This window comes from Bifidobacterium sp. ESL0769, from assembly GCF_029395495.1.
Taxonomy (GTDB): domain Bacteria; phylum Actinomycetota; class Actinomycetes; order Actinomycetales; family Bifidobacteriaceae; genus Bifidobacterium.
Genome location: NZ_CP113918.1, coordinates 692058 through 922743, shown reverse-complemented (window position 1 = coordinate 922743; position 230686 = coordinate 692058). Strand labels below are relative to the sequence as shown.

General features: G+C 55.5%; 196 protein-coding genes, 3 tRNA genes, 3 pseudogenes and 1 riboswitch (2 of these 203 only partly in view). Of the genes and pseudogenes, 48 read left to right on the top strand and 154 right to left on the bottom strand.

Translation table 11 applies throughout. The features are described from left to right. Together OZX72_RS03705 and OZX72_RS03700 are read left to right on the top strand one after the other, a co-directional pair. On the top strand, nt 1-463 hold the final stretch of the coding sequence (locus OZX72_RS03705) for an LCP family protein (RefSeq protein WP_277159060.1). Its footprint begins 884 nt before the window's first position; the window shows 463 of its 1347 coding nt (coding positions 885-1347); its start codon lies beyond the left edge, outside the window; the stop codon is at nt 461-463. Between the two features lie 100 nt (nt 464-563). Further along, complete coding sequence (locus OZX72_RS03700; protein ID WP_277144447.1) at nt 564-842, top strand: WhiB family transcriptional regulator; 279 nt, start codon at nt 564-566, stop codon at nt 840-842. 263 nt (nt 843-1105) lie between these two features. Here OZX72_RS03700 and OZX72_RS03695 read toward each other — a convergent pair whose 3' ends face one another. Next, on the bottom strand, nt 1106-2608 hold the full coding sequence (locus tag OZX72_RS03695; protein ID WP_277159059.1) for a PAS domain-containing sensor histidine kinase: 1503 nt from the start codon (nt 2606-2608) through the stop codon (nt 1106-1108). A gap of 195 nt (nt 2609-2803) precedes the next feature. On the opposite strand from OZX72_RS03695, the gene OZX72_RS03690 reads away from it, so the two are divergent. After that, nucleotides 2804-3838: a hemolysin III family protein gene (locus OZX72_RS03690; RefSeq protein WP_277159058.1), complete on the top strand. Its 1035-nt coding sequence runs from the start codon at nt 2804-2806 to the stop codon at nt 3836-3838. Nucleotides 3839-4046: 208 nt separating this feature from the next. Here OZX72_RS03690 and greA read toward each other — a convergent pair whose 3' ends face one another. From greA to OZX72_RS03625, 13 genes and pseudogenes are all read right to left on the bottom strand, one after another. Further along, the gene (gene greA, locus OZX72_RS03685) at nt 4047-4529 is read right to left on the bottom strand and encodes a transcription elongation factor GreA (RefSeq protein WP_277159057.1); all 483 of its coding nucleotides are present in this window, start codon (nt 4527-4529) and stop codon (nt 4047-4049) included. A gap of 117 nt (nt 4530-4646) precedes the next feature. Then, nucleotides 4647-5054 (bottom strand): FKBP-type peptidyl-prolyl cis-trans isomerase, encoded by a 408-nt coding sequence (locus tag OZX72_RS03680; RefSeq protein ID WP_277159056.1) that lies wholly within the window; start codon nt 5052-5054, stop codon nt 4647-4649. A 173-nt stretch (nt 5055-5227) separates the two neighbouring features. Continuing rightward, on the bottom strand, nt 5228-6691 hold the full coding sequence (locus tag OZX72_RS03675) for an L-serine ammonia-lyase (protein WP_277159055.1): 1464 nt from the start codon (nt 6689-6691) through the stop codon (nt 5228-5230). A 101-nt stretch (nt 6692-6792) separates the two neighbouring features. Continuing rightward, nucleotides 6793-8073 (bottom strand): MFS transporter, encoded by a 1281-nt coding sequence (locus tag OZX72_RS03670; protein ID WP_277159054.1) that lies wholly within the window; start codon nt 8071-8073, stop codon nt 6793-6795. Nucleotides 8074-8162: 89 nt separating this feature from the next. Beyond that, nucleotides 8163-8243 (bottom strand) — tRNA-Leu (locus tag OZX72_RS03665). A 113-nt stretch (nt 8244-8356) separates the two neighbouring features. Then, nucleotides 8357-9370 carry a Ppx/GppA family phosphatase gene (locus OZX72_RS03660; RefSeq protein WP_277159355.1) on the bottom strand — a complete coding sequence of 338 codons (1014 nt, stop codon included), beginning with the start codon at nt 9368-9370 and terminating at the stop codon, nt 8357-8359. 132 nt (nt 9371-9502) lie between these two features. Further along, nucleotides 9503-10087, bottom strand: a complete 585-nt coding sequence (locus OZX72_RS03655) for a DUF501 domain-containing protein (protein WP_277159354.1) — start codon at nt 10085-10087, stop codon at nt 9503-9505. A gap of 463 nt (nt 10088-10550) precedes the next feature. Further along, nucleotides 10551-11018, bottom strand: a pseudogene (locus tag OZX72_RS03650) (septum formation initiator family protein); the annotation flags it as partial. Between the two features lie 94 nt (nt 11019-11112). Further along, nucleotides 11113-12408 (bottom strand): phosphopyruvate hydratase, encoded by a 1296-nt coding sequence (gene eno / locus OZX72_RS03645; RefSeq protein ID WP_277159052.1) that lies wholly within the window; start codon nt 12406-12408, stop codon nt 11113-11115. Between the two features lie 135 nt (nt 12409-12543). Then, a complete protein-coding gene (gene mfd / locus OZX72_RS03640; protein WP_277159051.1) occupies nt 12544-16068 on the bottom strand; it encodes a transcription-repair coupling factor in 3525 nt (1174 codons plus the stop codon). Between the two features lie 133 nt (nt 16069-16201). Then, nucleotides 16202-16801 carry an aminoacyl-tRNA hydrolase gene (gene pth / locus OZX72_RS03635; protein WP_277159050.1) on the bottom strand — a complete coding sequence of 200 codons (600 nt, stop codon included), beginning with the start codon at nt 16799-16801 and terminating at the stop codon, nt 16202-16204. Between the two features lie 192 nt (nt 16802-16993). Further along, complete coding sequence (locus tag OZX72_RS03630) at nt 16994-17485, bottom strand: GNAT family N-acetyltransferase (RefSeq protein WP_277159049.1); 492 nt, start codon at nt 17483-17485, stop codon at nt 16994-16996. 229 nt (nt 17486-17714) lie between these two features. Further along, on the bottom strand, nt 17715-21023 hold the full coding sequence (locus OZX72_RS03625; RefSeq protein WP_277159048.1) for a UPF0182 family protein: 3309 nt from the start codon (nt 21021-21023) through the stop codon (nt 17715-17717). Nucleotides 21024-21403: 380 nt separating this feature from the next. Here OZX72_RS03625 and brnQ point away from each other — a divergent pair, with 380 nt between their 5' ends. Continuing rightward, complete coding sequence (gene brnQ, locus OZX72_RS03620) at nt 21404-22696, top strand: branched-chain amino acid transport system II carrier protein (RefSeq protein WP_277159353.1); 1293 nt, start codon at nt 21404-21406, stop codon at nt 22694-22696. A gap of 118 nt (nt 22697-22814) precedes the next feature. Here brnQ and gnd read toward each other — a convergent pair whose 3' ends face one another. Continuing rightward, nucleotides 22815-23690: a phosphogluconate dehydrogenase (NAD(+)-dependent, decarboxylating) gene (gene gnd / locus OZX72_RS03615; protein ID WP_277159352.1), complete on the bottom strand. Its 876-nt coding sequence runs from the start codon at nt 23688-23690 to the stop codon at nt 22815-22817. Nucleotides 23691-23848: 158 nt separating this feature from the next. On the opposite strand from gnd, the gene OZX72_RS03610 reads away from it, so the two are divergent. Then, on the top strand, nt 23849-24811 hold the full coding sequence (locus OZX72_RS03610) for an FCD domain-containing protein (protein ID WP_277159047.1): 963 nt from the start codon (nt 23849-23851) through the stop codon (nt 24809-24811). A 133-nt stretch (nt 24812-24944) separates the two neighbouring features. Here OZX72_RS03610 and OZX72_RS03605 read toward each other — a convergent pair whose 3' ends face one another. From OZX72_RS03605 to OZX72_RS03585, 5 genes are all read right to left on the bottom strand, one after another. Continuing rightward, nucleotides 24945-26279 carry a gluconate:H+ symporter gene (locus OZX72_RS03605; RefSeq protein WP_277159046.1) on the bottom strand — a complete coding sequence of 445 codons (1335 nt, stop codon included), beginning with the start codon at nt 26277-26279 and terminating at the stop codon, nt 24945-24947. A gap of 181 nt (nt 26280-26460) precedes the next feature. Further along, nucleotides 26461-27234, bottom strand: a complete 774-nt coding sequence (locus tag OZX72_RS03600) for a glucose 1-dehydrogenase (protein WP_277159045.1) — start codon at nt 27232-27234, stop codon at nt 26461-26463. Between the two features lie 190 nt (nt 27235-27424). Continuing rightward, nucleotides 27425-27946, bottom strand: a complete 522-nt coding sequence (locus tag OZX72_RS03595) for a gluconokinase (protein ID WP_277159044.1) — start codon at nt 27944-27946, stop codon at nt 27425-27427. A gap of 391 nt (nt 27947-28337) precedes the next feature. Then, a complete protein-coding gene (locus tag OZX72_RS03590; protein ID WP_277159043.1) occupies nt 28338-29621 on the bottom strand; it encodes a solute carrier family 23 protein in 1284 nt (427 codons plus the stop codon). 372 nt (nt 29622-29993) lie between these two features. Next, nucleotides 29994-30806: a histidine phosphatase family protein gene (locus OZX72_RS03585; protein ID WP_277159042.1), complete on the bottom strand. Its 813-nt coding sequence runs from the start codon at nt 30804-30806 to the stop codon at nt 29994-29996. A gap of 333 nt (nt 30807-31139) precedes the next feature. On the opposite strand from OZX72_RS03585, the gene OZX72_RS03580 reads away from it, so the two are divergent. After that, entirely contained in the window at nt 31140-32798 is a 1659-nt protein-coding gene (locus OZX72_RS03580) for an ABC transporter substrate-binding protein (RefSeq protein WP_277159041.1), read from the top strand. A 336-nt stretch (nt 32799-33134) separates the two neighbouring features. Here the strand turns inward: OZX72_RS03580 and OZX72_RS03575 are convergent, their stop codons facing one another. From OZX72_RS03575 to OZX72_RS03505, 15 genes are all read right to left on the bottom strand, one after another. Further along, nucleotides 33135-33590: an Hsp20/alpha crystallin family protein gene (locus OZX72_RS03575; RefSeq protein ID WP_277159040.1), complete on the bottom strand. Its 456-nt coding sequence runs from the start codon at nt 33588-33590 to the stop codon at nt 33135-33137. 235 nt (nt 33591-33825) lie between these two features. Next, nucleotides 33826-34251 (bottom strand): nuclear transport factor 2 family protein, encoded by a 426-nt coding sequence (locus tag OZX72_RS03570; protein ID WP_277159039.1) that lies wholly within the window; start codon nt 34249-34251, stop codon nt 33826-33828. A gap of 210 nt (nt 34252-34461) precedes the next feature. Continuing rightward, on the bottom strand, nt 34462-34818 hold the full coding sequence (locus tag OZX72_RS03565; RefSeq protein WP_277159038.1) for a DUF488 domain-containing protein: 357 nt from the start codon (nt 34816-34818) through the stop codon (nt 34462-34464). A 66-nt stretch (nt 34819-34884) separates the two neighbouring features. Beyond that, the gene (locus OZX72_RS03560) at nt 34885-35094 is read right to left on the bottom strand and encodes a zinc ribbon domain-containing protein (RefSeq protein ID WP_277159037.1); all 210 of its coding nucleotides are present in this window, start codon (nt 35092-35094) and stop codon (nt 34885-34887) included. A 153-nt stretch (nt 35095-35247) separates the two neighbouring features. Then, nucleotides 35248-35943, bottom strand: a complete 696-nt coding sequence (locus OZX72_RS03555; protein ID WP_277159036.1) for an SDR family oxidoreductase — start codon at nt 35941-35943, stop codon at nt 35248-35250. A 187-nt stretch (nt 35944-36130) separates the two neighbouring features. Continuing rightward, on the bottom strand, nt 36131-37543 hold the full coding sequence (locus tag OZX72_RS03550; protein WP_277159035.1) for a hypothetical protein: 1413 nt from the start codon (nt 37541-37543) through the stop codon (nt 36131-36133). Between the two features lie 372 nt (nt 37544-37915). Beyond that, nucleotides 37916-38863 (bottom strand): carbamate kinase, encoded by a 948-nt coding sequence (gene arcC, locus OZX72_RS03545; protein WP_277159034.1) that lies wholly within the window; start codon nt 38861-38863, stop codon nt 37916-37918. 32 nt (nt 38864-38895) lie between these two features. Next, nucleotides 38896-39885, bottom strand: coding sequence for an NAD(P)-dependent oxidoreductase (locus tag OZX72_RS03540; protein WP_277159033.1), 990 nt, complete (start codon nt 39883-39885; stop codon nt 38896-38898). 14 nt (nt 39886-39899) lie between these two features. After that, nucleotides 39900-40769 carry an arginine deiminase family protein gene (locus OZX72_RS03535; protein ID WP_277159032.1) on the bottom strand — a complete coding sequence of 290 codons (870 nt, stop codon included), beginning with the start codon at nt 40767-40769 and terminating at the stop codon, nt 39900-39902. A 141-nt stretch (nt 40770-40910) separates the two neighbouring features. Beyond that, complete coding sequence (locus tag OZX72_RS03530; RefSeq protein ID WP_277159031.1) at nt 40911-42452, bottom strand: YfcC family protein; 1542 nt, start codon at nt 42450-42452, stop codon at nt 40911-40913. 143 nt (nt 42453-42595) lie between these two features. Continuing rightward, a complete protein-coding gene (gene argF / locus OZX72_RS03525; protein WP_348519670.1) occupies nt 42596-43546 on the bottom strand; it encodes an ornithine carbamoyltransferase in 951 nt (316 codons plus the stop codon). Nucleotides 43547-43874: 328 nt separating this feature from the next. Next, nucleotides 43875-44153 (bottom strand): hypothetical protein, encoded by a 279-nt coding sequence (locus OZX72_RS03520; protein WP_277159029.1) that lies wholly within the window; start codon nt 44151-44153, stop codon nt 43875-43877. Nucleotides 44154-44406: 253 nt separating this feature from the next. Beyond that, nucleotides 44407-44709, bottom strand: coding sequence for a protein-(glutamine-N5) methyltransferase (locus tag OZX72_RS03515; protein WP_277159028.1), 303 nt, complete (start codon nt 44707-44709; stop codon nt 44407-44409). A 78-nt stretch (nt 44710-44787) separates the two neighbouring features. After that, nucleotides 44788-45099 (bottom strand): DUF2442 domain-containing protein, encoded by a 312-nt coding sequence (locus OZX72_RS03510; protein WP_277159027.1) that lies wholly within the window; start codon nt 45097-45099, stop codon nt 44788-44790. 11 nt (nt 45100-45110) lie between these two features. Next, nucleotides 45111-45377 (bottom strand): DUF4160 domain-containing protein, encoded by a 267-nt coding sequence (locus OZX72_RS03505; RefSeq protein WP_277159026.1) that lies wholly within the window; start codon nt 45375-45377, stop codon nt 45111-45113. Nucleotides 45378-45535: 158 nt separating this feature from the next. On the opposite strand from OZX72_RS03505, the gene OZX72_RS03500 reads away from it, so the two are divergent. The 4 genes from OZX72_RS03500 to OZX72_RS03485 all read left to right on the top strand — a co-directional run bounded on the left by OZX72_RS03500 (nt 45536) and on the right by OZX72_RS03485 (nt 50733). Next, a complete protein-coding gene (locus OZX72_RS03500; RefSeq protein WP_277159025.1) occupies nt 45536-46270 on the top strand; it encodes a Fic family protein in 735 nt (244 codons plus the stop codon). A 166-nt stretch (nt 46271-46436) separates the two neighbouring features. Continuing rightward, nucleotides 46437-48032, top strand: a complete 1596-nt coding sequence (locus OZX72_RS03495) for a DUF262 domain-containing protein (protein ID WP_277159024.1) — start codon at nt 46437-46439, stop codon at nt 48030-48032. A gap of 29 nt (nt 48033-48061) precedes the next feature. Next, entirely contained in the window at nt 48062-48322 is a 261-nt protein-coding gene (locus tag OZX72_RS03490) for a hypothetical protein (RefSeq protein WP_277159023.1), read from the top strand. Further along, on the top strand, nt 48319-50733 hold the full coding sequence (locus OZX72_RS03485; protein WP_277159022.1) for a DUF262 domain-containing protein: 2415 nt from the start codon (nt 48319-48321) through the stop codon (nt 50731-50733). Before OZX72_RS03490 ends, OZX72_RS03485 begins: the two co-directional genes overlap by 4 nt. 276 nt (nt 50734-51009) lie before the next feature. Here OZX72_RS03485 and ychF read toward each other — a convergent pair whose 3' ends face one another. After that, complete coding sequence (ychF, locus tag OZX72_RS03480; RefSeq protein ID WP_277159021.1) at nt 51010-52098, bottom strand: redox-regulated ATPase YchF; 1089 nt, start codon at nt 52096-52098, stop codon at nt 51010-51012. Nucleotides 52099-52662: 564 nt separating this feature from the next. Here ychF and OZX72_RS03475 point away from each other — a divergent pair. Both OZX72_RS03475 and OZX72_RS03470 read left to right on the top strand, forming a co-directional pair. Then, the gene (locus OZX72_RS03475) at nt 52663-53988 is read left to right on the top strand and encodes a serpin family protein (RefSeq protein ID WP_277159020.1); all 1326 of its coding nucleotides are present in this window, start codon (nt 52663-52665) and stop codon (nt 53986-53988) included. A gap of 113 nt (nt 53989-54101) precedes the next feature. Next, nucleotides 54102-54279, top strand: a riboswitch (Lysine riboswitch). 117 nt (nt 54280-54396) lie between these two features. After that, nucleotides 54397-56022: an amino acid permease gene (locus tag OZX72_RS03470; RefSeq protein WP_277159019.1), complete on the top strand. Its 1626-nt coding sequence runs from the start codon at nt 54397-54399 to the stop codon at nt 56020-56022. Nucleotides 56023-56209: 187 nt separating this feature from the next. Here the strand turns inward: OZX72_RS03470 and OZX72_RS03465 are convergent, their stop codons facing one another. The 4 genes from OZX72_RS03465 to OZX72_RS03450 all read right to left on the bottom strand — a co-directional run bounded on the left by OZX72_RS03465 (nt 56210) and on the right by OZX72_RS03450 (nt 60595). Beyond that, nucleotides 56210-57268: a glycerophosphodiester phosphodiesterase family protein gene (locus OZX72_RS03465; protein WP_277159018.1), complete on the bottom strand. Its 1059-nt coding sequence runs from the start codon at nt 57266-57268 to the stop codon at nt 56210-56212. A gap of 306 nt (nt 57269-57574) precedes the next feature. After that, nucleotides 57575-58228, bottom strand: coding sequence for a Type 1 glutamine amidotransferase-like domain-containing protein (locus tag OZX72_RS03460; RefSeq protein ID WP_277159017.1), 654 nt, complete (start codon nt 58226-58228; stop codon nt 57575-57577). A gap of 27 nt (nt 58229-58255) precedes the next feature. Beyond that, nucleotides 58256-59053 carry a pyrroline-5-carboxylate reductase gene (gene proC / locus OZX72_RS03455; RefSeq protein ID WP_277159016.1) on the bottom strand — a complete coding sequence of 266 codons (798 nt, stop codon included), beginning with the start codon at nt 59051-59053 and terminating at the stop codon, nt 58256-58258. Between the two features lie 186 nt (nt 59054-59239). Further along, nucleotides 59240-60595: an alpha/beta fold hydrolase gene (locus OZX72_RS03450; protein WP_277159015.1), complete on the bottom strand. Its 1356-nt coding sequence runs from the start codon at nt 60593-60595 to the stop codon at nt 59240-59242. Between the two features lie 318 nt (nt 60596-60913). Here OZX72_RS03450 and OZX72_RS03445 point away from each other — a divergent pair, with 318 nt between their 5' ends. Further along, nucleotides 60914-63511, top strand: a complete 2598-nt coding sequence (locus OZX72_RS03445) for a histidine kinase (protein WP_277159014.1) — start codon at nt 60914-60916, stop codon at nt 63509-63511. Between the two features lie 450 nt (nt 63512-63961). Then, nucleotides 63962-64846 (top strand): response regulator transcription factor, encoded by an 885-nt coding sequence (locus tag OZX72_RS03440; protein ID WP_277159013.1) that lies wholly within the window; start codon nt 63962-63964, stop codon nt 64844-64846. 82 nt (nt 64847-64928) lie between these two features. Here OZX72_RS03440 and OZX72_RS03435 read toward each other — a convergent pair whose 3' ends face one another. The 3 genes from OZX72_RS03435 to OZX72_RS03425 form a co-directional block, all read right to left on the bottom strand. Beyond that, complete coding sequence (locus tag OZX72_RS03435) at nt 64929-67652, bottom strand: FtsX-like permease family protein (RefSeq protein ID WP_277159012.1); 2724 nt, start codon at nt 67650-67652, stop codon at nt 64929-64931. 197 nt (nt 67653-67849) lie between these two features. Further along, nucleotides 67850-68698 carry an ABC transporter ATP-binding protein gene (locus tag OZX72_RS03430; RefSeq protein ID WP_277159351.1) on the bottom strand — a complete coding sequence of 283 codons (849 nt, stop codon included), beginning with the start codon at nt 68696-68698 and terminating at the stop codon, nt 67850-67852. Between the two features lie 794 nt (nt 68699-69492). Further along, nucleotides 69493-70815, bottom strand: a complete 1323-nt coding sequence (locus OZX72_RS03425) for an O-acetylhomoserine aminocarboxypropyltransferase/cysteine synthase family protein (protein ID WP_277159011.1) — start codon at nt 70813-70815, stop codon at nt 69493-69495. 434 nt (nt 70816-71249) lie between these two features. Here OZX72_RS03425 and OZX72_RS03420 point away from each other — a divergent pair, with 434 nt between their 5' ends. The 4 genes from OZX72_RS03420 to OZX72_RS03405 all read left to right on the top strand — a co-directional run bounded on the left by OZX72_RS03420 (nt 71250) and on the right by OZX72_RS03405 (nt 76342). Beyond that, complete coding sequence (locus OZX72_RS03420; RefSeq protein ID WP_277159010.1) at nt 71250-72125, top strand: pyridoxamine kinase; 876 nt, start codon at nt 71250-71252, stop codon at nt 72123-72125. Between the two features lie 511 nt (nt 72126-72636). Continuing rightward, nucleotides 72637-73158, top strand: a complete 522-nt coding sequence (locus OZX72_RS03415) for a YraN family protein (RefSeq protein ID WP_277159009.1) — start codon at nt 72637-72639, stop codon at nt 73156-73158. Then, on the top strand, nt 73158-74693 hold the full coding sequence (locus tag OZX72_RS03410; RefSeq protein WP_277159008.1) for a YifB family Mg chelatase-like AAA ATPase: 1536 nt from the start codon (nt 73158-73160) through the stop codon (nt 74691-74693). Before OZX72_RS03415 ends, OZX72_RS03410 begins: the two co-directional genes overlap by 1 nt. Then, nucleotides 74693-76342 (top strand): DNA-processing protein DprA, encoded by a 1650-nt coding sequence (locus OZX72_RS03405; RefSeq protein ID WP_277159007.1) that lies wholly within the window; start codon nt 74693-74695, stop codon nt 76340-76342. The genes OZX72_RS03410 and OZX72_RS03405 overlap by 1 nt, the downstream gene beginning before the upstream one ends. A gap of 186 nt (nt 76343-76528) precedes the next feature. Here the strand turns inward: OZX72_RS03405 and OZX72_RS03400 are convergent, their stop codons facing one another. Next, nucleotides 76529-76873, bottom strand: a complete 345-nt coding sequence (locus OZX72_RS03400) for an MGMT family protein (RefSeq protein ID WP_277159006.1) — start codon at nt 76871-76873, stop codon at nt 76529-76531. Between the two features lie 94 nt (nt 76874-76967). Here OZX72_RS03400 and OZX72_RS03395 point away from each other — a divergent pair, with 94 nt between their 5' ends. From OZX72_RS03395 to OZX72_RS03385, 3 genes are all read left to right on the top strand, one after another. After that, complete coding sequence (locus OZX72_RS03395) at nt 76968-78926, top strand: FAD-binding protein (protein WP_277159005.1); 1959 nt, start codon at nt 76968-76970, stop codon at nt 78924-78926. Between the two features lie 154 nt (nt 78927-79080). Beyond that, on the top strand, nt 79081-80202 hold the full coding sequence (locus OZX72_RS03390; RefSeq protein WP_277159004.1) for a 2Fe-2S iron-sulfur cluster-binding protein: 1122 nt from the start codon (nt 79081-79083) through the stop codon (nt 80200-80202). 128 nt (nt 80203-80330) lie between these two features. After that, nucleotides 80331-80975, top strand: coding sequence for a methyltransferase (locus tag OZX72_RS03385; RefSeq protein WP_277159003.1), 645 nt, complete (start codon nt 80331-80333; stop codon nt 80973-80975). 9 nt (nt 80976-80984) lie between these two features. Here OZX72_RS03385 and OZX72_RS03380 read toward each other — a convergent pair whose 3' ends face one another. The 19 genes from OZX72_RS03380 to OZX72_RS03290 all read right to left on the bottom strand — a co-directional run bounded on the left by OZX72_RS03380 (nt 80985) and on the right by OZX72_RS03290 (nt 101100). Then, nucleotides 80985-82007 (bottom strand): TIGR00730 family Rossman fold protein, encoded by a 1023-nt coding sequence (locus tag OZX72_RS03380; protein ID WP_277159002.1) that lies wholly within the window; start codon nt 82005-82007, stop codon nt 80985-80987. 181 nt (nt 82008-82188) lie between these two features. Continuing rightward, nucleotides 82189-83427, bottom strand: coding sequence for a macrolide family glycosyltransferase (locus tag OZX72_RS03375; RefSeq protein WP_277159000.1), 1239 nt, complete (start codon nt 83425-83427; stop codon nt 82189-82191). Nucleotides 83428-83680: 253 nt separating this feature from the next. Continuing rightward, nucleotides 83681-84358, bottom strand: coding sequence for a response regulator transcription factor (locus OZX72_RS03370; protein ID WP_277158999.1), 678 nt, complete (start codon nt 84356-84358; stop codon nt 83681-83683). Continuing rightward, nucleotides 84355-85992, bottom strand: coding sequence for a histidine kinase (locus OZX72_RS03365; protein ID WP_277158998.1), 1638 nt, complete (start codon nt 85990-85992; stop codon nt 84355-84357). The genes OZX72_RS03370 and OZX72_RS03365 overlap by 4 nt, the downstream gene beginning before the upstream one ends. Next, complete coding sequence (locus OZX72_RS03360) at nt 85992-86864, bottom strand: ABC transporter permease (protein WP_277158997.1); 873 nt, start codon at nt 86862-86864, stop codon at nt 85992-85994. Before OZX72_RS03360 ends, OZX72_RS03365 begins: the two co-directional genes overlap by 1 nt. Further along, nucleotides 86861-87733 carry an ABC transporter permease gene (locus tag OZX72_RS03355; RefSeq protein ID WP_277158996.1) on the bottom strand — a complete coding sequence of 291 codons (873 nt, stop codon included), beginning with the start codon at nt 87731-87733 and terminating at the stop codon, nt 86861-86863. Before OZX72_RS03355 ends, OZX72_RS03360 begins: the two co-directional genes overlap by 4 nt. Continuing rightward, nucleotides 87730-88881 (bottom strand): ABC transporter ATP-binding protein, encoded by a 1152-nt coding sequence (locus OZX72_RS03350; protein WP_277158995.1) that lies wholly within the window; start codon nt 88879-88881, stop codon nt 87730-87732. The genes OZX72_RS03355 and OZX72_RS03350 overlap by 4 nt, the downstream gene beginning before the upstream one ends. A 344-nt stretch (nt 88882-89225) precedes the next feature. Continuing rightward, nucleotides 89226-89299 (bottom strand) — tRNA-Arg (locus OZX72_RS03345). 116 nt (nt 89300-89415) lie between these two features. After that, nucleotides 89416-90837 carry an ATP-dependent Clp protease ATP-binding subunit ClpX gene (clpX, locus tag OZX72_RS03340; RefSeq protein WP_277158994.1) on the bottom strand — a complete coding sequence of 474 codons (1422 nt, stop codon included), beginning with the start codon at nt 90835-90837 and terminating at the stop codon, nt 89416-89418. A 194-nt stretch (nt 90838-91031) separates the two neighbouring features. Further along, nucleotides 91032-91703, bottom strand: coding sequence for an ATP-dependent Clp protease proteolytic subunit (locus OZX72_RS03335; protein ID WP_277158993.1), 672 nt, complete (start codon nt 91701-91703; stop codon nt 91032-91034). 2 nt (nt 91704-91705) lie between these two features. Continuing rightward, nucleotides 91706-92332, bottom strand: coding sequence for an ATP-dependent Clp protease proteolytic subunit (locus tag OZX72_RS03330; RefSeq protein WP_277159350.1), 627 nt, complete (start codon nt 92330-92332; stop codon nt 91706-91708). Between the two features lie 51 nt (nt 92333-92383). Next, the gene (locus OZX72_RS03325; RefSeq protein WP_277158992.1) at nt 92384-93691 is read right to left on the bottom strand and encodes a chloride channel protein; all 1308 of its coding nucleotides are present in this window, start codon (nt 93689-93691) and stop codon (nt 92384-92386) included. Nucleotides 93692-94018: 327 nt separating this feature from the next. Continuing rightward, nucleotides 94019-95398 (bottom strand): trigger factor, encoded by a 1380-nt coding sequence (gene tig, locus OZX72_RS03320; RefSeq protein ID WP_277158991.1) that lies wholly within the window; start codon nt 95396-95398, stop codon nt 94019-94021. A gap of 49 nt (nt 95399-95447) precedes the next feature. Further along, nucleotides 95448-96779 (bottom strand): HRDC domain-containing protein, encoded by a 1332-nt coding sequence (locus OZX72_RS03315; protein ID WP_277158990.1) that lies wholly within the window; start codon nt 96777-96779, stop codon nt 95448-95450. Nucleotides 96780-96918: 139 nt separating this feature from the next. Continuing rightward, nucleotides 96919-97389 carry an ASCH domain-containing protein gene (locus OZX72_RS03310; RefSeq protein WP_277158989.1) on the bottom strand — a complete coding sequence of 157 codons (471 nt, stop codon included), beginning with the start codon at nt 97387-97389 and terminating at the stop codon, nt 96919-96921. 86 nt (nt 97390-97475) lie between these two features. Continuing rightward, on the bottom strand, nt 97476-99476 hold the full coding sequence (recQ, locus tag OZX72_RS03305; protein WP_277158988.1) for a DNA helicase RecQ: 2001 nt from the start codon (nt 99474-99476) through the stop codon (nt 97476-97478). Next, complete coding sequence (locus OZX72_RS03300; protein WP_277158987.1) at nt 99476-100099, bottom strand: isochorismatase family protein; 624 nt, start codon at nt 100097-100099, stop codon at nt 99476-99478. Before OZX72_RS03300 ends, recQ begins: the two co-directional genes overlap by 1 nt. A gap of 116 nt (nt 100100-100215) precedes the next feature. Further along, nucleotides 100216-100713: a PIN domain-containing protein gene (locus OZX72_RS03295; RefSeq protein ID WP_277158986.1), complete on the bottom strand. Its 498-nt coding sequence runs from the start codon at nt 100711-100713 to the stop codon at nt 100216-100218. 12 nt (nt 100714-100725) lie between these two features. Next, nucleotides 100726-101100 carry a damage-inducible protein J gene (locus OZX72_RS03290; protein WP_277158985.1) on the bottom strand — a complete coding sequence of 125 codons (375 nt, stop codon included), beginning with the start codon at nt 101098-101100 and terminating at the stop codon, nt 100726-100728. A 176-nt stretch (nt 101101-101276) separates the two neighbouring features. On the opposite strand from OZX72_RS03290, the gene OZX72_RS03285 reads away from it, so the two are divergent. The 3 genes from OZX72_RS03285 (at nt 101277) to OZX72_RS03275 (ending at nt 103089) form a co-directional block, all read left to right on the top strand. Beyond that, nucleotides 101277-101795: a hypothetical protein gene (locus OZX72_RS03285; RefSeq protein WP_277158984.1), complete on the top strand. Its 519-nt coding sequence runs from the start codon at nt 101277-101279 to the stop codon at nt 101793-101795. Further along, nucleotides 101782-101985 carry a helix-turn-helix transcriptional regulator gene (locus OZX72_RS03280; protein ID WP_277158983.1) on the top strand — a complete coding sequence of 68 codons (204 nt, stop codon included), beginning with the start codon at nt 101782-101784 and terminating at the stop codon, nt 101983-101985. Before OZX72_RS03285 ends, OZX72_RS03280 begins: the two co-directional genes overlap by 14 nt. A gap of 111 nt (nt 101986-102096) precedes the next feature. Continuing rightward, on the top strand, nt 102097-103089 hold the full coding sequence (locus tag OZX72_RS03275) for an NAD(P)-dependent oxidoreductase (protein WP_277158982.1): 993 nt from the start codon (nt 102097-102099) through the stop codon (nt 103087-103089). Nucleotides 103090-103097: 8 nt separating this feature from the next. On the opposite strand, the gene OZX72_RS03270 is transcribed toward OZX72_RS03275, so the two are convergent. From OZX72_RS03270 to OZX72_RS03250, 5 genes are all read right to left on the bottom strand, one after another. Continuing rightward, complete coding sequence (locus OZX72_RS03270; protein WP_277158981.1) at nt 103098-103883, bottom strand: dipeptide/oligopeptide/nickel ABC transporter ATP-binding protein; 786 nt, start codon at nt 103881-103883, stop codon at nt 103098-103100. After that, on the bottom strand, nt 103876-104664 hold the full coding sequence (locus tag OZX72_RS03265) for an ABC transporter ATP-binding protein (protein WP_277159349.1): 789 nt from the start codon (nt 104662-104664) through the stop codon (nt 103876-103878). Before OZX72_RS03265 ends, OZX72_RS03270 begins: the two co-directional genes overlap by 8 nt. 2 nt (nt 104665-104666) lie before the next feature. After that, nucleotides 104667-105569, bottom strand: a complete 903-nt coding sequence (locus OZX72_RS03260) for an ABC transporter permease (protein WP_277159348.1) — start codon at nt 105567-105569, stop codon at nt 104667-104669. Between the two features lie 95 nt (nt 105570-105664). Beyond that, nucleotides 105665-106636, bottom strand: a complete 972-nt coding sequence (locus tag OZX72_RS03255; protein ID WP_277158980.1) for an ABC transporter permease — start codon at nt 106634-106636, stop codon at nt 105665-105667. 125 nt (nt 106637-106761) lie between these two features. Further along, nucleotides 106762-108600, bottom strand: a complete 1839-nt coding sequence (locus OZX72_RS03250; protein WP_277158979.1) for an ABC transporter substrate-binding protein — start codon at nt 108598-108600, stop codon at nt 106762-106764. Between the two features lie 189 nt (nt 108601-108789). Here OZX72_RS03250 and OZX72_RS03245 point away from each other — a divergent pair, with 189 nt between their 5' ends. Continuing rightward, the gene (locus OZX72_RS03245; protein ID WP_277158978.1) at nt 108790-109566 is read left to right on the top strand and encodes a type III pantothenate kinase; all 777 of its coding nucleotides are present in this window, start codon (nt 108790-108792) and stop codon (nt 109564-109566) included. Nucleotides 109567-109569: 3 nt separating this feature from the next. Here OZX72_RS03245 and OZX72_RS03240 read toward each other — a convergent pair whose 3' ends face one another. The 5 genes from OZX72_RS03240 to OZX72_RS03220 all read right to left on the bottom strand — a co-directional run bounded on the left by OZX72_RS03240 (nt 109570) and on the right by OZX72_RS03220 (nt 116896). Next, on the bottom strand, nt 109570-110970 hold the full coding sequence (locus tag OZX72_RS03240) for an extracellular solute-binding protein (protein WP_277158977.1): 1401 nt from the start codon (nt 110968-110970) through the stop codon (nt 109570-109572). Between the two features lie 207 nt (nt 110971-111177). Then, a complete protein-coding gene (locus OZX72_RS03235; RefSeq protein ID WP_277158976.1) occupies nt 111178-112530 on the bottom strand; it encodes an extracellular solute-binding protein in 1353 nt (450 codons plus the stop codon). A gap of 296 nt (nt 112531-112826) precedes the next feature. Continuing rightward, nucleotides 112827-114908 (bottom strand): beta-galactosidase, encoded by a 2082-nt coding sequence (locus tag OZX72_RS03230; protein WP_277158975.1) that lies wholly within the window; start codon nt 114906-114908, stop codon nt 112827-112829. A gap of 39 nt (nt 114909-114947) precedes the next feature. After that, the gene (locus tag OZX72_RS03225) at nt 114948-115970 is read right to left on the bottom strand and encodes a carbohydrate ABC transporter permease (protein WP_277158974.1); all 1023 of its coding nucleotides are present in this window, start codon (nt 115968-115970) and stop codon (nt 114948-114950) included. Then, entirely contained in the window at nt 115967-116896 is a 930-nt protein-coding gene (locus tag OZX72_RS03220; RefSeq protein WP_277158973.1) for a sugar ABC transporter permease, read from the bottom strand. The genes OZX72_RS03225 and OZX72_RS03220 overlap by 4 nt, the downstream gene beginning before the upstream one ends. 283 nt (nt 116897-117179) lie before the next feature. On the opposite strand from OZX72_RS03220, the gene OZX72_RS03215 reads away from it, so the two are divergent. Further along, entirely contained in the window at nt 117180-118166 is a 987-nt protein-coding gene (locus OZX72_RS03215; RefSeq protein WP_277159347.1) for a LacI family DNA-binding transcriptional regulator, read from the top strand. An 18-nt stretch (nt 118167-118184) separates the two neighbouring features. Here OZX72_RS03215 and OZX72_RS03210 read toward each other — a convergent pair whose 3' ends face one another. The 11 genes from OZX72_RS03210 to OZX72_RS03160 form a co-directional block, all read right to left on the bottom strand. Continuing rightward, nucleotides 118185-118922 (bottom strand): pseudouridine synthase, encoded by a 738-nt coding sequence (locus tag OZX72_RS03210; RefSeq protein ID WP_277158972.1) that lies wholly within the window; start codon nt 118920-118922, stop codon nt 118185-118187. A gap of 5 nt (nt 118923-118927) precedes the next feature. Continuing rightward, a complete protein-coding gene (glmS, locus tag OZX72_RS03205; protein ID WP_277158971.1) occupies nt 118928-120817 on the bottom strand; it encodes a glutamine--fructose-6-phosphate transaminase (isomerizing) in 1890 nt (629 codons plus the stop codon). Between the two features lie 73 nt (nt 120818-120890). Beyond that, on the bottom strand, nt 120891-121784 hold the full coding sequence (locus OZX72_RS03200; RefSeq protein ID WP_277158970.1) for an amino acid ABC transporter ATP-binding protein: 894 nt from the start codon (nt 121782-121784) through the stop codon (nt 120891-120893). Between the two features lie 17 nt (nt 121785-121801). Next, entirely contained in the window at nt 121802-122788 is a 987-nt protein-coding gene (locus tag OZX72_RS03195) for an amino acid ABC transporter permease (RefSeq protein ID WP_348519669.1), read from the bottom strand. 300 nt (nt 122789-123088) lie between these two features. Next, the gene (locus OZX72_RS03190; RefSeq protein WP_277159346.1) at nt 123089-124018 is read right to left on the bottom strand and encodes an ABC transporter substrate-binding protein; all 930 of its coding nucleotides are present in this window, start codon (nt 124016-124018) and stop codon (nt 123089-123091) included. A 130-nt stretch (nt 124019-124148) separates the two neighbouring features. Continuing rightward, nucleotides 124149-124628, bottom strand: coding sequence for an SsrA-binding protein SmpB (smpB, locus tag OZX72_RS03185; protein ID WP_277158969.1), 480 nt, complete (start codon nt 124626-124628; stop codon nt 124149-124151). 160 nt (nt 124629-124788) lie between these two features. Beyond that, complete coding sequence (locus tag OZX72_RS03180; RefSeq protein ID WP_277158968.1) at nt 124789-126120, bottom strand: CHAP domain-containing protein; 1332 nt, start codon at nt 126118-126120, stop codon at nt 124789-124791. A gap of 102 nt (nt 126121-126222) precedes the next feature. Continuing rightward, nucleotides 126223-127146 carry a permease-like cell division protein FtsX gene (gene ftsX, locus OZX72_RS03175; protein ID WP_277158967.1) on the bottom strand — a complete coding sequence of 308 codons (924 nt, stop codon included), beginning with the start codon at nt 127144-127146 and terminating at the stop codon, nt 126223-126225. Continuing rightward, on the bottom strand, nt 127143-128450 hold the full coding sequence (gene ftsE / locus OZX72_RS03170; protein WP_277158966.1) for a cell division ATP-binding protein FtsE: 1308 nt from the start codon (nt 128448-128450) through the stop codon (nt 127143-127145). Before ftsE ends, ftsX begins: the two co-directional genes overlap by 4 nt. A 93-nt stretch (nt 128451-128543) precedes the next feature. Continuing rightward, nucleotides 128544-129707 carry a peptide chain release factor 2 gene (gene prfB / locus OZX72_RS03165; RefSeq protein ID WP_277158965.1) on the bottom strand — a complete coding sequence of 388 codons (1164 nt, stop codon included), beginning with the start codon at nt 129705-129707 and terminating at the stop codon, nt 128544-128546. A gap of 211 nt (nt 129708-129918) precedes the next feature. Beyond that, a complete protein-coding gene (locus OZX72_RS03160) occupies nt 129919-130050 on the bottom strand; it encodes a hypothetical protein (RefSeq protein ID WP_277158964.1) in 132 nt (43 codons plus the stop codon). 124 nt (nt 130051-130174) lie between these two features. Between OZX72_RS03160 and dapD the strand changes: the two genes are divergently transcribed. Then, complete coding sequence (gene dapD, locus OZX72_RS03155) at nt 130175-131179, top strand: 2,3,4,5-tetrahydropyridine-2,6-dicarboxylate N-succinyltransferase (RefSeq protein WP_277158963.1); 1005 nt, start codon at nt 130175-130177, stop codon at nt 131177-131179. A 91-nt stretch (nt 131180-131270) separates the two neighbouring features. Here dapD and OZX72_RS03150 read toward each other — a convergent pair whose 3' ends face one another. The 3 genes from OZX72_RS03150 to OZX72_RS03140 all read right to left on the bottom strand — a co-directional run bounded on the left by OZX72_RS03150 (nt 131271) and on the right by OZX72_RS03140 (nt 135085). Next, nucleotides 131271-132566 (bottom strand): citrate synthase, encoded by a 1296-nt coding sequence (locus OZX72_RS03150; RefSeq protein ID WP_277158962.1) that lies wholly within the window; start codon nt 132564-132566, stop codon nt 131271-131273. Between the two features lie 315 nt (nt 132567-132881). Continuing rightward, entirely contained in the window at nt 132882-133658 is a 777-nt protein-coding gene (gene map / locus OZX72_RS03145) for a type I methionyl aminopeptidase (protein ID WP_277158961.1), read from the bottom strand. A 260-nt stretch (nt 133659-133918) separates the two neighbouring features. Continuing rightward, nucleotides 133919-135085 carry a DUF308 domain-containing protein gene (locus OZX72_RS03140; protein WP_277158960.1) on the bottom strand — a complete coding sequence of 389 codons (1167 nt, stop codon included), beginning with the start codon at nt 135083-135085 and terminating at the stop codon, nt 133919-133921. 219 nt (nt 135086-135304) lie between these two features. On the opposite strand from OZX72_RS03140, the gene OZX72_RS03135 reads away from it, so the two are divergent. Continuing rightward, a complete protein-coding gene (locus OZX72_RS03135) occupies nt 135305-137383 on the top strand; it encodes a M13-type metalloendopeptidase (RefSeq protein WP_277158959.1) in 2079 nt (692 codons plus the stop codon). Between the two features lie 132 nt (nt 137384-137515). On the opposite strand, the gene OZX72_RS03130 is transcribed toward OZX72_RS03135, so the two are convergent. The 12 genes from OZX72_RS03130 to rpmE all read right to left on the bottom strand — a co-directional run bounded on the left by OZX72_RS03130 (nt 137516) and on the right by rpmE (nt 151743). Then, the gene (locus OZX72_RS03130; RefSeq protein ID WP_277158958.1) at nt 137516-138163 is read right to left on the bottom strand and encodes a single-stranded DNA-binding protein; all 648 of its coding nucleotides are present in this window, start codon (nt 138161-138163) and stop codon (nt 137516-137518) included. Nucleotides 138164-138580: 417 nt separating this feature from the next. Then, the gene (locus tag OZX72_RS03125; protein WP_277158957.1) at nt 138581-139432 is read right to left on the bottom strand and encodes a 3-hydroxyacyl-CoA dehydrogenase; all 852 of its coding nucleotides are present in this window, start codon (nt 139430-139432) and stop codon (nt 138581-138583) included. 402 nt (nt 139433-139834) lie between these two features. Next, the gene (locus tag OZX72_RS03120) at nt 139835-140683 is read right to left on the bottom strand and encodes a 3-hydroxyacyl-CoA dehydrogenase (protein ID WP_277158956.1); all 849 of its coding nucleotides are present in this window, start codon (nt 140681-140683) and stop codon (nt 139835-139837) included. Nucleotides 140684-140958: 275 nt separating this feature from the next. Further along, nucleotides 140959-142773: a proline--tRNA ligase gene (locus OZX72_RS03115; RefSeq protein WP_277159345.1), complete on the bottom strand. Its 1815-nt coding sequence runs from the start codon at nt 142771-142773 to the stop codon at nt 140959-140961. A gap of 88 nt (nt 142774-142861) precedes the next feature. Continuing rightward, a complete protein-coding gene (locus OZX72_RS03110) occupies nt 142862-144274 on the bottom strand; it encodes a PIF1 family DEAD/DEAH box helicase (protein WP_277158955.1) in 1413 nt (470 codons plus the stop codon). A 266-nt stretch (nt 144275-144540) separates the two neighbouring features. Further along, a complete protein-coding gene (gene orn / locus OZX72_RS03105) occupies nt 144541-145191 on the bottom strand; it encodes an oligoribonuclease (protein WP_277158954.1) in 651 nt (216 codons plus the stop codon). A 423-nt stretch (nt 145192-145614) separates the two neighbouring features. Then, nucleotides 145615-147165: an IMP dehydrogenase gene (gene guaB / locus OZX72_RS03100; RefSeq protein WP_277158953.1), complete on the bottom strand. Its 1551-nt coding sequence runs from the start codon at nt 147163-147165 to the stop codon at nt 145615-145617. A gap of 48 nt (nt 147166-147213) precedes the next feature. Further along, the gene (locus OZX72_RS03095) at nt 147214-148362 is read right to left on the bottom strand and encodes an MraY family glycosyltransferase (protein WP_277158952.1); all 1149 of its coding nucleotides are present in this window, start codon (nt 148360-148362) and stop codon (nt 147214-147216) included. Beyond that, the gene (locus OZX72_RS03090) at nt 148359-149021 is read right to left on the bottom strand and encodes an L-threonylcarbamoyladenylate synthase (protein WP_277158951.1); all 663 of its coding nucleotides are present in this window, start codon (nt 149019-149021) and stop codon (nt 148359-148361) included. The genes OZX72_RS03095 and OZX72_RS03090 overlap by 4 nt, the downstream gene beginning before the upstream one ends. A 175-nt stretch (nt 149022-149196) precedes the next feature. After that, nucleotides 149197-150273 (bottom strand): peptide chain release factor N(5)-glutamine methyltransferase, encoded by a 1077-nt coding sequence (prmC, locus tag OZX72_RS03085; RefSeq protein ID WP_277158950.1) that lies wholly within the window; start codon nt 150271-150273, stop codon nt 149197-149199. Between the two features lie 41 nt (nt 150274-150314). Beyond that, on the bottom strand, nt 150315-151403 hold the full coding sequence (gene prfA, locus OZX72_RS03080; protein WP_277158949.1) for a peptide chain release factor 1: 1089 nt from the start codon (nt 151401-151403) through the stop codon (nt 150315-150317). A 127-nt stretch (nt 151404-151530) separates the two neighbouring features. Next, entirely contained in the window at nt 151531-151743 is a 213-nt protein-coding gene (gene rpmE, locus OZX72_RS03075; RefSeq protein WP_277144110.1) for a 50S ribosomal protein L31, read from the bottom strand. A 310-nt stretch (nt 151744-152053) separates the two neighbouring features. Here rpmE and OZX72_RS03070 point away from each other — a divergent pair, with 310 nt between their 5' ends. After that, entirely contained in the window at nt 152054-152293 is a 240-nt protein-coding gene (locus OZX72_RS03070; protein ID WP_277158948.1) for a hypothetical protein, read from the top strand. Nucleotides 152294-152452: 159 nt separating this feature from the next. Next, nucleotides 152453-153280 (top strand): tyrosine-type recombinase/integrase, encoded by an 828-nt coding sequence (locus OZX72_RS03065; RefSeq protein ID WP_277158947.1) that lies wholly within the window; start codon nt 152453-152455, stop codon nt 153278-153280. Here OZX72_RS03065 and OZX72_RS03060 read toward each other — a convergent pair. Together OZX72_RS03060 and OZX72_RS03055 are read right to left on the bottom strand one after the other, a co-directional pair. Continuing rightward, nucleotides 153277-153540, bottom strand: coding sequence for a hypothetical protein (locus OZX72_RS03060; protein ID WP_277158946.1), 264 nt, complete (start codon nt 153538-153540; stop codon nt 153277-153279). The two genes, OZX72_RS03065 and OZX72_RS03060, sit on opposite strands and share 4 nt — an antisense overlap. 1 nt (nt 153541) lies before the next feature. Then, nucleotides 153542-153859, bottom strand: a complete 318-nt coding sequence (locus tag OZX72_RS03055; protein ID WP_277158945.1) for a hypothetical protein — start codon at nt 153857-153859, stop codon at nt 153542-153544. Between the two features lie 27 nt (nt 153860-153886). On the opposite strand from OZX72_RS03055, the gene OZX72_RS03050 reads away from it, so the two are divergent. After that, nucleotides 153887-154348, top strand: a complete 462-nt coding sequence (locus OZX72_RS03050) for a hypothetical protein (protein ID WP_277158944.1) — start codon at nt 153887-153889, stop codon at nt 154346-154348. On the opposite strand, the gene OZX72_RS03045 is transcribed toward OZX72_RS03050, so the two are convergent. The 21 genes and pseudogenes from OZX72_RS03045 to OZX72_RS02945 form a co-directional block, all read right to left on the bottom strand. Further along, complete coding sequence (locus tag OZX72_RS03045; protein WP_277158943.1) at nt 154345-154620, bottom strand: hypothetical protein; 276 nt, start codon at nt 154618-154620, stop codon at nt 154345-154347. The genes OZX72_RS03050 and OZX72_RS03045 overlap by 4 nt on opposite strands. Next, a complete protein-coding gene (locus OZX72_RS03040) occupies nt 154617-155393 on the bottom strand; it encodes a hypothetical protein (RefSeq protein WP_277158942.1) in 777 nt (258 codons plus the stop codon). Before OZX72_RS03040 ends, OZX72_RS03045 begins: the two co-directional genes overlap by 4 nt. 15 nt (nt 155394-155408) lie before the next feature. After that, nucleotides 155409-156863, bottom strand: a complete 1455-nt coding sequence (locus OZX72_RS03035) for a hypothetical protein (protein WP_277158941.1) — start codon at nt 156861-156863, stop codon at nt 155409-155411. 44 nt (nt 156864-156907) lie between these two features. After that, entirely contained in the window at nt 156908-158977 is a 2070-nt protein-coding gene (locus OZX72_RS03030; RefSeq protein WP_277158940.1) for a tape measure protein, read from the bottom strand. Between the two features lie 126 nt (nt 158978-159103). Next, on the bottom strand, nt 159104-159457 hold the full coding sequence (locus tag OZX72_RS03025) for a hypothetical protein (RefSeq protein ID WP_277158939.1): 354 nt from the start codon (nt 159455-159457) through the stop codon (nt 159104-159106). A gap of 3 nt (nt 159458-159460) precedes the next feature. Then, nucleotides 159461-159844, bottom strand: coding sequence for an HK97 gp10 family phage protein (locus OZX72_RS03020; RefSeq protein ID WP_277158938.1), 384 nt, complete (start codon nt 159842-159844; stop codon nt 159461-159463). Further along, entirely contained in the window at nt 159822-160268 is a 447-nt protein-coding gene (locus OZX72_RS03015; RefSeq protein ID WP_277158937.1) for a hypothetical protein, read from the bottom strand. The genes OZX72_RS03020 and OZX72_RS03015 overlap by 23 nt, the downstream gene beginning before the upstream one ends. Before the next feature lie 16 nt (nt 160269-160284). Further along, complete coding sequence (locus OZX72_RS03010) at nt 160285-160635, bottom strand: hypothetical protein (RefSeq protein ID WP_277158936.1); 351 nt, start codon at nt 160633-160635, stop codon at nt 160285-160287. Next, nucleotides 160632-160979 (bottom strand): hypothetical protein, encoded by a 348-nt coding sequence (locus tag OZX72_RS03005; protein ID WP_277158935.1) that lies wholly within the window; start codon nt 160977-160979, stop codon nt 160632-160634. The genes OZX72_RS03010 and OZX72_RS03005 overlap by 4 nt, the downstream gene beginning before the upstream one ends. Continuing rightward, entirely contained in the window at nt 160976-162649 is a 1674-nt protein-coding gene (locus tag OZX72_RS03000) for an HK97 family phage prohead protease (RefSeq protein ID WP_277158934.1), read from the bottom strand. Before OZX72_RS03000 ends, OZX72_RS03005 begins: the two co-directional genes overlap by 4 nt. Continuing rightward, a complete protein-coding gene (locus OZX72_RS02995; RefSeq protein ID WP_277158933.1) occupies nt 162636-163808 on the bottom strand; it encodes a phage portal protein in 1173 nt (390 codons plus the stop codon). The genes OZX72_RS03000 and OZX72_RS02995 overlap by 14 nt, the downstream gene beginning before the upstream one ends. Nucleotides 163809-163895: 87 nt before the next feature. Further along, nucleotides 163896-165359, bottom strand: coding sequence for a hypothetical protein (locus tag OZX72_RS02990; RefSeq protein ID WP_277158932.1), 1464 nt, complete (start codon nt 165357-165359; stop codon nt 163896-163898). Continuing rightward, nucleotides 165356-165655 (bottom strand): hypothetical protein, encoded by a 300-nt coding sequence (locus tag OZX72_RS02985; RefSeq protein WP_277158931.1) that lies wholly within the window; start codon nt 165653-165655, stop codon nt 165356-165358. Before OZX72_RS02985 ends, OZX72_RS02990 begins: the two co-directional genes overlap by 4 nt. Before the next feature lie 164 nt (nt 165656-165819). Beyond that, nucleotides 165820-166137 carry a hypothetical protein gene (locus OZX72_RS02980; RefSeq protein ID WP_277159437.1) on the bottom strand — a complete coding sequence of 106 codons (318 nt, stop codon included), beginning with the start codon at nt 166135-166137 and terminating at the stop codon, nt 165820-165822. Nucleotides 166138-166419: 282 nt separating this feature from the next. Further along, a pseudogene (locus OZX72_RS02975) lies at nt 166420-166536 on the bottom strand (HNH endonuclease); the annotation flags it as partial. 25 nt (nt 166537-166561) lie between these two features. After that, the gene (locus OZX72_RS02970) at nt 166562-166729 is read right to left on the bottom strand and encodes a helix-turn-helix domain-containing protein (RefSeq protein WP_277158930.1); all 168 of its coding nucleotides are present in this window, start codon (nt 166727-166729) and stop codon (nt 166562-166564) included. Beyond that, nucleotides 166726-166947 (bottom strand): hypothetical protein, encoded by a 222-nt coding sequence (locus OZX72_RS02965; protein WP_277158929.1) that lies wholly within the window; start codon nt 166945-166947, stop codon nt 166726-166728. The genes OZX72_RS02970 and OZX72_RS02965 overlap by 4 nt, the downstream gene beginning before the upstream one ends. A gap of 12 nt (nt 166948-166959) precedes the next feature. Then, entirely contained in the window at nt 166960-167310 is a 351-nt protein-coding gene (locus OZX72_RS02960) for a hypothetical protein (RefSeq protein ID WP_277158928.1), read from the bottom strand. Then, a complete protein-coding gene (locus tag OZX72_RS02955) occupies nt 167310-167582 on the bottom strand; it encodes a hypothetical protein (protein WP_277158927.1) in 273 nt (90 codons plus the stop codon). The genes OZX72_RS02960 and OZX72_RS02955 overlap by 1 nt, the downstream gene beginning before the upstream one ends. Nucleotides 167583-167954: 372 nt before the next feature. Further along, nucleotides 167955-168140, bottom strand: coding sequence for a hypothetical protein (locus tag OZX72_RS02950; protein ID WP_277158926.1), 186 nt, complete (start codon nt 168138-168140; stop codon nt 167955-167957). Beyond that, nucleotides 168137-168334, bottom strand: coding sequence for a hypothetical protein (locus tag OZX72_RS02945; RefSeq protein WP_277158925.1), 198 nt, complete (start codon nt 168332-168334; stop codon nt 168137-168139). Before OZX72_RS02945 ends, OZX72_RS02950 begins: the two co-directional genes overlap by 4 nt. A 223-nt stretch (nt 168335-168557) precedes the next feature. Between OZX72_RS02945 and OZX72_RS02940 the strand changes: the two genes are divergently transcribed. Then, nucleotides 168558-169133 carry a hypothetical protein gene (locus OZX72_RS02940; protein WP_277158924.1) on the top strand — a complete coding sequence of 192 codons (576 nt, stop codon included), beginning with the start codon at nt 168558-168560 and terminating at the stop codon, nt 169131-169133. Here OZX72_RS02940 and OZX72_RS02935 read toward each other — a convergent pair. The 5 genes from OZX72_RS02935 to OZX72_RS02915 all read right to left on the bottom strand — a co-directional run bounded on the left by OZX72_RS02935 (nt 169126) and on the right by OZX72_RS02915 (nt 172352). Further along, nucleotides 169126-169392, bottom strand: coding sequence for a hypothetical protein (locus OZX72_RS02935; protein ID WP_277158923.1), 267 nt, complete (start codon nt 169390-169392; stop codon nt 169126-169128). The genes OZX72_RS02940 and OZX72_RS02935 overlap by 8 nt on opposite strands. Further along, on the bottom strand, nt 169389-169631 hold the full coding sequence (locus OZX72_RS02930) for a helix-turn-helix transcriptional regulator (protein WP_277158922.1): 243 nt from the start codon (nt 169629-169631) through the stop codon (nt 169389-169391). The genes OZX72_RS02935 and OZX72_RS02930 overlap by 4 nt, the downstream gene beginning before the upstream one ends. A 357-nt stretch (nt 169632-169988) precedes the next feature. Further along, a tRNA-Ile gene (locus tag OZX72_RS02925) sits at nt 169989-170062 on the bottom strand. Nucleotides 170063-170133: 71 nt separating this feature from the next. Further along, the gene (locus tag OZX72_RS02920; RefSeq protein WP_277158921.1) at nt 170134-170895 is read right to left on the bottom strand and encodes an ECF transporter S component; all 762 of its coding nucleotides are present in this window, start codon (nt 170893-170895) and stop codon (nt 170134-170136) included. Between the two features lie 230 nt (nt 170896-171125). Continuing rightward, a complete protein-coding gene (locus OZX72_RS02915; protein WP_277159344.1) occupies nt 171126-172352 on the bottom strand; it encodes an ROK family protein in 1227 nt (408 codons plus the stop codon). Nucleotides 172353-172541: 189 nt separating this feature from the next. On the opposite strand from OZX72_RS02915, the gene OZX72_RS02910 reads away from it, so the two are divergent. Then, nucleotides 172542-174062 carry an FGGY family carbohydrate kinase gene (locus tag OZX72_RS02910; protein WP_277158920.1) on the top strand — a complete coding sequence of 507 codons (1521 nt, stop codon included), beginning with the start codon at nt 172542-172544 and terminating at the stop codon, nt 174060-174062. A gap of 201 nt (nt 174063-174263) precedes the next feature. Here the strand turns inward: OZX72_RS02910 and OZX72_RS02905 are convergent, their stop codons facing one another. The 3 genes from OZX72_RS02905 to OZX72_RS02895 form a co-directional block, all read right to left on the bottom strand. Further along, nucleotides 174264-175685, bottom strand: coding sequence for an aldehyde dehydrogenase family protein (locus tag OZX72_RS02905; RefSeq protein ID WP_277158919.1), 1422 nt, complete (start codon nt 175683-175685; stop codon nt 174264-174266). Nucleotides 175686-175862: 177 nt separating this feature from the next. Beyond that, nucleotides 175863-176501 carry a CE1759 family FMN reductase gene (locus OZX72_RS02900; RefSeq protein ID WP_277158918.1) on the bottom strand — a complete coding sequence of 213 codons (639 nt, stop codon included), beginning with the start codon at nt 176499-176501 and terminating at the stop codon, nt 175863-175865. Between the two features lie 501 nt (nt 176502-177002). Next, nucleotides 177003-177539, bottom strand: a complete 537-nt coding sequence (locus OZX72_RS02895; RefSeq protein WP_277158917.1) for an NAD(P)H-dependent oxidoreductase — start codon at nt 177537-177539, stop codon at nt 177003-177005. Nucleotides 177540-177817: 278 nt separating this feature from the next. On the opposite strand from OZX72_RS02895, the gene OZX72_RS02890 reads away from it, so the two are divergent. Further along, nucleotides 177818-179062 (top strand): hypothetical protein, encoded by a 1245-nt coding sequence (locus OZX72_RS02890; protein WP_277158916.1) that lies wholly within the window; start codon nt 177818-177820, stop codon nt 179060-179062. A 149-nt stretch (nt 179063-179211) separates the two neighbouring features. After that, the gene (locus tag OZX72_RS02885) at nt 179212-180420 is read left to right on the top strand and encodes a CapA family protein (RefSeq protein WP_277159343.1); all 1209 of its coding nucleotides are present in this window, start codon (nt 179212-179214) and stop codon (nt 180418-180420) included. Nucleotides 180421-180650: 230 nt separating this feature from the next. Here the strand turns inward: OZX72_RS02885 and OZX72_RS02880 are convergent, their stop codons facing one another. Continuing rightward, nucleotides 180651-181250 (bottom strand): NAD(P)H-dependent oxidoreductase, encoded by a 600-nt coding sequence (locus OZX72_RS02880; protein WP_277158915.1) that lies wholly within the window; start codon nt 181248-181250, stop codon nt 180651-180653. A 444-nt stretch (nt 181251-181694) separates the two neighbouring features. After that, on the bottom strand, nt 181695-182645 hold the full coding sequence (locus tag OZX72_RS02875; RefSeq protein ID WP_277158914.1) for a zinc-binding dehydrogenase: 951 nt from the start codon (nt 182643-182645) through the stop codon (nt 181695-181697). Between OZX72_RS02875 and OZX72_RS02870 the strand changes: the two genes are divergently transcribed. Beyond that, complete coding sequence (locus OZX72_RS02870; RefSeq protein ID WP_277158913.1) at nt 182636-184741, top strand: SIR2 family protein; 2106 nt, start codon at nt 182636-182638, stop codon at nt 184739-184741. The genes OZX72_RS02875 and OZX72_RS02870 overlap by 10 nt on opposite strands. Next, nucleotides 184734-186548: an ATP-binding protein gene (locus OZX72_RS02865; protein WP_277158912.1), complete on the top strand. Its 1815-nt coding sequence runs from the start codon at nt 184734-184736 to the stop codon at nt 186546-186548. Before OZX72_RS02870 ends, OZX72_RS02865 begins: the two co-directional genes overlap by 8 nt. 72 nt (nt 186549-186620) lie before the next feature. On the opposite strand, the gene OZX72_RS02860 is transcribed toward OZX72_RS02865, so the two are convergent. The 4 genes from OZX72_RS02860 to OZX72_RS02845 all read right to left on the bottom strand — a co-directional run bounded on the left by OZX72_RS02860 (nt 186621) and on the right by OZX72_RS02845 (nt 190444). Then, the gene (locus OZX72_RS02860; protein WP_277158911.1) at nt 186621-187751 is read right to left on the bottom strand and encodes a DUF262 domain-containing protein; all 1131 of its coding nucleotides are present in this window, start codon (nt 187749-187751) and stop codon (nt 186621-186623) included. Nucleotides 187752-187753: 2 nt separating this feature from the next. Next, nucleotides 187754-188860 (bottom strand): adenine-specific methyltransferase EcoRI family protein, encoded by a 1107-nt coding sequence (locus OZX72_RS02855; RefSeq protein WP_277158910.1) that lies wholly within the window; start codon nt 188858-188860, stop codon nt 187754-187756. Between the two features lie 106 nt (nt 188861-188966). After that, nucleotides 188967-189614, bottom strand: a complete 648-nt coding sequence (locus OZX72_RS02850; RefSeq protein ID WP_277158909.1) for a hypothetical protein — start codon at nt 189612-189614, stop codon at nt 188967-188969. Nucleotides 189615-189724: 110 nt separating this feature from the next. Further along, nucleotides 189725-190444 carry a hypothetical protein gene (locus OZX72_RS02845; RefSeq protein WP_277158908.1) on the bottom strand — a complete coding sequence of 240 codons (720 nt, stop codon included), beginning with the start codon at nt 190442-190444 and terminating at the stop codon, nt 189725-189727. Nucleotides 190445-190975: 531 nt separating this feature from the next. Here OZX72_RS02845 and OZX72_RS02840 point away from each other — a divergent pair. Then, nucleotides 190976-191617 carry a hypothetical protein gene (locus OZX72_RS02840; protein WP_277158907.1) on the top strand — a complete coding sequence of 214 codons (642 nt, stop codon included), beginning with the start codon at nt 190976-190978 and terminating at the stop codon, nt 191615-191617. 49 nt (nt 191618-191666) lie between these two features. Here the strand turns inward: OZX72_RS02840 and OZX72_RS02835 are convergent, their stop codons facing one another. Further along, nucleotides 191667-191888 carry a C-terminal helicase domain-containing protein gene (locus OZX72_RS02835; protein WP_277158906.1) on the bottom strand — a complete coding sequence of 74 codons (222 nt, stop codon included), beginning with the start codon at nt 191886-191888 and terminating at the stop codon, nt 191667-191669. A gap of 121 nt (nt 191889-192009) precedes the next feature. Between OZX72_RS02835 and OZX72_RS02830 the strand changes: the two genes are divergently transcribed. Continuing rightward, complete coding sequence (locus OZX72_RS02830; RefSeq protein WP_277158905.1) at nt 192010-192612, top strand: hypothetical protein; 603 nt, start codon at nt 192010-192012, stop codon at nt 192610-192612. Next, nucleotides 192609-193457, top strand: a complete 849-nt coding sequence (locus OZX72_RS02825) for a nucleotidyl transferase AbiEii/AbiGii toxin family protein (RefSeq protein WP_277158904.1) — start codon at nt 192609-192611, stop codon at nt 193455-193457. Before OZX72_RS02830 ends, OZX72_RS02825 begins: the two co-directional genes overlap by 4 nt. A 149-nt stretch (nt 193458-193606) precedes the next feature. On the opposite strand, the gene OZX72_RS02820 is transcribed toward OZX72_RS02825, so the two are convergent. Further along, complete coding sequence (locus OZX72_RS02820; RefSeq protein ID WP_277158903.1) at nt 193607-197836, bottom strand: DEAD/DEAH box helicase; 4230 nt, start codon at nt 197834-197836, stop codon at nt 193607-193609. Between the two features lie 397 nt (nt 197837-198233). On the opposite strand from OZX72_RS02820, the gene msrA reads away from it, so the two are divergent. Then, on the top strand, nt 198234-199289 hold the full coding sequence (gene msrA / locus OZX72_RS02815) for a peptide-methionine (S)-S-oxide reductase MsrA (RefSeq protein ID WP_277158902.1): 1056 nt from the start codon (nt 198234-198236) through the stop codon (nt 199287-199289). 171 nt (nt 199290-199460) lie between these two features. Here msrA and OZX72_RS02810 read toward each other — a convergent pair whose 3' ends face one another. Both OZX72_RS02810 and OZX72_RS02805 read right to left on the bottom strand, forming a co-directional pair. Beyond that, on the bottom strand, nt 199461-202361 hold the full coding sequence (locus OZX72_RS02810) for an excinuclease ABC subunit UvrA (RefSeq protein ID WP_277158901.1): 2901 nt from the start codon (nt 202359-202361) through the stop codon (nt 199461-199463). Between the two features lie 495 nt (nt 202362-202856). Beyond that, a complete protein-coding gene (locus OZX72_RS02805) occupies nt 202857-204944 on the bottom strand; it encodes a DEAD/DEAH box helicase (RefSeq protein WP_277158900.1) in 2088 nt (695 codons plus the stop codon). A gap of 334 nt (nt 204945-205278) precedes the next feature. Between OZX72_RS02805 and OZX72_RS02800 the strand changes: the two genes are divergently transcribed. After that, a complete protein-coding gene (locus OZX72_RS02800) occupies nt 205279-205695 on the top strand; it encodes a peptide deformylase (RefSeq protein WP_277158899.1) in 417 nt (138 codons plus the stop codon). Between the two features lie 117 nt (nt 205696-205812). On the opposite strand, the gene OZX72_RS02795 is transcribed toward OZX72_RS02800, so the two are convergent. After that, the gene (locus OZX72_RS02795) at nt 205813-206703 is read right to left on the bottom strand and encodes a dioxygenase (RefSeq protein ID WP_277158898.1); all 891 of its coding nucleotides are present in this window, start codon (nt 206701-206703) and stop codon (nt 205813-205815) included. Between the two features lie 327 nt (nt 206704-207030). Here OZX72_RS02795 and ettA point away from each other — a divergent pair, with 327 nt between their 5' ends. Continuing rightward, complete coding sequence (ettA, locus tag OZX72_RS02790) at nt 207031-208707, top strand: energy-dependent translational throttle protein EttA (protein ID WP_277158897.1); 1677 nt, start codon at nt 207031-207033, stop codon at nt 208705-208707. Between the two features lie 428 nt (nt 208708-209135). Next, nucleotides 209136-210068 carry an acyl-CoA thioesterase domain-containing protein gene (locus OZX72_RS02785; protein ID WP_277158896.1) on the top strand — a complete coding sequence of 311 codons (933 nt, stop codon included), beginning with the start codon at nt 209136-209138 and terminating at the stop codon, nt 210066-210068. Between the two features lie 212 nt (nt 210069-210280). On the opposite strand, the gene OZX72_RS02780 is transcribed toward OZX72_RS02785, so the two are convergent. The 9 genes and pseudogenes from OZX72_RS02780 to OZX72_RS02740 form a co-directional block, all read right to left on the bottom strand. Further along, nucleotides 210281-210565 (bottom strand): hypothetical protein, encoded by a 285-nt coding sequence (locus OZX72_RS02780; protein ID WP_277158895.1) that lies wholly within the window; start codon nt 210563-210565, stop codon nt 210281-210283. 75 nt (nt 210566-210640) lie between these two features. Beyond that, entirely contained in the window at nt 210641-211192 is a 552-nt protein-coding gene (locus OZX72_RS02775) for a DUF3180 domain-containing protein (RefSeq protein ID WP_277158894.1), read from the bottom strand. Then, a pseudogene (locus tag OZX72_RS09475) lies at nt 211189-211344 on the bottom strand (2-amino-4-hydroxy-6-hydroxymethyldihydropteridine pyrophosphokinase); the annotation flags it as partial. The pseudogene OZX72_RS09475 and the gene OZX72_RS02775, both read right to left, overlap by 4 nt. A gap of 978 nt (nt 211345-212322) precedes the next feature. Then, on the bottom strand, nt 212323-214488 hold the full coding sequence (ftsH, locus tag OZX72_RS02765) for an ATP-dependent zinc metalloprotease FtsH (protein ID WP_277158892.1): 2166 nt from the start codon (nt 214486-214488) through the stop codon (nt 212323-212325). Beyond that, nucleotides 214485-215048 carry a hypoxanthine phosphoribosyltransferase gene (gene hpt / locus OZX72_RS02760; protein ID WP_277158891.1) on the bottom strand — a complete coding sequence of 188 codons (564 nt, stop codon included), beginning with the start codon at nt 215046-215048 and terminating at the stop codon, nt 214485-214487. Before hpt ends, ftsH begins: the two co-directional genes overlap by 4 nt. 1 nt (nt 215049) lies before the next feature. After that, on the bottom strand, nt 215050-216138 hold the full coding sequence (gene tilS / locus OZX72_RS02755) for a tRNA lysidine(34) synthetase TilS (protein ID WP_277158890.1): 1089 nt from the start codon (nt 216136-216138) through the stop codon (nt 215050-215052). Between the two features lie 9 nt (nt 216139-216147). After that, complete coding sequence (gene dacB, locus OZX72_RS02750) at nt 216148-217653, bottom strand: D-alanyl-D-alanine carboxypeptidase/D-alanyl-D-alanine-endopeptidase (RefSeq protein ID WP_277158889.1); 1506 nt, start codon at nt 217651-217653, stop codon at nt 216148-216150. A gap of 49 nt (nt 217654-217702) precedes the next feature. Then, nucleotides 217703-218926 carry a glycosyltransferase family 2 protein gene (locus OZX72_RS02745; RefSeq protein ID WP_277158888.1) on the bottom strand — a complete coding sequence of 408 codons (1224 nt, stop codon included), beginning with the start codon at nt 218924-218926 and terminating at the stop codon, nt 217703-217705. 1 nt (nt 218927) lies between these two features. Then, complete coding sequence (locus OZX72_RS02740; protein WP_277158887.1) at nt 218928-220637, bottom strand: AI-2E family transporter; 1710 nt, start codon at nt 220635-220637, stop codon at nt 218928-218930. Between the two features lie 56 nt (nt 220638-220693). On the opposite strand from OZX72_RS02740, the gene OZX72_RS02735 reads away from it, so the two are divergent. The 4 genes from OZX72_RS02735 (at nt 220694) to OZX72_RS02720 (ending at nt 224605) form a co-directional block, all read left to right on the top strand. Continuing rightward, the gene (locus OZX72_RS02735; RefSeq protein ID WP_277158886.1) at nt 220694-221560 is read left to right on the top strand and encodes a glycosyltransferase family A protein; all 867 of its coding nucleotides are present in this window, start codon (nt 220694-220696) and stop codon (nt 221558-221560) included. 95 nt (nt 221561-221655) lie between these two features. Beyond that, complete coding sequence (locus OZX72_RS02730; RefSeq protein ID WP_277158885.1) at nt 221656-222426, top strand: (S)-acetoin forming diacetyl reductase; 771 nt, start codon at nt 221656-221658, stop codon at nt 222424-222426. 354 nt (nt 222427-222780) lie between these two features. Next, a complete protein-coding gene (locus tag OZX72_RS02725) occupies nt 222781-223500 on the top strand; it encodes an MgtC/SapB family protein (protein ID WP_277158884.1) in 720 nt (239 codons plus the stop codon). 133 nt (nt 223501-223633) lie between these two features. Further along, entirely contained in the window at nt 223634-224605 is a 972-nt protein-coding gene (locus OZX72_RS02720; protein WP_277158883.1) for a polyprenyl synthetase family protein, read from the top strand. A 140-nt stretch (nt 224606-224745) separates the two neighbouring features. On the opposite strand, the gene cydC is transcribed toward OZX72_RS02720, so the two are convergent. From cydC to OZX72_RS02700, 4 genes are all read right to left on the bottom strand, one after another. Then, nucleotides 224746-226677 (bottom strand): thiol reductant ABC exporter subunit CydC, encoded by a 1932-nt coding sequence (gene cydC / locus OZX72_RS02715; protein WP_277158882.1) that lies wholly within the window; start codon nt 226675-226677, stop codon nt 224746-224748. 40 nt (nt 226678-226717) lie between these two features. Next, nucleotides 226718-228706, bottom strand: a complete 1989-nt coding sequence (locus OZX72_RS02710) for an ABC transporter ATP-binding protein/permease (protein ID WP_277158881.1) — start codon at nt 228704-228706, stop codon at nt 226718-226720. A gap of 156 nt (nt 228707-228862) precedes the next feature. Continuing rightward, nucleotides 228863-229933: a cytochrome d ubiquinol oxidase subunit II gene (cydB, locus tag OZX72_RS02705; RefSeq protein ID WP_277158880.1), complete on the bottom strand. Its 1071-nt coding sequence runs from the start codon at nt 229931-229933 to the stop codon at nt 228863-228865. Continuing rightward, nucleotides 229930-230686 carry the 3' portion of a cytochrome ubiquinol oxidase subunit I gene (locus tag OZX72_RS02700; RefSeq protein ID WP_277159342.1) on the bottom strand. The gene runs 674 nt beyond the window's last position, so 757 of the gene's 1431 nt are visible here — the last part of the coding sequence; the start codon falls outside the window, past its right edge — the gene reads right to left on this strand; it ends in the stop codon at nt 229930-229932. The genes cydB and OZX72_RS02700 overlap by 4 nt, the downstream gene beginning before the upstream one ends.

The following is a 230686-nucleotide window of genomic DNA, read 5'->3' as shown; positions in this document are numbered from 1 at the left end:
CTCCGGACTCAACTGGCAGGCCGGCTGCCATGTGGCCGACGGCGGCACCGCCCTGGCCTTCTCACGCATGCGCTACTCAGATCCGAAAGGCGATTTCGGACGTGCCGAACGCCAGCGTCAGGTCATCGGAGCCATCATGAGCAAGGCCTCGTCTCCCGAAACGATGAAAAGCCCGGCGAAGGCACAGAAAGTCGCCAAAGCCGCCCTCTCTTCTATCGAAGTGGACAAGCAGACCAATCCGCTGACGCTGTTGTCGATGGCCATGGCATTCAAGGCCGCCACCGGCAAACAGGGCGTCTCAGGCTCAGTCTACTGGACCGACCCCGACCATTACGTCGACGGTGTGGGTTCCACCGTTCTTCTGGATGACACGAAAAACCTCGAATTGTTCGAACAGCTGGCAACCGGCACCCATAAGCCGGGAACGGTCGGGACCCTGGCGGAGACGCTCGGAAACAATTAAAATCTATCTTTCTGGCAAAATCCCTTGAAAAATTATCGTTTTCGTGATTATCTAAGTAGTGGAATGCAGTCGAGGACAAATAGGAAGGTCGTTAGCTTCTATGAGTAATGCGTTTGATTGGCGGGCCAAGGCGGCATGCCGCGACAAGGATCCCGAGCTTTTCTTCCCTGTCGGCAACACCGGCGCCGCCTATCAGCAAATCGAAGAGGCCAAGGCCATCTGCCGTACCTGCAAGGTCATCGACGCGTGCTTGAAATGCGCGCTTGACACCAATCAGGACTATGGCGTCTGGGGCGGCCTGAGCGAGGATGAGCGCCGCGCCCTGAAGCGTCGCGCCATGCGCGCCCGCCGCAGCCAGAACATGCAGATGCAGGTCTGATTTCGTTTGTTGCGCTGCACTTGGAAAGTGCAGCGCCAGTGAGTGACTTGTTTGTAGCTTCTTAACATCAAATGTCCCTTCCGATTTGTTGGAATCGGAAGGGACATTTGTTGTGTCGTGCGGCTATGCATTTGTCTGCGCTCGGCCGACGAATCAGTCAAGCGACGAGACGCACGAATATCGGGGTATAGGCAACTCAATACCAGACTTGATATTGGGCTGGCAGCCATACCACGCATCGCGGAATGGCTGCCAAGCTATATTCAGTACTCCCTCTCGTCGCCTTCCTGCGCCGCACGCAGGTTGATGTCGAGGATGACGCGCGTGCCGCCGCCGTGGCGTTCGTCCCAACGCACAGTGCCGTTGAAGTCGTTGGTCACGAAGGTGTTGATGATCTGCGTGCCGAGCCCGGAACCGGAGGAACGGGCCATGCCATTGTCTTCTTCCGCGGCCAGGCCGGAGCCGTCATCTTCGACGACGACGTTCAGATGATTGCCGCTGCGGCCCACGGAAATGGTGATGTTGCCTTCCTTGCGGCCTTCGAAACCATGCTCGACGGCATTGGTGATGAGCTCGGTCAACACCAGCGAAAGCGGCGTGGCATCCTGCGCCGGCATCATGCCGAACTTACCGATGTAACGAATGTGGATGTGCTGGTCGTCCATCGTGGCAAGGTCAACACTCATCTTGAGCAAATTCGAGATCACGGCGTCATAGTCGACAATCTCATTGACGGTCTGGCTCAGGCCCTCGTGCACGGTGGCGATGGTCTGGATACGTCGTTGCGCCTCCTTGAGTTCGGTTTTCACCTCCTGCGATTTCGTCTTTCGCGCCTGCAGGCGGAGCAATGCAGACACAGTCTGGAGATTGTTCTTTACCCTGTGGTGGATTTCGGAGATGGTGGCGTCCTTCGTTTGCAGTTCCTGTTCGCGACGACGCAGTTCCGTGACATCGCGGCAAAGCACGATGGCGCCGGCACGTCCTGTTTCGTTGTAGAGCGGCAACGAATGCATCGAGACCATGGAATTGTTGGCGTCGAGCTCACAGTCGGCGGCCGCCTTGCCGCTCAGGACCAGCGGCAGGGTCTCTGGGACCGGGTCGTTGGGATGGAGCAGTTGCGTTCCTATTTCGCTTAAATAGTGTCCTTCCATTTGGGTGATGGCACCAAGCCTGCGGAAGCAGCTGATGGCGTTGGGCGCGGCATATTTGACGATGCCGGTGGGGCCGAGGATGATGAAGCCGTCCGAGACCCTGGCGTTGTGCTGCTGGCTCATCAGTGCGTCATGATAGGGGAATTGCCCACGAGGAATCATTTCGAAGAGCATCTTGCCGGCATTGATGCTTTCGGATTCGTAGCGGCCGTTGGATTCACGGGTCGACATATTGGTCTCGCGCACCACCACGCCAAGCGTCTTGTTGCCGCAACGTATCGGAGCGTAGACGTTGCAGACACTCGATTTGCCGACCTGGTGCAACGTCGTGGTGTGTAGTACCCCTTTGGCGTTCATCGCGGTGTCGATCTCATCGACTAGGTTCGGCGAGACCTCATTGCCGACTGCATCATCGCTGCGCATCGTCATCACGGTGGATGGGCGGCACTGCTCGGCGACGATGTATTTGCCGTCGTCACGCCGAAGGACCAGCAACAGGTCCGCAAAACTCAAATCGGCGATGACCTGCCAGTCCGCCACCAACAAATGAAGCCATTCACGATCGCCTGCGTCGAAATCGGACTGCGCGGCGAGAATCTCATCAAAATCAGCCATAGTTCAATGATACTATGAGTCGGTTTCGCCGGGTGTTGTCGGTCTTAAAAAATATGTCACCAACTCAGGTTACGATGTCGTAAGTTACGTTTGCGTAGGCGGAGACCAGTTATCTGGTTTTGAGCATTTCACAGCGTATCGCCCGATGTAGCAGGTAATTGAAACAACAGGAATAGTTGAGACTTTGGAGGGACCATGTCCAACAAGTCCGTCAAAACCATGGCAGACGGCACCATAGCCATCAATACGTATCATCATGCCTCCGGGCAGGGCGACAGCAGCAACTTATCGTCAAAAACAACGAAGCAAAACGGATTGGCCAGGAATAATACAAATTCCCCTCGCTCCGGCAAACCGGCCAAGGACCCCAAAGACATCAAAACCACTGTTACCAAGGCGCAGCAGCAGGCCATGGAAGCCAAGGCCGAAGCCATCAGAACGGTGGCGCACAGCAAGGCCGACACCATCCGCCGCAAAGCCGAGGAGCGTGCAGCCTACGTCATCGCCCAAGGCGAAGTGAAGGCCGCCGAAACATTGGGCATCACTCCCCCGCCCATGCCTGGACGCAAGGTCCGCCTTGACGTTCATGGACGGCCGAAGCCGTTGCTGCGCGGCTGGATCCACGCCGTGGCGGCGCCGCTCTCACTCGCCGCCGGTATCGTGCTCATCTGCCTGGCAAAAGGCACGGGGCTCAAATGGGCATGCGCCGTCTTCATGGTCTGCTCGATGATCCTGTTCACGAACTCCGCCGCCTACCATTTGGGCGATTGGTCGCCCAAGACCACCGACATCCTGCGCCGCATCGACCATATGAATATCTTCCTGTTGATCGCCGGCACCTACACCCCGGTCTCCTTCGCCCTGACACCGAACTGGCGCAACGGGGTGATCGGCGGGATGTGGGCCTGCACGCTGGTGGCGCTCTTGATTCACGTCATCTGGATTAACGCACCACGCTGGCTTTATACAGCGGTCTACATCATCTTTGGCGTCTCCGGCGTCGCCTTTCTCGATCTCTTCTGGTTCTCACCTTACGCGGGCCCGGCGGTGGTCGTTCTGCTCGCTGCGGGCGGCGCCTGCTATATCGCCGGGGCCATCGTCTACGCGCTGCGCAAGCCCGACCCATGGCCGCGCGTCTTCGGCTTCCACGAGATTTTCCATTTGGGCACGGTTGCCGGTTACGCCTGCCATATGGTGGCCATCTACATGGTCATCGTCAACCTATGGTAATGCCGAAAACCTTTCGTCTTAGAAAGATTTTCCCGTATAATCCCATAGAACTGTTAACGACGTTTCGAGACCATTTTCCATACCTTCATTCTTTCCATGCTTCATAGGCAAACGAAAGGGTCTGAACCCACGATTGCATGGATTCAGACCCTTTTCATATTTATCGATATGACAATATGCCGATAAAACAGGTGAACAAAAGCCGGCCTTACTTCATCGGCTTGGAGTCCTTGATCTTCACCTTGATCTCACGACCGTTCGGGGCTTTGTAGGAGACCTCGTCGCCTTTCTTGGCACCCATGATGGCCGCACCGATGGGCGACTCAGGGCTGATGACGTCGTAGTCGGTGGCCACAGCGATGTCGCGGGAACCGAGTACGTAGTTCATCTCCTTGCCGGCGAGCTCGAGCGTGACCAGCGAGCCGTTGCCCACCTTGCCTGCCGGCGGGGCCTTCAGGATCTTGGTGTTGCGCAGTTTGACGATGAGCTCGTTGATGCGCCCCTCGTTCTTGCCCTGTTCCTCACGGGCAGCCTGATAGCCGCCGTTTTCGGAAAGGTCACCTTCGGCGCGCGCCGTGGCGATGCGCTGGGTAATCTCGTCGCGATAGTCGCCCTGACGGTAGGCCAGCTCCTTCTGGAGCTTGTCATAGGCCTCTTGCGTGAGCAGAATGGTCTTTTCTTCCTCTGCCATGATTCTTCCTTGCCTTTTTATGGTTTGTTTTACGTTTTGTGCCCGGCTTGTACCGGAGAAGCCAAAATAAATTTGGCCGGCGCGCTGGCCGGCCAATCGTATTGGATTCCCCTGGCTTCAGCGCGTGGAAATGATGTCGATGACAAACACCAGCGTGTCATCTCCGCCTATTCCGGCCTGTGGCATGCCCTGCCTGCCGTAACCGTATTCCGGCGGGATCGAGACCACCAGACGCGAACCGACGTTGTGTCCGGGAACCGTGCGGTCCCACCCTTTGATGACCTGGCCGACACCGATGCCGAAACTCGCCGGCTGATGACGGTCGAAGCTCGAGTCGAACGGTTCTTCCTTGCCCCAGACCACGCCGTGATAGTTGACGGTTACATTGTCTCCGGAACGGACCATCGGACCGTTGCCTTCGACCAGTTCCACAGCCTTGAGACCGGCCGGTGCGGGAGTATCGGGGAATTCGATAACGGGTTTCGCGCCGAACTCGGCATTTACCTCGGGCATGTTCGTAGCCATACGTAGGCCTCCTTGTTGTTTTACAATGACATTAGGTTAGCACTTCCCGCACCCCGATGTTCGTCGATAGGCCGAAAGTGCACAGAACCTACGAGAGGAAAATCGTTATCATTTCCGAACAAGCTGCCGAACCATTCGCTGCGAATACGGCGAGTTGCCGGTTCGCCGCATTGTCAGCATTCGACGACATTGACGGCAAGACCGCCTTCCGAGGTCTCCTTGTACTTCGACATCATGTCGGCGCCGGTGTCTTTCATCGTCTTGATGACCTGATCGAGGCTGACCATGTGCTGGCCGTTACCGAGCAAGGCCATGCGTACCGCGTTGACGGCGGTGTTGGCGGCCATCGCGTTGCGCTCGATGCAGGGAATCTGGACGAGGCCGGCCACCGGGTCACAGGTCAGCCCCAGATGATGCTCCATGGCCACTTCCGCCGCGTTCTCGACCTGCCGCGGCGTGCCCTGCATCACTTCGCAAAGCCCTGCAGCCGCCATCGAAGCCGCGGAACCGACTTCCCCCTGGCAGCCGACCTCCGCTCCGGAAATGGAAGCGTTGCGCTTGAAAAGGTAACCGACGGCCCCGGCGGCCAGGAGGAAGCGGATGACGCCATCCTCGTTCGCTGTTCCGGCGAAATGCCAATAATATTCGAGCACCGCTGGGATGATGCCTGCCGAACCGTTGGTGGGGGCGGTGACGATGCGGCCACCGCCGGCGTTCTCCTCGTTGACCGCGAGCGCGAAAAGGTCGACCCACGTGCATTCGGAGGATTCGAGCAGGGCGGCGGGTCTACGCACATTATGCGAAAGAATGTCGGCGTTGCCGGAAAGCTCACGGTAAATCTTTGGTGCGCGTCGCGGCACGTCAAGGCCGCCGGGCAGCGTGTGTTGAGTGGACATGCAGCCGTTCTTGACACAGTCATCCATATGATGCCAGACGTTCAACAGCGCATCCTTGACTTCTTTGGGCGAACGCGTGGCCGTCTCATTGGCCCATACGATTTCGGAGATGCTTTTGCCTTCGCGCTTGCAGATTTCAAGCAGCTCGTCCGCGCTGGCAAAGGGATAGGGCGCTTCAGGCGGAAAATCATTGCTGCTGTCGACGCTCGCCTCTTCAGCAAAGGTCGTGCCCTTCGGCGCCTTCTCATGGATGCCGATCAAAAGGTCGTCGGGATGACCTTTGCGTACGAATCCGCCGCCGATGGAATACCAGACCTGCTCGTCTATTTTCCGGCCTGTTTTGTCGAACGCCTCGAAACGCATGCCGTTGGGATGGGCGGCGAGCATCTTCCATTTCTCGAAGATGACGTCCTTGCTGTAATCGAAATCAATATTATGTTTGCCTCCGAGGTTGAGCCTGCCGGTGTTCTCGCACTCTTCCCTGATGGTCGCCAAATGCATCGTGTCGACTATGGCCGGCACGTCGCCTTCCAGACCCGCCATGGTGGCTCTGTCAGTGCCGTGGCCGAGACCAGTCATCGACAGGGAACCGTAAAGCGTGGTCTTGACGCGACTTACGCGACCGAGCAGGTCGCGCTCGTCAAGTGAGGTGACGAAATTCGAAGCAGCCACCATCGGGCCAACGGTATGCGACGAGCTCGGCCCGACGCCGATTTTGAACATGTCGAGAATTGTGAACATATCCCTATTTTAACGTCACTCTATGTGCAACACGTTTCTTTGTGTGCGAACCCACAAAATATCGGTTATCGATTATCCGTCAGAGACAATCTGATTCCGTTTTACTTGCTGGCTGTCGTGAGTTCCGGTTTCACAAACAGCACAACCAGCGCGCACAATATCGTCATCGCGGCGATGAACAGGAAGGCGCCGGTGAACGAGCCGCCCGCGGACTTGACCATATTGCCGAGGATGGTCGGGGCGAGGAAGCCGCCGATCGTACCGCCGGTGTTGATAACAGCGATAGAGGAACCAATGATTTCGGCGTTCATAATCTTGTGCGGCCAGGTAAAGATACCGGTGAAGGCAAACATGGAGACCAGGCTCATCAGCGCGAGCAGCACCATCGATATCACCAGACTGCTCTTGCCCACGAAGATGAAGATCACGATGAGCACGGCGGTAATCAGACAGGAACCAATAATGGCCATGCGCTCCCGGCCGAGGAACAGCTTGGAGAGCAGGGAACCCGAGAAGATAGTGGCCAACATGGTGAAGATGGAGTTGAACGCCAGCACCAACGCGGCCTTCGTCGTACTCAATGCGAAAGTGGTCTTGATATAGGTGGGCATCCACGACATCTGGCCATAAAGCATGACATTGATGAACAGCATCGCGATGAATAGGACGATGACGTTACGGTTCTTGATGACGTCTTTAAAACCGGCCTTGGGGGCGTCGGCTTTGGCGGCTTCCGCATTGCCGGCCTGAGCTTCGGCCCGAGCCCTTTGTTCTTCTTCAGCCGCGCCACCGTGCGAGGGCACGAAGAACCAGATGAGGATGACGGAGACCAGATAGAGCGCGCCGAGGACGGCATAGGCGAGACGCCAGTTTTTATCGACCAGCACGCCGCCCAGGGTGAAGGCGAGGATGCCGCCGATGCCGGAGGTGGAAAGAATCAGCGACTGGACGAACGTGCGCTTTTTAAGCGGGAAGTTCTCGGCAATCGACTTGGTGACGCTCGGCGGATAGCCACCATGGCCGAGACCCATGCAGAAACGCATGACAATGAAAAGGATCAGGCCGCCCATGGCTCCGAAGAGGAAGGCGAAAACAGCGATGAAGGTAAGCGAGCCCACCAGCACCTTTTTGGCACCGATGCGGTCGGCCAGCCAGCCACAGGGAATCTGCATCAAAGCGTATCCCAGGAAGAAGAACGACATGATCAGGCCAGTCTGGCCGGTGTCAAGCCCGAACTGCTTGCCGATGGGCATGATGGCCAACGAAATCATGCTCTTGTCCATGTAGACCACGGAATAGCCGGCCATCAGCGAGACGATGATCATCGCGCCGCCACGTTTTGCCGTATCTGCTGTCGGTTTGCCTTCTACAGTCTCAGCCATGTATATCGCCTTTCAAGTAAGTAAAACATGAATTATTTTACCCGCAGAAATGTCGCCAAGGTTACAAACCGATACTTTATGAGACAGAGTACTCCCGGTGGGACTCGAACCCACAAGCCAATGGCGGCTGATTTTAAGTCAGCTGCGTCTACCAATTCCGCCACGGGAGCACATCGACAAATGCCGACAAGACGTTATTATGCCACATCCGCTCTACCACTAACAGGGCACAATATAATACAAAACACCATACAATATTACAAAATTGATAATCCTAAAACCATCAGCTGTTTAGCATTCTCATGCCGTAATCAAGGACGATGCCGTCCAGAAGGCCATGATCACTGGAAACAAAAGAATCAATCGGGGTGCCGTGGTCGCGTTGCGCGGCCTGGGAAACCTTGGTCAGCACGTGGTTCCAAACCAGCGCTCCCCCGCCGACCACATCGATGCGGCCGGGATGGATGGTCTTGTAGGTGGCGCGTTCGGCACGGGTCATGTTAAGGAAGCGGTCATCGACTGCGAAAATGTCCTTGTACGAAACCCGTACGCCGTCGACGGCACGGTGGTCGTATGCCTTCAAGCCCAGTACCAGCGCAGTCATCGTGGTGACCGTTCCGGAAACGCCAATAATGGTACGCGCTTTGCCAGCAGGTACGTGCTCGAACGCTTCATTGATATACCGGTCGATATCCTCGCTCGCCTCGGCGATTTCGTCTTGCGTCGGCGGATCAGTACGTAAGTGACGTTCCGTCATCCGAACCGAGCCGATGTTCATCGAGAATGCTGCTTGTACGCTGGTGGCCGGCGCGGACTTGCCGTCGCCACCCATCACCATTTCTGTGGAACCACCACCAAGATCTACCACCAGATACGGCGCCTCAAGCCCCTTGCGCGGCACGCTGCCCGTAGCCCCAAGGAAGCTCAGCGCGGCTTCTTCCGTTCCGGGAATCACTTCGGGCCGTACGCCCAAGATCGATTCGATGCCGTCCTCGAAATCCTTGCGGTTTTCGGCATCACGCGTCGCCGAAGTGGCCACGAAACGCAGGCCGTCGGCCGGATGCTCCTTCAAAACTTTTGCGAAATCACGAGCCGCAGAGTAGGCGCGTTCAAGCGCGTCTTCGGCGAAACGATGCGTTTTGTCGACATCCTGACCGAGCCTGATGACCTGCAGCACGCGTGGCACGACGTCTTCGACACTGCCGTCGGCAAACACCTTGGAAACCTTGAGACGTATGGAATTGGTACCGCAATCGATTCCGGCAACGGTCACAAAATCCTTGGTTTCATCTCGCATTTCAGCACCATCCGTTTTTCGCTTCATCTTGTTTCGCTGCTTTAGACATTATCCGTCAGACGCAACATTGTGAAGCTGGTCTCCGCCCGTCAACAACCTTATCCGTGCCGCGACACGCATGAAGCTGCAGATTCAGTCCAGTTCTGTAGTGCAACGGCAGACCTTCGGGTCAAACTCGCCGGCGATACGCTTCATCACCATATCGCCTATGGGGTTGACACCCTCTCCCATCACCAATGTCTGCGCCACCAGCGCATGCAGACATTTGACACGTACGGGCATACCGCCGGCGCTTGTGCCTGCGATGTGCTCCTCGCTGTCGCCAAGCCGGGTCGCCAAATCGTGGCGGAAGGCAAGATAAAGCCGGTGCGCACGCTCATATTGCGCGTGAATCGTCTCGTCATGCTGTACCAAGTCGGTATAGTGTTGCATCGAACCATCCGCTTCGACGCGCGAAACGGCCTTGGTCGCCTCCGGGCTTGTCAGATAGCACGTTGTAGGGAACGGTGTGCCATCGGGCAACACGGGACGCGTCACCACGGCCAGCGGTCTGCCGCACACGCAACGCGCGCCCACAGCGACCATGCCACGCGGGAAACGCCCAAGTTGCTTTTTGACCAAAGCGACATCGTCATCGCTGGCCTTGTCCGCCATCACGCGGTCCACCAGTTCCTTGGCTTGCACCTCGAGGCCGGCTTCGTCGATCTGAATCGGCATCGCACCTGCATTTTGCGCAACGGTTTGGCGTTCGCCACCTTCTACGCTCGGATTTGCGGATTTCAAAGATTGGGATTGCTCTTTTTGCACGCTGTTCCTTATCGAATATCATTCTGTCTTATTTATATAAAAATTATCAGTATTTGACATACCTAGAACATGCCTATATGGGCGCGTTCAGATTTTTATCGAACGCAACGCCAAGCACCAATGTCAAATGCGCCGCCAGTTCCAACTATCGCGGAACCGTTCATTTCTTACCGCCGCCGCTCTGTGAACCGGAACCAGCACCCGCCTTTTGACCCTTGTTCTGTGGATTTACGGCGTTCTTTTTATCGTTGTTGCCCGCCTGATTCGCATTGTCAGTCTGGTTGGTATTATCGTCAGCATTCGGCGTGCCGTCCATATCCGGTTCGGAATCACTTTGCCCGCCCACAGCCTTGGGCGTCGTGACCTCGCCAGACTTGTTCTTTTTCAACGGCTCATCGGCTTTCTTGAAGCCGTACGCCAGTTCACGATACCAAGGCAATGCCGGCTTGTCCGAACTGACATCATCCTGATCGGTATTGTCCGATTTCGGTTTGACACCGGTGACCGCTTCGGGATGTTCAACATGGATGGCTTGCTCTCCGGGGAAGACGAAGCCAAGCCGTTCACGCGCCTGCGCGGTGACGTAAGCGTTGTCGTTCCAACGGGAGATATCGTTCTCCAGATTCTGCTTTTGCGATACCAACGCGGCTTCCTGCCGCTTCAATCCATTGAGTTCGGCGAGATTCAAGGCATAGCTATGAAACGTAGCCACCAGTTGAATAGCGCCCAGGGCCACGATGAACACCGCGATAAAGAACGCTATCGGGCCGGAACCGCGCGACCCGCTGCGCTTCTTGTCGCTCTCGGCTTTGCCTTTGCCCTTGCTTTTCGTAGTGCCCATAAGACATAAAATACCCGTCACATTCGACTCCATGGAGTCAATGTGACGGGCAAAGCTCACAGCGCAAACACGCGCCGTGATTGGCTAGCAAAAACTACTTGACGTACTTTTTGCAGGCCTTGAAAGCGGAATAACCAGCGTACTCGGCGGTGGAGCCAAGCTCCTCCTCGATCTCGAGCAGGCGGTTGTACTTCGCGATGCGCTCACCACGGGCAGGAGCACCGGTCTTGATCTGACGGGTGTTCTTGGCGACGGCGAGGTCGGCGATAGTGGTGTCCGGGGTCTCGCCGGAACGGTGGGAAACCATGGAGGTGAAGCCGTTGGCCGTGGCGAGCTCGATGGCGTCGAGCGTCTCGGTGACGGTGCCGATCTGGTTGAGCTTGACCAGCAAGCTGTTGGCAGCGTGCAGGTCGATGCCCTTCTGCAGGCGCTTCGGGTTGGTCACGAGCAGATCGTCGCCGACGAACTGGAGCTTATCGCCCATTTCGGCGGTGATCTTCTGCCATGCAGGCCAATCCTCTTCAGCGAACGGATCTTCGATGGAGACCAGCGGATACTTGGAGACGAGCTCCTTGTAGTAATCCAGCATGTAATCGGCATCGCGGTCGGCGCCGTCGAAGTGATACTTGTTGGTCTCCTTGTTGTAGAACTCGGAGGAAGCCACGTCGAGGCACAGGCCGATCTGGCGGCCGGGCTCGTAACCCGCGGCCTCAATGGCCTGCATGATGTACTTGAGTGAATCCTCGTTGGTCTTCATCTTCGGGGCGAAGCCGCCTTCGTCGCCAAGACCCGTGTCGTGGCCGTCCTTCTTCAGGATGCCCTTGAGGGTGTGATAGACCTCGACGCCGGCGCGCAGCGCGTCGCTGTAGGTTTCGAAGCCGTAGGGGGAAATCATGTATTCCTGAATGTCGGTGGCGAAATCAGCATGCGCACCGCCGTTCATGATGTTCATGTTCGGAACCGGCAGGATGTGGCCGTTGGTGCCGCCGATGTAGCGGTAGAGCGGCAGTTCTGCGGATTCCGCGGCGGCGTAGAGCGCCGCGAGAGAAACACCGAGGATGGCGTTGGCGCCGAGCTTGCCCTTGTTGGGGGTGCCGTCGAGCTCGATCATGGTCTCGTCGAGGGCGCGCTGGTCAGTGGCGTCCATGCCGATGACCTTGGGCGCGATGGTCTCGTTGACGGCCTTGACCGCTTCGAGAACACCCTTGCCGTTGTAACGGGACTTGTCGCCATCGCGACGTTCCCACGCTTCGGCCTCACCGGTCGAAGCGCCGGAAGGAACCAGGCCGATGCCTTCGGCACCATCAACGGTGTCAAGCACTACCTTGACGGTCGGGTTTCCGCGGGAATCGAGAATTTCGCTGGCATAAACGCTTTCAATTGCTGCCACAATTACTCCTTAAAGATGGACTTTCACTAACACTCCCAAGATTAATGCGTTTGATGGACGTAAACAGACAAAATTAGGCATTATTTGTGAGCGTTAACATATCCATGGCTAACAACGATATCCACAGCTTGCCGTTCAGTTCTGCTTCGGTTTGCCCGTCCACGCCAGATCCTCGAGCAACTGGTCGGTCCAGCCCATCACTTCGGGGCTGGTCATCGGCTTGCCGCCGAGCGTCCCGCCGAATGGTGCTGGGATCAGGAGCGTGTGGGTTACGGGGCGGTATTGCGTGCCCTTGTAGATACGCGAGAGCCGTATCTGCAGGGATTCGGGCGGGTCGATCTTGGCGACGCGTACACGGTTGCCTTGTGTGACGATTTCGGAGACACCGAGTGCACGGGCCTTGCTACGGAGGCGAGCAACGTCGAAGAGCGTATCGAATTCCTCGGGAAGCGGGCCGTAACGGTCGGTGAGCTCCTCGCGTAGTTCGGTGAGGTCGTCTTCGGTTCTGGCGCTGGCCAGCTTGCGGTAGGCCTCGAGACGCAGCTTGTCCGAATCGATGTAGTCGACCGGGATCGACGCTTCAATCGGCAGGTCGATGGTGACGGCCACGGATTCTTTGCGTTCCGGTTCCTTGTATTTCTCGACGGCATCAGAGACCATGCGCACGTAGAGGTCGAAGCCGACGCCCTCGATGTGTCCGCTCTGCTCACCACCCAGAAGGTTGCCAGTGCCACGCAGCTCAAGGTCCTTCATCGCGACATCAAATCCGCTTCCGAGCGCAGTGTTCTGGGCGATGGTGGCCAAGCGGTCGTGCGACTGCTGGGTCATGGGCTTGCTGGGGTCGTAGAGGAAGTAGGCATAAGCGCGTTCGCGGCCACGGCCCACCCGGCCACGCAGCTGGTGAAGCTGGCTTAAGCCGAAGCGATCGGCATGGTCGACGATCAGCGTGTTCGCGTTGGTAATATCGAGGCCGGTTTCAATGATTGTCGTACAAACAAGCACATCGATATCGCGGTGCCAGAAGTCCTGGATGATGTTGTCGAGCTGCTTCTCCCCCATCTTGCCGTGCGCAATGCCGATTTTCGCCTCCGGCACCAGTTCGTGAATCTTGGCGGCGACCTTGTCGATATCGTTGACTCGATTATGAACGTAGAAGACCTGGCCTCCGCGCAAGAGCTCTCGCCGAACCGCTGCGGTGACCTGCGCATCCTCGTAAGCGCCGACGTAGGTAAGCACCGGCAAACGGTCTTCAGGAGGCGTGGCGAGCGTCGACATCTCACGGATGCCGGTGACAGCCATCTCGAGCGTTCTGGGAATCGGGGTAGCAGAAAGGGAAAGCACGTCAATATTGGTGCGCAGTGCCTTCAGCGTCTCTTTGTGTTCGACACCGAAACGCTGTTCCTCGTCGATGATCAGCAGACCCAAATCCTTGAACTTGATTTTCGGGTTCAGAAGCTTGTGCGTGCCGATAACGACATCGACAAACCCGGATTCCAAGCCTTTGAGCGTCTCATCGATCTCTTTCTTGGTCTGGAATCGGCTCATCGCCGCCACGTTGACCGGGAAGCCCTCGTAACGCTCGGTGAACGTCTCATAATGCTGCTGCACCAGAAGCGTGGTCGGGGCCAGTATGGCCACCTGCTTGCCGTCCTGCACGGCCTTGAACGCGGCTCGCACCGCGATTTCCGTCTTGCCGAAGCCGACATCGCCGCAGATCAGGCGGTCCATCGGCACGGGCTTCTCCATGTCGGCCTTGACCTCGTCGATAGTGGTGAGCTGATCGGCAGTCTCCTGATATGGGAAAGCGTCTTCCAATTCCTTCTGCCACGGGGTGTCGGGGCTGAACGCAAAGCCCTTGGCCTGCTGGCGAGCGGAATAGAGCTTGACCAGGTCATCGGCGATCTCGTGGACGTGCTTGCGGGCCTTGGCCTTGGTCTGCGCCCAGTCGGAGCCGCCGAGCTTGTTGAGCTTGGGCTTGTCGGCACCGATGTATTTGGAGATCTGGTCGAGCTGGTCGGTCGGGATGAAAAGCTTGTCCGGCGGCGCGTTGCGCTTGGACGGGGCATATTCGATGACCAGATATTCGCGAGTGGCACGGTTGGCGCCGACACCGGTGGTGCGCTGGCGCATCTCGACGAATTGGCCGATGCCATGCTGCTCGTGGACGATGTAATCGCCGGCCTTGAGCTCCATCAGATCAATAGCCTTATGGCGACGCCGCGGGGTCTTCTGCTGGGCCACGGCGCTGGTCTTGCCGGTCAGGTCGCGTTCGGTAAGCAACGCGAATTTGGCGGCGGAATCGATGAATCCGTCCATGGCCTGCGAACGCACGGTGTCGAACCGCGTCACGCCGGTCTGGCCGAGCGCACGCTTCAAACGGGACAACGTGCCGTTGGCGGCAGCGGTAATCGTTACCTCGAAACCGTCGTCAATCAGACCCTCGACACCCGTCTTTGCGCGCTTTTCGTCACCGCGATATTCCTCGGGAACCGACGCATCGAGCTGGACTTGGCCAGCCATGGTCTTGTCGACGCCGAAACTGGTGAGCCGCCACACGTCGTGGTTGGAGAATTCCAACGAACGGATGGTCTCGTCGAAATCGAGGAAACTCGCCTGGTCGAAGCTGATGGGTGCACCTGCTCCGTGACCGCTTGCGGCCACATGCCAACTCGCGGCAAGGAACTCATTGGCGGTTTTGGCAAGATCAGCGGCGGCGCGGCGAAGCTTTTCGGGGTCGGAAAGCATGATGACCGCGTCGCGGGGCAGCATCGTGGCCACCGGCTGCATGTCGTCAATCAGAGCGGGAATCAGCGATTCCATACCTTCCACCGGAATGGAATCGGCGATGGATTGCAGCATATCGTCGGCGTTGGGAATCCGGCCAATCAATGATTTGGCGCGGGTACGAACCTTGTCGGTCAGCTGCAGTTCGCGGCATGGCGTGGCCCAGACGACATCGATGCCGTCGCCGTACGTGCGCTGGTCGGAGGCGTGGAATTCCTTGATGGTGTCGATCTCGTCGCCGAAGAACTCGATACGCACCGGATGCGGAAGTGTCGGCGAAAACACATCGACGATGCCGCCGCGCACCGCGAACTCGCCGCGGTTGACGACCAGATCGACACGGGTATACGCGTTTTCGACCAGACGTGCGGAAACCTCGTCCAGCGGAATCTCGCTGCCGACTTTGAACACCAACGGTTCCACGTCGCCCAAACCGGCGACCACCGGCTGAATCAGCGAACGCACCGGCATCACCAGAATGCGGATCGGGCCGAACATTTCGCTGCCGTCTTTCGGGTGGCAGAGCCTGCGGAAGACGGCCATACGGCTGGCCACAGTGTCGGCACGCGGTGAAAGGCGTTCGTGCGGCAGGGTTTCCCAAGCCTCGAGCTGGCTGACTTCATTGGGGTCTCCCCCATACCACGAACGGATGGAGTTGACGGTTTCCTCAGCCTCGCGGCTCGAAGACACCACCATCACCACGGAGGAATATTGCGCACGCGCGGCAGCGAGCGCCGGCCTGATGCCCTCGGGAGCGCCGACGGTCAACGCTTGGTCGGCCGCACCTTCCGGCGGCTCAATCTCACCGGCCAGCAGATCGCGAAACGCCCCGTCATCGTCAAGACGCGGCAGAAATCCGGCAAGTGCACCGGACATATCTTGCAATTGTTCTTCTTTTTTAGTGTCTTGACCCGAATTTTTTACCGGTTTCGTTGCTGGCTTCGATGGAGACGTTTCTGCTTTATCCTTGCTCTTACGATTCGATACTTTTACGGAACGGCCCTTCGTTTCAGCGGCCATTGAACCGCTCCTGCGCCTCGCTCATGCCTTCAAACATGATGGTTTCCACCGCGTCAGCACCATCGGCGAGGAATTCGGGAAGCTCCTTGCGTTGGGCCGCAGAGAAGCCGCCGAGCACCCAGTTGATGGTATTTTCGTGGGCATGCGGTCCACGAGCAGCGTGGCCGGTACCCATACGGACGCGCGAATACTTGTTGGTGCCCAGCGATTTGTCGATCGAGCGAATGCCGTTGTGACCGCCTGCAGAGCCGCCGGCTTTCACCTTGATACGTCCGAAATCGAGATCCATATCGTCGTGGATGGCGATGACGCGGCTTGGATCGATATCGTAATACTCTGAGATCGACGAGACCGCATCGCCGGAATCGTTCATATAGGTCAGCGGCTTGGCGAGGAAGAACTTCATGCTTTTGCCGCTGAGGTTCATGATACCTTTGCCCAGTTCGGCCAATCCTTTATGATCACTAAGATTCACCGACCAGCGTTCCGCCAAGACATCAGCGACCATGAACCCCATGTTGTGGCGGGTGCCTTCGTACTTCTTGCCGGGGTTGCCCAGTCCTGCAATCAACCAGAATTGTGATGCCATCTCGCGCTACGTTCTTTCTTTTCGGCGATATACAAGCGATATCTCAGGTCTATTCTCACAAACCGCCTGTATCCGGGCATGACAAAACGCCCCGAAATGCGGTTATCTGACATCCATCATACCGATTCCAAGAGACGCTTAGCTACGCCTACCGGTGAACGCATGAAGCTGCAGACAATCAACCTGCTGCTATCACAAATCGAGGTACCAGTAAGACATGTCGAGATAACCGTGACCGTCCCAGCAAGCCTTAGGAAGGAAGCCGTAACGGGTGAAGCCGAAATGCTTCATCAGAGCGATGGAGCCGGAGTTACTGGCAAAAATCAGTCCGATGGCCTTGCGATTGCCGAGTTCCTTGGCTTTGTTGATGAGCCAGGAGACCATCTGGGTACCATATCCTTGATATTGCGCGGCGGTGGCGATGTAATAGCTCAGCTCAACAACTCCGTCGTAACCGGCACGGGGATGGAAACGCGACAGGGAGCCGAAACCGACCACTTTCCCACTCTCGTCTTCCAAGACGACCACAGGAAAATCACGGCGCGGTTCATGTTCAGCCACCCACTCACGACGCTGGTCGATGGTGCGAGGTTTCAAGTCGGCGGTGGACCCACCAGCGACAACCGCCTCGTTGTAGATGTCAGTGATTGCCTGCAAATCGCTGTCCTGCGCCGCTCGAATCATGGCTGCCCCTATTCCAAAACCTAAAAACTTATCCAAAAGTATACGGCTTGGACCTGTCCGAAAGTAAGCCGTTCAGACTCGCCAGAAACCGTAACGTTAAAACCTCGTTCGAAACCGTAACGTTTAGATATGGTAACGGCGTTATATGAACAGCAAATGAAACACTGCCGTTCGTATAACGCCGTTATCGTAATCTACCGCTTACCGGTTTACCGGATTCGACAGCCTGTTACTGCTGACCTTCCGACTGCAAGGCGCGGTTCAACTGATCGTTAAGCTCCTGCTGGGCCTTGCCGTAGGCCGCCCAGTCGCCCTTCTTCATGGCAGCGTCCGAGTCCTTCATCGCCTGGCTGGCCTTGCTCAAGGCGTCCTTCAGGTCTGGATTGCTGGCAGCGTTTCCGGACGTACCGGACGTACCTGAGGTGCTGCTCTTGCCGCTGGTGTCACCTTGAGTGGCGGAACCACCTGAAGAAGTGTCGCCGGTAGAAGAATCACCGGACGACGAATCGCCAGCCGCAGCAGCGCCACCGCCCTTGTTCTCGGCGTCGCCCGCAGAAGCACCGGAATCGCCGCCGAAGACCTGATCGAGCGCCTCATCCAGCGTATCGGCAAATCCGACCTGATCGCCGAAGGCCACCAGGACCTTCTTCAGCAAGGGGAATCCAGTGCCACCGCTCGACTGCACATAAATCGGCTCGACATACACCAGTCCTCCGCCAAGCGGAAGGGTAAGCAGATTGCCCTGCACCACGTTGGTGGATACCTTGCTATTGGATTCCTTGCTGCCCAAAAGATTGAGCTGCGTGGCCACAGTCGCATTGGTATTGAAATTGTTCTGAGCCTGCCCCGGTCCGGGTACGTTCGCATCCTTTGGCAACTCCTGGAGCCGTATCGTTCCATAATTCGGACCGATTTTGCCCTTCTGACCTCCCGCATCGGAATCCACCGACAGGAAACCGGTCAGATTTTCCCTTCTTACCGACGAATTGCCGGCCGGGATGTATGTCGAGGTCAACGAGAACAGCGGACGCTTCGACCCTCCGGTTTTAAGGGTCAGGTAATAGGGAGGCTGCAGCACATTGTGGTCTCTCTTGGTAGGAGATTCCGTAGGATCGACCGGGGTCTGCCAGAAGTCCTCGCCCGAGAAGAATTGTTTTGCATCGCCGACGTGATACTTGGCAAGCAGCTGGCGCTGAACCTTGAAGAGGCTTTCCGGGTAACGCAAGTGGCTCATCAACTGGCCGGAAATATCCGAGATCGGATGGTATTGGCCCGGGAAAATCTTCTGCCAGGCCTTGATGACCGGATCCTTCGTATCCCAAGTATAAAGGTCCACCGAACCATCGTAGGCATCCACCGTGGCCTTCACCGAGTTGCGGATATAGTTGGCGGGTTGCGAATTGAGCCCTTGCACGGTCTTGGAAGTGATCGTGGTCGAATCCTGCGTGGCCACGCCAAGATCGGTCATCTGCGAATACGGATAGGCGTCCGAAGTCGTATAGCCGTCGACGATCCATTTCACGCGTCCGTTGACCACCGCCGGGTACACACGTCCGTCGAGTGTCAGGTACGGAGCGACCTTGGCCACGCGGTCACGCGGGCTGCGATCATAGAGGATTTGCGAGTCGGAAGTGACGCGGTCGGAGAAGAAGATCTGGTCGCTGCCAAAGCGGATGGCGTAGAGCAGACGGGTCAGCATGTTGCCAACCTTCGGCCCACCGTTGCCATCGAAGGTGTTGGAAGCGCCGGTGGAGCCCTTCGGATAGTCGAACTCCCAAGGAGAGGTGCCCTTGGGCGAGCCGACGATGGAGTATTCCGGCGAGTTCGGCGAGAAGTAGATGCGCGGCTGATAATGCTGCGTCTTCGTCAACTTGCCCTGCGTCGGGATGCCGGATTCGAAGAACTCGGGGTTGCCGTCACTGGTCACCTTGTTGCCGTAAGCGGCGACGACGCCATAGCCGTGCGTGAAGACGGTATGGTCGTTGACCCAGTTGCGATTGTCATTGCCGTTGACGTTGAGCTCGCGTGCCGCGATCACGGTATCCTGGCTATGCCCGTCGATGTCGTATTTATCGACCGCCAGCGAATCGGCGAACATGTAATACTGCTTGGACTGCTGCAGCTGCTTAAACGTCGGTGAAATGACATCGGGATCAAGCAGACGAATCTGCGCGGTGGTCTCCGGGTCGCTTGCGAGCGCACCGGACTGGCCGTGGGTGGTGGCGTTGTAGCTGCCAACCTTGACCTTGTCGAGGCCATAAGCCTGTTGCGTCGCCTTGATGTTGCGGGCGATATACGTTGATTCCATTTCCTGCTCGTTTGGGCTGACCTTGAAGCGCTGCAGAAGCGTCGGCCAAAGCATGCCGAGTACGACGGCGACAACCGCGACGGCGGCGATGGCAATCATCGGCACGCGCCAGGCCTTGACGGCGGCGACCACGCGGACGTCCGGTGAGGCGGGTCCGTCGAAGGAGTGGGAGCGCATGAGCCAGATGCCAAGCAGAAGGCCGAGAATCGCGGTGAGTCCGGCGAGAATGAAGGTGACCGGAACGTTGGCGTGCACTGTGGTGTAGTCGGCACCGGTGAAGCGGTCGCCGACTTGGGTCAACGTGTTGAAGACGCCGATGACCTGGCGTACGGACCAGGCGAGCATGTTCAGAATGAACCAGACGCTGATCTGACGGCGCGCGTACTTGGTCATGGTCATGATGCCGTGGCCGTTGACCGGCATGGTCACACGGATACCACCCATGGCGAAATGGGTGATCACCGAGAACAACAAGCCGAAGAACAGCAGCATTCTGAGCGCTGAAAGCATCAGATTCACGCCGGGAAGAATGAAAACGTAGAAGCCGTTGTCAATGCCGAATTGCGGGTCACGCACGCCGAATGGCTGGGCGTGGAACATCAGCAGGACCTCGGACCAGTTCGAGTTGAATTGGGCACCGAAAATCAGGCCGACAATCAGAGAGACGATCACTGCCACTTTCCTGGCGGATTTCGAGCTAACGGACTTGCCGACTTCGACGACATCGCCACGAACGCGAATCTTGGAGCCGTCAGCGGAATCCGGGCGCTTGCGAATAGCCATGGTGGCGGCGAAGTAGCTCACCAGCGCCATCAACACGGCGAAGGCGACCCACAGGCCAATCTTCGTCCAAAGCTGTGTCCACACCACCGATTGGAAACCTAGCTGGCCGTACCACATGAGATCGGTGACGAAATGGTCAAGACCGAAGATCAAAGCAAGGATCAATACCACGACCACGACCACGCCGATGAAGACCTTCGTCGACTTGGATGTGCCCTTTGGCTTGTAGTTCGCCCGGCGCGTGAGACGAGGGTTGCCATTACCTCCTCGCGACGGCCAGAAGTCGCTTGCCGAAAAATTCGGACGCCGACCACCGCTGTTGGCCTCGTCGTCCCCATCGGTATGGATATGCAGAATCTTCGGGTCGTCGTCATCGTCTTGCTGACGGCCACGGTTGAAACCATCGCGCGGGTCCGGGAACCTGCCAAAAAAGTCAAAGAAAGACATGCCTCAATCGTACCGAAAGGTGTCGCCCGTCACCTTTGAGCGAATCACACCATCACCAAATGCTATTTATCGTCAAAACTTAATGTATCGAGCCGAGCCATCATTGCCCGAACCCACCTTAAGAAAAGCCGAATAACCCACCATACCGTCCCCTGTTATATAGTGAGCGTCATCAACGCGCATCTTGCGATGACATTTTTGCAATAGAAAAATATTCAGGAGTCAACATGCCTCAAGCAAAGACCGGAGCCGTCGAGCCAAAAGCCAACGACGCCTCGCAGCAAATGGGTAAACAGTCCGCAAAACCGGAAACGGGAAAGCCCAAAACCATAAAACTTTCCGGCAAACATCGACTGGTCATCGCGTTCACTTTCTTCTCGATGTTTTTCGGCGCCGGCAATCTCATTTTCCCGCCGCTTATGGGCGCTCAAGCGCAGTCCGCCGCAATCCCGGCCACCATCGGCTTCATCGTCTCGGCGGTCGGCCTGCCAATTCTGGGCGTGCTGGCAGTAGCTTCGGCCGGCGGCTTCGAGCACCTCGCCTCGCGGGTCTCCCCCAAGTTCGCCGCCGTACTGGCCTTCGTCATCATCATGGCCATCGGCCCCTGCTTCGCCATCCCTCGCACGGCCACGACCTCTTACGAAATGGCCATCACCCCGTTCGTCGGCGAAAACAACCGTGTAGCGCTGCTGATCTATTCGCTGGTCTTCTTTGCACTTTCATTCATCCTGAGCCAACACCCTGAAAAGCTTTCGAAATCGCTCGGCCGCTTCATGGGACCGCTGCTGCTCGTGCTAATCGCAGTCATGTTCGTTGCCTGCATCTTCATCAATCACGCCCCGCTGGGCAAGCCGTTCGGCGACTACTCTCACGGTTCGCTGATCTACGGGTTTATCAACGGCTACCAGACCATGGACCTCCTGGCCGCACTCTACTTCGGTATCGTCATTTCCGCCAATATTTCGGAGTTCGGCGTCACCGACACCAAAACGAACCGCCGCGAAACCGGCATCGCTGGAACAGGCGCCGGCATCCTGCTCATTCTCATCTACGCCGCCCTTTCCTTCATTGGTGCGGTGAGCGGAACCATCAAATCCGCCAACGGCAAAAACGACACCGGCGCCACCGTGCTGACCAACCTCACCACCTCGGCGTTCGGCTCCATCGGCACCGCCTTCGTCGGCGTAATCTTCGTGCTCGCGTGCTTCAACGTCTGCACCGGCCTCATCTCGACATGTGCCACCTATTTCGAAGAGAACTTCCCCACCGTTTTCGGCCATGCAGTGAACTATCGCGCCTGGAGCGTCATCTTCGCCGTCTTTAGTTTCATCGTCTCGAACGCCGGTCTGAGCGCCATCATCACCGTCTCACTGCCGGTGCTAGGCGCCCTCTACCCCATCGCCATCGTGCTGGTTGTGTTGAACCTCGTCGAAAAGCCGTTCGCTTCCAAGTTCCAGCGCGTCTACTTCTGGACAGTACTGCTGGTGGCGCTATACACCATCTTCGACTGCATCATCAAGCTGCTTGCCGTCTTCGGGCTTTCCGTAACTTCTGTGAGCAACGTGCTGGCTCATTTGCCGCTCTATAGTGCTCAGCTGACGTGGCTCATCCCCGCCGCTGTCGGCATCGTCATCGGTATCGTGGACAGTCTGATCCGGCGCAATCATGAGTAGTCGCAAAGAAGTCTGAGTTCGTATACATTTGTGGGGTTCCGTCTTCAATAAATGGAACCCCACAATAATCAATATCGATTATGTTTCATAATCAAGCCATATGAAATGAGCATTCGCCTCAGGCTTTGGTGATGTGACCGCCGAACTGGTTGCGCATCGCGGTGACCACACGCAGAATATCGTCCGCACCGCCGCGCGAGGCCTGACGAGTGTAAAGACCGGCGCTGATGGCCGGGGTCGGGACACCCAGTTCAGCCGCGGCCTCGATCGTCCACTTCGCCTCGCCGGTCTCGTCGGCTACCGGCGGCATCCCCTTAAGGTCAGGATCATCCTTCATCGCACGGACCACAAGGTCAAGGAGCCAGGAATCGACGACACTGCCGGCGCGCCACGAAGCCATGACCTTTGCAGGATCAGTGACATATTCGCTGCGTTCCATCGTCGCGAAACCTTCGCCGAACGCCTGCATCATGCCGTATTCGATACCGTTGTGCACCATCTTGGCAAAGTGGCCGCCGCCGACCGGACCGGCATGGACCAAACCGTCTTTGCCTTCCGGCTTCAGCGCCTCGAAAATCGGGAGCATGCGCTGATATTCCTCATCGGTGCCACCTGCCATCAAAGCATAGCCACGCTCTTCGCCCCAGACACCGCCGGAGACGCCGCAGTCCATATATTCGATGCCTTTTTTCGCCAGCTTGTCGGCATTGATCTTGTCATCGGTATAGCGGCAATTGCCACCGTTGATCACCATGTCGCCGGGCTCAAGCAGCTCCAGAAGCTCGTCGAGCGTGCTGTCCGTGGCCTTGCCCGAGGGCACCATGACCCACACGTTACGCGGGGCATCGAGCTTGGAGACCAGCTCTTCTAGGCTCGAAACATCGCGACCGGATTCGGGGTTCAAATCGTAACCCACGACTTCGTGGCCGGCTTCGCGAATCCTCTTAGCCATGTTGCCGCCCATACGTCCTAGACCAATCATGCCGAGCTGCATCATTTCCTCCTTGAGAAACAACTGTTTGTCTACAATTAAAGAGTATCATATATTTTAAAGAGATTACCTTTATTTTTAAAAAGATTTCTTTTTATTTTATCTTTAATTTTTTGACGACATATGCGAATTTTTTACAAGTTTTTGATAACCTTGAGAGAATGAGCAACAAACGCAAAAGGCAGACGCACAGCCCCGTCCCCGATTCCCGAACCAATGACGATGACGATTTGGAAGCGAAGAAGCACCCAGCCAAAAAGACCAAGCCGAAAGCAAAGCTGGCACAGAGTACGGCGAATGCAGACGAAATGCAGACAACACCCAAGAATGACTCCGGCACACAGGCAAGCCTGACAAATGTTATAGAAGCTCAATCCACTCCCACGAATGCGACCAAGGCACATCCAGCCCCGGTGAGCGCAACCGAGGCACAAACCACGCCAATTCCGATGCATCACGACGTCGCCGAAAAACTCGCGATCGATATCATCGAAAACCGCTGGAAACCAGGCACCAGTATCACACTTAATGACATTCAGGAACGTTTCTCAATCTCCAGGACCGTGGCAAGGGAAGCCGCTCATGCCCTGCAATCCGCCAATGCCGTCATCGTGCGGAAACGCGTCGGTCTCATCGCCCAGAAACTGGATAAATGGCAGTCACTCGACACTCAGGTCATCGAATGGAAGCTGCACTCCAGCTGCAGGAAAGAGCAATTGCTGAGAATTACCGAGCTGCGTCTGGCCGTCGAACCCGTGGCCGCCGAGGATGCCGCGATGTACGCACCGATGGAAACCAAAGCGCTGATGCCGGTTCTGGCCAGCCAGATGCGCAAGGATGGGGAATCCGGCAATCTTACGGAATTCCATAAACTTGATACCCGGTTCCACAACGAGATACTGACGCACAGCGGCAACGAACTGTTCACCGCACTTTCGCCGCTGGTCGACATCGTGCTGAAAAGCCGTGTGGAACAGGGGCTTTACCCCGCCAGGCCGCGTCCCGACGCGCTGGACGCTCACGAAAAAGTAGCCGAGGGCATCTGGAAGGGCGATGCGAAACTCGCACGCAAGGCCATGACGCATATCGTCAGCGAGGTGCGCACAACCACACAGCACTCCTGATCCGGCAAACCAGCAAACCAATAATCCGATATTCCGATAATCCGACATACAAAATCGGGTCCCGCACCACTTCAAACAGAATGGCGCGGGACCCGATTTTTCTATTATGCCTAGTGTCTGCAGACGCTATCGCTCAGACGAACAGCGAGAGGCAGAGCACGGAAAGCAAGCCCACAACGGATATCACCGCTGTCGCGACTGTCCAGGACGAAAGGGTGTCCTTCAGCGAAAGGCCGAAGTATTCCTTGATCATCCAGAAGCCTGCGTCGTTGACGTGATCGCAGAACACAGAGCCAGCGCCGACGGCAAGCACCATCAGTGCGGGGTTCGCACCGGTGGAAGCCATCAGCGGCAACACCAGGCCTGCGCCGGTAAGCGAGGCGACGGTCGACGAACCGACACAAACGCGCAGGATGGCGGTGATGAGCCAGGCGGCGATCAGCGGCGGCATGCTGATGTTCGTGAACAGGTGGGAGACATAGGTGGAAACACCGCCGTCGACGAGCACCTGCTTGAAGGCGCCGCCGCCGCCGATGATCAGAAGCATCATGGCGATTTGTTTGACGGACTGCTCCATGGACTTGGTGATCTCGCCCATCTTCCTCTTCTGGTGGAAGCCCATCGACCACATAGCGAAAAGCATGGAGAGCAGCATTGCGATATCAGGCGCGCCGACGAACTGGATGGCCTCGTTGACGACGTTCTTCTTGGGGAGGATGAACGAGCAGATGGTCGCGAACGCGATCAGGATGACCGGCAGCAGCGAGGTAAGCACGGAGATGCCGAAGCCCGGGGTGTCCTCGGTCTTGAATTCCTTGTACTCGCCGAGCACGGTGATGTCGATGTCCTTGCGGTAGAGGCCGGGACGCAGCTTGTGCAGGAAGTGGTTGAAGACAGGGCCGGAGATGATGACGGTCGGGATGGCGACGATGATGCCATAGATCATGACCTGGCCCATGTTCGCGCCGAGCGTGCCGACGATTGCGGTGGGTGCAGGGTGCGGCGGCAGGAAGGCGTGGGCGACGTTCAATGTGACGGCCGCGGAAAGGCCAAGCTCCATGAACGGCATGTCGATTTCACGCGCGATCACGAAGATGATCGGGAGCAGCACAACAAGGCCAACTTCGAAGAACAGCGCGATGCCGACGATGAAGGATGCCAGAACGACGGCGATCTGGATGTGCTTGCGTCCGAATTTGTCAATCAGGGTCATGGCGATGCGGTGTCCGCCGCCGGAATCGGAAACCAGCTTGCCCAACATCGAACCGAAGCCGAAGATGACGGCAAGGTGGCCAAGCTGGCCGCCGATGCCGGTTTCGATGGTCGTCGGAATCTTGGCGATGGGGATCTGGAGGACCAATGCCGCCAGAATCGAGGTTATAATCAGCGATACAAACGTATTGAGCTTGCATTTAGCGATCAGAAAAATCAGCACTGCGACAGCGCAGGCCACAATTACTAATGGCATTGCTTTTCATACTCCTTCATATTGTTCTTCTTTGTTTTCTATTTTTCATTCCTGCGTCTTTCGACACGGGAAACAACTTTGTTGATGGACCGGCCTTGGGCTTGAACCTTTGGCTTTAACCTTTGATTTGAACCTCGGCCCCGCTCAGCCCGATTTGGGCAGCTCCGGCGTTAAACCGGCATCAGCGGAGCAGGTAGCCTCCGTCGACAGGCAACATCACGCCGGTGACATAGTCGGAGGCCGCGGAGCATAGGAACACCATCGCCCCCATGAGCTCGCTCGGCTCACCCCAATGGCCTGCCGGAATGTGATCGTGAATCTCGACGCTGCGCACCGGGTCATTTTGGAGGGCGAGTGTCATCGGTGTGTTGATATAGCCGGGAGCCAGGCCGTTGACCTGCACATTGTACGGCGCGAGGGCATCGGCATAGGCCTTGGTGAGCCCCATGACCGCGTGCTTACTGGCGGCGTACGGGAAGATTCGCTTGCCGGCACGGTAGGACTGCATCGAGCCGATGTTGACGATCTTGCCGCTCTTCTGCTTCATCATCACTTTCGCGACTTCATGAGAAAGGTAATACAAAGCGTTGAGGTTCACATCAATGACCTTGCGCCAGTCTTCGTCGGGGAAATCAGCGAGATCGTGGCGAAGCTGGATACCGGCGTTGTTGATGAGCACGTCGATGCGGCCGAATTCTTTGAGAGCTTGTTCAACGATGGACTTGGCCGCGCCGTCTTCGGTGATGTCTTGCTTGATGAACACGACCTTACGACCATTGCCCTCAACGATCTTGCGCGTCTCGTCCCAACCGTTTTCGGTGGCGCTGACGACGCAGACATCGGCTCCGACCGTGCTGACAGCCTGAGTATAGTACTTCCCCAGCCCGCTTGCGCCTCCGGTGATAAGCACGACTTTGTCGGTCAGCTCAAAACTGTGAATGGAAAAATCGGCCATAATGTATCCTTTCCTTCGTCGTTAAAGGCTTTGTTATACGTTTTAACTACATTCGGCTGAATCAACCGACTAAATCATTCGAATCGACCAATTCAGCCAAGCCGTCTGATTCCGCATGTTTTTGCTGAATCAGGAACTGCTGCGGCGAAAGCAGCCTTACCTTCGCCGCGACTTTTACCAATGATGTCGACTAAGCGAGCTTACCGGTTTCTTCGTAGCGCTTGATGGCTGCGATGGCGCGGTTTTCGACGGTGGTCGGGTCTCCTTCAACGGAGACCGTGACACCGTTTTCGTCGGGTTCAAGCGGCTCAAGATCGGCGAACTGGCTGGGAAGCAACGACGGCGGCATGTAATGGCCTTTGCGCTTGGCCAGACGACCGCCGATGAGCTCTTGGCTGCCGGAAAGATGAACAAAAAGGACGTTAACATGCTTGTGGAGTACCTCGCGATAGGTCCGCTTCAACGCAGAGCAGGAAACCACGGTGGAGTTGCCTTCCTTGTCCTGATCGGTCATCCACTGGCTAATGGTCTCCAGCCAAGGCCAACGATCCTCGTCCGTTAGCGGTATGCCATGACTCATTTTGTCTACATTCGCCTTGGGGTGGAAATCGTCGCCTTCGGCCATCACGAAGCCCAATTGGTCTCGCACAGCCTGCGCTACGGTGGTTTTGCCGCAGCCGGCAACGCCCATGATGACAACATGAATACTCATATTTAACTCTCCTGCGTCCTCGCAATGAACAACCGACGAAAATTACTATATGACGATGTAACCGTTTTGTCAAAAGAATGACCAAAGTTTTTAAAGAGAGTACTTATATTTACAATCAGATATATTCAGACGTTAATCATTCTGCTATATAAACCATGGGGTTACAAATATCTGAATACTCGTGCAGATATGACACGCCGACAATGCTTTCGCAATACAGATTTCGAGATATGCAAACCGGACGAGACATATTTTTTTCTGCTTTGGAACCCGACCACTCACGGTTAAAAAAACGCCGGGTGACGTTGAATTGCCACCCGGCATATCAGCCGGCCTTGGTTTCCGGCTTGGTACTTTTGCGGTACTTTTTAAAGCTATCGAGCCATCGGCGTCACTCGGTGCCGTCCTTGGCGATGGCTCCGGTGGCGCGTCCGATGGCGCGCAGGCCGTGGTACATCACGAGCACCGCGACAGTGCCGATGGCGATGCCGTTGAACTTGACGCCGCTAATTGCGAAGCCGAAGTCGGCGATGCCGATGATCATCGTCACCGCGGCGGTCATGTTGTTCAGGGGCTTGCCGAAGTCGACGTGGTTGTCGACCCAGATGCGCACGCCGACCATGCCGATCATGCCGTAGAGCAAGGTGGTCACGCCGCCCAAGACGCCGGCGGGAATCGTGTTGATGATGGCGCCGAACTTCGGGCAGAGGCTCAGGATCAGAGCGAAAGCAGCCGCGCACCAGTAGGCGGCGGTGGAATAGACGCGGGTGGCGGCCATTACGCCGATGTTCTCACCGTAGGTGGTGGTGCCTGATCCGCCGCCAAAGCCGGCGATCGTGGTTCCAAGGCCATCAGCGAAGAGGGCGGTGCCGATGTGGTCGTCATAGTTGCGGCCGGTCATCTGTGCGACGGACTTGACATGGCCGACGTTTTCGGCGATCAGGACCATGACCACCGGAATGAACATCGGCAGCACCGAGAAATCAACCTGCGGCAGGTGGAAGTGCGGGAAACCAATCCATGCGGCCCTGCCCACGGCGGCGAAGTCGACCTGGCCCCGGAAGCAGGCGTAGGCGTAACCGACCAAGACACCGAGCAGGATATTCAGGCGGCCGAGCAGCCCCTTGAAGAGCACGGCAATAAGCAGGACGGCAATCAATGTAACTGCCGCGGTGTCGGGAGCCTTCTGGAAATTATTCCATACCGATGGAGCCAAGTTGAAACCGATGATGGCCACTATGGCGCCGTTGACCACCGGAGGCATGATGATGTCAATCCATTTCGCGCCGGCGAAGTGCACCAGAATACCAATCAGCGCCAGCAGCATACCGGTGACCATGATGCCAAAGCTCGCCACGGCAATGCCCTTGTGCGCGGTGGTGACCGCGACAATCGGGGCTATAAAACCAAATGAGCTACCCAAATAACTGGGTAGCTCATTTTTATTGATCAACAGGAACAGCGCCGTCGACATCGCCGTGAAAAACAACGTCGTGGACGGATCGAAGCCCGTCAGTATCGGAACGAGGAACGTCGCGCCGAACATCGCGATCACGTGCTGGGCACCAATGCCCGCCGTTCGGCCCCACGTCATTCTCTCGTCGGGGTCGACCACTTCCCCGGGATTCAACGTCTTGCCGTCACCGTGCAGTTTCCAGGTGAACATGTTGCTCATCCTTGACTCTCCTTTTGGGCATACTTCCGCCACTAATAGAAAATAGGGGATTCACCGCGCGGCTTTGATTTCGTCACGCGCCGTTGGATATTATAGCGGTCCCCTTGACGTCGGCGTGTCGAGTATCGCACAAGTGACAACCATTTCTTTGAAGCGACAACTGACGTTGCTGGAGGCTGGGATATACAAGGTTCGGGCTGAGCCGTTAAGCAGGAAGCCCGGTGGGCTTCCTGTAGGTGGAGTGAGCGCGATGCATCGAGCGCGAAGGCAAAATCTTTGATTTTGCACAGGCCGGTAGGCCAAGCTTTACGCCTGAGCATCACATATCCCAGCCTCCAGCACTCAACACATTCTCACTGTTGAGGAAACGACTTATAGATGAGGGGTTACCGATTGGACGACGTCTACGAGGTCACCGTTGGAGAGGAGGGGACGCTGGAACTCGCGCCACGGGTCGACCTTGATCGTCCAACGGCCGGTGTCCTTATCGTAGACCGGGCGCGCGGTCTGCTCGAAACGGATGCGCTCGTCGGTGCGGCCGGTGTGGGGGTCGCGGCGCGAATAGTGCAGGCAGGTGCAGTTGGTGATCTTCCAATTGTCGCTGTCAGCGCGGCGCAGGAACTCTTCGTCGGAAAGGTCTTCGAGGGTGAGCATCAGCGAAAGCATGAAATCACCGTGGGTCACCACGATGACGGACTGGGCTTCGGCGCGGCGGTTCAGCGACGTCAGCAGGTTATGGACGCGGTTTTCGGCGACGTCGGCAAGGGATTCGCCGGCCGGCGGACGCCAGTAGAGCGGATCCGTCTTCTTGAACATCCAGTTGCGTTCGTAGTTGTTCTTGAACACGTCCTGGGTCACCGTGCTGATCTCGCCCCACGAACGTTCGCGCAACACGCGGGTCTCCTCCCACTTGGCCTTGGGCAATGCCATGGTCGCCGCGGTCTCGCGGGTACGAACGTAAGGAGAAACCAAGTAGCGATCAAAAAGCTGCTGCTGCTCGACCAGCCAGCGGCCGATACAATAGGCCTGCTTGCGCCCCGTCGCCGTCAGCCTCCACGAGCGGTCCGGGACAGTGACGTTGTCCTGCGTATAAAGCGAATTATCGCCGTGCTCCCCGGCCTTGACGATGACGTTCGCCTCCGACTCACCATGTCGAATCACATACAAATCCAATGGCATACCCATATGCCCACCTCTATTCCTACATATATTCCCGTATATGCCTCATCAATAAATACTGGTACCAATCATAATCCCACGTTCTTCCCGATTGCAGCAACGCTGGCCGCAACCACGCCAAACCTGGCGATATTTTCCAAAAGTACCAAATATTATTCCATTATCACGACCGGCACTGTCTAGCAAGCTTTGATAAGATGTCATAAACAACGCCGATAATCTCACGTTCACCTATCCGCCAAATTTATGTTTCAAACACCTCGCTAACGGGGATGGGGCCGATATGGTGGATAGCACAACTCAAAGCTGTATAAACCCCAGCGAGAAAAGGTCGCCCACATGTCCACTCGAAACACCATCAACACCGCCATCGCAGGCTTGGCACTGACTCTCAGCGTCTCCATGGCCTTGGCCGGTTGCGGCGGATCGACAGGTGGGACGAGGCAGGGCGACGCTTCCTCAACAGGCTCCGCGTCACAGCAACCGGTGGTGGTCAACAACGTCGAGCCCGCAGTGGGCCTTGTCCCCTCCAACACCGACGACACCGCGGGTTGGAAGGTCGTCACCCAACTGTTCGAAGGGCTGGTCACGTTCGGCAAGGACGGCAAACTCGTCAACGCCGGGGCACAATCCATCACCTCCAACGCCGACGCCTCGCAATACACCATCACTTTGAAGCCAGGACTCACCTTCTCCAATGGCGAGCGCATCACCGCCGAAACCTACGCAAAATCCTGGTCGTTCGCCGCCAACGCCGCCAATGGCATGATGGGAGCCTCCATCTTCTCGACCATCGCGGGCTACGACGCGCTGCAGAACGAGAAAGGCGACCCGAAGGCGCAGCTTTCCGGTCTGCACGCCGTGGACGACAACACGCTCAAGGTCGATATCAACGGCCACGATTCGTCGTTCAACTACAAGGTCGGCGATGTGGCGTTCCTGCCAATGCCTTCGAGCGCATTCGCCGATATCAAGGCGTTCGGTGAGCATCCAGTGGGCAACGGGCCATACAAACTCACATCCTGGACCCACGACCGGGAGATACGGCTGACACCGAGCAAGACCTACAAAGGCCCTCGCAAACCAGCAAATTCAGGGCTTACCTTCAAGCTTTACACGAACGTCGATTCGGCGTATTCGGATCTCGAAGGCGGCAATCTCGACGTGCTCGACGCCATCCCCAACTCGGCGCTGACCACGTTCCGTTCGGACAAGGACGTCACCCCTTACGTCAAGCCCGGTCCGGCCTTCAAATCCTTCACCATCCCCCAGAATCTCAAGCATTTCAGCGGCGAGGAAGGCCGCTTGCGGCGCGAGGCGATTTCGCTTTCCATCGACCGCAAAGACATCACCACCAAAGTGCTGCACGGCACGGCCAAGATGGCCACGGACTTCACAGCCCCCACCATTGCGGGCTACTCCACCAAACTCGTCGGCGCCGACGTCATCGGCTACAACCCGAAGAAGGCGCGGGAACTGTGGAAAAAGGCCGATGCCATTGCTCCCTTCGACGGGCAGTTCCGTCTGGCCTACAGCGCCGACAGCGGGTTCAAGCCCTGGGTGGAGGCCATCGTCAACTCGATCAAGAACTCGCTTTCGATTGACGCCGCACCTTATGCGCTGCCCACGCAGAAGGAATTCAGCGGGGCGGTGCACAACCGGACCATCAACGCGGCTTTCGTGCAAGGGCTGCAATCGGATTACCCGCATCCGGAAGGCTACCTTGTGCAGGCCTACGATTCTTCGGCGGCTGACGGGAAGGGGCTCAACAACGGCGATTACAGGAGTGCGGAATTCGACTCTTTGATCGACAAGGCGGCAGCGCAACCTTCGCTGTCAGACTCGATTTCAACTTATCAGCAGGCCGAAGAGACGCTGCTGCGCGACTTGCCAGTGATTCCTTTGTGGTACGCGAACGTGGCCGCCGGCAGCACCAAAAACGTCAAGGTCGATTTCAACTATATGGGCCTTCCCGAATACGAGAAGATCACGAAGTAATACAGGAAAATTCAGGGGCGAAAACGGAACCGGAGGTTGGTTGCCACCACGTAAGGTGGGTCCGGCGTCCCATTTCTTACTTTTCGTAACCATATGCAAGAAATGGGACGATGAAAACAATCCCAGCGACGCATTTCTTGCATTTCGTGACGCAAATGCAAGAAACAGGACGCCAAAGAAGTAACAATTGGCATAAGCATCTCACAATCGCCGAATTGACCGCCCTCAGCACATATAGCTATTTCCCCCATTTACACAAAACGAAAAGGCCGTCTGATTGGTATTCCCAACCAAACGGCCTGCGCGTTTTATCGGTCAAAACGACCTATCGGCAAATCAGCCCTCAATGGCAATCTGATGCTTGGCCTCGACCTTCGGCTGCGGCTGAACCTTGGCAATTTCGAGGCTCAGCGTGCCGTCCTTGTAGGCGGCGTGAATGTCAGATTCCTTGACCTCGTCGCCGACGTAGAAGCTACGCGAGCAGGTGCCGGCGTAACGTTCGCGACGCAGCCACTTGCCTTCATCGTTCTTCTCGTCATGGTTCTCGTCACGCTTGGCGGAGACGGTCAGATAACCGTCGTGCAGCTCAAGGGCGATATCGTCCTTGTTGAAGCCGGGCATATCGATGGAGACGTCGTAGGCCTTATCGGTCTCGCGAACATCGGTCTTCATCATGTTGGCCGAAGAGATCGGGTTGCCCATGCGGGAGCTCGAATCACCCCAACCGGCGAAGAACGGATCGTCGAACATATCAGAGAACGCATCATGCATCAAAGCCGGAAACATAGCCATAATCAATACTCCTAAGTATTGGAGGCAAGCCATGACGTCCGCGGCCGGAAGCCGGCCAGCCGGGTGACGAGAGGCTCCGGAACCTCACGGCTCCAAGTCTTTATCTTGTCACTTAGTCCAACCGATATTCCCGCTGCGGCTTCCCGAATTTAACCTGCAGTGAACAAAACTTGAGTCTCCTCGACTCAAGTTTTGGAAATCCCCGTTTTGTTACATTTAAATAAAATCTACTGTTTTACTCGCCCTTGTACGGGTAGTCACGGCGACGTGTGGCCGTGAACTCGCGGACACGCTTGATCTTGTTCTGGCGATTGAACTCAATGACCGAAACCCCGTCATAATCATAGGACTCGCCCTCGCGCTCCTGCCCTGCAAGCGTCCAGAAAACGGTGATCGACGGCTGGCCCTCACGACCGCGTGCGTGCGTAAAATAGCTGACTTTCCACGTCAGTATCGTCTGACGCTCCATCGCGTCCTCGATCCAATGATGAATCTGGTTGCGGTTTTCGTAGATATGCCCGTTGGATTCCTCGTAGACACAATCCGGAGCGAAAATCGCGTCGAGTTTATCGAAATCGCGCGTCACCCACATGTTGAAGTAGTCGGAAATGGCACGCTCACGCTTGTGTGCCCTCGGTATTGATAACGTCACTGTCGCCATAACTATTATCATACGCTATACAAACGGCTTTACACGGCCTAAATAAGGATTTTTTCTATGAAATTCCTGACTTTGGGATGTCCGAAACCGAACTTTTCTGATATACGACCGATTATCTTTCGTCATTTCGCAATAACAGCATTTGACAACAGAACGCATTGCTTTACGAAAGCCGTCGGTCAAGCGATTTTGCGAGAACGTGAAAATCATTTATGAAAGTTTCCTGGCGAGATAATCTTTCAAAACCACTGCCTGATTGTGCGCCGGGTCCTTGGCGCCGTATAGCAGAGTGACTTTCGGCTGGTCGCGGCATATCGCAACCAGCTTGTCGACCGTTTCCGTGTTATTGTCCAGTTCCTTGCGGTATTTATCGGCGAACTCATCGAATTTGGCGGGGTCGTGACCGAACCACTTACGCAGCTGCGTGGTCGGGCCGATCTCCTTGAGCCACAAGTCGAGCTTCGCGTTCACCTTGGAAATGCCGCGAGGCCAAAGCCGGTCGACCAACACACGATAGCCATCCGAATCCTCGGCCACCTCATAAACCCGCTTCAACGCAATCGTCATATCTTCCGCCCCTTTGGCTTGACAACTACCTAAAGCGTAACGCAAATAAGGTCAGAACAACAGACATCAGCTCATCAGGAAATCAAGAATGTTCATGCCGGCGTCGGTTTCGGCACGATAGAGCTCGGTGTAGCCGCACTGGGTGCAGCTGACGGTAATGAATTTCTTGTTCTGTACGTTGAACAGCTTGGCGAATTCACCGCCGGTCGCTTGGAATTGATCGGAGGTGTAGTGCTGGCAGCCGCACTTGACACATACGTACTGTTTCTGCTCCATCGGGGGCCTTTCTTTATATTTGTACATCTCTCAACATGTTTGTATATCTCTCAATAGTCTATCTAACCATACAGCGCTGGCATAAAAATGCCGCTTCCGAAGCCTGTGCTTTCGGGAGCGGCAATATGTCAGAATCAGATTTCGATCTGAACTTCAGACCAGAACCTCGTCGATCGGCTTGTCACCGTCGTAGAAATCGATGGTCTTACGCTTGGCGACATCGGCACCGAGCACGCGGGCGATGACCGCCGCGACGTTGCCGCGCGAGGTCGCACTTTGCTCGCTGGTTGCCGGCTTGCCGTCAATCATCGTATGGTCATCGGTCAAGACAATCTTGTCGGTTTCCGGCTCAAGCGTAAGCAGGCCGGGGCCGAGAATCGTATATTCAAGCGAGGAATCACGCAAGTGGGCGTCAGCATCGTGCTTAGACTGTGCATACGTGATGAACGAGTCAGGCCAGCCCATCTCCTGCGGATCGCGGTCAGCCGTATCATACGAAACCATGACAAAGCGGCGCACACCCACCTTTTCGGCCGCATCAATCGCGTTGACCGCTGCCTGATAATCGACGGCATGGGTACGAACGTCATCCCCACCGCCGGCACCTGCCGAGAACACGACGGCAACGGCGCCTTCGAACAGACCAGCAAAGCTGTCGACGTTGGCATGTTCCATATCGAAGACCACCGGGTTCGCGCCGGCCTTGCGCACGTCGTCGGACTGCGCCGGGTTGCGGATCACCGCATCGACGTTGAAACCGGCTTCCTTAAGCTTCGGCTCGGCAAGCAACGCCACCTTCCCGTGTCCGCCCAGAACAATGACTTTCCGCTGTTGTTGTATCTGTGACATACTCGTCAAACCTTTCACGAATGGCGCCTTGTGCGCCTGCCTCATGCGCCATCCGCTTCTTCACTGACCGCGCATCAAACAATTATCACACCGCCGTATACGTTCGCGGACAGCTATAATCAATCATCTGATTGCGCCAGCTGCGGTGTCGGTCTGAAAACGCGACCAGCCCGCAGCTTTTTAGACTTCACGAGGCATCTGCGACGGCTACGGCATCCTTTGCAGGTTCCACTTCATCCGCCGATACGTTCGGAGTCACCTTATGCTTGTCAAGCGCCGTCACCAAGAGATAGACGATAAGGCCTACCGAAATTCCGAAAATAATGGGCCAATTGCCACCGACGGCAAACTCGGTCTGCTTGGTCAGCTCACCGTAGATCATGGTGACGGACACGGCGGCCGTACTGGCGAACAACGAGGCGAAACCGGCGAAACGGGAGATCTTCTTCAATACGAAGGAGAAAATCACAGGGATGAAGACACAGCCGGAAAGGAAACCGTAGGCAAGATCCAGCGCCTTGAAGATATCGCTGATCAGCAACGACAAAGCGATAATGACGATGCCGACGACGATGGCGATTCCACGATTGATCCACACATCATTGCCGCCATGATTCTTTTTGGCTTCTTCATTCGCAGCTTCCGCCTTGACGTCGTTTTTGGCATCCTGACCATCGGAAACGGCAGAGGCTTCGGAGCTCTTCTGGCCCTTGACGAAACGCAGATACAAATCATTGTAAATGACCGTCGAGCAGGCCAATATCGTTCCCGATGCCACCGACATGGCCGCGGCAAGCGCCGCTGCAAGCAATAGACCGACAAGACCAGTGGGCAGGAAAGCGGAGATACCCGTTTCGAATGCCAGCGAGGGATCGCTCAATTTGAATCCGGCCGCACACACGAACATTCCCAGCATGACCGCAGCCAGTGAATAGAAGATGGCATAGATGCCGGCGGTAATCGTGCCCCAGCGTGCGATCTTCGGCGTCTTGGCCGTGAAGATGCGCTGCCACATATCCTGGCCGATTACCAGACCGGGAACATAAAGTAGAATCCAATGAAGTGTTCCTGAGAAACCGTAGGCACCCAGATTCCAATGGGTAGCAGGGATGTGCTGGACGAATCCGGCAATTCCCCCGACAGCAGGGTTGCTGAGCACGAAAATAGGCACCAAGATCATCACGCCAAGCGTTTTGATGATGAATTGGACGATATCGGTCATGGTCACCGACCACATACCGCCAAGGAAGGTATAGAAAACCACGACCAGGCCCGAACCGATGATGGCCCAGACTTTCGGAATCTTGAAGATGCCAGAGACGATGGCGCCCATCGATACCACCTGAACCACTGTCAGAGAAACCGTGTAGATGATGGTGAGAACGGCCCCGAAAACACGGGCACTGGCACCATAGTTGCGTTCGATCACTTCATTGATTGACAATGCGCTCAGCTTACTGAGCTTGCTGGAGACCAAGATTCCGAGCGCTATAAGGCCCAAACCGAGCGAAGTACCCACCCAGGCACCGGCGATGCCGTCGGAATAGCCTTTCTCGGTTCCGCCGACGGTAACGGCACCACCTACAGCCATGGCCGCCATACACCCGAAGAACAACGGAAAGTGCAAACGGCGGCCAGCAACGAGGTAGTCATCGCGATTTTTGGTTTTACGCAACGACCAAAGCCCTATACCTATCAGGACTACGAAATACAATCCGATAACAATAAAATCCAATATATGCAAGGATTTCAAGAAAATCACCTTCGATTCTCATGATTAATGAAAAATCTATAAATTTGAACCATAAAACAAACACCACCAGGAACACATTGACCCAACGACACGAAAATTTTGAGAACTTTCAACTCAATTCCGCCGGGACACTAGATACAACCCACAGTGGTGATGGGCGGCATACCATGCGCTACCCATCACCACTGTGAGTCTTCTCCTTGCCACATATAATCAGTTTCAGGCGTGGATGCGTGTCCCGGCGGTACCTGCAAGCGTCGCTGCCGCTTGCTGCAACGAACCGATGACGGCAACCTTACCCGGACCAGATTCCGCGAAGCGTATAGCCGCAAGCACCTTGGGAAGCATGCTACCGGGAGCAAACTGGCCCTCTTTGCACAGCTTGCGGGCCTCGGCGGTTGTCAGATCGTTAAGATCTTGCTGCTGCGGAGTGCCGAAGTTAATCGCCACCCTGTCGACCGCAGTCAGAAGGCACAGCGTCTGCGCGCCGACATCCTCGGCCAAAACGGCCGCAGCGAGGTCCTTGTCGATGACGGCGGGAACACCCTGAAGCATGCCATCCTTATTGCTGACAACGGGAACCCCTCCGCCTCCGGAGCAAATCACTATGAACTCGGAATCAAGCAAATTGAGAATCGACGGCTTTTCGACGATTCGCAACGGGGCCGGCGAGGCGACTACTTGACGCCATCCCCTGCCCGAATCCTCGACAAACTTCAGATCGGGCGACTCTTGGGACGCTTTCTTCATCTGTTCTTCGGTGAGGAAAGCTCCAACAGGCTTCGTCGGATTGTTGAATGCCGGATCAGCGGGATCGACTTCAATCTGCGTGACAAGCGAAGAGACATGCCATTGCTTGCCGCGCCGCTTGATCTCATTCTGCAGTGCTTGCTGCAAATGATATCCAATGTAGCCTTGGCTCATCGCCCCACACTCAGGCAATGGCATCGAAGGTATTTTCTGATCCGTCTGGGACGCGACGGAAAACGCCTTCTGAATCATGCCGACCTGTGGGCCGTTGCCATGGGTGACAATAATCTCATTGTCATGCATGATCATCTCAATGAGCGCTTTGGCGGTATCTCGAACCCGCTCGAGCTGTTCCTGAGGTGTGTTCCCCAAAGCGTTGCCACCAAGCGCGAGTACGCTACGTGGATCTGTAGACATATTTTTATTTCCTTTCCAGTGCGAACGGAGTTTCACACTGCATTAACGAGCTTGAACACCCTTTCCTTTTCACCTTTCAGGAAGTGCACGATGTTCTCGCAAGACAAACGCTGCAAAGCTTCCATTGAGGTTGTGGAATAGAACGCAGAATGCGGGGTCAGGAGCACGTTGTCCCTGCCGACCAAGGCATTATTGGCCAAGTCGGGCGTCTCGTCGCTCAACACATCGGCCGCATAGCCACGAATCTGTCCGGAATCGAGTGCTTCCAACAGTGCAGACTCATCTACACACAGGCCACGGCTGACATTGACGAACAACGGCTTTTTTTGCATCGCTGCAAATGCATCGGCGTTGAAGAAGCCGCTGTTAGTATCGTTGAGGTTCATGATATTGATGATGACGTCGCTTGTTGCAAGCAGCTCATCCTTGTCCTTCATGGTTACCCCTGCAGCGAGAGCGGACTCATTGCTGATATAGGGATCATAAACAGAGATGTCTTTGACCAGGCCCATCAGCTTGCGCGAAGTCGCCTTGCCGATCTTGCCGAAACCGAAGATACCCACGCTCTGGTCCTGCAAACGCGGCCAAGCCGGGAATGCAGAGAAATCCCATACATGATCCCTGTCGATTTGCTGACCATAAGGCTTAATCCTTTTGTGCAGGGCCAGCACGAAGGCAACAGCCGCTTCCGCGACATCCGTTGTGCAGTATTCGCCTACAGGGCATACACCGATGCCCCGCTTGGTCGCTTCCTTGAGATCCACACGATCATATCCTGTGGAATTCAACGAAACGACCTTGAGATTAGGCGCGGCATCCATCACCGAAGCATCGACATTGACGAACGCAGTCAACAGCGCATCTGCCTTGCTCACGGCTTGCAGAAACTCGTCACGTCGCGAATCGTCATACTCGAGTACATCGATGACGGTGTCGTCGCCCAATCCGTCTCTCAGCGTCTGCATTTCCAAGCGATGGTCCGGCATCATTGAATCCGGATAATCACAGATAAGAATATGCATTACAGAGCCTTTTCTCACGGACGCTCAATAGGCTGAGTCAGGCAGTGAGGACCACCGCCGGCGTGCAGAATCTGATCGAAGGGCACGTCAATGACATCGAGGCCGAGAGCACGCATCTTATCGTTGATGTGCTTGTTCTTCTCGATGGCAATGACCTTGCCGTTGCCGATTGCCTCGACATTGCAGCCATGCTTGAACACATCCTGAGCATCCACAGGGATGAGCTCGAAGTTACGACGCTTCAGAGCCTTCACGAACTGATAAGGAAGCTGATCGATGACGGCCAGCGCGACCTGCGGGGCGACGATGTTGAAGCACATGTCAAGATGGAGGTTGTCCGGGTTGACAGGAACACCTACGACGGTATAGCCGTACTTCCACAGCTGCTCACGGAGGTTGGCGACACCGGCTTCGTCGGTGCGGTCGACTTCACCCCAAGCCAGCGTGTGCTCATCAAGCATCCAGAAGTCTCCGCCTTCCATGCAGCCGGCGTTGACCCTGGCGATGATCGGAACGCCCATTTCCTTGAGTTTCGCCTCATAGTACTTGGTTTCAATCTGACGTGCCGGGTGACGGAAGTGGCCGATGATGGCGCCTTCCTTGACCATGCAGCCATAGTCACGGGAAAACGTCATGACCTCGCACTCAGGATGCGGCTCGACTTGAACGACCTCGATGCCGTTATCCTTATAGGCATCGACCAGGGTCTGCCATTCACGGACCATGACGTCGTTCTTTTCGGTGTCACCCTTCTTCATCCACTCGGTGGTGATGACGTTGATATCGTTGAACTTATAGCCCACCGGTGAACACATCATCACCTTCTTCAGAGGATTAGTCGCATTGGTTACATATGTTTTGCTTGTATCTGCTGGGGCATTCATGATGGCCCAACCTTTCTTATTATTTATACCTTTATTTTTTATTTGTCTAGTTTTTAAGACTAAACAAAACCTTATCTGATAAGCAGAGAAAAAACACTTCTCTGTAGGAATATCAGTGTGAAATATCAGTGCGGGAAACGCTCAGATGAGCGCCGCAATGACAAGGATGACGCAGCATGTACCAAAGAGGATCGCCCAATACGGCGCAATAAAACGTATCCATTTCCCATACGAAATATGCGCGGCCTGAAGGCACGTCATCAGCACGATGGATGTTGGTGTAATCATCTTCGCCAAGCCCAAGGCCATGCAGTAAATCGTAACCATCAACGCCGCAGGAACGTGTGCGAAGCCGGCCAACGATGCCATGATGGCCATGGTCGCAGCCGCAAGTCCAGTTGAGCTGGGGATGAGGCAGGCAATAAGGGTGTAGAAGATGAGTGAGACGATCATGAATGCGATCGGAGGCAGCGCGGCCAACGAGCTCTCACCCATGTGCAGGATGGTCGGCGTAATCTGGCCGTCATCCATAACGACCTGGATACCACGGGCCATCGCCACGATCAACGCCGTGGACACCAGACCGGAGGCGCCACGAATGATGATGTTGACAATCTTGTCGGTGGTGTAACCCATGACCTTGCCGATGATGAACGACATGACCAGCAGCAGCATCGAAAGCTCAGCGAAATACCAAGAGCCGAACGGGGTGATGTCAGAGCCAAGCAACACGCGAAGCACCGGCGTCTTGCCAATCCAAGTAGCGAAGGTCTCGAAGAACGTCCACTTCGAGTTGAGTCCCGTCCAGGGAATGAGCGAGACAACCATAATCACGAAGGTCGCGACGAACAGCCACAAGGAAGCCTTCTGAGCTCCGGAAAGGGAAAGATGAGAGTCATCCTCTGCGGTCGGGAACAGCTCAAGATCCTTGTCTCTGCGGTAATACTGCATTGAACGGGAGGGGTCCTTCTGAACGCGCTTGGCATAGGTGAAAATGAGGAACGAGACCAGTGCAGTGAATACGACCAGCATGATGACACGCAAGCCAAGGCCGTCGCCGACGGAAATACGAGCGATGCCCGAAGCGATTCCAGTAGCGAACGGATTAATCGTAGACGCCAGGCAGCCTGCCTGAGTACCAAGCACGATAATCATGGTGCCGGTGACGGTATCGAGTCCCATCGCCAGAAGCAATGGCAGGAACATCAGCAGGTAGACGATGCCTTCCTCATATGCACCTTCGATGGTTCCCAAGACACTCATGATGCTGGTAAGTGCCACGATGAGCAGCAGCAGCTTCTTCTGGCTCGCAATTGCGATCTTGCGCAGACCGATCTTCAGAGCCCCGCTCTCTTCCATCATTTCGAGGAAGGAGCCGAAAAGCATAATGAACAGCGAAATCGGAATCGCCGGATCAATGGTCTTGGAGCCGAGCATACCGGTGATAGGCGCCATGAGCATATCCCATATGCCCTGCGGCGTCGACTTCACGCTGTGATACGTACCTGAAATCGCGTGGCCCGTGGCATCCGCCTTATAGGCTCCGCCGGGAACAAACCATGTGAGAACGGCAATTACTACGATAATGAGGAAGAGAATGACATAAGTATTCGGCATCGACTTGCGACGCTTGGGCTTGACATCCTTCTTTTCATCAGATTTTGCAACAGTAGTTTGTGACATAAGAAAATCCTTTTTCATATACTGGTACCCACACTGGTACCAGATGAATGGCTAAAGTTATGCCCCGGCCAGGCTCCCATAATACGAGGAAATTACAGGAGCCCGGTCCGGGAATAGAAAATAATCAGAGGAGCATCAATGCATCAGATGCTAGGGACGTAAAGATTCCCTAAGGTCGCCGCCATGATAGCCTTGATGCTATGCATACGGTTCTCAGCTTCTTGGAACTGACGTGCGTGCGACGAATAGAAGCACTCGTCGGTAATTTCCATCTCGCTGATTCCGAAACGCTCCTGGATATCCTTGGCGTAATCGGTCTCGGCGTTATGGAACGCAGGCAGGCAATGCAGAATGATGTAGTTGGGGTTACGAACGTTGGAGAGCAATTCAGAATTGACTTGATACGGACGCATCACGCGAACACGTTCGGAGAACTGCGCCTCTTCACCCATCGCAGCCCATACATTCGTGTAGATGACATCGGCATCACGCACAGCCTCGACCGGGTCGGAAGTAACCTTGATGGTCGACCCCGACTTTGCTGCGAAGCCTTCGGCGACCTTCACAATGGCCGGATCCGGAGCCAGATCTTCAGGAGTCGCATTCACATAATTCACACCGAGAATGGCACTGGTAATCATCAGCGAATTCTGGACATTGTTACGACCTTGTCCGCAATAAGCCAACGTCTTACCCTCAAGAGTGCCAAACTCCTCAAGAATCGTCATGAAATCGGCGAGCATCTGCGTCGGGTGCTCCTGATCGGTAAGCCCGTTCCAGACCGGTACCCCGGAATACTTCGCAAGCTGCAGAACGTGCTCGTGCTTGAATCCACGGAATTCAATGCCGTCAAACATGGAGCCCAAGACCAACGCGGTATCACGTACGGTCTCCTTCTTGCCCAGCTGGATATCCGACTTGCCGAGGAATTCGGGATGAGCGCCGAGATCGATGCTTGCGGTGGTGAAAGCGGAACGAGTACGCGTCGAGGTCTTCTCGAAGAGCAACGCGATGTTCTTGCCTTCAAGATAACGATGAGGGATGTTGTTGCGCTTCAATTCCTTGAGATGGATCGCAAACCCAATAAGCCACATGAGTTCTTCTTTTGTGAAATCACGTGTAGAGAGCAAACTACGCCCTTGGAAATGGGACAATTCAGTCATAATAACCACCTTACAGTCCGTCGATTAGCTGACGATACTCTTCGTTAAGTACGCCCGACGGACAGCACCCCAAAAAACTCGGGCAGTTATACACCTTGATTTCTCGAGGTGTCCCCTCCTTGGCTAATTTCAAAGCATAGTCCGTTTCGTTTACCGGGTCAATCTAATACACGATAGTGAGCTGCGTCACTATACACTGAATGACGATTTGTTTAAACGCTCAAGCGTTGTGTCGATTGAGGTTTGAAAGGATATTGAATTACAATTTTCCCGTTAAACAAATCACATTTATCGGCGTGTCGTACAGCCCATACTGAAAGCAATGTAGGTTCTCAATCTCATATTGTTCAGCAATATCAGCAAATGAATCATCACTATTTTTTAAATGCTTAATGAAATAACTTAATTCATTTGCATGACGATATTCATTCGAAATCAACTTCAACGCTTGACCATATTTCTCTTGCATCCGTCTCAAGCCTTGAGAAAGTTCTCCCGCTTTCTTTCCGTTCCCGGAATCTTTTTGAACAGGCTTCACTTATCTGCTTCATTTTTAAAGAAACAGGTAGTAGGACAATGCCAATACAAATAGGAATCAAACAAATCCATAAGTACCGCTGCGGAAGTACGCCGAGGATGTACAACTTGTTTCTTTCAACTTTAGTTTTGTGAATTATTCGCGATTAAGAATCTTGGTGCTTTTTCTTTACTTCATCGGAAACAAGGACATCGCACTCGTCAAAATAAGCAATCGGATTCTTGGAATTGTTGCGCTTGAGACTCTTGCCAAGCTATGCATCGTATTTGCTTTCCACCGGTTCACCAATGAAACCCATGCGCATATCCTCGCGCTTAATCAGGCCACGAATCTTGGCTACGCAAACGACAACGTTTCCAGGATTGAGAGTGACCGCCAAATCGCAGCGTACAGCGCGATCTGGCTCAAGCTTCCACCAGCTGTTACCTGCCTGCCACACTTCTTTGGGCGACATACCCCCCTGCCAGCCTACGAATTCGCGGTAGCCGCCATCGGGCAACTCTTCATGTCGAACCGTCTTGCGAGAACCGAGTTTCATAGTAACAATCTCGCTCAAAGAAACCTGCTTTCTGCACTAGCTAACAGGTTCACTCTCATGCTGGTTAACAACCGGCTTTTTATTCCCTTTATTTCTTTACGCCGTCACAAGCCGAGCACGGACATCGTATTCATACGAATGATTATAAAGATATGAAGCAGCGATATCGATTGATCCGTCCTGCCATGTCAAGACACCATCATCTATCCGAAAATCCTCGAAAACGGCTTCATCTCGTAATGGAGCAAACGCAGGAACATCATCAAACATCTCGGTAAAATCGCAAAGTCGTGTCTCTCCGTTCGAAAACGTCACCACCATGATATGGTCGCCGGTTACACGGGCATCACGTACCTCCATCTCTTTAATTGGAGAGTCAGCATAAACAATCCCATTTTGTACAAACATAGAAAATCTCCTTAAGACAGCGGCTTAATCTTGGCAAAAGGCTTACCTTCTACAGCTTCATTCCATGCACCATACAACTCTTCCTCATGCAATTCGAGCCAAGCAGCTACTAGTTTATATTGCTTTTCCGGTAAAGAACCAGCCAGCACTTCACCATCAATGCCAATCGATGCTTTGAAATCACCATATTTTACATGCACATGTGGTTTATGATGTTTGCCTTCATCCTGATACATCATCTTTATAATGATTCCGAAGAATCTACTTACTTCTGGCATCTGATCACCTCTTTAAGTCCTAGCTCTAAATCTCATTGTAGGGGAAATCTGTAATCTTGAAAACTCTTTCCTGATATCCTCTATAATCGAAAAGTCACTGTGAATCGTAATGTTTCACAATGGAATCTTGATTTATGACATCAACAAGGAGAGCAATTATGACGACGCGGCACAACGCCTCTCCCCTGATGACGGTCAAAGGACTCGCAGGATTGCTCTATCGGATGGGGCGCACCTTTGATGGGCTCAATACCTCACTGATGGCTACCGAGGATTTTCTGCATACCGGCAATCCCAAGGTAGTGGGGTCACGTAATGATTATGTATTGCTTTGCGATTTGAAAGATGCCTCTTCTTACGTCATTGAATACGATTACTCGACCCGTCCCATGGATTTGGACTGGTTCACCGGTATCAACGCAAAGATGACCCGCACTGCTGCAATGGAACCTGGCGTTTTAAGAACTGCTGAAAACGTTATTGTCTTCACTCACCGAGGCACTTATACTCCACCGGTACCTTCTGCCGCGGCAATTGAACAGGAACTGAATCAAGTTTCAAACGACGATACAACATTGTCTCTAGACACCCTCGATACAACAAAGCCTCTGAAAGCTTCGCAAGCGCTGAATCAGGCTTCACATCTGTTCGCCACACTGGCGAAAATGCAACCATTCGGAGATGGCAACAAACGTACGGTCCTGCTCGCCGCCAATGGGCTACTGCTCAAACTGGGCTCATCCGATGTGCTCGCCGTGCCAGTGGAGCCGCCAGACCGCGAAACGTTCAATGACAAGCTGAGCACTTGGTACTTAGACGATGACATATTCCTCATCAATTGGCTGACTAACTGGAACAAAAATCGTATAAGAAACCAGTCAAGCAAAATTTAAATAGAAAGCATTCCGGGAGAAAATCGTCATAAAAGATACTACCTAGTATCAAAAATTATCGGCAATAAGATTGTCACAAATTACTAGATTTGGACATACTATATATAGACACTTAAGCCTATAATTTATATGACAATTAAATATATTATCCTATGTAAGGATGCAAATGACACAGCCGTTATCTAATACTCAAATTCGTATGAGATCCATACAAAATTTAAAGCCAGATAAACAAGACGAAAACTACTGTTTCTCAGTACCTTCTTATCAGCGCGGATATCGCTGGGGCAAAACCGAAATTAATACACTAATGGACGATTTAAGCCCATATTTTGATAATGATAAGAATTTACAATACTGTCTTCAACCAATCGTCGTCCGGCACCGCGAAAACAATGTCTATGAAGTCATTGACGGACAACAACGACTCACCACGTTGTATATTCTTGGGCGCTATTGTGATGTTGTGGAAAATGGGGTCAAGTACACCATTACCTATGAAACAAGGCAAAACAGCGAGGAATTTCTAGAATCGCTAAGTCTTACCAACAAAGCTTACCGACAAAAAGCATTGGACAATCCCGATTTCTATTTTATGTCTCAGGCTTTTGATTGCATCGATAGTTGGGCTAATGAGCATCAGAAAGAAAAACCTGATCTTTACCGATTTTGGTGTCAAGTTATTAAAAACGTTAAGGTTATCTGGTATGAGGTTCCTTCATCTACTGACTCAATCGATATGTTCAGAAAAATCAATGAAGGAAAAATTCCTCTAACCAATGCAGAGCTTGTAAAAGCTTTATTGCTCAGTGACTCAGAAATCATAAAACGACATGAGCAGACTCCTATAGCCATTGAATGGAATCATATGGAGCAACAACTACAAAACGATGAGTTCTGGTATTTCCTTACAGGAGATGAACGCGATACCTATTCCACCCGCATGGATCTGATTTTCGACATCTGGTTAAGCATTCAAAATACGAAACCAGAAACACAAAATCTTGACAACCCCTATGCTATGTTTACTTATATTTATAACTCTTCAAATAAGAATAACGCCGGTAAAGGAATACTCCGAGAAATGTGGAGTAGCTGCAAGGAAATTTTTGCAAACCTAGAAAACTGGTATCAGAGTAACGACCTTTATCATCTTTTTGGATACCTTATTGCATGCCGAGGAAATCAAAAATATACAACTCCTAAAAGCAAAATCATCGATTTATATGCAGAATTTTCTGGGCTGGATAAATCTCAATTGCGCGAGCACATCCGGAACAAGATCCGAAATTCACTTAAAGAATATGGTAACGAACCACAACAAATTGAGCAGCTTGAATATAATGACCCCAAATCCAATACCCAAAACTTGATTCGTAATGCTTTGTTGCTTTTTAACCTACTGACCATTAATAGCACCACAAGTTCAAAAACACGATTCCCATTTGATCTATATAAGAAAGACAAATGGGACATAGAACACATACATGCGATAGCTGGTGGCCCGCCAACCGATGAAGAGATAAATAAAAATAAGAAAGAAAATAGTTTAACCGCTAATCAGATACGACAACAATTCTTTAAAGATCTAAAGGAACTAATCTTAAGTACAACATCTGAATCTTTCAACTCTCTCCAGACACAAAACACTCGAAATAAACTAATAAGTATTATTCAAGAGTTCTTGGAATCAGACGATTTTACAGAAAAAACTGTCACAATTTTTGGGATCGGAATAAACAACAAATACGAGATTTTCTGAGGGATGAAGACGAAAATAACATCAGCAACATGGCGTTGCTTTCTGCCAAAATTAATCGAGGATATCAAAATGCAAGTTTCCTTGAAAAACGACGCTGGATTATAGAGGCAGACCGCAATACAACATTCGTACCACCTTGTACCAAAAATGTATTTCTCAAATATTATACAGACAATCCTGATAACTTCTCCATTTGGAGCGCAAAAGATCGTGAGGACTACCTTCACGGACCTTACGGCATCATCAAAACTATCAGCAACTATCTTAACGGTGAGGATAAAACAGCATGAACGACATACCATTCCAAAACGGTCAATCAATCACTTTTTGGCAACTCATAAGTCACTATGCCATTCATATTCCAACTATCCAGCGCGACTATGTCTACGGTAGATCAGATAAAGCTACTAACTCGGTTCGATCAGGAGTGTTAGATGAAGTCAAAGAACATCTAATCAGCGGGAAATACTTCAGCTTTAATTTTATATATGGAGAAATTGACACAACATCCCAAGGAGATATTGTTCCAATCTGCAAACCACTGGACGGGCAACAACGACTTACCACTCTCTATTTCATTTACTGGAGTGCTCTTGTGCAAATGCTTGTTGATACCCCGGAAGCAGATGTTACTGAAGCTGTCAATGTCCTCAGTCGCTTTTCTTATGAGACCAGACAAACCGCAAAAGACTTTTTCGAGCTGATGAGTCAAGAAAGAATCATACGAGACATTGCCATGTGGTCTCAAACCGACAATAACCACCAGCATCTTTCTTCTTTTATTGAAGAAAAACACTGGTTCCGTCCAGATTTTCTGTATGATCCCACAATTATTTCAGCGCTTGTGGTACTAGATGAAATCAGAGGAAAATCAGTAATATCAAATCCTAATCAATGGGCATTATTAACTGGGGCCGACTGCCCAATCCGATTCGAATGGCTTGACATTGAAGACATCGGCAATGGCGACGAACTATATATAAAAATGAATGCCAGAGGCAAACAACTGAGTGATTTCGAAAGTTTAAAGGCTGAACTTGAAGAAAAATCTAAAGACCTGTTGCCTGATCGAGAAAACCTTGATTTTCGTCAAAAAATGGATGGCGCATGGACAGATTTCTTCTGGGATGCAGCAAATAACAATACTGCTAACGATAATAGAAATAAATACGACGCTTGGTTTATGCAATTCCTAAATTGGAGTCTATGGAATCAATGGGCAGAAAGAATAAAAGCCGACACCAATTATAAGCTCCCTTCGGAAATACTAGCTGAAGAAATAACACACCAACGTCGTTTATCTGATTATGAATGCGGCATTCCAGAAAATGCAAAAACCATCTGCATCGAAACACTACACAAAATATCCCACTATCTCGATTATGTTTCTCAAAAGGACTCTCTTGATGAAATCGTCCACATCACTCGTCATATCAGTGATCCTAATCAATCAATCGACTACGGTGACCGTATGCGGTTGGAGTCAGCAATGACTTATGTTGATGGCATGTATGCTCTTCATAAACAGCCAGAGGCAAAATCCTGGAAACAATGGAATCGCATCATTACTCATTTATCCGAAGCTGCACAAATTTGGCAAGGATACAATACACTCGGGCAGTATACGCAAGCCGTTAAAGCAGTTGCAAGTTTCCAACCCTATGCGGATAATCTTATTAATTATTTTGCCCAATTCCCCGATATTCAAGGATTCACTCCCCATGATCAAATAGAGGAAGAAGAATTGAAGTCATGGCTCATTGCTAAAAGCACGGATTGGACAGAGGCTATCGAGAAAGCTGAAGATATAACTTATTTCCAAGGTAAAATCGGTTTTCTTTTCGCATTCATCAACATTGACAAAACCACTAAGAACACTGCTCTTACTCAAGATAATCTACTCGATAAATTCAATCAATATGTCGCGCTTACTTCTGTGATATTCCCTGACGAGGAAACAGAAGAACTATCTGTAGCTTTCCATCGTGCCTTACTGACAAAAGGAGATTATTCCTTAAAGCAAAGCAGTATTTATAGTTATCTCACTAGAGAAGGAAGCTTTACAAGATCTATTAGTTGGAAAAACTTGCTCAGAGACGGAAATCGTCGAAATCCTCCAGATGAGAAACGATATCTAATTCGTGATTTATATGACGACATACTTCAACGAATTGAAGACTGCAATCACTTGACTACTTCAGAGATAATTCCAATTCTGAACCAAATAACCGAAGAATATCAATGGGATTCAAACAGACAAGATTGGCAATCTCGCGCATTGATTGAGCATCCCGAAACTTGGGCTTACTTAGGTTCATTGAAACAATACCGAATCGAAGATAAGATATGCTATCTGCCTATCGGCAATAATACACAATTAAACGGCCGGAACAGTGAGCTTGACGCATGCGTTATTTGTGGGGAACTTAAACATGAAGCTGATTGCACTTTATATGTATATGTAGGACGTTTATATCCTGGAGACAAATACGATAAACCATTTAAATATCTCTCGGTTTCCAAAGGTAATGCACATATTGCTGTTGGTAAAGAATACATAATCACCAAAAATGATTCTGGAATTTATGATGCTATCCCAGTTATAACAATTACCAATGCTGGAAAAACAGATTATTATGACACAACGAAAGAAGCAATACAAATAATAGAAAAAATACTTTCTTCTCAAAGCGATAATTAATCGAGGTATCTAAAACCCGAAGTAGAGCAGGTTGCACTATAGTTCTAGTGCAACCTGCTCTTTAAAGATCAAAGGCATTAAATCTATAATGAAGAAATTCAAAACCACATTCACAATAAAATAAGGCTCTAAATCAAAACCAAATATGATTGTGCGTATCATTGTAAAACACACAAGAACGTAAGCTAAATTCTCCAACCCACACTTAGAAATAACAAGAGTGGTTCGACACTTATAAAATATCGAACCACTTTTGAGAGTCAGACTATTGCAGTCTCACACGTTGAACTTGAAGTCTACGATGTCACCGTCCTGCATCACGTAGTCGCGGCCCTCCTGACGGAGCTTGCCTTCCTCCTTGATTTCGTTCATGCTGCCGTTGGCAGCGACGAAATCGTCGTAGGAGACGATGTCGGCCTTGATGAAGCCACGCTCGAAATCACTGTGGATCACGCCGGCGGCTTGCGGGGCGGTCCAGCCCTGATGAATCTGCCAGGCGCGCACTTCCTTGACACCGGCAGTAAGGAAGGTCTGCAGACCGAGCACGTCGAAGCCGACGCGGGCCAGCTGGTCAAGGCCGGATTCCTTCAAGCCGGCATCGGTGAGCATTTCTCGGGCGTCGGCCTCGTCGAGGTCAGTCAGGTCGGACTCGAACTGAGCATTGAGGAAAATCGACTGTGCAGGCGCCACGGAATCGGCGAGCTGCTTCTGGAAGTCCTTGTCGGAAAGTTCGTTGTCGTCGACATTGAAGACGTAGATGAACGGCTTGGCGGTCATCAGGTGCAGGTCATAAATATCGGCCTTGTCGATCTTGCCGGCGGATGCGGCGTGGTCGATGGTCTCCCCCTCACTCAAAATCGACTGTGCCTTCTTGACCGCGTCCATGTATTCCTGCGTGACCTTCTTGCCGCGCAGCTCCTTCTCGAGCTTAGGCAGCGCGTTCTCGATGGTTTGCAGATCGGCGAGCATGAGCTCGGTGTTGATGGTGTCGATGTCGTCAGACGGGTCGACCTTGCCGTTGACGTGGACGATATCATCATCTTTGAAGGCGCGCACGACCTCGCAGATCGCGTCGGCCTCACGGATGTTGGCCAGGAACTTGTTGCCCAGGCCCTCGCCCTCGGAGGCACCCTTGACGATGCCAGCGATGTCGACAAAGGTGACGGTGGCCGGCACGATCTTCTCGGTGCCCACCAACTTGGCCAGCACAGGAAGCCGCTTGTCAGGCAGCGGCACGATGCCGGTGTTCGGCTCGATGGTGGCGAACGGGTAGTTTTCCGCAAGCACGTTGTTGCGGGTCAGGGCATTGAACATGGTGGACTTGCCGACGTTGGGCAGACCGACGATTCCGATAGTTAAAGACATACTTCAAGTCTAGCGGCAAAGCGGACGAAAGCGATTCGCTCCACACAGTACACAAACGCCCAGTTTGCCAAAAGATAGCTCCACGCTCCAAGGGCAAGAACCACAACGCTATCCAATTCCTGACGGTTCTAATGAACAATCTCACCGAGTGAATCAGAGTAGTCAATGGCCATCGGGGTTGCGAACCATCCAATTATATCAGGTAAACAATCGAATCGACTCATGCCGTGAACGGCTCAATGTAGGACTGAGCCGAACATATAAATACGCCCGACGACAACGAACATCACAAATTATTCGTTTTCGATTGTAATGGAACATCGACAACGCCGACCGCCGCCGACATTTTGATTAAAGCAAGATGAATCGATTGAGGCAAGACAGCTTCCAAACCATTCATTCGAAGATTCGGCAACAAGAATCAGACTATCAGTTTCTATCGGAATCGAAGTGATAGCTTATTAGAATAGAAATCAATCGTTATCAGCACTTGACAGCTACACTACCAACGGCGGAAGGACACAGACGAAGAAATATGCCACTTTCAGCAGGCGGGAACGCATCATGAAACATCACGACAAGAAAGGCTCCAACGCGCAACGCCTTCACAAGCCAACAGAATCTTCCTCAACACCACACGATCCAGAGATCGTAGTTTCACAACGCCGACACCGTTTTTCACGCATCCCGACCCGAATAGTGAGCGTGTGCGTCATCGTGGCTCTCCTCATCGCAGCAGCATACGGGACATGGGCGCTGATCCTCCACCCCAAAGCAACGCCCCCGAGTAAAACCGTCAAAGCCAGCGTCCAACAATTTGCGTACAACAGCTCTTCACTTTTTCTTACCAGCCAAGACTTGTCTGATGACAAAGGCAATACCAACTATTCCCCCGCTTCGATGTGGACGGCACTTTCCATGGCCGAACAGGGAGCTGCCGGCACTACGAAAAACGAAATGCAGGCTGCCCTCAACGACGATAAACAGCCCAACACAGACGATTATCATTCACTGATGCTCTCCATCAACGGCAGACGTCATGGCAAATCAAAGATGCAGACCGCCAATTCGATATGGATTCAGAAAGGACATCCCCTCGACAAGGATTTCAGGAAGGATATGAAACATGGCTTCTCCGCCGAGATGAAAACGGTCTCGGGTGACGCCTCCGAGCAAATGAGCTCATGGGTGGATAGGAAAACTCACGGGATTCTCAAGCCTAATTTCACTGATGACAACGCAATCCTAACGCTCCTCAACACCGTGTATGCAAACGGGAAATGGCAAGACCCATTCGACGCGGACAACACATCCGACCAACCGTTCCACGGAGAAAAAGGGGACTCGAAGGTCTCCATGATGAGCCAGAGCGGAACGATGGATATGGCCAGAGGCAAAGGGTTCAGGCGCCTCGACAAAGCATTCGACGACGGATCCAAACTGAAAATCGTGTTGCCCGACCAAAAAACAGCGGCAAACGACCTAGCGGGAAAAACCGACTCGCTACGCGCCATGTTCAACGCGAAAAGCGAACCAACCGAAGTCGATCTCAGTCTTCCGAAGTTCAAGATTGCCAATACGTTCGACGATTCGATATCAATTTTAAGAAAGCTCGGCATTCGTTCCGCTTTCAACCCATCACGCGCGAATTTTTCCAAAATGACCAACAAAGATCCCCTCTACATCGGTCGAATCATCCAAGGCACCAGCATTGACGTGGGCGAAACCGGCGTCAAAGCTGCCGCATACAACAAAATCGATATGAAGACCAGCGCGCCAAATCCTGGAATAGATAAATCTGTATCATTCATTGTTGACCATCCGTTCCTCTATGAATACGACACGCCTGACGGAGTCCCACTGTTCGTCGGAATTGTGCGAAATCTGTAATCAGCCGATCAACGAGGAAGCAAATCAATGAACCAAATACGACATCATGGGGGTTATCCGTGGACAATCCTCATCATTTGTCGCGAAAATCCCCTATAGTCGCTCTTGTTATCAATCACAGAAGAGGTCGCTGAACCCATCAGTAACCGACCAGAGGCACGGCGGTGCCCGCGAAGGTCGGCAAAAGGGAGTTCAGCCGAAATTTCCGGTCGCCTCCGCGGCAGGAAGTTGGGCCTGGGTTCAAGAAATCCAGGACTGTCGCGGCCAACGCCGCGGAGCGCTATCGATGGGAATCGTTTGTGAGGCTTTTTCGCGATGAGGCGTGGTCTTCCCCTTGACTCATCCGACCAAGAACGTAAATGGCAATCCCACCATCTGTAGGCTTCTTCCCTATCGGAAGGAAACAGCATGCCGGCAGGAACCGGCCATACCGGGCACACGGACAGCACAACTGCACCGACACGGATATCAAGCCAGCAGTCAGGAACGGCGGCAAAGGACAGGCCATACACGTCTGATATCAAAACCGCCGCCGTACACCCCATCCCGCCCATCGACGATAAAAACAAATCCAAGCAGACAAACGGTGTACAGCGCAACCTCAAGACCCGTCATATCTCGATGATTGCCCTCGGTGGTTGCATCGGCACGGGCCTGTTCATGACCTCCGGCTCCACCATCTCGAAAGCGGGCCCGGGCGGCGGGCTTGTGGCCTATGTCGCCATGGGCATCATGGTCTATTTTTTGATGACCAGCCTTGGCGAGCTCGCCACCAACCAGCCGGTCTCCGGCTCTTTCGCCACCTACAACGCCAAATACGTCGATCCGGCGCTCGGCTTCGCGATGGGCTGGAACTATTGGTTCAACTGGGCCATCACCGTCGCCGTCGACATCTCCACCGCCGCCCTGCTCATCCAGTACTGGCTGCCAGACACTCCCGGCTGGATCTGGAGCATGTTGGTGTTGGCCGTCATTTTCCTCATCAACGCGCTGACGGTTTCGGCGTTCGGGGAAACCGAATACTGGCTTTCATTGATTAAAATCGTCACCGTCATCGCTTTTCTAGTTATCGGTCTGTGCATAATCTGCGGCATCTTCTTCCATCCAGCTGTGGGACTCGGTAACTTCACCTACAAGAAAGCCCCGTTCGTCGGGGGCTTCCCTGCGATTCTGAACGTTTTCCTCATTGCGGGATTCTCTTTCCAAGGTACCGAACTTGTCGGCGTGACGGCCGGGGAATCGGAAGATCCGGAACATGCAGTGCCGAAAGCGATTCACAGCGTGTTCTGGCGCCTACTGATCTTCTATTTCCTCTCCATTTTCGTCATTGCCGCCATCATTCCCTATGACAGCCCGAATCTGCTTTCGGCCGCCAACGGCAATATCGCCATGTCTCCATTCACCCTCGTTTTCAACCGTGCAGGGCTCGGTTTCGCGGCTACACTGATGAACGCCATCGTTTTGACGGCCGTGCTTTCCTCGGCGAATTCCGGAATGTATGCCTCCACGCGCATGCTCTACTCATTGGCCGAAGAAGGTTATGCGCCGAAATATTTCTCCAGCACCACCAAACACGGTATTCCGATGCCTGCGCTGATCGTCACCACCGTGATTTCCTTGGCCACGTTCGGTTCCTCCATTTTCGGCGAGAAGATCTATATGTGGTTGGTCGCCGCTTCGGGCCTGACCGGTTTCATCGCCTGGGTCGGCATCGCCATCAGCCACTTCCGCTTCCGTCGTGCCTTCATCCGTCAGGGGCATAAGCTCTCGGAGCTCAAGTACCACGCCAAGCTCTTCCCACTGGGCCCAATCCTCGCACTCATCCTGTGCATCATCGTCATCGGCGGACAGAACATCGACGCGTTCATTCACTGGGATTGGCAGCAGATTGGCATCACCTACATCGGCCTGCCGCTCGTGCTCATTCTCTATTTCGGTTACAAAATCAAGAACCACACCCACATCATTCCCCTGGATGAAGTGGACGTTTCCCCAACCGACATTTCCAAGGAACACCAGGAGACAGTGGCTTAGACGAAGCAGAGATTTGATTTATTGGTTTTGGGTGCGTCTGGCAAGTCCGGCAAATCAAACTGTCGGACTTGCCAGACGCACCTTTCTATGAATTCTATGAATCATTATCACGACTAGGCAATATTTTCCCGGCGATTTGGCGCATAATCCGGCCAACCAAGGTCAATATCACGAATCGGAAAGTAGCTTAGTCCTTCTGTGGCACAAACGATTCAAAGATAAAGTAATCAAAATCGCGGCCGCAGTGTTGAAGCTCCTCCGCGCTGCGCGGAGTCCAAGCCACCGGCACAACACCCAACGCACGGACCAGACGCAGCGGCAAAGAATGGCCGCCGGACCAATCATAGGCCACGAAATCCGGGCGCGAAATCCAGTTGAAACCAAGCTTTCCGGCGAGCCATGCCACCGCATTTTCTATGGATTTGCCGGTGAATCCGCTCGGTTGGGCAAGCTGGCCACGGAAAACCTCAGGATGGTTCTGACGATACCAACGCATCGCCAGCGGATTAAAAGACTCCACCACGTACGGGCCGTCGTAGCCACGCAGCAAAGCGTCGCCGCTTTCCATCAGCAGCTTTTGGCGCGCGCCCCATTCATTGCCCTCAAACTTGTATTCGACGATCATCGGCACGCGTCCGGCAACGACTTTCAAGACGTCGGAAAACAGCGGGACATGCTGGTACTGGCTCTGCTGCGGCAACGGCATGATTTTCTCCGCTTCCAGTTCCGCCTGCGAAAGCGTCTCGGCCTTGGCGTCCCCGTATACACTGGGATTCGGGAAGAGCGGGATGTGACGCAATTCGTCATACGTCAGGTCTGCAATCCGCAGCGGGCAACCGGCCACGCGCAGCAGATCCGGGTCATGGACCACGACGACCTTGTTGTCAGCGGTGAGCTGCAGGTCAAGCTCGATGCCGTACCCGGCTTCGCAGGCGGCGGCGAAAGCGGCGAGCGAGTTTTCCGGGGCGATGGGTCGCTCGTCGTTTTCCGGACCCACGCCATAACCGGCCTTGCGGGCCATGCGACGCGCAAGTTCGATATAATCGTCGTCGGTCTTCCGGTATTGTTTCGTGAGTCCCGAACCGGCGTCGTGCAGACCACGATGGGCATAGAAAACATCGGGCATGCTCATGACGTTCTGGCGTTCGCGGTCCTCGCGCGAACGCGGAGCCAACGCCCAAAGCCCTGCACCTACAAGCGCGGCACCAGCCAGTAAGACGCGAGGTGCCAACGACTTGGATTTCATTGCTGATTTCCTTTTCCGGCTTGCGTTTATCTGCCGCTTCGATGATTTTGCTGACATCTTCGCTTCCTGCCATTCGCTTGACGATATCGACATACCGTGTCCATCGTATATGGGCGAAGCGAAATTTGACGATTATTGCAATTGACAAAATGTCGAAGCGCAAAAGACAGAAACCCGATAATAGGAACCCCGAATAACAGCAATTCTCGGTAATGCCAATTCCCAATACTGGCAATACCCGATACTGAAAATCCCGAATTAACGGCAATCTCAATAATGCTGATCCCGGATAGTGAACCCGAAGACTTACAAAGAATGGTGATGCAACAGATGATGAAAATGCGTGCGGATGTTTCCGTCTCTGATCACGAGCGTACAGGCATCGCCCAATATGTGAATGATATGGCCTTCCTCACGCTCGGCGGCAGCGATGGCGCGGGCGGCACGGCCCATACCGGGGTTGTCGAGATGCGGGACCACTCGGAAATCGACCAGATTGAGGCCGGTGACGTCCTGAAGCATAGGGGCAGCACCACGCTCATCCATTTTGCCGATATAACCGATATCCGGTCCGGCGACCACAGCACCCGCAGAGACCCCAACGTAGGTCTTGCCCGCTGCAACCTGTTCGATGATAAGGTCGGCGGCCTTCGAACGCCTCAGCGCATGCAACAGAAAGAAGCTATTGCCACCGCCTATCCAGATGATGTCACAAGTCGATAAAATATAACGGATTTCCTCAGCACTCGCCTGCGCGACATCAAGTTGGTGCACGCGGAATCCGGCCGCTCGCAACGCCCAACGGACCGCAGGTCGAATGTAACGAGCAACTTCCTTCTTATCCGCCGTAGGAATATAGGCAATGCGCAAGGCGGAATGAAGCGCGTTGCGTTTCGGCAGCGTGCCGAGCAACGAACGCAGGGCGGGGAACGGACTTGACGCCAAAATCACCTTGCCCATATCGGCTCCCCCTCGATTTCCACTTGTTCAGCCGTTCTGAATGGCGTCGACACCGGAAATCACCGCGCCGCGGAAACCTTGCTTTTCGAGCTCGGTGACGCCTTTGATGGTGGTGCCGCCGGGCGAGCAGACGGCGTCTTTCATCGCACCAGGATTAGTGCCGGTGGCCATATAGAGCGCACCGACGCCTTCAGTCATCTTGGCAGCCAGACGGTAGGCGGTCTCACGTTTCAAGCCATACTTGACGCCGGCATCCGCAAGCGCCTCGATATACATCGCGGTGAACGCAGGAGCGCAGCCGGCCACGGACGAGCCGATGTCCATCAGCGGCGTATCGACACGCTCGATCAGTGCAATCGGTGAGAACAGCGCCTCGAAAGTCTCACGTTGGGAATCGCTCAATGTATTGGCGTTTTCGGTGACGAGAATGCCCTGGCCGACCTCGATGGGCGTGTTGGGGATGACGCATTGCACATGCGCACCGTCACCGAGCAGCTCTTCAAAGTAATCGAGGTTGCGGCCAGCTGCAATGGAAACGATGAATTTGTCGTCGGTTTTGAGATCGTCCAGCACGTCGGCGAGCGCGGTTTCGATCTGGTTCGGTTTCACAGCGACGACCACGATATCGGCTGCGGCCACAGTTTCGGTAGCGCTGTGCATGGCCTTGGCACCGATAGTCGCAGCTGCGGCTTGCGCCTTATCGAAATGGCCTGAATTTGCGACAATCTGCGAGCCGCTGATCACTCCCCCGTTGACCAGACCTTTGGCGATGCCCTGTGCCATGTTGCCGAAACCGATGAATCCGACCGTCACGTCCTGTGCCATGAAAAGCTCCTTAATGATGGAAATGAATCAAAAATCATACTGCCCTCATCCTAAACCATCGCAGGAGACGACGCACTACCAAAGCGGCAAAGCGCACGATAACAGACAAGAATTGCGGCAGATTCAACCCGGTTTCCATGCCCGGTGTCTCATCTGCCGCAATGCAAGAAACAAGGTATCAGCGTTTTAGAACAAATCCTCCAAGTCCCCGCGGTCGAGCGCCTCGCGGTAAAGGTGGTCGAAAACCGCCCCGCCGTGGTGAATGCCGTCGTGCTGGTACTCGTTGGTGACCCAAGCGTGCGAATTGCCCACGCGCGAAAGGGTGTCGAGTTGCATGCCGGAGTCGACGTACATGTCGTCGAAATAGACTGCGGCCTGAAGCGGGACTTCGTTATGCTTCAGCTGGGAGGTGTCGTAGATCTTTCCGAACTGCGTGTCACCCATCAGCTCCTCGACCGCCGGCCTGAACGGGCGCAGAGCACGCTCCTGTTCGAACATCCACGGGAACATCGCCTCACCGGTAAAGAGCAGCGGGCGACGGTGAACGTCGAATTCCGGATGCTCGTCGCGCACCTGCTGCGCGGCCCAGCCGATGGGCTCGTCAAGCTCGCCGTCCGCGTAAATGAACTCCTGTAGCGGCCAATAAAGCGGCGTGGACGACGTGGCTTCCATCACCGAGAAGAGGAACTGGTCGGAAAGCGGCGCCTTCCTGTTTTCGGAACCGTCCCCCTTGGCGAACGCGATGTCCATCAGCCAATGCAGGCGCTCCGGGCTGGGCTGCATACCAAAGTCACTGCCCAAGGTCTGCAGACGCTCGACGGTCAGCGGGTCGCCATTGGGCAAGGTAACCACGGTTTTCCTTTTATTCGCGCTGATATTGTCGGCCACGGCAGCGACGCGTTCAATATCCTGCGGATAACGCTTGTAATATAGCCGCGTTTTCTGCGCCATCCTCGGAAATGTATGCTCATACACCTCGCGGGCGTTGGCAGGAACGTGCGGAATGCCGCCCATGGTGAAGCTCGCGATGGCACCTTCCGAATAAGAAGAGAGGTAGGCCAGCGTCAGGAATCCGCCATAGCTTTGCCCCAACGTCACCCATTTTCTGCCACCGAACTCTGTGCGACGCAGGTGCTCGAAATCACGGACGATCGAGCCGGCGAGGAAACACTTGAGGTATTCCGCCTGATTGCGCGCGCCGTCGATACGCCCCATCACGTTCGAATCGACGCACGAGGAACGCCCAGTGCCGCGCTGGTCGGGCAGAATGACGCGGAAATGCTTGATGGCTTCGGCGATCCAGCCGTCACTCGACGGGTTCAACGGACGCGGGCCGGCACCGCCAGGACCACCCTGCAGAAAAATCAGCAGTGGCAGGTCGTCGTGGACATGTTCAGGCGCAGTGACGACGCGATAAAACAGGCTCAGCGATTCCCCCGAAAATCCCTTGCCAGGCTGGTTAAAACGCCAATCGAGCGGCACTTTGATGGAATGGTCTTCCACGGCCAATCCAGGTACATAATATTTTGCCAGTAAAGTCATACTTCCCCCTTGATAACTTCGGCAATCCAATGGTTTACTGTATAACAACCGCTGTGCATACTCCGGTCAAACATCCATTATTCGACTAAAAAATGCCACACAGTGAAATACATATTTCTGTTATTATACATAATCGGCATTCAGCAAAATAGAATATCTCCATCGAGGCCGAACGAAAAGTTCAATTCGTTGATTCTCCACGGTTTTCAGCGTTTCAAATTACGCAAAATGTGTCAATCTCAAATTTTCCCTTACCGAAACCAAACGTCATTCCTGAGCACGATACCGGAGGCGGCCATCCTGCGATAGTCTTGCATTATGAGCAAGATACGGCGATTCGGCAGATGGCTGACGCGCGACCCGGTGGTCGGGAGCTTCCTGCCGGTGCTGGTGGCGTTGCTCTTTGCCTGCGTCAGCACGTCCAGCAACGAAGGCGGGCTATGGATTGGCTACAGTGCTGGCTGGCAGATTGCGTGGTCATGCGTGCTCATCATTCCCAGCATCTTTCGACGCAGCCACCCGCAGGGCGCGACACTGGCTTTCGCGATCCTGACCGTCCTGCAGCTGGTTGTCGGGCCAAGTTACGTTTTCGGCGACCTGCTGGCAGTAGTGATGCTCTATTCGGTCATCGCCTACGGAAACCCTGCACGCAGCAAGGTCTTTATTACGTTGGCGTTCGTCATCGGCATCGCCGCGGCGCCGATGATCACCTGGGGCTCGGAGGTCGGGCCGCTGCATAATCCCGGCTATGCCGGAGACACGGCAAGTTCAGTCTATGATTCCTGCCGCACCGTTTACACTTCCGGAATGAGCGGAACCTGCGGAAGAAACCTCGCCGCGACCGCACTTTTCCTGCTCGTCTGCATCGTCACCGCGCTCGCCGCCGCGTGTTTCTTAGGGTATCGCTCTCGAATGAGACTGGCCACCGCATCCCTGCTGCGGGAACGTAATGAGGCACTGGCAGCTCGCGAACAGGAAGATCTCGACATCGCCCGCACCGCCGAACGCGCACGCATCGCCCGCGATATGCACGACGTGGTGGCCCACACGCTTTCCACCATCATCGTCCAGTCCGACGGCGGGCGCTACGCAGGTGCAAAAGACCCTGCCAAAGCGCGAGAAATCATGGAGACCATCAGGCACGAATCAAAACGGGCGCAGCATGACATGGATGGTCTCTTAAGCACGTTCGGAGGAAGTTCCCACGCCGGTTATGGCGATATCGCAGGGCTTATAACGCAGGCCGATGCAACTGTTCGGGCGACAAACGGAAATGTACTACGAACTGTCGGCGGCGATATTCGCCCGCAACCGGAACGCCTAAGCAATAAGGCACAATCCGCCCTCTACCACGCGGTGCAGGAGGCACTGACCAACGCACGCAAATACGCGGGCGACGGCGTTACCGTTAAGGTTGAGGAGACCTGGAACGAGAACGGGCTGCATTTGGTCGTGCGTGATAACGGCAACGGCGCTGCTGCTACGTTAGACGGACATCGCCCCGGCTATGGGCTCACCGGCATGCGTGAACGTATCGAGACCGTCGGCGGTAAGGTTATCGCCGGGTCTCGGGCCGGTGGCGGCTTCGAAGTCGACGTAACGCTGCCGTTTGACGAAACAGCAGAAGCGACAGCAAAGACAGAAATATCGGCCAGTTCCCAACCCGGCAAGGTGAAACCCACAGAACACGATACCGATGACAATGAATCCTTCAATGTCAAACCGGTCGATTATCGAACCAATGATAGCAAATCCGCCAATGATCACGTCAGACCTCTCGGTAGTTCATCTTCTGGCAAGGACAGTAAAACAAGTGACATCAAGACCTCTCGCCATTCCTGGTTCGCAAACCTCTCGGCAAAGACAAACAGCCCCACAACGAAACCAGTAACCAGCCAACCCACCATCAATCTCAACTGGGCAGAACGCGTATCCGGCTTCTTTGCACAGCATTACTTATTGGCCGACGCCATCATCGCCTTGGTTTTGATGACTATCATCTTCCCGTGGAGCACAGTGACCTTCCGTTACAACGACAGCACACGCACCATGTCGTTCAGCACCGTCGTGCACGCATCCACATTTGCCACGAAAGTCACAACCACCGTCATCAGCCTTGTGGTGTTTGCTGCCCTGGTGTTTCGCCGCCGTTTCCCGCGATCGAGCGCGGCGGCCATGGCGGTTACGGCGGCTTTCGCGCTGTGCTTCGTGCCGGAGATACCGTTGGCCGTGTTCTCCGCGCCGATATCGTTGTATTCGGTGTGCCTCTATGGAAAAGGCCACTCACGCCGTTGGGCGACGGTTGCCACACTGATTGGTTGCGTGCTGTTCAGTTTGCGGTTCAACGGGTCATTCATGGGTTATCCGACGCTGGTGGATTGGGTGATGAACCGACAGAGGCACTCCGGAATACAAGCAACACAGGGCGTCTATCCTCGCGATATTGCCGGCTTGCTTTTCCTCTCACTGGCAATATGTGCCGTGGCAATCGGGGCGGCGTTATGGGTCCGGGCGAGCGGCACGAACGCGATGGTGCTTGAAGCCCGGCACGAGGCGTTGGAAGCGGAAAGTGCCAAAAAACAAGTCTTGGCGGCCAACAGCGAACGCGAAAGGATCGGCGCGCAGATTCGCGGCGAGGTGAGCGAGACCCTGGCCGGTGTTATCGCGAAAGCCGACGCGGGACTTGCCATGCTCGACACTGATGCCTCTGCCGGCGTAACCACTTCCCCGGAAGCCATTACTTCGGCCTTCCGCACCATCGGCGAGCAGGGACGTGAGGCGCTTGCCCACATGCGGGAACTGTTGCGCGTACTTCGTGAAACCGGCGGCAGCGACGACAATCCGGACACGTCCCAGCCGCTGCTGCATCCCGTGGCGGGAACGGAAAATGAGGGGAACGGCGCAGCCACAGACTGAACGTGTCAATCACTGCGACCATGGAGTTAACGTAATACGCTAACGGGTTCATGCTCCGCTCTTCTGCCAGAAAAGTGCACTTTAGGCCTGCTAACATGCACTTTTCCGACACTAACACTCAAAACCTGCATTCAGGACACCACAACTTGCACTTCCCCGACAGCAGCGTCGAAAAACTGCACTCATGCCGGCTTAACTTGCACTGATTGGACAGCAGCATCAGGAGATGTGGCGAGAATGCATATCCTGCCTCCCCTGACGACAACGTGGCAAAAGTGCACTTTAGGCTTGCTAACATGCACTTTCCCGACGCTTCCGCTAAAAACATGCATCTAGGACACTGCAACTTGTAGGTTTATGGCAGTAGCGTTCAAAAAGTGCAGGTTCGGCAGCTGAATTCCAAAACAGTCTTCACCAACTTTTGCCGCCGCGTCTTGCTAACCTTGAACTATGAGTGAAACGCAGCCTATCCGAGTTCTTATCGCCGACGATCAGGAGCTGGTGAGAGCAGGTTTCGCCATGGTCATCGACTCGCAGGACGACATGGAAGTGGTCGGACAGGCCTCCAATGGTGCCGAAGCAGTGTCACTGAGCCTTGATCTGAAGCCGGATGTGGTGCTGATGGATGTGCGTATGCCCGGCACCGACGGCATCGAGGCGACCAAGCTCATCATTGACGCGGAACGCGAGGCGGGGAATGATGCTCCGAAAACCCACGTCATCATTCTAACGACATTCGATTTGGACGAATACGTAATGAGTGCCATCGACGCCGGTGCCTCCGGGTTCCTTTTGAAAGACACCGAGCCGGAGACGCTGCTCTCCTCGATTCGCACGGTCTATCAGGGCAACGCCATCATCGCGCCGAGTGCCACCAAGAGGCTCATCGAGAAGATGGTCGGAGGCGAGCTGGGTGCGACGCGGGCCGCGGCGAAGAGTTCTGGCGACTTTGGCAATGTCCGCAACAATAGCTCACTGAGCCATATAAGTAACGATAAAAGCACGAGTAACGCCAACGTTGGTAGCCGGTTCCTCAATGCAGATAACCATGGCACCGCCAACAGCCTGAACCGTGACTTTGGTACCCAGGCGACGCGACAAGGCGCCGGCGACGCACCACTTACCTATCACGATCCGGCCGTTGATACGCTGACCGACCGCGAGCGCGAGGTGCTGGTCGAAATCGCGCACGGCCTGTCCAATCAGGAGATCGCGGACAAGCTCTCGATCAGCCTGCCGACGGTGAAAACCCACGTCGCCCATATCCTGCAGAAAACCTACTCGCGCGACCGTGTGCAGGCCGTCGTTTTCGCCTACGACAACAAGCTAGTGTGACTTTCACTCAATATAAAAAATCCGTTCACTTTCGTACTGACAAGCGAACGGATTTTTTATTGACTGCTGATACCTTGACCTTTTACGCCTCGGCGAGGGCGGCGACCGGCGGGGTCTTCACCGCACGACGGGCCGGGAAGATGCTCGAGACCAGGGCGGCGAGCGCGGCGATCAGGAGCACCGCACCGTTGAACTTCCAGTCGAACAGATAGGCCGTCTTGCCGTAGAGGCTGAAGACCATGTAGGAGCCGAGCCAGCCGAATGCTGTACCGAGCACCACACCGGCCACGCCGGAGACCAGCGAGATCAGGAGCGCCTCACAAGCCAGGGAGCGCTTGAGCTGGCCGCGCGTCATGCCGATGGCACGCAGGGTGGCCGATTCGCGGGTGCGTTCGATCACCGACAGACTCAGCGTGTTGGCCACGCCGATCAGCGCGATCAACACGGCAACGGCAAGCAGAGCGACAAGCAGAGTCATGATCTGGTCGATGCTCTTGTCCCACTGCTGGCGCTCGGCGATCGGACCGGAAAGCGCGACGGCACCGGAACCTTCGGTGACGCTCTGTGCCCTTTCGAAAACATCAGCGAGCGAATCGCCTTGCTGCCCCGATCCGGCGGCACCTCCGATTTTCATCAGTTCGATGTGACCGGTGGACGGCAAGGAACCGTTGTCGAAATGTGCGATATCGACGAAGGCGACTGCAGCGTAATTCTTGCTGATGGACCGGTAATCGACCTGGCGAACGGTGAAGGAACGCGTGGCAGAAGAACCAGCATGGTTGGCGTCAGTCGAGCCGTTGGCATTCGTGCTCTTCGCGGCATTCTCACCCTGATCCTCGGATTGCGGGGTGAGCTTCACAGTGCCGCCTGCGACATCTAGCTTCTTGCCTGTCGAAGCGGAGGTCTTGGGCATGATTACGGTATCGCCACCCAGTTCGGTACCACCAAGGTCGGTGTGCATCACCCGTTGCAGCTGTGCTGTCGAACGGACGCCGACAACCAGCATCGGCGTGTTCAGATGGTCGGAATCCTTGGCCTGTACCACCACCGTGGGTGCGTAAAGCACTTCGGAAACGCCCTTTACTTTCGCAAGTTTGTCGGCAGTTTTCTGGTTGAGTCCGGATCCTTCGGCCACCATATCGACGCTGTAACGCGAATCGAGCGCGGTGTCCAAAGTCGCTTTGCCGCAAGCCGCGCCGGTGGCGATGGTGGAAACGAGAGTGACGCCGATCAAGAGGGCCACGCCGGTGGCGGACACACGCCGCGGGTTCTTCTGGATATTCGCGTCGGCGATCTTGGCGGAAGGTCCGAGGTGCGAGACGAGAGCGCCGACTCCGCGCATCAATACCGGCATCCAGAATGTCGCGGTGACCGCAAGCCCGACGAAGAGCAACGCGCAACCGCCTACCGCGCTAAGCAGTGCCAGCTCATAGGTCTTGTCGTTGCCATTCGACACATTGTCGTTCATGACTTTCGGCATCCTGCTGGCACCGACGGCAATCAACACGGCTCCGAGAACGAGCATCAGCACGCCGATTACGGCACGGACACGTCCGGCACGTCGTCTGTCATCGGCAAGCTCCATCGGGCGCAGCGCCTCCAGCGGGGTTACGGAAGTAGCGGAACGGGCCGAGGTGAGAGAAGCAAGAATGGTCATCACTACGCCGAATATCAGCGGAATCACAAACGCCTGCCACGAAAGGACCAAACGCATCTGCGCCCCATCGCCGCCAATGAACTTGGTGGAGCACATCAACTGCATAAGCCCGATGCCGGCGGCGATACCCAGCAAGGAAGCGATGAGGCCCAAAAGCGCGGCTTCAATCAGTACCGAACGGTACAGCTGACCCTTTGTGGCCCCGATAGTACGCAGCAACGCCAGCGTGCGCCGACGCTGAGCGACCATGACCTGGAAGGTGTTAGCAATGACCAACGCCGCCACGAGCATGGCGAGGATGCCAAAAGCCGTGAGGAACATCGTCACCGGCGTGGTGCTGGTGGCTGACATGGCCTTCATGGCGTCGTCGCCAATCTTGGCACGCGAATCGATGGTGTAATAATGCGGCAGATCGGCTTTGATGGCTTTTACGGCCACGTCGGATTTGGAAGGATCAATGGAAAGCAGGATGGCGAAAGCCGGAATCTTGCCAAAACTACGGACACCATTGAGACCGGCCATAATGTTGTCAGAGACCACGGCCCCGCCGCCGTAGAAGCCGAAGGCGCCACGCGGATCGTCGGTCAGGCCCACGACCTTGACCGAGCGGTTCTGCCCGCCCGACGCCTGCGCTCCCTGCTGTGAAGAGGTTTTGCTATTGACAGTGACCTGGTCGCCGATGCCAACACCAAGTTTCTGCGCGATGCCTCGCGGCAGCGCGATCTCATCGTCGGCACTGGGCTGTCGTCCTTGCGCAATGCCGACCAGCATCAGTTTCGGATCGTTCGACGTGGTGGTCGTCATGCCGGAGACATGTTTGCTGCCATGTAAAAACTCGGCCTCGGAACTGATGGAAGCCGTTGCGCCGGTGACGCCATCAATCGAGCGGATCTGGTCAAGTTTCAGATCATCCACGGTTTTCATGTCGCTGTCACTGTCGGTGGTCTGCGCCTTGAGCTCGTCGGCGGGCGCGATGATGTAGTTGGCCTGGCCGAATTGCGCGGTGAGCTGGGTGCGCAGCGAATCGTTCATCGACGAGCCGAACAGGAAGGTCGCGGCGATGAAGGCGGTGCCGATGAGGATGGCGATGCCGGCGGGAATGAGCATTTTCCCGCTCTTTTTCATAAGTTTGAGTGTTACTGAGAACATTTTGGTTCCTTTTGCTTTTCGTCTACAAGTTCGTTTGCCAAGTGATTGATGGAGATTGTTCGCTAAGTTTCGCTTCGGCTTTTTATTATCGGCTGGATTGTTTGCAGCTACGATTGCCACTATTTGACGATTTTCATCATTGCGTCAACATGAATCCAGCTGCCAAGCCCAAACGAAACCGCTATGATCCCATCGATTCACTGCACGACTTGCGCGTGCCTAGGTTTGCCGTTTATGAGCTGAGCCATCGTGGGTGCCGCGCTCTGCCGAGCGGCTCGTTCGCTTTCCTCCATCAACAAATTGCTCATGTGCTCAGCGGTGGGATGTTGCTCATCGGCGACGATGCGGCCGTCGGCGAAGACGATGGCTCGGTCGGCGTAGGAGGCGGCCACCGCGTCGTGGGTGACCATCACCACGGTCTGGCCGAACTCTCGCACGGAACGTTTGAGGAAGCTCAGGACCTCGGCGCTGGAAACAGAATCGAGGTTGCCGGTCGGTTCGTCGGCGAAGACCACCTGGGGCTTGGAAATCAGGGCGCGGGCGATGGCGACGCGCTGCTGCTGGCCGCCGGAAAGTTCGTTGGGGCGGTGCTTCAAGCGCTGGGTAAGCCCGAGGGTTTCGACCAACGTGTTGAACCACTTCCTGTCGACTTTCGCACCGGCGAGCGTCAAGGGCATCAGAATGTTCTGCTCGGCGGTGAACATCGGCAGGAGGTTGAAGCTTTGGAAAATGAAGCCGATTTCATTGCGGCGCAGCATGGTCAGCTGGTTGTCGTTCATCTTGGTGATGTCCTGCCCGCCGAGAACGACCTTGCCGCTGGTCACCGAATCAAGGCCGGCGAGCGTGTGCATCATCGTGGATTTGCCGGATCCGGAAGGACCCATGATGGCGGTGAACTTGCCTTTTTCGAAACCGACGTTGACATTGCGCAGCGCGTGCACCGCGTTTTCGCCCATGCCGTAGTCCTTGACCAGATCGATGGCCTCGACCGCGAACTCCTTGTGTTGTTGCGGTTGGGCTTGGGTCTGGACGGGAGTCTGCTGCATCGGCTGCTGGGCCTGAGGCTGAACCGGCGGGAACAGCGGCGACTGCGCCGGGACCTGTTGGAATTGCTGCGGCTGTGCCGACTGCGTGGCCTGCTGATACATCGGAGGATAGGATTCCGCCAGCTGCTGCGAGTATTGCTGGGGTTGAGATGCTGCCGCCTGCTGTGAATGCTGCTGGGGTTGAGATGCCGATGGCATCCCCTGCGAATGCTGCTGCGTCTGCGGCGGGATGAAGGAAGGTGCCGGAACATCGGCATTCGGCGTGGCTGCAACGTTCGGATTGTTGTTTGCGTACACGTTACCGCTTGCATTCGCGCCGTCGCCACCGCCCAAGTTCGGGTTGATGATGCTGTGGAAATCGCTGCCGGCGTTGTTGCCGTAGATGTTGTTGGGGTTCATGTGGACTCCTTTGTTGAGGTCGCTGCTTGTCTGTTACCTCAGATTCTAAAGGAATCCGCCCGTCTCCCCCATCGTGCGTAGGAATGAATTATTACTTCTGCTGCACAATGCCAAGAAATCCATACCTCATCCTTGAGGATGATTTCCAACCGACTTACCCAAAACCCACATTAGTGCTAGAAAACCGTACATAACCAACTTTTAAAGTCCGTTTACCAGCACAAAACATGGAAACACATCGACGGTACACACTGGTGCCGGGAAACCGCACATGACGAAACCACAGATGTCGTTTACCAGCAGCAAGATAGCGATAAACCGATAAAACAGGCCCGCCTGCCAGCCCAACATCAAAAATGCAGGCGGCAGACGGGTTTCGTTGATATTTACTGAGATTACTTGGCGAGGCCGGAGGCACGCAGGGCCTCGAAGCCGCCCTTGAGATCGTCGATGATGTCGTCAATATATTCGGTGCCGATCGACAGGCGGATGGTGCCCTGGTGAATGCCCTGGCTCTCCAGCTCCTCGCGCGTCTCCTGGGCGTGGGTGGTGGAGGCCGGGTGCACGACGAGACTCTTCACGTCTGCGACGTTGGCAAGCAGGCTGAAGAGGTGCAGGTTGTTGATGAAGACACGCGCCGCGTCCTTGCCGCCCTTGATGTCGAAGGTGAAAATCGAGCCGGCTCCGTTCGGGAAGTACTTCTCGTAACGCTCGTGGTCAGGGCGGCCGGGAATCGAGGGGTGCGAGACGGACTCGACTTCGGGCACGGTCTGAAGGTATTCGACCACCTTCAGCGCGTTCTGGACATGACGCTCGACGCGCAGCGACAGCGTCTCGGTGCCCTGCAGCAGGAGCCACGCGGCGAACGGGCTGATGCACGCGCCGGTGTCGCGCAGGAAGATGGCGCGGGCACGGGTGACGAAGGCCGTCTCACCGAGCGCCTCGTAGAAGTTCATACCGTGATAAGAGGGATCCGGCTCGGTCAGCGTCGGGAACTTGCCCGGCACCGCGGCCCAGTTGAAGTGTCCACCCTCGACGATGAGCCCTCCGAGCGTTGTGCCGTGGCCGCCGATGAACTTGGTGGCCGATTCCACGACGATGTCCGCGCCGTTCTCGAGCGGACGGAAGAGATACGGGGTGGCGAAGGTGTTGTCGACGAACACCGGCAGGTTGTGCTTGTGCGCAATCTTGGAGATGGCCTCGAAATCGGGCAGGTCGGCGTTCGGGTTGCCGAAGGTCTCGAAGTAGACAAGCTTGGTGTTCTCCTGAATCGCGTCCTCGAAGTTCTGCGGGTCGGCCGGGTCGACGAAGGTGGTGGTGATGCCGTCGCGCGGCAGGGTGTGGCGCATCAGGTTGAAGGTACCACCGTAGATGTGCGACGAGGAGACGATGTGGTCGCCGGTCTGGGTGATGTTGCGCAGCGCGGCCTCCACCGCCGCCGCTCCGCTGGCCAAGGCGAGCGCCGCGGTGCCGCCTTCGAGTGCGGCCATGCGCCGTTCGAACACGTCTTCGGTGGAGTTGGTGAGACGGCCGTAGATATTGCCCGGGTCCTGCAGGGCGAAACGCGCCTCGGCGTGGTCGAAGTCATGGAAGACGTAGCTGGTGGTGGCGTAAATCGGTACGGCGCGAGCGTCGGTGGCGGGGTCGGCTTCCTCCTGCCCCACGTGCAGCTGCAGGGTCTCGAAATGGTACTTCTTCGGTGTGGTCTCGTCGGTCATGTCCGGCTCCTTTATATACATGAATGCCCAATGTGGTATTTCCCGTTTTGAGCGTAAACCGAGGAAACCCACGCGGCAAGCGCGACGCTATCCCGGTAATCTATAACGGCTTGAAAACCGTTGAAATTCCAGTATTTTGCGGCAATGAGATAACCATAAAAATATAAATATTCCCGGATACAATTTTCAATATTATTTTTGACCTATTTCGAAACTGGCGATAATCCCAATCAGGACAAGGGATTATAACGATACCCACTCCCCAATCCAAACAACCCCTTCACCATCAAGTACCAGACCCCAGCGTCACTTTGCGGACGAAACGGGGCGTGTCTGTCGGTAACAAGGCTACAGTCGTTACCAGCGACGCACCGGGCATTCCCGCCCGGCGACGGACGCCGATATTATTCATAGACTTTCTGAAAGGTCATGAAATGCAAGAAGATACGACGCTCTATGAGCGCGACCCCAAATATATCCCCCGCGTTGCGGCAGTGCACGACATGTGCGGCTACGGCAAATGCTCGCTGACCGCTGCGATTCCGATTCTTTCGGCTTGCGGCTGCGACGTGTGCCCAGTGCCGACGGCCCTGTTTTCCGCACACACCAAGTTCCCGGTCTATACCTTCCACGACACCACGGATATGCTTTCGGGCTATCTTGACGCGTGGCAGAAAGTGAATGTCCAGCTTGACGGCATCTATTCTGGCTTCCTCGGTTCGGCCGAGCAGGTGGACATCATCAAGCGCATGTACCGCGAATACCCCAAGGCGCTGCGGCTGGTCGACCCCGTGATGGGCGACGGCGGGCAAATGTATCCCACTTATTCGCAGGAAATGTGCGACGCGGTCAAAACGCTTGTGGGCGGCGCTGACGTGTTGATGCCGAACCTCACGGAGGCCAGTATCCTCACCGGACGCGACTACCCCGGGCAGAACCTGAGCGATGACGAAGCAACCGATTGGGTTGGCGCGTTGCTTGACATGGGCGCGAAGAACGTCGTATTGAAGGGCATCGACCGCGGCGATGGCAAGCTGCGCAACTTTGTGGGCAGTGCGAGCGCCGGGGCTTCGGCACGCGTCGAGCTGGCACACGACAAGCTTCCCTACATGATTCACGGCACCGGCGATGCCTTCGCTTCGGCGCTGTGCGGCGCGGTGATGGCCGGCAAGACGCTCGGCGAATCGGCTCAGGTAGCCGGCGAATTTGTGCGTCACGCCATGGAATCCACGCGCAACCAGCCCGATTTCGAAGAGCGCGGCGTGAGCTTCGAGCTCAATCTCGGTGAGCTGACCGGATTGGTTGGCTGAGCGTTCGCTTTCGCATTTCAGTGACGGTTTTCGCGCTGTGATTTCGGTTTGATACCAGGATTTACCGTACGATACCCGCATAAAATCCACATAGTATCCCTGTAAGTTGGCTGCTTTTGACCTTGGCTAAATTACGGGGATATTTTTTATACCAATTCTCGGCAATTATTAGATTCATAACGGAACATATTAAATCTTGCATTACATAAATCAGTATCAACGTCCTGATTACAGACAACCAATAATTTCTGGATGTGGATGAATTTGTGGATGCTTTCGATTTCGCCCACAGGGTTCTCCGCCACTAACGTCATTACCGACGAAATTCTCCACCGCCCATACCACCATTTACGCACATACCCCAGAAACCATCCACAGCGTTAACCACAATTGCATTACAGTAAAACAGAGTTATCCCGAGAAACGCCGTAAAAAACGAAAAGGGCAATCATCCGACCACAGCACCGGTTTTTAACACGGTAAAAGCGCGAACCATGCAACACTGAAATACATGAACACACAAATTTCAGCAGTACAACAACGCCGGACGACCACCTGTTTCGGCGGCGGAACCGACATCGACGATGACATCGTCTTGAACGACACCGACCTCAACGACACCACTTCAGTTGGTCTGCTGGCAGAGCTTGAGGAAGAACTGGCCATGCCCGATCTTTCAGCCAAGCAACTCGGCAAAATCGGCGAACAATACGCCGCGGCGTGGCTCGCCCAGCTCGGTTGGCACGTTTTGGCCAGAAACTGGAGCACCCGTTTCGGCGAGCTCGATATCATCATGATGACCCCGGAGCACATCGTGGTGTTCGTCGAGGTGAAAACACGACGAACACAGCGCTATGGCAGCCCACAGGAAGCCATTACCCCACATAAACAGGCCAATCTTCATCACGCCGGCGCACTTTGGCTTGCCGGCCCCGGTAAATCCATACGACGAACCGGAATTCGTTTCGATGCCATGTCGATTCTGATGGAAGGCAACCGGCCACGGGTCCAGCACATACCGGGGGCGTTCTGATGGCCATCGGGACAGCGATGTCAGTTGGATTGGTAGGGCTCAAGGCCAATGCCATCCAGATGCAGGCCTTCATCTCGCCGGGACTGCCATATTTCTCCATCATCGGCCTGCCGGACACCTCGCTGAGCGAGGCACGCGAACGGGTGAAATCCGCCTGCCAAGCCAGTGGCTTCAGCTGGCCCGAGACACGGGTAACGGTCAACCTCTCCCCTGCTTCCCTGCCCAAACGTGGCTCGTCGCACGACTTGGCCATCGCCGTTTCCGTGCTCAGCGCGGCCGGTGTCATTCCCCACGATTGCTTGGCCGACACGGTTGTGCTCGGCGAGCTCAATCTCGACGGCTCGGTACTGCCGGTCACCGGCGTGCTTCCGATTGCACTTTACGCCCGCGAACACGGCATAGACCAGATCATCGTACCTGAGCGCAACGTCGAGGAAGCCGAACTCGTCGAAGGGCTTAACGTCATCGGCATCCGTCATCTGGGCGAGCTCATCGAGCTGATGGGCGGCGAGGCGAAATACCATATCAACGAAACTCGAATTCCCACCGACCAGACATCCAACGACGACGAGGCGAACCTTGCCCCGCCGGTCGGCGACATGGCCGAAGTCATCGGACAGGAACGCACAAAATGGGCGCTTCAAGTAGCAGCAGCCGGCGGTCATCACCTGCTGATGACAGGGCCTCCGGGCTCAGGAAAGACTATGCTCGCTTCGCGCGTGCCCGGCATTATGTGTCCGTTGAACGAGCAGGAACAACTTGAGGTCGCCTCAATCCGTTCATTGTGCGGAACCTTGCCAAATTACGGCATCAGCGATGTGCCGCCGTTCGAAGCGCCACATCACACGGCCTCCACAGCATCGCTGGTCGGCGGCGGATCGGGTATCGCCACTCCGGGAGCCATCACGCGCGCTCATCGCGGGGTGCTATTCATGGATGAAGCACCGGAATTCTCACCACGTTCGCTGCAAACCTTGCGCGAACCGTTGGAATCAGGCTATGTGGCACTTTCACGTTCCAAAGGAACGACCTACTACCCCGCCAATTTCCAGCTCATCATGGCCGCCAACCCTTGCCCTTGCGGCTACGGATATGGAGACGGTTCCCGTTGCACTTGCAAGGAAAAGGATCGTATTCGCTATTTCTCAAGGCTTTCCGGCCCTATTCTGGATCGCATCGATATTCAGGTGGAAGTGCCGCCGGTGGAGCATCTCATGACGCAAGACTCCCAGCCGCAGACCACCAGTGAGCAGATGCGGCACAAAGTCACCGAGGCTCGGCACACCGCACAGGAGCGTTTCACAGCCTATCACTGGACCTGCAACGCACAGGCATCGGGCACATGGCTTCGTGCAAACACTCCGAAAGCCGCGCTCACCCTCATCGACGAAGCGCTGGAAAACGAACGACTGAGCTTGCGCGGAGCGGATCGGGCGTTGCGCCTGGCATGGACACTTGCCGACCTAGGCGGCAAGACGACGCCGGGACATGAAGAAATGATGCAAGGCATCGCCTTGCGAACAAAGGAGTCATGATGAGCGACAGCACTGCCATTCCCTCCACAACCCCACCGCCATCCATCGATGAGGACACATTGGCCCGGGCCATTCTCACTTTCTGTATCGACAGCGCCGATGCCCTGCTGTTCGCCACCATCAAAGGGGCCGGCGATGCCATCACCGCCCTAAGCCTGATCGCCGACGAGAAGGACGGCACCCGCAACCGCAACAGACTTGACGAGGTTTTCGCCACGGGAACGGCAAAATGGGGCCGAAAAGTCAACGCACGAGGCATGGGCTCGTTCCACCACGGTCTGGAACGCTGGCGGGAACGGCTGCATCAGCTACCTTCGAGCGATAAAACCGCACTCAAAGACTTTTTCACGGTAAACGGGTCACAGTGGATCATCGGACCAACGAGCCCATATTGGCCCGCCCAACTCGACGACCTTTCCATCAGAAAAGATTGGGCCTCGCCACTGTGTCTTTGGGGCATCGGCAATCCTGCGGCTTTGGTGAGTTGCCCACAACCGTTGGCCGTCGTAGGCTCACGCGGAGCGGACGATTACGGTCGATACGTCGCTAGAACCGTCGCGAAAAAGGCTGCGGAACAAGGGCATTTAGTGGTTTCAGGAGGCGCGTTCGGCATCGATGCCGCAGCCCATTGGGGCGCCTTGGACGCCATGAGCGGCCTCGGAGAAAACGAAAGCGGACGAACCGTGGCTGTCTTCGCCGGAGGACTCAATCATATCGGCCCGGAACGCAACACGCCCCTATTCGACCGTATCAAAACCTATGGCGGGGCGCTCATCAGCGAGCTATGCCCGAACACCATCCCCGAAGCTCGGCGGTTCCTTCTTCGCAACCGCATCATCGCTGCTTTGGCTTCCACCGTGGTCGTGGCCCAGGCAAGAAGCCGCTCGGGAGCACTGAATACGGCCAATTGGGCGGCGGAACTGGGTCGCGAGGTCTACGCCGCTCCCGGCAATATCAACGTTCCGGGCAACACCGGCTGCAATTGGCTCATTCGCGATCATCGAGCGATCATCCTCACTTCGGTCAATTCCGTTAACGAAATCTGTCATCAAGGACATGCGCCAAAAGTGCTGCACATTGACGAACCTACGATAACTCCCACCAACAACGAAACGGACGAAAACCAAGCGGCAAAGCCAATATCTCGCCTATCTACCAGCACCAGAAAGGAAAACCATGGATTCATTGATCAACCGCAACGGCAACCTGATGATTCAAACACCAACCGGACAGGTGCCGCTTTGCAAGTCCCTTTGCCAAGCAGCACCGAGACTTCGCGGTCTGGTCAGGGAAACGCGGCAATGGGACAAAGCTCATCCGGCCAGCACATTTCGCAGTCGCCAGCGTCCAAGACCAAACCCACCGTTGTGCAGCAGGAGGTGCTGACTGCCATACGCCGTTGCAGGCGGCAAGGCAATGCAGCCACCCATGAAGCCATTCTGACGATGCTCAATACGCCTCGGCCCACAGGCAAACGCCAATCATCTATGCAAAACCCTGCAAATACGACCACGCAAGAAGCCACTTCATGGAGCATCAGCAAGCTGGAGAGCGAGCTCGGAGAAATGGAACTGCGTGGTCTGATTGCGCTGAAATCTGGCACAGTTCAAATTGTCATCAACAATCGCAGAAAAGCAGATAACCCATAACTTATCTGCAACCCAAGTTCAAACATATGAAAAATTCCTTCATCATCTTATTCGATGAAACACATCGAAAGAATCCACCATCACACTAAACCGTAACAACGGGTACAAATTCAATCGTCAATGACATCAATCCCGTGAATTCGAGGAAGATAGATGAAATCGAACCATACCATCATCAAAGCGGTCTCAGCACTGCCACTGGCAACGCTTCATATCGACGATCCATCCCTCTTCACCAGCGTTCTCATGCCTGGGTGCAGGAGGCAGAAATGACACACCCTCATCCTCAAGCAACGCCCGCTGACGGTCAGGTCCGCCGAACGCGAAGCCCGGTGCCAGCGATCCGTCGCGGAAAACAACGCGATGGCACGGAATCACACCCGGTTCGGGATTGGAATGCAACGCATAACCCACAAACCTCGCGTTGCGCGGGTTGCCCGCGAGCGCCGCCACCTGGCCGTACGTGGCCACCTTGCCCTCAGGAATCTTCTTGACGACATCGTAGACACGCGCATTGAATGTTCCGCTCATACTCCCATGGTACGAGTGCCCCACCCATAAGGGAAGAGCCAACCAATCCCGTTTCTGCACATGCTCTTGCTGGCCTTGTGCCATAATCGGGGGTATGAGTCCAGAGCAAGTTGAAGACATGTACGATGCGGTGATTATCGGCGCGGGGGCGGCCGGATTGTCGGCGGCACTGGGGATTTTACGAACCGATGCGATCAAGGAAATGAAGGCGGAAGGCCGCAGCCCGAAGCTTTTGATCATCTCTAAACTGCAGGCTTTGCGTTCGCATACCGGTTCCGCTGAGGGCGGCATCGCGGCAAGCCTCGGCAACATCGAACACGACGACTGGCACTGGCATTATTACGACACCGTCAAGGGCGGCGATTGGCTGGCCGACCAAGACGCGGTCAAGATACTGGCACAATACGCCCCGCAGACCGTGGTCAACCTCGAACGCAGCGGTGTGGCGTTTTCACGCACCGATGACGGGCATATCGCCCAGCGCAAATTTGGCGGGCACACCAAGGATTACGGCAAGGCGCCAATAAAACGGGCGGCGTATGCTGCCGACCGTATCGGTCATCAGATTCTTTACGCGCTGTGGCAGCAGTGCATTGGCAAAGGTGTGCAGTTCGCCGAGGAATGGTACGTCACCGATCTTGTATTGGACGAGGGCAAAGACAAGGCCTGCGGCGTGGTCGCGTTTGATACCCACACCGGCAAAACGCATGCCATCGCCTCCCATAACGTTCTGATGGCGACGGGCGGCGCCGGACGCTTATTCCACACGACTTCGAACTCCTGGGATCTGACCGGCGACGGCATGGCTTTGGCCCTGAAGGCCGGTCTGCAGCTTGAGGATTCGGAATTCGTGCAGTTCCACCCCACCGGGCTGGCACACACCGGTATCCTGCTTTCCGAGGCTTCGCGAGGCGAAGGCGGTATCCTTCGCAACGCCGACGGCGAGGCGTTTATGGCACGATATGCCCCGGAACACAAGGACTTGGCGGCACGCGACGTGGTCAGCCGTTCCATCATGGCCGAAGTCGACGCCGGCCGCGGCGTGGCCGATCCCAAGGACCCGAACGGCCCCAAGGATTGCGTCTGGCTGGATATGACCGGAATCGACAAGGCACACATGCAGGAAGTGCTGCCCCAAGTGGTCGAGACGATCCATGATTATGCAGGGCTCGACCCGAGCAAGGATTGGGTGGCGGTGAAACCCACGGCGCATTACACCATGGGCGGCATCCCCATCACCACCGACGGCGAAGTCTATCGTTGGGAAGACGGCAAACGCCATATCGTGCGAGGGCTTTATGCGGCTGGCGAGTGCTCCTGTGTCAGCGTCCATGGCGCGAACCGTTTGGGCGGCAACAGTCTGCTCGACGCCTGCCTCTTCGGCACGCGTGCGGGCGAATCCATGGCACAAAGCATCGTCAAGGAGATTCCCGAGATCGACGAACAATCTTCAGATGCCGAAAGTCAGAATGCCACACAATTGGCTGCGGATAAGCGCCGACAGTCGGTCAAAACCTTATTGGCCTCACCCACGGATGACAACGCCGCCGAAACCGATAACAATATCAGCAGCGTTGAAACATCGACCAAGCCTGGTGCCGATCAAAGCGATTCATCGTCCGCAAGCGACGCAACCAGCAACAAGCCGGATGCCACCAACGACAACCCCTACCAGCTGCTGGCCGACCTTGGCACGACCATGGAACGCGCAGTCGCAGTGAGATGTGATGCCAACAGTATCTCAAAAGCCCAGCAGACCATTACCGACGAACTGCTGCCCCGCGCCAAGGCCCTGCATACCCATTCGGACACCACGGCTTTCAACCAGGAACTCACGGCGATATGGGAGGTCAACAACCTCATCGAGCTGGCACAGGCGATGCTCGACGCTTCGGTCGTACGGCATGAATCCCGCGGGGCATTCGCCCGCACCGATTTCCCGGAACGCGATGACGAACATTTCCTCAACCATTCCATGGCCGACGCCAGCGGCAAAGTGTCTTGGCAGCCGGTTCATATCGTTGACATGCCGCCGAAATCACGCGCATATTAAAGTCGATTTAGGAAAACAACATTTCAAAAAGACTGTCAGCACAACAGAATTGTGTTCGTAACAAATAGGCTACGATTCATAGTAAATGGGTGACACATCAGGCCACGGTTTGTGGCAGACTGACAGACGAAAGCAGACAACGAAGGCAGTGGCAATGAGTGAAGATGCAATGCGCGGCATGAATGTGACCATACGAATCCAGCGGTTCACACCGGCACCGGAACGCGAACATGCCCGCCGTCACTCTTCCAGCCCATTCGGAAGCAAGGCGCGAGGCGGCAGTCCGTTCGGTTCCTCACCATCACGTCGCCGCATCCGCGGCAAACATTTCATCCAGGATTACAGCATCGAAGCGTTGCCCAGCCAGACCGTCCTCGACTGCCTGCTCAACATCAAACGCAACATCGACCCGACATTGGCGTTCCGCTATTCCTGCGGCCACGGCATCTGTGGCTCCGACGCCGTATCCATCAATGGCACACCGACACTGCTATGCACCGCCAAAATCGAGGACTATGTCAAAGTAGAATCGAATCCGGCTGGCGATACAAAGGCACCAGCAAACGAAGGATTCCGCTCGACCGGAACTACGGAAAATACAGTCGACAATACTCACACCAAAACCGATGCCAAAACGATTTCCGAGAACAATAATGCCTCGCATGTGGGCTCCAATCCCGCTGATTCCAACGATTCCAGCTATGCCAACAACCTCAGTAATTCCAGCAATTCCAATAACCTCGGCAATTCCAACAGACTCAACGACTCTTCTGAAAGTCAGCACACCACACCCACTCCTACCGTCATCGAAATCGCGCCTCTTCCCGGTTTCCCGGTTCTGCGGGACCTCATCGTCGACATCGACCAGATGATGAACCAGATCAAAAAGCTTGAGCCCTATCTGAAGGCGGACGGCAAGCTGGCCACCACCAAAGACGGCAAAATCGACATGTTCGAATACTTGCAAAAGCCCGAAGAACTCAAGCATTACGAATTGCTGAGCAACTGCATCTCGTGCGGCGTATGCGAAGGCAGCTGCCCGGTCTACGCCGGCGGCGAGGCGTTCATCGGCCCGGCAACACTCATCGCCTCTTCACGGTTCATCAACGATTCGCGTGATAACGCCACCAACAAACGTCTTGATGCCATCGCCACCGCAGACGGCATCACCGCCTGTCAGTCAGTTCGTGCCTGCAGCCGTGAGTGCCCCCGCGGCATCGATGTCGGCGAAGAAATGTGGAAACTAACCGAACGTGTTAAGAATCATCAGAAGTGATACCATTTTCCAATCAATCCTTCAATAACCGTGTCAAAAAGCCATTTTGGTGATTGCTCGCCGTATTATGAAAACCAGTAATCGGCAGCCGCAATACGCGGGTAGATAGCACAAATGCAGGGTGGAAGATGAACAAAACGACATACACGAATATGGCCAAGGTTTGGGAAATGGCGGAGACCCATGCGCTGAGCCTCGAAAGCGACGTGCTACGCAAGGCCCGCGCCGACGCCGAAAAAGCCAAACTTCCGCAAAGCTCTGCGGCACAGGCCAATCTGCTGCGTTTCATCACCCGCACACTCAACGCGACCTCCATCATCAGCGTCGGCACGGGCTCGATCGTTGAAGCAATGCAATTGGTTGAAGGCCTGGGCGGCGCCGGGCAGCTGACGGCCGTGGATTCCTCAGCTCGTGGCATCACGATGATCCGCAGCCTTTTCGCCGATATTTCCGATTCTGTCGACAACCGCACCACGCTTCGCGCCGTCAACACCTCCCCGACCGTTTTCCTGCCGCGACTGAACGCTGGCACCTACGACCTCATCGTCGTCTCCGGCGTCGCCTCGAACTACGTACCTTCCTTCGTCGAAGCGGCGAACCTTCTGAAAGTCGGGGGCCGCATCATCTTCACCGATATGTCGGGCCTCGCCTACCCCAGAGACGGCAAGGCGGAAGCCATGCGCGCATTGCTCACCAACGTCGAGGACGACGAACGTTTCGAACAGGCACTGACACCGACGGGCACCGGCATGCTGATTGCCGTGAAACGCTGATATTGCGACTTATTTCGTCATTCCGCCGATTGCCAGCCGAACGGCTTCCTCGGGATCATCGGTGAACTGAACCTTTTTCAAATCTTCCTTCGAGATGAGTCCGCGGTCGAGCATCGGCCCCTGCACCCAGTCGAACAGACCCTTCCAATACTGCGTGTCGAACAGCACCACCGGCTTGGGTGAGGTCTTGCCGGTCTGCACCAGCGTCAGAATCTCGAACATCTCGTCAAGCGTGCCAAACCCGCCCGGGCAGACGATCAGCGCCGAGGAATACTTGACGAACATCATCTTGCGCACGAAGAAGTAGCGGAAATTCATCCCGAGGTTGACCCACTGATTGAGCCCTTCCTCGTGAGGCAGTTCGATGCCAAGCCCCACCGAAACTCCACCGGCCTCGGCAGCCCCGCGGTTCGCGGCCTCCATAATGCCGGGCCCGCCGCCGGTGATGACGGTAATCCCGTTTTGCGCGGCCATTTCGCCCATACGCATGGCCTGATGGTATTCCGGCTCCTCTTCTTTCACCCGTGCCGAGCCGAACACACACAGTGCCCGCCCCAAGTCCGCGAGCGCGTCGAAGCCCTCCACAAATTCAGATTGGATACGCAGCACGCGCCAAGGATCACCATGCCGCCAATCCTTGCCGCCATGGGCTTTTGACACACGTCCGGCGGTTCCAGAAGCTCTCCCGTTAACGATTTGACCAGTCCCAGCGTTCTCAGATGCGACATCGTTCTCGCTCGAGCCGTTGCTTCCATCTGTATCGATGTTGTCGTCGCCTTCGTTGTCGTCGCCCTGGAACGAAAGCAACGCCTGGTCCGGGGTCTGCTCGGGAATCATCGACCCGCGCATCAGCACCGATCCGCTGCGGTGAGTCTCCCACGAACGAATGTCTCCTGCAGAATCGACCTGATTACTGGTATTCCCGACATTGCTGACCGCACTACCAATCACGCCTTTGTCGTCATTTTCTCCGTCACCATTTCCGGCCACCTGTCCGCTGTTCGCACCTACGGTATTATCTGTTTCGCCCATCGTCATTATTTCTCCCGACTCATATGCCGAATCCCGCTTCCGACCCACTGGACGCAACACAAATACGATTCCGTCCAAGATGCTATTGTCTAAGCAGGAGAAGGCTTTAATACTGCCATTGAAGCAGGAAGGGACGCCAAATGAGCGGCAAGGGGCTGAATATCACTGCCCGAAGTCGGGTTTAGCCAGCCAGTAGTTTGTCGAGATCTCTCACAAGTTGCGCATTGCCACCAGCCTCGTGCATGTCACGACTCATCGCCTTGATACGTTCGGCGGTATCCTTGCTGGACATGACTTTCGTTGCGGCGTCATAAAGCGATTGTGCGGAAATCGAACGCTTATCGAGGCTCAAGCCCAGGCCAAGTTCCGCAAGCCTCGCGGCGACCGCAGGCTGGTCGTCCGCCATCGGTACCGCCACCAGCGGCACTCCGTAGTATAGAGCTTCGTTGACGCTGTTCATACCACCATGGGTCAGAAACACCGAGGCCTTGCACAACACGGAAAGCTGTTCCACCGATTTGTAGATATGAATATTGTCCGGGATCTCGCCGAGTTTGTCGCGCTGGAAATTATGGCCGGCAGAAAGGATAACCGTGACATCCTTACCGCCGAACGCACCGACAACAGCACGATAGAACGGCAGGAACGTATTGAAGATAGTGCCTAGCGAAGCATAGATAATCGGCTTGCCTCCGGCTCGCTCCAGTACCGATGCCAAATCAGCGCTTGGCTTCTGGTCTTCTCTCCCGTCCAACGAGGGGCCAATGAACCGGTACCGTTCGGCTGGGAAGGAATCTCCATCGATCTGGAACGAACGCGAAGTATACGTGTAAGTCAGCGTCGGCGGGTTATCAACCATCTCACTGACGAAATCCTTGGTCTCCATCAATCCCCTGCGCCGCGTGCTTGACGACATCAGGCGTAGGAACTTCTCGCTGCGCAGCACCGAAGTCAAGTGGAAGCCTCTGCTCGCTCCGGCGAGTCGGTTGAGGATGTCGCGGTTGTAGCAGAACGTCGAATAGAGACGAATCGACGGAAGCCCCAACTTGTCCGCCAAGGCCTTGCCGGAAACCAACAGACCTTCGTATAAAAACGCATCGAAATGAGACTCGCGGCCAATCCGCAACACCGTATTATCGGCCTTTTCAGGTGCCTGGATCGTGTGTTCGAACTTGCCGGGGTTGGCGGAATAGTAATCGTACGGCACGAACGTCGCCCCGGATTGCCGAACCTGTTGTTCCCATCGCGGGTCACAGATATAGGTGACATCCCACCCATCGGCGACCAGCGCACGCACGGTAGCCAGCGTCGGATTGATATGCCCCTGATACGGCATGCACGCCATCAGCAGTTTGTCGCGGGCATTCTGCTTCGCTTCCAACTTTTCGTCACCTACGACAGGGTTTTCCGATTCACACATGTGTAATCTTTCTTGTTTCATTGCCCCAACATTGTCAGCTACAACTTCTTCATCGTAGCATTACCAGACTGGCCAACCATCATAATCCCAAATTAAAACATTATGAATCTTTGTTTTCCGCGATACTTTCCATCACTTGACTTGGCCTCCTCATTACTGTCACATTCACGAATTTCGAACTATTCCGAAACCTGTATCAAGATTATTGAATTATCGATGTCAAAGCATATGGAACTTCGTTGATTATCAAGTATCAAAGACTATTCATGCCGGCCTTGTACCAGAGGACGGCTATGTTGACGCGTTCTCGAGCGTCGAGCTTGGCGAGAATGCGGCTTACCGTCTTTTTGACAGAATCAGGCTGGATGCTGAGACGTTCGGCGATTTCGGCATTGGTCAAGCCCTCGCTTACCAACGAAGCGACTTCAAGTTCACGTCTGCCGAGCGTCGCAAATCGTTCGCGCAGCTCGCCTTGTTCAGCTGTGGCGTTTACCTTCGGAATCCCGCGTTTGATTACTTCGCCGGTAATGCGCGGTGTGAGAATCGCGTCGCCTTCATAGACCGAATGAATGGCACGACACAAATCGGCCGTATGCACATCTTTTAGAAGGAAACCGGAAGCACCTGCGCCCAACGCTCCGAAGGCGTAATCATCCTGGTCATAGGTGGTCAGCATCAGAATCTTGATATTCGGATACTGCTGCTTGATGGCGGCGGTCGCGTCTATGCCATCCATGACCGGCATCCGCACATCCATCAGCATTACATCAGGCAATGGCTTATTGACCAAGCTCAACGAAGCAAGCATATCAATCGCCGCCTGTCCGTTTTCCGCTTGGCCGATCACCCGAAGCTCGCGGTCTTTCGCGACCATCAGCGCGAATCCCATTCTGGCCGGTCGCTGGTCGTCGACAATCATGACGCTAATCATCTCTGTTCACCACCTTGCGATTGCTTGTTGGCGGAACCCATCAACGAAGGGATGTACGCCTTCACCGTCCAACCATCAGTATCCGGTCCAGCGGCAAACGTGCCGCCCACCTGTTCGATGCCTTTCTTAAGCCTCGTCAATCCTGTGCCGTCGCCATACTCGCCTGACTTTGCCTCAATTTTGCCGTTTTCTCTGCCAGATTCGGATAGACCTCTTCCATTTTGGCCGGATTTATCAATTGGTTTTCCATTATCCCGCACGGTAATGGCAATGCCGCCTTGCCCGTCATGATCCCAGGAGACAACGATTCTATCGACACCCTGCCCATGCCGAATGGCGTTGGTAATGGATTCACGAGTGATTGTAAAACTCAAATCCGCCTGCTGCGGGTCCTGCGGCCGACGTCCGGTTTCCGTCAAGACCGTAGTGATGCCGATTTGTCGGGAATGGTCGAGAACGGGATTGATATCATCCCAGTCATGAAGTCGACCGAGGGGAAACGCTTTATAAGTGCCGCTTTCTTGGCTAAGATCGCCGTTCTGCCTATTGCCGTTATCCTGACCAATATTTTCGTTTCGTTTAATATCAAACTTTTCAGCGGCTTTATCGGCCTCGGAACCTTGAAACCGAGCATTTTCAGCAATTCCAACATTCCGTTCGGCACCCTGAGGATTCTCCTCACCCGCATCTTCGTCACTATTAGCATGACTATCAGGCTGCAGCGCCTTTACAGCGGTTCTCGTATCCGTAAGCCCTTGCCTAGCCAAATCGTTAATCATATTGATAGCATCGTTCATTTCGGGCTTGTCGCTCACGCCTTCCAAGCCTTCGGAAAGGGCGATGATGGCGGTCAAATCGTGACCGACACTGTCGTGGAGTTCCGCTGCTATACGCGACTGCTTCATGGCCTTATCGCGTTGGACTGTCAATTTTTCGCCACGTTCCTGCTCGTTAAGCAATGCGCGCTCAGATTGGCGACGCTCCCTATAGCTCCGCACCATCACCCCAGAAACGACAAACACGACATAAAGCAGAACGAATGGGTACAAAAAGTTGGTCAATCCGGCATCCTGGCGCCAGACAGTCGCCAAAGCCACGCTGACCGATCCCAGCAATCCAGCAGCAACCAGCGCGCATATCCGCAACGGCAGGCTCTCGATTCCCGTCACAGCAAAATACAAGGCAATCGCCCATGGCAACGACAGATAGCTGAATGCCGAACCGTAAAGTACCGAAACCAGCAGGAACAAAGCCGTTTCCAGCAACAACATACTCAGCGGCCGACGACGGCAGAACCATATCCCGATCACCGCCACGATGACGATAAGGACGAATACCGGCAATGCCCATGCGCTAGCTGTCATCGCCGACCGCAACGTCGGATTCGCAATGTTGGGAACCAATAGCAGACGAGTCACAATCACGGTCTCGTACAAGGCGCAGAGCACGGCCAAGACGTGGGCACCATTCATCCGGCCCCAAGCCTGTCTCATTTGATCTGTCAATTTCGCCACACTCATATCGTTCCCTTCCATCGACTGCCGTTTCATTCCGCCCGTTTTGTTCGTTGCTCCTGTTCTATCCGTGCCATCCATTCCATTATGGCGAATTTGGCGTATAACTTTGGATTTCATCAGACGGCCTTACGCGTGAGCCTGCGGAAAATTATCCCGCCGACAACGACCCAGAACGCGGCCATCAGCGTTGCCGTCATGATGGAGCCGACCAACGCGATATTGCCAAGATCACGGGCGGCCGAAGCGCCGGTGACCAGCGAGAAGGGATAAGCCAGCGTCAACGACGGAACAATAAGCGAAAGCACGCATCCGAACAAGGTGAGCACCAAAACCACACTCATGGTGCCGGCAAAAGATTCGAATTTCGCCGAGATCGCCTGGGTCAAGGTCATGATCGCCCAGACCGCGAGGGTCATCGGAACGCCACGAAGCAGGAATGGGCCGACCTCACGCAAGCTGAAACCAAGTATCACCTTGCCGACTACAAGGAATTCGGTCTCGAAAACCGCGACGGTCAGCAGCGAGGCCAACAAGCCATGCAGCATCTTGCCAGCAATCGCCGTCGACGCCGTGCCGCTGGCGTTGAGACGCTGCCAGTTGCGGCCGACGTGTTCGTTGGATTCAATCTGAGAGGCGAACGCCGCGACCAAAATCGGCATGAACACCATACTCGGCAACAGGATGGCCTGGCCCCAGACCGCCGCCCATGTCACGCTTTGGGCTTCAAAATCCTTGCGATAGTCGACATACTGGCTCCACCCATTGAACATACCGATAAGGTCAAAGAGCACCGTCGCAATCCAGTACCATAAGTTTCCCGCCTTACGAATCTCCCAATGAAGCGCCGCGGTTACGGATGGTCTGGATAGATGCTTTGTTACTTGGTTGTCGTTGGTAAATCTCGTAGGAGCCACATTGAGAGTATTTTGAACGTTATTCCTCGGCCCGTTCACGGTCATTGGCTTGTTCATTATCGCATTCCCGTTCATCGCCTTGACTCCTTCGCTTTGATCATTAACACCGAAACGACCATCCAAACCGCACAAGCGACAAGGCTGGCCACCACGCAAATCCATGGATTGCCGACCATCGTCACGTTGGCATATCCGTTTGCCATTGGCTTGCTCACGAAAGGATCGGCGGCCGAACTGATGCCGGCGGGAAACAGCCAGCCAAACTGCGGCTTGCCCATTGGGATTAGTCCTGAACCAATCAAACCTGCAATGATGCCAACACCAAGACCCACGGCCTGCTTGCCGATGACCATGGAAATCAGCAATTGGACAGCCGTAACCGCCAATGAAGCGAATAATGCAACCAGTGACGGCACCGCCAGAAGCGTCGTAAAACTTCCGGCAAAGCTGAAACCTTTCGCCTTTGCAGCCAATGGAATCCACACCAAAGGAACAATGAAGCACGTCGCGAGCGCCAGCCCCGCAATCACGAACTTGGCAAGGAACCTCATCACTTCTGATTGGCCCAATGACAGCCATTTGAGGTTCATCCGCTCTCCCGTTTCCATCACTGCCAGGCGACTGGTCAGCAGCGCGGCCAGAATCGGAGCCATCAAGCTGATGAAGGTGTATGGTTCGTTGTCGGCGAGCAAAACGGTACGAAGCGCAGGGTTGCCGCCAGCTCGTTTCATGAACGCCGTTCCCGACCATGCGGAGGTCAGCAATGCCATGCCCGCCGCCATCCACCAGAACGATGACCCTTTAAGCTTGCGTAATTCCATGCGGATTGCGATGAATAAGAGTATGCCGCTTTTCTTGCTGGTTGTGTTTACAGGAGGCCTCGGAACCGATTGATTGCAATACGGATTGTCGTATGGGCTAAATCCCATCACGCTGGCACTCATCGCGCACCTCCCGAAACCGGCATCGAACCAATGCTGGAATATGGCCGGAATCCAGAAACATTCCGATTCGCCATAGTTGACATATTGCCGATATTCGCTGCCATCTGGGTTGTTTTGCTTCCGTATTCCATCGTCATCGATGCTTGATTGGCACGAATGTTCTGTTCACCTTGCGATTCCTGATTTTGCGGACCTTCCACCAACTCAAGAAACGCTTCTTCGAGACTTTTACGTTCGGAGGCAACGCGATAGACCGCAATATTTCTATTGACCATTTGCGAGACCAAACCGGCAATCCGGCCATCCGCACATTCCGGAATCTGCAACTCGCCTGTCTGCGGTATAAATCGATAGGCCATACCGTTTTGGCTGAGCAAATCCGCAGCGCTTTTCGGATCGGAAACACGGATATCGATATGTCCCTGTTCACGCAGATTGTCCAAAGAGCCCTGATACAGCAGACGACCGGAAGCGATGATGCCGACCACCGGCGCCATCTTCTCAATTTCGGAAAGGATGTGACTGCTGATGATGACGGTGACTCCTTCAGAAGCCGCCAGATTCATAATCATCTCGCGGACCTCAACCACAGCCTCGGCATCCAAGCCGTTCGTCGGTTCGTCGAGCAGCAACAGCTCCGGCCTTGAAATCAGGGCCATCGCAATGCCCAAGCGTTGCTTCATACCCAACGAATAGTCCTTCGCCTTCTTGTCCTCGTGGCCTTTCAGACCGACCTGAACCAAGACTTGCGTCGCTGCACAAGACGGCAAACCAAGATAATCCGCGACCATCCGGCAGTTATCCAAACCGGACAGACCGGGATAGAAGCTCGGACCTTCGATCATCGAGCCGATGCGCCCCGGCTGGATACGGTTGTTTCCGCCGCGTTTGCCGCCAACCTGCTGCCCCAACATCCACATCTGACCGGAGGTCGGCGAGGTGAGTCCCAACAACAGTTTCATTGTGGTGGACTTCCCAGCACCGTTGGGACCAAGCAGGCCATAGACACCACCCATCGGCACTTTGAGATTCAGTCCATCCACCGCTCTGAAATCACCGTATGTCTTCACAAGGTTCTGGGTAGCCACAGCCAGTTTCGGCTGCGTTCCAGATTGCCTATGATTCCCATAACCATCGACGTTCATCATTCCGCCTTTCTAGGTAAGTACTTCGTGTACTTCCTATACAAGACGCGACGACTTGCAGCCGCAACGAAAAACGGAAAACTGTACCCCTAGGTAGACATAGCAGTATGAAAATTGGGCTATAGATCACACGGGATACGAAACAACCTCAAAGACGATTACAGACACACATTCTGACCTATAACCCCAATTTGGCCTATATCCCCACTTCCTCTTCCACTTCTTGATATTGGAGTCTTGGGTTACAGATTTAGCGTGGTCGACAACTTTCTTGAGTTGGTCACGGATGGATTTTGCCAGGAAATCGAAAAAATCTACGGAACCTTGCGATTCCGCGGATTAATCTGTGCGCACGGCAGGATTCGAACCTGTAACCTGCTGATCCGTAGTCAGCTGCTCTAATCCATTGGGCTACGTGCGCAGTGTCAAGAACCTTGTTTTTGACAACTCATCTAATATAACGTAAGTGCCCGATTCACGCAACCATAGGCGTGTCGCGTGGACGCATCCATTGGTTGCACAAAGTAATACATATACTTAGTCGAACGCACGTATCTTGCCACGTCTCGGCGAGCGGCCGGCCGAAGCCGACGAAACCACCATCTTCGGCACGCCTTCGCCGCTGACGGCGGAAGCGTCGACGATGACCTGCTCAACATCATTCATCTCCGGCAGCTGGAACATGGTCTCCTCCAGCGTCTTCTCGATGATGGAGCGTAGCCCACGGGCTCCGGTGCCTTCCCGAATGGCCTTGGCTGCAATCGCGGCAATGGCTTCATCGGTGAACGAAAGCTTGACCCCATCGACGGCGAAAAGTTTACGGTATTGCTTGACCAGCGCGTTCGCCGGGCGAACGAGAATATCGCGCAAATCCTGCTCAGTGAGTTCGTCGAGCACACTCACGACCGGCAACCTGCCAATAAACTCCGGCAACAAGCCAAAATCGCCCAAATCATCGGCATCAACCTGGCGCAGCAAATCGGCTTTGCTTTCATCATGTTCGTGCAAAGTCGCGGTGAAGCCGCTTTCCTGCGCTCCGAGCCGCTTGCGCACGATGCTGTCGAGACCGACGAACGCACCACCACAAATGAAGAGAATATCGCGCGTGTCCATCTTGACCGTGTTCTGGTCACGATGCTTGCGCGTGCCCTCGCCTTCCAATGGCACCGAAGCGATGGTGCCTTCGAGTATCTTCAGCAGCGCCTGTTGCACGCCTTCCCCACTCACATCGCGGGTCAGCGAGGTACTTTCACCACTTTTACGCGCAATCTTGTCGATCTCGTCTATATAGACGATGCCATGCTGGGCGCGATCCACATCACCGTCGGCGGCCTGCAGAAGCCGTTGCAGCACACTCTCCACATCGTCGCCAATGTAGCCGGCCTCGGTCAGCGTAGTGGCGTCGACGATGACGAACGGCACGTTCATCACACGCGCCAGCGTCTGGGCCAAGTAGGTCTTGCCAACGCCGGTGGGCCCAAGCAGCAGAATGTTGGATTTGGCCACCTGTACATCAGCCAGAGGGTCCCTGCAGCTTTTACCGGAACGCTTGGCAGAACCCGACTTGCCGTTCCCAGCAGCACCGGACTTGCGTGCCGCGCCCGACGTGGCAGCTGCCTTGCCCATACCCGCTCCGGCTGCACGACCGCCCTCGCCCATCTCCATGTTGACACGCTTGTAATGGTTGTAGACAGCCACCGAAAGGGTACGCTTGGCCTGCGGCTGTCCGACGACGTACTGGTCGAGGTAGGCGTAGATTTCGGAAGGTTTGGGCAGGTTCAGCGCGTTAATCTTGACGTCTTTGTCGTTGTCGTCCCTGATGAGCTCGACGCATTGGGCGATGCATTCGTCACAGATCGCCGCGCCCTGGCCGGTGACCAGTTTGCGCACCTGACGTTCGCTTTTGCCGCAAAAACCGCAGTGTGGGACGGAGTCGTTATAATCCACCACGTCGCCCATGCCTTCTCCTTACCGCGTCATGCGCTTTCAACCTGGCCTTTATTCAGACCGTTCACTCGCCGTTCTCTTCTACGACGACATCCGATTACGACGATACCCCTCGCGTGCGAGCGCAAGGGGTATCGAATCGTTTTTGTTATAAATCTACACGGCAAATCGCGGCATAACCGCTACCGCTACCGTTAGGGCTACGGTTACTTGCGGTTGGCGAGCACTTCGTCGACCATGCCGTAATCCTTGGCCTCCTGGGCAGTCAGGAAGGTATCGACCTCGATGTCCTTACGGACACGTTCGACCGACTGACCGGTGTGCTTGGAAAGCGTCTCTTCGAGCCATTCGCGCATGCGCAGCATTTCCTTGGCCTGAATCTCGATCTCGGTGGCCTTGCCAAAGCCCTGGTCGATGGCCGGCTGATGGATGAGCACGCGGGCGTTCGGCAGCATCAGGCGCTTGCCCTTGGTACCAGCCGCGAGGATGACCGCAGCGGCCGAAGCGGCCTGGCCGAGGCAGACGGTCTGTACATCAGGCTTGATGTATTGCATCGTGTCGTAGATGGCCGTCATCGCGGTCATGGAGCCGCCGGGCGAGTTGATGTACATCATCACGTCACGATTCGGGTCCTGGCTTTCGAGCACGAGCAGCTGGGCCATGATGTCGTCGGCGGAAGTATCGTCCACCTGCACGCCCATGAAGATGATGCGGTCCTCGAACAGACGACTATACGCATCCTGCGTCTTCATGCCGTACGGCGTCTTCTCGCTGAACTGCGGCATCACATAACGGTTCTGGGGTGCAAAACCGGCCACGCCACGCGGACCCGCGAGACGCTCGGCACGAGCTACAAACTTCGCTTCTTCACTTGCCATGTTCACTCCCCGTCCTTCTTGGTGCTCATAGTGCCCGGCGTGGTCACGATCTTATCGAAGAACCCGTATTCCAACGCCTGCTGCGCGGTGAACCAATGGTCGTACTCGTTGTCTCGGTAGATCTCCTCGATCGTGTGCCCGGTCTGTTCGGCCGTGAGCTGCGAGAGGGTCTGCTTCATGTCCATGATGAGCTCGGCATTGATGCGCACGTCGGTGGCGGTACCGCCGATGCCGCCGGAAGGCTGGTGCATCAGGATGCGGGCGTGGGAAGTGGCGAAACGCTTGCCCTTGGTGCCGCTGGAGAGCAGGAACTGGCCCATGGAGGCCGCCATGCCGACGGCGACGGTGGCGACGTCAGGCTCGATAAGCTGCATGGTGTCGTAGATGGCCATGCCAGCGGTGATGGAGCCACCGGGAGAGTTGATGTAAAGCCAGATGTCCTTCTTCGGGTCTTCGGCCGCGAGCATCAGCATCTGGGCGCAGATGACGTTGGCGTTCTGATCCTTGACCTCGTCGCCAAGCCAGATGATGCGTTCCTTCAGCAACCTATTGAAAATCGGATCCGTGATGGTGGGGGCGGAATCCTCCCCTTCGTCCATCGACGGCGTAGATGTCAGCAATCCTGCCACCATATCTCCTTGATATTCACGTTTTATTACCGTTATGAATAGTACCGCGACTTATACGACAGCCTTCAGTTTTTTGCGCTGAGAACGAGAAAGAAAGCCGTTGAAACCGCGCGAAACCAACGCCGACACAGCCACGCCGGCGCCGACCGGCACGAAGAAGGCCATCGGGGCTCCCGTCAGTTCCATCACCAGGCACATCGCCATCAACGGCGCCTGCTGCGAGGCGGCGAGTAACGCCGAAGCGCCGACCAGCGCACATGCGGTGACAGTATCGCCGGGGCTGACAATGACCCATGCAAAGCCGAGCAACGCACCCAACGATGCACCAATCGAAATACCGGGCTGGAGCACACCGCCGGAAGCACCGGAACGGATGGTACCAAGAGTCAGCACGACCTTGGCTACCAGCAGCGCCAGCAGAATCGGTACGAGTGCCTTGGCCTCTCGGGCAGTGGCAGAAAAGGCGTATTCTGCCACAGAACGGCCGTTGCCCATGATCTGCGGAAGCCATATGGCCACAATGCCGGTCGCCAGAGCCGCCAGCGGCATCATCCAGAGGATGCCCGCACCTTTGGGCTTGTTGCCTTCGGCCCATTGCGAGCCTTTGCGGAACAGTGCGCCTCCGATACCACAGATGATGCCGGCAACTACGGCGAACAGGGTCAGACTCAATGTCGGAATCGTGGATTTGCCCATAGCGGCCATGCCGTAGAAGGTTCCACGCCCGCGAATCATCGAAGCAATGTAGGCTGAGACCGCCGAAGTCCCGAGTGCCATAGTCACGGTTTCCATGCTGATATCGGAAAGCAGAATCTCAATGGCAAAAAATGTACCTGCAAGCGGGGCGTTGTAAACACCCGCGAGACCTGCTGCTGCAGCCACGGCGACCACAGTCCTACGGTCTTTTTCGTCATTCAATCGGAAAAGTTGTGAGAAGCGTTGGCCCAGCATCGCGCCGAACTCACGCGGTGCCACCTCGCGACCAATGGACGAGCCGGAACCCACGATGAAAATCTGAAGCAAAACGTGAACGGTCGTCTGCCAAGCAGGCATCCGCTCCCCCGCCACGGCTTTCTTCACCGACGGCACTTTGGTGGTTTTGGTACGCAGCAGCCACCAGACAACCGCCGCAAAAATCGACCCGCCGACAATAGACGCGATACGTCGCCATGCCGCCACCTGATAGGGGCTCGGGTCCTGCGGATTTTCGACATAGCCCAGCATCAGGCGTTCGACACCGCTGAGCATCAGACCAAGCAATCCGGAGCTCACGCCGACAACGCCGCCAAGCAGAAATATCGCGGCGGCGATCCAGACCAACCGCTTCAATCCGCCATTGTTACCGTTCTCTTGTTCCACCAGTACTTCCGACTTTCCGCAATCTTTATTTGCATAGAGGTTTCCGCTACCTCCGGCTTTATTGTCTGGAACCAATATAACCATGCCCGCGAAAAATAGAGATATACGATGACCAATTCGGCTTGTTCATCATTGACATTCGACAAAGCGGAAAGCCACCGAAAAAACAAAAATGCTCATAGCCGCGAAATTTCTATGGCATCACATGATTCCGAATTCGAATACTCACTGCGAAACACAAACATTGAACATATAGAAAGGGAGCCGGGGCGAACCCCGAACTCCCTTTCAGAAATTTTAATCAGAGATTAATCGCTACCGCGATTTTCACTCGGCCTTGTCTTTGTCGGAAAGCTCGTCGGCGACGGCGGCAGCGGCGGACGCGGCCTCGACGCTTTCGTTCTCTTCGGCATCTTCGACGGCCTCATCCTCACCGAGGAACGGGGTCAGGTCGAGATCCTTGCCGTCGCAGGTGAACTTGACGGCACGCATGCCGGCAAGCAAACCCTTGGAACGGCCGACTTCCTGAACAGCGGAGCCGAGCTGGCCGTTCTGGACGATAGCATTGATGAAAGCGCTCGGGTCCATGCCGTACTGCTGGGCGATGGAGGCGAGGAAGTTGGTGACGTCCATCTGGGAGACCTTGACGTCGAGCTGTTCGGCCAAAGTGTCGAGCACAATCTGGTCCTTGAGCTCCTTGTCGGTGGCCTCTTCGGCTTCCTTCTTCTGCTCGTCGGTGGCCTTCTCGGGATCGGCGGTGACCTGCTTCAGGCGATCCTCGACCATATCCTTACGAACACCTGCGGGCAGCGGAATCTCCACGTCCTTCTTCAGCGCATCGAGGAACGCATCGCGCGCCTCATTGGCCTGACGGCCTTCGCTGTCACGCTCGCACTGCTTGCGAATGTCGGCCTTGAGCTCGTCAAGGGTGTCGAACTCGGAGGCTTCCTGAGCGAAATCATCGTCGAGCTTCGGCAACTCTTCAGCCTTGACGGAGTTAACCTTGACCTTGATCTGAGCCTTCTCGCCTTCGTGGTCGCCGCTTTCCAGCGTACCTTCGAAAGTGGTCTCTTCGCCAGCGGACAGGCCATCGAGCGCTTCGTCGATGCCGTCGAGCAGCTTGCCGCTGCCGAGTTCGTAGCTCACGCCTTCCTGGGAATCGACGGACTCGCCGTCAATCTGGGCGTCGAGGTCGATGTTGGCGAAATCGCCCTTCTTGGCAGGACGATCGACGCCCACGAGGGTGCCAAAACGCTGGCGAAGGTTGTCGAGACGTTTGTCGACGTCCTCATCGGTGACTTCGGTCTTGGCGACATCAAGGGTCATGCCGTCGAGCTTCGGCAGCTCGATTTCAGGGCGTCGTTCGACGGTGGCGATGAACTTCACCTTGGTGTCGTCCTTTTCGCTGGTCGGCAGTTCCTTGACGTCAAGCTCGGGCTGAGCCATCGGGCGAATCTTCTTCTCCTCGAGAGCCTTGGAATAGAGCTCCGGGACGGCACTGTTGACGGCCTCACCGGCGACGGCACCGAAGCCGACACGCTGGTCGATGATCTTGCCGGGCACATGGCCCTTGCGGAAGCCCGGGACGCTAATCTGCTTGGCGATTTCCTTGCGGGCCTGATCAAGATACGGGTCGAACTCTTCCGGGTCGACGGTGACGGTGAGCTTCACCTTGGTGGGCTCGAGATTCCTCACGCTGATTTTCACGCTAGTGCTCCTGACGATAATTCCAACTACTTCTGCCTTTAGGCAACCCTCATATGATAACGCGACTTACGGACTCGGAGACAAGGGCAATCTGCCATTGCCGCGCCCCTTGCTCGCGCAGAAATTCGGGGATATCGAGCTCTGCTGCATTATCCTGCCAGCAAAGGTTGCGGATGATCTGCGGCTTGATGACCACGTCTGGCGGTGTCCTCGTATCCTCTGCGATCTGGGCGATGACGGCACGTACTTTCTTGAGCCGGGAAAAGCGGTCCGGGTGATGGACAGACCAGTATTTCATCGACCGCGGCGCGTTGGCCTGGGCCTCTTGCGGAGGCGCCGGGGGTTCCGGCCAGTCTTTCGGCTTCAATTTCAAGGCTTGTTGGATGGTATCTTTCCATACACTTGGCTTGATGGAACGCTGGATGGGAGCGTAACGCTCAAACATCTTGTCCTGTTCATTGCCCATGTGGATGCGCACCCGCTCGTTGAGGCTGCGGATGGCACGGAACTGGCGAGCGTTGTGTGGCTTCTTCTGGGCGGCCTCGATGATCGCAGCGTCGCTTAGAAGCAATGTCGGAGCGATGTCGTGTTCGCAGGCGAGTTCGTCTCGTTTCTCCCAGAGGGCTTTGGCGACGGCCTGACCTCGCCTATCGTGGCCGAGTGCGGTGAAATGGGAAATGCGCATCCATGGCACCGGATGCCCGGGTTGCGGGCCCGTACCCTCTGCCAACGCATGGCTGAATTCCTCGTTGGCCCATTCCATTTTGCCGGCTTTTTTGAGGTCAGCGCGCATTTTCGCTTCGAGTTCGATTAATAGCTCGACGTCGAGAGCCGCGTAATTGCGCCAATCCCGCGGTAACGGACGATACGACCAATCGGCTGCGGAATGTTCCTTGGCTAATGTAATACCTAGATAATGTTCGGTGACTGCTGCCAAGCCGAAACGCTTGAGCCCAAGCAGCCTGGCGGCAATTTCAGTATCGAAAAGATTGCGAACCTTCATACAAAGATCGGTGAAGCCGGGCAAATCCTGCAGGGAATCGTGGATAATCCACGTGGCATCGCCGACCGCACGATTAAATTCGTTCCAGTTTGCGCCAGCTTTGTTGAGGGCTATCGGATCAAGAAGAACAATACCGGAACCGGTGCGTTTGAATTGCACCAGCCAGTCCTCATGGCCGTAACGATAGCCTGAGGCTCGTTCGGCATCGGCGGCAAGTGAACCACTACCTGCTGCTAACCTGTCGCAGGCCTCGCGGAATCCATCGAGCGTATCGGTCACCTCAGGGACGCCTTCACGCGGCTCTTCCTGCAATCGTGGCTCACTACTCAACCGAACTCCTACTCCGTCCGCTGCAGTTTCGCTCGCTGCTCTTCTCATAAAAGACGCTACGAGTCTCTATCCAGCGGATACTGCTATACACTAAATCCGGCGTCCACCATAGCGCGAGCCTTGGGCAGCGCTTCCCTATTTAATTGGAACTCGGTTCTGTCGGCCTCATGACCGGCCATTATCCCATTCAAAGTCGCTTGACCACGCTGAAGCGCTCACAGACGACCTCAGTATCGTCATTGATCTTGAAGTTGGGGTCACCCATTTCTTCCCGGAATTCGTCACTTTCCCAAAACTGCTCATGCGCCTTGCGCCAGCCTGCCACATCGTCGTAGTCTTCGCCTTCGCCGCGGGCATGTTCATCGGTGATGTCGCTGATTTTACAGACCTCGACTTCCATCAGCCGGGTCACACATACCGGCTTGTCTTCGGAATCAACCACCACAGCCAGCTTTCCAACCTGCGGCAATGGTTCATGGTCGTGCTGGTATTCGGCAAGCAATGAGGTCGTTCTCGTTTTGCGTCCCTCAAGAATCGACTCGACCAAGCTATCCCGCATGGGGCCAGGAAAGCCGTACTCGTCACGTTCGAGGCTTGCCAAATCGATGGCATCGTCTTGCGTGCCCGCGATATCCTCTGTTTCAGAATGGTTGCCCATTGCTACTCATTTCCCTTGGCTTGATAGCCCTTGCTGACTCTTAATGGATGGGTTCGTTTACTGTTTCGGTCATTTGCTTCCGCTTGCTACTGAGCACGCACCACGTCCATGAAACGAGGGCCGTAGAGATGCAGCTTGTTTTCACCTACACCGTTGACGGCGAGGAATTGGGCATCAGTCACCGGCTTGATACGAGCCATGTCTCGCAGGGTCTTGTCGGAGAAGACGATGTAGGGCGGCTTACCGATTTCCTGGGCGATGGTACGCCGCAACTCGCGGAACTTCTGGAACAATGCTTCATCCTCTTCGGTAGGTTCGTAATCACCGTAAGCGCCATTATTCGTTCTCGCAGCATCGCCACCTGAAGCGTCAGCATCATATGAGCCGAAAGCGGCACCGGACGAAACAACCGGTTTCTTGCGCTGGATACGTTTGATTTCATAATGGAAATCAGGGTTTACCGTCTCCCCTGCGCGCACACCGAAACGAACAATCGGCAGTCTGCCTTCGGAAACGAAGAGATAGCCGTCGGTCGCCATTTGGTTGATGACATCACGAATACGCGCATCTGGCACATCGTGAAGCGCACCGTAACTCGGCACACGGTCGAGATGCCGATTGATCAAGTCCTGTGCTTTTGAGCCGCGCAGTACAGAGACGATTTTGCCCATGCCGAAGCTTTGATTGATGTCGTGAACACAACGGCTCACGGCACGAGCCACGTCGGAAACATCGATGGTCTCGAAGGTACTTTCGCAATTGGCGCAGTTGCCGCATTTATGGACTTCACCATCTGTCGGCTCATCTTGTTCTTGGCCATTTTCTGCCGAACCAACGCCATTAGGATCGGCGAAATACCGCATGATATAGCGATGCAGACACTCGGTAGTGCGGCAGTAGCCAATCATCGCGTTCAGCAGACGCCGATGACTTTGACGAACGACTTCCTGCTCTTCCGGGCTCATTCGGTCGTTGTCGGAGTCCATATCCAAAAGCCTGCGACGGGTGACGATGTCCGATTCGTTCCAGAGCAATGTGCAACGTCCCGGTTCACCGTCTCGTCCTGCTCGACCGGCCTCTTGATAGTATGCTTCGATACTTTCCGGCATGTTGTGATGAATGACGTAACGGACATTAGACTTATCGATGCCCATGCCGAAGGCGTTGGTGGCCACGACCACCGGCACCTGGTCAGTGACGAAATCACGTTGCGCCTTGTCGCGAGCCTCGGCGGACATCCCGCCGTGGTAGGCTGCGGCACCGATACCATGCCGGTTCAACTCGTCCGCGAGCGCCTCGGTCTCCTTTCGGGTGGCACAGTAGACGATGCCGGATTCGTCGGAATGTTTGGCCGCGTAATCCGTAATCCACACGTTCTTGCGTTTCGTCGGCATATTGATGATGTCGAAATACAGATTCGGCCGGTCGAAGCCCGTAACCGTAACTTTAGGGTTTTTGAGACGCAACAACCGGACGATATCACGACGTACTTTTTCGGTCGCGGTCGCCGTGAACGCTGCGACGGTCGGTCGAACCGGCAAGCTGTCGATGAACTCGCCGATTCCCAGATACGACGAGCGGAAATCCTGCCCCCATTGAGAAACACAGTGTGCCTCATCCACCGTAATCAGCGAAATCTCGACCTGTGCAGCGAAGTTGCGGAACCGCTCGGTTTCCAAGCGTTCGGGAGCGACGTACAGCATTTTCACGTCGCCTTGCCGAGCTTGGGCAAACACCATGGATTGCTCGTCGCTTTCCTGCGTGGTGTTGATGAACGCAGCCTTGATACCCGCATCATTCAAGGCATCTACCTGATCACGCATCAGCGAAATCAACGGAGAGATGACAATGGTCAGCCCCGGCAGCATGGTGGCCGGCACCTGATAGCAGATGGATTTGCCGGCACCGGTCGGCATTACTCCCAACACGTCATGGCCTGCGAGAATGGCATTGACCAGATCCTCCTGTCCCTCGCGGAACGAATCGTAGCCGAAGTACTGTTTCAGGGCTGCCAGCGCACCGCTGGACGACCCAGACGATACAGGCTCAGTCTGGGCCAATGACGAGGAAGAGGTCAATGCAGGCATCAGTCACCCAACCCGTTCTTCAATTCGACGCCAGCTTCGCTCATCTGCTTGCGAGCGCTCACACCCTGATCCTCACTGACCGGTTCGGTCATATCTTCAAAAACGGTGACGGAATATCCAAGCTTCTTGGCATCAAGCGCGGTCTCCTTGACGCAGTGCGATTCGGCCAGACCAACCACATCGACATGGTCGACGCTGGCATCTTTCAGCCCTTGAGCCAAGGTCTTGCCGTCCTTCTGCATCTGGGCAAATTCCTCGCGGGTCTGCACACAGTCGGTATTGTCTTCGATACCTTCGAAGCCGGAATACGCCGAAGCATACTGGCCCTTCTTGAAATGATGTTTGAGGTTCAACGTTGCAATCCGCGGCATCAACTCGGCGTTCGGGGTGCCCGCAACACCGTGCTTCGGCCATGAATCCACGAAATCAGGATGGTCCGAGAAATGTGAACCCGGCTCGATATGCCAGTCCTGCGTGGTGACGATGTAGGCGTACTCATCGCCATGCGCCTTCACATACTCGGCGATGCGATCGGCCACAGCCGTGCCGCCTTCGACCCCGAGCTCCCCGCCTTCGCAGAACGTGGGCTGCACGTCCACGATAATCAATGCCTTGCCTGCCATATCGACTCCCGTCACTGTAGGAATCCGAACGATTTATCGAATCCTAAAACCAACTCTACAAAGATTGCGCCGCACAATCGCCAAACGCGAATTCACTCAGCTCGAACTTCAGACGATCAGTCTTCTTCAATCTGTTTCAGCGCGTCCTCGACGCTAACGCATAGATCCGGAAAATGCTTGATCAAATCCTGGTCGCCCGTCACCACCATGTCGGCGTTGGCCTGGCGTGACGCGGCGATAATGAGGTCGTCCTCATAATCAGGATGAACCTCCCATAGCTTGAGAGCATTCTTGCAAGTCACTTGGTCGACTGCAACCACCATCGCAATTATTTTCAATAAATCATCAACACAATGCCAACCGAACTTAGGAGCCATATTGGAGACCGTAGCCTGCACAACTACAGATTCACTGTTTGCAAATTGTTTTTTAAACGATGACCTCGAAATGTAGTCAACATCTTTTAAAGACAAGGATATGCAAAGGAGTTTAATCACGTCCGAATCCAAACAGACACGTAGAAGTTGTATAGCGTTCGCGTTACCAGAACGCCAGCCAAGAAGGTAATCCAGCAACACATTCGTGTCGAAAACCACTCGTTTTTCTTCAATCATTGTCTTCACCTCTCATTTATGTGCATATTCATCGACTACATCTTCATAGGCAGCGTCACGCATTTCCTTATACGACATATTCGCCCAAGGATGCTGGCCGTCATCAGACAAACCAGCTTCTTTCAACGTTCGAGACCATAAAGTCGCACCATCCTCTATCGCCTTAAGCCTGCGTTGCTTTTCGGCTTCTTTATTAGCCTTTTCAGCTTTAGTCCGCAAATCCGGAGTATCGCCAGAATCCCTGATGAAGTCCCACAGTTCACGCACCACGGAACTTGGGTTCTTCCCCTTGCGCTTGAGTATCTCGTCGACATCATCCTTCACGTCAGAATCGATACGAACATTCATCTGCACCATCGACATAACAATCTCCTTCACCGCACCCATCAGCTCACTATTGCTATACGATATAGCATACAAAATAATGTAATATCTGTCAACCTAAAACAACTCTTGAAAATCCATAATCCATTTAATAAATGTGATATATTTGCAACATAGTGATAAATACATCACCTACTTTGTACTTATTGTCAAGAAATAGCCGTTGAAAGGAATCAAAGATGCCAGTCTTCTCACATCGTTTCAACCCTCGCAACTGGTCGTTGAACCAGATAAGAGAGGTGCAGTTCTCCTGTATGCTTATCGCCACGCTCGTCTCGCTTCCCGGCGCGTTTCTTCCAGTCACTTGGCTATGGCTGCATCTTCTGAGTCTAGTTGCTTTCACTATTTCGGCAGGAATCGATACCGCCCTCAATAAATTCATCTCACACGGACCGAACGGAATTTTTTCGATGGGCTCGAATGGCAATTTGGACAATGCTTCGGAAACAGGATTACGCGACGAAAGCGCTCTGACTCATGAGAATCAAGCCAATACCACAGCCATTTTTATCCTGTTTTGCGTGCTTATCTGCGTTGCCTTGATCAACCAATATTGTCTAGATAATCAGCTGCGCTTCACCGTCTATCTTCTGTTGTTCATCGCCTCGTTAATGCCGACATTGCAACTGGGCTGCTACCTTTACTTTGAACATCGTGATATGACTCGTTCGGAAACAGACGTCAATGACGAAGCTTAACACCACACTCAAACAGGTCCGGCAAAAAGCCGGCATAACCCAATCCGAGCTTGCCGCGCTCGTCGGAGTGCGACGCGAGACCATCATCCGGCTGGAGGCAGGGGCTTATAACCCTTCGCTCAAACTGGCTCTCGACATTGCCCACGTCTTCGACACCACCGTCGAAAAGCTGTTTTCCTTTGATGGATAAAACGCGCCATTGAACAGCGACACAACGCGCGACGATACCAAACCTTCAGTATTCTTCAAATACCGGTAATTCCCATTTCGATAGGCCAGAGGCGGAATTATCCTTGGGGGTATGGAGTATATCGAAACGCAATCCGAACACACTGAGCTGCCGCTGGTGGTCATCCCCTCAATGTTCGAGGCCATGTACCAGCCAATCGCCACCAGCATGCGCATGCTGCATAACGTCGCGCGCATAAGGATGTACAAGGATTTCAACATCGAGCCCGACACCATCCTCGAGCGCTGCAAAGACGCCGATATCGTCGTGGTCATCGGCTTCCATGTCACCGGCAGACTGCTTGACGAACTCGGCACCCATGTGCGCTGCTTCGTCTTCGGCGGCACCGGCGTCGCCAATTTCATCGATCTCAACCGCACCCGCGAGCTGGGTATCCGCGTTTGCAACACTGTCCATTACGGCGATGAAACCGTTGCGGAATATACGTTCGCGCTGATTTTCGAACTTGCACGTTCGGTCGGCGCGATGGACCGCAGCATCCGGGAAGGCAACTGGAGCGGGCTTGAGGGCACGTCGCTTAAGGAAAAGACGATAGGGCTTATCGGTTTCGGAGGCATCGGCCAGACCGTCGCTCGCATCGCTGACGGCTTCGGCATGCATACACTGGTCTGGAATTCCCACGTCAACGCCGCCACAGCGCGCTCCCTGCGAGCAACGCCCGTTGACGGCATCGGCGAACTTATAGCCCATTCGGATATCATAAGCCTTCATTTGCCGCTGAACGACGAGACGCAAAGAGTCGTCACCGCCGCCGACCTCGACCGACTCAAGCCGGGTAGCTATTTCATCAACACAGCACGCGCCGAGCTCATCGAGGAAGGCGCTCTGGTCAACAGGCTCAAGCGCGGTGACGTCAAGGCCGCCATCGACGTCTACGACAAGGAACCGCTGCCAGCAGATGACCCGCTGCGTTCGGTTCCGAGCACCATCCTCACCCCGCATGTCGCCTGGCGCGCGGACGACGCCTACCGCGATCTTTCGCGCCAACTTGCCCGCTCGATTCACGCCTTCTGCAACGGCGAGCGCTTTAACGTGGTCGAATAGTCGCTGGCTTATAGGGATGCAGCCGTAACCAGTTCGCGGGTATAGACAGTTTGCGGACGGTTCAGCACGTCATCGGTGCTGCCGCTTTCCACTACCTTGCCATCGTGAAGGACGACGATACGGTCGGCGATATGCTGCACCACGCCCAAATCGTGCGAAATCATGATGATGGCCGTCTCCGGTCGTGACTTGCGGATGGAGGCGAACGCCTCAAGTATCTGCAAGCGCGCAGCCACGTCGATGGCACTCATGGGCTCGTCGGCGACGATGAGCTTGGGATCGGTGACCAATGCGCGGGCGATGGCGACGCGCTGCGCCTGCCCACCGGAAAGGTCGACGGGATAACGATTCAAGAACTCTTCGGGATCAAGGCCAACAAGGGTCAAAGATTCACGCACTTTCGCAGCTATATCCAGATTGTCCATTTTCGAACGTTTCCGTTGAATGTTCAGAGGTTCCGCCACGGACTTTGCCACCGTCCAACGTGGGTCAAGCGAGGTGAACGGGCTCTGGAACACGAGGCTTGATTTACGTCGCAAAGCCTCATATCCAGAGGATTTGCGACCGTCAACAGGCTGTTCTTCAAACGTCACCGTTCCCGAAGTCGGCTGGTCAAGTCCCAACAAAATCCGCGTCAACGTCGATTTGCCCGAACCGGAACCGCCAATCAACGCAAGGCACTCCCCCGACCGCACTTCGACGCTGACATCGTCCAGCGCGGTCTGCCGGTTCTTGCCTTTTCCGAAAACTCGGCTGATTCCTTTGCCAGTCAGCAGCATCTGTTGATCAATCATCGCCATCCTGCTTTCGTTGCAATGTCAGCTCTCTGGCCGCACCGACCAGTTTTTTCGTCTGTTCGTTTTGCGGATTACCCAACAAATCAGCAGTAGTTCCCGATTCGATAATCCGACCGTTATCAAGCACATAGCACCGCGTCGTAGCACGGGCGAGCACGGAGAAATCATGGGTAATGAAAAGCATAGAAGCGCCGGCTTTGTCGACAAGCGTTACCAGCAAATCAACGATCTGACGCTGAGTGATGGAGTCGAGCGCGGTTGTAGGTTCGTCGGCGATAATCAGGCGAGGTGAGGTAATCAAGGCCGTGGCGATTCCGACGCGCTGCTGTTGGCCGCCGGAAAGCTCGCTGGGATATTTTTTCGCTGTGGCCTCGTCAAGCCCCACTTTTTCGAACATCGCAGAAACACGCTTCTGACGGTCAGCCTTGTCCAAGTTATAATGGAGTTTCAACGGCAGTTCAACTTGTTTGCCAACAGTCAAAACCGGATTCAGCGATGATGCTGGATTCTGGAACACCACACCGACGTAACGCCCGCGCAGGCTTGCCAGAACGGTTTCGTTCGCCCCAATAACCTGCGTATCGCCAAGGATAACGGAACCTTCCGTTGTTGCATTCGTCGGCAATAGTCCAAGCATCGCCTTGGAAATCATAGACTTACCGGAACCGGACGAGCCGATGAGACCGACCCGCTCGCCGTCACCGATATGCAAATCGACACCACGAACAATCGGCTTTTCGGCAATGGAAACGCCAAGCTGTTTCACGTCAACGCTCATCATCACACCTCCCGCAATTCTGGATTCGTCACGGGGTCGATGGCATCGCGCAGCACGTCGCCAAAGACGTTCAGCGCCACCACCACGAGCGTGACGATAAGACCTGGCCAAAGCACGGTCAACGGGTAGACGTTGATGAACTTGACCGACGTGGCCAGCGAATGGCCCCAGCTCGGCACGCCGCTCGGCACGCCGACGCCGAGATAGGTCAGGCCCGATTCGGCGAGCACCGCGGTGCCGGCGGAGAGTGAGAGCTGTACCATGATGGTCGGCATCGCGTTGGGCAGTATATGGTGCAGCATCACCGAGAAACCGGAAGCACCATAAGAAAGCGCAGAGCCGACATAGTCGGAATTGGCTGCCAGTAGCGCCTGCGGGCGTGCTATACGTGCCAGATTGAGGCCATAGCCAATGCCGCAAGCAATGATAATGACAGCAACGGAAGCACCCATCGGAACCGCCAGAATCAAGGCAATCAGAACAGTCGGAATGGAAATCAGCGCGTCGACCGCAACCACCGAAACGTTCGACAGCGCCGAATTGCGGGAAACCATCGCGCTCATCAGCAATATGCCCAGCGCCCCCGCGAAAACCACCGCCAACACGGCGATGAACAGATTCGTTCGCGCTCCGGCCATCAGCCAGCTGAACACGTCCGCACCGGTTCCATCGGTGCCAAGCCAATGCTCAGCTGACGGCTTGGCCCAGACGTGGTAGCCGTCAGTTTTCCACAGCGATTGCGGCGTCCAAACCAGCGAAATCAGCGAGACCGCAACCCACAGCGCCAACACGGCCAACGCGAACTTGCCTTCGCCACGACGCCATATCGAACGTAATACAATAATGAGTTTGCTTGAAGGCCTATCTTTCGCATTCCCCGATCCTTGTTTCGACGATCGAGCCATAGTATTTTCAACAGAAGCGGCAACAGCTTGCTGCGCATTCGCTGATTCCTCACCGATTCGGTTCGTATCGGGCGCACGGTATGTATCATTTCCCGTCATTGTGCACCTCCTTGTACAGCGTGCTTCAGACGAGGGTCAAGGAAACGGTGCAGCAGATCGACGAGGAAACCAACGAAGAGGAAGAAAGCAGCCAGCATGAAAAGTTCGCTTTGTACCGCAATCAAGTCACGGTTGCCAAGGTCGGTGACCAAGCCCGCTCCAATGCCGGGCAGCGCGAAGAGGTTTTCGATGACCATGACGCCAGTGATCATGCCCGCGAACATCAGCCCGACCACGCTCACCAACTGCGGGGTGGCCAGCCTCAGCCCGACCTTGAGCGCGGCCTGACGACGCGTATAGCCACAGGCCATCGCCTGATCCATATACCCGCTATTCATCACATCGCCCAGCGCCGAGCGCGTATAGCGCATCAGGCTCGCACCATCGATGATGCCGACTGTCAATGCCGGCAATACCAGCGAAGCCAACGCCGAACCGAAGCTGCCCCAACCGGCCTCGGGGAACCCTTGCGAGGGCAGAATGCCTAGCAATCCGGTACCGCGTCCGAACAGCAGAATCAGCAACAGGCCTCCCCACAGCGCCGGGATGGCGCCACCTACGATGGCGACGAAGTGGAAAGCGGAACGCACCGCCGGACGCGTGGCCAAAGTGGCCACCACCCCAAGTGTCAAGCCGATGGCGAGCGCCACGACAAGTCCCAGCACAATCAGCGGAAACGTGACCGAGGCACGCATGGCAACGGTCGAGCTGATGGAACGGCCGGTCAGAAGCGAGGTGCCGAAGTTGCCGCGCAACAAACCGCCCATCCAGGTGAAATACTGCACAATCAGCGGCCTGTCGAGCCCCATCTGCGAGCGCAACTGCTCCACACGTTCCGGAGGCGCATTGAGCCCGGCCATCACGCTGGCCACGTCGCCGGGCAGAATGCGCAGCGCCGCGAAAATCACCACCGAAATGGCAAGCAGCGCCGCCACAAACAGCAGGAACCGTCGAATGACGAATCGCATATGCCACCTTCCCTATCAAAACTTATTGCCGAAGATGCGAGCAAAATCAGGAATCCGCGCGCTTTTTCTTGATTTTCATCGCATCCTCATCTTCAATCCTGAGTCGCACGCCTCTAACGCAGCCGTTACTTAACCGGCGTCATATATCTCACGTTATAGAGCGGCAGCAGCGTCTGATTAAGATTGAGCGGGAAGCCTGTCACGCCGTTCTTCATCGCCGTGGTGATGCGATAGTTGAACAGCCAATCGGCAGGCGCGTCCTCGCTGACGACCCGTGCGGCCTTGGCCAGCAACGCGTCACGCTGGGAGTCGCTGGAAGCGGCCATCGCCTGGTTGTAGTAGTCCTTGACCTTCTGGTTGCTGTAGTTGTAGTAGTACGTGTCTTGGGTCCACTGTGAAAAGTCGTGGCTTTCGTTGTGGTCGACCATCGATAAATCATAATCCTTGTTTTTGAGCACATCCTGCAGCCACGTGGAAAACTCGACCACGTTGACTTTCAAATCGATGTCAATGGGCTTGAGCTGACTGCGCAGTTGGTCACCGAGCTCTGTGCCGTAGGTGTTGGCGTAGGTCAGCCGCAGCTCGAGCGGATGATCGGGCGTATAGCCGGCCTCCTTCATCAGTGCCTTGGCCTTGTCAACGTTGTGCGGGTAAAGCCCGGTCAGATCCTGATAACCCGGGTCAAGTGAAGGAATCGGACCACCCAACGGCTTGTCCGCCCCACCGCGCGAGGCGATGAGCTGTTTGTGATCGATAGCATAGCGGATGGCTTGGCGCACGCGCACGTCCGAGGTCTTGGCACCCTTGGAATTCATGGCAAGCACATACTTGTCGGTGTCGTCACCGGCCGCGACGCGATAATGCTCGCTGTCTTTTACAAAGGGTTCGGCAAGATTTTCCGTCACGGGCGCCAGCACTTGGACATCCCCGGATTTCAGGGCATTGACGGCCGCGTTGTCATCGCCGAAATAGCGCAGCACGATGGTCGGGGTCACGGCCTTGTGCTCGCCCCAATATTTCGGATTGGCCTTCAAAGTGATGGAATCGTTCGGCACGAACTTGGCGACGGTGTACGGCCCGGAGCCCACCGCCTGCGTCTTCATGTCGTAGTTGGCGTTCTTGTCGAACACCAGTCCCGGCCTGCAGGCAAGCTCCCACAAGAGGTTGGCATAAGGCGCGGTCAAATCGAGCTTGACGGTATCGGCATCCGTCGCCATCACCGATTTGAAGTTCATAAGCGATTCGGAATCATGATAATGTTTGACCATCAATTCGTTGATGGACCATGCCACGTCGCTGGCGTCGAGTTTGTCGCCATTGGAGAAGTTCATACCACGGTTCAGATGGAACGTATAGCTCGTACCATCGGCGTTCTTCTCCCAGCTTTTGGCGAGTCCCGGCACAACTTTGTTATTGGAATCGCGGGCGACAAGCCCTTCATAGACATTCCCAACAAGCACCTGGTCGAGTGACGAGCCGGATTGGTTACGGATGTCGAGATTAGTCGGCGCGAGCTTGAGCCCAATGGTCACGGAATCGGCTGTATGCACCTGGGCAGGCGCGATACTGGCTTTTTGATTGTTGCGAATGACCACAAAAGCAGCAATAAGCGCCACAACGACAACCGCCGCGATAATCGCCCAGATCCAGCCTTTTTTCTTGCCGTTCCCAGCCTTGCCACCGGATGCTCCTTTGACATGTGCATTGAGCGTTTCATCGGTGCTGCCCGCACTGTCTTCGGCCTTGACGCTTGAGTTGTTGTGAGCGTCCGCGTTCGCACTGGAGTCACCTGCATCTGCAGAACCGCCCGCAGCATTCGCGTTGTGATCGGAAGCATTCATCGAGCCACCAGCAGCGTTTGCCGCATCGCCGGAAGCGTTCGTCGCAGTCTCGTTTTCGTTGGTGCCTGTTGTCTTGTTGTCGGTTGCGTCGTTTTCGCCGTACGCACCTGAATTGGTAGACATACTTTCCTCTTTGATAGATATTATTAAATTCGCTAGCCGCCCTCACGGGTCGTCTGCACTTGACAATCATACGAATACCGATAGATTTACACCACCGGCAGCGTATGATGGGACGCAAGACGAAAGGCGTTACGGCACCCCTATAAAGCGCCGGAAAATATGCCGATACATCTTTGGAAGGCGGACAACATGCTACTCGCGATTGACATCGGCAACACGAACATCGAAATCGGCGTGGTGGACGACAACTCCCCCGACACCTCCATCACCGACACCTGGCGCATCACCACCAAAACCTTCCGCACCAGCGACGAATACGGCCTGCTGCTGCTCCAATTCCTCGAATCCGGCGGATACACCCCCGACGATGTCGATGACGTCATCGTGGCCTCCGTGGTGCCACAGATCATGCATTCCTTCCGTTCCAGCATCGTAAAATTCCTCGATATCGACCCGATCATCGTCGGCCCCGGCGTGAAATCCGGCCTTTCCATCCGCATGGATGACCCCAAATCACTCGGTGCGGATTGCCTGGCGGATTGCGTAGGCGCCTACGGCACATACGGCGGCCCCGTTTTGGTGGCGGATTTCGGGACGGCGACTACCTTCAACTACGTTGACGGCAACAAATCCATCACTGCGGGCCTCATCAGCCCCGGTCTGCAAACCTCAATCAGTTCCTTGGTTTCCGGCACCGCCCAGCTGCCTGAAGTCGAAATCACACGCCCCGATTCCATCCTTGCCAAAGGCACAAAAACGGCCATGCAAGCCGGCCTCTATTACAACTTCCTCGGCGGCATCGAACGCACCATCAAACAATTCCATCGCGAAATAGACGAGGATTTCAAGGTGGTCGCCACCGGCGGTCTCGGCGCAGTTTTCAAAGACGACACCGAAGCCATCGACGTCTACGACCCGGACCTCATCTTCAAAGGCATGTCCATCATCTACCGCCTCAACGCTTGAGTTCTATTGCAGCGTGAAGCCCTGGTTGGTGCCATATTCCTTGATATCCTTCTGCCATAGCGCAATCCCCTGCATCAGACTGATTTTGGGACCGGGGTCCTGGGGCAACGTCAGCGGACTTCCGTCCGGGTTGGTCTGCCCAGCATTGATTCGTTCCTGCACCTTTTGCACCGCTCGCTCAGCGTTCGCCCATTTATACGATTGCCCCACCGTCGCCCTGAAATCGCCACGGGCATAGACCTCGAAGGGCAGATATTGGTAACCGAGCGACACATTCTCGGCAGCACGCGAAAGCACGCGGTTGAATTGCTGACCACCGAAATACGGCACGTCGATGCCCCGCGAATCACGAATCGTGGTCTTGGTCAGGAAGGCATGGCTGTTGAGCGTCGCCGTGTCCGCAGGAAACGCACCGCCGTCCACGCGCTTGGCGATGCCCGAGGGATCGAGACAGACGTAACGGATGAAACGCATCGCGGCTTCCGGTTTGCGAGTCAGATGCAATACAGCGAGCGCCGACCCGCCGTTCTCCGAATTGGTGCGCGAGCCGTCCGCCGTCGGCATCGGTGCGACGCGCCACAGCCCTGCGCTACCCGGCACGTCGGAAAGCAAAAGCGAAGGCATCCAGGCCCCGGTAAAAACAGAGGCGACGTTGCCCACCGCCAGCGCGTTTTTCCACCCGTCCGACCATGTGTTGAGCTGGGTGTTGATCAGTCCTTCGTCAATCATTTTCTGCCAGAATTCGCTGAAATTCTGCGTTCCCGAGTCATCGGCGAGATTGACGGTAACGGTTTTGCCGTCACCACTGGTATGGAACGGACGTCCACCGTTGAGCCAGATCATCGCATTGTAAAAGCTGGCGTCCCCCGCGTCGGCAGCGATATACACGCCTATGGTCTTGAGCTTTTTGGCCGCTTCGTAATAGTCATTCCACGTGTGTATCTGCGAGGCGTCGACGCCGGCCTGACGGAAAACGTCGTCGTTGTAGAAGAACGCCATCGGCCCCGAATCCATCGGCACTCCATAGACCCGGCCGTTGGTGTGTACGCTCGACCAGGTGCCGGGCGTGTAGTTGTCGCCGTAGCCCTGCGTCTGGTCGGTGATGTCGCGCAGCTGGCCGCTTACCGCATACTGCGGCAAGGCGAAGTATTCGAGCTGCACCACGTCGGGCATGTTATAGCCGTCCTGAATGGCGGAATTGAGGTTATCGTAACCGCTGGTGGATTTGATGTCGACGCGGATATCTGGATTGGCTTTTTCAAAGTCGCGGGCCTCCGCCTCCATGCTGGGCTCCCACGACCAGACGGTAATGACGGTGCGGTTGTCCTGCGCCCCGCAAGCGGCCGTTGCCGCAAGCAGCAGCCCGGCACATACCGCCGCAAACAGCCGTCGGACCTTGTTCATTCTACCCCTGTCGTCAATCCACCGTTCATTCAACGACAAGTCTATCCTCACCTTGCGAAGCCAAATAAAAAATGTTCCGTGAATCCGAACGAACAATCATTCGGATTCACGGAACATCATTTATCGATATTGCTGGGTTACCGGCAAATCATCGACGCTATCAGTCGATAATCAACCAGCGCCAGCCAGCAGCGAGCCCAACATCAATCACTGCTTGACGGTGTAGCCCTGCTGCTTGGCATAGTCGGTCATGTTCTTCTGCCAGGCCGCGATGCCCTTGTCGAGGGTGATCTTCTTGTCGGTGAAAGCGCCACCAGCATCATCGGAGAAGACGCCACGGGCATAGACTTCGAACGGCAGGAACTTGTAGCCGGGGATCACGTTCTTGGCGGCCTTGGCAAGCTCCTCGTTGAACTTCTGTCCGCCGAAGTACTCGTTGGGCTGGCCCTTGGCGTCGGTCATCGAGGTCATGTTGAGGAAGTCGCTGGAGGAAAGCGTGTTGTTGTCGGCCGGGAAGGCGCCGCCATCAACGCGGGTCTTGATGCCTTCCTTGTTGTGGCAGGCATATTCCATGAACTTGTACGCGGCCTTGGCCTTGGCGCTGTCCTTGGTCTTCATCAGAGCGAGCGAGGAACCGCCGTTTTCAGAGTTCTCAGTGCCACCCTTTTCCCAAGTCGGCATCTGCGCCACGCGCCACTTGCCGGACGCCTGCGGAGCGCCGGAAAGCAGGTTGTAAGGCATCCATGCACCGGTGAGCAGCGAGGCAATGGAGCCGTCGCCCAGGCCCTTGTTCCAGTCGTCGGACCAGCCCGGCGTCTTGGTGTCGATCAGGTCCTCATTGATGAGCTTCTGCTCGAAATCGGTCCACTTCTTGACCTTGTCGTTGCCGGTCAGGTTGATGGTCACGGTCTTGCCATCCTTGCTGGTCTCGAACGGCTTGGCGCCCGCCTGCCAGGTCATGGAGTCGAAGAAGCCGGCATCGCCGGAATCGGAGGTGATGTAGCTTCCGGTGGCGCGAACCTTCTTTGCGGCGTCATAGAACTCGTCCCAGGTGGTCGGCACTTGCGTGACGCCGGCCTTGTCGAAGACTTCCTTGTTGTAGAAGAAGGCCATGGGGCCGGAATCCATCGGCAGCGCGTAAACGCCGCCGTTGACGTTGACTGAGTTCCAGGTGCCCGGAGTGTAGAAACTCTTGTAGCCAGAAGCGCCCATATCCGCAAGATTGGTCACATTGTTGCGAATGACGTATTCAGGCAGCGCGTAATATTCGATCTGGGCCGCGTCAGGCGCACCCTTGCCTGCGGACATCGCGTTGTTGAGTGCGGTGTATTCCTTCTTGTTGGTTCCGGCGTTGGTCACCTTCACGGTGATATCCGGATTGGCTTTCTCGAAGCCTTTCACGGTACGAGGCAGCGTAGAATCCCAGGACCATACGAGAATCGAGGTCTTGCCACCCTTCGACGAGTCTGCAGAGGAACCGTTCGAACCGCCGCATGCCGCCAGCGGTACCAACATGGCAGCCGCGCCGACCATTGCGATCACTTGCTTAGTGAACTTCATCGTTCTTTCTCCTTCCCCAAATGCCTTTAAGACAAATGGAAACTTGTTCAACGTAACCAATCCTTTGAATCTTGATATCCCTTCAAACTCCTAGAAGCAAGAAGCAGATAGTCGATAATCGGTTCGTAAAATGATTGCGATAACATTTTTAAGTATACTTCACTTCACGTCAGTTTGCAAAATCGGAAGTGAGGCTTTTTATATTTTCTTTCTATTGGGCTACGGTAGGGAACGCCCGGAATTATTGGTCGTTATCTGCTAAAGCCTGCAAAACACCTACTTTTTATCTGAAGTTTTCATTGTCCTTTCACTATGAGCACACCGTTCGGCGAAACCGAAGCAGCGTTGCCGGCCTCGCGAACCTGTGCCAACGAAGACACCACGGCTTCCCCGTCGAACTCGACGTTCACGTCGTTGTCGCCACGGTTGAAGTAGAACACGAAATTACGACCTTCTTCGTCTTCTCGCTCGATACGAAGCACCTGGCCGGCGTCCGACACCGATGAATATTCGACGTCCATCTCGTCAAGCACCTGCGGCAAGGAAATCCGCAATCCTTCGCGCCCCAGCTTGCAGCCGACATAGGCGCTTTTGCCCGAACCGAAGGGGTTGACCACGATGGCGGGCACGCCGTTCATGCCGGTTCGAGGGTTCGCCTTATAAGTTGCCAGCACTTTGGCATCCGACGACGTCGAGGTGATCCAATCGGCCAAATCGTGGGCCACGGCACCGTTGCTCAAATCCAAGTGATCGAGAGCGCCGGGATGGTCGTCGCCCATCGGCGTGAATTCCTCGCTGCGCACGCCAACGACATCCTGAATTGAGCCGGGGTAACCACCCAGCCAGACGTGGTCACGTTCGTCGGAAATTCCAGTGTAATACGTCACGAAAAGCTTTCCGCCGTTCTCGACGTAGCGACGAACACGTTGCGAATCAGCCTTGCCAAGCAGATAAACACACGGCAACACAGCAGCCTCATAGGTGTCCCAATCGCCTCTCATCGGCACGATGTCGGCGGTGACTCCCAAATCGGCGAAGGCTCTGAACCAGTCCAAAGGCTCCGTATAATGGCGAACCTTCTGCGTCGGACTCGCGCTATGCTCCGTGGCCCATTCACTCTGATAATCGAACACGACGGCGACCGAGGATTTCTTCAGTTCCGTGCCTTCGAGACCTGCGTCGGAAAGCTTTTGCAAGTCCTCGCCGAGCTCGCAGACATCGCGGAAAATCTGGCTGTTTTCACCGGCGTGAGGCAGCATGGCACTGTGGAATTTCTCGGCACCGGCACGAGACTGACGCCATTGGAAATAGCAGATCGCGTCGGCACCCATGGCCACGTGGGCCAGCGCATCACGCACCGTCTGCCCCGGTTCCTTGCGGTAGTTGATCGGACGCCAATTGACGGCGGCCGTCGAATTCTCCATGAGGAACCACGGCTTTTTACGGGCCAGGCCGTCGACCAACGAAGCCGAAAAAGCCAGCTCATCCAAGTGCTGTTCGCCAGGAACGAAATAGTGGTCGTTCGAGACGAAGTCGACCTCGTCGCTCCACGCGTCATAGTCAAGCGTCGTACCGCCAGCGCTGACCATGAAATTGGTCGTCAACGGCTTGTCAGGCGTGATCTGGGCCAAAGTGTCGCGTTCGGCGGCGAAGAAATCCTTCAAGGCATCGGAGCTGAACCGCTTGAAATCAAGCAGTTTGCCGGGGTTCATGAAGTTGCCTTCGCCGATATAGCGCGGCGGGATGATCTCGCTGAAATCGTTCATCCGTTGGGCCCAGAACGCGGTGCCCCAGGCGTCGTTGACGGCGTCGATGGTGCCATAGCGCGCCTTGCACCACTCCTGGAAGGCACGCATGGCGTCATCGGAATAGTCGAAGCGGTTGTGGCATCCATATTCGTTGCTAACATGCCACGAGACCACGTAGGGATTGTCCTTGAAATGCTCGGCCATCTTGCAGCAAAGCCTCAGGGCGTACTCGCGGAACACCGGCGAGGTAGGGCGCCAATGCTGGCGCGCACCCGGCCAGCAGATGTCCCCGCGATCGTTGCGCCAGAGCACTTCCGGGTGCTTTTGCGTCAGCCACATCGGTGGAGAGGCAGTGGCGGAGGCCATATCCACGGCAATCCCCGCGCGACCCAGCTTGTCGACGATGCGGTCGAGCCAGCTGAAGTCGAAGACACCGTCGCTGGTCTCGATTTTGGCCCAGGAGAAGATGCCAAGTGAGACGATGTTGACCTTGGCTTTGCACATCAGGCGGATGTCGTCGTCCCAAATCTCCTCCGGCCATTGGTCGGGATTGTAATCACCTCCGTACCAGAGCCTTTGCCTTTGGCCGTCAAGAGGCTGCGGCCAACGATATGTTCTGCGTGTACTCATTGCTTCATATTCCTTGTATTGTCTCGTTTGTCGTCGTTTTTATTCTTTGACAGCGCCTGCGGCGAGGCCGGACTGCCAGTACTTCTGCAGGAGCAGGAACGCGATCACGAGCGGGACGATGGTGACCAGGCTCCCGGTGATCACCAGGTTCTGGATGGCCTGCCCGCCGGCCGTCGAGGCCTGGTCCTTCCACTGGTTCAGGCCGATGGTGAGCGGGTACCAGTCCGCGTCCTTGAGCATGATCAGCGGCAGGAAGTAGTTGTTCCATGTCGCCACGATCGTGAACAGGGCCGTGGTGACGATGCCCGGGGCCAGCAGTGGCAGGGCGATGGTGAAGAAGGTGCGGAACTCGCCCGCCCCGTCCACATGCGCCGCCTCCAAAAGCTCGGTCGGGACGGCCTGCTCGCTGAAGATCCACATCAGATACAGCCCGAACGGGCTGATCAGGCTCGGCAGGATCATCGCCCAGGGCGTGTTGGTCAGCCCGAGCTTGGCGAACAGGAGGAACTGCGGGACGGCCAGGGCGATGCCCGGCACGCTGATCGCGCCGATGACCACCGCGAACACGGCCTTCCGGCCGGGGAAGCGGAACTTGGCCAGCGCGTAGCCGCCCATGATCGCCAGCAGGGTGGCGCCGCCGGCGCCCACCACCACGTAGAGCAGCGTGTTCAGCAGCCAGCGGCCGAAGATGCCGTCCTGGTAGGTGAACACCTCCCTGAGGTTGTCCCACAGGGCGAAGGTATGGCCGAAGCCGAGGCCGAACGTCGAGGTGAAGTCGGCCTGCGTCTTGGTGGCGTTGACCAGCAGGTAGACGAACGGGAACAGGCAGTACGCGGCGAACACCGCCACCACGATCGTCAGCGGCCAGCTGCGGCGCGGGTTCTCCGGGTTGCTGAACCCGCTGTGCGCGCTCCGTTTGCGCTCGGCAGCCTCGTCCTTCGCCACCCGGCGCTGGCGCACCTTCTCGGCCTTTCTGGCCGCTTTCTCCTGCTCTTTCAGCTCGGACGCAGAAAGACGGTCGGGTCCGGACGTTGTCTTGGTTTGCATGGTCGTCCCGCTCATTTCATCTGCTCCTTCATGCTGTTCAATTGCACCGCGTAGGCCACCGCCATGGTGATCACGGCCATCACGATCGCCAGAGCGGCCGCATAGTTCGACTGGCCGCCCGTGAAGCTCAGGTTGTACGCGTACATGTTGGGCGTGTAGTACGTGGTGATCGCGTTGCCCGGCACCATGTTCTGCATGATGCTCGGCTCGTTGAACAGCTGGAAGCTGCCGATGATGCTGAAGATCACCGTGATCGCCAGCGAGCCCTTCAATTCGGGCATCTTGATTTTCTTGACGATCTGCCACTCGCTCGCGCCGTCGATCGCCGCCGCCTCGTAAAGCGAATGCGGGATCGTGGAAAGCGACGAATAGAAGATCAGCATGTTGTAGCCCGTGAACTCCCAGGTGACGATGTTGCCGATCGATGCGAGCAGAACGCTCGGCTGCAGGACGTCCAGATGCGTGCCCATCCACGTGTTGAACGAGCCGACCAGGCCGTACTTCGCGCCATACATGAATCCCCAGATCAAAGTGGAGACCACCGCGGGCACCGCGTACGGCAGGAACGTCGAGATGCGGAAGAACCGCGTGCCGTGCAGGCGCATCGAATCCAGCGCCAGGGCCAGCAATGCCGACAGGGCCAGCATGATCGGCACCTGCACCAGTGTGAACAGCGTCACCCGCCACACCGAACCCCAGAACTGCCCGTCATGGAACAGCCTCATGTAGTTCTGGAACCCCACGAACACCGTGCCGCCGATCATCCTCGTCTGGAAGAACGACAGGTAGATCGCATAAACGATCGGCACGATGAACACGAACAGGAACACCACCACAAACGGCCACAAAAACTTCCAACCACGCCAATCCACACGATGCTTGTTAACCGACACCGAGTCCACCTTGGGGCTTGGCCCGGCAGAAACCTCTGCTGCACTCATTTTGCATCTTCTCCTTCGAAGAAATCTCAGCGACGAGCCAACCTCACCCGCCAATGGAAAATGTTTACGTTACCATTATAGCATTTATTCTCAAAAGTAAAACACCAGTCGTGTCGATATACCCATTTATCAATCATTCCGTCTCTTGATAGGATTCACGGCTTTTGAGAGACGCAGTTACGCAATATGCCCTAATCATGGTATCGTCACCAATATAAGTGCAATATGACCAACGAACAACGATATAAGAGGCTAAGCCATGCCAACCAACCGGGTAGTGTCAATGCAGGATGTCGCCCGTGAAGCAGGGGTTTCCCCGCAAACCGTCTCACGTGTGGCCAACCACAGCAGCGCGGTGAAACCGGCTACATACCGACGTGTCGAAGACGCGATGCAGAAGCTCGGCTACCGGCCGAATTACGCGGCACGTGCGCTGAAGCACGGGCATTTCAACAATATCGGTGTCGTGCTTTTCAATATGACCTCGTACGGCAACGCCCGCATCCTCAACGGCATCAGCAGCGCAGCGCTCGACAACGATTATGCCGTCACCCTCCATCAGATCGGCTACGACAGCACGCACACCCTGCAGGCAGCGATTAACCGCATGAAGCAACTGCCCGTCGACGGGGTGATCGTCGTGCTGGAAAAGAATCTTCCCGACGTCAACTCGTACGTGCCCCTGCCGGATCTGCCGGTGGTCCTCATCAGCGAGGAACCTTCGGACCACTGCCCCACCGTGGACGCGGACCAATACGGCTGCTCCATCGCCATCGTCGACTATCTGTTGAGCCACGGGCATTCCACGGTCTACCATCTCGCCGGACCGACTTCCTCACGCGCGGCGCGGAGCCGCGAACTGGGGTGGCACGACGCGCTCGAGCAAGTAGGTGCGCCGATACCGCAGACCTACATCGGCGACTGGGATGCCGACAGCGGCTATCAAGCAGGCCTGTCATTGGCGACCAATCCGCGCTGCACCGCCATTTATGCGGCGAACGACCAGATGGCCTATGGGGTCATCCAAGCCTACGAAAGCCTTGGCAAAAAAGTGCCGCAGGACGTCAGCATCGTCGGCGTGGACGATTCGCTGGTCGGCCTCGTGCCCCGGCTCAACCTGACCACGATGAAGATGCCGTTCGACCAGATCGGGCGTACCGCCTTCGACATGATCAAGTGGCAATGCAACGGGCAGCACGTTCCCGCGGGGGTTAAGACCGTCATTCCCACGCAGCTCATCGAGCGTGGTTCCGTTCGTTCGATTAGGTAGGACATCGTAAGGAACGACTCAGCCGAGAGTGACCTGAGAAGTAAAAGTACGCGGCTCGCCGGTGACGGGGTCAATGAAACTCATGGAACGGGCCACGAGTTGAAGCGGCTCGGAGAAGTCGGCATAGTCCGGTTCGAGGATTTCCGGATATAAATCATCACCTTTAATCGGCAGCCCCAGTGAATTCATATGGACACGCAGCTGGTGCGTCTTACCGGTTTTCGGGTGAAGAACGTAACGGCGATCCCCTTGAGATGCAATATTCCCGTCCATCGCCACTAGCTCGATGACAGTTTCAGCGTTGACATTTCCAGGTATCTCGTACGCCTGCAAACGCCCGCGGTCCTTGACGATATGCGAACGGCGCTTGAGCGGGAAAACCGCAGGCGGGTTCAGACGCTCGATGGTGCCGGTTTTCGGCCGGATTATCGGTTTTGCCGGCGCAAGGCATTCATATACTTTTGTAACTCGATGCTCCTGAAACAGCATCTGATAAGCACCTCGCAGCTCGGGATTCCGAACGAAAAGCACCACCCCGGCGGTCAGTCGGTCGAGCCGGTGAGCCGGGGTAATCTGCGGTTCTTTAAAATGTTTGCGCAACCGAACAAGTGCGGTCTGCCGATACCACATCCCCCGCGGCGTGGTCGCGAGGAAATGCGGCTTGTCCACGACGATGATGTTCGCGTCCTGATAAAGAATCGTCAGCTCGAACGGCACTTCCGGCTCGTCGAGCACAAACCGATGCTTGGGTTGCAAATCTTCTACTCGACCGTCACGGACTTAGCGAGGTTGCGAGGCTTGTCAACGTCGTAACCCTTGAGTGTGGCCACGTCGAGCGCGAAAAGCTGAAGCGGGACCACATCGACCAACGGACTCAGGAGGGTCGGGCATTCGGGACGCCAGAAGACGATGTCCGCGTATTTCTCGGCGTCCGGGTCGCCGAGCTCGGCCACCGCGATGGTGAACGCACCACGCGCCTTGACCTCTTCGATGGCGGAGATGACCTTGTTGTGAAGCACGTTGCGCCCGCGCGAAGACGGGACGATGACCACCACCGGCTCCCCGGGCTCCACCAGCGCAATCGGCCCATGCTTAAGCTCACCGGCGGCGAAACCTTCAGTGAAGGTATAGGCGATTTCCTTCAATTTGAGCGCGCCTTCCAGCGCCACCGGATAGCCGACGTAACGGCCGAGGAAGAGGAACGACTTGGCGTTTAAGAGCCTCTTCGCGGCATCGCTGACGGTTTTGGCGTCGTTGTCGAGCACCCACTGGATCTTCTCGGGCATGGCCTTGAGCTGGTCCAGAATCTGATGAATTTCATCACGATAGAGCGTATTTTTGATCTGTGCGAAATATAGGCCAAGTAGGTAAGCGGCGATAATCTGGGCCACGAACGCCTTGGTGGAGGCGACGGCGATTTCCGGGCCGGCGTGCGTATAGAGAACGGCGTCGGATTCGCGCGGAATCGTGGAACCTTGCGTGTTGCAGATGGCGAGCACGCGGGAACCCTGCTCGCGGGCGTGGCGCAGGGCCATCAGCGTGTCCATGGTCTCGCCGGACTGCGAGATGGCGACAACCAATGTACGCGGAGTCAGAATAGGGTCGCGATAGCGGAATTCGTGCGCTAGCTCGACCTCTACGGGAATACGCACCCAATGCTCGATGGCGTATTTGGCGACCATGCCGGCGTAACTTGCGGTGCCGCAGGCCACAACGATGATCTTGTCAATCTGCTTGAAGACTTCCGGATCGATATGCAGCTCGTCAAGCTTGATTTCGCCGTCTTCGTTGAAACGGCCGAGCAGCGTATTGCGTACCGCTGCTGGTTCCTCGTGGATTTCCTTGTCCATGAAGGAGTCCCAGCCGCCCTTTTCGGAGGCGCTGGCGTCCCAGTCGATGGTAAAACATTTAGAATCGGTGACCGGGTTACCGTCGAAGTCAGTGACGGTGACGGAATCGCCGGAAATGCAGACCGCCTGGTCCTGGTCGAGTTCCATCGCCTCTTTGGTATAGGCGACGAACGCCGCCACATCCGAGCCTAGGAAATTCTCGCCATCGCCGAGACCAACAACCAGCGGAGAATCATGACGGGCGCCGACCACGATTTCGGGCTGGCGGACATCCACAGCCAGAATGGTGAACGCACCAGAAAGCATACGGGCCATGCGACGTATCGCTTCGAACAGGTCGGGCTTGCCGGTTTCCTCGATGATGGTATTGGCAATCTTGCCGAGCAGTTTCGCGGCCACTTCGGTATCCGTAGCGGAAAGGAAGGTGTAACCTTCGGTTTGCAGGTCCATCCTCAGCTTTTCGGCGTTTTCGATGATGCCGTTGTGGATGATGGCAATCTTACCGTCCTGACTGGTATGCGGATGCGCATTGACGTCGCTCGGCTCGCCGTTCGTGGCCCAGCGGGTATGGCCGATACCCACAGTCGCATCCGGCATAGGGCTGCGTTCGATATCCGCGGCGAGATTGGCCAGACGACCGGATTTCTTACGTACGGCGACAGTATTCATTCCCGGGGCGGCCAACGCCACGCCAGCCGAATCATATCCGCGGTATTCGAGGCGCTTGAGCCCCTGCATGCACACTTCCAGTGGTTTTCCACAAGCTGTCTTGTTTCCTGCAAATCCTACGATTCCACACATAGCATCCCAGTCTACGTGATGCGCCTGAAACGCAACACCACCCCCGCGAAAGTTTCACCATCTGCCGATATAACTACAGCACGTGGCTCAAGAAATCCTTGAAGCGGGGCTCCTGAGGGTGGTCGATGATTTCGGGACCGCCGTGTTCGACGACTACGCCATCATCCATGAAGACGATCTGGTCCCCCACTTCGCGTGCGAACCCGATTTCATGGGTCACCACAATCATAGTCATGCCAGCGTCGGCCAGCGAGCGCATCACCCCGAGCACTTCGCCTACCAACTCCGGGTCAAGTGCCGAAGTTGGCTCGTCGAAAAGCATGATTTTGGGGTTCATGGCCAGAGCGCGGGCGATGGCTACACGCTGCTGCTGCCCGCCGGAAAGCTGCATCGGATAATAGTCGGCACGGTCAGCCATGCCCACGCGTTCGAGCTCGCGCATAGCTTCTTCGCGGGCCTTGGCCTTGGGAACCTTGGCGACATGAACCGGCGCCTCCATCACGTTTTCGAGCACAGTGCGGTGCGGGAAGAGGTTGAAACGCTGAAACACCATCCCCAGCTTCTCGCGCTGCCTAGCGATTTCCTTGTCGTTCAGGGTCTGCAGTTCGTCCTTACCGGCGTGGTTGACGTGCTTATAGCCGATCAGCTCACCATCGACCTCAATGCTGCCACCAGTCAGCGTCTCGAGCTGGTTGATTAGCCGTAGGAACGTGGATTTTCCAGAGCCGGAAGGCCCAAGAATCACCGTCACCGTACCCGGCATCACCGTCATATCGATGCCTTTGAGCACATGCAGGCTGCCGAACGCCTTGTGGACCTGCGTGGCTTTGACGGCCGGTACTGCAGCAGCGTTGTCCAAAGGAGTCTGCGCTGCGCTGTCGGTGCCGTTGGAACCCTTGAAGCTATCGGATTTCTGCTCGCTTGGCGTGGTTTGCGCAGTCGAATCATTCGTTGTCATATCGTTCATCTCCGTCTCGTCTTCCTTCACGCGTTCAATCCGAGGAATGCCGTTTCGCCGGTGGTACTGGCCGCTTTGACGGCAGGCTTTTCGGCATCACCGCCGCCGTCTTCGACATCCGGACCATCCGAACCTTCATTGAATCCCTTGCCAAAGTATCGTTCGAGCCAAGCCTGCACGACCATAAGAATGGAAGTGATTACCAAATACCAGAAGCAGGCCACCATGAGCAACGGAATCGGCTTGAGGATACGATTGGCGATGGCGTTGGTGGCAAACTGAATCTCAAGACTGAACGGCACGGCAGAGACCAGCGAAGTGGTTTTGAGCATGCTGATGACCTCGTTGCCAGTGGGAGGGACAATGATACGCATGGCCTGCGGGAGGACCACGCGGCGCATGATCATCGTACGAGGCATGCCCAGCGCTTCTGCGGCCTCGCTTTGGCCGGGATCGACGGCTTCAAGTCCGGCACGCACGATTTCGGCAAGATAAGCCGATTCGTTCAATGCCAGACCGAGCATGGCGGCAAGGAAGCCTGGAGCAATGAGTTTGTTGAGCTGTTGGGTGTCCATCGACCAAAAATTGATTTTAGTAAACGGAATTCCCAGCGAAATCGTCGGAATCAGCACCGAGAAAAGGCCCCAGAATACCAGCTGCGTATAGACAGGCGTCCCACGGAAGAACCAGATCCAGAACCAGCTGACCCCGCGCAGTACCGGGTTGACGGACTTGCGCATCACCGCCAGCAGCACGGCCAGCACGATGGCGATGAGCATGGAGGTCACTGTCAGAATGAGCGTCCAGCCGATGCCGTTTAGCACATGCTCGTTGAACAGATATTTCCACACTATGGGCCAGCCGAACTGCGGGTTGGTCACCATGCCGTATACAAGCAACGCCGCGAGCAGAGTTACAATGACTCCGGCGATCAGCGAACCGGGACGATGCACCGGCCTTGCATGAATCCGATTGGGAATATCCAGTCCATCCGATTGGCTCTTGTGTGCCATAACGCACCTTTCCTCTTTCATCGCTGTTAAAAACCACAACCTGACGTCGCGTTCCAAGAAGCAGAACACGCATAAAACCTATTTGTATATTATACGAAGCTACGCATAATTGTTACGTTGTCTCGTATACAGGGACACCAAGGCTGATTTACTTCACACAAGACACTTCGCCACCGACAACCATTCCGCTTGTGACAACGGCAAAGCCGACAATGCCATCACCCGCGCAGTACCGGCAATGACAAGGAAGTCCGACCGACACCCACCGGCATCGATCGGACTGACCACTTCGCCATATACTTATTTGACGTCGGTATAATCGTTGATCTTGGATTGCTGAATGGCTCCGGACTCGTCGCCCCAAGACTTGAGAATCTTCATATAGGTGCCGTCGTCCATGAGCTTCTGCATAGCGGCCTGCACCGCCTTCGCGGTCTGCATGTCGCCCTTCTTAACCACCACGGCTTCAGGCGTCATATTGAAGGCCTTGCCTAGAAGTTCAAGACCGCCTTCGCTCTTCTTGACCGCATAGCCAGAAACGGGCGAATCGGCGCAGAACGCGTCAGCCTTGCCGTTGGCCACGTTGGTCGCCACCACGGTCTGCTCCTTCATGGACTGGATGTCGATGGCCTTCTTGCCCGCGGCAACGCACTGCTGGCTCAGGCTTTTCACCGTCTTTTCGTGAACGGTGCCGGTCTGCACGGACACGCTGTGCCCGCACAGGTTGTCGACCGTAAGCTTCTTAGGGTTGCCTTTCTGCACGGCGAAGGAGGCACCAACATTGAGGAATGAGACGAATTCACCGGCGTCCTTACGGGCGGGATCCATGGTGAAGCCGGAGATGCCGACATCGTATTTCGAACCGATACCGGGCATGATGGAGTCGAATTCTGCGGCGGTCGGGTCGAACTTCAAGCCGAAAATGGCGGCAAGCGACTTGGCGATATCCATGTCGTAGCCGATCGGGGTCTTGCCGTCCTTGTCGAGGAACTCGGCAGGAGCGTAATCAGGCGAGACACCGACGGTGAACTTGCCGTCTTTTTTGATTGAATCCGGAAGCATTGAGGCAATCTTCTCGTCTTTCTTCACGGAGCCGGTGATGGAGTCGCTGCTCTTGGGCGTCGCGCTCTGATCGCTTTCATCAGTGGTGCCGCACGCAGCCACGCTGGCCAGCATCGCGGTGGCACAGACACTGGCCAGAACGACCTTGATCGACTTGGAAATTTTCAGCGACATATTGAATCCTCTCTGGGGCGGATTCACTCGCTCCGCCTTCTTCGTATAAATGCATAATATACTCACCTACGTATTTATGCAAAAACTCCATCTCAATAAATGGACATCGAAAATAAGAATGAACTCAGCGCACCAATTTGTTCTTGTAGCGCATCGCACGCAGCGCCTCGCGCTTGTCTTCGGCCTCGCGCAAGGATTGACGCTTGTCGTATTCCTTCTTGCCTCGGGCCAAGGCGATTTCTGCCTTCACTCGGCCATCCTTGAAATAGAGACTCAGCGGCACGATGGTATAACCCTTCGCCTCCGTCTGTCGGCTAAGCTTGGCGATCTGCGAGGCATGCAGGAGCAGTTTACGCTTACGCTTCGGGGCGTGGTTGTTCCACGTACCATTGAGATATTCGGGTATGTTCGCGCCTTCCAGCCACATCTCGCCGTTGCGGTCAATGGAGACGAACGATTCCGCCAGCGACGCACGGCCTTCGCGCAACGACTTGACTTCCGTACCGGTAAGCACCAGGCCAGCTTCGTAATGGTCTTCGATCGTATAGTTGTGCCGAGCCTTGCGGTTCTGCGCGATGAGCTTTGTGCCTTGTTCCTTCGCCATGCCTTTCCCCTTTGCCTGAAACCCTAATCTTTCCCGATTTTTCTTCACGTCTGATATGCCCCGACCATAGCACGAACGCGCCACCCGGTAAGGGCAGCGCGTTCACAACTTGGCGGTTATGGCAATCAATCAAGCCAACAACCGAAACCAGCCGTCAGTATCAGTAAATATATTCGTAAGCGCTCGAAGCACCAATGGTCTCATAAGCCGGGAAGGTGGAGAATCCGGTGCCACCCTCGGAAATCATCATCATGCCGCCATTAATCGACTCGACTACGGCCACATGGCCATACGTGTAGTCGGCAGTCCAATGGCCACCGACGCTCTGGCCGCGGGCGAAGACGACGACCGCACCGACAGCGGGCGTACGTCCAACCGACCAGCCCAAGGCGCGCGCGCTATTGGCCCAGTCTCCGCCGTTGCCCATAGTTCCGGTGACGGGCCTGCCCAAAGCGTTCCTACGCATCCAAGCCCAAAGCGTGCACTGGCGAGGCGGGTACGGCGCGTATCCACCGCTCCAAGCCGGAACCGAAGGAGCTGCAGGCGCAGGCGCGGGTGCGGGAGTATAGCTGCCGCCACCGGAGGATGAGCCACTGCCCCATGTCTGCCCGCTGGAATGTGCGTTGTAGTTGTTGTTATAAGCCGCAGCCTGTGCTTGGGACTGTGCGTCGATCTGCGCCTTCAACGATACCGTCTGCGCCGCGGCCCTTGCAGAATCCGTGGTCAGCTGGCTCTGCTGGCTTTGCAGATAATCACGCTGGCTCATACCCTGGCTGAGCAGGTCCTGCAGGCTGCTCTGCTTGGCCTGCGCAGTCTGGGCTGCCTGCTGGGCCGCTGCTGCGTCGCTGTCGGCCTGAATCTTGAGTTTGGAAATCTGTGCTTCGATGGCGTCAAGACGCTGCTTGCGGTTCATGGAAGAGTTGAGCGTATTGGCATCCTCGTCGGCGGCGTTGGCTTCGCTGCGCTTGACGGCGGCCTGCGACTGCATCTTATCGACGAAATCCTGAGTGGTGGAAGACTTGGTGACCACGTCCATGACCTGCGTGGCCTGCGTAGCGTGGAAGCTGTCGCGCGCCACCTGAGCGACGCCGGCCTTCGCATCATCGTAATCGATACCGGTCTGCTTAATCTTGGCCTGCAGGTCGTTCTTGTCTTTGATGGCGGCGTTGAGGCGGTCTGTGGTCGATTGCGCCGCGGTCTGGGCCTGCGTGGCGCTGCCCTGTGCGGCATCGGCTGCCTGCTGGGCCGCAGGAATCTGGTTATCGGTCAAATCGTTGAGCTGGATGATCTTGTTCGCCAAATCGGAATTGACCCCGGCAAGCTGGTTGCGCAGATCGTTGGTTTCCTGTTGCTTCTGCTGGTAATCCCCCCAAGTGGCGGCCTCGGCCTGCTCCGGATTGATGGTAAATACCGCAGCGGCGGAAGTCAGAAGCGTAGCGACGGCAAGTACCATCCCCACAAACAGACGCAAACGTTGAGTGACTTTCAGCACGACAACACCTTTCTTAAGTAATGCAGTGTCCCCATTGTAACAAACCCATATTATCAGTCCAGATAGTGAGTCTATTACAATATAATAGTAGGTCTTGGTCTCCTAAACCCGCAGATATCGCCGTAGGGATATCGTCGAAACAATGGCGGAAAGCAGCATCGCGCCGACAACCAGCGCCGGGGCCATTAGCCACACCGTCGTCTGGTTGACGAAAGGCATCCACTGCACCGTCTTGGCAAGCCAATCAGTGATGAACAGCTTGACGATGGCGCTCAGAGCCGCACAGGAGAGCAACGAGCCCAACAACGAGGCCAAAACGCCTTCAAGCACGAACGGTAATCGAATTGTCCAGTTCGAGGCACCCACCAGACGCATAATCTCGGTCTCGTTTTTCCTTGAAGCCGCACTCATACGTATGGTGATCGCTGTCAGCAGGACAGCCACGACCACCATCACCGCCGCCAAGACCAACGTGACCACGGTACCTTTGTTAAGCACCGCAAAGACCGGGTCGAAGATCTGTCGCTGGTCAAGCACCTCCTCGACCCCTTGGCTGCCTGAAAGCGTTTCGGAGACCTCTTGATATTTGGTCGGGTCTTTGAGCTTGAGTCTCAGCGAATCCTGCATATCCGCGGCCGTGAGCGTTCGACCCTGATAGATGCCGTTCGGGTATTGCTTGAGGAACGTGTTCTTGTAAAAGTCCTCGCGGCTTTCGTAAGTGATTTTCGAGACCACGTTGCCGAGTTCGCTGTGAATCTTGTGCTGAAGCTGGAGGATTTCCTGCTGGGTGGGCGCCTTGCCGGCCGAGCAGTTGGCGGCCTGGCTGGTGCCGTCAGGGCAAAGCCAGACCACGACTTCGACCTCCTTGTACCAGTCACCCTTCGCCTTGGTGATCTGCGCCTGCATCAGGCCGGAAGCGCCGATAAAGAGGAAAGAGATGAAGGTGACCAACAGCACGGAAAGAATCATCGAGACGTTCTGTCTCAAGCTCGTCCATGTTTCAGAAAGAATGAACCGTGCTCTCATTTCCGCTCCTCCGCATTCTGGCCGTCGCTGTTGCTACGAACTTGTGCGTCCTGGACTTGTTTGTTGTTTTGCGCATTTTTGGCTGCCGCAGGCATTGGTTTCAACTTGGATTGCGATGGCGGAACCGGGGGTGCAGGAAGCGACGGTGCTTTGGTCTTTGCTTTCGCTTTGCTTACCTTCGCTTTATCAGCGTTTACCCTGCTGGCCTTCGCGGCTTGTGCTTTACTGGCATTGGCTGTATCGGCCTGTGCTGAACCGGATAGCGGTTTCTGAGCACTGGTCAATTCCTCGGCCGTCAGGCCTTTGCCCCACGTCATCGTGGTCTCGGCCGATTGGAAGGCTTCGCCGTATCGTCCCGTTCTGCCGGAATGCACGGCATTGGCAAGACGCGCGATACCCTCGTTTTCGCCGGTACCGTTGGCCACAGCATCGGCAACAACATCCATGGCCTGGGTGGCGACGATGGAACGGTCATCAATGGGTTGGGCATTGTCGGCCTGCCCGTCAGCCGGTGATATGACCTTGGCAAATGTCTGCGGGCGCTTGAATTTGCTGGCGTTGGGGTCGATGACCTGCTTGGCCTTAGATTCCACGTCGGCATCCGGAAAGTAGCGGGCCGAATCATAGCTGCCCTTGGCTTCGTCGCGCACGATCTTGCCTGCGTGCAGTTCGACGACGCGTTTGCGCATGGAATTGACGATTTCCTCGTTGTGTGTGGCCATCACGATGGTGGTGCCGGTACGGTTGATAGCGTCCAGGACCTCCATGATACCCAAAGACGTTGTCGGGTCGAGATTACCGGTGGGCTCATCGGCCAGAAGGATCTGCGGGTGGTTGACGTAGGCGCGGGCGATGGCCACACGCTGGGCCTCGCCGCCGGAAAGCTCGTGCGGGTAGTTCTTTTCCTTGCCGGTAAGCCCTACGGTTTCAAGGACTTTGGGAACCAACGACTTAATGGTCGAACGGCGCGTGCCGATCACTTCGAGCGCAAAGGCGACGTTCTGCCAGACGGTTTTGTTGTTCAGCAGCTTGTAGTCCTGGAAAATGAAACCGATCGAACGACGATACTGCGGAATCTGACGGGAATTGAGGCGGCGCAAATCGTTGCCGGCCACACGGATTTCGCCGTCCGTGGCCTCTTCCTCGCGCAGCAGCAAGCTCAGCAATGTCGTTTTGCCGGAGCCTGAAGCGCCCACAAGAAAGACGAAATCGCCACGTTCAATGTTGAGGTTGATATGGTCTAGGGCTGGCCTGGTGCCCTTCGGGTAGATCTTGGAGACCTTGTCCAATGTGATCAACGCCATAATGCCGTTTCCTTACTGTTTGCTGCTCAAGTCCAAGTCTACGGACTCCAGCATCGCAGATTGTCCTGATTCTATCGAAGTCACCGAAAGTCTTTACTTTTTACCATTTGCCTTGGTTTTGTCTTGGGCCTGCTCGGCTTCAAGCGCTGCCTGACGACGCTGTTCATGACGCCAGCGGATGCCGGCATCGATAAACCCGTTGATATCGCCGTCAAAAACCGCCTGTGTCTGGCTGGTTTCGTAGCCGGTACGCAAATCCTTGACCATCTGATAAGGATGCAATACATACGAACGCATCTGATCGCCCCAGCTGGCCTTGATGTCGCCGGCCAACTCCTTCTTCTTCTTGGCTTCCTCTTCATGGCGGAGCACGAGAAGGCGAGACTGGAGCACGGCCATGGCAGCAGCACGGTTCTGAATCTGGCTGCGCTCGTCCTGCATGGTCACCACGATGCCGGTGGGCAAATGGGTGATACGGACCGCGGAATACGTGGTGTTGACGCCCTGGCCACCGGGGCCTGACGAGCAGTAGGTGTCCACACGAATATCGGAATCGGGGATATCGATATGGTCGGTCTCCTCAACCAATGGCACCACTTCGACCGCCGCAAAGCTGGTCTGACGACGGCCTTGGTTATCGAAAGGTGATATACGGACCAAGCGATGCGTGCCACCCTCGACGGAAAGACGGCCGTAAGCATAGGGCGCATCGACCTCGAACGTTGCTGATTTGATGCCGGCCTCTTCGGCGTAGGACGTATCCATGACCTTGGCCTTGTAGCCGTTGCGCTCGGCCCAACGCAGGTACATGCGCAGGAGCATCTGCGCGAAATCGGCCGCATCGACACCGCCCGCGCCGCTTCGGATGGTAACGACCGCGCTGCGCTCATCGTATTCGCCGTCGAGCAGGGTCTGGATCTCCATCTCGTCGAGGTCTTTCTGCAGCGCATCGACGCCGTTCTGAGCCTCTTTCATTGAATCGACGTCGTCCTCTTCCTGTCCCAACTCATAAAGGGTTTCGATGTCGTCAAGCCTGCTCGAAAGCGAATCGAGCTTCTTGACCAGCCCCTGTTTGTTGGAAAGCCGGCTGGTGACCTTCTGCGCGTTCTCGACGTTGTCCCAGAGATTCGGCGCCGATGCCTCTTTCTCGAGTTCGCCGATTTCGGACTTTAGGCGATCGACGTCCAGCGCCTTTTCAATCGTCTCGTATTTGCTACGCGCCTCGCCCAACGCTTGTGAAAAATCAAATTCTGCCATTGCACTCCACCTTATATTTACTCGCTGAAAACTCTCTGATTGCCTCTCGGCGCAAGATTGTCGGATACCGATTCCGTTTCCCGTTCTTACGGTTTCCACAAACCTTCTGATTTATAAGGTACGTATCAATTCATTGCCTTCAACGAATCCTGTGCCACAAAACCGGCTGTTTCAACCGTCACGACCTTACCGCCGTAATATACGCAAGTCGTCAAAGACCCGCATAGATTGCAGGAATCACCAACGCAATCAGCATCGAAGCGGCCACGACGATGCAGATCGCCCGCACGATATTGCGGCGACGGCTCTCGCGGCGTTCGCGATCTTTCCTGTAATCACTCACAATCCTTCATTGTATCGAGCCTACGGGATTTAGCGTCGCTCTTGGGCTTTGCAGGGACAAAAATGCCAACATGCGCTAGATTAGAAACATATTCATTTCAACACTTGAGCGAAAAGGAGCGAGTATGAGTGACGAACGGACAGCTTGGGGCTGGGGTCTGGCCTCGATCGACGAGGCGGGCAACACGCTGGACGTGTGGTATCCAAAGTTGGAAATGGGCGCGGCGCCGGCTGAGGCCGACCGTCCCCACCACGGATTCGACGCCCTCGTACGCACCAAAGTAGACGAGCGTGGCGTACGGCGCGTGCCGGTGTTCACCGTTTCCGCTCTCGACTCCCCTATCGTCGACGCTGCCGATGCCTACCTGCGCCTGCATTTGCTGAGCATGTGCATGGTCGAGCCGAACACCATCAATCTCGACGGTATTTTTGCCAAGTTGTCCAACGTAGTGTGGACCAATTACGGACCGTTCGCCGCCGAAAACTTCGCACTGCGCAAGATGGACGTGATGAACGCGGTCGTCCGCTCCAGCAGGGATGCCAGCGGCATGCCTACCCCTTACATCGATGTCAACGTGCTCAGCGTCGACAAATTCCCGCGCATGATTGACTATGTGGTGCCTGAGGGCGTGCGCATCGGCGACGCCGACCGCGTACGTCTCGGCGCTCATCTGGCCGCCGGCACAACGGTGATGCACGCCGGTTTCGTCAACTTCAACGCCGGAACGCTCGGCACCTGCATGATCGAAGGTCGGGTTTCTCAGGGCGTCACCGTCGGCAACGGCTCGGACGTCGGCGGCGGCTCGTCAATCATGGGCACGCTTTCCGGCGGCGGCAAGTTGCGCAACTCCATCGGCGAGCACAGCCTCTTGGGCGCGAACGCCGGCATCGGTATCTCGCTGGGTGACAACTGCGTTGTGGAGGCGGGGCTTTACGTCACCGCCGGTACGAAGATCACCATCCACGACAAGGCCAAGATCGCGGCGGGCGAACCGCTCGAAGTCGTCAAGGGATCCGAGCTCTCGGGCAAAGACAACATTCTCTTCATCCGCAACTCGGTGACCGGCGCCATCGAGGCCCGCTACCGCAAGGTCGGCATCGCTCTGAACGAGAAGCTGCACAAGAACTAATATCACTCCGCGCAAGTCGGGGAATAGGTTTTTCGGATCGGCCATTTTCCGCCATTCTCAAAAACCTATTCCCCGACTTGCGTTTTGGAACCTAACGCTGATCCATCGGTATGTAGTCACGCTCAGTTTGGCCGGTGTAGACCTGCCGCGGACGGCCAATCTTGGTCTGTGGGTCCGCCAGCATCTCACGGTATTGCGCGATCCAGCCAGGGATGCGACCAAGCGCGAACAGCGGGGTGAACATCGGGGCGTCAAAGCCGATGACCCGATACAGCAGTCCGGTGTAGAAATCGACGTTCGGGTAAAGGTGGCGAGAAATGAAATAGTCGTCGTGCGTGGCGATGTCCTCAAGTTCCGTGGCAATAGCAAACAAAGCCCGTTCATCGGCAGGCAGGCGATTGTCAACATCGCCTCGGGCCATCAGCTGCTCTAGATAATGTTTGGCGACCACCGCACGCGGGTCGTAACATTTGTAGACGCGGTGGCCGAAACCAGAGATGCGCTTCCCTTCCTTCTTCGTGTTTTCGACAAACTGGCGCACGCTTTCACCGGAATCACGGATGACTTCAAGCTGCCTCAACACCGCTTCGTTGGCACCGCCATGCAGCGGTCCGGAAAGCGCGTTGACACCGGCCGCCACCGCCGAATACAGGTTGGCGTGGGCACTGCCGGCAATGCGCACCACAGAGGTCGAGCAGTTCTGCTCGTGGTCGGCATGGATGATGAGCAGACGGCCCAACGAGTGGATGGAAAGTTCGTCGGATTCGTACGGCTCGTAAGGCACGGCGAAGCACATACGCAGGAAATCGTCGACGTAACCACGAGCGACATCCGGGTAAAGCATGGGCTCGTCGCGACGACGGCGATAGATGTAGCTGACGATGGTGCGGGCCTTGGCCATGATGATGCGCGCCGATTCGTCGAGCTGGTCCGGATCGCTGATGTCGGTGGTGTCCGGATAGAAGGCCGCGAGCGCATTAATGGCCGAGGCGAGCACGCTCATCGGTTGTGCCGAACGCGGGAACGAGGCCATGAAAGTGCGGAAGTCCTCGCCCACCATCGTGCGGTGGTTCAGGTCGAGGCAAAACTGGTCGTATTCGGCCTTGCTTGGCAACTCGCCATGCTGCAGCAACCAAGCCACTTCAAGGAAATCGGACTGTTCGCAAAGCTGCTCGATCGGGTAGCCGCGATAACGCAGGATGGAATTCTGACCGTCGATGAACGTGATTTTGGATTCGCACTGGGCGGTGGTCAGGAAACCCGGGTCGAGGGTGACGAAGCCATCATTTTTGAGGCTGGAGACCACAATGCCGTCCGCTCCCTCCGTGGCCTTGACCACGGGCAGATCGAACTTGCTCGCGTCCACATTGAGTTTTGCCTCCACCATGGCTTTCACCTTCCCTTCCAGTCCCGATGGTGAGTGTGCCACCCGTTTTTCTGTATAACCAGACAAAATCAAGAGCGTTGCCACAACCAATCAGGGATTGAACATACCTTATTGCATGAATGTAAACTGGCGCAACCGATGTCCACGTTCCGTACATCCATCCCTCAAAAATAAGGTTATTGAGGTTACTTTGGGTCTTAGGAATTATTGATTATAAGAAAAACACCAAGGTTAAAACAAAAGTGGCATCCGCACTTCAAGTTGCGGATGCCACTTCGATAAATATAAGGGCTTATTATTCAGCCAAACCGACGATTACTCCCGAACGGTCAGAATCTCGGGGCCGTTGTCGGTGATGGCGATGGTGTGCTCGCTATGGGCACCGTTGGAACCATCGGAGCTGCGCAGCGTCCAGCCGTCCTTGGCATCCTGATAGATCTCGTCGGTGGTCTTCATGAACCACGGTTCGATGGCGATCGTCAGGCCCGGGCGCAACTTATAGCCATGATGAGCCTTGCCATCGTTGGGCACGAACGGGTCGCCGTGCATGACGTGGCCGATGCCGTGTCCGCCGAACTCCATGTTGACCGTGTAACCGTGCTCGTGCGCCACGTCGCCGACCGCGGCGGAGACGTCGCCGAGCCGGTTGCCGGACTGCGCGGCTTCAATGCCGGCTGCGAGCGCCTCTTCCGTGCACTTGATGAGCGCGATATCTTCGGGATTCGGGTCTTTACCGACCACGAAACTCACCGCTGAATCGCCGCACCATCCGTCGACGCTGATGGCCAGATCGAGGCTCACCAAATCGCCGTCTTTCAAGGCGTAATCATAAGGAACCCCGTGCAGCACCGCGTCATTGACCGACGTGCAGATGTAATGCTTGAACGGGCCGGTGCCGAAATCAGGCGCATAATCCACATAGCAGGATTCGGCGCCCTTACGGCTTTCGATGCGGCGACGGACGAGGTCGTCGATCTCGAGCAGGTTGGTGCCGACTTTGGTGGTTTCCTGCAGCTCTTTGAGGATGCTGCCGACGAAGCGGCCGGCCACCTTCATCGAAGCGATTTCCTTTGGCGTTTTCAATTCAATCATGCCTTCACCCTACTTCGCTCGGTCAACAATCTTGGAGCGATCTTTTAATTCGATTCATGAGGGAATTCGCAACGAAATATTATCGAAAACAATTTGTTGTTATCAAATATGAAAAATACCCTGACGTTCTAAATGAATTGTTCGGAACATCGGGGTGTTCGTATCGATGAGCTCTATCACTGTTAAATATCGACAGCTACGATAAGCGCCCTGCAACTCTATCGGTTTTGCAGGGCGCTACCGGCTTTCAGATGTTGCTATCAGTTCTTGCCGAAGCGGAAGGCACGGACGATGGCGAGGATACCCATGACCACCATGGCGATACCGGCGAAAACGACTAGGATGATAACCGAGGCGAACGGAGAGAAGAGCACGACGATACCGGCGAGGATGGAAATGATGCCGTAGAAAATCGCCCAGCCGGACTTCGGCAGACGCCAGGTTTCCACGAGCGCCATGATGCCTTCCATGATCCAGCCGATGCCGACGGTGAGCGTGACCAAAATCGTGAGCAAAGCCGTGGAAATCGCCGTGTTCTTCAGCATAATCACACCGCCAATCACCAAAAGCAGACCGACGAGAATATCGAGCACGCGCCAACCGCCCGGCAATCCGTTTTCTACAATGGCCCCGATGACGCGGATAACACCAGAGACCACGAAGTAGGCGCCCAAAACGATAGCCACGGCCACCAGCGTCTTACCTGGCCAAATCAGCAGTGCAAGGCCGAGCAAAAGAGCAACGATTCCGACCACGCCGTAGACGATGCGGATGGTTTTCTTCGCTTGGTTCGGCAACCACTCCTCGGCCAGCTTGAAGGGGTTCATACGCCACCATTCGTTGCTGCCGGGTTCGGCAGAGCGGGAGTTGAAATGGTTGCTGTTACCTGCGGGGCCGCCGTTGTTGGCTTGCTGCTGCCCGCTCTGCGCGTATTGATACTGGCCACTCTGGTTCGCGTTGGCATATTGGTTACCGGCAGCGTAGGCATTGCCGTTCTGATACTGCTGACCATACTGATTGGGGTCGTTGGCATACGGACCGTAACCGTTGGGGCCATAGCCGCTGTACGGAGCCTGATTCGGGTTGGCATTCTGGCTCTGTCCGTTGTACGGAGCCTGATTCGGGTTCTGACCTTGACCGTTATAGACGTACGGATTACCGTTCGGCCCGCCCTGCGGAGCGCCACCTTGCGTGGCACCGCCTTGATTGCCGGCATATTGTCCGTAGTTCTGGTTGCCCCAAGCCGTATTCTGCGCGTACGCATTACCGTTCCCGGACTGGCTTTGACTGCCGTTCATAGCGTTGGCATTGGGCGCATAAGTCCCATACTCCGGCTGTCCTGCGGGCTGGTTGGTTGACTGTTCCCGATTGTTGTCACTGTTCTCATTCACATTCGAATCATTTTCATTGGTGTTGGCGTCTGACATACCGACTCCTTTTTCTTGTTGCCGTCACCATGAAATCATGTGACGGCACTTCAATTCAACTGCCATGTCATTCAACAGATAAAAATAAAAGCTATTCCTTTGCTATCATCTTATTGCTGCCAAAACCGCAGAAAATACCGATAAAAACCACCCGGTCCCGCACGGTTTTCCTTTATTCTTTTCCCGTTTCTTGTCAGCGAACGCCGATACAGTGGAGCCATGTCTACACCTTTGATTTCAGGCCTTGATACGACCTCATTCTCCAGCACTATCAGCCCCGGCGACGACCTGTTCCGCTTCGTCAACGGACCATGGATTGACACCTACGAACTTCCCGACGACCGCTCACGTTACGGCGCTTTCGACAAGCTCGCCGAGGATTCAGAAAGCCAGATCCGCGACATCCTCGAGGACGAAAATTGCACGGCGCACAAGTCGCAGAGCCTTTACCATGCCTTCCTCGACACTGATGCCATCGAAGCGGCCGGCATCAGCCCCATCAAGGATGCGCTCGATCGCATCGACAACGCCGCTGACAAAGCTGAGCTGACGAAGGTTCTGGGCGAGCTGAGTACGCTCGGCGGGCCCGATTTCTTCGATTGCGGTGTCTACGGCGACCCCGGTGACCCCGAGCACAACATCCTGCATATCGAGCAGGGCGGCATCGGGCTGCCCGACGAGGCCTACTATCGCGAAGATCATTACGCCCCGATTCGCGAGCAGTACGTACACATGGTCATGAAGCTTTTGATGCTGGCCAATTACGGCGACAGCACGAAATGTGAAGCGGATGCCAAGCGTTTCCTTGAGATCGAGACCAAAATCGCTTCGAACCATTGGGACAATGTGGCCACCCGTGACTCGCAGAAAACCTACAATCCCACCGACTTCGCAGAGCTGCGCTCGACGCTCTCCCACTTCGACATCACTTCTTGGCTTGAAACCTGGCAGTCCGCCTACAATGCCCTGCCCGCCGCCAAGTCCCAGCCGCTGAATCTTGCGGCTGCGTTCAATCGCACCATCGTGCACGAACCGAGCTTCCTTTCCGGTTTCGACAAGTTCTGGGACCAAAGTGACCTCGAAGACCTCAAGCTTTGGGCACGTGTAAGCATGATCAGCGGTTCCTCCAGCACATTGAGCAGTGATTTCGACAAGACCCAGTTCGATTTCTACGGCAAGGTGCTTTCGGGCGCCAAGCAGCAGCGCGACCGTTGGAAGCGCGGCGTCTCACTGGTCAACGGCATCTGCGGCGAGGAAGTCGGACGAGAATATGTTCGTCTCCACTTCCCCGAAAGCTCGAAGAAACGGATGGAACAGCTGGTCGCCAACATCATCGAGGCCTATCGCGTCTCCATTTCCGGCAGCGCATGGCTGGGCGAGGAAACCAAAGCGAAGGCCCTCGAAAAACTTTCGAAGTTTACCCCGATGATCGGCTACACCAATCACTGGCGCGATTACACCGCTCTTGACATCAAGCCCGAAATGAGCCTGATGGAAGACCTCAATGCGGCCGTCGCCTACGAGACCGGATTCCAGTTCTCCAAGGTCGGCCAGGTCGTCGACCGCGAGGAATGGCTGATGAACCCACAGACGGTCAACGCCTACTACGAGCCTTCCATGAATGTCATCGTTTTTCCCGCCGCCATCCTTCAGCCGCCGTTCTTCAACCCAGACGCGGACGACGCGGCCAACTACGGCGGTATCGGTGCGGTCATCGGCCACGAAATCGGGCACGGTTTCGACGACCAGGGCAGCCAATACGACGGCGACGGCAAACTCAACGACTGGTGGACCGCCGACGACAAGGCGAACTTCCAGAAACTCACCACGGCGCTGATCAACCAATACAACGGATTCATCCCCTCCCAACTCCAAGAGAAATATGGCGATGACCTAAACCAGGCCCCGCACGTCAACGGTGCGTTGACCATCGGCGAGAACATCGGCGACCTGAGCGGTGTCAACATCAGCCTGAAGGCCTATGCCTTCGCGCTCGACAAGGCTGATGGGCGTCCGGTTGACGGTTCGTCGCAAGCTGTGGCGGCTTCGCTGGCGAGCGCACCGGAAATCGACGGATACACCGGCCTTCAGCGCTTCTTCCTGAGCTACGCCTCCATCTGGCGCACCGCCCAGCGCGAAGAGCTAACGGAACAGTACCTGCAGATCGATCCACACTCCCCCGCCGAGTTCCGCACCAACGGCATCGTGCGCAACGTTGACCTCTATTACAAAGCTTTCGACGTCAAGCCGGAAAACAAGCTCTGGCTTGCCCCCGAAGAGCGCGTATCCATCTGGTAGCCGATAATCAAGCGAGTCGATGGCAATATGCAATAACCGATTGCCTGGGGCTTGCTTGAGTACGACGAGACGATATCGTGGTCAGAGCACAGTCATTGTGCCCCGACCACTTTCTTATTCAATTCACGTTTATTATCCGACAGAGGCCACCAAGCGGTCGGCCGTGGCATGCCCTTCAAAGACTTCGCTGGCATCCCACGGATCTTCACCGGCTTCGTCTCCGGGTTCCGCATTCCCGTTTAAGCTACGACCACCACTTCCACTACCCTGACGGTTATTGTTCCCGTCGTCTGAACCCCGATTCTGGCCTCCGTTTGGCTTATCGGCTTGTACCTCACTGCTGCTGGCCGCCACGTTCTGATTCTGGCTCTGCCCTGCATCACCCGAATTATGCGCGTTCCCCTGTTCCTTGCCGCTCAGTTTCACGCGTTGGAATGTCGAGGTACCGAAGCTCAGGTCGTGGCCGACGCTGGTCGCTTCCATCACCATTTTGCTGTGCTTCGCGCCTTCACGAGTCCATTCCTCAGTCGCCAGATTTCCCGTGGCGATGACCGGATCACCCTTGTGCAGGCTCGAAAACACATTCTCGGCCAACTGGCGGAATACCTTAACGGTAATCCACGTCGTCGGACGGTCGCGCCACTCGTTGACCGTAGGGTTGAAATACCTCGTTGTGCAACCGATTCTGAACGAGACGGCGGCCGGGCCTCCTTCCTTGCCAAAACTTTGCGGGTCTGCGCCCATGAACCCTGAAATCGTCACCGTACCTTGCTGTGTCATCGGCTCTGCTCCCTTGCGAAATTGTATTTGTCTGTTGGTGGACTGCGGGATACGTCACCAGCAACGGAACCCAGCCACATATGCAGCAAAATCCCAGCGCTGAAACCGGCTCAAACGTACCCCGCGGTTCTTCCAGTATGCAGGACGGAACCTCAGGTTTTCAAGCCAAACCGAGCACTGTGGTCGAATGCTCGGGGTCCCGGCGTGTTGTGGATGCAATGTGGACGAAACAAGCGGTATCCACAGCGAAATCCGAAATGTGCACGACGAAAAAGACGTACAAGGGAGAACGGGGTCGAGAAACAGAATATCGGCCAAACCACCAAAAACGGTAGCGGCGCCGCGTACCAAATGATACGCAGCGCCACTACCGGATTTGAAGAAAATAATGAATGCATGCACAAGCTTCGAAGCTACTCACTCATAGTCATAGAAGCCGTGACCTGAAATCTTGCCCATCTTGCCCTTGTCAATGAAGTCCTCCTTCAAGCGACGCGCAAACTCCTTCTGGACGGGATCGGTCGAATCCTTGGAAAGATTGTAAGGCGTCATCATACCGACGGTGTCGTAAATCTGGAACGGGCCGGAAGGCGCGCCCGTGGCGATACGCCAAGTCTTGTCGATGTCTTCGAACGAGGCCACACCGCGCACCCACAGATCCGCAGCGGCGTTGAGCAGCGGAACCAGCAGTGAATTGAGCACGTAACCCGGCTGCTCCTTCTTGATGCGAATCGGGACCATACCGATCTCCTCGGCGAACTGAGCAACCTCTTCGAAAACCTTTGGATCGGTCTTCGGCTGCACCATCACTTCGCCGGTGTTGAACTTCCAGACCTCGTTTGCAAAGTGCAGGCACAGGAACTTCTCCGGGCGGTCGGTAAACGGCGCGATCTTGCTTGGAGGCAGGGTCGAAGAATTCGTGCAGAAAATCGTTTTGGCCGGCGCGTTCTCGCTGACCTTCTTCCATGTATCCTGCTTGATGTCAAGCCGTTCCGGAACCGCCTCGATGACGATATCGGCGTCTTTGAGCGCCTCCTTGATGTCGGCCGTCGGGTGGATGCGCGAAACCGCGGCGTCGAGCTTTTCCTCGGTCACGCCTTTGACATCCTGCCGATAGTTGTCTTTGAGCTGCTCCCAGCGCGCCGGCAACTTCGCGAGAATCTCGTCGCTGATATCGTAGGCAGCCACGTTCTTGCCGCTATACGCCGCTTGGAAAATAATCTGGGAACCGAGAGTACCTGTACCCAGTACTGTTAGATTCTGCATCATTGCCTTCTTTCATCAATCGTTTCACAGAACCTCATCATTCCGTGAAACGCCTTGAAAACATCAATCACTCAAACATCGAATAATTACATTTCATTTATAATTGCTCTTTCATAATACATGAATAATTTGTAGAAACATAGTTTTCAAGCCAAAAAATTAGTGATTTATCAGACAAAATGATTAGCCGTAAAAGCCAGAATTATCATACCCGAAATCAGGAAAACCGGCAATGGCAGGTACTGAAGCACAAACATAAACGGACATGAAAAAGCGCCGTACATCGGTTGATGCACGACGCCGGATAGCAATTAAGCCGTTGCTTATCGAATGGCAACCAAGCACTTCCCGACAACAAACGGCAATGAGCAGGTTCCGGAAAGCGAAACCAAGCCGACCCAGCAATCACTCATAGTCATAGAAGCCATGTCCGGTGGACTTGCCCAGCTTGCCCTTGTCGATGTAATCCTTCTTGATGCGTTCCGCGAACTCACGCTGCACCGGATCCGGGCTGTCTTTCGAAAGGTTGTACGGGGTCATCATACCGACGGTATCGTAAATCTGGAACGGGCCTTCAGGCGAGCCGGTGGCGATGCGCCAGGTCTTGTCAATATCCTCGGCTGAGGCCACGCCACGCACCCACAGGTCGGCGGCAGCATTCAGCAGCGGCACCAGCAGCGAGTTGAGAAGGTAGCCGGGCTGTTCCTTCTTCACGCGGATCGGGACCATACCGATTTCCTCGGCGAACTGTGCAACCTCTTCAAACACTTTCGGATCGGTCTTCGGCTGAGCCATGACCTCGCCGGTGTTGAACTTCCAGATCTCGTTGGCGAAGTGCAGGCTCAGGAACTTGTCTGGGCGATCGACGAACGGCGCCATCCTGCTCGGCAGCAGCGTCGAGGAATTGGTGCAGAACACGGTCTTGTCCGGCGCATATTTGCTAACCTTCTCCCACGTGCTCTGCTTGATGTCGAGACGTTCCGGAATGGCTTCAATAATGATGTCGGCGTCCTTGACCGCATCCTTCAGATCGGCAGTGGTGCGAATGCGCGAGACGGCGGCATCGAGCTTCTCGTCGGTAGCATCGGGAATATCGCGCTTGTACTGCTTCTTCAGATATTCCCAGCGCGCCGGAAGCCCGGCCAAAATCTCGTCACTGATATCATAGGCGACAACGTCCTTGCCCTTATAGGCCGACTGGAAAATAATCTGGGAACCGAGGACACCAGTGCCCAAAACCGTAAGATTCTGCATTGATTTCTTCTTTCGTTATCGTCGCCGCGAATACATCCGACGGACTCGCAGCGGCCTGTGTACTTCGGAACGGCATCAGTTCTTCGATGCGACTCCAAGTCTTACATTTTCATTTTACTTAAAGCGCGGCCAATCGCATATTTAAATTACCTTTTTAATATAAATTTAGGTAATTTTTACATATTTTTCGATGATTTATCGGGCTTGTTATCGCATAAAAAATGTGGCCACCTCCACTATGGGAGACGACCACATTCGATTGTTGCACTAATGATTTAGAGCATCGCGGAATAGCGTTGCGCTAGGGTTTCGGCGGCTTCGCCAGCCGGAACCTTCACCGCATTCTCGCCGTTACGATCGCGCACCTCGATGGTGCCGTCGTTGAGATAATCGCGGCCGACCACGGCGACCAGCGGCACGCCCAGCAGCTCGGCGTCCTTGAACTTGACACCAGGCGAGACCTTCTTGCGGTCGTCGTAGATGACCTCAAGGCCCTTGGACTCAAGCTCGGCGACCAGCTTCTCGGCACCGTCGAACGCCTCGTCCTTCTTGCCCGTGGCGACCACGTGCACGGCGGCGGGCGCGATATTGACCGGCCAGGCCAAGCCCTTTTCGTCGTGGTGGGTTTCGGCGATGCAGGCCATGACGCGCGAGACGCCAATGCCATAACTGCCCATCCACACCGGTACAGCCTTGCCATTCTGGTTCAGGACCTTGAGGCCCAGCGCCTCGGAATACTTGAGGCCAAGCTGGAAGACCTGGCCGATTTCCACGCCGCGTTCGAAGCTCAGCGGGCCGGAGCCGTCCGGGCTCATGTCACCGTCGCGTACCTCGGTGGCCTCGACAGTGCCGTCAGCCTTGAAATCACGACCATAAACCATGTCGAAAGCATCCACACCATCCTTGTCGCCGCCGGTGACCCAAGCGGAACCCTCAGCAATATGCGCGTCAACCAAGTAACGTACCGGATCCTTGATAGCGGAATCCTCGACGCGCGCCTGCGGCCCCAGAACCGACGGTCCGATATAACCTTTGACCAGTTCGGGGTGAGCTTTCAGATCGGCCTCGTTGGCTTCCTCGATCTCGGCAGGCGCGAATTGCGCCTCAAGGCGCTTCATATCAATCTGGCGATCGCCGGGCAGCGCCACGACGACAACCTCACGCCACGGCTTGCGATGCTCTTCGTTCTCGTCATCGGGCTCGCCGGGATGTTTGACCGCGATGACCACGTTCTTCAACATATCGGTCTGCGCCCAGCCACGGCCGTCCTCGCGCGGATAGAGCGCGTTGCACTGGTTGACCATGTCGTCGATGGTCTTGGCATCCGGCAGATCACGCAGGCTCATCGCCGGGGTCTTGGAGCAATCAACAGCCGGAACCTCAGGCGTGGTCAACGCTTCGACGTTCCAAGCCTTGCCGCTGGGAGCCTTGGCGAAGGTATCCTCACCAATGGCCATCGGGGAAAGGAACTCCTGCGATTCGAAGCCGCCCATCGGCCCGGAAACCGCGTGCACCATGATGTAGCCAAGATCAAGACGTTTGAAGATACGCTCGTAGGCATCGCGTTCTTCGACGTAGGCCTTCTTCAAGCCGTCCTCGTCGATGGTGAAGGAATAGCCGTCTTCCATGATGAACTCTCGGCCACGCACAAGACCGGCACGCGGACGGAATTCGTCACGGTACTTGGTCTGGATCTGGTAGAGCGTAACCGGCAAATCCTTATAAGAGGAATACATGTCCTTGACCAGCAGGGTGAACATTTCCTCGTGGGTCGGCGCGAGCAGGTAATCGGCCTCGTGACGGTCCTTGAGTCTGAAGATGTTCTCGCCGTACTCTTCCCAACGATGCGTCGCCTCATACGGTTCCTTCGGCAGTAGGGCCGGGAAATGAACCTCCTGGCCGCCAATGCCGTTTATTTCCTCGCGAACTACGGTCTCGATTTTGTTGAGAACGTTCAAGCCGAGCGGCAACCAGGTCCAGATGCCGGGCGCGGCCTTGCGGATATAGCCGGCTCGCTGGAGCAAGCGCGCCGAATCGACGTCGGCGTCAGCGGGGTCCTCGCGCAGCGTGCGCAGGAACAGGGTGGACATACGAAGTGCTTTTGTCATGGTTCCTAAATTATTCGCGCGAGCCGACATTGACGACGTTGCGAATAACGACAAATTATATGTAAACGCTTCAGAAAAGCTCGTCCTGGGCGAATTCGTCGGTGTCGCCAGCGAGCTGACCGGAAGCCTGTTTGGTGAAGGCGTCGCTGCCTTCTTCGGCCAGACGGGCGCAAGCAGCCTTGGAATTGTCACGAAGCTCACCGTCCAGCAAAACGGCGTCAGGTGAGACCATGAACGCGCGTTCACTGATGTCATCAAGATAAAGGCCGTCGAGGTTTTCCACACGGGAAAGCGCCACATAGCCCATACCGGGCGCGAAAGTGCGGCGCAGGTTCATCACCGCGCGGTCGAGGGTCATACCTTGCGACTTGTGGATGGTGATGGCCCAGGCGCAACGCAACGGCACTTGCTTGACGCTGGCCAGTACGCTCTCACCGTCCATCATGTCCCACGAAGCCTGCTTCATGGTCACCGTGTTGCCATTTTCGAAGGCAACAATCGGCCAGCCGCCCTTCGCTTCTGAAACGAAACCCTCCACCTTGCCAATGGATCCGTTGACATACTGGTGATCGGCATCATTACGCAACGCCATCACTGCCGCCCCGGTTTTGAGCTCCAGTTTTTCGGGGGCGAGCATGTTCTTCTTAAGCCTTTTGACCAGGTTGGCCGGACCCGCCGATTCGGCGACATAGTCGTGCGTTTCATCGTGAATCTGCGAAAGTCGCAGATCATTCAACGTGTCGGCCTGCTTATTGACCGGGAACAGATGGACGGCCACTTCCCCATCAGCAGGCGATTTGCCAAGACGGTCGGCAAGCACGTCATGATCTTCCTGCGTAACGCCGCCTTCGCGAATATCAGTGAGCACGGTGAGCAACTGGCCATCATCCTGACGGTGTTGCTCGGTCAAATAGCAGACCACGGGATTGAGCTCATCCCAGACCAACGATTCAGTGACGAATCCGTCAGCGTCCTTGCCTGCATCGGCATAACGCTGACGTGACATCAAAAATTCCGGGCTCGGCGCCATATCGTCACGACGGAATGATTTCTTGACCGGCGGCAACTGGAAGAAATCGCCGGAGAGCACGACCTGCAGCCCGCCGAACGGCTCGGGGCTGTGCCGCAACGCTCGGCAGACGTCGTCGACCATGTCGAAAAGCCACGCGGGCAACATCGAAACCTCATCAATGACGAGAATATCGGCCGCCTCAATCTTGCGCTTACGACGCGAACGAATCCGTTTCAGCAGTTCCGAGGTCATGACCTGTGAGACGCCGACGCCGGACCAGGAATGGATGGTCTGGCCATTGATATGCGTGGCCGCGATACCGGTGGATGCGGTGACAGCGACGGAAGCGCCACGGGCACGTGCTGAGCGGATGAACTCGTTCAGCACGTAGGTTTTGCCGGCACCAGGAGCACCCGTGATGAACGCGTTCGCCCCCGCGTCAAGAATCGTCAGTGCTTCCGCCTGCTTCATGCCGTTTCTCCTTTGTTTTTGCCAGTACTTACTTATCCACTGTCATATGCCGTGGTAAAAGCACCACCATCAACCCCAAAAGGTGCTTTTCACCTCAGTTCATTGCCCCAACTGTGAGAAAAGCACCAAAAACGCCTCAAAAACGTGCTTTTCACCTCAGTCTGGTGCCCTACCTGTAAGAAAAGCACCAAAATCAGCCTGAAATGGTGCTTTTTGCCGCTATTTACCAACTAACTGAGAAGAAAAGCACCTTTTCGCCACGCGTATTACTTATTGAGTAGGCTCGTGGCTTCGATGTCGGCTTCAATCTTCTTGGCCTGGGCTTCGTCCGGGCCGGGCGACGGAGCCATGAAGGCCTCGCGATAGTAACGCAGCTCGTCAAGCGACTCGATGATGTCAGCAAGGGCACGGTGACCGCCGTTCTTCGGCGGACGGTTCATGTACACTGCCGGATACCAGCGACGCGCGAGCTCCTTGATGGTGCTCACGTCGATGCTGCGATAATGCAGATGGCTCATGAAGTTGGGCATGAAGTGGTCGAGGAACTTCTTGTCACTGCCGATGGTGTTGCCGGCCAGCAGCGGTTTGACCCCGTCCGGAGTGAAGCGGGCGACATACTCGGTGACTTTCTTTTCAGCGTCGGCCAGACTCAGGCCGGTCTCCCACTCGTTGATGAGGCCGGAACGGGTGTGCATAGCGCGCACGAAGTCACCCATGTGGTCGACGGCCTTCTGCGACGGCTTGATGACATAATCCACACCTTCGTCGAGCACTTTCAGATTGAAATCGGTCGGCACCACGGAGACCTCCACGAGCTCGTCGCCGCCGAAGATATCGAGGCCGGTCATCTCGCAGTCGATCCAAATCAGGCGGGAATCCTCCGCCGAATACGTTTCGTCATCCTGAGCATTCACCATAATATTGACCCTTTCGCTGCCACTAACAGAACTCTACACACTATCTCACATGGCTGACCGATAGCTACTAGTCTGGTTTATTTTACTTACTGACGTGGTGGGGTGGGGATATACAATGCTGAGGCACCCTCCAGGCCGGTAGGCCAAGCTTTATGCCACAGCATCGCATATCCCCACCCCACCACTCAACCACCTAATTATTTTTATTTCGCTTTATAAGTCCGCACCGAACTTCATTAGCATTTAACGACACCACGTACATTATTCAGTTCTTTATCACTCTAATCGTTGAGTGGAGGGGCTGGGATATGCGATGATCGACCGTAAAGACTTGGCCTGAGCGGCCCGGAGCGTGTCGAGCATTGTATATCCCAGCCCCTCCACGTCAGTTACTTAGCGCTAGAACTGAGAAAATAATAAATATCAGTCGTTGTGGAAACCACTGTAGTTCGGGGCCTCGGTGGTCATCACGATGTCATGCGGATGCGATTCGCGCAGACCTGCCGTAGTGATGCGGATAAAGCGGCCCTTTTCGGCCATTTCCTTGATGTTGTGGGCACCGATGTAGAACATCGACTGGTGCAGGCCACCGATCATCTGATAGAGCACCGCGTTGAGCGAACCGCGATACGGCACTTCGCCTTCGACGCCTTCGGGGATGACTTTGTCGTTGCTGGTGACGTCAGCCTGGAAGTAGCGGTCCTTGGAATAGGACTTCTTGCCGCGCGGGGCCATCGCGCCGAGTGAGCCCATGCCGCGGTAGAGCTTGTACTGCTTGCCATGCAGCAGCACCTTTTCGCCCGGGGTCTCGTCGCAGCCTGCGAGCGCACCGCCGAGCATGACGGTCGAAGCACCGGCCACGAGCGCCTTGGCGATGTCGCCTGAATAGTGGATGCCGCCGTCAGCGATGCAGGGCACACCGGCTGCACGGCAGACCTGGGCCGCGTCATAGACGGCCGTAAGCTGCGGAACGCCGACACCAGCTACCACGCGCGTGGTGCAGATAGAGCCGGGTCCAACGCCGACCTTGACTGCATCGACGCCAGCATCAATCATGGCCTGAGCGCCGGAAGCGGTCGCCACATTGCCGCCGATGATCTGCACACCGTTGAACGCACGGTCGGACTTCAAACGCTTGATCATATCGAGGGCAAGGTGAGCCTCGCCGTTGGCGGTATCGACCACCAGCACGTCGACGCCGGCCTCCATCAGTGCGGAAGCACGCTGCCACGCGTCACCCAAGAAGCCAATGCCCGCGGCCACACGCAGACGGCCTTGATCGTCCTTGGTGGCGTCCGGGTACTGCTCGGTCTTCACAAAGTCCTTGACGGTGATGAGACCGGCCAGCTTGCCTTCGCTATCGACCAATGGCAGCTTTTCGACTTTGTGACGAGCCAGAAGGTCATGCGCGTCTTCACGCGAGATGTTGGCCGGACCGGTGATGAGCCCGTCCTTGGTCATGACGTCCTTGACCTTGAGCTTGTCGTAATCTTCGGAAGCGATGAAGCGCATGTCACGATTGGTGATGATGCCGAGCAGCTTGTTGTCGCTGTCGACCACAGGAAGGCCCGAAATATGGAAACGGCCACACAGCTTGTCGAGATCGGCAAGGGTGGCCTCGGGGTTGACGGTGAGCGGGTCGGTAATCATACCCGATTCGCTGCGCTTGACGATGTCGACCTGCGAGGCCTGATCGTCGATGGAAAGATTGCGGTGCAGCACGCCGATGCCGCCGTTTCGTGCCATGGCGATGGCCATGTCGGATTCGGTGACGGTGTCCATAGCAGCCGAAAGTACGGGCACTTTCATGGTAATTTCACGGGTCAGATGCGTGGTCGTGTCCACGTGAGAAGGAATGACATCGGTCTCGTTGGGCAGAAGTAATACATCATCGTAGGCCAATCCCATCTTTGCAAAAACAGGAGGAAGTGGATTGAATGATGACTGGATATCAGGTTGAGAATTTAAAGCCATAGCACAACTATATGGGCGCGGGGTGACGAGCATCACCATTCGTTGTGGTTACTTGTGCTTTCCGGAATGTCGCGCATTGCGCACGTCCGGATCCTCTTCTTTCTGCAGTTCCAGCCACCTTCGCATCAGGTACGGGGACATCGTACATATCGTCAGAATCACGGCTGCGATGACCATACCGATGGCCACATATTGCCAGCGGAAGAAGAGAATCATGATCGAGCCAAAGGAAATCAGCGCCGCCCAGCCCCATAGGATCAGCACCGCGCCCTGAACGCTGTGGCCAATGCGCAGCATGCGGTGATGCAGATGCATGCGGTCAGGGTGCATCGGCGACTGGCCTTTGCTCAGGCGTCGCACGATGGCCAGACACATGTCGAGAACGGGTAGGAAGAGTACAAGAATCGGCAGCAATATCGGCATAAACGCCGGCAGATAAAGGCTGGTATGCACGGAGGCCGGGTCGAGGTGTCCGGTCATGATGATCGATGCGCAGGTAATCATATAACCTAGAAGCATCGAGCCGGAATCACCCATAAAGAGCTTCGCGGGGTGCCAGTTATGCAGCAAAAAGCCGACGCAAATACCGACAAGGGCAACGTCAAGCAGCGTGGCCATCGAAGCGTAACTCGGAGTGGAACGGGCTATCACATAAGAATAAACAGCGAACGCAATGCCGCCGATGGCGACGATGCCCGAGGCAAGTCCATCGAGGCCGTCAACGAAATTAACGGCGTTAATCGAGGCAACGATCAGGAAAGCCGTAATGGCCATGGAAATGCTCGGCGAGGCCGTCACCAATGAGCCGAACGGCAGGAAGATGATCTGCACGCCGCCCCACGCCACGAACACGGAAATCAGGAGCTGACCTGCAAGTTTGAGCATCCAATCCAGGTCCCATAGGTCATCTGCCACACCAAGCAGGCAAATCAGCACCGCACCGGCGAGCACCACCCACGCCTGATACGAACCGACGAAAAGGCCTGATATGAAAGGCATTTTGCTGGCGAACACAATCGCTACCGTAAGTCCTATGAGCATCGCCAGCCCACCCATACGCGGGGTCGGCACCGTGTGCACATCGCGGGCGCGAACTTCTCCTACTGCACCGATTTCGATGGCAAGATGGCGAATCAGGGGGGTAACTAGCCAAGTGGCGCCTCCCGCAATCGCGGCGATAAACAGGTAGACTCTCACGCGTGCAGACTCCTGTTTTCGGCATTCATCAACGCGGCACGCACCTGAGCGGAGGAAATAACGCCCTCGCGCACAATCGAAATACCGTCCCGCTCGCCGGCATCCGCAGCGACCACAGTGCTCGCGACATGGCTCACGGTAGGTCCTCCGTCAAGATACAGGTCAACGTCATCGCCCAGTGCTGCCACCGCTTCCTCAACCGTTTGTGGGCTTTCTCCCCCACTGCGGTTCGCGCTCGAGCAGGCCAAAGGCCCTGTGGCACGCAACGTCTTGAGGCAAGCCTCGGAATCCGGCACGCGCACGGCCTGAGTTTTGCTGCCGTTCAATTCCTCGCGCAAAGTAACCAGCTTCGAACCGGTTTCGGCCACGGCAATCGGCGAAAACGGGCCAGGCAGAAAAGCCTTGGCAAGCCGATCCAGCGGAACAGGAAGACACAATCCAAGCCCATCCAAATCATCGACGGATGACAGCAGCACCTGCAACGCCTTGCTGCGCGGTCGCCTTTTCGCCTCATAGATACGGCTAACGGCCTCGGCACTGAAGGGACTCGCAGCGACGCCGTAGACCGTATCAGTCGGCAATACGACGAGCCCGCCGTCCTTGACAATCTTGGCCGCCAAAGCCAAGGATTCGTCATCAATCGCACGCACTTCACTCATATTGCCTCCAACACAAAAGTACGTCTTAATTGCACCATTGCGCCCCGACTTCACCAACAAGTCACGAGTGTATTACACTAAGTGATTCAAGTTTCTATTACTTCCACTCCATCTCTCGCATAAGCACAGGAACAAGAAACACTTTCGCTTTTCATTACGACTAATTGGGGACTTATCACTCTTTGACAGCAAAGAGATAACGGGGGCGGCCGGTGAGGTCATCGCCGGTACGCGCTGTGCGGAAACCATGGGTTCTGGCAAAATCCACCAGCAACTGGGCCTGCGAGATGTCGTGTTCCATCACCAACGCCCCGCCGCTGCGCAACAACTTCTCCGCACGCAGGATGATACGTTCCGGAGTATAGGTTCCATCCGCAGAACCGCCGTATAAAGCCATTTTCGGGTCATGGTCACGTACTTCAGGCTGCTCGGGAATCTCCGCAATCGGCACGTAAGGCGGGTTGGTAACCACCGCGTCGATCGTTCCGTTCAACCGCTGTAACGTCATGGCATTTGCAGCGTCGGCGTGGAAAAGATGGTAGTTGTAACCGGCCAGTGAATTGTCCTTGAACACCTTCTGCTCGTTGCGTTTCGTCCATTCAAGGGCCTCTTCGGAAAGTTCCACTGCCCAGACTTCGCTACCGGAGACTTCGGTGACGAGCGAGAGCCCGATGGCTCCGCTTCCGGCGCACAGATCGACCAGACGGCTCGGCTTGATGTTTTCGTGTGTCAGCCAATCGATGGCCGCCTGCACCACGGTTTCGGTTTCGGGGCGCGGAATGAAAACACCCGGACCGACCTCTAAATCCAGATAACGGAACGGGGCATGGCCGACGATATATTGCAGTGGCTCGCGTTGCTTGCGTCTGGCCACCATCACGGCAAAACGGCGAATCGCCGCGTCATCGGCATCGCTAAGCGTATCGGCATCATTATTTTCCGCAGTATTATCGGTGTTTACAGAAGAACCGTTCGCTTCTCTCATTTCCGAGCCCTGTCGCGAAACACCTTTGGAATCGTCACCATCGTTGATGCGATGGATATCGACACTATCGATCGTGTCGTCGTTTACGGTGCTATGCAGCGGCGTACCCAACAATACCGATTTCTCGACATCGCTGGGCGCAACCCCGAACGCCTCGGCAAGTAGCAATTTCGCATCGTTTCGTGGTGTCTCGATACCCGCGGATTTGAGCCATTCGGTCGCTTGCCGCAACATCTCGGATGTCGAAGAAACCACGTCTTCCGCCATTAACTACTCCCCTTGTTCGGTCAGTTTAGTTTCCAGCCAGCTCAGTCCGTTTTGGCGAGACGCGCGGCCTCGTCGGCCTGTATGTCGCTGTCGATGACGGCCTGGATGTCGCCGTCGAGCACCTGGTCGAGGTTGTAGGCTTTGTAATTGGTGCGGTGGTCGACAATGCGGTTTTCGGGGAAATTATACGTGCGGATACGTTCGGAACGATCGAGCGAACGTACCTGCGAATGGCGCATATCGGCCGCTTCTTCGGCTTCCTTTTCGTGTTTCATCGCCAGCAGTCGCGATTTCAAAACCCGCAGCGCCGCCGCACGGTTCTGAATCTGCGACTTCTCATCCTGCATGCTCACCACGATGCCGGTCGGGATATGAGTCATTCGCACCGCGGAATATGTGGTGTTGACCGACTGTCCGCCAGGACCCGAGCTCATGAAGATATCAATCTTGAGGTCTTTGGGGTCAATTTCGATTTCGTCGTCGTCCTCGTCAGCTTCCGGGAAGACGATGACGCCGGCCGCAGAGGTCTGGATGCGTCCTTGCGATTCGGTGACGGGAATGCGCTGCACGCGGTGCACGCCGCCCTCGTATTTGAGGCTGGCCCACACCCCGTCTTCGGGTGCCGGGTTACCTTTGGCACGGATGGCGACCTGCACGTCTTTGACACCGCCGAGCTCGGTGCTGTTCTCGCTTTGGATGGTGGTGGTCCAGCCACGTTTCTCGGCGTAGCGCGTGTACATACGCAGCAAATCGCCGGCAAAAAGCGCCGCCTCTTCCCCGCCGGTACCGGCTTTGATTTCCATGATTGTGTCACGCACGTCGTCAGGATCGCGTGGAATCAGTGCGCTGCGTAGCTTCTCTTCGGCAGGCGCCACCAGCGCCTCAAGCCGTTTGGCTTCCTCGGCAAAATCGGCATCCTCACCAGCCATTTCCTTGGCCGCTTCCGCGTCTTCCCTGGCATGCTGCCAGTCGCGATAGGCCTCGACGATGCTGCCGAGTTGGGCATGACGACGTCCCAGCTTGCGAATCGCCTTCGGGTCGGAGGCGACCTCGGGCTGGCTCATCTGCCGCTCGATGTCCTGATACTCCTCCAATGCGCTTTGCGCTGCCGGGAATTGCTCGTCTGCCATGCAAAAGTCCTTTTATAAAATATTTGAAATTATCAACGATACAAAAATACAGAAATTAGATATGAAAAACGCCAGCCCGGATTCGGGTCCGTAGACCCGAACCAGCGTGGCTGGCGAATGAAAAATGCTACTTGGTCTTCTTGCCGTAGCGCTTCTCGAAGCGGGCGACACGGCCGCCGGTATCGAGAATCTTCTGCTTGCCTGTGTAGAACGGATGGCAGTTCGCGCACACATCAACCGTCATGTGATCGCCCTTGGCGGTGCTGCGCGTGACGAAAGTATTGCCGCAAGAGCAGGTGACCTGCACTGGGTGATAATCGGGATGAATACCCTGCTTCATAATGTCTCCTAAGGAATTCAGGTGACCCGGGTCGCCTAACCCCAATGGCCAGACGTGAACCGGAACTTCGATATTCTATCAGCGAGCGTTGACCGGACCCCTCTCAATCCGCCGAAATGACCGGTATCTCAAGGGCAGCTTGAATCAACTGCACGCTCAAGCAATACAACAGGTCGCGATGCAGAATCATCCCGACTTCATCTTTCGGCTGATTAGCCTTACCTTTTCAGCACGACATAAGTTCAACCAAATGGCCGTCGAAATCTTTTGATACTTTGATGCTATCGACGACTAAGCAAAGGAGCCAGCAATGACCGATATGCTGTATTTTGAAACGCACGGCAAAACCCACACGGTGTATCTTCCCAGTCACGAACGTGCCTTGGAAATCGAAGCCGACATTATGGCCAATCCGTCCGATATATTCCCCATAGAAATCGTCTTTGGCAAAAAGACCTATACCATCTACATCAATCCCAAGGATTGGAGCTACTGGCAGTTCATGGAGATAAAAGGCGGAATCAAAGTCAAGACCGAGCCGAGTTTCTAAGGAGCGAGCACTGTCAAATCGGCGATGAGTGGGGCCTCAGGGGCTTGAACCGTGGACCGACGGGTTTTCCGTCGGTCCACGGTTCAAGCCCCTGCCCTTCCGGTCAGATTATAAAATACGACCTCGTCGATTAAACAGACTTGTGATGAAATATTGTCTATGCGATACAAAAACGAGAAGAAAGCACCTGAACAGGCACAGAAATTCATTGAAGAATATCTCGGCACGCTTCGCGCAGCTGGCAGACGCGAACAGAGCATTACGACACGACGCCATCAACTCGTAAGAATCTGCATAGCATTCAATCCACTCGAAGCGAACGAAGCCGACCTACTCAACTGGATGGGCGCACAAAGCTGGAAACCCGAGACCCGAAAAAGTTTCAGGGCAGGAATACGAGGATTCTTCGCCTGGCTCAAACACATGGGATACAGGCCCGACGACCCGGCTCTCAACCTTCCTGCAGTGCATTCGCCTCAAGGCAAAGCGAGGCCGTGCCCGGATCGGTATATCGCCGAAGCCATGCGCAAAGCAGATGACAACGAGGCCATCATGCTGCGTGCAGCCGCAGAATACGGATTACGACGAGGCGAGATAGCACGGTTGAGTTCCGACGACGTGATTGACGATCTGACCGGTAAAAGCCTCATAGTGCACGGCAAGGGCGGCAAGCAGCGGGTGATACCACTCGAAGACGATTTCGCCGATCTAATCCTGGACCACAACGGTTATGTGTTTCCCGGACGGTTCGGAGGCCATGTCGAAGAATCATACGTCGGTTCACGACTCACGAAACTTCTTCCCGACCATTGGAGCGGCCACACACTACGGCATAGGTTTGCCACGATGAGCTACCAGCGAACTCATGACATCCTGCTAGTCTCTCAGGCACTTGGCCATGCAAGCGTTGCAACGACGCAGCGTTATGTGGCCTTGCCGACCGATGCCTTAAGAGGCATGGTCGGCAAAGTGAGGCTAGAAGCCTAGCCTTGTTTTTTGTTGAGGCTGATGGGGTTGTAGACGACGCCGAGGCCGCCGGTGATGAGCCCGCCGACGGTGAGGAGGGCGTTGGCGGGGTCGTCCTTGAGGGCGATGACGGCGGCGATGCAGGTGAGCCCGAGGCCGATGAAGTAGCCTATGGTGCGCACCTTGTCGCTGATTTTTGGTTTCCATGTCGCCGGCGGCTCGGCGTGCTCGGGCTGGTAGGACGGCGGTGCCGGCTGCGGCTGGGTGTTTTCGTCGGGCATGTTATTTCACCTCCACGGTGGTCTTGATGCTTTCGATGGCGGTCTTGACGCCTTGGGTGACTGCCTGCTGCACCTCGTCGACGCCGAGGCCGTTCTTGTCGGCGATCTGCTGGACGACGCCGAGGACGGCGCGGAGCGCGTAGAGCGGGGTGTCTTCGATCTTGCCGTTGCCGACGCCGAACCATACCGCCGCGTTGACGGTGTCGAAGCCGCCGAACTTGTTATTGATGGCCTCGGCCTTGTGCTTGAGGTCTTGGAGCGCGTATTCCACGCTGACGTTCTGTCCGTCCCAGTCGATGGGGTCTGTTTTCACTGGCATGTCTGTTTCTCCTTGTGTGTTGGTTGTTTGTTGGCCCTGGTACCGCAGGTAGCAATTCCAGGGGAAGTCGTAGACGGGGCTGATGTTGGTCTCCTGGCCGGTCTGGTCGCCACCGGCCCCGTCGACGCCGCCGGTCTCGGATATGGAGGCCTGGGCGAGCATGCCGCCGCCGACGCAGACCGCGACGTGGTCGGCGTCGTTGAGCAGGATGTCGCCGGCCTGCGGGTTGCCGTCGACGGGCAGCCTGGCCCAGCCTCGCACGGTGAGCTCGGCGGAGAGGTTGCCGGTGTAGTAGGCGCCTCCCGTGTCGAAGCCGGCCTCCTTGAGGCAGTGGATGATCAGGCTCGAGCAGTCGGCGTTGCCGCCGTCCCGGAAGTCCTGGCGGTCGTTCTGGCTGTAGCCGAGGTCGGCGTCGCGGCACCAGTAGACCATGCGCTGGATGAACAGGTTGAGGTCTGGCATATGGTTTTCCTTTCTATTTGCGGTTAGTTGAAGTCGTGGTCGAAGAGCCCTTCGGGCGGTTCGGGGGGTGGCGGGCCCTTGCCATCGGAGATGTGACGGACGAGCTCGCGGTTGTAGGTCCAGAGCTGGTCGTTGTAGGCCATGGTGGCCATGAGCTGCTGCTGGGCCTCGAGGAGCAGCTGGCTGCTTTTCACATCGGTCTCGCGCCGGTTGGAGAGCATGTTCGCGATCGAGGTGATGACCCCGCCGAACACGACGCCGCCCGCGCCGACGATGGCGATGATGACGTTCTCGCTCATGACCTGCACACCCATGCGCCGGTGTAGTTGAAGAAATAATTGGTGTTGCCGGACCCCGACATGCTCATCGACCCGTCCATGGAGAGCCGGAGGCTGAAGGTCTGGGAGTTGTTGCCCGAGAACAGGATCGTCCCGGCCGTGGCGGGGACGAGGCCTTCGGGCAGTTTCTCCGACCCCGAGGCGTTCGTCAGGCCGGCGAACGTGGCTTTGACGTTTGCTTGCCCGGAGGCGATGGCGATGCAGCCTATTTTTGTCGCGTGCAGGGTGTTGAGCCAGGGCGCGGCGAACGCGTAGGGGGTGGGCGTCAGCCACTTGCTGGCGGGCATCATGTCCTCGAGCATCGCCGCGATCCATTTCTGGAAGGCGCCGTTTTTGGTGCCGAATCCGGTGATGGGCGAGGGCCACCATGCCCCGTTGACCCAGTGGTAGATGAACGACTCGTCGGCGGGCCTGGTGACGATGCCTGTGCGCCCGTCGACGCCCGTGACCTTGTTGAGCTCGGCGAGCGTGGTGCGCACCACCGGCATGAAGCCGCTGGTCGACACGATCTTGCTGTACGCGTCGGCCGCCTGCGCGGCCGCCTCGGTGGCGGCCTTGGACTGCCGGTTGACGAGGTCGGTGACCTCGGCCGGCAGCCGGTCGATGTTGTCGTCGATGCTCATGGCCATCGCCGCGAACTGCAAGGCCGCGTACTTGACCAGGTCGTTGTTCCCTGGGTATTTGATGTGGTGCCGTGGCGTGCTCGGCATCGCGTTCGGGTCGAAATCCGACATGATGTTCCTCCTTGGTTATTCTTTGAAATTTGTTATCTGGCCGAACTCGCCCCACGTGAAGGACAGGTCGGCCCATTTGAGGGTGATCGGCTGGAGCGCGGCCCACGTGGCCAGCGTGCTGGGAAGCATGGGCAAAGGCTGGAGTTCGAGTTCGTTGGTGAACACGGGCCTGCCGTGCCGCCATTTGAAGGTGAGGGTGCCGCCGATGCCGAGCCACGCGCCCGACGTGGCTGGCGTGCCGTCCTCGCTCAGCAGCGTGGTGTAGCGGTTGCGAACGAACGCCCACAATGTGGCCGAAGGTTGGAAGGTCTGCTCGTGCCCGTCGATGTCGATCTTCTCGGTCGACGCGGTGAGCTTCTCCGGCCGAAGGCGCATGGTGGCCGCCTGCAGCCACGCCGCCCACTGCCCGCGCTCCGCCTCGCTCGGCCGGTACGCGTTGCCGACCCAATTGCCCTCGGATTCGTCCGCGAGAATCGCGTCGGTCTCGAACGTGGCGCTCTTGATCGTCTCGGTCAGATTGCCGGGCAGGCCGCCGGTGACATCCGCCTCGGCATCGCCGAAACCGATCTTGCCGTCGGTCTTCTCCCACGTGGCCTTCTTGCCCTTGATCGCGATCTGGCTGACGGGGTCAGGCAGGCGCAGCGTGGCCGCGTCTATCCTCACCTTCTCGCCCACGATGACCTTGTCCTCGCGCCAGCCGTCAGAGACGGTGAGCGACCCGTCGGAGTGCAGGGTGATGCCGGCTGCGGCCCCCGCGTGCAGGATGTCGAGCGTGGTGCCGCCATGCCCGTGCCGCTCGTAGTAGACCGGCAGCTCCGGCGACCACGAGGCCATGGCGTAGAGCACCGTCGACAAATCGGGGAAACTCGACAGGTCATAGCTGGCCAAGCCGACCCCGAGCGACTTGAGCCAGCCGGCGGCCTGCTCGGAAAGCTGCGGCGAACCGAGTTCGCCGAGCCGGCGCTGTACTTCGTCCACACGCTGCTGTAGGCTGCCCACCCAATGCTGACCGGCCTGTTTCGGGTCGCTTGAAACGGGGCCCTGCCGTGTGGTGCGCGTCATGCGCACGAGCGTGGCGGTGGCGGTCAGGTCGAGCGTATAGGTGCCGTTGTCGTTCTGGGTTATCGAGCAGCCGGTCGATACGTTGCCCTCGAATATGCTCAGGGCCGTGGGGTCGGGTGCGGCGTATACGTCCGGCACGCTTTCCAAGTGCAGACTGGCCCAGGTTGTTTCATCCGGCTCCTCGGCCCAACGACGAATGATGTTCAGGTCGCGCCACAGGGGCATGCGGGAAAGCTGGACGAGCACCTTCGCGCCCGCCAGCCGCGTCGAGTTGCCGGCGAGCTTGCCGTCGCGGTCGACGATCTTGAACTTGAGGACGTTGGGGTCTGGCTGTTTGGCCACGTCGCTGGTGCCCCAGTCGATGGTGAACCCATCGAGGCTGACGTGAGAGCCCTCGTGGCCGGTCATGTTCTCCCAGCCGTTTCCACGGTCTATATATAGGAGTGGCTGTCTCATCGCTTGGCCCCCTCGAAGGCGTCGAGGGCCTTGCGGCACCGCTTGCCCAGTTCGTAGCCGTCGAGCACGGGGCCGTTGACGTTGATGGTGATGACCGTCGGCCGGCCGGCACCAATGGCGACGCCGGAATTGCCCAGGCTCGACGCCCCGAACTTCGGTATCTCGCGGGTGACGTTGCCGAGGTAGGGGCGAACCTTGCGCGTCCAGCCCCGGTCGAGGCCGTCGTAGAGGCTGCCCATGATCAGCTCGCCGTTGCCGGTCAAAAGCTTCGCGTCGTACGCGGGTGGGCCCTTGTGCTCCTTGATCCAGTCGCCGAGCCCGCCGACCCAGTTCTTCACATCCTCCCACTTGGATTTCAAGCCGTCCCACAGGCCGGAGATGATGCTGCTGCCCGCGTTCCACAACAGCGAGCCGGCGTTGCTGAAGAACCCGCCGATGGCACCGGGTATGCCCGCGAACCACGCCTTGACACTGTCCCACTTGGCCGTGGCCGCGTTGCCGGCGGCGACGAACGGTGAGCTGAGCCACGAGCCGATTCCCGCGAAGAACCCGCCAATCGCGCCGGGAAGGCCGGAGAAGAACGCCTGCACGCCCTGCCACTTGCCGGTGACCCAGTCGCCCGCCTGCCCGAACCACGCCTTCACGTTGGTGATGGTCGAACCGAGGAAACCAGTAAACGCGGCCCACTGCTGTTGGCCGGTCTGCGTCTGGGTGAAGAAGTACACGAGGCCGGCGGTGATGGCGGCGATGGCCATGACCACCAGCATGATCGGGTTGGCGTCCATCACCGCGTTGAACGCGGCCTGCACTCCGGTGGCGAGGCCGGTGACGGTGTTGTGTACGCTTATCGCGCCGTTCCATACCACATAGGCCGCGGCCGCTGCGCCGGCCATGACCGCTACGGTCTGCAGCACGCCGGCGTGCTGGCTGGCGAACTGGCCGAGTTCGCCCATGGCGTGGCCGGCCGTGGTGAGCGCATCGCGCAGCTTGTTCCATGGGTCGAGGTTCGGCATGCTGCCGGAGATGGCCGCTCCGGCCAGCCCGAACGCCGAAGTGAACGGTCTCACGACGTCGCTGACACCTTTGACGCTTGATTTGAGGCCATCGAGCACGGGGCCCGCGGAGTCCTTGAGTGCTTGGAAAGCCTGGCCACCCTGCGTCTTGACCCAATCGACCGCTGAGCCGAGTCTGCCTTCGAGGTCGCCCGCAAGCCCCTGCACCTTGCCGGAAAGCCCCGGCAGGCCGTCGGCGAGGTTCGATACCCAATCGGCCAGCCCGGCCATGAAACCGGTCACCTCGGGCTTGACCAGGTCGAGGAACCCGGCGCCGAGCTTGACCACGCTGGCCTCGAGGTTCCCGCTGGCGTTGCTCATCTGGCTGGTGTCGTTCGCGGCCTTCTTCGCCGCGTCCGACATGCCCAACTGCATGAGTGCCTGGTTGAACTCGTCGGCGCTGATTTCGCCTTTGGCCATCGCATCACGGAAGTTGCCGGTGTAGGCGCCGTTGGCCTTCATGGCCTCCTGCAGGCGGCCGGACGCGCCCGGTATCGCGTCGCTGAGCTGGTTCCAGTTTTCGGTTGTCAGCTTGCCGGCGGCGGCCGTCTGGGTGAGCACGAGGCCCACGCTGCGGTACGCGTCGGCCCCGCCGCCGGCCACGGCGGTGAGGTTGCCGGCCGCCTCGGCCAGTTCCGCGTAGCCCTGCACGCCGTTCGAGGCGAGCTGGGCGGTGGTGTTGCGGATGTCAGAAAGGCTGAAAACCGTTTGGTCAGCGTATTTCTGGGTGCTTTTGGTCAGGCTCTTGATTTTCGAGTCGTCGACGCCGGCGAAGCTCAACGTGTTCGCAAAGCTTTGCGCGGAGTCCGATGTCGCCACCATCTCACCCGAGAGGTTCTTGACGTAGTCGATGGCGTGCGAGGTCATGCCCTGTACGGCCCCGGAGACGATGCCGCTGACCGCGCCGAACTTCGCCGCCAGGGCGCTGGCGGAGCTGCCGGCACCGCTCATGGCCTTGGAGGCTCCCGACGAGTCGCCGATGATCCTCACTGCGAGTATCGCGCTCTTAGCCATGCTTCGCCTCCTCCATCATTTCCTGTTCCTCCTGGAGCAGGCTTATCGCCGTGCCCCAGTCCCGTTCGTCCGGCTCGGTTTCACGCCTCCACGCCCACGGGGTGCCGCCGAACCGGGCGGCCAATATCACACTGCGTTCGGATACGCTGCCGGCAGGCCAGATTGCAAAGGGACCGCAACCGGCTCCGGGCTCATAGGCTGAGGACCCGGGTCAGGTGTGGCCGTCGATGCCGGGCTTGCCGGCGTGTCAGCTTCGGCGTTGACGTTGATGCTTTCGACGTGCTGCGCCCACGTCTCGAAGGTCTGGCCCGCCTCGGTCTTGCCGTTGCGGCGCAGGGTCGCGTAGGTCGCGTAGGCGCCGCTCGCGATGGGCGAGTCCTGGTAGCCGTTGGCCATGCAGTATTTCTCGGCCTGTATGGAGTCGAAAAGGGTCGGCTCGCAGTCGTCGGTGTGGCCGTCGGTGTAGGTGATGCGGAACATGGTTCATTCTCCTTGTACTTGTTCGATGATTTTCTTGATTTCCTGCTCATAGAGCTCGGTCCATTCCGGCTCCGTGGATTTCGCGGCGTCGGTCAGGAACGTGTGTGGTTTGATGTGGTGGCCGGGCCAGCCCCAGTGGATGGGGCCGGCGTAGGGCACCGATTTGCGGCCGGCGCGGATGACGCCGGCCTTCTGCGTGGCACCGGAGCGTATCGAATTCTCGAGCCGGTGGCTTCTGACTGGCACCCCGCCTTTGGCCACCGGCACCACCACGTCGGCGGCCTTGCGGTTGACGTCCTTGAGGTCCTTCGCGTCGGCGCCGGCCTTGCGCAGGGTGCGGGCCAGCTGGCTCGCGCCCTTGATCTCAATCAGTGACCGTTTGGCCATCGGGCTGCGGGGTTTCCGGGCTGTGCTGGAGACGCTTGACGTTGGTGGCGGTGAAGCTCACGTCCTGGTCGTTCTTCTTCTTCACGTCACCGCCGACCGCGACCGGGGCGATCAGCACGTCGCCCTCGAAGGCAAGCTCGCCGGCGTTATTTGGGATGAACTTGAAATGCTTGGTCTTGCCGGCGTTGTCGAAGCACCACGCCTGCAGGCCGTCCGCGCTGAAATCCTCCTTGATGGTGGTTTCCAGCGTCCAGGTCGTGTTCTGCTCGCCCGCCTCGTCGTGCCCGTCGAGGAACGTCTGCGTATCATCCACGTCGGTCTTCGGGGTGAGCGTCGCCTTCGTGCAGTCCGCGTCGAACTTATGCGCGTCTGCCTGCTCGCCGATGATGAGCTGGCCGGGGCCCAGCGTTCTGATTTTCGCCATTTTGTTGTTTCCTTTCCTAAAGGTCGAGGCCGCCGAAGGTGACCTCGTAGCCGCCGAGCGTGCCGGCTGATTTGAGGTCGAAAGTGATCGGCTTGGCCTGGTTGATGTTGATGTTGGCCGCAAACCATTCATCGAGCACGGCCATGATGTCGTCGAAAGCCTTGTCCTGGGTGGTAGGGGTCGCGGATATGATGCACGCGACCCACGGGATATCGAACGAGTCCCAGTTGTTCGAGGTGATTTCGGGCGGTTCGATGTACACGGAGGTTTTGCCCGGCTTGACTTCGTTGGCCTTGTGGGTGACCAGGTCGACATGCTCGGTGTCGAGCATTTTTTCGAGTTTGGCGAGCTGTTCGGTGATGCTCATGCGATCCCCATTCCGGCCGGCACCCCCACGGCTCGCAGTTTCGGCCTTGCGGTGCGCAGGGGGTCGGAGCTGACGTGGAACGGCTCGATGCCGGCGTCGTTGTCGAGGCCGACGAGCCCGTTGCGTGCGTCCTTGGATTGCCAGAGGTCGAGCGCCACGCTGACGATGCAATCGTCCATGACCGCCGGCGGCACGTCGTAGCCCTTGGTGACGGGTTTGAGGTATTCGACGGCCTGGCGGATGCGTTTCAGCAAAGCCGGCCGGTCGCCGGCGTCATGCTCGTTCGCCTGGCTGGCGAGCTCATCGACGAGCGGCTTCTCGTTCTTGGTCTCCTCATCGTTCATGCCTGCTCTTCGCTTTCTTCAGCAGGTTCGGAACTGTGGGACTGCGTGCTGCCGGAGTCGGCGAACTTGATGGGCAGCAGCCCGTCAGGGAAGGTGGTGCCGTGCGCGGCGTAGCCGTAGACCGAATAGTCTCGGGTGAGGTTGAGAATGTTGTCCTGCTGAAGCCGGAACGGCGCGTTGGGCGACTCCCACATGGTCACGGCGGTGTGGTCGAGGAAGCATGCGGTGCCAGGCGTGGCGTTGGGCATGAGCTGGACGGGGAGATGAAGCAGGTCGCCGGTGATGCCCTTGATGTCGATGGTGCCGAGCTGGTTGACGCCCGATCCCGAGACGTTCATGAACCGGTCGCCGTTGTCGGTAAGGCACGCGATGGCTTTGAACACGTCGGAGCTGACGCCGAGATATTCAAGGCTGGCGTTGCGCTCGTCGAACTCCTCGCTGGCATCCACGAACATGCCAATCCAGTCATTCGGCTTCACGCCGGCCAAGCCCTTGTTGATGGTGAGCATATCGCCGGCATCGACATCCTTGATGGCACCGTAAAGCGCATCGCGCGACCCCTGCTCGCTGTTCTTCGCATAGCTGTTGACCAGCGCGGTCATGAGAAAGCTCAGGTAGTCGGTTGTGCTGCGTTCGATGGTTTGGCGGGAAATGGAGGTGTAGCCGCCGTAGGTGAGCACCTTGGCGCTCTTGTCGCCCAGGGTGATTTTGCCGTAGGGCAGCTTCTCGCCTTCCTTGGTCTGTTCGCCGGTCTTTGTGGTGTCGCTGGTGAGCACGTTGTAGTCCAACTTCATGCCCTCGGACGGCAGGGCCTTGTGGTCGATGAGGTTGGTGATGCGGCGCTTGATGGTGAGGATACGCACAAGGCCGGCGACCCATACGGCCTGGCTGTCGGTGTCGTCGTTGATGGGATTGCCGTCGTCGCCCGTACCGACGCCGATGGTGGCGCCGTTCCAGTCGCGTTTCTGCATGCGGCCGTAGAGGTCGGCGGCGCGTTCGTCTCCGGTGGCCAGCGCCTTCAGGAACTCGCCGGAGCTTCTGAATTCGCTGCCGAACACGGCCGGCTTGCTCTTGGACGGCATGGCCTGCAGCTTGCGCAGCGTCTCGTCCTGCGCGTCGAGACGGCCGAGAATTTTTTCGAATTGCTCGTTAGTGGGCATTTCCTGCTCTCTTTCCTTGGTTGGTTGTGGGTTTTCTTCTTTGGATTGTTCTTCCGATCGGTGGTCGGTGAGTTTCGCGTCCTGGTAGGCCGGCCAGCTCACGAGGCTGGTCTCCATGAGGCGGACCTTCTTGCGGTGGGTGATGCCGTCGCGGTCCTTTTCCGATTCCTCGGGGACGAAGCCGACCGAGAGGCTGTCGAGCGCGCCCTCGTCGAGCAGCGCGACCACGTCGCGGCCGGTCTCGGTGTCGGCGATGCGCGCCTGGATGTGCAGGCCGTCGTCCCGGCTTTCGGCGTTGGTGATGGTGCCGATCAGCTCGCCGTGCTGGTAGCAGAGCTTCGCCTCGTCGAGCCCGTCGAACACGCAGTCGGGGTCGAACGTCTCGGGGCCCGAGTCCCATGTGTCGATGGTGCGGTTGAACGGGACGGCGAGCCCTTCGACGGTGCGCCCGTCGCCTTCCTCCGCCTTGCGCAGGCGGACGCCTTTCAATCCGATTTCACGCTTCTGCATCGCTGCTCTCCTTTGGTTGTGGTTGCGGGGTTATCTTCGCGAGTTCCTCGTCGCTCAATGGCGGACGGCCTGCGTCGGCGCGGGCCTCGTTGACGGTCATCAGCCCGATGCCGATGGCGAGCTGGTAGATCTCATAGCGGGTCTTGGTGTCGCTGCGGCGCATGTTGTCCCAACGGAAGTCGATTTCGTTGTTCCTGGGCACGAGCTCGCTGAACGCGTCCTCGATGGGCTGCACGTAGGCTGCCAGGGTGAAGTCGCTGAAGCTTATCCATTCCTCCTCGGTGTTGCGGTAGGTGAGGCTGGAGCCCTCGACCTTGTTCATCATGAGCGACTGGGGCACGCCGAACAGCCTGGCGATCTGGGTGGTGTCGAACTGCTGCGTCTCCAGATACTGCATGTCGGCCGGGTTGAGCATGAGCTGCTCGTAGCTCAGCCCCTTGCCGAGCACCTTCACGCCCTCGGGGTTCTTCTCGAACCGCTTCTTGTACAGGTCGGCTTCCTCGTCGGAGTCGATGGGCTGGTCGCTGGTCAGGATGCCGGTGGGATGGTCGCCTTGCTCGAACCATTTCGCCTTCGCGTCCCTGGCCTCCTGCGCTCCGCGTAGCTCTTCTCTTGATGCTTCGATGGGGCCGCGACCGCGAGGAAGACCGGGGATGCTCACGAATTTCAGGTGAAGCATGTCGTCGCTGGTGTATTCGTGACCCATGTAGGCGTAATAGTGAATCGGGTTGGCGGGGTCGCCGTCCGTTGAAAGTACGCTTACCAAGGCCGGGGGCAGTACGGTGAGGTTGACCACGTCGCCGTCGACGCCGGTCGATTTCAGCCAGAATGCGTTGCCGTTCAATGCCAGGCTCGCGACGGTCTCCTTGATGAACTCGCGCCGTGATTTGAACACGTCGGGTTTGGATATGATGGCCGCCTGGTCTATCTCGAACCCGCCACGAAGCTGCACCACGGGCAGGTCGGCCACGGACGTTTCGAGGATCTGCACCGCGCGGAACACGGTGCTCATCGAAAGCGGGTCACGCATGGCCCGTTCACGGGTCGGAGGTGTCGACAGCGGGGACTCGTCCGAGGCATCGGTTTTCGCCTCGTCCTTTTCCACGTCCGCGCGCTGGAGAAGTCCCAGCGTGCCCGCTATCCGTGTCTTGAAGCTCATGGCTCCACAGACTGCCATTCTGAAGGCGTGAACCCCAAAAATTATCGGCAATAGCGGCATTAACGGAAATAACGGCAATAACGGAAGTCAGAACACCTGGGGCGGGATGGGCCGGGGCATGTGTTTGAGCCCCCAATAGGCGATGGTCGCGGCCTCCACCGTCGGGGCTCCGCCGTCCTTGCGGTTCCACAGCCACGCGTCGCCGGAAAGCCGTTTCGTGGCCGACTCCACCTCTCGGTCGAGGTCGGGGTCGGAGGCGTGCGCCACGGCGCCCTGCTCCAAGGCGCTCACGAACGCCTGGGGCGCGGTGATGAAATCGCCCGACTTCGTCTCGAGCAGGTCGAAGAGCGGCCGGTTCCACTTCCCGGTCTTGTTGGCCAGCACATCATGCAAAGCCGAGCTCGGACCACGATGGTCGATGATGATCGGAGCGGAATACTTCGCCTGCAGCTCCTCCAGCCGTTCCGGCGCGCGTCCCGTGCCGGGCAGAACCTCGACGATCTGCACCACCGGTCCGCCGCCGGTCTCGAACGCGGCCGCGATGGCGGTTCTCGTCGCTCCCATGTCCACCGCGACGCCGAAGCACACGCGGCCCTTGAACCCCGAAGGGTCGAGTGGCTTGGTCGCGGTATTCTCCCAGAGTTCGGCGCTGATGGCGCGGTCGGGAACGCCGGTGTCGCGCACGTTGCCGAACGCTCGCGCCCAGCCGGCCGTGTCGTCGTTGTACTGGTCGCGGAAGTCCTGGAGCTGGTCGAAATCGAACAGCCAGCCCGCGCCGGGGTGATGCTCCCAGATGTTGTCGAGGTCCTCGGGGTCGCTGCCGGCCGGGATGCCGAAATCGAAGAACGCGGTGCGCCGGTCGATGTGTCCCGGGATGCCGTCGTGTCCGCGCAGGTTGTCGAGCAGGTCGTTGAGGAACTCGCTGTGCTGGTCGCCCTCGGTCGAGGTGTACCATATCTGCGGCCGCACGCCGGTGCGTTTGAACCTGGTCGCGGTGGTCGGCAGGAACCCGTCTTTCAGGGTCTTGGCGTCCAGGGCGCTGAGGCTCCAGCACTCGTCGACGTTGATGAGGTCGCCCTGCACTCCATGGCCTGCGGTGTTTGTCGAAGGGCCGGGGCGGATGATGCTACCGTTGTGGAACTTGAGCATCATGCTGCCGTTGCTCATCCTCGGCTCGTAGGCCAGCTTTTTCAGCCTGGACTTCTTGAAATCCTCGGTCAGCTCGCGGAACGCGTCGCCGGCGTCCTTGCCCGTCTGCGCCAAGTACCATATCCGGCGGCGCGGCCCCCACTGGCTGTTGCGCAGGTCGTAGGTCTTGGTGATGGTCGTCTTGCCCGCCTGGCGTTGCACCGTCAGCACGAGCGTGTCATAGAAGTAGGTGCCGGTCTCCGGGTCTATCTCGCTGATGACGTCGATGACCTGCCGTTGCCAGGGGATGAGCGGCATGCCCAGAAGCTTCGCGTAGCGGGCGACGATCGGCCCGTCGGTCTCCCGGCCGGGGTTGCGCGGCGTCGCGTATCTCGGCCTCAGCTCCGGTGTCGGTTTTTTCATGCCTTTGAGTCCTCCACCAGCGAGGCCAGCTCGTCGTCGCCGTCGTCGCTGTCCCCGTAGAGCTCCTTGAGCTGTTCGATGTAGCCGAGCAGCGAAGTCATGTTCCTGGAGATCTCCCGGCCCTTCATGTTCTGGACGTCCACGTTCTGCGCGAGCGTGAGCATCGAGGCATAGATGAAATCGGCCATCGGGCTTTCGTCCCGGCCGTCCTTGAACTCGTCGATGAACTCCTGGGTGGCTTTTTCGAGGCGTCCGGTTATCCTGCCGGCGTCCTCGAGCCCCTGTAGTGTCGCCATGATTTGGCCCCAATCGTAAAATGGTGTATATTTCCTGATTGAGACTTGTTTTCGTCCGAAAATAGGGGTTGCGTCCCTGTTTTCGGGCTTTTTTTATTTTGAAGTGGGGAACCGAAAATGGTGGGCGCGGGGCATCGGAGGCCTCGCCTTTCTTAAAAAACGGTTCACCATTCCGGCCGAGCCGAACGTTCCGGCGGCGAAACAGCAGCGATGAGTCCGAGGTCGGCGAGTTGCGTCCGCCTGGCCCTGAGCTTCTCGTCTATGCCTTGCTGGTCGAGTCCGAGCCTGTACCACTGCCTGATGCCAGCCTCCGCGTAGGGTCTTGGCCGCTCGCTCTGCCTGCGCTCCACCACGCTCTTGCCGGGGTCGCACACCTTGATGTCGTAGTTGAGCTGTATCCACTCGTTGAGCAGTTGCGGCGAGCGAGGCGTGGCCGGCACGGTCTTGACCAGCCACACATCGACCGGCTCGGCAATCCTCACCGCGTGCCGGTACGCGCCGTACCACGCCGAGCTGGCCATCTTCCGCACATCTTTGTCCTGGACGTGCTCGGTGTCCCGGTGCGTGCCGGCGAGCATGGCCGTGGCCATATCGTCCATGTCGAGCACGATGTCGCCCGGCTTGGCGTGCGCCCTGACCCAACTGCTCTTGCCGCCCTGCGGCGGGCCGATGACCGCGTGGATCGTCGCGCCCCAGCCGCTCAGCGTCCTGTCGCCGCGAAGCGAGTTGCATGGCCTGCACGCCCTGCGCAGGTTCGCCGGCACCGTCAGCCCGCCGGCGTTGTCCGGCGTGATGTGGTCGGTTGTGTTGCTTGCTGTAATGCAACAATGGAACCCGAGCCAGCAGTCGTTGCCATGCTGGGATATGACCACGGCCGCCATCTCGGGCGGTACGCGCTGGCGATGCTTACGAGTGCTCATTGAGCCACGCCTCCACGCTCCTCGGCTTGTAACGAACCGTGCGCGGCCCATACTGGATGAACTCGGGGCCGTCGTCGTTCTGACGCCAATAGCTCAGCAGGCGCTCCGATACGTTCAGCAGCTTGGCGACCTCTTTCGGTTTCAGCAGCCTCATTCGTCCTCCTCGAATTTCACGTCACTCATCTCGTGCAGCACGGCCTCGCACGCATAGTTCAGCGCGTTCCTGCGATCGGTTCGGTCGTCAATTGCGTGGCCGAGCCTGGCGTGCCAGTTGTCCCACTGGTCGCGGGTCACGTACGCCAGCGGCACGCTCGTGGTCAGCGCGCCCGTCGTGTCGGTGTCCTCGAGTTCGATGATCACCCGTCGTTTCATTCCCTTGCCTCCTTAGAAGAGCGTCCTGGCGACCTGGTCGGCCTGCTGCAGAGTTTTCGGTCTCGGCGTTTTCTTCAATACTTCGATTTTCCTGTTGCACCATTCGCGGAACTTACGGGTGTCTACACACCAGTCGGCACCGGTGCAGTAGACGTCGAGCCCGTAGCGTTTCAGGTCGCGCAGCTCCCACACGTTCGACAGTCCCAACGTCGGGTTCGCCTGGAACGAGGTCAGCTCGGTGCTGCCGACCCTGCCGGCGACCTTGTCGAGCTCGTTGGCGAGGTACTGCAGCGTCTGCGCCTTGTCCCACGGGTCGCCCCACGGGCTCAAGGCCTCCATCACGGTCGGTTTCACTTTCTTCATCAGTCCACCAGCCAATCCCACCGGTCCACGTACCTGGCCAGCACCTTCATCAGCGGCTTCACGCGCCAGACCTGTTCGTGGTGCCTGCGGAAGTCGTGCCTGGGCATGTGCTTTTCGGCTATGAGGGTCTGCAGCTCGCGGTCGAGCAGTCCCGAATGACGGGTGAGGTCGGTCTTGGTGACATCGTCGCGCCCGCAGCGTTCCAGCCAGGCGAACAGTTGCCTCGCCTGCTGCTTCAAGCGTTCCCGGTAGCTGAGTTCGTAATACCCCATCGCGGTTCCTTTCGTTTTTCTGTCCCTTTCGGGTGGTGAGGGGTTAGAGGGTCAAGACCTATTCAGGCCGGCCAGCACGCGGCCGGCGGTCTGAAATCAGGTCTTGCATTGGCTTTTCGGTATGGAGCCGGGCCGTCGATACACAAGAGCGCTCACGCGCCGGGAATGGTCCCAACGGACGGCCCACCACAAGTGGCAAAGCCGCCAGATTCCGCCTTAATCGGCACCGTCCGTCGGTCTGGAGCAGAATTTCGTCCCTCGAATGGCGCGACTGCCACGCGCCCGCCATTCCGGGTGCTCAATCCCGGCTAAGCCGTCTCGGGGTATGGCCTACGCCCCTCACAGACATTCAGATATGAAACAATCCTGAAACTAATGAGGATGCCGGGCAGCCTCGTGCCGGTCGAACATGGCCAGTGCGTCGCGCAACTGCCGCTGGAACCGCCTCGCGTCGTCCGGGCCCAGCAGAAGCCTCGTCTGCAGGTCGCCCGAGTCCACACGCACATCGAAATACGGAGCACACGCCGACGAATAGATCACCTGGGTTTTCGCGCTCATGGCCTAGCCTCCCTCAATGCCTGGTTGACGGCCCTGCGGATGACCTGCAGATCGCCCTTCGTCAGACCGTCGACCGATACGTTCTCGCCGCCGGCGCGCATGTCGATGCGGAACCAGAACGGGTTGCCCGGCGTCTCGAGCCCCCTTGTTCTCTTGACCTGAAAATCACCGCTGCCGTTATCGAAAACCGCCATCACTCACCCCTATCCGCCAAAAACATCGCACCGCATAACAGCGTGATGCCCAGCAACCGCCAGAACCCCATCACCAGCGCGATAACCGCCACCGGCAACAGGCACATGCACACCACTATTTTGCAAACCGTCCTCATCGCCGGCCTCCCGAAGTAAGCGCCTTCCCGCGCGGTAGACTGGTAATCGCCAGAAAACCCAGCAGCCAACGAAGGAAGGCAAGAACATGGAAATTTGGAATAAAGTCATCCAATGGTGGAGCGAAAACTCGAGCTGGGCTCCTGGTGCCGCTACAGCGGTGATTGCTTTCCTGGCGCTCCTTTTTGGTGAAGGCGTGCTGAGGAAACATCATGATGCCCGAGATTCCGAACTTCCGCAAACCGTTGACCCCAATCCCACTAGTAGCGCGATACCGCAAGAACAACAGCCGCCGCTTCAAGTCAAAGAAGAGAAGCCGGAGCCTAAAGCAGATTGGAAAATCAGCATCGATGAGCCGGGTAAACGGTTTGTACTGGTTAACATCGGTAGCAAGACTGCACATAATGTGATTGTGCTGGCGACCGCAGAAGAATATAACAAGAAATGGCCGATAGATCGCAGCAATATACCTACGGTTCTTATGAACTATTCCGAGAATCTTGACGACAGTGATTTTTTCGATGGCAAACTGCCCAAGCTTCGCGAAGGAACCCCGTTCTTCGACGGTCATTGGGAAGGCGATGACAATCCGGCCGATTACCACATGACCTTTGAGGTGCTGTGGGACGGAGGCGATAAAACCATGGACGTGTTGGTCAACTGACATCGTTCACCGGCCCTGCGAAACGCCCCTTGAGTTCGGCGTCCAGATCATCACGAAGACGCCGGGCACTGCGGCCATCAAGACGCAGCGTCGCCATATGACCGGCACCATGCTTCGGGAAGAACTCGAGAAAATAGCTGTCAGGAAGCCAGCGCAGGTGGCTGAGATGGCAGCGGGCGAACGGCACCGATTCGGGTTTCATCATCGGTCTACGACTCTCGTAGGCTTTCAGAAGCCGTTTGATACTCGACGATTTCATTGCGCCACCTCCATTGGTTCACGGCCGAGAAGATAATCCGTACTTACATGGAACAAATCGGCTATTTTTTCGATATCGTCCAGTGTGAAGTTCGTTCGGCCTTTCATTTTCTGGCTGATTAAAGAAGGTGTAACGCCAAGAAGGTGAGCAAGACTAGTTCGAGATAGCTTTGTTTCCTGAAGCAGACCCTCTAGCCTAACTGATACATCCTTGTAATTACATCTATGTTCTTTAGCCATGCTAAAGATAATAGCGCGATTTGTGATGAGTGCAACTTATGGGTGTGTTTTTCTCAAAGAAAAGTGTTTAGTGATGCTACAATATTAAGCATGGCTACACAAACTATCGAGAAACCAACGACCAAAATGAGTCTTGGCCAAATTATTAGCGTAAATATGAAAATCGCTCTTGCTTTGAAGGATGAGAGCCAAGCTGCTTTAGCTAGAAGTATGGGTGTAACCGGTGGGGTTATTTCTCAAAAAATGAAGGGTCGCACCGCTTGGACAATTCCAGATATGGAAAAAGCCGGCGAATTCCTTGGAATTCAACCGGCCAGATTCCTTGAGCCGAACGGATTTCTTGCCGCTGGCGTTGAGTGGGGCCTCAGGGGCTTGAACCCTGGACCGACGGATTATGAGTCCGCTGCTCTAACCGACTGAGCTAAAGCCCCACGTTGGCAAAACCAACTTCTCTACTTTATCAAACGCTCTGACCAGCGACACCACACGGAAACGGCAGGTTTTATTTCCTGCTTTTCACCGCACGACCGGAAGCGAAACGATCCAGCGCACCGGTTTTGGCGATGGCAAGGTAAAGGAACCAGCTCATCACGCCGGCGATGAGTATGCCGCCGATGATTTCGCAGGTCATGTGGGTCAGGCCACGCGGGCTGACCAGCGCAACACCCTGCAGTCGCGTAAACAGAACGTAAAAGCCATATTCCACTGCGGTCAGCGCCCCCGAGGCAATGCTCAGGCCGAGATTGAACTTGCGGTAACGGAAAATAGCAAACGGCACTTCGGCGAACAATCCTTGCAAAGCCGCGGAAAGGAAGACGAAGGTGAACGAATATTGGTTGCCGAACAGCGTCTCCGTCAGACTGCCGATGATATTGACGTAAATCGCGGCACCCGGTTTGCGGATGATCAGCAATGCCAGGGGCCCGGAGAAGTACCAGAACGCATGAAACAGGCTGGTGACGCCGGGAAGAACGGCACGAAGCAACGGGGCGATCCACGCGTAGGCGAAATTGAATCCCCAGAAGACGACGCCGCAGGCCACGCCGAGCGCCGCACCGATGGCGATATCCGCGGCGCGCCAGCGCAGACGAGAAACTCTGGCGACTTTGACGACCGGCGTTTTCAAAGACGAACCCGAACGGCGGTTTTGCCCCGTTACCCCACTCTGGCCTTTGGAATCGGCTTCTTGGGCAACCGATGAAGACTGGTCGGTTGATGTTCGTTCAGGTTTCTGGGCAGGTTCGGCCACGGTAGTTCCTTGCATTCAAACTGTGCACAGCGTTTTGATTACAGCGCCCCTTGACCTGCACAGTTCGGGCGGAGACGCCAACCGCCACTCTATCAGCACCGGCTTTCTTGGCACACCTTTACGCTATCGACGCTGGTTATGGCCTACGCCAAATCGTTGGTGCCGTTACGAAATCCTTGGAAAATCAAGCTTCCGGGCATACGAACGCATGAGCCATAAATACGATGGAACGAACGACAATATTATCAGGAATTGATAAACGCCAGCGGATTGTCTATGAACCTGCGCAACCCTACTTCCGCGGCACCAAGAAGCGCCGGTCGGGTATTGACGTCAGGCAACAGCACCCGCGGTTGAACTTCCGGATAACTCAATATCTGCAGCTCGAGCTCATGGCTGAGCCTGCGGGTCAGCGACTTGCCGAACCGGTCCCAAAGCCCGCCCAAAACGACGGTATCGATATCAAGGATATTGATCGCCGAGGCAAGTACGGACGTCAACGCCCTTACCGCCCGGTCCACCGCAGCCATGGTACGGTCGTCGTGCCCCTTGTACTTGGCGAGCAGTTCATCCACCGCTTCCATCCGCGTGGAAACCCCGGGGTCGGCGACGCCGGAAGCCTCCACCAGCGCCTTGCGCCCGGCGTACATTTCCAGGCATCCGCAACGCCCGCAGGTGCACTGCGGTCCGTCCAACGCCACTGAGACATGGCCGAGCTCACCGGCGAATCCGGAGTCGCCGCGGTCGACCTGCCCGTGGCGCACCACGGCACCGCCGATGCCAATATCCGTGGAGATATAAATGAACGAGTCGGTCGGACGAATCACGCTTTTGCCGTTACGAGGGGTGGCATAGCCTGGTATCTGGGCCAAAGCAGCCAGATTCGCCTCATTGTCGGCGAGCGCATCGAGCCTTTTAACCACATTGAACCGCGAAAGTTCCAGCTTTTTCCAGCCAAGGTTTTTGGCCGACAACAGCACCATATCGTCGGTGACAAGCCCAGGAAGCGCCAGAACCGTGCCGACGACGCGTAAGCATTTTTCGTTGGATACTCGTTCGCCAACGCTGACCAGTTCGTCAAGCTGCGCGAACACCTCATCAGGGTCGCTCGATTCCATGGATTGACTCACCCAACGCTCGGAAACGACGGTTCCGTCAAGCGCCAGTATGATGTAGCCGTACCCATCGGTATTGATTTGCAACCCTATCGAGCAAAAGCGATTCCCAGATATATTCAGTGGCGTACTTGGTCTGCCGTAGGTCGTGCCTCCGGAAACCGGCTTTCCTTCCTCCATTGCGTTTGAGGAGACGAGCATGGGCACCAGAAGCGACATCGTGGCTTTCGTCAATCCCGTGGCCTTCGCGAGCTTGGCGCGGCTCATGGGTTTGGCTGATTGGAGCAATGTGGTGAGGACCACCGATAGATTGTGATTGCGCAAATCGTCCTGATTGATACTTCTCAGCGCCATAATCGCCCCTTTTCAAAGATACGTTCACTGTATCAGCCGGTGCAAATACCGGGCTCAACGACAAAACACATGGTACCATTGAAATAATCTATTGATTTAACTAATATAGATAATGGATTGCAAGTAGACTGATTTCAGACGAGGCAGTCTAGGCACGTAGCAGTGTCCGGCGTATTTCGAAAGGCAGGAATAATGACGGAGGAACAATCAGACGGTGCTTCCGCTCACACGACGTTGGTAGCGGGAATCGACACTTCGACACAATCAACCAAGGTACGCGTGACCAATGCCGAGACAGGCAAGCTTGTACGATTCGGCCAGGCGAAGCACCCCGACGGCACCAGCGTCGATCCCGAATACTGGTGGCAGGCGTTCTGCCAGGCTGCCAAGCAGGCCGGTGGTCTTGATGACGTTTCGGCGTTGGCCGTCGGCGGACAGCAGCATGGTATGGTGCTGCTCGACAAGCGCGGAAGAGTGATTCGCGACGCTCTGCTTTGGAACGACACGCGCTCGGCTCCGCAGGCAGAAGACCTTATCAAACGGCTTGGTACGCCGGAGCGCATTTCTGAGGACGAACCGGAAGACGTCATGGCGCGCGGTAGACAGCGCTGGGTGAAGGCTGTGGGTTCCTCTCCCGTGGCTTCATATACATTAACGAAAATCGCTTGGGTGGCCGAAAACGAGCCCGAGAATGCCGCGAGAATCGCGGCGGTCTGTCTGCCGCACGATTGGCTGAGCTGGCGCATCGCCGGCTTCGGTCCGGTTGAGGAGGGCGAGGACGCGCATCTGGACGCTTTGTTCACCGACCGTTCCGACGCCTCGGGCACCAGTTATTTCGATTCCGCCAACAACATCTATCGTTACGACCTGATCGACATGGTTCTTGGGCGGCACGACATCATTCTTCCCAAGGTACTGGGGCCGCGCGAATCCGCACCGGTCAAGGCCTCCCCCGCCGTCGCAGGCTCGGCTATCGACGGCGGCTGCATCATCGGGCCCGGCGGCGGCGACAATGCTATGGCATCTCTTGGCTTGGGCATGTCGGTGGGCGACGTCAGCGTTTCGCTAGGCACTTCCGGCGTAGCCGCAGCCATTGCGGAAAATCCGGTACAAGACCTGAGTGGCGCCGTTTCGGGCTTTGCCGACTGCACCGGGCACTATCTGCCGCTGGCCTGCACTATCAACGGCTCGCGCATCATGGATGCCGGTTGTGCTGCTCTCGGCGTGGATTACGACGAACTCGGCCGGCTTGCCCTTGCCGCCGAACCCGGAGCAGGTGGCCTGACTTTGGTCCCCTATTTCGACGGCGAGCGCACACCAAACCGGCCGGACGCCAATGCGGTGCTCAGCAGCATGACATTGGCCAACACCACCAAACAGAACTTCGCCCGCGCGTTCATCGAAAGCCTGCTCTGCTCGCAACGCGATTGCTTGGAAATCATCAAGAGCCTAGGCGGCAGCGTCAACCGTATCCTTCTGATCGGCGGCGGCGCGAAGTCCGAAGCCGTACGCACCCTGGCTCCCGCGATTTTCGGCATGCCCGTCACCCGTCCGGCCACCGATGAATACGTCGCCATCGGCGCAGCCCGTCAGGCCGCATGGGTATTAAGCAAAGAGCCTGAACCCCCGCAATGGAACCTCAACATCGACGGCACCGAAACCGCCGAGCCGACCCCCGAAGTCTATGAGGCCTATGTAAAGGCCCGCGGATAGTCAGATCCGATTACCGAAATGAATATGGGCAGTGTGCAAAGAATAAGTTTTACCCTTTGCACACTGCCTTTTACCACTTCAAAAACGAAATACTATAAACAAGCACAAAAGAAGAAGCCGATTCCGTATCAATAACGAAACCGGCTTCTTGAGTCGATTGCTGTGAATCGAGCCACTGCATCAGTCGCGCAGCAGCATCAATCACAAATCCTGCGCGGCATAGAGAGCGCCGGGGGCATTGTTCTTGTCGAAGCGATCCGCGGTGACGAGCAGCTTGTCGTTGGTGAACGCCATCTGGCCCAGACGCGACATTTCGCGGCCGTAACCGGAAAGCTTCACACCACCGAACGGGATGTCAGGCAGCGAGGCCAACGGCGTGTTGACGAACATCATGCCGGTGTAGACCTTCGCGGCCACCTCGGCACCATGCTCCTTGTCGCCGCAGAAGAGCATGCCGCCCAAGCCATACGGGTTGTCGTTGGCGAGCGCCACGGCCTCTTCTTCGCTGTGGACCTTGTAAACCGCACCGACGGGGCCGAACATCTCGGTCTTGTAACCGGGATTGTCGGGGGTAATGTCGGTGAGAATCGAAGGACGGAAGAACTGGCCTTCGGAGTCGATCTCCGGGAAGCGGTAGGCGACCTTCGCACCTGCGGCGACCGCGGCATCGAACGAGCCCTGCAGCTTCTCCTTGGCGCGCTTCGAATTCATTGGGGCGATGGTGGTCGACGGATCCATCGGATCACCCGGAGTGACACGCGAGAAGGCGTCGATCAGACCATCGAGGAACTCGTCGTAGACGTTGTCCATGACGATGAAGCGCTTGGCCGAAGTGCAGACCTGGCCGGCGTTGTAAAGACGGACACGCCATGCACACTCGTTGACGTTCTTCATATCGGCGTCACCAAGTACGATGAACGGATCCATGCCACCCAGTTCCATCGTGCTCTTCTTCAGAGCCTTGCCGGCGGCACCCGCGACGGCCACGCCGCCACGTTCGGAACCGGTGAGCGCCACGCCCTGAACACGCGGGTCCTCAATAGCTTGCGTCACCTGGTCATAGGTCATGAAGAGGTTGGTCAGAGCGCCTTTCGGGGCTCCGGCCTCCTCGACGATCTCGCAGAAACGCTTGGCCGAGGTCGGCGTGTTGGAAGCGTGCTTCAAAATCATGGTGTTGCCAAGCATGTAGTTCGGCGCGAAGACGCGCATGATCTGATAGTACGGGAAGTTCCAGGGCTCGACCATGACGACGACACCGACGGACTGGTGCAGTACCTGGGCGTCACCGGCGACGATGCTGTCAAGCTTGTCGGGCTTGAGCAGTTCCTCGCTGTGATCGGCGAACCAATCAGCGATGATGGCGCACAGCTCCACCTCGCCTGCGGACTCACCCACGAGCTTGCCCATGTCGACCGTGCAGATCTTCGAAAGTTCCGCGGACTTCTTGCGGAACAGCGCTGCAACGTTGTGCAGAATCTTGGCACGCTCGGCAATCGGCTGGCTTTGCGTTTCATGATATGTCTTGTCCGCCAGATCGATGGTGCTCTTCAGCTCGGCATCAGTGGTGAACGGATATTCCTTGACCAGTTCGTTGGTATATGGATTGACGGTTTGATAAACCATAGCCACCTCCTTGTAGGCATAACCTATCATACCCCATAATTACACCCGAAAAAATTCTCTCCGAATAAAAAAATATCGGTCCGCCATCAAAAGACAACGAACCGATAACAAAAAAGAAAAATTATTGAGGCTTCAAAGGGCTGAGCCTATTCGCTTATCGAAGCGGAATCAGCGAAATCACCAATTCATGTGGTCACTAGGCTCATCGACGGGCTCATGCCTCACACCGGAAAGCATCAACGCGCCAAGCTCCGTGGCTGCACGCTCCTCGCGGTTCTCCAGTTCCGGCGTATCGAAATCCTCTTTCGTGGCCATCAGACTCGTGGCTGTTGGCACGGCGCGGAAGAACGCGAACAAACCGCGCATGACCACGTCCGGCACCAAAGCGTGACGGTTGGAACCGCCCGTCGCGGCCAGAACCAGCGGCATGTTGGTGATGGCGTCGCGCGGAACGAGGTCCCAGAACGCTTTGAACAGGCCGGAATACGAGGCCTTGTAAATAGGCGAAGCCACAACCAGACCGTCGGCAGCGGTGATCGAAGCAATGGCTTCCGCAAGACGATTGCTGGACTCGAAAGTCACCGAGGCCTTCGCGATGTCGACCGCCATGTCCTTAAGATTGACCATTTCGACGATGACAACCTTGCCCCGAGCCTCAAGATAGGCCTGGGCCTTGTTCGTAATCTCCTTGGCCAAACGCCTCGTGCTGGAAGGCTCCGAAATGCCCGCATTGACCACCGTCAAGCGGTACTGCTTCACATCGGCCTCCGCCTTAGCGGCCAGCGCCACAATGTCTGTCGTCTCCTCAAGACTCACAGTTTTCCTCCCTGCACCTGACAACTTCAATTTTTGAATGTTTGCTTCAAGCCTTGCAAGCGCGCCGTGAGGCACACTCCCCGGCAATCCGAGTACACGATATTCACTTGCTAACGTACCACGTTCATACGTCCGACGCGAGGCCGAAACGTAAGGTAGCACTAAGGAAACCGTGATTGTATTCACATTACGCAAATACAGGCAAATTATACCGCACAGAAACATCAAACGTTTTATAAAAATTGTATTATGAATATCGAATATTTACGATTGCATCGTTGAGGCGTTACGGCCTCGGCTTGGCCGTTGCGTCCATAGGTTTCGTCGCGATACTTGAAACGCCGGAATTGGCAGGATTGGCGGTATCCGATATTGCCGTACTGCCCCAACGATACTGCATTATCAGCGCTCACAGTACCGTTGGCATCTCAGTATTTCCGGATATCACCAGCATCGCCGGAATCCCGGTATCGCAACGAAACGACGCTTTGACAGCACTACTTACTTGTTGGCCTCAACGTGCTTGGCGAACGCCTCAGCGAAGCCACGCAGGAAGTCTTCGGAGCTCTCGACGGCCTTGCCGTCCTCGTCGAGACCGGTTGCGGCGTTGAAGTAGACCTCGGGCTGGCCCATGAGCTTCATGTCAAAGAAGAGGGCAACGTTGCGCAGGTCGTGCTGGGCCTGGGTGGCGCCAAGGGCACCCATGGAGGCACCGATGATGGCGGCGGGCTTGCCAGTGAAGGAGCTCTGGCCCCACGGACGGGAGGCCCAATCAATGGCGTTCTTGATGACGCCGGAGAAGCTGCGGTTGTATTCCGGGGTGACGAACAGCACGCCGTCGGCGGCCTCAACGGTCTTCTTCATCTCGACGACCTTGGCCGGCATGTCGCCGTCGAGGTCCTGGTTGTAAAGCGGCAGGTCCATATCGATGTAGTCGAATTCGACACCTTCGGGCGAAAGGCGCTCAACGTTCTTGGCGAGGCTCAAGTTGAAAGAATCCTTGCGCAGCGATCCGACGAAAACGGCAATCTTGGTCATGATAGTGACTCCTTAAAGTTGTGTAATTTTTGCCTATTCATTTACTTCATTCACAAGCAAGCTTGTAGGGGCAATACTAAACAAGACCAACAGTTGTGTCATATTTAGCTGCGAGGCAAGCGGGAATAAATCCGCCGGTTCGAATCTGTCTAATTATTGTCCGTTCTATTATCGGGAAAATACTTGCCTGAACCCAGTATTCGCAACATTTCCGCGTGTTTCAAAGCCTGTCGGTAAACTTGAACTATTTATCGGAACCTATCGATAACGGAGGGAAATTGAGCGCCAATCTGACCATTATCAGCCCGCTTTCCTGGGTTCAGGAAGCTTTCAAGGAGTATTTCGACAAAGCTCACATGACAAATATGTCACAGTCGAGTATCGCCTCTGCGGATGATAGTTCCGCAAAGAAGAAGGTACCTCTTTCTCACGATGCTATACAGGTAAAACCGCAGAATAATAAGGAAAGCAAGCCGGGTTCGTTAGACGGCAGAACCGTATCGATAGAGCAACGAACGGTATTGACGACACAATCACAATTCGAAAATCCTCTTGATAATTGGACAGCCACTTATGACTACGGTTTCGAACCGACTCGTGAGATTGAAAATACTACTACCATATGGATTACGGCCGATTTGCTGATTGCCAATAATCACTGGAGAATTAGACATAACCTATCTCTGCTAGTTTTTGAAGCGCCGACCGCGGATTGGCTGGCCCGTTTACCCCGAAAATTAACGCAACGAAACGTCATCATCGCCTCCGTCTCCGAAATTCGTAGATGGGCCAAGCTGCCGGAAGGACTGGGTGGACGTCCTTGGTCGCAACTGAGCCGCGGACGGGTTCCTGAATTCAGAGCGGCGCGAAGAAATCTTGATGAATTGCAGCGCGACCTGAGTAAAGCTCCCGAAGATTCGCTGATTGCCATTAGCACCCATGTTGACGGCATTCGCGAAGAATGGTGCGTTATCGTCAACGGCGGGAAAGCCGTGGCTTCCAGCGGATATTGCGTTCACCGCTCGGGTGATGAAGACAGCCATGATATTCTCACCGTGTTCGACGGGGCACGATTCCATGATTCCTACCGCGCCATTGCTGAATCGGCGGCAACCCAGGCTGCGCAGTCAAGCCATCTCGATAATGCCAGTATCATCGTAGGATTCCGGGATATCGAAGAAAACAAAATGCCTCCATCCTTTTCGGCAATTGCTCAGCCTGTGATTATCGAAGCCGGTCCTGTTTGGTGTACCACGCCCTATCCATTCCAAACCGCGGACGAAACCAACGCTTTTTTGCAAGCGATATCGGATTGTCGGATAATCCAAAATGACGACGGCACTTTCAAAAAGCGAAACGGTCAAAGCGTTCCAGAGAGCGCTATCTACGTTCCTGACCCGTGGATGGTCAGCCATGCCGAGCACCGGTATGACCGATTCGGTCAAACTGTCGTAAAGAGTATCCTTGGAAACAGAGAAACCGGCAACGACGAAGACGAACAGACGAAAGAGAATGCACGATGAAGTCCAATCCCAAACACGGCCCGCGACACACGAACAATTCCATGGGCAATATCTCGACTCATAGGGCATCGCCGCTGCCCCGACTTTGGGGAGCGGGCATTATCGTGCTGGCTTTACTCGTTATTGTGGGCGCGGCATTGTTCTTCGGTATGCGAAGCCACAACGCCTCCACGACTGCCAGCGATGTCACGGCCTCGAACGCCGCCATTAATAAGAAGAGCACGCCGAAACCGGTCACAACACATCACGGCAACTCCCCCGACTGCCCGGACGACGACTGCATCGCCCTGTTCGTCAACGGCGACCTGCTCTTCCACGAGGGTCTTTGGAAGAATTTCCAGAACAATCCGAGCGCAACCGACGGCACGGCCTTCAATTTCGACCCGCTGTTCGCGAATATGAAACCGTATATTCAGGCTTCCGATATTTCGGTGTGCGAGTTCGAGACGCCCATCGCACCGCGCGGCGGGCCATATTCCGCATACCCGATCTTCAACATTCCCCCGGAGGTGGCGGACGCCGCGGCGCATGTCGGCTACAACGCGTGCACGCATGGGACGAACCACTCCTGGGACCAAGGCAGCGCCGGTATCGCGAGGCTCTGGGACACGCTCGCGGCCGACGGCATCGCCCAGACCGGATCATACAAAACTGAAGAGGATTCGAAGAAACCGCTGGTCATCAACTCCCCCACCGGCGGCGGCAAGCTCGGGCTGATCACCGGGACGGTTTCGCTCAACGGCATGACCGCCGACCAGGATTGGCAGGTCGACAGGCTGCGCGAGGCGGGCGACCCTAATCACGAAGCCGACATCCAGAAAGCCGTCACCAAGGCGAAAGCGGCACGGCAGCAGGGCGCGGACGTGGTGGCGATAGCCATGCATTCAGTGCAGGAATATCTGACGAAAGCTGATTCGTGGCAGGTTTCGGAAGCGCACGAACTCGCGGATACCGGGGCGTTCGACGTTATCTATGGGGCCGGATGCCACTGCGCACAACCGATTGAGAAATATCACAATACATGGATCGTCTACGGGCTCGGCAACGCGGTGACCGTCACTTCCTATATTCCCGGCAACGAGGTCAACAACCAGGGCGTCAGTGCTCGCATCCAGTTCGCCGGCAAACGCGGCAAACCTGGAACTTGGCGAGTCAATCGAATCGACTGGGTCCCTACCGCCAATATGCAGCAAGGGCAGTACCGATGGTGTCCGATTGCGGGCGACTATCCAAACGGCGTGTGTTGGGACCCGGGGACCGACGCGAAACAGGAGCAACGCATCCACGACGTCATCTATTCGCTGGGTGCCGACAGCAATGTCGTGCGCGAGTGGCGGCTGACCGACGAACACAAATAAACTGATGGAACTCCGCGCCGCTAGGAACCGTGACTATCGCTAATTGCTAATTATGATTCTGTGACATACAAATTGAGGTTTCAGAAAACTTCTATCATAGTTTTCTAAAGCCTCAATCTTTAACGGATTAATTTAGATAAACCGAACAGGTACTGTCAACCGAGTAGCACGCAAGATTCTTGATACAAGCGATTCCAAACGTCCATCAGTCTTCTTAGCACGTACCGAACTCACGCCATCGACGCGCCAAGCTCCTTGATGCGTTCGATATGCTTGGCCGCGGCCGCATGGGCTTCCGGCGAAGGGTCCGCCATCTCGAGGTTATCGACGTAAACCAGCTCGGCGTCGTCGACCCCACAGTAATGGTGGAACATGTAGTAGATGACCTGGTTATAGATGGCGTCGTGGATGCCGGACTCGTGGTACCACTGCTCCGAGCTGCCAGTGAGCATGATGAAGCGGAACTTCTTGTCGGCGATTACGGACTTGCTGTGGCCCGGGTTGTAGCCGAAGTGACGGCAGAGCACACGCTCGGTGAAACCCTTCATCATCGCGGGCATCGAGCACCAATAGATCGGGCAGACCAGCGCAATGATGTCGGCACCGAGAATCTTCTGCTGTAGCGCGGCCACGTCGTCGGGCATCGGCCCTTCGTTGAGGTACTGTTTGCGGTCGGCCATGCGGTAGGTCGGGTCGAAGCCGATGGCATGCAGGTCGACGAACTCGATGTCCGCGCCCTTGCTCGCGCCGCCCTCGAGGAACGCCTTGCCGATATATTGCGTCAGCGATTCCGGATCCGGATTCGCCGTAAATGCTAGGAATTTGGTCATGTCACCATTGTACGGACGAAACGCGATTTTTGAACGTTCATGCTTCATTTGTAGCGTATAGTGTGACAAATGAAGCAGCTGACATAAAATTCGGGAGATTTTGCCATGTTTGATACTTCATTTGTCCCAAAATGCCGAAGCTATAATGAATCAATCCGTTCATGGACTTCCAGTATCAGAAAATCACTCCGAATCGAAGCAAACCCACTAACACCTATAAACGACACACACCGTGAATGGACAACATTCAATCCAACTGAGATATTAAATAGCAACAGTGACCCTCAAGCCTACTAACAGTGCTCAAATCAAGGGTCCTTCCACATTTACGTCGGCCAAGGCATGTAAATGCACTCGCCATATAAGAATCTTCTAAATATAAAGGTGTAGTTGAGCTGCAACCCAACTACACCTTTAATAAAGTGCCACTAGACGCAATGCGGTTCACTCATACACAGCAACGAGACGACCGCGGACGTCGCCGGCCTGCAGCTTCTTGAGGCCTTCGGGAATCTCGCTGAACGGGATTTTGGTGGTGACCGGGTCGAGCTTGCCGGACGCCATGAGCTCGTAGACGCCGGCGATGTCTTCCTTGATACCGCCGTTTGAGCCGCGCAGGTCGACCTGGCTCATGATGAGCGCCTTGGTGTTGATGGTGCTTTCGAGCCGACCCATGCCCACGAGCACCACGACACCGTGTTTGTTGCACGCCTCGATGGCCTGGGCCGTGGTGGTGCCAAAGCCCGCGAAATCGATGACCTTGTCGAACTTGATGCCGTCGGCAGCGAAATCGGCGACGGACTTCTTCACGTCGATGGCGCCCAGATCCTTGGCCATCGGCCATGCGGACTCCTTGACCTCGGCGACGTAGAGGTTGGCGCCGAGCAGATACGCGACGCGAGCGCCAATCTGCCCCAGCCCGCCGACACCGATGATGCAGACGTTCTCACCTTTCTTCACGGCCGCGCGCGTGGCGACGGCGTGGTAGGAGGTCATGCCCGCGTCGGTCGCCGCCGCTCCCCTGACGAAATCGACCGAATCGGGAATCGGCACCAGCGCCTGCGCCCCGATCTCGACCTTCTCACCATAGCCGCCATCGAAGCTGCCGCCTGGCGTGCCAGCCGAGGTGGTCGGGCAAATCGCGACCCTGTCACCAACCTTGAAGCCTTCGACACCTTCCCCGACCTCGCTGACGACGCCGGCGTCCTCATGGCCGAGCGTAAACGGCACGGTGTGCCCCGTCATCCAGCCCGGATCAGTCAGGAACCCGACGTCCGTGTGACAAAGTCCGACCGCTTTCATGTCGACGACGACCTCGCCCGCCTTAGCATGCGGCTCCGGCACCTCCTCCAACTTCAGCGGCTTGTTAGTCCCGTAAAATCTCCATGCTTTCATGGTTGTGCTCCTTTGGCTTAACAGCCTATATTCTAATCAACAGCAATAATTCTAAAGATTCTCACGATAATGAATCTAATTTAAGCCAGCATCATGCATTCATACTTAAAAACAGTTATCCATACATAATACGAAAATGGAATTATCTTAAATCGAAACGAAATGAGGCAATCTTGAGTAAAGCCAGCAAAGATGCAGAACCATCAAAGCCTGCCGAGAGTAAAAATTTGATAGGATTTAAAATTCACAAAGGTCCTTGGTTAACCTTAGATACCTCTCTTAAAAAGCCCGAAGAACCTTCAAACGCAAATACATACAGCTCCCCAAACGAGGAAGAAGCTGCAAATGCACAATTCAAAAAAGATAAGACAAAGTGGACTGAAAATAACGAAGTTAGAAGCACACTCGATAGCTATCTCTTGTCTTCATTGCAGATGTCTAATCTCATAGTTTTAGCCGGATCGGGCACTTCTTTAGACCCTATGAATGGCCCAAGCATGTGGGATTTATGGATTAAATGTCAACCGTTCATTACCGACGACATAAAAGATATCTTGCAAAGAAGATTAAATTATGACGTCACAAAGGAGGATAACATTGAGAATTTTCTAAGTATTATTGAGCTTCTTGTCGACTCCTACCATAAAGAAGAATCTGCTGCGGAAATAGCGACAAAAACCCCAGGTGCAGCTGAAAGTTCATTAGCAATAAAGCCCGAAACAAGAGACGAAAAGAACTCTAGTCCTAAAGAAACGACAAAAGAAAGACTTTACAAAGAAAATGAAGCATTAAAGCAATGCCTTTCTAAGATGAAAAATACAATACTCGATTGTTGTAGATTATTCTTAAATCCGGCAGAGGGATTGTACGAAGAATGTTCATCATATTTAAACACATACGCCGAAAATGATTTACTTACGAAATGCGATGAGGATAATCCCATTAATAATTTTGTAGAAAATTATAGTTCGTTAAAAAGAAGCAGTAAGGATAATAGCGACAAGCAAATTGCTTTAGACAGAATCAGAGAAAAAATTATCAATCGCAGTATCTTAATCTGGGGAATGAATCTTGAACTATGGAATAAATGCAAACCCCAAATAACTAACGGTAATGCAGACACAATCAGTATTTTCGTCAAAGCTTTAGACGGGAAAGAATACAAAAAACAAGGCGATTCGAAACAATACCCTGTAGAATTACTTTTGAATAAAGCCGAAACTTATCTTAAGCGTTCGAAAGAAAGAAAGTCTGAGGACTATGAATCTGTCGAAAAATGGAAAAATAATTTACTCGAATTAATCTTTAACTCAAGTCCGGAACTGCTTAATAAAACTTGCAGCTTAAACGCTCATAGTGTTTTCTTACAAAAGTTGTCTCGTCGTCGTACAAATGCTCCTCGCCCTAAATTATTTACTACCAATTACGACCGGTGCTTTGAAACTGCAGCTGGGCAAAAAGGACAAGTTCTTATTGACGGTTTTTCTTTTACCAACCCAAGAATTTATGATCCGAGTTTCTTCGGATACGATATAGTACGCAAGACCTCTGAATCGGAGCATAATTCTGTTCTGCAAGAAGGAGTAATTAAGTTATACAAAATTCACGGATCAGTAGACTGGAAAAGGGTTAAAAATGCAATCACTATCGACGAGCACGTCAGCGGAGACGATGCTTGCATGATTTTTCCAGCTAAGCAAAAGTACCATCAAAGCTATATACAACCTCATCTTGAAATGATGTCGCAATACTTAGAAGCATTACGAGAACCTGAAACATGTGTGTTAGTTATAGGTTTTGGACTACATGATGATCATCTGTCTGAGCCATTATTAAGTGCAATTAAATCCAACAGTTCGCTGCGTGTAATCTTCGTAGTACCTCATCTGGAAGATAAGGAAACCAGCACCGACAAAGATGATAAGTATTGGTCAGAGGCATTTAAAGAAATGAGTAACGGTGCAGATATCGCAATGATTAGCACTAAATTTGAACCATTTGCTAAGGAAATACCAGATATAAGAACTTTATCAACTGACGATAGAGCCATCAAGGCTCTTCGAGAACTTATTCGCGAAGCGAGCATACATGACTGAAGAAAAAAGCAATAAGACACAAAGTGGTCTTTTCTTAAAACAATTGTTCATTGGAAATGTCTCTGATATAAAACAGGATGAAGTTGTTTGTACAGTCACCAATCAACAAATTCATACCGGTGTCCACTATGACGGCACTCGCCATGGTTTAGGGGAAGTCGGCGAGTATATTGTTGTTCAATCTCAAGAAGTAGCACTTTTAGGCAGAATTAATGAAGTATCTGCCCTTCGTGACGATGTTGCCAAACTAAGGCATGACCCCTATAGAATCGACACGGTCTCAGCGCAGGCAACGATGCAAATCTTAGGCTCCATTGCACAAGACTCTTTAGAAATAACAGCAGGGATGTCATCTTCACCGAGAATTGGAGATTCTGTCTATTCATTACCTATTAAGTTTATCGGAGAAATACCAACACGCATAAAAGGCATAAATGACACAAACCCCAATAGCAACCAAGCACTTGTAACACTAACCTTAGGGACTATCAAGGGAACACAGACGGAAATGCAACTGCGTCCCGAAGAAATCTTTTCTCGTCATTGTGCAATCTTAGGAATGACCGGCAGCGGGAAAAGTTGGACATTAGAACACCTTTTAGAGGAATTACAAAGATATTCTGGTTCCAAAACGATATTAGTCGATTCCACTGGCGAATATAAAACATGCTCAGTTTCAGAAGACCTCAAAAACACTGTCGAGTGGTATCACACACCTGATGAGGATTCTGAAAGTATTTCGGCAAATGAAGTTCTTTTTTCTGCAACTAATTTTTCAAGTTATGATTATCTTTCCCTGTTCACCCCTTCAGCTGCAATCCAAGCACCCGTCTTAAGAGACGCTATACAATCACTGCGAATTTTAAAATGCTTACAGACAATGGAAAAACCTCCAAAAAACTTGGATAAAATCATAGATCCCTCAATTCTAGACAATGCAAAAACAATTGATAAAGACGGGAAAGAACCTGCTGACTTTGCTGAACTAACAGAAGATCCTGCAGTGTCCAAATATCTCGCAAACACATTTGCGGATTTCGACCTTAACGCATTGCAATTACAAATCAAAGCCGAATGCGTTGAATCCAAAGAAGGAACGGCTTGGAAACGAAGTAAAAATGCACTAAATCAATGCCAATCGTTACTAATGCGAGTCGACGAAATAATCCGTAGCAATAGATTTGCCCTTAACATAAGTGATAAAACCAATTGCAATTTTGACAGTATCGTCGATAAATTTCTTTCTGATACTAATACAAATAATTTATTCGTAATCGACATCTCAGCCATGGATGCTTCTGGCGAGGCAAGACCTGTTATAGTTAACGCAATTGCTAACTCATTGATGAAAAGAGCCAAAGAAAGAAAATTGATAAATGCAGACAAACCATTATTGCTGTTTATCGATGAAGCTCACAATTTTATCGGTAAAAATATGGACTCTCAAGAGGTTGCATTACCTCTGCAAGGTATCGAAAACATAGCTCGAGAGGGACGTAAATATGGGCTTAATTTGTGCCTCGCTACCCAACGCCCAAGAGATCTTTCAGGTGCGACACTAAGCCAGATGGGTACCATGATTGTTCACAGGCTCATTAATGACGGAGACAGAAAAGCCATTGAAAATGCGAGTGGCGCTGCAAGTAATGCATCTTTACGTTTTCTGCCGGATTTACAACCTGGAGAAGCCCTGATTCTGGGAACTGACATCCCGATACCTTTAGATGTTAATATCGCTTCACCACTAAGACGACCTCAATCGCAAAGCTCTCATTATCAAACAGCCTTATCGGAGAAAAATAACTAAGTACGATAGAGTGCAGACAATAAAGATTAGAATATAGTTTCTTGACTTATCATCTGTACCCCATCGCTTTTACTAGCGATTGCTTTTTTTGATGTTGTCCTGAGTACATAGCATCTGGCAATTTTCGGGTATAGTCTGGCCACCCTCACTCCATGGCTTGATGTGGTCTGCCTGCATCTTTTCTATAGGATATTGTTTTCCGCATAATGGGCAGACACCCTTTTGCCGTTCGTATGCCTGACGCTTATCCCTTTCAGAAAACGCTCGGACGTTGAGGGCATTTTCATTCCCAAACAACAGATACTCGTACACACCTGATTTTTTCTGTACATCTTCATCGCACATAAGCTTTGAAACTTTAGATTCCAAATCTTTAGGATCCAAATCAGCCGTTTTTTTATTCAATTGGTTATACCAAATACCCCAAGGTAATCCCTTCATTTCTTTCCGATATTGTGTGAATAGACCTTCAGCCCAATCAATCACAGTTCGGAAATAGCTCCATAGCTCTTGTGCGGTTTGGTCGTTTTGATGCTGAGACATATAGCCGTCAATTGTGGTATGGTCACGATCAGCAATCCACGAGATCGCGGTCTCTAGTATCTCTTGTCGAATACTATCGCCCCTGACGTAGCCTTCGCAACCAACATTGGAACCATATCGTGACGCTGCACAATTACTTTTACTAAAGTACTTCTTCGCTGAGGCAGTCCATGTTCCTGCATATACGGCATTACGCAATTCTTGATCGGTTAACCGTTCCCCTGCAATATTGATAGTTTTAAACCATTTAAGTTTTTCTGAGTCCGTGCCATCACAAATATAGACAAATAGCTCATAATCAAGAATACGCTGCTGAATATCCTGTGGTAAATTATCAAAATTCATAGAATTGCCATCATATTCAACAGAATAATTCCCATCCACATATTCCATAAGTGAGATAGTTCGTTGCTGTCCATCTAGTACTTCATACGTATCCTCACCCGTTTTTGCCCAATACATGACATTGAGTGGCAACCCCTGAAGCACTGTATCAATCACTGCATCTCGCTTATCGGGCTTATAAACAAATTCGCGTTGATACTTTGGACGGATATCAAGACGATCATTATAACCTGTGACGCCTTCTTCTTCATCATTTTCATAGTTCTCGTAAACGGCACTTACTTTAATACGACATTCTTTTATATCCATTGTCATAGCTACACCTCCTGATAACGTTGTGGTTCTGGATGACGATTACGAATCACAATACGATCATACATTCGTGAATAATCATTACCACGTCCATCCGGCTTTGGCAGATAAAAGTTCAATCGACGAGCAACATTATGATGGTTTCGAATATCATCTGAAAGGACAGCATCCGCGAGTACTGTCCAATTCATCCCGACAATTTCGAACTGTTCTGGATCATACTTCGTCATGAAAGTAATGGGAACACCCATATTCCCTGAATAATCACAAGGAATATCCGACGTCTTCCCTACCTCGATAGCATCATAATTCACATACTTAGGATAATCTTTTGGATTATAACGTTTCACAAGAACTAATTCTTCATGCCGTTTTTTGATATCTAAATTCGTATACCACATAATGCCAGAAACACGAATCATTCCTTCACGATGAGTGGAAGAAACAGCAATGTCTTTATAAGGAGATTCAAAAAAAGCTACATTACCAGGAAAACCATAACCCAGCCAAAGCTCGTTATTTTGAAGATATGGAAACACGGCTTTGTACTTTAAAGCATTTTGATTCCCAATAATGACAAACTTTTTATTTTTTTTAAGTAATGTCGATATATATTCTTCAAACATGCTAAATGGTGGATTCGTCACAACAATATCTGCCTCATCCAACAAACTCATGCATTCTTTCGAACGAAAATCTCCATTACCCTGAAGACGCTCTATGGTGTTCTCACCTTGTCTAAATAATTCTGCCACATCGACCATGCTTGTAGCTCCATCACCATCGGCATCATGAATCGAAGTTACGACTGCTTTGTATGGAGTATGCTTTTCCTCCTCAGTTTCATCCCCAAACAGTGTAAGTTGACTACCACTAATCGGAGAACCTGAATAACAAGTAGCTATTAATTTTCTAAGTTTTAACCTATTAAAGTTTAAACAAAAATACTGGAAGAAATTTGATTCAAATGGATCATCACAGTTACATAACACAGTTTTGCCAGCAAAATGTTTTCGATAATGCTTTAGCTCATTCTCAATATCCGAAAGCTGAGTATAAAATTCATCTTTTTTCGCCTTATTTGCTCGATTCAATGTCAAGTTACTTGCCATGCAAAATCACCATCCAATTCCAAATAAGAACATTAATTAGTACCATTGTAGAGTAAAGAAAAATAAGTAAACACAGATTTATATACACTTTAAAAATAAATATTTTTCAAAGCCTAATTTTTTTCCTCACTTTTTGAACATATCTTCTCTTCAGAATTAACTCATAACAGTTGTCAAGTTCTCTCAGCTTTTGCACTAAGCCTTTTCTTACCTGGGGTTCATTGTTTTCTTCAAGCGCTCGTTCTAGATTATATTCCTTTTCTTGTGCATCCTCTTCCATACGGTTAATGACAATCTGATACTGATACATTGCAAAAAGGACATCTACATAACTATTGACAAAAGCGCTAAAGGACTTAGCTAATTCTCCTTTGAATAAGAACTCGCACTCAACTGCAGTTTTCCGGATTTCTTCTAGTTCAGTCAAAAAATAAGACTGTTCTTCATTGTCAAGTGGCTTATGAATTGCACCAGCCATGGCATTAAAATCTGCTGAGTTAGTTAAAAATATGAAATCAAGATCGTTGGCGAATAGAACAGTTCCAGCCTTTCCTTCCTCATATTCATGTCGAATAGATTTCCGGTTGGAGCCGTAAAGTTTAAGTAAAGTGTCAAGCTTTAGCCACAAATCAACCCGTTTCGTAAAAAGCTGTTGTTTGTTGCTGAGCCATATTTGAAATAATGATAACCCTAATGCCAATACAGCTGTTAGCGCGGTAACAACAGATAAAGTAGATTCCCAGTTGATGTTCATTACACTCGGACTCCCAAATTTTTAAAAAACTTAATGCCGACTAAATTAAAAAATAGATTTATTCTTTCTTTTACAACTTCTTGGTTTACCCCTAGTTTTTAACTAAATGGTCAACGCTTTAATTTAGCCAAGTCAGAGATGTCATTACCGATTTTTCTTAATTCATCATGAATAAGGTCTCCGCTGGTCTTTTCCTCTATAGCCCCGAGCCAATCATCAAAATCCAAAACAAATTTATCCGCGTATGTTTGACCCCTCGTATCTTTATATTTCACTGTAGCAACTGTTTTACGAACTAATATGCCGCTATCTATGTGCTGTTGCACTTCGTTATTAACATCTAGAATAAATAAAAATCTCGAATGAGGCGCAATAGAACTTATTGCGCGACTACGAAATCGAGAAAAGTACTCTGCTATTTTGTCATTGGGCTCCTCTGGAGGAGGAGCTTTAATCTCTGGATCAAATGAAACATTGATATCTGTGGCTGAGGTATTCCCGACATTAGCCACACTCACCATTACTGCTCCACGCTTATCAAAGACGTAGGAAACTTCGACATAGGCTCTTAAAGTATCCCAAACTTCCCTATCATGCCTCTTCTCTTCTTGAATTTTTTCTTTAATACGAGAGTTTTGTTCCTCAACATGAGTCTTATATTCTTTGAACGCAACGATGAGAGCAAATATGGCCACAAGGAACGTTCCAAAAGCCCACCATTCCGACCAACCACTCCAATGAAAATTCATTCCATCCCAAGAAAGTGGAAGCAAAGGGAATACAACCGCAAAAGCTATAAGCATCCCCAAGATTACAGAAGACTTTTTCACTGATTCTCCTTCGACCATTTTTTAAACTTTCCTACATAAGTATTATCCAAAAGCATATGTATTTCAAGAAACAGCATATTTCGCAAACTTATACTGCGTGTCTTTGAAAATCTGGGACAGGAGATCATCTCCTGTCAGCTCGAGAATGCTTGGGGCTACGGCCTGTTGCAAGAGGACGTTGCCTCAGACCTACCCAATACATCTGAGCTAAAACACTGCTGTCGACTAGCTGAATGTTACATTCACGTTCGTAAGTGATGGCTTGAGTGAAATGACTAAATGATGATGAAAATCAGGGTTTGAAGTTACTGAAGTCTCTTATAGACGCTGAACCCGCTGCAAAAACCGACAGTCTTCACAACAGCTTGGTGCAAAAACACCTGAATCAGCAGTTCAATCGATACGATAATCATTAACCCTTTCGGATTGAAACTATTATCGTTGGCAGGAATTATCAAAACAGAATAAAAAATGTCCACAAATTGTCATACTTTGTTTTTGTAATATAAACTCTAGCGAAAGATTGATGACATGGCTGACTGGATTCAAGCGATAGGCACGATATTAGCCGTATTCGTCGCAGTGGCGATTCCCGCGTTCCAAATGTACAAAGATTCAAAACGGAACAATGAGGCTCGAATCGAGGACAGATATTATTCGCTACGCCACAACGCATTTCTCGTGGATTCCTGGATTACTCGAAGCAAAGAAGGTTGGAAAATCTGCATCGTGAACGGCAGCGAAGGCGTTATACGAGACATACAGGTTCATGTGCAATGGCCTGAACTCGATACGGCACACGACACACAACTCGATTGTGAGGATTTACACGTCGCTCCGAAAACACAAAAACCTTGGCGGACCCTACTTCCCGGCACATGGCTTATTTCTCCAAAACCAACTACAGGAAACTTAAGGTATTCTTCATGGAATTATCCTGTCCGGAAAAGCAGTCAGGAGGAATTGCCAAGTCCCGCCTTCTTCGATTCAAAAAGCGATAACCATGCGTTGATCGCATTGAAATTCACCGATGTGTTCGATAACACCTGGGTACGTATCTACAGTTGCGTGCCACAAGATTGCGGTATCAGGCCTGGCCTGTATTTGCTTGCGACCTCGGATCAACGGTTACAAAAGTACACACGCACGATTCCTTTCTTGAACGCGCAGTAAATCAATACCTTTCCTTCTCACCCCAGCAACTGCAGTAAATCGTCCTTCGTCAGTTTTGAGATGCCGGCGGAGGTGCCGGTGCCGGCCTTGTCGACGAAACGGTGGGCCAGGTCGCTCTTGGACTGCTGCATTTTGAGGATACGCTCCTTGATCTGTCCTTGGCGACGATCTGGTAGACGTTGACGTCCTGGGTCTGGCCGATGCGGTGGGCGCGGTCGGTGGCTTGCTCCTGCGCGGCGGCATTCCACCACGGGTCGGCGTGCACCACCACGCAGGCGCCCGTGAGGTTCAGGCCCGTGTTACCGGCCTTAACTTCGTTCTCATATAAATCTGGTATTGTAGAATATACAAATTATTTTAAAAGTTATTGTATATACTACAATAAGGAACATATGAAACGAACCGACGAACTACTGAAACTGCTAAACAACAGAGGCGGCACCCTCTCTACTTCCGAGATAATCAATGCCGGATTTTCGCCGGGATTCCTGACTTATTTGAACCGAAAAGGCGAAATTGTCAACGAAACGCGAGGAATCTGGTCATTACCCAAAGTTTCAATTGACGATTTAGCGACTATCACCAAACGCTGGAAACGATGCGTCATTTCGTATGGCACTGCACTCTGGTTGCATGACCTCAGCGACCGTACGCCACACATCATCGATTTGACTGTTCCCGAAGGATATATGCCACGCACCGCATGCAAGGAATTCCCGAATATTCGTTTCCATACGGTAAGAAAAGAAAAATATCCCGTCGGTCTGAGCAAAGCAAAAACACCAGCGGGGAATACAGTACCAACCTACGACAAAGAGCGCTGCATTTGCGATGTTCTCAAGGCGAGGAACTCAAACAACATTGACATCCAGCTTTTTAGCGATGCCCTGAAACGCTACTTCTCCGACCCAAACGACATGAAAAAATTGTCACGATATGCAAAACTATTAAAAGTAGAAAAAGAGTTGCACAGATACACCGAGGTACTGCTATGAACCAAAACAAGGATGCCAGCTTACGCGGCAAAGTACGAAGCCTGGCACAGAGAAACCATCTGTCAGCGCAGGAAGTGCTGCAAATGGTTATCTTTGATCACTTTCTTGAACGACTATCCCATAGCAACTACTCGGACAAATTCATCATCAAGGGCGGTCTTCTCGTTTCCTCGCTTTCAGGAATTTCCAGTCGTACGACTATGGACTTGGACGCAACGATCCTCGGAATCAAGATGGAAGAAACACGACTAACGCAAGTCATCGAACAGATTTGCAATATTGATTTGGATGACGGATTCTCATTCTCATTCGAACGATTGGAACCCATTCGAGAGCATGACGTGTATGCAGATTTTAGAGCACATCTGCACGCACGATTCGGCCGCATCAACGCACCTCTGAAATTAGACCTGACAACCGGAGATGCCATCACTCCCGAACCCGTCGACTATGGGTATCGAACACTATTCGAAAACAAGACGATCCAGCTCAAAGCCTATCCCATCGAAACCCTCATCGCAGAGAAATTCGAAACCATCATGCGCCGCGGCACAGAAAATGGGCGAGCCCGCGATTTTTACGATCTCGATATTCTATATCGTCGTTACAGCGAAAATCTCGACCCGCACACTCTCAGACAAGCAATTACCAATACAGCAAACCATCGTGGATCCCTTGCAGAAATAAATAATTTTCGACAAATCTGTTCCACGCTTCAAAATTCTGAATACCTCAAACAGGACATCTGGAAGCCTTATGTTAAAGCAAATCCCTACGCAAATAGCAGAAGCTTCGAAGACACTATCAACAGCGTACTTGCCTTAGGGAATTTAGCCAATCTCTAATTGAAGTCAGAGGCACAATATCGAATAACAAACAACACAGAGATATTTAGAAATACTAATTAATTTCTATTTACGCTAATTGCAGAATCGCAGAAACAACACGGGGTACGCTAGCAGCAGTTCGCTCGCGTACCTCAGGGTGTAGAGCTTTATCCCAGCAACTGCAACAGGTCGTCCTTCGTGAGGTTCGAGATGCCGGCGGAGGTGCCGGTGCCGGCCTTGTCAACGAAACGGTGAGCAAGGTCACTCTTGGACTGCTGCATCTTGAGGATGCGCTCCTCAATGGTGTCCTTGGCGACGATCTGGTAGACATTGACGTCCTGGGTCTGGCCGATGCGGTGGGCGCGGTCGGTGGCCTGCTCCTGCGCGGCGGCGTTCCACCACGGGTCGGCGTGCACCACCACGCAGGCGCCCGTGAGGTTCAGGCCCGTGTTGCCGGCCTTCAGGGAAATCAGGAAGACAGGAGTGTCATCAAAGTTGAACTGGTCGACCAGCTCGAGGCGCTTGCGCTTGGGGGTGGCGCCGGTGATGACGTTGTAGGCGACGCCATTCTTGCGCAGACGCTCGGCGATCAGGTCGAGGAAGCTCGTGAACTGGGAGAAAATTAGCATCTTGCGGCCGGCGTCCTGACAGCTGGAGACCAGTTCCTCGATGGCGTCCAGTTTGGCCGACGTGACTTTGCGAGGCTTGGTGGGAGTGCCGGCTTTCGAGGTGCCCGAAGCGTTGAGCCCCGCAGAATCCCCTTTACCTACAATCGCGTTCACCGAGGCATCTGCGGTCTCGCTGAGCTCGTCAATCGGCTCGTCATCGGCTCGTTCAATCTCGCGACTCGGAGCTCCCCAAACGTGCGCGTCCTTCTTAACGACGTTGCTGCCGACATTGCTGAACAGCAGTCGCGGGTCGCAGCAGGCCTGACGCAGGCGGGTGAGCTGGGCCAAGATCTGAATCTTGCCGGTCTTGTATTCGATGTCGCGCTGCTTGTTGAGCGTGGCACGCAGCTGCTGCTCGAGCGCGGCGTAAAGCCGACGCTGCTCCCCCTCAAGCTGGACGGTGATGACGTTTTCGATCTTATCCGGCAAATCCTTCAAAACCTGCGACTTCAAACGCCGGAGAATGAACGGTCCGACGAATGCCTGCAGCTTGGCCTGCGCGTTCTCGTCGCCGGAAAGTATCGGCATTTCGAAGCGGTCACGGAAGTGCTTGTAAGCCCCCAGCATGCCAGGCATGAGGAAATCGAAGATGCTCCACAATTCTGAAAGCCGATTCTCAATCGGCGTGCCGGTCAGGGCGAAACGGTGTCGTGCGGTCACGGTTCGCACGGCGTGGGCGGACTTGGTGGCATGGTTCTTGATATATTGCGCCTCGTCAAGTGTCATACAATAACATTCGAGGCCGTCGTAATCGTCGATATCGCGGCGCAGCAAATCGTATGAAGTAATCAGAACGTCGGGCGCAGTCCATTGGGTCGCATCGGTTTCGCCGTCATCGATTGGTTGCGGGCTATCGGCGCCTTGCCAGCCGTCGTTTTTATTCTGCTTACTATCAGAAACCACAGAGATATCGTCAACTTTTCTGCCCTCATACCAAGCCTTCGTATTCTTGAGCGTCGCGCGACGGGCAGCCTTGGAACCGGCGAGCACCTGCACGTTGAGTTCGGGGGCGAACTTGGCGCATTCCGCGGCCCAGTTGTAGACCAGCGATGCCGGACAGACGATGAGGTTCGGGCCAATCTGGCGCTGTTCGTCACGACGCGACACCAGATACGAAAGCATCTGCACGGTCTTGCCCAAGCCCATCTCGTCGGCCAGGATGCCACCGAAGCCTTTGTCAGCGACGGCGTTGAGCCAACGGAAACCCTCAACCTGATACGGACGCAGCACATGCGCGAGCGACTGCGGTACCTTGTAGGTCTTCGGGTCGATGACGCGCAAATCGTTCAAATAACTACGGAATTCGTCGCTTTTATCTTCGTCCTCCGCCTCGTTATCAAGGTAATAGGCCTCGTAAGCGGGCACGGAAACGGCGCCGGAATCGAGGTCGACCGGCTTCAAGCCCAAGTCGCTGCTGACTTCGTCAAGCTTGCTGGTGTCGACGTCGGCCATATTGACGAAGGCACCGTTGCGCAGGCGATGGAACTTGCGGCGTTTGCGATAGCTGTTGAGCAGCGCTGGCACTTCAGATGGGTCGATTTCGTCGGCGATCGGCGAGATTTCAACCAAACCGGACTTGATCGAGAGACCGATCTTGAAAACGGGATGCGGCGAAGAAGTGAGCCCGTCGAAACTCGGCGTGGAGAACACCTCTCCAAGCCCTCGCAAAACGGGAAGCCCCTCGTTCAGCAGCTTGTAAATCGCCTTGTCGTTGTCCTCGGCAATGCGCGCTATCGGGCCGTCCGGCATCGGGAAGTACTGGCGCACGGCCTCGACGGCCAAGCGCTCGGTTTCACGGTCTCGCGCAACCGGCTCGTTCGGGCCGATACCGGAGAAGACATGGAAGCGTTCGTCGCCGTAACGCGCCTGCACATCGCAGGTGATGCCGTTCCTGTCGCGGTCAAGATACATTTCGATATGGCAAGGCACGCGGCGCATCTTAATCAGTTCAGGCGGCAGTTTGACGGCGATACCATGATGAGACGTGCCGCGCGATGTAGCCGGCGTGAAGTCATCGGTTACCTTGGAATTCGTATCTGAGGTATGTTCTGTTCTATTTTGTGATAATCCGTCTGAAGCTGTCGTACCGGTATCGCTTTGTGACAGAGCATCTGAATTAATGTCGCCGGATACGGAATTATTAACGGATTGGTTATTGTCACCGACGTCACCAGCATTGTTGGCATCTTCAGAATTATCAGCGCTGCTGGCCTCGCCAATCCCATCGCCACTATCCGCAGGAACCGGGTCAAGCGCAGGCAGAACGGTACGCGAAAACTCCTCAATATCGTCACTGCTCAGGTACAGATCTCCGCGTTCATCTCCGGTGCAAAGAACCCCAAGCAGGTTACGATTCGTCGTCATTGCGCTGGAGCAGCGGTGGATTTCGGGGGTATCCAAACTGAACGCGTGGTTCGAGTCAGGCGATCCGACGACCACAAACGATGAGCCTCGTCCGATAATGAATTTTTGGATATTCAAAGAATGACGGATGACATAGCCGGATTTTTGCGACGTTTCTATATTATTTTGTCGCATAGATTTGCGCTGTGATAACGCAGTGTCACCTTCCCCGCCATCCTCGTTATCCGCGCGAACGACTTCGAGACCCAAATCAGGATCACCGTCGACCACGCGAACCGGGATGGCCGAGGCGAAATTGCCGTGAAGCGGCACGTAATCCAGCGTCACATCGGCATCGACGAACAAGTCCAATAATTCCGCCGTTTCGTCGTCGGAAAGCCGCATTTCCTGGGCTTCCGCCTTGCTCTGGTAGAACTCGTAATCGCCGGAAACGCTTTTGCGAATCTCGATGGCACGGCCGAGAATCGCCAGAATCGACCGTGAACGTTCATCGAACGAATCGCGGGAATGCACAAACGCGAGCTTTTTGCCATAGGTGACGAATTCGCGGCGTTGCACCGCCTCCACCAACGCACGCACGTCTTTGACGACGTAGGAAATGCCCTTGGACGGCACAGCGATATGCAGGCGCAAGTACCAATCACGGCCGGAATTTTCCAACATCGGGCGCAGCACGACCGAACCGATGGGCATGTGGCGGCTCAGCGCCACTCCGCTGCCGATGTCCCCAGAAGCGCGGCTGCTGACCTCCTTGAGCAGATCAAGCTGACGATTTTTGGCTTGTTCCTCGAGTGCCGAATCCTCTTGCTGCATAAAGGAACGCAAGACCCGCGACGTGCGACGGACGACCTTGCGCTGGCGAGCGCCGAGCCTTGCGCCACTTCGCGAACCGGAAACCTCCAAACCGTTGCCAAGCTCCTCGAACTTCTGCGGCGTGTCATTATATTGCATAATCAGCGCAATGACATGCTTGCAGATTGCGCCAAACCGGCCGAACGCCGGGCAAGTGCAGTCCGAATCGATGATCTCGCCGTGGTTCTCGTCGATGCGCGCGCTCACCGCGTAATCGTCCGCAAATTCGTCGGCAGGTTCCACCGAAGCGGCCAGCAGCGTGCCATCCTCGCCGGGCGTGCAGGTCAGATTGTGCATGCGTCCGCTGGAAATGACTTCATAAGCACGGTAGAAGGCCTTGCCGCCGCGCTGCCGCAGAACCTTTTCAGGAACGGCAGGCTCGTTGGCGCCGAAGGTCACGCCGCCGTCAGAATCAGCAATCCCGCCGAACGTATCGTTGTCGGAACCTGACCCAAGCCCGAATCCTCCTGAACTTCCGGTTCTCGACCCGTATACCGACGCATGCCAATCCAAATCGCGTTCCCCTTTTCACGGCCTACCGCAGCCGATTCAATGCCAAACTATCGCAAGCTTCGATATCATCAAATATGATCGTCAAATGTCACCATCGGATATCAAAGACCGCAAACTTCTATCTTACCCCATTCCAAAATCCGGTGAAATGCCGTTTCGTTTAAACAATGATGACAGAATGCGGCAAAACCACATAACAAACCAGCATAGGAAAATAATCGAAAACCGACACAGAAAGACAACATGGGTGCCAACACAGGGAAGTTGTCGCAAGACATCAAGAAACGCAAGCTTTCAGCCTTCGCTGAACGTTCTGTATCCTTTTGCCGCAGTTTGTGAGACACTGTCAGCAACACACGGATAATCAGATATAACAGAAAACGGATATGGAGGAGACATGACGAACATGGATGATTTCTCAGGCAAGGCAAGCAGAGCCTTGAATACCAACGCTGACAGCAATGGTGCGGCGAAGCAAACCGAGAACCAAAACGCAGACGGGCACACTTCCAGTGAGATTCAGACCGCATACTTTGCCGGTGGATGTTTCTGGGGCGTCGAACGATATTTCCAAGGCGTCGACGGTGTGACCGACACGCAGGTCGGGTATGCGCAATCCCTCAAGGAGAATCCAAGCTATGAAGAGGTGTGCTCGGGAGCCACCGACGCGGCGGAAACCGTGCGCATCAGCTATGACCCGTCTCGCGTGACCTTGCGGACGCTGACACTGCTGTTTTTGGACGTCATCGACCCGTTCTCAGTGGACCGGCAGGGCAACGATACCGGGCGACAGTACCGCAGCGCGATGTTCTGCCTCGACGAGGTGCAGAAGGCCATATATGAGAAGGCGTTGCATCAACTTGCGGCGCGCGAGGAGCGCGAACCTGCGGTAATTGTGGAGCCGCTGCACAACTTCTACCCCGCCGAGACCTACCATCAGGATTATCTCGACAAGAACCCGAGCGGATACTGCCATATTCCGGTGGCCAAACTTCTCAACGTGGGCAAGCGGCAGCGCTATATCGAGCGCGTCTGGGACCTCGACCCCGAGCAGTACGCGGTGACACAGCAAGCGGCCACCGAACGCCCGTTCACCAACAAATATGACCAGAACTTCGAGCCGGGTATTTACGTGGACGTCGTGAGCGGCAAACCGCTGTTCCTTTCCACCGACAAGTTCGACGCGGGCTGCGGCTGGCCGGCGTTCTCGAAGCCAATCGACGCATCTGCTTTGACCGAGCATCGCGACACCAAACTGCCCGGGCGGCCGCGTATTGAGATCCGCACCGCCGACTCGCAGATTCATTTGGGTCACGTCTTCGATGACGGGCCACAAGATCGCGGTGGCTTGCGCTACTGCATGAACTCGGCCTCGCTGCGCTTCGTGCCGCGCGACCAGATGGAGGCACAGGGTTACGGGAAATACGTGAAGCTGCTTGATGACGCACAGTGAGGCGAGATCGAACTAGACCAAATCTCAATCTAAACGTGAGAACGGCCAAGGCCTCGGCTTGCGTATGGCGGTGTGGATAAGAAAATAGTTGTCCACACCGCTTTTTCATATCTAAATCCGCAATATTACAGCGATTTAGGCCTTCCGATCATCGCAGTCACCACAACTGTTTCAGCCTGCCAAATGCTTGGTTAAATAACGTCCGGTGATACTGGCCGGGTTATCGGCGATCTCGTCCGGGGTGCCGGTGGCGACAATTGTGCCGCCCTCCTCGCCGCCACCTGGACCCATGTCGATGACATAATCGGCGTTGGCGATCATGTCGAGGTCATGTTCGATGAAGACCACAGTGGCTCCGCCTTTGATAAGGCGCTGCAGTACGTCAATCAGCGTACGTACGTCAAGCGGATGAAGGCCGGTAGTTGGTTCGTCGAGAACGAACAGCGAGGCGCTCTGTCGCTTACCGAGTTCGTTGGAAAGCTTAAGACGCTGGGCTTCGCCGCCGGAAAGATTCGGGGTGTCCTCTCCCAACGTGAGATAGCCGAGGCCAAGGTCGTGAAGAGTTTCGAGGGCCTTGTGAATGCGCTTGAGCAGAGCGGGAGTAATCATATCGCCGGAATCTAGGTCATCCGACGAACCGGTGGTATTCATAGAATCCAGCGAAGCGTGTAGTCCTCGATGATTGCCCAGCTTGCGCGAAGACGAATTGGAAGCGGAAACAGACAAAGTTGCTCGTTTATGATTAGCGGAACCGTGTGAAGACAAGTTGGAAGACGAACCAGAAGCAGATTCGAAATCGTCATCAAGTGCAAAGAAGTCAAGAGCATCATCCACTTCCAAATCAAGCACTTCGGGAAGCGTCAACCCTTGAGGATGCGTAGGCGTTGCAAGCCGAACATCGTTGACTTCGGGACGATAACGGCGACCTTCGCAGGTCGGGCAGGTGATGGTGACATCGGGCAGGAACTGAATATCGAGGCTGATCTGACCAGTGCCGTCGCATTGCGGGCAACGGAGCGTTCCGGTGTTGTAGGAGAATGCAGACACCTTGAGTTTGCGCTTCTTGGCTGATGCAGTCGTTGCGAAAGCCTTACGCAGCATGTCCATAATGCCAGTGTAGGTGGCGACCGTCGAACGTACGTTGATGCCGATGGGAGTGGAATCGACCAAACGCACGCGAGTAATGCCTGCAGCATCAAGCGAACGGACATGGGACGGCAACGGCGTGTGGTTTTCCTGCGCCTGCAACGCTGGAATCAACGACTCCAGAATCATCGTCGTTTTACCGGAACCGGAAACGCCGGTGATGGCTGTCATCCGCCCGCGAGGAATGGCGACATGCAGCGGATGCACAGTGTGGATGATATCGGTGGCCATGGTGATCCAATCCGCTTCGGTAACTGTTGGCGTCGCTACGGATTCGACAGAGGCCACTTTCATGTCGGCACGACTCAACTGACCGTTGCCTTTATGCTGATGGTCAATGACTTCATCATTCCGACTTGGCAGATTCATAAACCTGCGCAAGTCCGCTGAAACCGGTGGCAACGCAAGTCGCTTGCGAACGACCACGAGCTGGGAGCCGTCAAGGAAGCCTGCGATACGCGACTTCGGGTTACGCAATATCTTGGCAGGTGCACCTTCCGTGAGTATGCGGCCGCCTCGGCTGCCAGCACCAGGGCCCATCTCAATGAAGTAATCAGCGGCATTAAGGACATGGACGTCGTGGTCAACGAACACCACCGAATTGCCGGAAGCCAACAAATCCCGCATCACGCCGATAAGACCTTCGATATTCGCTGGATGCAAACCGGTGGAAGGCTCGTCAAGTACATAGAGCACACCGGTGGTCTCGTTGCGCACCGCACGTGAAAGCTGGGCACGCTGCCGTTCGCCGGTCGAAAGCGTGGCACTGGCACGATCGAGCGTCAAGTACCCTAAGCCGAGCTGGATGAGTCTGCGGCCCATGTCTTCCAAGGTATCGACGAGACTTTCGGCCATCTGCCGCATATCCTGTGGCAACGAATCCGGAACCGTTTTAGCCCATTCAAGCACCTTACGTAACGGCCAAGCCGTGACTTCCGCTAAGTTGTATTTGCTGATTTTTGGAGCCCGCGCAGCCTCGTTGAGCCTCGAACCTCCGCAATCCGGGCAGGTCCGCTCGACCAGAAACTTCGAGACCTTGGCCAAACGCTTCTCATCGTTGGCACGGTCAAGCTCCTTGGTCACGGTCAAGCGCGCGTTGCGGAACGTAAAATCGAGGTGATGCACGCCTTTGACCGAAGTGATGGTGATGGGCTTCTTCTCCTCCGGCCCATTGAAAACGATGTCACGCTCTTTGTCTGTAAGGTCCTTGAACGGCACATCAGTACGCACACCGAATTCGCGGACGATATCGGGTTGGACGTTAAACCCGAACGTCCGCCACGGCACCACGGCACCTTCGTCGATAGTGAGGTTTTCGTCGGGAACCAGTGCGGCATCGTTGACCTCATGGATGGTTCCGGTCCCCTGACATTTCGGGCAGGCTCCGGTGGAATTGAACGCCATCTGTTCGGCGCTGGGAGGTTCCACGAGAGCCCCGCAAACAGCGCAATGAATCGGAATCTCAGCGGCAACATCAAGCGTCGGCTTCTGATAATGACCGTTCGGGCAACGATGCGAAGCGAGACGAGAAAACATCAGCCTCAGAACATTTAGAGTCTCGGTTGAAGTGCCAAAAGTGGAACGCATGCCTCCAACGCCCGGACGCTGCCGCAACGCCAAAGCCGGCGGAATGAACCGTACCGAATCAACCTGCGGCTTCTCGGCCTGCGTCATCCGACGACGGGTGTAGGTCGAAAGTGCGTCGAGATAGCGCCGCGAACCTTCGGCGTAGAGCACACCAAGCGCCAGCGACGACTTGCCGGAACCGGAGACCCCGGCGATGCCGACGAGTTCGTTCAGCGGAATGGAGACATCGATATCTCGCAGATTATGGACGCGAGCGCCGCGCACCTCGATGGCCTGCGGAACCGAAGAGACGGTTACGTCAATCCCGCTACGTTCTTTAGGGTTACTACTGTTATTCATCTCATTCACCGTGTGTATTCCGTTCTTGCCATCATTCACAATGCCCAACTCTATTCGCCGCACCCGCCTGATTCCACATGCGAACATAATGCAATACTTATGTCAGAAAAGTGCACTTTAATCAACGAAACATGCACTTATCTGGCGCCAGTGCCGCAAAAGTGCACGTTACCAGCGATAACCTGTACTTTTCTTACATTGGCGTACAAAAAGTGCAGCATCCCAATGAAACGCACATTTCTAACGTCGGCATGCAAAAGTGCACTCTACGACATATCACTTGCACTTTTCTGATATCAGCACGGCAAAAGTGCACTTTAGAAGCATTTGGATGCACTTTTCCGACACCAATGTCTCAGAAGTGCGCTTTACACGACGCAAAGTGCACGTTTCTGGCAGTACAACACAAAAGGTGCCACGGAGAATCCATGACACCTTTGATAAGTCAGATTGCGGCTAGCAGACAACGAGCGCTAAACCGTCGCCCACCAGATTTCAGCGCGAACGACGGAACGGGGTGGAGTTGCGTTTGCCACGCGAACGGTGGAAGCCGTCGGCCTTGCGCGAGCGCTGGTTGCGCTTGCCGGAACGACCTTCGTTATAGCCACGTCCACGGCCACCGGAACGCCCACCTTCGTAGCCTTCACCACGCCCACGGCCTCCGGACTTGCCATAGCCACCGTGACGATTCGATTTGCCGGAACCGTAGGAATCACCGTAACCGTCAGAATAGCCGCCATTACGGCTGCCGGAACGCTTGCCGTCATAACGGCGGTTCTTGCCTTTGCTGCCGCGGTTGCCGCGATCATCATAATCAGAATGATGCCGTTTACCGCTGCCCTTGCGATAATCGTCGTCATAGAAATCACGCGAACGGCGGCTGTCACTACGGCCACGCGAGGAACGGCCGTCAATCGGGCCTTGTCCGTCATCGTAGCGCGGGTTGCGGTTCTTATGACCATCACGACGCTTGTTGCTCGAACGAGACTCGTTGAAGCCATCGCCACGGTCACCGCGAGAACGGGAATCATTGAAACCGTCATTGCGACCACCACGTTCGTTGAAGTCCTCGCCGGAATCCTCACGGCCGCGCTTGCCAAACGGACGCCTAGAACCCTCATGCCGGTTGTTATGGTCACGACGTCCGCCGCGGTCTTTACGCCCGTAACCGCCACGTCCGCCACGGCCTTCGTTGCGTCCACCGCGCCCGGTGCGACCGGCCCTGCGGTTGACGACCGGCACAGTGAGCGTCCATCCTTCGACCAGTGGGGCGTGCTCCCCTACCAGTTCCTCAAGCTCGGGAGCACCCGGAACAATCTGCTGACTCTTGGCCTTGATACCCGCGCGATGCAGCATCTGGCGAGCATCGCGACGTTGTTGCGGCAGCACCAGCGTCACCACGTCGCCGGATTCGCCAGCACGCGCGGTACGTCCGGAACGATGCAGGAACGATTTCGGATCCTCCGGCGGCTCGGTCTGCACGACCATCGCTACATCGCTGACGTCGATGCCGCGCGCGGCCACGTCGGTGGCCACCAGCACGTTAACGTCCCCGGAAGTGAACGCTGCCAGATGCCGGTCGCGCTGGTTCTGTGAAAGATTGCCCTGCAAATCGACGGCTGGAATGCCTTCCTTGACGAGCTTGTCAGCCATCTTCTTGGCCTGGTACTTGGTGCGCGTGAAGAGGATGCGCTTGCCTTTGCCGCTGGCGAGCTCACGAATGACCTCGTACTTGTTGCCTTGCGAAACCTCAAAAACGTGGTGGGTCATGGTGTCGACCTGCGCGTCGGCAGGCGCGATTTCGTGGATCTTCGGATCGTGCAGGAACTGCTTCACGACCTTGTCGACGCCGTGGTCGAGCGTCGCCGAGAACAGCATGCGCTGGCCTTCAGGATCGACTTGCTCGAGCAGGCGCTGCACTGAGGGCAGGAAGCCCATGTCGGCCATTTCGTCAGCCTCGTCAAGCACCGCAACTTCAACGTCCTCGATGGAAAGTGCGCCCTGGCGCAGCAAATCCTCGAGACGCCCAGGGCAGGCGACGATGATTTCGGCGCCGGCCTTAAGCTCGGAAATCTGACGGCTGTATTTGACACCGCCATAAATGGTGGCGGTCTGCATATCGTAGGCAGCGGCGAGCGGCGCCACGACCTCGTTGATCTGGTTCACCAGTTCGCGAGTTGGAGCAAGAATCATTCCGTGCGGATGAGGCAGCATTGCGCACTTCTGCGCCTTGCGATCGCCGCGATTCATACGCTCGAAGTCACGCATTGCGGCTTCGCCCTGGCCTTGTTCGGCCAGACGGGCGATCAGAGGAATGGAGAATGCCAACGTTTTGCCACTTCCGGTTTCGCCGCGGCCGAGCACATCACGGCCTGCCAGCGAATCACCGAGGGTGTCGGCCTGAATCGGGAAGGCGACGGTCTTGCCATCACGAGCCAGTACGCTTACCAGCGGGCCGGGCACGCCGAGTTCGGCAAAAGTGCGTTCGGGCTGGTCGCCGGTTTTGGCATACGCAGCAGCGCTTTCGGCCGCTTCTTCGGCCTGTTTGGATTTGGTTGAGTTATAAGAATCAGGATTATTCATTTGTGAGCCTGCATAGTCTCCGCCCCTAAAATCGGCAGAGTTATCTGAATTATTTTTATGAGTACGACGCTTCGGCACAATAGCCTTTCAAAAAAATGAAGCCGACCTGTCGCTCATAGATGCAGACCCCCGGCTTCTCAATGGACAATTCACTATATCAGACGCGCCCCACAACCTGCGCTGGGTGAACCTATTGATTTACCTATTCAGGTCCGTCCCATAACCTGCGCCTGACGGACTTACCTAACCTGCAGTTACGGTTCCATACAATAAATCGGCATACCGAATACTATCGTTGGGACACAAAACACGGGACTTCGCAAAGGACATCATCATGCAGCAACCCATCATGACCTCACCGACTTTTCTCAGCCAGTCCAGCGCACCGGCCACGCTGGACGATCTGGACTGTGCGCAAAATCTCAAGGATACGCTTGAAGCGCACGCCGACAAGTGCGTGGGTATGGCCGCCAATATGATCGGCGAGCACAAACGGATCATCGTGTTCAACGATGAGCTGACCGGCCGCATCATGACGATGTTCAATCCCGAAATCATCGAAAAAGAAGAACCTTACCAGACCGAGGAAGGCTGTCTTTCACTGGAATCAACCAGAAAGACGACGCGGTTCCAAACGATCCGCGTACACTATCAGGACAGGCGGTTCAAGGAACGCACCGCGAATTTCAGCGGCTGGACGGCGCAAATCATCCAACACGAAATCGACCACTGCAATGGCATACTTATCTAAACAATAGACTCCTACCGAAACCACAGGTTTGCCAGAATCCGGAGTATCCCCGAAATCCGCAGTATCGCCAAAATTCAGTACCTGTCGAAAACGAGAATCCAATACCGAAATCTACATTCAGTTCGATTCGACGATGGCCTCGTTCGGAGGGGTCTGCTTCTTGTGGCGCGGGCTCGGCTGCTTGGCCGGAGGCACATCCGTGTAGGGATGCCCCATGCTGGCCGTGGACGTATAGAAACTCTTCGTCGTGCCGTTCGGATTGACGTTGGGAATCGGCGAGCTCGGTGCGCTTTGGGCTCCATCCACATGCCCGGTTTCGCCGCGACGGTAACGATCCATCATCTGCTTCTGCAGCTGGGCGGCACTCGGCGGCGTCCATGAAAGGGCGTTGGCACCTGCCTCGATGGTCTCACGAATCGATTGCGCAGAACCGCCGGAACTGGCAACCACCGGAATCTCGGGGTAACGATCCTTGACGTGTGCCACCACTTCGGCGGTGTTTCTGCCCGCGGCGACGTTGATGATCTTCGCGCCCGCCTCAATCTTGCGCTGCACCATATCGTCCCATTGAACGACGGTGGCCATGACGGGAACGTGTACGGTCATGGCGACCTCACGCACAATCTCGACTTCGCTGGGAGCGTTCAAAACGACGCCCGCAACACCTTGCATTTCAGCAAAAACCGCCAACTCGAGCACACGCGTTCCAGTGGTGGTGCCTCCCCCGACACCTACGAAAACCGGGGCTTGTGCCACGGAAAGCACAGCCTGGTTGATAACCGGCTGGCCGGTGAACGGGTAGACGGCGAGAATAGCGTCGGCATTGGTATTATGTATTACAGCAGCGTCGGTGGTATAAGCGAACGAACGCAGACGCCTACCTTGCAAAAGCAACCCGGAAGACTGTTCGATCTCCGCAGGCACCCGGGCATCGGCCGAGCTCAGCGGGTTTTCAATAGGCAGAGCCTCCGGCAGATTCGCCGGCAGGTTGGTCATTTCCTGTTCCATCGTGCCGCTCCCTTCACGGGCTTCCAGTACTTCTCAATCCGCCAATTGCGTCCGTCATGTCCAATACAGCTTAATCGTATGGCGTCACAACATACAGGTTGAAACGAGCACATTACCAGACCCAACATATCACCGCAGAGATTTGTTCCCGAGCAGACGACATTTCTTGACAAAACGCACAAAACCACTATTAAACCAAGCGCAAAGATTACACGAAACGTCTACTCGATATGCCAGAATTGGCTTGAATCCGCGGGTTAGTCAAACCTTGCGGAACGTTTGAAACGCAATGAGATATAGCACACATCAGAACGAAGGAACGAATACTTGGCTGAGTTTATTTTTCAGATGATCAATGCTCGCAAGGCCTATGGCGACCGTGTGATCCTTGACGACGTGACCCTGAGCTTTTTGCCGGGCGCGAAAATCGGCGTCGTCGGCCCCAACGGCATGGGCAAGTCCACCCTGCTTAAGATCATGGCCGGGCAGGAAACCGTCTCCAACGGCGAGGCGAAGCTGACACCCGGTTATTCCGTCGGCATCCTGCAACAGGAACCGCCGCTGGACGAGGACAAGACCGTTGGAGAGAACATCAAGGCCGCTTTCGGCGACATCACCAAGAAGGTCGATCGATTCAACGAAATCGGCGAGGAGATGGCCAATCCGGACGCCGATTATGACGCACTGATGGCCGAGATGGGCAAGCTGCAGGAGGAGATCGATGCGGCCGACGGCTGGGACATCGACTCTCAGCTCGAGCAGGCGATGGACGCCTTGCAGTGCCCCGATCCGGATACCCCGGTCAAAGTCTGCTCGGGCGGCGAGCGCCGTCGCGTGGCACTGTGCAAACTGCTGCTCGAAGCCCCCGACCTGCTGCTGCTCGACGAGCCTACCAATCACCTCGATGCCGAATCCATCCTCTGGCTCGAACAGTTCCTGCACACCTATAAAGGTGCCGTCATCGCCGTGACCCACGACCGCTACTTCATGGACAACGTGGCCGAATGGATCTGCGAGGTCGACCGCGGGCACCTCTATCCTTACAAGGGCAATTACTCCACGTATCTGGAGACCAAAGAGAAGCGTATGGAGATCCAAGGCGCCAAGGACGCCAAGCTCGCCAGGCGCCTGAAGAACGAGATCGCGTGGGTCAAGAGCTCGCCCAAGGCCCGTCAGGCCAAGAACAAGGCCAGGCTCGAGCGCTACGACGAGATGGAGAACGAGGCGCGCAACTCCAAGAAGCTGGACTTCTCCGAAATCGTCATCCCTGCAGGCCCGCGTCTGGGCTCGCAGGTGCTCGAGGCCGAGCATATCCACAAGGCCTTCGGCGACCGCGTGCTGATCGACGACCTCTCCTTCACCCTGCCGCGCAACGGCATCGTGGGCATCATCGGCCCCAACGGCGTCGGCAAGTCCACGCTGTTCAAGACCATCGTGGGCAAGGAACCGCTCACCAGCGGCAAGCTCACCATAGGCGAGACCGTCAAGATCTCGTACGTCGACCAGAACCGCGAGGGCCTAGACCCGAACAAGAACCTCTGGGAGGCGGTTTCGGACGGCAACGACTTCATCGAGGTCGCCGGCGTCGAAGTGCCGACCCGCGCCTACGTCGCCAGCTTCGGCTTCAAGGGCAGCGACCAGCAGAAGCTTACCGGCATGCTTTCCGGCGGTGAACGCAACCGCCTGAACCTCGCGTTGACCTTGAAGCAGGGTGGCAATCTGCTGCTGCTCGATGAGCCTACCAACGACCTTGACGTCGAAACGCTGGAATCGCTGGAGAACGCGCTAATCGAGTTCCCCGGCTGCGCCGTGGTCATCTCCCACGACCGCTGGTTCCTCGACCGCATCGCCACGCATATCCTCGCGTGGGAGGGCGATGACGACAATCCGGCCAAGTGGCACTGGTTCGAAGGCAACTTCCAGGCCTATCAGGACGACAAAGTCAAGCGCCTTGGCGAGGAGGCCTCCCGCCCCCACCGCATCCATAGAAAGCTCACGCGCTAATTTTTCAAACCCTGTTTCGCTAACTGACGTTGGGGGTCTGGGATATACAATGCTCGACACGCTCCGGGCCGCTCAGGCCAAGTCTTTACGGTCGATCATCGCATATCCCAGACCCCCAACTCAACGGAATCAACTCATCGCGGTTGATTGTTAATACGTCTGTTCTTCATCATTCTTTGTTGAGTGGAAGGGTGGGGATATGCGATGTTCGGGCGTAAGACACGGCCGAGCGGCCAAGGAGCGTCCCGAACATTGTATATCCCCACCCCTCCACGTCATTCGAATACCAGTTAACATGCATAAATGCAATTTGGCGACTTGAAAGAAATAAATAATAGACAAGTTCAGATACTGGCGAAATTCGGGCGAAAAGTTGGGCGGCGCGGATAGACTCGCATAAGCGTTATTCGACAGAATCGAGGAGTGACATGGCGGAAGTCAAGGCAAGCGACGCAGCGCAGCAAGCGGTTGAGGCGCTCAAGCTCAAAGCCGGGGAAGAGCGGGACGGACGCACCATCTTCCATGACGCCACGAACCTCTACTACCCCACCGAGCGCATCTACGGCGGTCAGATGACCGCGCAGGCCATTATCGCCGCGGCCAACACCGCCGATGACAACAAGGTCGCCAATTCCATTCACGCCACGTTCATCAAGGTGGGCAAGCTCGACGAAGAGACCCGCTACGAGGTCGAATCGCTGCGTGACGGCCGTTCCTTCTCCACACGCCGCGTCGATGCCAAGCAGGGCAAGCAGCTGCTCTTCACCGCGACGGTGAGCCTGCAGAAGGCCGGTCAATCCGGGGTGGAATTCAATGACGATATGCCCAAGAACCTGCCGAACCCGGAAACACTGACCAGCGCCAAAGACCTCATGGAGCCCTACGCCGACAAATCCGGATTCGCCAAATACTATTCCTCTCAGTCGCCGTTCGACATCCGCCACATCGGCTCGACCGTCATGCTCCAGCCTGACAAGGAAAGCGCCGACAAGGATTCCGGCAAGCAGATGGTCTGGATGCGCATGGCCAGTCCGGTCACGGCTTCGCAGAACGTCTACCGTGCGTTGCTGGCTCTGGAATGCGATCAGGTGATGATGGAGCCGGACCTGCGCCGCGCGGGCCTGAGCATTTCGACACCGGGCATCTTCTACGCTTCGATCGATCATTCGATGTGGTGGTATGACAATATCGACATGAACGAGTGGCACCTTTACGTCCAGGATGCTCCGGTAGCCGGCCACGGCCGTGCTTTGGGCATCGCCAAGGTCTATTCGTCCGACGGCAGGCTTCTGGCCGCAATGACGCAGGAAGCCACCATCCGTGTGCCCGAAAAGAAGGATGACAAGAAAACCGAGAAGTAATATTCCTGGTTTATCGGAACGTATTTCTGATTGTTTGCCGGTCGCTCATTCAACGACCGGCAATTTTGTAGGCAGTCAATCGTCTTGATGACGCTTTGCCCAAAACCAGCCGAACAAACAGCCTGCTATACAGCAGACAACTATGATAGATAGCCCCATATTTGTTCTCCCTCGAATGGTTATGTGCCGTTTACTGAATAATAAACAGAATATCAAAAATCGGGAAGCATCAGGTCTGCATCGTCAAGGAATGTGAAGCCGCCATCGCTTTCGAGCAACTTACGCGCCAACCCGAGAGCCAGCAACGTCGATTGGACGCCGTCGATACCCGCAATCTGATGAGACCACACGATGTCGCTGTCACGCTCCAACGTCACTTTCGTCCAGAATTCCCCGGAGTCCGCCTGCTGCGGCTCAGAGACCAATAGGTCGTACGATTCGTCGTTCTTTTTAAACGTTCGTGTGAGCACTTCGTTGTGTCCTTTCGTTTCGGGCATTGCCAGTCTGATGATTCAGACATTATCGGTCAGATATTTGATGCGTTGCGAGCCAAATATTCGAAGAGTCACCGGTCAGCTATCGCTTCTTTTGCTCATAGAGCCTCCGGCAGCGAGCTTACGCTGACGTTCGCGACGCTGGGCGGCTTTGATCTTCGGGTTCTCGGCGCCTTCGCTCGGCGGCAGTTGGCAGAGCCATTCACCGACGATGCCCACCACCATATCAGCAATGCAGATGACAGTGGTCACGGCACATTGGGTAATCACGTTCTGAAAATACGGAATGCTCCAATGGGGAAGGCACAGCAGGGCCTGTGCCAGATACCAACCGGCGAGCCCTGCCCCGGCGATGCCCAGCGCCTTGCATAATACCAGCGTGTAGACGGCTTTGGTCGGGTCGATCCAGCTTTTGCGTCTGCGCGGGTCGGTTATCGCGTATTGATGCACTTGCAAGGCCAGTATCAGCACTACCGCACCAAGCAATATCAGGACGAACGCGACGAACCACGGCGCACCAAGCAGTGAGAGTCCACTCATTTCATCGGATTTGACCAGTATCGCGCCGAACAGCAGACCAATCAGCGCCGCTATTACGTAATACCACCAAGGGGTTCGTCGTGCGCTCATTGCGTCTCCCCCAGTATCCAGCGGTCGTCCACTTTACCGACGCGCGCAGCATCGGGTGCCATCGCGAGCAGGAAGGAAACAGGATCGCCATCAAGCCTTGCATCCGGGTCCATATCGAGCCATGGCGCGAGGATTTCAGCCTGCTTTTTGGCTTCTGCCAACGGCAGCTCGATGGCATAGGCGATATCTTGCGCCGCATTTTCTGAGACACTGCCAGTGCTATTAACGTTGTCGGCGGCATCGAAGGAGAAAGTATTGGCGGACTGACCGGTGGCATCATCATTGCCATTGCCAACTGCGGCTTGGGAAATTCCACCTTCAGCACGTTGGGTAGTGTCTTGCGGGCTCATCGTTTCACCTTCGACATCAACCAAGCGCAACGTGACGGCACCTTCGTGGGAGGCCGAAAGCGAATCGAGCAACGCGACGATGGCCTGCGGCTTCAGTTTCGTAGTGAGCTGGATGACAGCGGCGCTGGCATCGGAACTGTCGATGCCCATGACATGGTAGAGCGGCGAGATACCCTCGACCTGGTTACCGGGCACCGCGTCTAGCGAAACAATGGCGGAACGGAAACGTTTGGCGGCATCAGTGGTCTTGCTGCGCATGGCGATAATGGCGCGGCGCGGAACCGTATAGACATCATCGGCAATGTCTTGCTGCTGAGCTTGCTTTTTATCGGCTTCGTCTCGACGCTGCTGTTCGGCTATCGTCGCTCCGGCCAAAGAAGCCTTGGTAGGAGCAGCACTTTGAGCCGCACCCAACTTTCCGACACCGGTTTCGCTAGCAGTTTGGCCCGTACCAATGGTTATTGGAACATTGGTAAACATAATACTATTTATAGCGTTGCCAACAGGCTCTTCGCCATCTACGCTGCGGCTGTCGATATCTGCATCATCGCTATTCGCAAGGCCATCCGCATTCTCAAGCCTCACCGTGACGTCGGCACGCACTTTGCCGCCAGCGATGGCTTGCAGCACCTGCTGCCACATCTCTGTTCCGGTGGCAACGTCTTCGCTCAATGTCTCGTCGAAGGAGAGCGAAAGCCACGCTTGAACGCCGAGGGGCGTGCCATCAGCTGTCACGCCCCTCAACTCTTGCGAATCATCGTTCAATGAATTCGACATAAATCACTCGGAATCTTCCGGCTTCATACCGACCGAACGCTTGAGCGATTCGGGAATCGGCACCGGCGGAATCTCGGAATCCGGACGCGTCACATCGGAAAGCCAGAGCTTACGTTCCGGAGCCATCTTCAGGTTGGCGAAGATGACCTTCAGCTCCTTCTCGTTCAAGGTTTCCTTGACGAGCAGCTGGCGGACGAGCTCGTCGAGCACGTCGCGGTTGTCCGTGATGATCTGCCACGCTTCGGTGTGCGCGGTCTCGATCATGCCGTGCACCTCTTCGTCGATGACATCCTGCGTACGCTCGGAGTAATCGTGGATGAAGTTATTGGCGGAATCCTCACCATGTTCGGAATCGCCCCATTTGACGGCTCCCAGCTTGGAAGACAGGCCGAATTCAATGACCATCTTGCGGGCGATCTGCGTCGCCTTCTCGATGTCGTTGGAGGCACCGGTGGTCGGATCGTGGAAGACGACTTCCTCGGCGGTGCGCCCGCCCATGGCGTAAGCCATCTGATCCAGAAGTTCGTTGCGAGACTGGGAATAGCGGTCCTGCGTCGGCATAACAGCGGTATAGCCCAAGGCGCGGCCTCGCGGCAGAATCGTCACCTTGGTCACCGGGTCGGTATGGTGCAGGGCGGCGGCGACCAGCGCGTGACCACCTTCGTGGTAAGCGGTATTGCGCATCTCGTCCAAAGCCATGCCGCGCGACTGGCGCTTCGGTCCGGACTGGACACGGTCGATAGCCTCGTCGATGGCGCGATTGTCGATGAGCTGGGCTCCAACACGGGCGCAAAGCAACGCAGCCTCGTTCAACACGTTGGCCAAATCCGCACCGGTAAAGCCGGGCGTACGCACAGCTACCGTATGCAAATCGACATTGGGTACGAAAGGCTTGCCTTTGGCGTGAACCTTGAGAATTTCCTCGCGGCCTTCCAGATCTGGAGCCTCAACGGCCACCTGACGGTCGAAACGACCGGGACGTAGCAGCGCCTCATCGAGCACGTCCGGACGGTTGGTGGCGGCGATGATGATGAGGTTGGTGTCGTTGTCGAAACCATCCATCTCGACGAGCAGCTGGTTCAGGGTCTGCTCACGCTCGTCGTGCCCGCCGCTCATGCCGGAGCCGCGCTTGCGGCCGACAGCGTCGATCTCATCGATGAAGATGATGGCCGGCGCGTTCTTCTTGGCCTCATCGAAGAGGTCACGCACACGCGAGGCACCGAGGCCGACGAACATCTCGACGAAGTCGGAACCTGCCATGGAGTAGAACGGCACGCCAGCCTCGCCTGCTACGGCTCGCGCAAGCAGCGTCTTACCGGTTCCAGGAGGGCCGTAAAGCAGCACGCCGCGTGGAATACGGGCACCCAACGCCTTGTACTTCGAGGGATCCTTCAAGAAGTCCTTGATTTCCTCGACCTCGGCCACGGCTGCTTCCTCACCGGCCACGTCAGAGAACTTGGTGGTCGGGGTCTGCCCATCCAAGAGCTTGCCGTTGTCTTTCTTGCCACCCATGCCGAGCATGCCGTTCATGCCGCCGCTCATGCTGCGGAAAAGCCACCAGCACAGCAGCAGTAGGATGGCGAACGGCAGCAGCGTGGAAAGCAGGTAGGCCACCATGGAATCGGACTGCATGTCCGCGGTCCAGCCGTCTTTCGGCTTGGCCTTCTTGACGGCGCTCAATACCTCGGGCCCTTCGGCCTGGGTGTAGTAGAACTGGACGTCACGACCGTAATCGTGATTGTTCTTCGTATTCGGGTCGACTTTTTTGAAGTTCTTGTGAAGCTTGAGCTTGACCATCTGTTTGTTGTCGATGATCTGGATACGGCTGGCTCCGTTGCTTTCAACCAGCGTCATGCCATCCTGAGTATCAATGGTCTGTGTGCCGTTGGAGTTGAACAGCTCGAAGCCGGCGAATACCAACAGGACCAGAACGACGATCCAAAGTATGGGCGACTGCCAGAACGGCCGCTTGTCGTTGGGGTTCCGGTCACCTTTGTTGCTGTTGTTGTTACGACGGTTGTTGCCGTTGTTGCCGTTATTCCGGTTGTTGCGGTTATTGGGATTGTTGCCCTGGTTGAAAGGGTTAAAAGGATTGTTGTTATTGTTATTCGATCCGTTCGGGTTACCCATCGGTCCCATGGGGTTACGGGGATTCTGAGGATAGCTCATGCTGCTTCTCCTTGGTAGACTGACGGCTTCAGAACTGCGATGGAATCAAGATTGCGGAAATGCTCTTTATAGTCAAGCCCGAAACCGACCACGAATTCATCAGGCACTTCGTAACCCTTATATTTCAGCGGTACCTCGACCTCGCGCCGGGAAGGTTTCTCCAGCAGCGCAAACACCTCGACGCTCGCAGCACCTCGCTTTTTCAGTTCGTGGGTAAGCCAGTCGAGGGTATATCCGGAATCGATGATGTCTTCGACGATCAGGATGTCGCGGCCTTTGACGTCGCAGGAAAGATCCTGACGAATGGTAATCTTGCCGCTGCTTTCAAAGCCGTCCCCGTAACTCGAAAGGCTCATGAAATCCATCTGCACATTGATGCTCAACGCCTGCGAGAACGCGGCAAGCGTGTTGATGGCCCCTTTGAGCACAGCCACAAGTAAGAGATCCTTGCCTGCGTAATCTTTGCTTACCTGCGCTGCCACCTCTTCGATCTTGCGCTCAATTTGTGCTTTCGACACCAATTCATGGTCAATATCGTCCTGTACATCCGCAATTTGCATATCACCCATTTTTACACACGCGAATGACGTGTTTCTGCCTATTGACTGAATATCCGCTGGGAAGCGAGAGCGCGCCCTGGCCATGCCAATCAATCACCAACGCTTCGATGGAGAGGACATGCCGTTTGCTCAGCGGTATGCCAAGTTCGGCGAGCACGCGGGCAATGGTGCGACGACGAATGGCCGGATGGGCTTGCGCAAGTGGTTTCACACGCATAACGGCTGCGGCACCTTGCATATCCCAGGAAACAGATTTGCAATACACTTCATTTGTGGCGTCCTCAAGAAAGTCTTTGTCTGCTTGAGAGATGGTGGTCCCTTGCGCTAGGTGGGCGGAAACATCGCCGTTAAAAAAATTAGACAGAAAGGGCATAAGGGTGTGTCGCACGCGGGAACGCAGCGGATAGTTCTGCGGTAACGGCTGATCGGCCGGCACATCGTCGCCGTTCGTCGGATCGTCCCACCAAGTCACATCCAGTTCCCGGCAGATTGCGGTGGTTTGAGCTCGGCTCAAATCAAGGAACGGACGGACGAAACGGACACCATCGCGGGCGAAAGTCGGAGGCATGCCGGCCAATGCGTCGATACCGGCCGAGCGGGTCAAGACATCCATCGCAACGGTTTCCGCTTGGTCGTCGCAGGTATGCGCCAGCAAAACCGCCGCGGCACCCGTATCCCGAGCGGTTTCGACGATGGCATCGTATCGCGCCTGCCGTGCCGCGTCTTCCCCGCTCCGTCCGTTTCCGCCGCCTTCAACTTCAATAGTCCGTATGATGACGGGGTCCAAACCCAAGCCATCGCAACGTTGTGCAGCGGCGAGCGCGACCTTGTCGGAACCGGCCTGAAGCTGGTGGTCGACGATGACCGCCCCGCAATGAACCCCCAGCATGCCGGCGACAGTATGGCTCATAGCGGCGAGCGCCAACGAGTCCCTGCCGCCGGAACAAGCCACGAGAATCGTGGGGGAACCGGCTTCGGGAGCATGCTCACCATGCTCGGCGAAACGATCACTTTGCCGTGAAATCCCTACTGCTGCAAGGGCACTGCGCACGTCGCCAATCGCCTGTTTCATCGTCGCCGAATATGCCATAACTCGCCCTCACAGCCCGGCAAGTGCCGAAATGAAAGTATCGACCGCGCTTTTGGCGGCCCCATAGTCCTGAGGATTGTTGACGACGACCGCAAAGGCAAGCACCCCGCCGTTCTTGCGCGAGACGTTGCCGGCCATCGAAGTCACCTGATCAAGCGAACCGGATTTGACGCGCAGCAGCCCTGCCGCACTCGGATCTTCCAGTCGGTTTCTGGCGGTACCCACCAAGCCGGGAATGGACAGACCCTCGGCCGCGGCCGCCCCCGGTCCGGTTTTGAGGTTGTGGCTCTGCACTTCGACGAGCGTTTTGACCTCCAGCGTCGAGCCTTCCGAAAGACCAGAGCAATCAGCCATGTGGAGGTTTGTCGTGTCGATGCCGAGCTTATCAAGTCTGGACTTGACAGCCTGGGTAGCACCTTCCGGACTGTCGGCGGCCCCGGTTTTCAACGCCAAAAGCCGACCGAACTCCTCGATCAGGGTGTTGTCGGAATGGCGCAAGGTGAAGGCCATGATCTCGGAAAGCGTCGCCGAAGTGACAGTTGCAACGCGTTCGGCATTCTTCGCGGGTTTGTCACTGGCAATATCGCCGTCCACGCTGATACCGCGTTGGGAAAGCAGGGAGCCGAACGTCGCCGCTGCGTCATGCGCCGGCGTGGTGGAGAGTTCCGGATATTCCGTATAGAGGTCAGGGTCGTGGTCCGCACCACCCCACTGCCGTCCCCCGTCCACGGCCATCGAGGAGATACCGGTGAAATTGGTGTTGCCGGGGTTGTTGGAGGCAATGGCAGCTGGGGAACGCACGGAACCGAAAAGCGTGTCGTCATATTTAAGACGGACCTGAGTGATGTTGCGTTTTTTAAGCGCCGTCGCGGTTTCATCGGCCAGTGTGGCCAGTCCCGCTCTGCCATTGATATGGTTGGGATCGCTCTGCCCTGCTCCCAGCAGCATGTCCCCATCCGATTTGAGCGTCAGGCCCGCTGGTTGCGTCTGACTTTCCGAGACGTCGCCGCCAGCAACGCCAACACCATCGTCCAACAAAGCATCAGTATGGAAGCTCGAGCCCATATCGAGCATCGAGGAAGAAGCCAGCGCAGTCAGGGTCTTCATGGTCGAAGCCGGCTCACGCGGGGTATCGGCAGCACGCGAATCGACGATTTTGCCGTCGGCGTCGGCGATGGCAAGCGAAAAATCACTGCCCAGACCAGGGGTAGCGGCAAAGGTGTTAATCACGGCTTCGGTTGCGTTTTTGTCAATCGGCTTGTTGAGGTCCGCCGAACCTGTGATGGATTTGGCGCTACGCACGGAACCGGAAAGCACAGATGCCGTTTTCCCTGCGGGAAGTATCGTTAAGGGCCCTGGCATCACCCCGTTGATATCGGCCACGAAATAGCCCGCCGCAAGCAATAAGGTTATCACGATGGAGACGACGATACGCCATGCCCGGCTGCGCGCGACGTTCACCGTCTTACGCGCGTGCGCTCCATGTCCGGAATGCGATGATCCCGTTGTATTCACAACCACTCCTCGATATTCAACAAAAACGAGCTCCTAACATACCCGGGAACTAGCCCTTGTGCTCGATTGGCTTCCATTGGGCCTTCGAGAAGATGGCTTGGAAGGAAATCGGCACGTAGCTGGCCATATAAATCGGGAAGCTCAGCACGTAAGCCAGAAGCTCCTTGTTGGAAGCGCCGATCTGGCCACGTTCCGCAAAGACGGTGAGCGCCGCCAGGAACATCATGCCCAGAAGGCCAAGGCCGCCGCCGACCACCCAGCTGGCCAGCGAGGTGACCTGGCTCGACCATGAAACAAAGCCGAGAGCAGCGAAAAGAAGCCCGAATACCACACGTAATACACCAAGCACGGTGAACGGGCAGATGAGCATGGTGAAATCGACGGCCGAGAAATCACGCTCACGCACCGCACGCTTGATCAGCTGCGGCCCGTAATAACGGAAAACCTGAAGGAAACCTTTGCTCCAACGCAGCCTCTGCCGCCAGCTCTGGCCGAAGGAATCGGGCTGTTCGTCGTAAAGGATGGCTGTGCCGCAGTAGCCGATGCGGTCGCCGTGCAAAACGGAGTCCATCGTAAACTCGAGGTCTTCGGTCAACAGGTGGAATTTCCAGCCGTTATTGCGCTGCATCACCTCGCGGGAGAACATGAATCCAGTGCCGCCCACGTGGCAGCTGGAACCGAAGAGCATACGCGAGTTGTTGAGAAAGCGGGATTCGCGGATGAACCACAGCGCCGAGCCAGAGGAAACCCAGTTGTCGGAAAGGTTGGTGGAGTTGCGGTAGCTGGTCAGAATCTTGAAGCCAGATTGGAAGGCCTTGTTCATTTCCTCGATGTAGTGCTTGTCGAGCCGATTGTCGGCGTCGAAAACGAAGAAAGCATCATAATCATTGGCCACGCCCTTGTCGATCATCGCGTCGAGCAAGTAGGTCAGCGCAAAGCCTTTGCCGATCTGCTCCATGTTGTGTCGTTCAACGACGTTGCATCCCATGGAACGCACGACTTCGGCGGTGTTGTCGGTGCAATTATCGGCCACCAGCCAGATGTCGACGAGCTTGGAAGGGTAGGTCTGCGCTCGGATAGAATCGATGAGGTTCGGCACGACGTTTTCCTCGTTGCGTGCGGAAATCAGCACGGCATAGCGTTTGTCCATCGGCGCTGCGGGGAATGTAATACGGTGATGGAAGAGCGACGCGACAATGCAGACTGCCTGGTAGCCGAGGCTTACGGCACCCAGAATGAACATCAGGATGTCAAGGATATTCAGCAATACCATCTCAGTGCCACCTGCTCCTTGGGTTGTCCGCAGCTTCGTTGTCGGTGCTGTCGTTCACCGCTTTGTCGCGCCCGGCTTTGTCAGCCTCGTCGGTTTTGTTATTGACTACTTTACCTTGACTGGCACCCTTGGCTTTCGACCCGGATTTCCCGCCTTTTACATTACCGACGCCACTCGCGGCATTACCATTGTCCGCAACAGCTGAAGCACTACCGATGGCAGCATCCTTGGCCTTGCCCTGCCGCAATTCCTGAGTATCGAGTTCGTCGCTGTCACCGTCTCCGGCACCTTTGAGCGTTTTCTTACGTATCGCTTTTCCGGAATCCGAAAGCACACCCTTGGGAATGGCGATGGTCTCGGATTCATCGAGGTCGTGGCTCGTGGTTTTCCCGTTCGATTCGGCAGAAAGACGATAGACCTCGTCGCGGATATTGCGCAGGTTGTCGTCAACTGGAACCCTGGCGCTCGAACCTTTCGCGGCACGCGGCATACGCTGGGCCACTGGCTGGACCACGTGCTCGTTGAACGCCTCGGCCCCGGCGACCACCTTGGACTTCTTAACCGGCACCGGATCGCTCATCAACGGCGACTCCACGAGCTCATAGCGCTTGGTATACACCTTGAAGAGGGCCTGCAGGCTGGCGGTGATAGGCAAAGCAAGGAATGCGCCGAGCGCACCGAACACGGCTCCCAAAACGAGCACCGACAAGAAGGCAATGGCCGGATTCAGATCCATCGTGCGCTGCGAAACCTTCGGCGAAATGATGAGGTTTTCGATCTGCTGGTAGATGACGATGAAGACGACCACAGCCACCCCGTACAGGAAGCCGCGCGAAGACCAGGCGAAGATGACCGGCAACGCGCCGCCGATATACGTGCCGATGGTGGGCACGAACTGTGAGACGATGCCGCAGAAAAGGGCCAGCGGCAGCCAGTTCGGCACCTTGATAATCATCAGGAATATCGAGGTGAAGAAGGCATTAAAAGCGGCAAGAATCGTACGCGAAAAGAGGAAGCCGGAAATCTGGTCCTGCACAATGGTCCAAGCCAGAAGGAAGCGGCGCTGGGTGACCGGGCCAAGCCATTGGCACAGGCTCCTGCGCATCTTCGGGCCGGCGGCAGAAACGTAATATGTTACCATGACGATGGTCAAAATATTGATCAACGCGCTCAAAAGCCCCATGGTGGTGCTCAGCGCCTGTCCGGCGAAATCGGTGACCCACGAAGTCTGAACGTTTTTGGCGATTTCGCTGCCGAGGTTGGAGATTTCCGGGAGCTTGAAATCGGTATATTGGCTCACCAGGCCGCGCGCCTGTTCATAGAGGTCGGGAATCCCTTTGATCATTGAAATCATCTGGGTCACGAACATGTTGCCGAACATCCCCAGCAGCGCCACGACAACGACGATAAGACCAACCAACGTCACCGCCGCGGCCGCCCCACGTTTCCAACCATGACGCACCAGACGCACGACCAACGGCTCCATGGCGAGTGCCACAAAAACGGAAATGACGATGTCAAGGACGATGAATGAGACCTTGCTCCAGGACCTGAAAAGGAAGATGCAGACGAAAACAGCTATCGCGGTATAAAGCAGGGCTCGGCCCCACCAATCCGGCGGACGGCGGGAATCCCCTTTCTGCGGAAAAACCGACGCGAAATCAATCTTTTGGCTCTCGCTGCCGCCATCTTCTTGTCCACGTTTCTTCATGATTTCCAATCCTACCCCGCCCCATGTGTAGACAACTAGGAATATCCTCGTATATCATGGTCAATGTTTCTATCGTGATACCTGCTTATAACGAGCAGGACCGCATCGTCGACTGTCTGAGGAACGCCGTCTGCCAGTCGGTGGCACCTTACGAGGTTATCGTTGTCGACAACAAGTCGAACGACAGGACCTGCGAGCTCGTCAAGCGATTCATTGACCGTCATTCCGGTTCGTCTTGTGTCAGATTAGTCCATCAAGATAATGAGCAAGGGCTTATTCCCACACGTAATTTCGGGTTTTCCGTCGCCAAAGGCGATGTATTCGGCCGCATCGACGCGGACTGCATGCTCAAGCCGGACTGGGTCGAGGTCGTCACCCGCATATTTGAACACGACCCGAACGCCATGGGTGCCACCGGCCCAGCGGTTTATTACGATATGCCCGCCAAACGCCTCGGTTTGGAAGGCGACAACAAGGTGCGCAAGGTCACCTATCGAGCGGACGATGACAAGGTGCTCTTGTTCGGCTCGAACATGGCGGTGCGTTCCAGTGCTTGGGAAAAAATCAAAGACAAGGTGTGCCGCGACAAACCCGACATCATGCACGAAGACATCGATATCTCGCTGCACCTGCTCGACCAGCGGCTCAAAACCGTGTATTGCGAGCATATGATCACCGGGGTCTCTGCGCGCCGCATGGACACCCCGTTCGCCTCGTTCCGCAAATATATGGAACGTTTCAAGAACACGTTCGACGCCCACCCGAACCACACCCGGGCGCACGATACCGAACGCACACTTTACGCGCTTTACCCTGCATTGCGTGCCTTTTATCCGATTTACCAGAACTATCTGCGTTTTAGGCACATCGACCCGGCCCGACGCATCTGGCGCAAGGAACAGAGCCAAATCCAGACCCGTTGATTGTTAACGTTAACATCCAATGGGTGAATTTAGGCAGAATATAGAATATAGTAATTTATGTCACATTATTAATCACTCAGAGGAGAGAGTTCATCATGACAAAAGTTGCAATGGTAACAGGCGGAGCACAAGGTATCGGTGAGGCAATTGCCAAGCGATTGGCCAATGATGGTTTTGCCGTGGCCGTGGCCGATCTCAACAAAGACAAGGCTCAGGCAGTGGCCGATGACATTGAGAAGGCAGGCGGCAAGGCTATGGCTGTCGGCCTGGACGTTTCCAACCAAAAGGCGTTCAGCGACGCGGTCGACAATGTGGCCGAAAAGCTCGGCGGTTTCGATGTGATCGTCAACAACGCCGGCCTCGGTCCCACCACCCCGATCGAGACCATCACCCCCGAGATGTTCGACAAGGTCGTCCATGTCAACGTGGCGGGCACCATCTGGGGCATCCAGGCCGCGGTGCGCAAGTTCCGCGAGAACAAGACCAAGGGCAAGATCATCAACGCCACCAGCCAGGCCGGCGTGGTAGGCAATCCGAACCTGATGCTCTACTCCTCCACCAAGTTCGCCATCCGCGGCATCACCCAGGTGGCCGCGCGCGACCTCGCCGCCGAAGGCATCACCGCCAACGCTTACGCGCCCGGCATCGTGAAGACCCCGATGATGATGGATATCGCTCACAACGTCGGCAAGAACGCCGGCAAGAGCGACGAGTGGGGCATGTCCACCTTCTCCAAGGACATCGCGCTCGGCCGTCTTTCCGAGCCGGAGGACGTGGCTGCTGCGGTCTCCTTCCTCGCCGGACCAGATTCCGACTATGTCACCGGCCAGACGCTGATCGTCGACGGCGGCATGCAGTTCCAGTGAGTTAACGCCGGTTCGCTCAGCTGAACATACGATGTGGGTGCCCCCAACATTCGCGGCATCCACATCTTTATTGTGGTCAGTTTGCCACAACATCCACATCTTTGGTTACCGACATTTTTCGCTATTATCACTTTGCATTTCGACGATGATTGCAAATCCCAAATCCGCACGATTCGCGTCCGCGTGTTAGAATATATAACCTATTTGGTCCAAAATCAACAAAACTGCGACACACGCCGGAAGAAGAACCAGCGGTATTACCATGGTAGATGAATCGTCCGAACGAAGCCGATGATGCCGCTGCCGTAAAATAAGCCAGCAGCCGTATGGAACAATACAAGAGGAGGGAACGGAATGGAAGCACAACTGGCAACGTGGGGATGGCAGGCCCTTTATCTTTTCGAGGCGTTGGTTCTCTCCACCCTCATAGGCTTCGAGCGGCAAGCCAGACACAAGGATGCCGGCACACGCACACATGCCCTCGTGGGCGTCGGCTCGGCTCTGTTCGTCATCATCAGCAAGTACGGCTTCATCGACATGCTCACGGCCTCCCCCAATATCAGGGTGGATGCGGCACGTGTGGCCGCGCAGATCGTTTCAGGCATCGGCTTCATCGGCGCTGGCGTCGTCTTCACCCAACGCAACCACGTGCGCGGCCTGACCACAGCCGCTTCCATCTGGATGACTGCGGCCATCGGTTCGGCCTGTGGCGCCGGCCTCTTCGTACCGGCCCTGGCATGCACGGCTCTCTATTTCCTGGCCGTCATGCTTCTGCCCTTCCTCACCAAGCTCATCGCCCCCGGCGTCGGCAGCGACGACATGCTGCGTTTGCGCTATCGCGACGGCCACGGCATCCTGCGTTCAATCCTTTCAGTCTGCGCTCAGCATGGGGTCTCCGTCGAAGGCTTTTCGACCAGAAAATCCAAAGATGATAAGGATGAGGAGCCCGGCAGCCGCGGGCACGTTGTTTCCGCAGATCTTGAGGTGCGCGGGCGCGATAGCAAGGAGCTGATTGGAGACCTGAGCGACATCGATGGGGTGATTTCCATCACACGAATCAATAATAACGATTGACATAGCGTGAATCTAAGCCAGTCGTCACAGCTGAGTGGAACGCTTTTGCCGTTTCAGCACATTTATTTCGACCATCATGCTATATTAGGTACGTTCGTCTGATTATTCAAGACTTTCGAGAGGTCAGGTACGCATGCCAAATCAACAGGAACTCCTGTTGCGCGATGATCTAAAGCGCGTGGTGCAAACGATGCACGCAGAAGAGGATCATGTCACCCCCTACCGAGAGGACTACCGCCATCTGCTCGACAACCACGGCAAGATGATCCGTGCCTCTCTGGTATTGCTTTTCTCCTACGTCGTCCAAAACGGCAAGTCTCATCACGTCGACGACAAGGTCATCACCGGCGCGGCGGCCATCGAAATGCTGCATCTGGCCACTTTGGTACACGACGATGTACTCGACAACGCTTCCATACGCCGCAATCAGCCGACCATTCAAACCATCCGCGGCAACAAGGCAGCGATTTACCTGGGCGATCTCATTCTTTCGCGTTATATGGAAATCATCGCGACCATCGCACCCAGCACGGCATTCATCGTCGAACAGGCGCACACCGTCAATGAAATCGTCTCCGGCGACCTGCTGCAGGAATCTACCCGGCACAACCTCGACACCACCAAGGAATACTACGAACGCGCCATCACCGGCAAAACGGCCGCGCTTTTCCGCCTGGCTGCCATCACCGGCATCAAGCTGACTACTGACTCCCCGGATGAGAAAACACTTGAGCAAGGGTCAAAATTCGGCGAGCACTTGGGCATCGCTTTCCAGATTCTGGACGATGTGGAGGATTTCAACGTCGCGCACGACACCGGCAAGCCGAAGCTTGAAGACATTCGCGACGGCATCTATACCTTGCCGGTCATTCTTGCGATTGCGGCCGACCCCTCATTTGTCGACATCGTCAAACTCGACGATCCGCTCAAGGTGCTCGACTACTTCAAGGCCAATCCCCAGTTCATCGACAGCGCCAAAAACGAGGCGCTGCAGCATCTTGAAGCCGCCAAAGACGTCATCGCCGACTCACAGTACCCGCCCGTCAACGCCGGCACCGTGAAAGCTCTGGTCGACGTCATCGACAAATACATCGCTACGCTCTAAAGCTCGGAAACATCGGCATCGAATAAGGCACAACAAAATAATCGGCGGATGAATGCTCATGTAGAGCCTTCCATCCGCCGATTTTGTATTGTTTAGTTATATTGCCGAAACCAGCTTTTTGTTGTGCCTTCTACGTCCACTCACCGCGCCGTTTCCAGCTCGCCGACGTCAAGACGGTAGAGCTCACGGAACCTTTCATTAGTGCGATAGAGCTCGGTTGGTGCACCTTGCATGGCGATTTTGCCATTGTCGAGGAAGATGACCTTGTCGGACTGCTCGAGCCCTTGCAGATGGTGGGTGACCCAGAGCATCGTGCGGTCGCCGGCAGCGGAGAAGATCATCGACATCAGCTCACGTTCAGTGATCGGGTCGAGGCCGATTGTCGGCTCATCCAGCAAGATTACCGGGGTGTCCTTCAAGACGATACGAGCCAAGGCAATGCGCTGACGCTGACCACCGGAGAAGCGCTGCCCCGCTTCCGAAACGGAGGTGTCGATGCCGTCGGGAAGCGCACGCACGGCATCGTCAAGCTGCACAGCCTTAAGTGCTGCCCACACGTCGTCGTCGGTGGCATCGGGAGCGCCCAGACGCACATTTTCAGCGATGGTGGAGTTGAAAAGGAACGCCTGCTGGTTCAGGTAACCGAAAATACGGGCACGCTCATCCTGCAAGGCTGCTACGGGGATGCCATTGATGGTAATGGAGCCGGCTTGGGGGGTCAAATCACCGAGCAGCAGCTGAAGGATCGTGGTCTTGCCTTCGCCGCTGGGGCCAAGCAGAGCGACCTTCTCTCCCGCCTTGATATGCAAGGTGAAATCGTCGAGCAGTGTCGGCTGGCCCGGGCCGTAGGCGAAAGTGACATGGTCAAAATCGATGGATTCAATGGGGTCATTGAGCTTTTGCTGTTTGACCGGCTCGTGCTGGCGAGATTCGACGCGGTTGGTCAGGTCGTTCAGGTGTTCGAGCGAATCACTGTATAGCGGCACTTCCGCAGCCGCCTGAGCCACGTTGATGAAGCAGTCAACCAGCGGGAAAACGGCGAGCACGATGGAGGCGGACCAGTCGGCGATGGACTTGGAACCCGTCATCGTCAATCCGGCACCGACCATCAAACCGATGGCGATGACGCCGAAAACGAGCTGGATGGCAAAGTTGCGCCAACGTTCAAAGGTCTTCTGCTGGTCCTTGCTCTCCTGGATGCGCCGGTATTCGTCGGCCCCGATGGCAATGAAGTCCTTGTCTTTGTGGGTGATGACCCAGTCGCTTAAGCCAAGGTAGCTTTCGGTGACCTTGGTGTATTCCTGCGCCTGCTGCTGCTTTTCGAGCGCGAAATGGCCGGTAGAGAAGCTCAGCGAGACCAGCGGGATAAGGATCAGCACCAGCGCGAGCATCAGGAAGAGCAGGAGCGAGGAGACCCATGAGAAGATGCCCATGGCGATAGTGACGATAATCCAGAGGATATAGGCCACCACAGTGGGGAAAATGGTGCGCAGGTAGAAGTTCTCGAGGTGGTCGAGATCGTCTGCCAAAAGGCTCAGCACACTGCCCGTACGCTCATGCTCGTTCAAAAATGCTGCGTCCTTGGAAAGGGTGCGGTAAAGCTGCACACGCAACTTGGAGATGACGTGGAGCACCCAATCGTGGCTTTTAAGCTGTTCGACGTATTTAAAGACGGGCCGGCCGATGCCGAAAGCGCGCGTGAGCACGATGGGCACGTAGACCATAAGGATGTTATAAGGCATGCGCGCGGAACGATTGATAAGGTAACCGGCGGTAAACATCAAGGCCGCGGCGCACACGAAAGTCATGGACCCAAGGAAGAAAATCAGGGCAAGCGTACGCTTGTTTTCCTTCAGATACGGCCAGAACCAGTGGTCATTGTTCCAGATTTTGAGATAATCGCGCAGTTTCGTCTTGCTCTGCGTTGACGATGAGGACGATACCGAAGGCGTTACGACGACGGTTTCACTCTTGCCGCCGTTTGCCTTGCTATTCTCATTACGACCGTTCGCAGTTTTCGCGCCGGTCGAAATCGCTGCGTTGCCGCCGTTATTGATATTCGCTGGGTTCATAGTTGCCTTGGATGGGTTCACGTTCAGATTGCTTGATGATTCAGTTGAGATATTGGTCAATCTGGTTTCCTCCCATCTCACCGATGAGGTGGTCCAACGGGCCGCCTGCCCCAATCAGTTCCTTGGGCGTTCCGGATTCGACCACCTGACCTTCGTCGAGTACCAGCACTTGGTCGACGTTCGCCAGCCAATGCAGACGGTGCGTGGCAAGGATGACCAGATGATTCTCCATGATCGGCAGCAACGTCTTTTTAAGGTCGTATTCGGTTTCGATATCGAGGTGTGCGGTTGGCTCGTCAAAAAGCAGCACTTCGCGGGACTTGTCGAGCAGGACTCGGGCAAGCGCGATGCGCTGCGCCTGTCCGCCACTGATGCCGCGGTTGCCCTCACCGATCAGAGTGTCGAGTCCGTCAGTCAGTTCCCCTAACCATTCGTCTAGTCCGGCTTCATGGGCGGCCGCGTTGACGTCGTCATTGCTGGCGTCACTCACATAGAAGCGGATGTTGTCGGCGATTGATCCGCTGAAAATGTACGGCGTCTGCGGAATATAGCTGATATGGCGCTGCCACGCGGCAACGTTGAAATTCTCGAGTCTGTTTCCGTCGAGTTCGATGGAACCAGCGTGCGGGGTGTTGAATCCGGCGAGCAGGTTGACCAATGTCGATTTGCCGGCACCAGATTTGCCGATGACGGCGATTTTGCCATAGCCTTTGAAATCCATCGAAACATGATGTAAGGCGTCGGGTTGCGTCAATGCTTGGGCCGCGACGGCTTTGCCATCGGCATCAGCCTCAATCGGTTTGGCATCCTTTTTGCCACGTCCGCGGTGACGCCTGGATTTGGAATCCGTCTTAGAATCATCTTTGGATTCTGAGGAATCATCAGACTTTTTATCGTCCTCGTTCTCACGCTGCTGCTCCACCGCGTTCATAGCAACGCTATGACTGGCCACGGATTGCGTGTCATCGCCTGCTGGTTTGCTACCGACCGGATAGGCGAAGTCGATGCCCTCGAGCTTGAGCTCGCTGTCGGCCTTCCAGCCCTCCCACTTGGTTTCGGTATCCTGAGGAGTCTCAGGGCTGTCGATGAAGCTCATGATGTCGTGCAAGGCGTTCTTGCCGTCGAGGGTGGCGTGATAGTTATCGCCGAACTGACGCACCGGCAGGAAGTAATCGGGGGCCATGATCAGCGCGAACATGGCCGGGAAAAGCGGCATAGTTCCATTGACCAGCCGCAAGCCCAAAAATACCGCCATAATGGCGATACCCAGCGTCGTGAACCAATCCAACGCGAAAGTGGAGGTCATAGCGACCTTGAGTACGTCGATGGTGCGTTTGCGAAAGCGTTCGCTGACGCTGTAGATCTCGCCTTCGTATTCCTTGTCAACACCGAGCATCTTCAAGGTCGGCAGGCCCAGAATGCTGTCGACAAATTTGGTATTGAGAATGTTGAACTGGGCGTATTGCTTGTTGGAACGGTCACGGGCGGCGAGACCGAGAATGACCATAAAGAAGATGATGAGCGGGTACATCAACAGAAGAATCAGCCCGCTGACCCAGTCTTGCCACCATACACCCACGAGAATGACCAGCGAAATGATCATCATGTCGGTCATTTTCGGCAGAAGGATTTCGATATAGCTTTTGACCTGATCAAGTCCGTCAATCAGCATCGTCACCGTCGAACCGGTGCCGCGCGAAGCCAGCGCCTGCGGGCCCAGGCGGAAGATTTTTTCCTGCAGTTGCGGGCGAATCTGGCCGGCCACGTATTTGCCGTATTTGCTCGAGATTCTCTGCTTGGCCACATCACAGAAGTGACGCAGCGCGTAAAAAGCGAGGAATTCGATGGCCGGGCCTACAAGCGTCGAGACGGCGTGCAGCTTCCAGATCTCCACCAGCCCTCGAGCCAAACCGTGGGCCTGCCCGACGATACACAACGCCTGAAGCAGCGAAAGCAAGGCGAGAAGCCCCATGCGTTGCCGCACCCCGTCGAACCTGAATAGACTTTTATCGATCACGGCCAGTCCCAACTATTAACAGATACTTTAAAACGGATAATTTTTTAGACAAAGAAAACCCGATGCTTTCCGCCGCACCAGTGAATATTATTGCACATTCACTGGTGCACGGAAAGGGCATCGGGCCTTGATTTCATTGTTCAATCATCAAAGACGAACTTTCGTTCGTTATTGCGCCAAAGCCGCCTTGATGGCCGCCGGCGAATTGTCCGTGAGCAGACGCTTCCTCATGATGAAATAGGACCAGATGAAGTAGATCAAGACAATCGGCAGCAAGCAGCAAAGCACGATGGTCATGATTTCCAGCGTGTACTGCGAAGACGAAGCCACAGACACAGCGAGGCTCTTGGACGGATCGGTCGCGATCATCACGTTCGGGAAAAGCCCGTTGAAGATGAAGGCGATGATGCCGACAAGGGTGACGCCCGAAGAAATGAAGGCGAAACCGCCACGCTTCTTGTACGCGGCAATATGTCCGCAAATCGTCGCAGCCAGAATGACCACGGTGATCAGCAGTGTCGACTTGGTGCGACGCTGATAGAAATCGGTGAAGATGAACGCCAGGATGACGAAGATCACCAGAGCCGGGTAAGCAATCCAGTAGACCTTCTTGGAGGTGTTGAGCATCCTCTCGGACGTCTTCGCGTCGAGCTTGAGGCTCAGGAAGTGCAGGCCGTGCAGGAAGCTGAAGAACACTACAGCCACGCCGCCGACGATGGAAAGCAGGTTGACCACGTCGAAGAAACCGGCGTGAACGTTGCCCTGAGCATCCATCGGGACGCCCTGGATGACGCTGGTGAGCATCATGCCCAGACCGAACGGCGCGATGACACTGCCGGCGAAGTTGGCCCACTGCCAGACGCTGCGTTCACGATCGGTGACCGAGTGTGCGGCGAACTCAAAGGAGACGCCACGCAGAATGAGGCCGACAAGCACGATGAAGAGCAGTAGGTAGTAGCCGGAGAAGAGGCTTGCATACCACAGCGGGAAGGACGCGAACATCGCGCCGCCGCCGGTGATGAGCCAGACCTCGTTGCCGTCCCAATGGGGGCCGACCGCACGCATGTAGAGCGCACGTTCGTCGCCGTTGTGGGCGAGCACTCGGGTTGCCATGCCGACACCAAAATCGATGCCGTCAAGGAAGAGGAAGATGGCGAATACCAATGCAATCACAAAGAACCACAACAATTGCAAGAAATTGTTGCCATCAATCAATGGCTTAGCGAGAAACGTGGTCATGCCAACGCCACCTTTCTATTGGCTGCATGGGCGCCAACATGCGCATCCGCAGTAGCCTTTTGCATAGTATCTCCCGTTTCCGGTTCCGGACCTTGCCAAAGCACACGACGGGAGTAGAAGATCATCACGCCGCCCATGAGGCAGAAGAGCAGGAAGTACACAATATTGGTGAACAGCAGGCTTGGCACGGTTGCCGTCGGCGAGACGGCATCGGCGATGGTCTGCAGGCCATAGACAATCCACGGATAACGACCGAGCTCAGTGATGAGCCAGCCACCAGTGGTGCCGATGAACGGCAGATAGGTGCAGATACCCAGAATCCAGAGCTTCCAGCGGCTATCCGCCAGGGTGTTCTTGGACTTGCGGGTGAACCACAGCGTGCAGATTGCAAGAATCAGCACAGCGAAACCGACGGCGGCCATGAAGCGGAAGCTCCAGAACAGCACGTTGGTGGGCACGTAGTAATCGGAAATCTCAGGATGAGCGATGCCGTTCTTGATGATCTTGCCACCTTCACCCTTGAACTGCTCGTTCAGGGTGTTCATGCCTTGGATGGTTCCGCCATAAAGCTTGTGGAACGCAAGCAGGGAGAGCATGCCAGGAATCTCGATACCGGCGGACTTGTGGGCACCTTCATTGATGAGACCGACGACCATCCACGGTGCCGGGCTCTTGAGGTCCTCATAAATACCTTCGGTAGCAGCGAACTTCATCGGCTGATCCTTGATGATCTCGAGGGTCTGCAGATCGCCG

Bases quoted from the DNA above. Each gene is read 5' to 3' on its own strand.
- proC (WP_277159016.1), bottom strand. From the start codon at position 59,053: ATGGCACAGGACGTGACGGTCGGATTCATCGGTTTCGGCAACATGGCA.
- OZX72_RS03240 (WP_277158977.1), bottom strand. From the start codon at position 110,970: ATGAACAAGGTCCGACGGCTGTTTGCGGCGGTATGTGCCGGGCTGCTG.
- OZX72_RS03405 (WP_277159007.1), top strand. From the start codon at position 74,693: ATGAGCGACAGCACTGCCATTCCCTCCACAACCCCACCGCCATCCATC.
- OZX72_RS03500 (WP_277159025.1), top strand. From the start codon at position 45,536: ATGACGACGCGGCACAACGCCTCTCCCCTGATGACGGTCAAAGGACTC.
- OZX72_RS03415 (WP_277159009.1), top strand. From the start codon at position 72,637: ATGAACACACAAATTTCAGCAGTACAACAACGCCGGACGACCACCTGT.
- glmS (WP_277158971.1), bottom strand. From the start codon at position 120,817: ATGTGTGGAATCGTAGGATTTGCAGGAAACAAGACAGCTTGTGGAAAA.
- OZX72_RS03630 (WP_277159049.1), bottom strand. From the start codon at position 17,485: ATGATTCGAGCGGCGCAGGACAGCGATTTGCAGGCAATCACTGACATC.
- OZX72_RS02740 (WP_277158887.1), bottom strand. From the start codon at position 220,637: ATGAAGAAACGTGGACAAGAAGATGGCGGCAGCGAGAGCCAAAAGATT.
- OZX72_RS02885 (WP_277159343.1), top strand. From the start codon at position 179,212: ATGCGAAGCCACAACGCCTCCACGACTGCCAGCGATGTCACGGCCTCG.
- OZX72_RS03440 (WP_277159013.1), top strand. From the start codon at position 63,962: ATGAGTGAAACGCAGCCTATCCGAGTTCTTATCGCCGACGATCAGGAG.
- OZX72_RS02935 (WP_277158923.1), bottom strand. From the start codon at position 169,392: ATGAAATCGTCGAGTATCAAACGGCTTCTGAAAGCCTACGAGAGTCGT.
- OZX72_RS03660 (WP_277159355.1), bottom strand. From the start codon at position 9,370: ATGCGAGATGAAACCAAGGATTTTGTGACCGTTGCCGGAATCGATTGC.
- OZX72_RS03590 (WP_277159043.1), bottom strand. From the start codon at position 29,621: ATGAGCAACATGTTCACCTGGAAACTGCACGGTGACGGCAAGACGTTG.
- OZX72_RS03250 (WP_277158979.1), bottom strand. From the start codon at position 108,600: ATGTCTACCAATTCAGGTGCGTACGGCGAAAACGACGCAACCGACAAC.
- OZX72_RS03230 (WP_277158975.1), bottom strand. From the start codon at position 114,908: ATGAGTACACGCAGAACATATCGTTGGCCGCAGCCTCTTGACGGCCAA.
- prfA (WP_277158949.1), bottom strand. From the start codon at position 151,403: ATGGCAGACGAGCAATTCCCGGCAGCGCAAAGCGCATTGGAGGAGTAT.
- OZX72_RS03680 (WP_277159056.1), bottom strand. From the start codon at position 5,054: ATGGCTACGAACATGCCCGAGGTAAATGCCGAGTTCGGCGCGAAACCC.
- OZX72_RS03000 (WP_277158934.1), bottom strand. From the start codon at position 162,649: ATGCAGAAGCGTGAAATCGGATTGAAAGGCGTCCGCCTGCGCAAGGCG.
- OZX72_RS03700 (WP_277144447.1), top strand. From the start codon at position 564: ATGAGTAATGCGTTTGATTGGCGGGCCAAGGCGGCATGCCGCGACAAG.
- OZX72_RS02895 (WP_277158917.1), bottom strand. From the start codon at position 177,539: ATGACCAAGATTGCCGTTTTCGTCGGATCGCTGCGCAAGGATTCTTTC.
- prmC (WP_277158950.1), bottom strand. From the start codon at position 150,273: ATGGCGGAAGACGTGGTTTCTTCGACATCCGAGATGTTGCGGCAAGCG.
- OZX72_RS03030 (WP_277158940.1), bottom strand. From the start codon at position 158,977: ATGGCTAAGAGCGCGATACTCGCAGTGAGGATCATCGGCGACTCGTCG.
- hpt (WP_277158891.1), bottom strand. From the start codon at position 215,048: ATGCAAATTGCGGATGTACAGGACGATATTGACCATGAATTGGTGTCG.
- OZX72_RS03195 (WP_348519669.1), bottom strand. From the start codon at position 122,788: ATGGCACACAAGAGCCAATCGGATGGACTGGATATTCCCAATCGGATT.
- OZX72_RS02990 (WP_277158932.1), bottom strand. From the start codon at position 165,359: ATGAAAAAACCGACACCGGAGCTGAGGCCGAGATACGCGACGCCGCGC.
- OZX72_RS03005 (WP_277158935.1), bottom strand. From the start codon at position 160,979: ATGAACGATGAGGAGACCAAGAACGAGAAGCCGCTCGTCGATGAGCTC.
- OZX72_RS03310 (WP_277158989.1), bottom strand. From the start codon at position 97,389: ATGGGCAACCATTCTGAAACAGAGGATATCGCGGGCACGCAAGACGAT.
- OZX72_RS03510 (WP_277159027.1), bottom strand. From the start codon at position 45,099: ATGTTTGTACAAAATGGGATTGTTTATGCTGACTCTCCAATTAAAGAG.
- OZX72_RS03360 (WP_277158997.1), bottom strand. From the start codon at position 86,864: ATGAACGGGAATGCGATAATGAACAAGCCAATGACCGTGAACGGGCCG.
- OZX72_RS03565 (WP_277159038.1), bottom strand. From the start codon at position 34,818: ATGACGATTGCGTTGAAGCGGGTTTATGAGGTGGCCGAGGATTCGGAT.
- OZX72_RS02745 (WP_277158888.1), bottom strand. From the start codon at position 218,926: ATGGTATTGCTGAATATCCTTGACATCCTGATGTTCATTCTGGGTGCC.
- OZX72_RS02860 (WP_277158911.1), bottom strand. From the start codon at position 187,751: ATGACAATGGATATAAAAGAATGTCGTATTAAAGTAAGTGCCGTTTAC.
- OZX72_RS03535 (WP_277159032.1), bottom strand. From the start codon at position 40,769: ATGAATGCCCCAGCAGATACAAGCAAAACATATGTAACCAATGCGACT.
- mfd (WP_277159051.1), bottom strand. From the start codon at position 16,068: ATGTCCGGTGCACTTGCCGGATTTCTGCCGCGTCTTGACGATGACGGG.
- argF (WP_348519670.1), bottom strand. From the start codon at position 43,546: ATGTGGCTTATTGGGTTTGCGATCCATCTCAAGGAATTGAAGCGCAAC.
- OZX72_RS02970 (WP_277158930.1), bottom strand. From the start codon at position 166,729: ATGAGGCTGCTGAAACCGAAAGAGGTCGCCAAGCTGCTGAACGTATCG.
- OZX72_RS03025 (WP_277158939.1), bottom strand. From the start codon at position 159,457: ATGTTCCGCATCACCTACACCGACGGCCACACCGACGACTGCGAGCCG.
- OZX72_RS03375 (WP_277159000.1), bottom strand. From the start codon at position 83,427: ATGTGTGAATCGGAAAACCCTGTCGTAGGTGACGAAAAGTTGGAAGCG.
- OZX72_RS03200 (WP_277158970.1), bottom strand. From the start codon at position 121,784: ATGAACGATATGACAACGAATGATTCGACTGCGCAAACCACGCCAAGC.
- OZX72_RS03450 (WP_277159015.1), bottom strand. From the start codon at position 60,595: ATGACTTTACTGGCAAAATATTATGTACCTGGATTGGCCGTGGAAGAC.
- OZX72_RS02875 (WP_277158914.1), bottom strand. From the start codon at position 182,645: ATGAAAGCATGGAGATTTTACGGGACTAACAAGCCGCTGAAGTTGGAG.
- OZX72_RS03395 (WP_277159005.1), top strand. From the start codon at position 76,968: ATGAGTCCAGAGCAAGTTGAAGACATGTACGATGCGGTGATTATCGGC.
- OZX72_RS03300 (WP_277158987.1), bottom strand. From the start codon at position 100,099: ATGGCAGGCAAGGCATTGATTATCGTGGACGTGCAGCCCACGTTCTGC.
- recQ (WP_277158988.1), bottom strand. From the start codon at position 99,476: ATGCCTGCATTGACCTCTTCCTCGTCATTGGCCCAGACTGAGCCTGTA.
- OZX72_RS02920 (WP_277158921.1), bottom strand. From the start codon at position 170,895: ATGCAAGGAACTACCGTGGCCGAACCTGCCCAGAAACCTGAACGAACA.
- OZX72_RS02955 (WP_277158927.1), bottom strand. From the start codon at position 167,582: ATGGGGTATTACGAACTCAGCTACCGGGAACGCTTGAAGCAGCAGGCG.
- OZX72_RS03580 (WP_277159041.1), top strand. From the start codon at position 31,140: ATGTCCACTCGAAACACCATCAACACCGCCATCGCAGGCTTGGCACTG.
- OZX72_RS03065 (WP_277158947.1), top strand. From the start codon at position 152,453: ATGCGATACAAAAACGAGAAGAAAGCACCTGAACAGGCACAGAAATTC.
- OZX72_RS03460 (WP_277159017.1), bottom strand. From the start codon at position 58,228: ATGGGCAAGGTGATTTTGGCGTCAAGTCCGTTCCCCGCCCTGCGTTCG.
- OZX72_RS03335 (WP_277158993.1), bottom strand. From the start codon at position 91,703: ATGGCAAGTGAAGAAGCGAAGTTTGTAGCTCGTGCCGAGCGTCTCGCG.
- OZX72_RS03370 (WP_277158999.1), bottom strand. From the start codon at position 84,358: ATGATTAGCGTCATGATTGTCGACGACCAGCGACCGGCCAGAATGGGA.
- OZX72_RS02940 (WP_277158924.1), top strand. From the start codon at position 168,558: ATGGAAATTTGGAATAAAGTCATCCAATGGTGGAGCGAAAACTCGAGC.
- OZX72_RS03600 (WP_277159045.1), bottom strand. From the start codon at position 27,234: ATGGCCGATTTTTCCATTCACAGTTTTGAGCTGACCGACAAAGTCGTG.
- dapD (WP_277158963.1), top strand. From the start codon at position 130,175: ATGAGTGACGAACGGACAGCTTGGGGCTGGGGTCTGGCCTCGATCGAC.
- OZX72_RS03675 (WP_277159055.1), bottom strand. From the start codon at position 6,691: ATGTTCACAATTCTCGACATGTTCAAAATCGGCGTCGGGCCGAGCTCG.
- OZX72_RS03575 (WP_277159040.1), bottom strand. From the start codon at position 33,590: ATGGCTATGTTTCCGGCTTTGATGCATGATGCGTTCTCTGATATGTTC.
- ychF (WP_277159021.1), bottom strand. From the start codon at position 52,098: ATGTCTTTAACTATCGGAATCGTCGGTCTGCCCAACGTCGGCAAGTCC.
- OZX72_RS03035 (WP_277158941.1), bottom strand. From the start codon at position 156,863: ATGACCGGCCACGAGGGCTCTCACGTCAGCCTCGATGGGTTCACCATC.
- OZX72_RS02720 (WP_277158883.1), top strand. From the start codon at position 223,634: ATGCCAAATCAACAGGAACTCCTGTTGCGCGATGATCTAAAGCGCGTG.
- clpX (WP_277158994.1), bottom strand. From the start codon at position 90,837: ATGGGCGACGTGGTGGATTATAACGACTCCGTCCCACACTGCGGTTTT.
- OZX72_RS03670 (WP_277159054.1), bottom strand. From the start codon at position 8,073: ATGGCTGAGACTGTAGAAGGCAAACCGACAGCAGATACGGCAAAACGT.
- cydC (WP_277158882.1), bottom strand. From the start codon at position 226,677: ATGAACCCAGCGAATATCAATAACGGCGGCAACGCAGCGATTTCGACC.
- OZX72_RS03365 (WP_277158998.1), bottom strand. From the start codon at position 85,992: ATGAAATCCAAAGTTATACGCCAAATTCGCCATAATGGAATGGATGGC.
- OZX72_RS03110 (WP_277158955.1), bottom strand. From the start codon at position 144,274: ATGAAGCAGGCGGAAGCACTGACGATTCTTGACGCGGGGGCGAACGCG.
- ftsX (WP_277158967.1), bottom strand. From the start codon at position 127,146: ATGAGAGCACGGTTCATTCTTTCTGAAACATGGACGAGCTTGAGACAG.
- OZX72_RS03315 (WP_277158990.1), bottom strand. From the start codon at position 96,779: ATGAGAAGAGCAGCGAGCGAAACTGCAGCGGACGGAGTAGGAGTTCGG.
- guaB (WP_277158953.1), bottom strand. From the start codon at position 147,165: ATGGCTTTAAATTCTCAACCTGATATCCAGTCATCATTCAATCCACTT.
- OZX72_RS03625 (WP_277159048.1), bottom strand. From the start codon at position 21,023: ATGTCTTTCTTTGACTTTTTTGGCAGGTTCCCGGACCCGCGCGATGGT.
- OZX72_RS03045 (WP_277158943.1), bottom strand. From the start codon at position 154,620: ATGAGCGAGAACGTCATCATCGCCATCGTCGGCGCGGGCGGCGTCGTG.
- OZX72_RS02855 (WP_277158910.1), bottom strand. From the start codon at position 188,860: ATGGCAAGTAACTTGACATTGAATCGAGCAAATAAGGCGAAAAAAGAT.
- OZX72_RS03420 (WP_277159010.1), top strand. From the start codon at position 71,250: ATGCAAGAAGATACGACGCTCTATGAGCGCGACCCCAAATATATCCCC.
- OZX72_RS02945 (WP_277158925.1), bottom strand. From the start codon at position 168,334: ATGGCGGTTTTCGATAACGGCAGCGGTGATTTTCAGGTCAAGAGAACA.
- OZX72_RS02825 (WP_277158904.1), top strand. From the start codon at position 192,609: ATGAACCAAAACAAGGATGCCAGCTTACGCGGCAAAGTACGAAGCCTG.
- OZX72_RS02800 (WP_277158899.1), top strand. From the start codon at position 205,279: ATGCAGCAACCCATCATGACCTCACCGACTTTTCTCAGCCAGTCCAGC.
- OZX72_RS03010 (WP_277158936.1), bottom strand. From the start codon at position 160,635: ATGAGCATCACCGAACAGCTCGCCAAACTCGAAAAAATGCTCGACACC.
- OZX72_RS02830 (WP_277158905.1), top strand. From the start codon at position 192,010: ATGAAACGAACCGACGAACTACTGAAACTGCTAAACAACAGAGGCGGC.
- OZX72_RS03605 (WP_277159046.1), bottom strand. From the start codon at position 26,279: ATGCCATTAGTAATTGTGGCCTGCGCTGTCGCAGTGCTGATTTTTCTG.
- OZX72_RS03120 (WP_277158956.1), bottom strand. From the start codon at position 140,683: ATGCAGAATCTTACGGTTTTGGGCACTGGTGTCCTCGGTTCCCAGATT.
- OZX72_RS02910 (WP_277158920.1), top strand. From the start codon at position 172,542: ATGACGGAGGAACAATCAGACGGTGCTTCCGCTCACACGACGTTGGTA.
- OZX72_RS03470 (WP_277159019.1), top strand. From the start codon at position 54,397: ATGCCGGCAGGAACCGGCCATACCGGGCACACGGACAGCACAACTGCA.
- OZX72_RS03280 (WP_277158983.1), top strand. From the start codon at position 101,782: ATGACGAAGCTTAACACCACACTCAAACAGGTCCGGCAAAAAGCCGGC.
- OZX72_RS03255 (WP_277158980.1), bottom strand. From the start codon at position 106,636: ATGCGATTCGTCATTCGACGGTTCCTGCTGTTTGTGGCGGCGCTGCTT.
- ftsE (WP_277158966.1), bottom strand. From the start codon at position 128,450: ATGGCGTTGATCACATTGGACAAGGTCTCCAAGATCTACCCGAAGGGC.
- OZX72_RS03130 (WP_277158958.1), bottom strand. From the start codon at position 138,163: ATGACACAGCAAGGTACGGTGACGATTTCAGGGTTCATGGGCGCAGAC.
- OZX72_RS03550 (WP_277159035.1), bottom strand. From the start codon at position 37,543: ATGGCGGCCATGGCTGTAGGTGGTGCCGTTACCGTCGGCGGAACCGAG.
- OZX72_RS02930 (WP_277158922.1), bottom strand. From the start codon at position 169,631: ATGGCTAAAGAACATAGATGTAATTACAAGGATGTATCAGTTAGGCTA.
- OZX72_RS03695 (WP_277159059.1), bottom strand. From the start codon at position 2,608: ATGGCTGATTTTGATGAGATTCTCGCCGCGCAGTCCGATTTCGACGCA.
- ftsH (WP_277158892.1), bottom strand. From the start codon at position 214,488: ATGAGCTATCCTCAGAATCCCCGTAACCCCATGGGACCGATGGGTAAC.
- OZX72_RS03430 (WP_277159351.1), bottom strand. From the start codon at position 68,698: ATGCAGCAGACTCCCGTCCAGACCCAAGCCCAACCGCAACAACACAAG.
- OZX72_RS03090 (WP_277158951.1), bottom strand. From the start codon at position 149,021: ATGAGTGAAGTGCGTGCGATTGATGACGAATCCTTGGCTTTGGCGGCC.
- OZX72_RS03595 (WP_277159044.1), bottom strand. From the start codon at position 27,946: ATGAGTATTCATGTTGTCATCATGGGCGTTGCCGGCTGCGGCAAAACC.
- OZX72_RS03285 (WP_277158984.1), top strand. From the start codon at position 101,277: ATGCCAGTCTTCTCACATCGTTTCAACCCTCGCAACTGGTCGTTGAAC.
- OZX72_RS03505 (WP_277159026.1), bottom strand. From the start codon at position 45,377: ATGCCAGAAGTAAGTAGATTCTTCGGAATCATTATAAAGATGATGTAT.
- OZX72_RS03295 (WP_277158986.1), bottom strand. From the start codon at position 100,713: ATGATTGAAGAAAAACGAGTGGTTTTCGACACGAATGTGTTGCTGGAT.
- OZX72_RS02810 (WP_277158901.1), bottom strand. From the start codon at position 202,361: ATGAATAACAGTAGTAACCCTAAAGAACGTAGCGGGATTGACGTAACC.
- OZX72_RS03220 (WP_277158973.1), bottom strand. From the start codon at position 116,896: ATGAGTGCAGCAGAGGTTTCTGCCGGGCCAAGCCCCAAGGTGGACTCG.
- OZX72_RS02725 (WP_277158884.1), top strand. From the start codon at position 222,781: ATGGAAGCACAACTGGCAACGTGGGGATGGCAGGCCCTTTATCTTTTC.
- OZX72_RS03290 (WP_277158985.1), bottom strand. From the start codon at position 101,100: ATGGGTGCGGTGAAGGAGATTGTTATGTCGATGGTGCAGATGAATGTT.
- OZX72_RS03400 (WP_277159006.1), bottom strand. From the start codon at position 76,873: ATGAGCGGAACATTCAATGCGCGTGTCTACGATGTCGTCAAGAAGATT.
- OZX72_RS02965 (WP_277158929.1), bottom strand. From the start codon at position 166,947: ATGAAACGACGGGTGATCATCGAACTCGAGGACACCGACACGACGGGC.
- OZX72_RS02785 (WP_277158896.1), top strand. From the start codon at position 209,136: ATGGCGGAAGTCAAGGCAAGCGACGCAGCGCAGCAAGCGGTTGAGGCG.
- OZX72_RS02840 (WP_277158907.1), top strand. From the start codon at position 190,976: ATGGCTGACTGGATTCAAGCGATAGGCACGATATTAGCCGTATTCGTC.
- OZX72_RS03380 (WP_277159002.1), bottom strand. From the start codon at position 82,007: ATGGGCGAAACAGATAATACCGTAGGTGCGAACAGCGGACAGGTGGCC.
- OZX72_RS02735 (WP_277158886.1), top strand. From the start codon at position 220,694: ATGGTCAATGTTTCTATCGTGATACCTGCTTATAACGAGCAGGACCGC.
- OZX72_RS03270 (WP_277158981.1), bottom strand. From the start codon at position 103,883: ATGATTGATCAACAGATGCTGCTGACTGGCAAAGGAATCAGCCGAGTT.
- smpB (WP_277158969.1), bottom strand. From the start codon at position 124,628: ATGGCGAAGGAACAAGGCACAAAGCTCATCGCGCAGAACCGCAAGGCT.
- OZX72_RS03570 (WP_277159039.1), bottom strand. From the start codon at position 34,251: ATGGCGACAGTGACGTTATCAATACCGAGGGCACACAAGCGTGAGCGT.
- OZX72_RS03150 (WP_277158962.1), bottom strand. From the start codon at position 132,566: ATGGTGGAGGCAAAACTCAATGTGGACGCGAGCAAGTTCGATCTGCCC.
- OZX72_RS03435 (WP_277159012.1), bottom strand. From the start codon at position 67,652: ATGTTCTCAGTAACACTCAAACTTATGAAAAAGAGCGGGAAAATGCTC.
- OZX72_RS03215 (WP_277159347.1), top strand. From the start codon at position 117,180: ATGCAGGATGTCGCCCGTGAAGCAGGGGTTTCCCCGCAAACCGTCTCA.
- OZX72_RS03610 (WP_277159047.1), top strand. From the start codon at position 23,849: ATGAGCAACAAACGCAAAAGGCAGACGCACAGCCCCGTCCCCGATTCC.
- OZX72_RS03555 (WP_277159036.1), bottom strand. From the start codon at position 35,943: ATGTCACAGATACAACAACAGCGGAAAGTCATTGTTCTGGGCGGACAC.
- OZX72_RS03425 (WP_277159011.1), bottom strand. From the start codon at position 70,815: ATGACCGACGAGACCACACCGAAGAAGTACCATTTCGAGACCCTGCAG.
- OZX72_RS02865 (WP_277158912.1), top strand. From the start codon at position 184,734: ATGACTGAAGAAAAAAGCAATAAGACACAAAGTGGTCTTTTCTTAAAA.
- OZX72_RS03655 (WP_277159354.1), bottom strand. From the start codon at position 10,087: ATGCCGATTCAGATCGACGAAGCCGGCCTCGAGGTGCAAGCCAAGGAA.
- OZX72_RS02775 (WP_277158894.1), bottom strand. From the start codon at position 211,192: ATGAGCGCACGACGAACCCCTTGGTGGTATTACGTAATAGCGGCGCTG.
- OZX72_RS03385 (WP_277159003.1), top strand. From the start codon at position 80,331: ATGAACAAAACGACATACACGAATATGGCCAAGGTTTGGGAAATGGCG.
- OZX72_RS03265 (WP_277159349.1), bottom strand. From the start codon at position 104,664: ATGAGCGTTGACGTGAAACAGCTTGGCGTTTCCATTGCCGAAAAGCCG.
- OZX72_RS03260 (WP_277159348.1), bottom strand. From the start codon at position 105,569: ATGGCTCGATCGTCGAAACAAGGATCGGGGAATGCGAAAGATAGGCCT.
- OZX72_RS03235 (WP_277158976.1), bottom strand. From the start codon at position 112,530: ATGAAGTTCACTAAGCAAGTGATCGCAATGGTCGGCGCGGCTGCCATG.
- pth (WP_277159050.1), bottom strand. From the start codon at position 16,801: ATGGCATCACAATTCTGGTTGATTGCAGGACTGGGCAACCCCGGCAAG.
- cydB (WP_277158880.1), bottom strand. From the start codon at position 229,933: ATGACCACGTTTCTCGCTAAGCCATTGATTGATGGCAACAATTTCTTG.
- OZX72_RS03245 (WP_277158978.1), top strand. From the start codon at position 108,790: ATGCTACTCGCGATTGACATCGGCAACACGAACATCGAAATCGGCGTG.
- OZX72_RS03445 (WP_277159014.1), top strand. From the start codon at position 60,914: ATGAGCAAGATACGGCGATTCGGCAGATGGCTGACGCGCGACCCGGTG.
- OZX72_RS02950 (WP_277158926.1), bottom strand. From the start codon at position 168,140: ATGAGCGCGAAAACCCAGGTGATCTATTCGTCGGCGTGTGCTCCGTAT.
- OZX72_RS03390 (WP_277159004.1), top strand. From the start codon at position 79,081: ATGAGTGAAGATGCAATGCGCGGCATGAATGTGACCATACGAATCCAG.
- OZX72_RS02870 (WP_277158913.1), top strand. From the start codon at position 182,636: ATGCTTTCATGGTTGTGCTCCTTTGGCTTAACAGCCTATATTCTAATC.
- OZX72_RS03275 (WP_277158982.1), top strand. From the start codon at position 102,097: ATGGAGTATATCGAAACGCAATCCGAACACACTGAGCTGCCGCTGGTG.
- OZX72_RS03020 (WP_277158938.1), bottom strand. From the start codon at position 159,844: ATGGCCAAACGGTCACTGATTGAGATCAAGGGCGCGAGCCAGCTGGCC.
- OZX72_RS03225 (WP_277158974.1), bottom strand. From the start codon at position 115,970: ATGAGCGGGACGACCATGCAAACCAAGACAACGTCCGGACCCGACCGT.
- gnd (WP_277159352.1), bottom strand. From the start codon at position 23,690: ATGCAGCTCGGCATGATTGGTCTAGGACGTATGGGCGGCAACATGGCT.
- prfB (WP_277158965.1), bottom strand. From the start codon at position 129,707: ATGGCAGAATTTGATTTTTCACAAGCGTTGGGCGAGGCGCGTAGCAAA.
- rpmE (WP_277144110.1), bottom strand. From the start codon at position 151,743: ATGAAGCAGGGTATTCATCCCGATTATCACCCAGTGCAGGTCACCTGC.
- arcC (WP_277159034.1), bottom strand. From the start codon at position 38,863: ATGTCTACAGATCCACGTAGCGTACTCGCGCTTGGTGGCAACGCTTTG.
- orn (WP_277158954.1), bottom strand. From the start codon at position 145,191: ATGGTGAATGCTCAGGATGACGAAACGTATTCGGCGGAGGATTCCCGC.
- OZX72_RS03495 (WP_277159024.1), top strand. From the start codon at position 46,437: ATGACACAGCCGTTATCTAATACTCAAATTCGTATGAGATCCATACAA.
- OZX72_RS03560 (WP_277159037.1), bottom strand. From the start codon at position 35,094: ATGGAGCAGAAACAGTACGTATGTGTCAAGTGCGGCTGCCAGCACTAC.
- OZX72_RS02960 (WP_277158928.1), bottom strand. From the start codon at position 167,310: ATGAAGAAAGTGAAACCGACCGTGATGGAGGCCTTGAGCCCGTGGGGC.
- OZX72_RS03350 (WP_277158995.1), bottom strand. From the start codon at position 88,881: ATGATGAACGTCGATGGTTATGGGAATCATAGGCAATCTGGAACGCAG.
- OZX72_RS03070 (WP_277158948.1), top strand. From the start codon at position 152,054: ATGACCGATATGCTGTATTTTGAAACGCACGGCAAAACCCACACGGTG.
- OZX72_RS03115 (WP_277159345.1), bottom strand. From the start codon at position 142,773: ATGTCCACCCTGTTCCTGCGCACGCTGCGCGAGGACCCCGCTGACGCC.
- OZX72_RS03465 (WP_277159018.1), bottom strand. From the start codon at position 57,268: ATGAAATCCAAGTCGTTGGCACCTCGCGTCTTACTGGCTGGTGCCGCG.
- OZX72_RS03040 (WP_277158942.1), bottom strand. From the start codon at position 155,393: ATGTCGGATTTCGACCCGAACGCGATGCCGAGCACGCCACGGCACCAC.
- greA (WP_277159057.1), bottom strand. From the start codon at position 4,529: ATGGCAGAGGAAGAAAAGACCATTCTGCTCACGCAAGAGGCCTATGAC.
- OZX72_RS03475 (WP_277159020.1), top strand. From the start codon at position 52,663: ATGAAACATCACGACAAGAAAGGCTCCAACGCGCAACGCCTTCACAAG.
- OZX72_RS03530 (WP_277159031.1), bottom strand. From the start codon at position 42,452: ATGTCACAAACTACTGTTGCAAAATCTGATGAAAAGAAGGATGTCAAG.
- OZX72_RS03355 (WP_277158996.1), bottom strand. From the start codon at position 87,733: ATGAGTGCCAGCGTGATGGGATTTAGCCCATACGACAATCCGTATTGC.
- OZX72_RS03540 (WP_277159033.1), bottom strand. From the start codon at position 39,885: ATGCATATTCTTATCTGTGATTATCCGGATTCAATGATGCCGGACCAT.
- OZX72_RS03490 (WP_277159023.1), top strand. From the start codon at position 48,062: ATGGCGTTGCTTTCTGCCAAAATTAATCGAGGATATCAAAATGCAAGT.
- OZX72_RS03410 (WP_277159008.1), top strand. From the start codon at position 73,158: ATGGCCATCGGGACAGCGATGTCAGTTGGATTGGTAGGGCTCAAGGCC.
- OZX72_RS02985 (WP_277158931.1), bottom strand. From the start codon at position 165,655: ATGGCGACACTACAGGGGCTCGAGGACGCCGGCAGGATAACCGGACGC.
- OZX72_RS02730 (WP_277158885.1), top strand. From the start codon at position 221,656: ATGACAAAAGTTGCAATGGTAACAGGCGGAGCACAAGGTATCGGTGAG.
- OZX72_RS03015 (WP_277158937.1), bottom strand. From the start codon at position 160,268: ATGGCGAAAATCAGAACGCTGGGCCCCGGCCAGCTCATCATCGGCGAG.
- OZX72_RS02805 (WP_277158900.1), bottom strand. From the start codon at position 204,944: ATGAATAATCCTGATTCTTATAACTCAACCAAATCCAAACAGGCCGAA.
- OZX72_RS02880 (WP_277158915.1), bottom strand. From the start codon at position 181,250: ATGACCAAATTCCTAGCATTTACGGCGAATCCGGATCCGGAATCGCTG.
- OZX72_RS03585 (WP_277159042.1), bottom strand. From the start codon at position 30,806: ATGGGTATGCCATTGGATTTGTATGTGATTCGACATGGTGAGTCGGAG.
- OZX72_RS03055 (WP_277158945.1), bottom strand. From the start codon at position 153,859: ATGCCAGTGAAAACAGACCCCATCGACTGGGACGGACAGAACGTCAGC.
- OZX72_RS02795 (WP_277158898.1), bottom strand. From the start codon at position 206,703: ATGGAACAGGAAATGACCAACCTGCCGGCGAATCTGCCGGAGGCTCTG.
- OZX72_RS03135 (WP_277158959.1), top strand. From the start codon at position 135,305: ATGTCTACACCTTTGATTTCAGGCCTTGATACGACCTCATTCTCCAGC.
- OZX72_RS02905 (WP_277158919.1), bottom strand. From the start codon at position 175,685: ATGGTTTATCAAACCGTCAATCCATATACCAACGAACTGGTCAAGGAA.
- tilS (WP_277158890.1), bottom strand. From the start codon at position 216,138: ATGGCATATTCGGCGACGATGAAACAGGCGATTGGCGACGTGCGCAGT.
- map (WP_277158961.1), bottom strand. From the start codon at position 133,658: ATGATTGAATTGAAAACGCCAAAGGAAATCGCTTCGATGAAGGTGGCC.
- OZX72_RS02850 (WP_277158909.1), bottom strand. From the start codon at position 189,614: ATGAACATCAACTGGGAATCTACTTTATCTGTTGTTACCGCGCTAACA.
- msrA (WP_277158902.1), top strand. From the start codon at position 198,234: ATGACGAACATGGATGATTTCTCAGGCAAGGCAAGCAGAGCCTTGAAT.
- OZX72_RS03485 (WP_277159022.1), top strand. From the start codon at position 48,319: ATGAACGACATACCATTCCAAAACGGTCAATCAATCACTTTTTGGCAA.
- OZX72_RS02995 (WP_277158933.1), bottom strand. From the start codon at position 163,808: ATGAGCTTCAAGACACGGATAGCGGGCACGCTGGGACTTCTCCAGCGC.
- OZX72_RS03690 (WP_277159058.1), top strand. From the start codon at position 2,804: ATGTCCAACAAGTCCGTCAAAACCATGGCAGACGGCACCATAGCCATC.
- OZX72_RS02780 (WP_277158895.1), bottom strand. From the start codon at position 210,565: ATGCCCGAAACGAAAGGACACAACGAAGTGCTCACACGAACGTTTAAA.
- OZX72_RS03140 (WP_277158960.1), bottom strand. From the start codon at position 135,085: ATGTCAGACGCCAACACCAATGAAAATGATTCGAATGTGAATGAGAAC.
- OZX72_RS03125 (WP_277158957.1), bottom strand. From the start codon at position 139,432: ATGATGCAGAATCTAACAGTACTGGGTACAGGTACTCTCGGTTCCCAG.
- brnQ (WP_277159353.1), top strand. From the start codon at position 21,404: ATGTTTTTCGGCGCCGGCAATCTCATTTTCCCGCCGCTTATGGGCGCT.
- OZX72_RS03060 (WP_277158946.1), bottom strand. From the start codon at position 153,540: ATGCCCGACGAAAACACCCAGCCGCAGCCGGCACCGCCGTCCTACCAG.